Raw genomic sequence first — 190,699 nt, 5'->3', positions numbered from 1 at the left:
CCGGGCGATGCTCCACACTGGTGGATAAGCGTGTGGAAAACTACATGCTTGTGACTTGTGGAAGACGGGAGTCGACGCAGAGGTGAATGGGAGTCGACGGCGCGGAAGCGTGACGTGAAACATCACCGGACGGTTTGACCGTGCTCTGCGCGCTTGGCTAAGATGGAGTGTCCTGTGTACCGGGCTGCATCCGAATCTTCATAGCTCTCATGCACAGGAGTGCTCGGCGGTCGAGACTCGCACCGCCGTTTTTTGTGAGAACGCGACTGGCGTTCACCCGCAACCTAGATATCGGAGATCCAAGTGAGCAAGCGTACTTTCCAGCCCAACAACCGCAAGCGCGCCAAGAAGCACGGCTTCCGTCTGCGCATGCGCACCCGTGCGGGCCGCGCCATCCTGGCATCGCGTCGTCGCAAGGGACGTTCCGAAGTCTCGGCCTGAATGTGATTCCGGAAGCGCACCGCCTCCGGCACGGCGACGACTTCAGACGAGTCTTCAGAGCCGGTGTCCGTGTGCGCTCGGACCACCTCATGGCCCACAGCCTGAGCGAGAATGATGATTCCCACGCCGCGCGCGTGGGTTTCATCGTATCCAAGGCCGTCGGCAACGCCGTCAAGCGCAACCGGGTCAAGCGCCGGCTGCGGGAGATCATGCGACCCAGGCTCGTCGAGTTCGACTCGGGCAGCCTGTTCGTCCTCAGGGCGCTGCCGAATGCGGCAGAAGCCGAGTTCGCCGTTCTCGAATCGGAGGTCGGCGACCTCATCGAGAAGGCACGGAGGAAGCAGGCGAGAAGTGGACGCCGAACACGACCTCGGACATGAGTCCGAGGTGCCGAGGCGCCCGGCCGGATTCTGGCCGGGGCTGTGGTGGCTGGTGCGCATCGCACCGCGGATGCCCTTCGTGTGGTTCATCCGGGCGTACCGGGTCGTCGTCTCCCCGCTCTACGGACAGGTGTGCCGCTACTATCCCAGCTGCTCGATGTACGGCCTCGAGGCCTTCGAGATACACGGAGTTCTCAAGGGAATGGTGTTAACTGGATGGCGAGTGCTCCGATGCAATCCTTTCTCCCACGGTGGGGTGGATCATGTTCCCGGCTCCGCCCGTCAGGCGCGGTCGATGGCGATGCACGACGCCGACGGCACCATGCGGGCCGAGCACCCGTGAACGACTGACGAACGCCGGAGATCCGCGCCCGCACCCGTGTCGCGACCGACTGACAACAATGGCACAATGAACGATCGTGATGGATCGTTGCAACGAGGAGAACTGAATGGACTGGATCGACAGCTTGCTCTACCCCCTGCAGTGGGTAGTGGCATGGATCCTCGCGATCTTCCATGACATCTTTACCGCCCTGGGACTGCCCGCCGCCAACGGCTGGACCTGGGTGCTCTCGATCGCGGGTCTCACCGTCGTCATCCGTGCTCTGCTCATCCCGCTCTTCGTCTACCAGATCCGGGCGCAGCGCAAGATGCAGCTCCTCCAGCCGGAGATCCAGCGTCTGCAGGCGAAGTACAAGGGCAAGAAGGACCAGTACTCCCGTCAGGCCATGGCCGAAGAGCAGATGAGCCTCTTCCGCGAGAACAAGACGAGCCCGTGGGCGTCGTGTCTGCCGCTGCTCGTACAGATGCCGATCTTCTTCTCCCTCTTCCGCGTCATCCACAACATGCAGAACGTCGCCGAGGGCAAGATCGACCCGATCGGCGGTCTCACCCAGGAACTCGCCCAGCAGGCAGAGGAGTCCTCGGTCTTCGGCGTCTCGCTCTCGGCGACCTTCATGGATCCGGGCATCACCGTCAAGCTCCTCACCGCCGTGCTCATCATCATCATGGCGGCGACGATGTTCATCACGCAGAAGCAGATGATGGCGAAGAACATGTCGGAGGCCGCGATGGCCAACCCGATGATGCAGTCGCAGAAGATGCTCCTCTACATCATGCCCGTCGTCTTCGGCGTCGGCGGCATCTACTTCCCGCTCGGCGTCCTCTTCTACTGGCTCGTGTCGAACACGTGGACGATGGTCCAGCAGCACATGGTCATCCGCAACATGCCGGCTCCCGGTTCCAAGGCCGAGAAGGAGATGCTCGAACGCAAAGCGCGCAAGGGCAAGACCGTCAAGCAGGACGAGGTCAAAGGCGCCGCCGTCCCCGCCGAGGAGGCACCGAAGCCGGCCGGTCAACGCCAGCAGCCCGTGAGCAAGAACCGCAAGAAGAACAAGAAGCGCTGAGGTAGGACATGTCAGAAGAAGTCATCGACTCCGAAGAAGTCACCGAGGAGACGGCTGCGAAGCCGACCCGGGCCGAGCTCCTCGAGGAAGAGGGCGAGATCGCGGCGGACTACCTCGAAGAGCTCATGGACATCGCCGACATCGACGGGGACATCGACATCGATGTCGCCGACGGTCGGGCGCAGCTCTCGATCGTCTGCGAGGACGAGGACGACTCGAACCTCCGCACCCTCGTCGGCCGCGACGGCAAGACGCTCGGAGCCCTGCAGGAGCTCTGCCGCCTGGCAGTGCAGACGAGCACGGGCCAGCGGTCGTGGCTCATGCTCGACATCGACGGCTACCGTTCGAGCCGCCGCGACGAACTCGTCCGCAAGGCCGAGGACGCGATCGCGGAGGTCAAGGAGTCCGGCGAGGAGTTCGCGTTCAAGGCGATGAACAGCTTCGAGCGCAAGATCATCCACGATCAGGTGGCGAAGGCCGGACTCGTGTCGGAGTCGGAAGGCGAAGGCGACGGACGTCATGTCGTCGTCCGTCCCGCAGATGACTGACCAGGCTGCGATCGAGGTGCCGCCGGCCGGCACCGCGGAGTACTTCGGTGAGGCGTTCCCCCTGGCCCAACGGTACGCCGAGCATCTCGCGACGACGGGCACCGAATGGGGGCTCATCGGTCCTCGGGAACTCGATCGCCTGTGGTCGCGCCATATCCTCAACTGCGCTGTCGTCGCCGAGTTCGTCGGCGACGGTGATGTCGTCGGAGACGTCGGCAGCGGCGCCGGACTGCCCGGCATCCCGATCGCCCTCATGCGGCCGAACGCGAAGGTCGTCCTCATCGAGCCGATGGAGCGGCGGGTCGAATGGCTGAAGATGGTCGTCGACGACCTCGGCCTCGACAACGTCCGCATCGTGCGGGCCCGGGTCGAGGACCTCGCCGATGAGGAGATGTTCACCGTCGTCACCGCTCGTGCGGTCAAGGCGATGGGCACGCTCATCGAGTGGACGCACGAGGTCATCGGGCCCGAGGGTCGGATCCTCGCTCTCAAGGGAGAGTCGGTCGAGGGTGAGCTGGTCAAGGCGAAGAAGCTGCTCAAGCGGTACCGCTTCGGGCAGCCGAGAATCCACCTCGTCGACGGCGGAATCCTCGAAGTTCCCAGTCGTGTTGTGGAAATCGCGAAGAAATAGAACGAACCGAAATTGGTCTAGGCTGTCAGTAGCTTTGTGAACCCGATGGATGATGGAGTGCGCCGAATGCCGATTATGGACGAGTCGTCTCCGATAGGTGCCGCGATCGCTCGCGACAACCGGCGTGCCGACCGACTGGCGCAGGTGAGCTTCCCCAGACCGGACACCACCCGCATCTTCACGATCGCGAACCAGAAGGGCGGCGTCGGCAAGACGACGACCGCGGTGAATATCGCCGGCGCTCTGGCCACGCAGAACCTCAACGTCCTCGTCATCGACATCGATCCGCAGGGCAACGCGAGCACGGCGCTGGGCATCGACCACTACTCGGATGTCACGAGCATCTACGACGTGCTCATCGACGATGTGCCGATGCGGGACGCCGTCGCCCAGGCCCCTGACTTCGAGACCCTGGTCTGCGTGCCCGCCACGATCGACCTCGCCGGGGCGGAGATCGAACTCGTCTCCCTCGTCGCCCGTGAGCAGCGTCTGCAGCGCTCGCTCGGTCTCTATCTCGAGGAGAGAGCGGCTGCGGGCAGCCGTGTCGACTATGTCATCATCGACTGTCCTCCGAGCCTCGGTCTGCTCACGGTCAACGCCTTCGTCTCCGCCCGTGAGGTCCTCATCCCGATCCAGTGCGAGTACTACGCGCTCGAGGGGCTGAGCCAGCTGCTCAAGAACATCCAGCTCATCCAGAAGCACCTCAATCCGCAGCTGTCGGTCTCGACGATCCTGCTGACGATGTACGACGGTCGGACGAACCTCAGCGCGCAGGTCGCCGAGGATGTGCGGACGCACTTCCCGGAGCAGGTGCTCGGCACCGCGATTCCGCGCTCTGTGCGGATCTCTGAGGCCCCGAGCTACGGTCAGACCGTCATCACCTATGATCCTCATTCCAGCGGCGCGCTGTCGTATCTGGAAGCCGCTGAAGAGATCGCCAACCGAGGAGTGCAACGTGGCTGAACGCAAGAAGCGCGGACTGGGTCGCGGTCTGGGAGCGCTCATTCCCGACGCCGCGTCCAATGATCGCCCCGTCGACGTCTTCTTCTCCGGAGGCAATGCCGAGGAGCAGAACCGGGCTGCCGGTGAGGACGCGAAGCCGGCACGCGGTCGGCGCACGGATCCTGCGGCCTCGATGCAGTCATCGCGTCGTCGCAAGCCGAAGGCGGCTGCTGAGAGCTCGGAGGCGAAGTCCTCGGCCGCTGGGACGGCGAAGAGCGGGTCTCGGTCGACAGCGAGCTCTAAGTCCGGCACATCGGGGAAGAGCGCAACGACGAAGAGTGCGACATCGAAATCGTCGGCGGGCAAGGCTGCCGCAGCCGGCAAGGCTGGTGGTGCGAAGACCGCTGCTGCCAAGACTGCTGCTGCCAAGACCACGACCTCCAAGTCCTCAGCGTCCAAGGCCACTGGATCCTCGACGTCGAAGACGGCTTCCTCGGCGACCGCGACGAAGACGGCCCGAGAGAAGGCGTCCGGGGCCAAAACTACGGCCCCAGCGGCAAAGCGCTCTTCCGAGGCTGCGGACTCTGCATTGGCGGCTGAGCAGGCCGCAGCGGTCGCGGAGACCAGCGCCGTGGACCTCGCCGCAGCGAACGACGACGTCCGTGAAGACCATCCTGGCGTCTACACCTCGAGGGGATTCAGCGACGACGAGGCAGCCGCAGACACCAGCGCAGAGACAGCGGGCTCAGCTGAGGAACCCGCAGGCGAGAGGAGTAACGACGGAGTCCAGACTACTTATGTAGTCGAAACGTCGATCACATCGGTCGACGAAGAGTCTGGCGATCTCGACGCCGACGATGAGGCGGAGGCCGGTGCCGAAGCGTCTGGAGTCGATTCGATTCCGGACACAGCGTTCGGTGAGATCGATGTGACTCTCATCGACCCGAACCCGCGGCAGCCGAGGACCGTCTTCGATGAGGATCAGCTCGCTGAACTAGTTCACAGTATTCGCGAGATCGGTGTTCTGCAGCCCGTCGTCGTCCGTCGCAAGCCCGGTGCGGCAGAGCGGTATGAACTCATCATGGGTGAGCGTCGTCTTCGGGCGACGAAGGAATCAGGTCTCGAGACGATCCCGGCGATCGTCCGCTACGTCGAGGACACTGATCTTCTTCGTGACGCACTGCTGGAGAATTTGCATCGGGCCGAGCTCAACCCACTTGAAGAGGCCGCTGCATATGGTCAGCTGCTCGAGGACTTCGGATGCACGCAGGAGGAGCTCTCTGAGCGGATCGGTCGTTCGCGTCCCCAGATTTCGAACACCCTTCGTCTGCTGAGGCTTCCGCCGCTCGTGCAGCGTCGCGTCGCCGCCGGCGTCATCTCGGCCGGCCACGCTCGTGCGATCCTCGGACTCAAGGATCCTGAGCAGATGGAAGTCCTGGCTCAGCGCATCGTTGCCGAGGGTCTGTCTGTGCGTGCATCTGAGGAAGCGGTAGTCCTCCTTAATCGTGGTGACTCGGTGAATGTTTCACGTGCAACGTCGCGCGTGGCCCCCGAGTTCATCGAAGTGGCCGAGCGTTTGGGTGATCGGCTCGACACCAAGGTCAACATCACCGTCGGGAAGCGGAAGGGCAAGCTCAGCGTCGAATTCGCGAATCAGGAAGACCTTGATCGCATTCTTTCGCTGCTCGGTGTGACCTCCACTAACGCTTCCAACTAGCCTGTACGCCGGTTGCTTGACCATCGAGGGGTTCTTCCCTCGGCTGGTTGAACTTCCTCGACCCCGGTTCCTGTACGCTCCATAGCCGGCGCTGTATGGGCCTGCGGATCGTTCTGTTGGTGATTGCGTTGTATGGACGTTTCGTTACCTGCCGGTCAAGTGAATCCGTTTCACGTGAAACGGCCAACGGACCAACACCGGCTGTTGCGGCGCACTCTCCTGCGGCGGGTCCAATTGCTGTCACTGCGGTTGTACGATCCAGTTCTCAGGCAGCTAGCCTGTCGTTCCCCATCCGGAGTGCACGCTCCATTTCGGTATGGCGATCTTGTAATGGCGTATAGGTTTCACGTGAAACATCGTCTATGACCGTTGAAGAAGTCGACGTGTAAGTCCTTGGAGACCGGATCTCTCTACCATCTTCGCTCTGTCGCCCATTCTCCAAGGCAGACCAAGCACGAGGTGTCACCCGTCGATGGAAGGATCTGATCATCCGGTGGGTTCTCGGTTTTGGCTTCGTTCTGGCTCATAGAATCGAGCGTGCTGGATGGTTTCACGAGATTTGATGAGGCTCGATGGCCAGGCCAGATGAGTCTGTATGGCGAGAGCAGATGAGCCTGGGTGGCGAGGCCAGATGAGCTTGCATGACGAGCCTATCTGAGCATTACAAGGTCGCTTTTCGACTTCGGCCGAGGGTTCGGGCGGAATTGGTCTGCAGTAGTTGCAACCAATGATCGGGTGCTACGGTCGGCGTGCTCAGGATACTGTTTCAGTCATGAGCAGATGGACGATCCTCAAGACCTATGGACGTTCGACTGCCGAGGCTTGGATTCCTGCGATGCTGTTCTAAACGTGGTCGCAATCGTCATGTTTCACGTGAAACGGGTTGAAGTAGGTGACTCGTCGTTCAAGTGAAGGGGCCTCTTGCTTCACCCTCTTGTACCTAGGATCGACTGTACCTAGGATCGACCGCGATGATTAGTGTTTAACTGAATCGCGGGCGGATCATGGAGTTGAAGGTGGAGATGGCGTGGAGTCGCGAGGCATATCGTCGGGCGACGGCACTGTCATTGATTTTGCATCAGTACCAGACGAATAGCGTTTCACGTGCAACATGACAGTACGCACGGTCTCGCCGACGACGCCTGCCCTCACTTGTGTCTCGACGAGTTTGAAAGCTCCGTGTTTTGACCAGTTGTAGGGGGTAGCAAATTCGCAAGGCGCTGTTGATGATGAGAGAACTCGACCTATTCCTGTCTGTCCTACGATCTCGGTACCCTTCTCTCCAAAGCGCCGATCTTGAGGGCCTCACCTACGGTTCGATGGGGATGGGATTGACGGCTGAAAGGGCGGCTAAGGTCATCAACAGGCACCGGGTTCAAGCTGCAGGTATGTGCACTGTGGTACCGGGGACCAGTGTTTCACGTGAAACGCGTGACCGGTTTCGCCGATATTGCGTGGGAGGAAGTATTACGCACTCGCTCGGGCTTCCTGTGTCAGTCAGTTCGGTCGTGCGCTGTGCTGACTCATGAATCGACCGGTGTAGGTGCGGTGTTCACGTGAAACGTGGTGCTCAAACCTTTTCGGCAGCCATCGTTCCCACTCCAGGAACTGCAACTAGCAACCGTGACTCGAGGGAAGCTTCTCGGTCTCAAGTCGAGTATCGGGAAATGCCAGCGAATATGGTCTACGTCGTCGTGAATTGCAGGTACGTGTATCAGACTGGGCCGCGGCGGGGTTGAGCGAAGCTAGAGGAGCTCCGTGCATGAGGGACGCGCACTCGCTGGGTTCCGAGCTTGCGTTTCACGTGGAACGCTAATGGGTCTCGGTCGCGTATGGACGTTGCACCAGGTGATTGGAATGCCTCATCGATTGGGCCGGCGCGTGAATCCAGATTCTTCGGCAGGTTCGTCAGCCGCTGCTCCCGTGACTCCGTGAACGTTGCAGCAGCTGATTTCAGTAGACATACTCGGTAGGGCAACACCCGCGGAGGAACTTTCCATTTGACGCAATCCGTTAGAACCAAATGTGTTTCAACTGAATCGACTCCGATCGCGTTGACGTTTTAAGCGACCCTTTCGGTCACTTTTCACGTGAAACGAGCAAGGTTGGTTGGTTCGCTGCTTCGGTGTGCGCCTTGAAGACTGTTAGCCCTCAGTAATCATTCTGGTCGCGTCGCAAGATCGACGGCGGTGATGGATTGGCGTTCGCACCTGCTGGATTGCGTTTCACGTGAAACGCAAGGTGCATGAGGTTGGCTAGTCGTCCACTCTCCCTGGTGCATACGCCCGGGACGGGACCCCGCAGACTCCTTGTCCTTTCTGCATACACGTGTCACACGTTGGTATCATGCTCGATTTGGCAACGGGTCGTATCCGGGAACCTGTTGGATGCTGGCGATTCGCGCCGGCGTTACGGCCGTTGGGGACTTGCAATCCATGATCATTACCGGTGCACACGAGTCGTTCTAGCTGATCCGTTTCACGTGAAACAAAGCATACGCCTCGTGCTGGTCGTCCGCAGACGAGTGGTTGACCGTCACTACTGATTGTCCGGGATCGAGTTCTGCAGCAATGTGGATAGCTGCGCGGTGGACGGGTCTCGATCAGTCTTATGACCCAATTTCAATGCCGCTTTCACGCGGAGGCGACGGTGGTCAGAAATGCGTCGTGTCGTAGAACTCAAGCTATTTCCTGATGAGGATCTGGTGTGCAACGCCTTTTCGCACGCATGGCCATGCCTTGTGCTGAAATGACCTCTGATGCCCTTGTTCCATTATGGGTGTCCTCGAGATGTGGTGCTGCTTGCTCAGCGCAATCACCGCTTCGATTCAAGTTGTATCCGTGCAGCTCTACCCAGCCCAATGCAGACCGTTGGTCTGCGGGATATTCGGCAGGACGAACGCTTTTGGCACTTCAGCGAAGCAGCTGGCAGAGATGGGCTGTTTGAGACCGAGTGTGGCCTTGCAGTGGCGGAGTGTGGGTGAAGCGGATACTACTTCGTGGGGAACAACCGTTGTGTGAACATGTTCAGTGAACGGGAAAGGTGTTTGCGGTGGACCACAGGAAGTGCATTTGGGTCACCGAGTGCACTGCACGGCAGAGGGTTCGTCAGTCGTGACGGCGAACTAGTTACCCAGTGCCGGTCGGGACCTGGGTGTCTGACAGGTTCTGAGGGCCAGGTTCTCGGTGCCGAGCCGCGACTCACTGCGGTTTCGGGAGAGTGATGGCGGGACAGCGACGAACCGTCAGCCGTAGGCTTTGATCTCCGCGAGGCTGAGCGTTCCTGTCTCCGGATCCGAGTCCTCTTTGACGTAGAGGCGCTGGAGGGCTGCTGCGATACCGTCGGCGATCGCGTCCCTGACGGCGGGATCCTCGAGATTGCGACGATCACCCTCGTTGGTGAGATACCCGGTGACCACGTGGACCTTCGGCGTCCGCAGACGCTTGAGCGACGACCAGGTCCGCGCATGCGACCGGCAGTCCTGCATCCCCGTCCGGGCGGTGATTTCGCTCTGAATGAGAGCGGCAAGACGACCGCCGACCGGCGAATTGATGTCCGGATGCTCCTCGTGTCCGAAGTAGAAGGTTGCCAGGCCGTTCGCGCCCGGCGAGCGACTGACATCGGCGGTCACCGTGACCACGGCGGAGGCCCCGAGCTGATCGGCGGCGTTGACCTCGGCGGCATCCCCGTCGAGCAGCACGGCACCTGCGCCGACGGCTTCGAGGCGCCCGGCCAAACGTCGTGCTACATCTGTAGTGACCTCGCGCTCGAGACGGCTCTGCTCCTCGTTCATCGGCAGGGTGACGAAGTCAGCGATCGTCGTCGCCGCCTCGATGACGAAGGTCCGCCCGGCCAACGAGGTTCCCGACGCGGCGACCCGGGCATGCTCCTCGAGAGCGAAGAGGTTGCCCGTGTTCTGCTTACGATCGACCGCAGAGAGGCCGCGCAGCGTCTGCGGGCCGGCGATCCCGTCGACCTTCGTCCCGAGCCCCATCTGGAGCTCCTTGACGGCCGCCTCGGTGGTCGCACCGTACTCGGCATCGATACGACCGGCATAGAACCCCAGTCCCGACAGGGTGCGCTGCAGGGAGAGCACATCATCGCCAGTGAGCACCTTGACCGGGTCGAAACGCAGCACACGGTCCCCGAGCTGATACCGAGCCCGCTCGAGCTCGGCGAAGGTCTCCGTGCCCAGCACACCGTCGCAGAGGATCCCCCGCGTCTGCTGGAACTGCCTGACGGCGAGTTCGAAAGGACGATCGAAGTCCTGGGTGTGGGAATCTCCGACACTGAGACCGAGCCGCGCCATCTGCGATTTGATCGCCGGCAGGACCTCGGAGGTGTCCCCGCTCCTGAACTGGGGGCGTCGGTGGAGTGTCAATGTCGTGCCAATCTGCTGTGCTGGGGTGTAGATCTGAGGGGATATACGCCGAAGGCGCCTGTTGATACTACAACAGGCGCCTTGGAACTTGATCAGATGAAGTCCGAGAGCTCATCCTCCAGCGCCGGCTTGGGACGGGCGCCGATGATCGTCTTGGCGACCTCGCCGTCCTTGAAGACGTAGAGGGCCGGAATCGAGGTGATCCCGTACTTGCTGGCCGTCTCGAGGTTGTCATCCGTGTTCACCTTGACGACGGTGAGCTTGTCGGCATTCTCGTCCGCGATCTGATCGACGATCGGGCTGACCATGCGGCACGGGCCGCACCATGGTGCCCAGAAGTCGACGAGGACGGGCTTGTCGGACTTGAGGACGGTGTCCTCGAACGTGGCATCAGTGACTTCGGTCGTCATGAGCTCCCTTTCTGCTGGCGGGTGTCACCAGTGGCAACAGCGCAGCCCCTGGTTTCATTCCTCGGTCGGACTCAGGCGTTCATCACTTCGACGGCGGCCTCATGGTCGCCCTCGGCCTCGAGCACAGCAGAGGCATCGAGGTCGGCGAGGTAGTTCTCCGCATCGAGAGCGGCAGCACAGCCTGAGCCGGCCGCGGTGATCGCCTGACGGTACACGGAGTCGATGACGTCACCCGCGGCGAAGACACCTTCGACGGCGGTCTTCGACGAGCGTCCTTCGACCTCGAGGTAGCCGTCGGCGCGCAGCGGCAGCTGCTCGGCGAAGAGGCTCGTGCGCGGATCGGATCCGATGGCGACGAAGAGACCCGTGACGGGCAGTTCGGACGTCTCACCTGTGACGGTGTTGCGCACGGTCAGCCCGGTCAGGGCGTCCTCGCCGTGGATCTCCGCCACCTCGGTGTCGAGGAGGAACTCAAGCTTCTCATCGGCCTTCGCACGATCCTGCATGGCCTGCGAGGCCCGCAGGTCCTGCCTGCGGTGGATGAGGGTGACCTTCGAGGCGAAGCGGGTGAGGAACGTCGCTTCCTCGAGAGCGGAGTCACCGCCGCCGACGACGGCGATGTGCTGGTCGCGGAAGAAGAAGCCGTCGCAGGTCGCGCACCAGCTCACGCCGTGTCCGGAGAGCGTCTTCTCGTTCGGCAGCCCGAGTTCGCGGTAGGCCGAGCCGGTCGCGAGGATGACGGCCTTCGCCGTGTACCGGGAGCCGAGAGCCGTCTCGATCTCATGGGCACCGGGGTTGAGCTTGAGGGTCTCGACATCGTCGTAGATCACCTCGGCGCCGAACCGCTCCGCCTGCTCGCGCATGTTCTCCATGAGCTCGGGGCCCTGGATCCCCGCGGGGAAACCGGGATAGTTCTCGACGTCGGTGGTGTTCATGAGCTCACCGCCGGCCGTCACGGATCCCGCGATGACCACAGGCGACAGATTGGCTCGGGCGGCGTAGACGGCGGCCGTGTATCCGGCCGGTCCCGACCCGATGATCACCAGTTGAGTGTCAGTCATGTGTGCGTTCCCTGTCCCTGTCGTGTTCGTCCGCGCCGAACCGGCGCTGAATCCTTAGCCTAGTGGTAACCGTCTGGCCCGGGCGACTATTCCGCTGTGGGTGCTCCGGCCGGCTCAGCCGAATTCGACGGTGCTGATGACCGCGCGGTATCCGCTGTCGTCCTTGGGCAGCTGGGTGATCCAGAGGATGAGCGAATCGGTCTCCACACCCTCGTCGAGCTTGACGGTCACCCCGTCGTCGCCCTTGCCGAACTTGCCTTCGCCGACCTTCTTCGCCTTCTCCGGGTCCGTGCCGTCGAGGATCTCGAACTTCCCGCCCGAGGTCGACGAGGTGACCGTGACCTCTGCGATGGGTCCCGACTTCTCGAAGTCGAAGCGCAGACCGACTCCGTCCTTGAGGTTGCCGAACTTCGCCGAGTTGTACCGGTCGGTCCGCCACGAGCCCTTCGCACCGGAGATGACGTCCTTGGCGCGGTCGTCGTTCTCCTTGTCATCGCCCTGTGGATCGAGGGCGGAGACCTTGTCGACCTTCGGCGGCTCCGCCTTGGGCTTCTCCTGAGCCGAGCCGTCGTCGGCAGGCTCGCTCGCCGCCGAGGACTCGGGCGTCGCCGTCGGTTCGTCCTCACCGGAGTTGAGATTGACGACGATGATGCCGATGATCACCGCTGCGATGACGAGGAGTCCGAGGACGAGCAGGGCGAACGGCTTGCGGGTCCGCGCCTTGCTCTGCTTGGGGCCCTCACCTGGCGATGAGGCACGGGTGCTCGCCGAGGCGGTCCCTCCGCTGCCTCCGCTGCCGCCTGCGACGGCTGCCGCACCGACAGCAGCCGTCCCGGCCCCTGCCGCAGAGGCTGCGTTGCTGTGCGAACTCCCGTTGCCCGATCCTGAGCTGCCCGATCCTGAGCTGCCGGATCCTGATCCCGACGGGCCAGAACCCTCACCGGTCTGCGGTGCAGTCCGACCCGCGGCGGCACCGAGGCCGGCGCCTCCGGCCGCGGCACCGGAGACGCCCGCAGCCGTGCCCGCACCGTCATGCCGGGCAGCGGGGGTCTCGACGGTCTCCGGGGAGAGCCGGCGCACCTGCTTCGGGGGCGAGACGGCGTTGGCCTCCTCGCGCCTGGTCGCCGAGGAGGCTTCGAGGGCGGCGAGCTGCCGCCTGGCTTCTTCTTCCTTGGCCCGCGAGATCCGGCGTTCGCGTTCGTACTCGCGCAGCTGATGCTCACGCTGCTGTTCGGAGGTCTCGAACATGCCGCCGAGGAACCACGAACCGTCGTCCTCATCGTCGTCGATGATCACCCGGGTGTCGTTCTCGTCCTCGTCCTCATCGACGGCGACGATGTCCATCGCCTGCGTATCAGGGTCGGGTTCGTCCCGATTCATGATCGGCGTCGTGAGGTTCTCGTCGTACTCGTGGGCGGAGTACCCCGAGTACTCCGAGTACGTCTGCTCGGGCTCCCACTCGTCCCAGTCCTTCGCGGCATTGTCGATCTGCTCCGCGCCGATCGGGAAGCTCGAGGCCTGGCGCATCTGCATGCGCTCGGCATACCTTCCGGTCGTGCGGCCGACGACGCCGGCGGCGAGTCCCCGGGTGCCCGGACGGGTGATGCCGATGCGCACGAGGGCCGCCTTGACCTGGTCGTCGCTGGCCGTCGAGGTTCGGCCGATCGGGGCCGAACCCGGTGCGGGCAGACTCGTCGCCTCGTCGAAGCTCGCCGGGGATTCGTCGAAGAGCTTGTCGTTCTCAGCGGCCGGGGTGCGGTTGACGTAGCGCAGGAGACCCGCGTCCCATTCGTCGATGAAGCCGAGCACCTCGGCGACGGATCCCGGACCGGGGTCTGACCCGGTGAGCACTCCGCTGACGAAGTCGTCGAGCTCGGAGGGGATGTCGGGGTTGAGCGCCTTCGCCCGGGCGATCCGCGAGTTCTCACGCGGCGCCGCGGGAATGCCGTCCTTGCCCTCCTCGGCCGGCCAGTAGCCGGTCAGCGCGGCATAGAAGAGCCGGATGAGGTCGAGGGCGTCCTGCCGGGACGCCGCCGTCGGAGTGTAGTCGGCGGGGTCGATGACACCATTGCCCAGAGCCAGGGCGGCGTCGATGCCGATGCCGGAGACGAGGATGCCGCCGTTCGAGGCGATGCCGACGACGCTGGGCCGCAGGAACATGTGGAACAGGCCCCGCCGCGCCGAGGTGACGAGCACTTGGCCGATCTCCCCGATGAGCGCGCGGGCGGCCTCGATGGGCAGCGGCGACTTCGGGAGGATGAGTCCCAGGGGTGTGACGGCGATGCGCGTGGACACGATGTAGTCGAGCCCGTTGGAGTTGCCGACGTCGAGGGTCGGGGCGATCCGCGGGTCACCGAGGATCGAGACGCGGCGGGCGGCTTCGAGGACGTCGGAGGCGCCGGAGGCATCGGCGACATGGATGAGGACCGGTTCGTCGAGGATCGCGTCGAGGGCGGTGCACACGGCACCGACCTCGGGCTTGTCCTCCAACCAGGGGCGGTCGACCGTTGATACGACATAGCGACCGGCAACGACCATGCCGGGTTCGATATCGATCAGGGGGATCACCTCCGCAGGAGTGGGGATCGAAAGGGGACGGACTATCTCTTAAGTTTTCCAGCTGCGAGGCCAATAATCGAATGCAACTCTCTGACCCGGAGCAGAAAGCACACCCCGATGTAGACGATGAGCATCACCGTGCCGACTCCGGCGGTGGTGACGAACGCCTGCCATTGGCCCGAGAGCGCGAAGTCCGGGAAGAAGAGGAGCATGCCGTAGCCGGCGAGTCCCGCTGCGAGCGCGGCGAGGAGGAACTTCACATGCGCCTGCGCGATCGCGCGCAGATCGATGTCGCCGAGGCGCTTGGACAGGAGGGCGAACGAGAGGATCATCGCGAACAGGTAGCCCAGGCTCATGACGAGGCCGATGATGGCCACGGTCACGGACTTCGGGAAGATCGACGCCGAGAGCACCGCGAGGGACTGGAAGACGATCTGGGGCAGCTGGATGAAGAACGGCGTCCGCGCATCCTCGTACGCGTAGAACACGCGTTGGGCGAGGTAGTTCGCGCTGAATGGGATGAGTCCGAAGACCATCGTGATGATGACCAGTCCCACGGCCATCGCCTGCTCGCGACCGCCGCCGGCGATGACCATGGCCACCGGGGAGGCGAGGACGACGAGGGCGGCCACGGCGAAGGCGTTGATGAGTCCGACGATGCGCACGCCCATCGAGAAGTCGGACTTCACCGCCTCGGTGTCGTGCTCGGCGGCGTTCTTCGACAGCGAGGTGAACAGAGCCGTTGCGAGCGAGACCGCGATGAGCGAGTGCGGGAGCATGAAGACGAGGTAGGCGTACGTATACGCTGCGTTCGACGCATTTCCCTCGCCCGGCACCGAGGCGCCGGCCGCGACACGGGAGATGATGAGGAACCCGAGCTGGCCGATGAGCATCGCCGCGAACGTCCAGAACGCGACCTTGCCTGCGGTGCCCAGCCCGACGCCGCGGAACCCGAACGTCGGCCGGTACTTGAACCCGATGCGCTTGAGCGGCCAGATGAGGATGAGCGCCTGTGCGGCGACGCCGAGGGTGGCCGACCCGCCCATGAGCGCGATCTTCTCCGGCGTCCACGTGTCGAGCGTGTGCGGGTTGGCGGCATTCGTCCCGAAGACGACGATGAAGACGGCCAGACCCGCGATCGCGACGATGTTGTTGAGCACCGGCGCCCACATGTACGGCCCGAAGGACGACTTGGCGTTGAGGACCTGGCCGAGGAGCGTGTAGAGGCCGTAGAAGAACAGCTGCGGCAGACACCAGTACGCGAATGCCGTGGCCAGCGCCATCTGCTCGGGGCTCCACCCCGAGGAGTAGAGCCACACGAGGATGGGCGCGGCGATCGTCGCGACGACGCTGACGACGGCGAGCAGGAGGAAGGAGAGGGTGAGCAGGCGGTTCGTGTAGTCCTGGCCGCCGTCCTCGCGCTTCGTCGCCCGGACCAGCTGCGGGACGAGCACGGCGTTGACGACACCCCCGGCGAGGAGCATGTAGAGCGTGTTCGGCACCTTGTTCGCGACATCGAACGCGTCGGCCTGGACGGCGGTGACGCCGATCGCCAGAGCGAGCAGTGAGGCCTTGACGAGGCCGAGGATCCGCGAGGTCAGGGTGCCCGCGGTCATGATCGCCGAGGATCGCGCAAGTGAGGAGAATGACGCCAAGTCCTAGTCCTTCTTTCCGGGTTCGTCGTTCTTCGCCCGGGCGACGGCGGCGGCCAGCTGCTGCTCGGGGATCTTCCTGCGTCCGCGCGACACGGACTTGACCAAGCCGATCACGAATACGGCCGCGAGCGCCAGTCCGACGACGGCGGTGCCGATGTTCTCCCAGTCCGCTCGGACCCTCACCAGCAGCGACGCATCCTTGGGCAGGGTGACCCCGTCGGCGGTGACCATCTCGATGGTCGTCGGCACGTCCGCGTTCGCGAGCCCCTCGACGGGCACGTCGACGCGCATCGTCTCCGCGGGTGGGACGACGACGGTCTCCGTGGTCTGGGCCCGCAGCTGGGGGGTCTGCGGCTTCATCCGCAGCTTGAGCGTCGCCTCGGCGGTGGTGTCGTTGACGATCGTCACCGGGATCGTCGTCTTCTCCCCGGTGACCAGCAGCACGGAGGACCCCTTCTCGAGGTAGAGGCTGTCCATCTGGGCGCGGCTCGTCGACTCCGCCTTGTCCAGGCACGTCGCGGAATCGCCGCCCAGCGTCCAGGCGACCGAGGTGCACGTGAGCAGCGAGCGGTCGAGGCGCGCGTTCGCGGCCTCCGGATCGGAGAAGGCGCTGTTGAACCGGGCCTCCTTCGTGCGGATCTCCGAGAGGCCTTGGAGCGTGCTCGTGGGGATCCGCTGCTGATCCGTGGACTTCTGCAGCAGCCCCCGCGGCTCCGGATCGCTGCCGAGCAGCGTGTCGAGGCCTGACGATTCGATCCACGGCGCACCGGCGAGCGTCGAGGTCGTCGCCTGCCACCCCGCCGAGGCGGTCGTGCGGGGCAGGGGCAGGAGGAGGTGGCGGGACCGGTTGGGGGCCTCGGACTGGATCGCCGCGGAGGTGGCGACGAGTTCGCTCATCGCCGCCGCGGGAGACTTCGATCCGATGACATCGGCGCTCAAGTCGGTCAGCGCGGAATCGCTGATGAGCGTCTCGATCGTCGTCTCCCCGTCCGAGGTCGTCCGCGTCATGGAACGGCCGTCCTCCCTGATCCCCGAGGTCGGCGGCTGCTGGACGTCATCGAGGATCGCCGTCGAGTTCCCGGCCTTCTGCAGGGCACGCAGGTCGGCCCGGTCGGCGGTGCCGGCGATCGGCCACGCGATGTCGGTGCGGGCGTCCGGCAGGACCTCGGCGACGAGGGCCTTCTCCTTCTGCGCGAACGCCCCGAGGGCGTCGAGGTCCTCGCCGGTGAGCGAATTCTGGTCAGGGTCGCCGAAGGGCAGGGCGATCACGGTGCGGGTCTTCGCGGTCTCGAGGAAGTCGCGGTACCACGTGTCGAGGCGCTTGCGCCGGTCCTCGCGCGCCTTCTGCTCCTCGGGACTCTCGGCATCGTCGCCGGCACCCGCGTCCTCGGCGCCTGCGGTCTGTCCCGGGGTGCTCGGCGGGGACGGCGCCCCCGTCTCCGGTGGGGCGCCCTCACCGCTCGGAGGTTCGGCGACGGCGGCTTCGAAAGAGGCGATGACCCGGGGATCGAGGGCGATCGCGACCTTGGGGTCGGTGAGCACGCGGGCGGCGTTCGTCAGCGACCCGTTCTCGGCGATGGCCGCATCGAGCGCTTCGGGACCGATGAGCCCGTCGGCGGTGTAGCCGGGCAGGGTGACGGGGGCGAGGAAGCTCACCGCGGTCCGGTCGAACTTCGGGTTCGGATACCACGTCGTGAAGCCGACGCCGGTGGCCAATGCCCCCGAGGTGTCGCTGATCTGGACGCTCAGACCACGGGGTCCCCACGAGGAGTTCGGGGAGGACTTCGAGAGCCCGAGCCGATCGGCGGGGACCGTGATCGTGAATTCGCCGGAGGATCCGGGCTTGAGCTCCTTCTCGAACGTCGCATCCACCGCGGTGACCGGGTCGTCGTCGTTCGACTTCTCCGCCGCCTGCTTCCTCGCCGCGGGACCGTTGTCGTCGAGATCGGCGATGACCCGGTGCCGTGACTGGTCGGACTTCCACGCGTTGATCCGGTACTCGGCGTCGAGGTTGCGCAGGGACATGCCCAGGCGCAGCTTCGGGTCGACGATCGCCTTGTCCGTGGAGTTCGTCACGAGCCCCCGCACCGTGAGCGTCCCCTTGTCATCGAGCCACGGAGTGATCTCGTCGAGGGTGATCGAGACCCCCGTGCCCGACTTCGCACCGTCGGAGTCCCCACCCTCGGCGGCCCCGCCGGGGTTCTTCTGCGACCCCGCCGCCGATGCCTCCGATGCCTCCGATGCCGCCGAGGCGGCCAGGGGGACGGCGAAGATCGACCCTGCCAGCAGCAGGGTCGTACTCAGAAGCGCGAAGAGCACACGCGCGCGGATCGTGAAGTCTGTCATCGTGTCGAACACGGGCACACGGCCCTCACATCTCCCACTCGCGGACCATCGGGCGGGCGGCGGCGACGATCCGGCGTTCGTTGGCGAACGACAGCCTCGTGCGCAGCTCGTCGAAGGGCACCCATGCCGCGTCGACGGCCTCCTGGTCGGGGTCGTTGTCGACGGTGAGCGTGCCCGAGCGTGCCCGGAGCAGGAAATGGTGGACGAGCTTGTGGATGCGGATGCCGGTGACGGTGAACCAGTAGTCGACGGTGCCCAGCGGGCAGATGACCTGACCGGAGATCCCGGTCTCCTCCTCGACCTCACGGCGGGCCGCCTCGGCGGCGGTCTCCTCACCTTCGAGATGACCCTTGGGCAGGCACCATTCGAGACGGCCTGCGCGGTTGAGGCGGGCGATGACGGCCACACTGAGGTCCTGGGAGGAGAAGTCGACGACGATGCCCCCGGCGGATGTCTCCTCGACCGTGGTGCGTCGGGATGCCCGCGGTCCCGGTTTGGGCATCGGTGTGGTCATTCTCCTACCTTAATGGGCGATTCTTGGAAGTCCCGCTTGACGCGCTCCCGGTAGGCTGGAGGTTGCTCATCGCGCCGTGCCCCTGCGGGCCGGCCGGCACACGTGGAGAAGGAGTTCGGTGGACCCGCAGAGCGCGCATGTTCGGCTGTACGACAAGCTCGAGGAGCTCGATGACATCCTCGGCCCGCTCGGCAGCCGCTTCGCCGAGGCGGGGTTCGAGCTCGCCCTCGTCGGCGGCTCGGTGCGCGACGCCCTCATGGGCAGGCCGATGCCCGACCTCGACTTCACCACCGACGCCCGACCTGATGACATCCTCGCCCTCATCGTCGGCTGGGCGGACGCCCACTGGGACATCGGGCGCGAGTTCGGCACGATCGGGGCGATGAAGTCCGGTGTGCAGATCGAGATCACGACCTACCGCGCCGAGGCGTACGAGCCGGATTCGCGCAAACCCGTCGTCCGCTTCGGCACCGACCTCGATGCCGATCTCGTCCGTCGCGACTTCACGATCGGGGCGATGGCCGTGCGCCTGCCCGAGCGGACCTTCGTCGACCCCCACCAGGGCTTCGAGGACCTCATGGCCGGGCGGATCCGCACCCCCGGCACGCCCGCGGACTCCTTCTCCGACGACCCGCTGCGGATGATGCGCGCCGCCCGCTTCACCGCGCAGCTGGGCCTCACCGCCGATGCGGCCGTCGAAGAGGCGATGACGGAGATGGCCGAGCGCATCGCGATCGTCTCCGCCGAACGCGTCCAGGTCGAACTCGTCAAGCTCATCACCGGCCTCGACCCCGCCGCCGGCATCGACCTGCTCGTGCGCACGGGCATCGCCGATCATGTGCTGCCCGAGGTCTCCGGCCTGCGGCTCGAGACCGACGAACACCACCGGCACAAGGACGTCTACCAGCACAGCCTCACCGTGCTGCGTCAGGCCGTCGACCTCGAGGCCGCCTACGCCGCCCGCCAGCGGGAGGCCGGACTCGACCCCGCCGATCCGCAGGCGCTGCCCGAACCCGACTTCGTCGTCCGCTTCGCCGCCCTCATGCACGACGTCGGGAAGCCCGCGACGCGGAACTTCGCCCCGGGCGGGGCCGTGACCTTCTACCACCACGACGTCGTGGGCGCGAAGCTCACCGCGAAGCGGATGAAGGCGCTGCGCTTCGACAAGGACACGACGAAGGCCGTGTGCCGCCTCGTCGAACTCCACCTGCGGTTCTACGGGTACGGCGACGCCGGGTGGACGGATTCGGCGGTGCGCCGCTACGTCACGGATGCCGGCCCCCTGCTCACCCGACTCCACATCCTCACCCGCGCCGACGTCACGACCCGGAACCGGAAGAAGTCCGACCGGCTCGCCTTCGCCTACGACGACCTCGAATCGCGGATCACGGCGCTCGCCGAACAGGAGGAGCTCGCCGCGATCCGCCCCGACCTCGACGGGCGCCGGATCATGGAGATCCTCGACATCGAGCCCTCCCCGCTCGTCGGCAGAGCGTACAAGCACCTCCTCGAGATGCGCCTCGAACACGGACCGCTCGGGCCCGAGCGCGCCGAGGAGATGCTGCGGGCCTGGTGGGCGGACAACGCTCCGGCCTCTGGGTCGGACTCCTCGGACGACTGAGCGGACCCCTGCCCGCACGGGCATCAGCGCACTGCTGGTAACTTCGGACTCGAGAGAATGTGCTCGTCGTCACAGACGAGTCCTGTAGAACCCGAGGAGACCGCAATGACTGTGACCGACGAGTTCCGGGCCGCGAGAGACCGCCTCATCGAACTCCGCAGCGACTACGACGCTGCCCGTGAGAGCTTCGCATGGCCGGACTTCAGCCACTTCAACTTCGGCATCGACTGGTTCGACCGGATCGCCGAGGACAACGACGACCCGGCGCTGTGGATCGTCGAACAGGACGGCTCCGAGGGCAAGTGGAGCTTCGCGGAGCTCGCGGCACGGTCGAACCAGGTCGCGAACTTCCTCCGCCGCTCCGGCGTCCAACGCGGCGACCATGTCATGGTCATGCTCGGCAACCAGGTCGAACTGTGGGAGACGATGCTCGCCGGCATCAAGCTCGGCGCCGTGCTCCTGCCGACGACGACGCAGCTGGGACCGATCGACCTGGCCGATCGGGTCGAGCGCGGGCAGGCCCAGTTCGTCGTCGCCGGGCCCGACGACGCCGCGAAGTTCGACGATGTCGACGCCGAGGTGGTCCGCATCGTCGTCGGCGGCGAACCGACGAGACAGCAGGACTTCCCCTACGCCGAGGCGGACGAGGAGCGCACCGAGTTCGAACCCCAGGGCCGCTCCCGCGCCGACGACCTGCTGCTGCTGTACTTCACCTCGGGCACGACCTCGAAGGCGAAGATGGTGGCCCACACGCACGTGTCCTACCCCGTCGGGCACCTCTCGACGATGTACTGGATGGGACTGACCCCCGGCGACGTCCACCTCAACGTCGCCTCCCCGGGCTGGGCCAAGCACGCATGGTCGAACATCTTCACCCCGTGGATCGCCGAATCGTGCGTGTTCCTCTACAACTATGCGAAGTTCGACGCGGGCGCCCTCATGGACACGATGGACCGGGTCGGAGTGACGAGCTTCTGTGCGCCGCCGACCGTGTGGCGGATGCTCATCCAGGCCGACCTCAAGCAGCTGAAGAACCCGCCGTCGAAGGCGCTCGGCGCCGGGGAGCCGCTCAACCCCGAGGTCATCGACCGGGTGAAGAGCGACTGGGGTGTGCTCATCCGCGACGGCTACGGCCAGACCGAGACGACCCTGCAGATCGGCAATTCCCCCGACCAGCCGCTCAAATACGGCTCGATGGGCAAGGTGCTGCCCGGCTACGAGGTCATCCTCCTCGATCCCGCGACCGGCGAGGAGGGCAATGAGGGAGAGATCTGCCTGCGCCTCGACCCGCCGCCGCTGGGCCTGACCGCCGGGTACTGGAACAACCCGGAGAAGACCGCCGAGGCGTTCGAGGGAGGGGTCTACCACACCGGCGACGTCGCCGAACGCGACGCGGACGGCTACATCACCTACGTCGGGCGCGCCGACGACGTGTTCAAGGCCAGCGACTACCGGCTCTCCCCGTTCGAGCTCGAGAGTGTGCTCATCGAGCATGAGGCCGTCGCCGAGGCGGCCGTCGTCCCCTCCCCGGACCCCGTGCGTCTCGCCGTCCCCAAGGCCTATGTCGTCCTCGGGGCCGGGTTCGAGGCGAATGCGGAGACCGCGCGAGACATCCTCGCCTACTGCAGGGAGAACCTCGCCCCGTACAAGCGCATCCGTCGCCTCGAGTTCGCCGAGCTGCCGAAGACGATCTCGGGCAAGATCCGCCGCGTCGAACTGCGCGCACGCGAGGACCAGCTCCATCCCTTCGACGGCGAACCGGCCGTCGACGGCACCGAGTACGCCGACACGGACTTCGACCTCAAGGGGTGAGAGCAGGGGTCCTCCGGGCCCGGTCACAGTGCCCAGAAAAGGGCGGGATGTGAGCAAACACGCACTCTGAGTGTTTGCTTTGCGTGAAGAGATGTAAAATTGCAGGTGAACGGCTTGCTGTGAGCGCACCGTTCTACCGCTGGGTAACGCAGTGCGGTCTCTGATCGCCGCGAAACCGCATTTTTCACGGTGTTCCAATGAACGCGTGCGACACTGAAATCCATTTGTGACCCTTTTCAAACCTCGTCGTCAGTGCAGTGCGAGACGTGGAGAAGACCTGGAGGACCTTGGGTGGCTAAGGCAGAGAAAGCAGCCGTGACCAAAGGCAGGAAGACGAAGAATCTGCTCAACTACCCGCGTGCGGGAGTGAGCGGATGGACGCGCTTCCTGCCGAGTCTGCGCATCCTCGTCGTGGGCGGACTGAGCGTCATCATCCTCGGCTGCATCGCGTTCGCGATCGGCTATGCGACGACCGAGGTTCCCGAACCGAACCTCGAGGCGACCGGTCAGACCTCGACGATCTACTACGCCGACGGCAAGACGCCGATCGGGCACTACAAGATCGAGGACCGCAAGTCCGTCGACATCGGAGAGATCTCCGAGCCGATGCAGAAGGCGGCGATCGCCGCCGAGGACACCTCGTTCTACGAGAACCGCGGCATCTCACTCAAGGGTCTCTCCCGCGCCGTGGTCGGCGTGGCCACCAACCAGTACGCCGGCGGCGGATCGACGATCACCCAGCAGTACGTGAAGAACTTCTACCTCACGAACGAGCACTCCCTCGACCGCAAGGTCAAGGAGATGTTCATCGCGCTCAAGATCGACCAGCAGCAGAGCAAGGACGAGATCCTCGCCAACTACCTCAACACGATCTACCTCGGACGCCGCTCCTACGGTGTCGAGGTCGCCAGCCAAAACTACTTCGGCAAGTCCGCGAAGGACCTCGACCTCGGCGAGTCCGCACTGCTCGCCGCGATGATCCAGCGTCCCGGCGCCGCCGATCCCGCCGAGGATCCGGGTGCCTATGAGGACCGCTTCAAGTACGTCATCAAGTCGATGGTCGACGAGGGCTTCATCACCCAGCAGCAGGCCGACCAGGTGCAGATGCCCGAGGTCAAGCCGCCGAGCAAGGAGGACTCCCTCAGCGGCCAGAAGGGCTACATGTGGGAGTACGTCCGCAAGGAGGCCATGGCCAAGCTCGGCATCGACGAGTCCCAGCTCGACCGCGGCGGCTACAACATCGTCACGACCTTCGACGAGAAGCGGATGAAGGACGCCGAGGCAGCCATCAAGGAGCTGCCGAAGAACCAGCCGAAGGGCCTGCAGGCAGGTCTCGTCTCGATCGACCCGAAGACCGGCGGCATCGAGGCCTTCTACGGCGGCAAGAACTACCTCGACCAGGCGTTCAACGCTTCGACGCAGGGTCACGCCCAGGCAGGTTCGACGTTCAAGCCCTTCGCGCTCGTCGCCGGCTTCGAGAACGGTGTGCGGTTGAGCGACCGGTACCCCGGCAGCCCGACGACGCTGAACAACGACGGCACCCCGTGGCAGGTGAGCAACTTCGGCGGCTCGAGCTACGGTCCCGTCACGCTGCTCAAGGCGACGCAGTCGTCGATCAACACCGCGTATGCCGCACTCAACGTCCAGGTCGGTCCCGACAAGACCGTCGACGTCGCCCAGCGGGCGGGTCTGAGCCCGAACTGCACGAAGGAGCAGATGGCCTCGGGCGACACCGGTGAGTGCACGATCGACCTCACCCCGAACGCGGCGAACGTGCTCGGCACGCCGAGCGTCAAGGTCGTCGACATGGCCACCGCGTACTCGACGTTCGCCTCGAACGGCATCCGCCGCGAGACCCACTCGATCGAGTCGATCTCGAAGGACGGCGAAGAGGTCTACAAGGCCGACACGAAGGGCAAGCGCGTCTTCGACAAGGCCGTCGCGGCCGAGACCACCTACGCTCTGCGCCAGGTCGTCAACGGCGGTTCGGGCAGCTACGCCCAGGCCCTCGGCCGTCCGGCCGCCGGCAAGACCGGTACGTCGACGTCGAACAAGTCGGCGTGGTTCTCCGGATACACCCCGCAGCTGGCCACCTCGGTCGTCCTCTATCGCGAGGTCGACGGCAAGTCGGTGCCGATCGGCGCCTACGGCGGCCGCAGCGAGGTCACGGGCGGGTCGTTCCCCATCCAGGTGTGGACGGCGTACATGAAGGACGCGCTCAAGGGCGAGAAGGTCGAGCAGTTCCCCGAACGGGGTCAGCTGCCCGAGGTGAAGAAGCCCGTCAACACGAACGCGCCTCCGGCCCCCAAGCCGAAGCCGAAGGACGACAACGACGACGACTCGCGGAAGAAGGCTCCCGTCGAGGAGCCGACGAAGAAGCCCGAGGACAACAAGGACAAGGACAAGGAGAAGGACGCCGACAAGACCGCCGACGGCACCGACTCCGCCGACGGCAAGGAGAACGAGGGCTCGAACGATTCCACGGGGTCGAAGAACGGCACCGGTGACTCCAAGGACGACTCCGGCAAGGATCCGAAACCGAAGCCGACGAAGCCTCCGAAGCAACCCGACCCCGGACCGTCACTGCCGGTAGGGCAGAACTAGTACCCTCTAGTCCATGCCTTCCTCTCACGCCACCCGGATCGCCGAGCCTCTGCTCGGCGGTCCGGACGGCATTCACCGCGGTGTCGCCTCGGTCGCGTACCGACGCGGCCAGGCGTTCGTCTTCGCCGGGATCCTCGGCGTCACGACCTTCCTCGCCCTCGCCCTCCAGGGTCCGTGCCTGAGCTCGGGCTATGAACGGCCGTCCGCCTCGGCGAGGATGTGCGCGGGACCCCTGTCGACGGCGTTCCTCGGACAATTCAACCCCGATGCCGTGGGCCGCTCCCGCGGGGGTGCGGCGGGGCTGTCGGTGCTCGACGGGATCGCCGTCGACCTGTTCCGGTTCATCACCGACGACGTGTCGGTGTTCATGGCCTTCGTCCTGCTGCTCAATGTCGCAGGCGTCGCAGCCCTCGGCGTCGCTCTGCTCCTGCTCGCGCGGCAGCGGGCGTGGCTCGTCGCCGTCTTCGCCTCCCCGGTCATCCTCTTCACGCTCGGATCGACGCTCGACCCCCTCGCGCTCGCCCTGACGCTCTGGGCGGTCGTCCTCTTCGTGGCCCCGCCCCCCGTGACTCCCCGTCCCTGGCTGTCGGGCATCCTGCTGGCCATCGCCGCGTTCGAGAATCCGCTCGCCCTCCTCGTCCTCGCCGCCCTCGTGCTCACGGGCCTCAACCCGCCCGGGCGCCTGGCGGGGCGGAACCCGCAGATGATGATCGCCACCGCGACGATCACCTCGGCGATCATCCTCGTCGCCGACGGCACCGGGATCAGCCGGATCACCCGCTGGTACTCCGACGCGGTCGACGGCGGGTCGTTCGCCTCGATCCTCCTCATGGCCCGCATCGGCGACGCCGGCACGTGGGCACCCGTGTGGATCGTCGTCAGCGCGCTCCTCGTCGCCGGAGTCCTCGTCGCCCTGGTCATGATACGGGACAAAGGCCTCGACCCGGCCGTCACCGCGTGCCTGCTCATCGGCGCCTGCCTCGTCCTGGCCCCCGGCCTCATGCCGTGGGATTCGCTGTGGATCCTGCCGTTCCTCGCCCTTGCCGTCTCCCGCTGGTGGGTGCTCATCGCGTGGGCGCTCGCCGAGGCGGTCTTCGCCGTGGCCATCCAACTCGGGGACATCACCGCTCTCGATGCCGACAAGGGCCTTGAGCCCTCGTTCATCGCGCTCTTCGCGCTGCTGCGGATCTTCGCGCTCATCATGGTGCTCGTCTTCGCCGGGGAGAACCTCCACCGTCGGCGCATCCGCGGGCAGCTGCGACCCGACGACGACACGGGCACCGGCCAGCCGGCGACCGCCTCGGCGGGGCAATGACCACGGACACCGTGGTCAAGGGCACCCGATTCCGACATGACAGTCCGGGGCGCTCTCCCGTAGAATAGTGAGGTCTGTTCCCATTTCGCGGACCTAGCGGGGGACGGAACGGGCACGCATTTACCCTCCTGCCATGGAACGACCATGGCCGTGAAGACCAGAGGAGGTGGGTGACACATGCGTCATTACGAGCTCATGCTCATTCTCGACAGCGAACTCGAAGAGCGGACGTTGGCTGACACCGTGAACAACCTGATCAAGGTTGTCCCGGCAGAGAACGGAACCGTCGACAACGTGGACATCTGGGGACGTCGGCGCTTCGCCTACGAGATCCAGAAGAAGTCCGAGGGCTACTACGTCGTGGTGGACTTCCACGCGGAGCCGGCCACGACCAAGGAACTCGATCGTCAGCTCGGACTCAACGAGTCGGTGCTGCGGACCAAGATCCTCCGCCCGGACGCCAAGTAAGCGTCACGCTACCCCGTTTCAGGAGCATTCAATGGCAGGCGAAACAGTCATCACGGTCGTCGGGAACCTGACAAGCGATCCCGAACTGCGCTTCACACCCAACGGTGCTGCGGTCGCGAACTTCACCGTGGCCTCGACGCCGCGTATCTTCGACCGTCAGTCGAACGAGTTCAAGGACGGGGAGACCCTCTTCCTGCGCTGCTCGGTCTGGCGGGAAATGGGAGAGAACGTCGCCGAATCGCTGCAGCGGGGTACTCGGGTCATCGTGCAGGGCCGACTGAAGTCGCGCTCGTTCGAGACCAAGGAAGGCGAGAAGCGCACGGTCATGGAGCTGGACGTCGACGAAGTCGGCCCCAGCCTGCGCCGTGCCACCGCCCAGGTCTCGAAGAACGAACGCGGCGGCGGAGGCTTCTCCGGTGGTGGCGGCAACTCCGGCGGCTACCAGGGTGGCGGCCAGCAGGGCGGCTACCAGCAGCAGTCGTCGGGATGGGGCAACAACCCGCAGCAGGGAAACCAGCAGCAGGGCGGTCAGCGCCAGGGCGGCTACAACCAGGGGAACAACGGCCAGGGCAACGACCCGTGGGCATCATCTTCTCCCCAGAACGACAACGGCGGCTGGGGCAACCCCGGCGCCGACGAACCGCCGTTCTGACCACGTTTTAGACATTTCTCATACAGGAGATACTCATGGCAAAGCCAGAGATCCGGAAGCCTATCAAGAAGAAGGCGAATCCGCTCAAGAAGGGCGAAGCGGCCAACATCAACTACAAGGACACCGCTACGCTCCGCAAGTTCATTTCTGACCGTGGCAAGATCCGTGCACGGCGCGTCACCGGCGTGACCGTGCAGGAACAGCGCGTCATCGCGAAGGCCGTGAAGAACGCCCGCGAGATGGCACTCCTGCCCTACTCGAGCTCTGCTCGCTGATCGGAGGAGAACAGACATGCCTAATCGCAAAGTGATTCTCAACCAGGAAGTCGACGGCCTCGGTGCCGCCGGCGACATCGTCGAGGTGCGCGCCGGCTACGCGCGCAACCTGCTCGTCCCCCGCGGCTGGGCCACCCCGTGGACCGTCGGCGCGGAGAAGCAGATCCTCGCGCTGCGCAAGGCCCGCCAGGCCAAGCAGATCGCCGACCACGACGAAGCCGTGGCCGTCAAGGATCAGCTCGAGTCGACGAAGGCTCGCATCGAGCTCAAGGCCGGCAAGAACGGTCGCCTCTTCGGCGCCGTCACGCCCGCCCTCGTCGCCGAAGCGCTGCACACCGCGACCGGACACGACTTCGATCGTCGTCAGGTGGCCCTCACCGGTCACGTGAAGACCCCCGGCAGCTACACCGCTGTCGTGCGCGTCAACGACTCGATCACCGCGAACGCGAAGTTCGACGTCATCGGCAAGGCCTGATACAGACCTCAGCCGGCTGCGGACGCCGGGTGCTCTTCTCGAGCACCCGGCGTTCGCGCATTCACGGGTCGGTGGGGTCGGCGGTCTCAGCACCCGGGCCGGCTGGGTCAGCGTTTGGGGCCGCGGCGGTCGGCGGCTGGCGCAGTTTCCTTCCGGCGAACAGGGTGAGAACGGTTCCGGGTGTGGCAGAGTGTTGTCGAAACCTCGGTTGTCGGAACTGCCGCCTGCATCGATTGGAGCCGTGACCCCATGAAGAAGCTCATGATCAGCGCCACCGGACGGCTCGTCGCGTCCATCATCGTCGGATTCATCATCGGCGGCATCGTCGGTGCGTTGACGACCACCGGCGACGGGTTCCTCGTCGGCATCGCTTCGGCGACGACGTTCTTCGTGCTCGTGGGCACTGCCGCCCTGTGGCCGATGTCCTCGGATGAGACGAAGGCGAACGCGAGCCGGGAGGACTTCAACCCGGTCCTCGACGAGGTCGTCATCACGATCGCCCAGCTCTGCGGGCTCGGCGGCATCGTCCTCCTCCAGGTCGTCGGCGGCTCGCAGGCGGGCAACTGGGAGGCGGCGATCGCGCTCGTCGGCGTCTTCATGTCGTGGGCGGGACTGCAGATCCTCTACAGCGCCCGCTACGCCTACATGTACTTCGGGGACGGGACACCCGGCGGCATCGACTTCAACTCCGATCGGGTGCCCGACTACAAGGACTTCCTCTACTTCGGCTACGCCGTGGGCATGACCTTCGGCGTCACCGACACGAGCGTGTCCGACACGCAGATCCGTGCGGTCGTCCTCCGCCACAGCCTTCTGTCGTACGTCTTCAACGCCGTTATCCTCGCCACGGCCATCAACCTCGTCGTCGGGGTCTTCTCGAACTGAGGGCTGTGGCGCGGGTTCGTGCGGCGGGTGGCCTGCGCCAAAGTGGAGGATCCGACTCGCTATCGGCGCTGGAATCGATTCGGATCCTCCACTCAAGCGCGTTCCATCGGTCATGTGCGCGACCCGATGGCCCCAATGCGACCTGACGGCCCCTGGGCACGCCCGCCGATGCTTCGACCGACCCTCGTCAACCCCCGCTGTCGCGCCGCGGTCTACTGCTTCGGGTACGTGATGCGGACGGGGGACGCGTCGTCGATGACGGCACCGGCGCTGAGCACCGCCTCGGCGGTCTGACCCTTCCCCAGCACATGGACGACGTCCTGGCCGTGGGCGAGGAGGTAGTCGGCGATGATGCGCCGATGGCAGCGCCACCACACCGCCTCCGAGCACATCACCGCGCATCGCTGTGCGTCGCCCCAGGTCAGCAGCACGTCGATATCGAGGGCGAACTCCTCGGTCAGAGCGTGGTCGGCGTAGTTGTGGAAGCTGCGGTTCTCCCACCATGCGTTGACGTCGAATGGGACGTCTCGACTGACCGTCCGCCGACCCGTCAGCCCCTCGAGGCGGCGAAGCTCTATTCCCCGCTCCGCCAGTGCGGGTGCGAGGACATCGGCGTTGAACTGGGGATGCGCTCTCGATCCGGGCAGCTTGCGGACGTCGGCGACCACCTCGGCACCGGAATCGGTGAGGAGGTCGAGGAACTCCTCGAGACTGCGGTTCGAATGGCCGATCGTGAGGAACGCAGGGTAACTCGGGGCAACGTCGATGGCGGGGACCGCGGTCGGGTCGGTCGCGGGGTCGGACGTTGTCATTCGCCGTCGATGAGGTGGAGCGCGCTGCCCTTGTGCGCGGCGATGTGGTCGGTCGTATCGCTCCTGATCTCGTACTGGGGATCGTCGGGGCTCGCTCGGTGCGTGTGGCCCTTGTAGTCGAAGTCCGCGGTGTGGACTCGGATGATGTGGCCGGAGACCTCACCGGCCTCGGAGTTCCACCCGACATGATCGCCGACGGAGAATTCCTGTGCCATGACGACCTCCTTGGTCTCGCCCTGTCCTCATTGGACCACACTCGGGCTGTCGGGGACAGCTCATGGAAACCGTCCACGGTGGCAGTGCGGCTTGTCTCAGACTGCACGGGTTCGGCGCTCCCGCCTGCGGGATGACGGCACCGGCAAGCGAGGTTCCCAGCCTCGCCCCAGCCGGTCGGCATCCAACGCTGGCCGCGGTTCGCTAGAGTCAGTGCCCAGGGGGTAAGAATGACGAATTCGACGCAAGCATCCGTGCCGCGCTTCGGCGGGCCGAGCGAACTCACGCCCGAGGACCGGGAGCGCGCGCGGGGGCTGAAGAGGATGCGCACGCTCGCGCTCTCCCTACTCATCCTCGCCACCCTGATCTTCCTCGCCACGAACCTCTTCACCGACCTCAGCGGCGTGTGGGGCTTCGTCGCCCGCGGCTCCGAGGCCGCGATGATCGGTGCGATCGCCGACTGGTTCGCCGTCACCGCCCTCTTCCGCCACCCGCTCGGTCTGCCGATCCCGCACACCGCGATCATCCCCCGCAAGAAGGATGCCCTCGGTGCCAGCCTCTCCGCGTTCGTCGCGACGAACTTCCTCCACGCCGAGGCGGTGTCGACGAAGATCCGCTCCCTCGGCGTCTCGCGGCGGGCCGGGGAATGGCTGAGCAAGTCAGCCAACCGCGACCTCGTCGTCGACCGCGCCGCCGGCGGCCTCGAATACGTCCTCGACCGCATCGACGACGAGCAGATCGCGGCGCTCACCCGCAACGTCATCATCCCGCGGCTGGTGGCGACGAAGAAGTCACCGGTGCTCGGCAAACTGCTGCGCCAGATCGTCCTCGACGGCGCCCACCACAAGCTCGTCGACCTCGTCGTCGCCGAGGCGTACACGTGGCTGAGCGACAATCCCCAGGTCATCGACGAGATCGTCCACAATCGCGCCCCGTCGTGGGTGCCCGACTTCGTCAACGATCAGCTCGCCAACCGACTCCAACGCGAGATTCTCGGCTGGCTCGTCGACGTTCGCGACAACCCGTACCACAAGGCCCGGCAGGCCCTCGACGCGTGGCTCGTCGACCTCTCCACCGACCTCGAGACCGACACCCCGCTCGCCGGCAAGGCCGAGGACATCATCAACGACCTGCTCACCCAGGACGGCGTCGTCGACTCCGTGCTCGAGATCTGGACCTCCCTCAAGCAGCTCCTGCGCGAGGCGATCATCGAACCCGACGGCGAGGTCCGTGACCGCATCGCCGACCTCATCGGCGAATTCGCCGAACGCCTCCAGACCGACACCGCGTTCGCGGAGAAGATCGACGACCGCGTCGCGACGACCGCAGGCGACCTCGCCGAGAGCTTCGGCCCCGAGATCGCCAGCGTCATATCCGACACCATCGAACGCTGGGACGCGAAGGAGGCCGCCGACCGCATCGAACTCTACGTCGGCCGCGACCTCCAGTACATCCGCATCAACGGCACCGTCATCGGCGCCCTCGTCGGCATCCTCCTCCACACCGTCATCGTCCTCCTGCCCTGAGGCCCGAAGTCGTCTTCGCAGTCCGACGCCTCCCGAGCCAGCCGACGGCGAGGACGACGGCGATGCCGACGGCAGCCCCGAGAAGGGTCTCGACCCCACGGTCGATGATGAGCGTCGACCGTGGGATCGGGTGAGCGAGCTGGGTCATGAGCAGGATCATCGGCGTGAAGAAGGTCAGCGCGAACCCGTAGTTGCGCATCATGAGGTACTCGGTGGGGAACTGCAGGAGGATGACCGGGATCGCCAGCCACACCGATGAGGGGTTCGGCCAGAGGATGAGCGCAGTGAGGACGAGCCCCGAGAACGTCCCGAGCACCCGATGGACACCGCGGGCGATGCGGCCGGGCAGCTCCGCCGCGGCCAGGGGCACGGCCGCCGAGGCCATCGCCCAGTACGCATGATCGAGTCCGATGAGGGTGCCGATGATCCCCGCCGAGGCGACCGCCACCGCATACGTGGCCGCGTGCCTGATCATCGGCAGGGCATGGGGACCGCGCAGCGGGGTGATCGCCCGCCGTGACCCGGGTTGCCAGGCCCTGGTGCGGAACCAGCCGAGGAAGCCGATGACGATCGCGAAGGCCGCGGCCGCAGCGCTGATGCCGATCGGCACCCACGGCGGCGCGAGCGGTTCGACGGAGGCGCAGGCGCCGAGGGCGAAGATGCCGAAGAACGGACCGCCCGGTCGCATCCGCGCGCGGTCGGCGATGATCGACCCGAGGCCGGCGAAGAACGCCTCGATCGTGATCAGCCCCCACACGGGCGTGTCCAGCATCGCGAGCATGACGCCGATGACGACCCCCGAGAGAAGGAGCAGTGCGGCCTGGAGCTGGTGGATCAGTCGCAGCTGGTGGGGCTCGCCGCGGCCGTACATGCCGCAGAACGCGCCGAAGACCGCGTAGATGATGAACTCCTGCTGCCCGAGGAGAAGGAGGATGAGGGAGGGGATCGCCACTCCCAGGCCGACGCGGATCGGCGCACGACGGTCGTCGTCGGCGGGGTCGAGCCGCAGTGTGCTCCGCAGGTAGTCGATGAACCTCTTCATGGCTGTGCTGCCGGACCGACCCGGTCGGCCCGGCGGCGGGCACACGGCGGGGCGGTCATTCCTCCTGGTGGATGAGCTGGACGAGATTGCCCACCGTGTCATCGAGCACAGCGGTGGTGATCGGCCCCATCTCGAGGGGCTTCTGGGTGAATGATACGCCGAGGCCGGTCAGCCTCTCATACTCCGCTGCGACATCGTCGACGGCGAACTGGTTGATCGGGATGCCGTCGGCCCTGAGTGCTGCGGTGTAGTCACGGGCGGCGGGATGTCCCATCGGCTCGAGGACGACCTCGACGCCGTCGGGTGCCTCGGGCGAGACGACCGTGAGCCACCGGGCGTCGCCGACCGGGACGTCGTGCTTGACCTCGAAGCCGAGCTTGTCGCGGTAGAACTCGAGTGCGCGGGCCTGGTCCTCGACCGGAATGCTGATCCACTGTGCCTTCATGATGGGTCTCCTACATCGCTTGCGTGCTGGGTGGTCGGGTACTGCGTGGTCGGGTCCTGGGAGGTCGAACCTCCGATCCAGCGGTCGAACGCGGTCCGGAGCGGCTCGGGATCGAGCCGATGGAACTTGTATCGTCCTTTCCGTCTGGTCACGACGAGCCCGGCGGACTCGAGGACCTCGAGATGCTGGGACACCGCCTGCCGGGACAGGCCGAGCCCGTGTCGATTGACCAGGCGCGAGCAGATCTCGAACAGGGTCTGGTCGTCGCGGTCGGCGAGCTCGTCGAGGATCGTCCTCCTCGTCGGGTCGGCGAGCGCCTTGAAGAGATCTGCCACACCGCCACCATAGGCAAGCAGTCACTTGCCTGTCAATGGGTCGGGCCCGCCGAGGCACCGAATCACGCGATTCCGACCCCGGATCGACCGCTGTCGGTTCCCGGTATAGACGCACGTCACAGTGCCTGCGGTTCCCCCGCCGCGAGAGTCGGGTTTTCCTCGCGGGAGTCGTGGGAGGACTGCATGGTCGCTGTGAACGATCCGCGAAACCATTGAGACATGAACACATCACAGATGCCGGCGATCATCACCGCCTCGAATGTCACCAAGCACTACAACCAGACCTACGCCCTGGCCGGCGTCGACCTCACCATCGGCCTCGGAGAGTCGCTTGCCATCATGGGACCCTCGGGTTCGGGCAAGACGACCCTGCTCCACTGCCTCGCCGGCATCCTCCGTCCCGACGACGGTCAGATCCGCCTGCTGCCGACCGACCGCAGCGCCGCCGCGGAGATCACCTCCCTCAAGGAAGCCGGCCGCACCGCCCTGCGCCGCGAGGTCTTCGGCTTCGTCTTCCAACAGGGACTCCTGCTGCCCGAACTCACCGCCGAGGACAACGTCGCGCTCGCCGCGATGCTCGCCGGGATGAACCGCTCCGATGCGACCAAGCACGCCCGCGCCTGGCTGCAGCGCCTCGGCCTCGGCGAGCACCTGGGCAAGCGCATCGGCCAGCTCTCCGGCGGTCAGGCCCAGCGCGTGGCCATCGCCCGCTCCCAGGTCACCCAGCCCGTCGTCACCTTCGCCGACGAGCCCACCGGCGCCCTCGACTCGCGCACGTCCTCCGAGGTCCTCTCCGAACTCCTCGCCTCGACGACCGGCCGCGGCTCGACCCTCGTCGTCGTCACCCACGACGAGAATGTCGCCGCCCGCTGCTCACGCGTCGTGCGCCTGGCCGACGGGCGCATCGTCTCCGACTCCGCGATGCAGTACGCGTCGAACAACCGGTGATGCCGACCATGAACATCCTCTCCACAGTCCTCACCAGACAGTCGTTCACCTCGGCGACGGCCCGGCTCGTCGCGATAGCCTTCTTCGCCTGCTCAACCCTCTTCCTCACCGTCGCCGCCGGTGCGTGGGCGTTCATCGACCGCCCGGACGTCGAGCGCTACGCCGAGGTGGCCGAGCTCTACCGGATGCTCGCCATCCTCGCCACCGTCTTCCTCGTCGTCCCCGCCGTCAGCCTCGGCGTCGCCTCGGCGAAGCTGAGCGCCCGCCGCCAGGACGAGCGTCTGTCCACCCTCTCCCTCCTCGGCGCCTCCAAGGGCACGGTCAGGCTCGTCGCCGTCGCGGAGCCCTTCGTGCCCGCCGCCGCCGGCATCCTCGCCGGCATCGCCGGCTACTTCCTCCTCGCCTACCCGCTCAGCTTCATCGTCTTCACCGGTGAGCCTCTGGGCTACTCCGCGCTGATCATGCCGGTGTGGCTGCTCGCAGGCGTCGTCGTCGGCCTCCTCCTCATCTGCCTGCTCGCGGCCCTCATCGGCCTGCGCAAGGTCGTCGTGTCCCCGCTGGGCGTGCGCACGCGCTCGCTGGGCCGGAAGTTCCCGCTCGCCCGCGTCATCACCGTCGTCGTCCTCGCCCTCGGCGCCCTCGGCGCGTTCGCCTTCTCCCAGCAGGACGGCCAGCGGCAGATGGTCACGGTCATCGCCAGCATCGTCACCATCGGCGTGGTCCTGCTGCTCATCAACGTCCTCGGCGTCCTCATCATGCGCATCCACGCAGCGATCAGCGGCCGCATCGCCCGTCGCCCCGTGTCCATGCTCTCGGCGTCGATGATCGCCGACGCGCCGGCCCAGTACTGGCGCCGCGTCGCCGGTCTCGCCCTCATCACGTTCATCGCCGTCGTCGGCGGCACGGGAACGGCGATGATGCGCGGGAACGAAGGCACAATGAGCCCGGCCGAACTCGAGGCCCTGGGACCGCTGCAGTACACCGGTGACGACGTGTTCACCGGACTCATCCTCACCCTGGCCATCGCCTTCGTCCTCATCGTCGTCTCCGCGACGATCAACCAGGCCGCCGACATCCTCGACCGGGCCACGACGTACCGGGAGCTCCATGCCGCCGGCATGTCCCAGGCGATGATGCACAGGGTCACCGTCTCCGCCGTCATGTCCCCGATCGTCCTCGTCACCTTCGTCTCCCTCCTCCTGGGCGGACTGCTCGCAGCCGCCATGGCCTCGGCCGGCGACCTCACCGATTCGACCACGATCACGGTCGTCGCCGCCGTCCTCGTCGGGGGCATCGCGATGGTGTGGCTGGGACTGCAGTTCACCCGACCTCTCGTCCGCCGCGTCACCGCGGTCACCGCGTGAGGATCCCTCCCCTCTAGGAGCCAGTCATGTCCGCACCCACGAAGATCCTTCCCGTCGTCCTCGGCCGCAAGACCGTCACCGCACCGAGTTCCCTGCTCGTCATGAGCTCGTTCTTCGCCTGCGCGACGCTCTTCCTCACGGTGGCCGCCGGCGCCTGGATGTTCTTCCAGATCCCGCCGAGCAGCAATCCCGACGCGCAGGGGCTCGACGGTCTCTACAAGTTCTTCGCCGCCTTCGGCACGGTCCTCCTCGTCATCCCGGCGAGCACCCTGGCCTCGGCCTCGGCGACGCTCTCGGCGAGGCGGCAGGACGAACGCCTGTCGACGATGTCCCTGCTCGGGGCGAAGCGCTCGGAGATCGTGGCGCTCGCCGTCGCCGAACCCCTCGTGCCCGCAGTCTGCGGCATCGTCCTCGGCGTCGGCGGGTATCTGGTGCTCGCGTGGCCGGTCAGCCTCATCCACTTCCTCGGGCAGCCGATCGGGTACGCGAACATGCTCATGCCCCCGCTCCTGCTCGCCGGCGTCGTCCTCTTCCTCATCCTCGTCTGCGTCCTCTCGGCCCTCGTCGGCCTGCGGAAGGTCGCGGTCTCCCCGCTGGGTGTGCGGACGAAGTCGCTGGGGCGGAAGTTCCCGCTCGGCCGCGTCATCGCCGTGGCCATCGCGATCCTCCTCCTGCCCGTGGGCATCCTGGTGGCGAAGTCGACGAGTGCGGACCTCGCGGTCGTCATCTCCGCCGTCCTCGCCGTGTTCCTCCTGGGACTCGTCGTCGTCGACCTCCTCGGCGGGCTGCTCATGCGCTGGTTCGCCCACCTGTCGGGCAATCGGGCGACGAGCCCGCAGCGACTCATCGCCGCGCGGCTCGTCTCCGATGAGCCCAAGCGGTTCTGGCGTCGGGTCTCCGGGCTGGCGATGACGGCGTTCGTCGCCGCCGTGGGCGGCTCGGGGATCGCGATCATGCAGATGGGACTCGACGCCGTCGACGATCCCACCCTGGATGTGCCCGATGAGATCGCCGTGTTCTACTACGACATGTTCACCGGCATCCTCCTCGTCCTCGGCATCTCGATCGTCCTCATCGCGGTGTCGGCGCTCATCAACCAGGTCGCCGACATCTACGACCGGGCCGATACGTTCGCCGACCTCTACGCCGCCGGCATGGACGTCGACACGATGCACAGGGCCCTCGTTCGCGCGGTGCTCGGGCCCGTCATCTGGGTGGCGCTGCTGGCGGGAGGACTCGGACTCTTCCTCGTCATGCCGCTGGCCGGTGCGGCCCTGGTCCTCGAGCCTGTCACCTTCCTCACGATCCTCGCGTCAGTGGTCGTCGGTATCGTCCTCATCAGACTCGGCCTCCAGATCGCGAAGCCGATTCTCGCTTCGGTGGCCACCGCCGGGCGCGCCCGGGTCTGAGGGCCGCCTCGGCGAGGGCTGCGAAAGCGGAGTCGGATCGGTCCGGATCATGTGGTCCGGACCGATCCTGTGCCGTCGCCGAGGCGGTGACGAGGATCGCTGTCGGAGCTGAGTCGGGCGCGGGTAGAGTTGGATGGCACTGCGCCCGGGTCGGGGTCGCGGGAGAAGGAGGAGGAAGTCGTGGGAGTGACGACAGATCATGAGTTCGACGGTCTGCGGACGCCTCCGCAGGACGTCGAGGCCGAGGAGAGCGTGCTCGGTGCGATGCTCCTGTCGAAGGATGCGATCGCCGACTGCGTCGAATCGATGTCCGGCGACGACTTCTACCGTCCCGCCCACGAGACGATCTACGAGGCGATCCTCGACCTGTATTCCCGCGGCGAACCCGCCGACTCTGTGACCGTGGCCAACTATCTGACGAAGACCGGTGACCTCTCCCGCGTCGGCGGCCCCGCCTACCTGCACACGCTCATCGCCTCCGTTCCGACCGCGGCGAACGCCGCGTACTATGCGACGATCGTGCGCGAACGCGCCGTTCTGCGCCGCCTCGTCGAAGCCGGCACCCGGATCGTGCAGATGGGCTACGACGCCGAGGGCGACACGGACGACGTCGTCAACAACGCGCAGGCCGAGATCTACCGGGTCACGGAGAAGCACACGACGGAGGACTACGTCATCCTCTCCGAGATCCTCGGCGAGGTCGCCGCCGAGATCGAACGCAACGGCGACACGGATGGCCAGACCGCGGGCGTGCCGACCGGGTTCACCGAGTTCGACCAGCTCACCAACGGCCTCCATCCCGGACAGATGATTGTCATCGCCGCCCGTCCCGGCGTCGGCAAGTCGACCCTGGCCCTGGACTTCATCCGCTCTGCGGCCATCCACCACAAGCAGGCCGCTGTCTTCTTCTCCCTCGAGATGGGCAAGAACGAACTCGTCATGCGTCTGCTCTCGGCCGAGTCGGAGATCCCCCTGCAGAACCTCCGCCGCGGCGAGCTCAGCCCGCACGACTGGACGAACCTCGCCGCGACCGAGGCGCGGATCAACGACTCTCCGCTCTTCGTCGACGACTCCCCGAACATGGCGCTGACCGAGATCCGCGCGAAGTGCCGTCGGCTCAAGCAGCAGCACGACCTCAAGATGGTCTGCGTCGACTACCTCCAGCTCATGAGCTCGGGCAAGCGCGTCGAATCCCGTCAGCAGGAGGTCTCCGAGTTCTCCCGCTCGCTCAAGCTGCTCGCGAAGGAGCTCGAAGTCCCCGTCATCGCGCTCTCCCAGCTCAACCGCGGCAGCGAGCAGCGCACCGACAAGCGCCCCATGATCTCCGACCTCCGTGAGTCCGGGTCGATCGAGCAGGATGCCGACATGGTCCTCCTCATCCACCGTGAGGACATGTACGACAAGGAGCACGAACGCGCGGGCGAGGCCGACATCATCGTCGCCAAGCACCGTGCCGGACCGACCGGTGACATCGCCGTGGCCTTCCAGGGCGCGAAGTCCCGGTTCGTCAACATGCCGCAGTAGAGCAGGGGCGTCCGTGGGGGCGGTTGTTCGGACCCGGCGGGTTCCGGTGACCTGGGGCTTGACCTTGACCGAAGGGCAAGGATGAGGATCGGATCATGGCACAGACAGACCGTTTCCTGACGATCGGGGAGTTCGCCGCGCGCACGCGGCTGAGCCCCAAAGCGCTGCGACTCTACGACCGCAGCGGTCTGCTGCGCCCGCACCATATCGACGCCTTCTCCGGTTACCGCCGATACTCGCCTGCACAGGTCGCCACTGGGCGACTCGTGCACCTGCTGCGAAGCGCCGACTTCAGCCTCGGCGCGATCGAATCCGTCCTGGCCGACCTGCATTCCGACACCGCATCTGAATCCGGTGCCGATCGTGCACGTCGCAGGCTGGATGAGATGCTCGCGGGCATCGAACGCGATCATCAGGGTCGAAGAGTCGTCATCCGGTATGTGCAATCGCTCCTGAGAGAGGACACAACCGCCATGTTCACCATCAGCACCCGAGACGTTCCAGTCCGCCGCTTGCTTTCGATCCAGCGCAGGCTCCACGGCGATCAGACCGATGCCTTCATCGCCGAGGCGAAGGCCGCCTTCCGCACCCACCTCGGTGAGACAGTGCCGACCGGACCGTTCACCGTGATCTTCCACGGGCCGGTCAACGAGGCGCAGGACGGCCCGATCGAGGTCGTGCTCGGTGTTCCCGAGGACGTCCAGGCGAGCGACGAGGTCGGGATTCGCACGGAACCGGCTCACACCGAGGCGTATACGACGATCACCAAGGCGCAGTGGGACTACCCGGCGATCATGGCCGCCTACGATGCGGTGGCGTGCTCGCCCGAGGTTGCCGGTCGCAGCCGTTCGCCACTGTCGTGCCGCGAGGTGTATCTGGCGGAACCGGACGAGATCGGCGACGATGAGCTCATCTGCGATGTCGCCTACCCACTCGGCGACTGGGGGAGCAGGTCCGATCGATTCCGGCCGGCTCAGGTAGGCTCAACCTCAGCCCGCCGAAAGGTGAGAACAGACAAAGGAGTTCAGTGTGGGCGGCAATGACGGGCTCACCGGAGCGGAGATCAACCGAGCAGCTGTCAACGACTGGCGGCAGCTGGCCGGACCGATCCGTTCGCGCTACCGGACCGGTGACTTCGCCGCAGGACTCGCGTTCGTCACACAGGTCGGCGAAGCGGCGGAACAGGCGGACCTCGCGCCCCACATCACGCTCAGCGGTACCGACGTCATCATCACGCTGGGCAGCGGCGACGGCGGTGTGGTGACAGCGCGCGACATCACGTTCGCCCGCACGGTCAGCTCTATCGCCGCCGATGCGGACTTGACCGCCGACCCCACGAGCGTCATGCAGATGGAGTTCGCCCTCGACACGACGGCAGGCAGTCGAATCTCGCCCTTCTACGCAGCACTCCTGGGCGACGAACTCGACCACGGACCACACGCCCACGGCGGACTTGTCGATCCGACTGGTCAGGCGGTTCCGCTCTGGTGGCAGCAGCCGAAGGAGACCAGTCGGTTCCCTCTGCCCGCAACAGGAGTGCCGCAGACGTGGCATCCTGACATCTGGGTTGCCCACGACGAAGCAGAGCACAGGATCGCCGCAGCGCTGGCGGCCGGAGGCAGGCTGGTCAGCGACTCGGCGGCACCGTCGTACTGGGTGCTCGAGGACCCCGACGGCAATCGGTGCTGTGTGTGCGCTCCGATGGAAGAAGAGTGAGTATGTGCCGGACGGAAGACCTCGTCAGACGCCATATTGACGCGTTCAACGCCCACGACGTCGACGCGCTGCTCGCTGACTTCGCGCCCGCGACGGAATGGGTGACCGGGGACTACACGGTGCCGGCGGGACAGTTGCGCGAGTTCTTCGTCAGCGCGATGGAGTCGATCACCCCGCAGCTGAGCCTGCTGCGGATCATCGACGGCGGAGACGTCGTGGCTGCCGAGATGACCGAGACATGGACACACAACGGAGCTGATCGTTCGGCATCGCTCATTGCCGTGTTCGACCTCACCGACGGAAAGATCGCGCGGGCCAAGATCTACCGTGAGGGCTCCGCCGACGCCTGAGAGCTGAGCCGAACCCGACGCGGGCTGGACCGATCGCCGTCTGCGTACGATGGCAGACATGGACACCACGCCCAACGACCTGCTCGTGCTGCTCGCGGTCTCCCGGTCGGGGAAGTTCGCGTCGGCTGCCCGGGTTCTCAAGGTCAACCACACGACGATCTCCCGGCGGATCGCAGCCCTCGAGAAGTCACTCGGCGGCCGCGTGCTCTCCCGCTCCGCGGACGGCTGGGAGCTCACCGAACTCGGAGCCGCCGCCGTCCGCGTGGCCGAACAGGTCGAGTCCGCAGTGCACAGCCTCGGCGAATCCGGGCAGACCCCCGACCCGATCACCGGGGTCGTGCGGATGTCGGCGACCGACGGGTTCAGCGCGTATGTCGCCTCCTCCGCGGTGGCGAAGCTGCGCCGGGCCCATCCGGGCCTGAGCGTCGAGATCATCACCGTCACCCGGCAGGCCCTCCAGCAACGGTCGGGCCTCGACATCGAGATCGTCGTCGGCGAGCCCCAGGCCCACCGTGCCGAGGCGCTGCGACTCGGCGAATACGCCCTGGGCATGTACGCCGCACGCGACTACCTCACCGAGCACGGGACTCCGACCACCGTCGAGGAGCTCATGGAGCATCAGCTCGTCTACTTCGTCGACGCGATGCTCCACGTCGACGACCTTGACGCCCCCAGACGCCTGGTCCCGGCGATGCGCGACGGGCTGACCTCGACGAACGTGTTCGTCCACGTTGAAGCGACCCGAGCCGGAGCGGGCATCGGATTCCTCCCGTGCTTCATGGCCGACCGGCACCCCGACCTCGTTCGCCTCCTGCCGGATGACCTCACGGAGAGACTGCCGTACTGGATGGTGTTGCGCACGGACTCGCTGCGGCGACCGGCTGTCGCCGCAGTCGTCCAGGCGCTGCGCGAAGAGACCGTCGCACAGGCGGAGGCGCTGCTCGGCCGGAGCAGACGGGCTGTCGCTCCGGCCGCGACCGAAAGCGCCGGGCCCGGCGGCGCTCCTGTTGTCAGCGCGCCTGATCCGCCGGCTCGGTGAGGATCGCCCTGATCCCCTCCTCGTATCTCGTGACGGCGAAGTCGGGGAAGCGGGCGGCGAACTTCGCGGTGTCGAACACGTTGTCCCCGCGGTACCGGGGAAGGAGTTCGGCCGCCTCGGCGAGCATCGGATTGAACCGACTCCCCAGCCTGAACACCCACAGCGGCAGCACCGTAAACCCGATCCTGCGTCCGGTGATCGCCGAGGCGATTCCGATGAGCTGTCGGTAGGTCTGTCGGTTCTCATCGATCGGCAGATGCCACGTCTGCCCGTACGCGTCGGGAGTGTTGCCGAGGAGCGCGAGCGCCCGCGAGGCATCCGGGGTCCAGATGAGCGAGCGCTTCGTCGTCGCACTCACCGGCACGAGCGGGCGCTTGCCCGCCCTGATCCGGTCGAAGACGAGCATGTTCGACCAGCTCTTCGTCTTCCCCGGCCCATAGAACTCCGGGGCCCGACCGATGAGCGCCTCGATCGTCCCAGCGGCCATCTCCTCGAGCAGCATCGTGACGATCTCCGCCCGCACCCGGCCCTTCCGCCCGCCGGGAGCGAATCCCGTCGACTCGGTCTGCGGGGCAGGCGTGCCCGGATACATGTACGTGTTGTCGAAGAAGACGAGCTTCGTGTCGTGGGCCTTGCACGCGTCGATGACGTTCTTCATCATCACCGGGAACCTCTCCTCCCACAGGGCCGAATCCATCGGCAGTCCCACAGTGAGGTAGGCGATCGAACTTCCCGCGACGGCGCGTTCGGTCGAGGCCGGGTCCATGAGGTCGGCGGCGACGAGCTCATCGGTGCCGTTGACCTGCCGGGGCCTGCGGCTGACGAGGCGGATGTCGGTCGTGAAGTTCCGGTGGAGTTCGCGGGCGAGCTCATCGGCGATGGGTCCGCCGGCTCCTAGGATGGTCTGCACGGTGTGTCCTTCCCAGCCGCAGGGGCGGCAGCTGTCGATGACCTGATGTTAACGATGTTAACAACGAGCGATTCGGAACCATTCCCTCTGTGCGCCGAGGTGGTCGAGGCGGATCCCCGGCGCGTTCGATGAACGTGGGTGCAGTGGACCTGAGGTGCGGGGCGTTCAGTCGGCGGCGACGGCGGCGAAGGTCGCCCGGACGCGTGCGTCGAAGTCATCGTCGTTGCGGCCCAGGGTGCCCTCGAGGTGAAGCGTCGCCATGCCATGGGCCAGCGCCCAGCCGGCGGTCGCCATCCCATGGGCATCCCGGTCGGGGTGAGTCGCGGCGGCGACCTCCTCGATGAGCGCGAAGACCTGCGCGCACGCCGCACGGCGGTCCTCGTCATCGGCGAGCTCGGAGCCGAACATGAGCGCGTAGAGCGCGGGATGGTCCTCGGCGAAGTGGATGTAGGTCAGCGCGAGATCGACGAGCGGAACCCGCCCTGCCTCGGCCGCGTCGATGACTTCGCGCAGGGCGGTCTGCAGTTCGCGGAAACCGTGTTCGGCCATCGCGGCTTCGATGTCCTGCTTGCTGCGGAAGTGGCGATAGGGCGCGGCCTGCGAGACTCCGACCCTGCGGGCGACGGCGCGCAGCGAGAACGGCTCGCCCTCCTCGAGCATCTCGATCCCCGCTGTCACGAGTGCGGCGCGGAGATTGCCGTGGTGGTGACGTGGCTTCTCGGTGGTCGGCGTTGACACTGCTGTGGTTCCCCCATACGTTGTAGACACCGTTAACTTTATCAAGCCGGCCGAGGAGGTCGCCGGCCCGCCCTGACCGGAAGGCTCTCCCATGACCTCGGTTCTCTTCGTCATCACCGCAGCCACCGGCTGGACGCTCAGAGACGGCTCGGTCCACCCCACCGGCTTCTGGGCCGAGGAGGTCGCCGAACCCCACCGCGTCTTCTCCGAGGCCGGATGGGACATCACCGTGGCCACCCCGGGCGGTGTCGCCCCGACCCTCGATGAGCTCAGCCTCGGCGTGGCCGGCGGCCGGCCGAAGAAGCGCCAGGAGATCCGGGACTACCTCGACTCGATCGCGGACGTCCTCGACCACCCGGTCGCCCTCGACTCCGTCGCCGAGGCCGACTACGACGTCGTCTTCTACCCCGGGGGCCACGGGCCCATGGAGGACCTCGCCTTCGACCCGGTCTCCGGAGAGCTGCTCAAGCGCAGACTCGCCTCGGGCAGACCGCTCGCCCTGCTCTGCCATGCCCCAGTCGCCGTCCTCGCCGCGACGAACGAGGACGGCACGAACGCCTTCGCCGGACGGACGATGACCGGACTGTCCAATGTCGAGGAACGACTCAACCCGTTCGCCTGGAAGGCCAAGTGGCTGCTCGAGGACGCCGTCAAGGACGCGGGCATCCGCTATGAGAAGGGCATCGTGCCGCTGCGCCCCCACGTCGTCGTCGACGGCAGCCTCTACACGGGACAGAATCCGGCGTCCGCCGAAGCGCTTGCCGACCGCATCCTCGCCGACGTCGACGGTCGGGCCGCGGACGCAGGGGTGGCCCGATGAGGCGCGCACCGCTCGACCACCGCGGCACCACGGCCCTCGTCACCGGGGCGAGTTCCGGCCTTGGGGCCGAGTTCGCCCGACAGTTCGCCGCCCGTAGAGCGAACCTCGTCCTCGTCGCCCGTCGCCGGGGCCGGCTCGAGGCGCTCGCCCGCGACCTCGAGAACACCCACCGCATCACGGTGAACGTGTTCACCCATGATCTCGGCTCCTCTGACGGGGTGAGGGACCTCCTCGGCGATCTCGAGACCCATGGCATCGCCGTCGACTCGCTCGTCAACAACGCCGGCTTCGGCATCACCGCGCCCTTCGTCGACACCGAGCCGAACCGCCTCGGCGAGATGCTCTCCCTCAACATCGTGGCGCTGACCGAGCTCACCCGGTCGCTGCTGCCGCAGCTGCTCACTGCCGGCCGTGGCGTCCTCGTCAACGTCGCCTCCGCCGCGGCCTACCAGCCGACCCCGGGCATGGCCGCGTACGGGGCGACGAAGGCCTACGTCCTCTCCCTCACCGAGGCCATTGCCGAGGAGGTGCGCGAGAGCGGACTGCGCGTCCTCGCGCTCAGCCCCGGTCCGACGAGGACGGAGTTCTTCGCCGTCGCCGGCGGCGACTTCTCCCAACCCATCAACTTCGAGACACCCGAGAAGGTCGTGTCCGTCGCGTTCTCGGCGCTCGACCACCGCCAGCCGCGGTCGGTCATCTCCGGCTTCTCCAACCGCGCCATGGTGGCCGCCGCCGGTGTGATGCCGCGCAGGCTCGCTCTCTTCGCTGCGCGCAAGGCCCTCGAATGAGGGGCCCCGCGAACCTGTGTGCGGGAGAGCCGTCCGGCGCATTCGGCTGACGGACACATTCCGGAAAAGACCGCGAAACATCCGCTCGTTAGTCTGGCCGCATGAGCGAGACGACACTCACCGGCCAGGATCCCACTGGGAGCACTCAGGCGTCGTCCGGCGGCCCGAGGACCCCGGGCGGCATGAACTTCTACACGCGCAAATGGGTGCGGCCCGAGGACCTCAACGCCAACGGCACGCTCTTCGGCGGCAGCCTGCTGCGCTGGGTCGACGAGGAGGCGGCGATCTACGCGATCGTCCAACTCGGCAACCACCGCGTCGTCACGAAGCTCATCTCGGAGATCGACTTCGAATCCTCTGCCCGGGAAGGCGACATCATCGAGATGGGCCTGGTCGCCACCCACTTCGGCCGCACCTCGCTGACGATGCGGGCGAAGGTCCGCAACATGATCACCCGCAGGGTCATCCTCAGCATCGACAAGCTCGTCTTCATCGGCGTCGACGAGTTCGGCACCCCCATCCCGCACGGCTACACGACGATCACCTACGACCGGGACCGGATGTCGCTGGAGAACGAGTGAACGCAGACCCGCGGCCGGTGCCGCTCAGGCGGGAATCACGCCGAGGCGGTCGAGCTCGGCCCGCAGGTCCTCGGCGCCGGTGAAGACGATTCCGATGAGCCCGAGCTCCCTGGCCGCCTCCACGTTGACCGGCAGATCGTCGACGAACACCGTGCGGCCCGGGTCGAGGCCGAAGCGATCGAGGAGGAGTGCGAAGATCGCGGGATCGGGTTTGATGAGCTTCTCACGACCGGAGACGACGATGTCCTCGAGTTCGGCGATAGCCGGGGCGACGACGGGTGCGTGGTGGATCGTCTCGGCCGACCAGTTCGACAGGCCCAGCAGCCGCACCCCTGCGTCCTTGAGCTCGGCGACGATCTCGGCCATGCCCGGGATCGGTCCGGTGAGGGAACGGGGGAAGTTCTCGTAGTAGGCGGCGACGATCTCCCCGTACGCAGGGTCGGTCGCAGCGGCCCGGGCGACCACCTCGGCGATGGTGGACCCGTTGTCGGCGGAGACGTTGAGGGAGGCGAAGTCGGAGGCTTGAGCGAACTCCTTCCATTCCTCCCGGCTCATCCGATCGGAGAGGGGGCCGGTCTGGTCCCAGCCGATGAGGACCTGGCCGAGATCGAAGACGACAGTGGTGGGAGCGTCGGACATGTGGGCACCGCCTGCGGGTCTGGGGGTTCGGGTCTCCTACGCTACCGACTCGCCCGGTCGCCGGGCCAGGCGCCCGCACATCCGGGCACTCACGCACCCACGTGCCCGAGGACTCACGCGAGGAGGACTTCGATCCCGGCCGCGGTGAGTTCGGCGATCGCATCGGGATCGGCGTCCTCATCCGTGACGAGGACGTCGATGGCCTCGATCGGGCAGATGCGCACGAACGCGGTCCGCCCGATCTTCGAACTGTCGGCCACGACGACGACATGCTTGGCCCGGGAGGCCAGGACACCGTTGATGCTCGCCTCCCCTTCGTCATGCGTCGTCGCCCCGTAGCCGGTGGCGATGCCGTCGACGCCGAGGAAGACGAGGTCGAGGTTGAGCTGGGAGATGACGTCGTAGGCGATCGGGCCGATGAGCTCGTTCGACTGGGGACGGGCCACCCCGCCGGCGACGACGAGCTTGATGTGCTGGCGCACGGTGAGGAGATTGGCGATGTTCACCGCGTTCGTCACGACGGTGAGGCGGGAGTCGTACGTGTGATGGATGAGGTCAGCACGCTGCGCGATGGCCTGCGCCGTCTCGCTCACCGTGGTCCCGCCGTTCATGCCCACCGTCATGCCCGGCTTGACGAGCGAGGCGCTGAGCATGCCGATCCGCTCCTTCTCGTTCGCATGCTGCGCGGACTTGTACTTGATCGGCAGATCGGCGACCCCCGAGGACACCGCGCCGCCGCGAGTGCGGGTGAGCAGCTGCTGGGCGGAGAGATGGTCGAGGTCGCGGCGCACGGTGGCCGCGGACACGGCGAGCCTGTCGGCGAGTTCGCTCACGCTCATGTGGTCGTTCTCGGCGAGGAGTTCGAGGACGGCGTTGAGCCGCTCATATCGCACCGGCCACCTCCTGGGCTCCAATGGCATACCGAATCCTGTGCATGAGCGTAGCACCGCTCGAACCGCCTGAACGGGGTCCGTGCGGAATCCGCACCCGGTGATGACCCGGGGGCAGACGCGAATCGGCCGGTGACAGCAGCGAAGCTGTCACCGGCCGATGCGAATCGATGCGACCCGGTCAGCGCTCAGCGCGCGTCAACCGGGACGATGAAGTCTCTGGGCGTGGAGCTCAGAGGGGGCGAACGGTCGTGGCCTGGAGGCCCTTCTGTCCCATCTCGGACTCGAATTCGACGTTCTGTCCCTCGACGAGCTCGCGGTAACCGGTCGATTCGATGGCGGAGTAGTGCGTGAAGACATCGGCCGAACCGTCGTCAGGCTGAATGAATCCGTAGCCCTTTTCCGCGTTGAACCATTTCACGGTACCTGTGGTCATATTCTTTGTATCCTTATTCAACTGCGACCGCCGGAGCGGTCTTGATGGTCGGATCCGAGACGGATCCGGCTGTTCACACACAGGGGACCGGAGAACGGTCGGCGGATGCCGCACATCGTCCGGCCATGAGGTGTGAGTTTTCCGTCGGAAGACGCGCGAATGAACCGCAGGTCCGACGAAGATCTGGGGGAGGCGTCGGTGCACGACGCGTATGAGAAGAGAGAAGAGGGAAATGTAGCGATGCCTCCAGCCTAACAGAGTCACGGCCGGCGCGGCGGGGCGGCCGGGAAATTCTTCGCCCTGGGGCAGCTGGTCTCACATGGACACCGGTCCGACGCTGAACCGAACCAGTCTCACGCTCAGTCCTACACTGAGACGGTGACGATCACCGAGGTTCTCCCCTTCCTGGCCGGCATCGCCGTCCTCGTGGCACTGACGATCATCATCCTCCGAATCGCCGAGGTGGGGCTCGGGTGGCTGCCCGTCGTCGCGATCCTCCGTGCCGTCGTCCAACTCACCCTCGTCGCCCTGCTTCTGGCCGGGGCGCTCAACGCCTGGTGGTCGGTCGCCGCGTTCATCGGCCTCATGCTCACCACCGCCTCGGTGACCTCCCTGCGCCGTGCACGAGCACTGCCGCGCGGACCGCTGGGAGCCGTCCTCGGCGTCGTCATCGGCACCCTAGTGACCATCGGACTCGTCCTCGTGCTCGGTCTCGTCGACCTCCGCTTCGAACGGGTCATCGCGATCGCCGGCATCGTCTCCGGCAACTCGATGACCGTGGCCACCCTGTCGATGCGCCGGTTCGCCTCCGACCTCCGCTCCGGCTGGGGAGAGGTCGAAGCGTGGCTGGCCTTGGGCGCGCAGCCTCGGCGGGCGAACCGGCGACTGCGGCAGACCGCGGTGCGCGAGGCCCTGCTGCCCAATCTCGATCAGACGAAGAACACCGGCCTCGTCACCCTGCCCGGGGCCTTCGTCGGCGCGCTCTTCGCCGGGGCGCCCCCGCTCGAGGCCGCCCAGTTCCAGATCGTCGTGCTCACAGCCATCATGCTCGCCGGGGCGATCACGGCGGTCGTCGCCACCGGGTTCGCCTCCGGCGTGGCCCTCAAGCCCGTCGAAGCGGAGCAGTGAGCAGATCTGGGAACAGTGCCGGGAGCAGTGCCCCCTGTCGGAATGCGACCTCGCCTCCCAAGCCTGTGAGAACGTGCAGACAGCGTTCATGATCCGGGTTTAGACTGCCCGGATGTCTACGATCGAGATCACCCAGGACAACTTCGAGACCACCGTCAACGACAACTCCATCGTCCTCCTCGACTTCTGGGCCGCCTGGTGCGGTCCGTGCCGACAGTTCGCCCCGGTCTTCGAACAGGCCTCCGAGACCTACCCCGACATCGCCTTCGGCAAGATCGACACCGAAGCCCAGCAGCAGCTCGCCGGTCTCTTCGCGATCACCTCGATTCCCACGCTCGTCGCCTTCCGCGACGGCATCGTCGTCTTCGCCCAGCCCGGTGCGCTCGCCGCCCCGCAGCTCGAGCAGGTCATCACCGCCGTGAAGGACCTCGACATGGACTCCGTGCGCGCCGAGATCGCCCAGCGCGAAGCCGGGGACGGCGCCGCCGAGAGCACACCCGAACAGTGACCGACGGGCCGGCCGGACCATCGGCCGACAACGCCCCCGCCGGGTGGACCCGGTCCGGATCCGCGGCTGACCATTCTCCGACCGTGCCCGGTTCGGTCGCGGAGTGGGAGGAGCACTACTCCGGCGCCGAGGCGGTGTGGTCGGGCAACCCCAACGCCGCCCTCGTCGCCGTCGTCACCGAGTTCGACCTCGCACCCGGCCGCAGCCTCGACGTCGGCTGCGGCGAAGGTGCCGACGTCCTCTGGCTTGCCGGACGCGGCTGGCAGGCGACGGGCATCGACCTCTCCGAGACCGCGATCGCCCGCGCCCGGACCGCCGCCGAGCGCACCGGCATCCGCGCCGACTTCGCCGTCGCGAACCTCGCCGACTGGGCAGATGACGCAGATGAGGATTCCCGACCCCGCCGAGGCGGCTTTGACCTCGTCACCGGATGCTTCCTCCACACCCGGCTGCCCGAGACCCGGGACGAACTCCTCACCCGCCTCGGCGAACTGGTCGCCCCTGGCGGACGCCTCGTGCTCATCTCCCACGCCGGAGTCCCACCCTGGGCGGCAGGCCACGGACACGCCGGCACAGACGCTCACGAGCACGAGGCAGACGACTGTTCCCACGACGGCGGGCACAGCCACGACGGCTTCGACTTCAGCACCCCTGAAGCGGACTTCGCCCTGCTGGAAGCCGGCGGAACAGGCGTATGGGAGCTCAACCTCGGCGAGACCCGCACCCGGTCGGTCACCGGCCCCGACGGGACTCCGGTCGACCTCGAGGACGGCCTCCTTGTGGCAAGGAAAGTTTAGGCATTCTTCACTACACGCCGTAGAGGGCACGGGGGTAGGATGACGCCATGGCTCGGTTCAGCTTCCTCGAGTGGCCGGTACTCCGGCAGTTCCGTTCGTCCGATCCGTCCGGACGCGGTGAGTCCGTGGTGTCGGAGCAGACACGCAACACGGTGCCGCGGACGACGACGGCTGACAAGGTCGTGCAGTCGGTGTGTCCGTACTGCGCGGTCGGCTGCGGTCAGCGGGTCTTCGTCAAGGACGACAAGGTCGTCGGCATCGAAGGCGACCCGGATTCGCCGATCTCGCGCGGGCGGCTGTGCCCGAAGGGCTCGGCGAGCGAACAGCTCGTCAACAACCCCTCACGACAGACCGAGGTCCTCTACCGTGCCCCGAAGGCCACGGACTGGCAGAGACTCGACCTGAGCACGGCGATCGACATGATCGCCGACCGCTTCATCGAAGCCCGCCGCAACCACTGGGAGGACTTCGACGACAAGGGCCATCCCCTGCGTCGCACGATGGGCATCGCCAGCCTCGGCGGGGCGACCATCGACAACGAGGAGAACTACTTCGCGAAGAAGCTCTTCACCGCGGCAGGGGCGATACAGATCGAGAACCAGGCCCGCATATGACACTCCGCCACGGTTCCCAGTCTGGGAACCTCGTTCGGGCGCGGCGGCGCCACCCAGCCGGTGCAGGACATGGCGAACGCCGACTGCATCGTCATCCAGGGCTCCAACATGGCCGAATGCCACCCGGTGGGCTTCCAGTGGGTGACTGAGGCCAAGGCCAGGGGCGCCCGGGTCATCCACGTCGACCCGCGCTTCACCCGGACCACGGCGGTTGCCGACAAGCACGTCCCGATCCGGGCGGGCTCGGACATCGTCCTGCTCGGCGCGCTCATCAACCGGGTCATCGCCGATGGACTCTACTTCGAGGAGTACGTGCGTTCGTACACGAACGCGACGAACCTCATCAGCGACAACTACCTCGACCCCGAGGACCTCGACGGACTCTTCTCCGGCTACGACCCGGAGACGAACTCGTACGACAACTCCTCCTGGGCCTACCAGACGGACGAGGCGGGTGTCGCCCGGCGGGACCCGACGCTTAAGGACCCGCGCAGCGTCTTCCAGATCCTCGCGCGCCACTACTCGCGGTACACGCCCGAGATGGTCGCGGAGAACTGCGGCATCTCGGAGTCCGACTTCGAGTACCTGCTGTCCTCGATCACCGAGAACTCGGGCCGCGAGCGGACGACGTGCTTCGCGTACGCGGTCGGCTGGACGCAGCACTCCCTCGGGGCGCAGTTCATCCGCACCGCCTCGATCCTCCAGCTCCTGCTGGGCAACATGGGCCGCCCGGGCGGTGGCATCATGGCGCTGCGCGGACACGCGACGATCCAGGGGTCGACGGACATTCCGACGCTGTTCAACCTCCTGCCCGGCTACCTGCCGATGCCCAGCGCCGGCGTCCATGACACGTTCGACGACTACGTCGCCGCCGTCGGCACCCCGGAGACTCACAAAGGCTATTGGGCCAACGGCCGCAGCTATGCGACCAACCTGCTCAAGGCCTGGTGGGGTGATGCGGCGACGCCGGAGAACAACTTCGCCTACGACTACCTGCCCCGGATCAACGGCGCCCACGGCACCTATCAGACCCAGGTGCGGATGCTCAACGACGGCGTCGACGGCTACTTCATCCTCGGCCAGAACCCGGCCGTGGGATCGGCGAACGGCCGCATGCAGCGCATGGCGATGAGCCACCTCAAGTGGATGGTCGTCCGCGACTTCAGCCTCATCGAATCCGCCACGTGGTGGAAGGACGGCCCGGAGATCGCCACCGGCGAGCTGAGGACCGAGGACATCGAGACCGAGATGTTCTTCCTGCCCGCGGCCAACCACACGGAGAAGGCCGGCACCTTCACCCAGACCCAGCGGCTCGTCCAATGGCGGCACAAAGCCGTCAATCCGCCGGGCGATGCGCAGAGCGAACTCGAGTTCTTCTTCGAACTCGGCAAGCGGGTGCGGGAGAAGCTGGCCGGCTCCGAGGACCCGCGGGACCGTCCGCTGCTCGACCTCACCTGGGACTACCCGCTCGACGAGGACGGCGAGGTCGACCCCGAAGCCGTGCTCAAGGAGATCAACGGGTACTTCATCGGCGGTGAGCGCGACGGCCAGCCGCTGGAGAACTTCAACCAGATGACCGACGACGGCACGACCGCCGGCGGCTGCTGGATCTACGCGGGCATCTACGCCGGCGGGGTGAATATGGCCGCCCGGCGCAAACCGCGCACCGAACAGGACGAGATGGCCCTCGAATGGGCGTGGGCGTGGCCGGCGAACCGCAGGATCCTCTACAACCGCGCCTCGGCCGACCCCGAGGGCAAGCCGTGGTCGGAGCGGAAGCGGCTCATGTCGTGGGACGAGGACGCAGGCCGCTGGGTCGGACCCGACGTTCCCGACTTCCCTGTCGACCTGCCGCCGTCGGCGCACTCGGATGTGCCCTTCGGCGGTCCCAGCCAGCTCGACGGCGATGACCCGTTCATCATGCAGGCCGACGGCAAAGGCTGGCTCTTCGCCCCCAGCGGCATGGTCGACGGGCCCCTGCCCACGCACTACGAACCGCAGGAGTCGACGGTCGACAACCCGCTCTACCTGCAGCAGAACAACCCGCTGCGCAAGGTGATGCGCCGTGAGGACAACCTCTCCGCGCCCGGTGCCGGCTTCCCCGGCTCCGAGGTCTACCCGTACGTGTTCACGACCTACCGGCTCACCGAACACCACACGGCCGGCGGCATGTCGAGGTGGCTGTCCTACCTCTCCGAACTCCAGCCGGAGATGTTCTGCGAGGTCTCCCCGCAGCTGGCCGAGGAGCTCGGCCTCGAACCCTACGGGTGGGCGACCCTCGTCTCCCCGCGCGCGGCGATCGAGGCCCGCGTGCTCATCACGGAGCGGATGACCCCGCTGCGGATCGGCGGCCGATGGGTCCACCAGATCGGCCTGCCCTACCACTGGGGTGTCGGCGGCGACGGGGCGTGGGTCGACGGAGATTCGGCCAACGACCTCCTCGGCGTGACGATGGATCCGAACGTGTTCATCCAGAACGGCAAGTACGTCGCCGGTACCGCGATGGCGGGCAGGCGGCCGCGCGGACCCGAACTCGTCGACTTCGTCGAGAAGTTCCAGCGCGAGGCCGGGCTGAGCCCCGAATCGGGCAACGAGCTCGTCACCGTTCCCCCGGAGGTCGTCGACGAGGCGGCCGCCGCCGGATCCCCGGCATCCACGGGCGGACACAACGAACGCGGAGGCGACTCCGCCGTCGGCGTCGCCCCCGCCCGCACGTACGGGGCGGACGAGAGCGCAGGCTCCGGTCCCGCCTCGGCGAAGGGGCAGGGCGATGCCACCGGCGGCTCGGACAAAGAGACGTCGGCGTCTGCCGGCAGCCCCGATGCCGTCGGCGGCTCCGAATCCCAGGCGGGCAGCACGGACGATCGGCCGAAGAAGCGCGCCGAGGCGACCTTCGCCGTCGACGGCGACCCGACCGACGGGGACCCCGACTTCGGCTACGACGCCGAGGGCAGGCCCTACCAGCCGCCGGACCCCGACCAGCCGGCGAACGCCTGGGAGTACGAGAAGCGAGTCCGCAGACGCGACGATGAGCGCGCTGAGGAGAAGGAGGAGGACGACTGATGGCGGCACCGACGCTGGATGGCGGCACCGTCGCGGACGGCCACTGGCACGACTCGACGCATCACCGCAAGGGATTCTTCACCGACACCTCGATCTGCATCGGCTGCAAGGCCTGCGAGGTCGCGTGCAAGGAATGGAACCACAACCCGCAGGACGGCAACTTCGAGATCCTCGGGATGTCGTACGACAACACCGGGGAGCTCGGGGCGAACACGTGGCGCCACGTCGCCTTCATCGAGCAGGGCAAGGAGCAGATCGAAGCCGCCCGGGAGTCCGGACGCAAGCTCGTCAGCCTCGGCATGCCCTCGGTGCGTCCCCGCACGGATGAGACGTCCGGGCCGCAGGCGGTTCGCCCGGGTGCGGCGGGAGGCGCGGGTGCTGCCGGTCTGCCGTCGACGCCGCAGCTCGACGTCGACCTCCTCGCCCCCGGTGCCCTCGACCCGGTCGACTTCGACGGCGTCGACACGACCCCGCCGGACACCGCGGACTTCCGCTGGCTGATGTCCTCGGACGTGTGCAAGCACTGCACACATGCCGGCTGCCTCGACGTGTGCCCCACGGGCGCGCTCTTCCGCACGGAGTTCGACACGGTCGTCGTCCAGGCCGATGTCTGCAACGGCTGCGGCACGTGCGTGGCCGGGTGCCCCTTCGGCGTCATCGAACGCCGTGATGACGGCACGATCCGCCCGCCCACGGACCGCGGCGGCGAGGAGTACCCGCTCGACACCGCCGATGTGCCGAACATGCACACGGCGAACAAGTGCACGCTCTGCTACGACCGCCTCGTCGAGGGGCAGACCCCGGCGTGCGCGCAGACCTGCCCGACGACGTCGATCAAGTTCGGCGACCGCGAGGACATGGTCGCCCAAGCGCACGAACGCGTCGCCCAACTCCACGCGAAGGGCCTCACCGAGGCCCGCCTCTACGGAGCGAACCCCAAGGACGGCGTGGGCGGAACCGGTTCGGTCTTCCTCCTCCTCGACGAACCCGAGGTCTACGGCCTGCCGCCGGACCCGCGCGTCGCGACGAAGGACCTGCCCGCGATGTTCGCCACCGCCGGCTTCGCCGCGCTCGGCATGATCGCCGCGGCGGGCCTGTCTTTCCTCGGGAGCCGTCGTTCATGAGCACATCCGAATACGATTCCTACCGTCCCCCTGAGCCCGAAGGCGGCCGGAAGAAGCGTCGCCGAGGCGGTCGCGGGGGCGCCGGCGGTCCGGGCTCTGGTCGCGGGGGCGCCGGCGGCTGGCAGAACCGGGGCGCCGACGGCGGCCGCGAGATGCCGATGGTCGAGGACGTCGAGTTCACCTCCTACTACGGTCGCCCGATCGTCAAGCCGCCGCCATGGGGTCATGAGATCTCGCTCTACCTCTTCCTCGGCGGGCTCGCCGGCGGGTCGACGCTGCTCGGGCTCGGCTCGCAGCTGACCGACCGTCCCGGGATGAGGGCGGCGACGCGGTTGACGGCGATCACCGCGACCGCCGTCGGCGGTGCCGCGCTCGTCAAGGACCTCGGCCGTCCCGAGCGCTTCATCAACATGATGCGCGTGGTCAAGCTGAGCTCACCGATGAGCCTCGGCACGTGGATCCTCTCGGGCTTCGGCGTCGGGGCAGGCATCACCTCCGTCATCGAAGTCGACCGGCTGACCAGGGAGAAGCTCATCCCACTCGGCCCGTTCCGGAAGCTCCTCCACGCCCTCGAACTGCCTGCGGCCCTCGAGTCGGCGCTGTTCGCGACCCCGCTGGCCGCGTACACGGCGGTCCTCCTCGGCGACACCGCGGTGCCGACATGGAACGCCGCCGGACGCAACGGTCTGCCGTTTGTGTTCGTGTCCTCGGCGTCGCTGGCTGCCGGGGGTGCGGCGATGGCGCTCTCGCCGGTGCGGGAGGCCGAGCCGGCGCGGCTGCTCGCGCTCATGGGATCGGCCGGGGACATGTATGCGATGTCGCGGATGAAGAAGCGCATGCATCCCGTCGAGGTCGAGCCCATGGAGGACGGCGAGCCGGGACACAAGCTCCACCGGGCCGAGAAGCTCCTCATCGCGGGGGCCATCGGCGCCGCCGTCGTCGAGGTGGGTGCCCGGGTGTTCGCGAAGAAGCTCGGTTCACGAGCCGGGGACAAAGCGCTCGGTGCGGCCAAGGGAGCGGCGTCCGGACTGGCGTCGAGTCTCGTCTCCGGAGTCGCGGGTCTCACCTCGTCGAATGCCGCCAAGGGTGCAGCCGCGTCGGGGGCCGCGGGACTCGCAGCTTCGGGCGCTTCGACGATGGCTGCGAACAAGGTCGGTCGGAGCTGGAAGACGCGGGCTGTGCTGCGGACGCTGTCCGTGGTCAGCGGTACGGCACTGGCCGCCGCCTCGGCGTACACGCGCTTCGGCGTCCTCGAGGCCGGCATCGAGTCGACCAAGGACCCGCGCCACGTCATCGAACCCCAGCGCGCTCGCCTCGCCGAACGCCGCGCCCAGGGCATCACCGACGACTCGATCACCACCGGCTGGTAGGGGAGCGGCCGGTCGCGGGTCGCTTCGGCTCGTGAATCCTGGACGCTGAGTGCCGATTCTGGAGTCCGAGATCGACACTCAGCGTCCAGGATTCGTGGGCGTGGAAGGCGGCGAAGCCCCGCCCGTCACTCGGCGTGTGCGCCTCACTCACGCTCCACGGCTCACACGATCTGCACGAGCACGCCTCACCCGTGGCGCGTAATCCTCGGTGTGGCTGCACGTCCTACAGTTCACTTCGCACGCACCACCTCGAGCTCGACACACCACCCGTCTACGGGTGGTTCATGCCGCTGAGCATGAGGGCTGCGGGCTGAGCGGTCGGAAGCACCCCGACCGTCGACGGCAATCCGACGATCGGCGGCGCGCCGACGGACGGCCCTATTCGCCGAGGAGGCGGTAGAGTGGTCGTCTTCGGCAGGCGTTCTCGGTCCCTCCGGTGGGCCACGCGGGGGCAAACGACAGCGACAGGTGAAGGTGAGTCGGGGATGAGACGAGAATGGGGGCTTGTGTCGGCCGGAACGGGGGCGGCGCTGGTGTGCTTCGTCATCGTCGGTGTGCTTGGACAGCGCATCACCGACTTCTCCGAGTTCACACCTGCCACGCTGAGCTGGTGGGCCGTCTATTCCCTGATCTTCGCCGCACTCTTCGTCTCGGCAACGGCATGCGCGCGCATCTGGGCATCGGTTTCAGGTGCCTCGGTCCTCGCGACGGTGACCTGCATCAGCGCGTGGGTCGCGGTCTCCTTATTGTTAGTGTTGCCGCTGTTCATCGATGCGTCGTTCGGCTCATCGTTCGATGCGTCGAGCGAGTGGGGCTTCTTCTCTCTCGTGTGCGGCATCGTGATTGCTGGAGCCGCGGCAGCCGTGTCCTTCGGCGCCTCGTGCGTGCAACTGCTTCGGAAGGGCACGCCGGCGAACTGAGCCGGCCGGTCGCTTCGGCCTGCGAATCCTGGACGCTCAGTGCCGATTCTGGAGCCTGAGATCGACACTGAGCGTCCAGGATTCGTGTGCGCACCGCCCAGGCGGCGCCGCGGAACGTCACCCACAGAACGTCACCTGCGGGCGGTAGGGGCCTCCCACAACACGTCGCCGTCGACGATCGTCGTCAGCACGGTGGCCTCGAGCAGCTCGTCGCGGGCCCCGGTGAAGGGGTCGACATCGACGATGACGAGATTCGCGCGCCCACCGGGCACGATCCGACCGACACCATCGGCGAAACCGCCCGCCTCGGCGCCGGCCCGGGTCAGCCCGTCGAGCGCCTGCGCCGGAGTGAACGCCCGCTCGGGATGGTAATAGGCGGTGCCGGGCACCAAGGCAGAGCGCGTGGTCAGCGCGACGAAGAGGTTCTGCGCTGTCTCGTGCGGCGCCGTCGGCGCATCCGTGCCGAGGGCGATCGGCACCCCGGCGGCGCGGAACTTGTGCCACGGGAACCCGGTCTCGGCCCGCCCATCGCCGAGCATCGCCTTCCAATTGCCCATGATCGCCGGATCGCAGTGGACCGGCTGCATCGACGCGACCAAGCCGAGCGCCGCCATCCGCCGAATCGTCTCATCGGTCACCGACTCGAGGTGCTCGATCCGCGGAGTCCGGACCCGCGGGCCATTGACGCGGATGCACTCCTCGACCAGATCGAGCGCGATCTCACTCGACCGGTCGCCGATCGCGTGCATCGCCAACTGGAGTCCCTCGGCATCGGCGGCGACAGCGACCGGGGCCGCGGTCTCGAACGACCAGATCGGCTCGGCATTCGACCCATCGGCATACGGTGCCCGCATGGCCGCCGTGCACGCATCGATGACGCCGTCGAGGATGAACTTCACCCCGACGATCCGGAACGACTCCGCGGCCGGCAGTTCGGCGACGAGGTCGCGCACCTCGGCGGCCCGGGCGACCGCGGCGAGATCGGCCTCCGGATCCCCGGTCGGCCGCAGCAGCCAGTGCGCGGTGACGGGGAACGGCAGTCGCCCGTCGCGCTCGAGCAGCCTGAGGAACGTCGCGAGCTCCGTCTCCCCGAGCGCCATATCCGTCGCCGCGGTCACCCCGTTCTCGAGGTAGACGCGGAACGCCGTGTCGAGGAACCGGTCGCGGTCAGCGTCGGTGACGATCTCGTCGAGGTAGGACCACACGTACTCGATCGCCGCGTTCTCCAGCAGGAATCCGGTCGCCTGGCCCGCTTCGTCGCGCACGATCGTGCCCCCGGGCGGGTTCGGGGTGTCCGCGTCGATGCCCATCGCTCTCAGCGCCGCCGTGTTCACCCACGTCGAGTGGACGTCGTTCGAGTCGAGGACGACCGGGATGTCGTCGATGACCTCGTCGATCATCGCCGCCGTCGGCTCCCCGCCGGGGATCGCTTCGAACATCCAGGATGCGCCGAGGAGGTACGGCGCCTCCGGATTCGCCTCCCGTGCCCGCCGCAGCCGGTCCTGGATCTCCGACAGCGTCGCGGCATCGCGCAGCTGCACCTTGTCCAGGGCCTGTCCGAACATCGCCAGATGCGTGTGCGCCTCGACGAATCCGGGGGACACGAGCGCACCGTCGAGGTCGACCACCTCGGCGCCCTCACCGGCGACTTCGGCGACGGCCCCACCGTCCCCGACGGCGAGGAGGCGTCCGCCGTCGACGGCGACCGCCTCGGCGAGGGGGGCGTGCTCATCCCCGGTGAAGACGGTGGCGTTGGTGAAGACGGTGGTCATGGTGTCCTTCCGTGGTGCGGTTGGGGTGGTGGCTCGCCGAGGCGACAGCTCAGTGGGAGGCGACCAGTCAGTCGGTGGAGGCGGATGGGTCTGCGGCGGCCGGTCGGTCTGCGGCGGCGGGCCGGTCGGAGGTGTCCTCGCCGAGGTGGCTGAGGGTGCGTTCGACGCTCGTGGAGACGCGGGCGATGAGCACGGTCGGAATGATGACGACGAAGCTGACGATGCCCATGATGAGCCCGAAGTTCGCGATCCCCACGGATTCGATGACCCACGCGCCGATGATCGGGGCGAAGCTCGAGCCGACGATGTAGGCACCGATGAGCGGACCCGACCAGCTGCCGCGCGCATCGAGACCGGCGGCGGTGGCGATGAAGAGGACGAACGCGAACGCGTAGACCGTGTTGACGACGATGATGAGGATGCCCAGGGTCTGCGCATCCGTGGTCATGCCGATCCAGATCTTCGTCACCCCGCCGAGGAGGAGGGCGACGGCCAGCGGCACTGCCCGTCCGATCCGGGTGCCGAGGAGGGTGACGACGAGCATCGCCGCCGCTCCGACTCCGGCCGCGGCGCTGAGGGCGAACCCGAGGCTCTGCTCGCTCATCCCCACGGCGTCGCCGAGGACGGGAGCGAGCGTCCACACGGAGTCCTCGCTCGTGCCCCAGACGGGGAAGACGATGAGGATGCCGATGCCGGCGATGATGACGCGCCGCGGGGTGGGCGCGGAGGCCGGCGCCTCAGCGACGATCTCGGCGGTCGAGTAGTCAGGGGTGTCGGGCAGCCACACGGTCACGGCGAGGCTGATGGCTGCGAGCAGCGCGAGCGCCCCGAAGACGGTGATCTGGGCGAGGCCGAGGATCGGGATCACCGCGAGGACGACCATGACGAGGAGGCGGTTGACGACGCCGCTCGTCGCGCTCACCCGGTTGGGGTTGCGCACCGCGGCGATGGCCGCGCCCGAGGCGGAGATCGCGGTGCCCACCCCGGCCCCGCCGGCGATGAACCCGGTGACGACGAGACCGGGGGTGCCGGCGAAGGCGGCGACGAGGAAGCCGGCGATCGCGATGACGAGGCCGATCGAGGCGAGCGTGCGCCGGTGGGCACCGGAAGCGAACCGGGAGGTGGCGAGGCCGACGACCGCCGAGGCGAGCAGGGCCCACGTGAGGATGTTGCCCGAGGCGATGACGTCGAAGCCGACGTCTTCGAGCACGGACATGATGAGCGGAGCGAGATTGGCCATCATCAGCCCGGCGAGGGAGACGAGGAAGATCGACGCGCCGTTGCGCAGCCCCAGCGGTACGCGCGGATCGTCGGCGACGACCGGTGATGATGGACGTGAACTCATGGTGGCCCCTTTGCCGATGGGTGACGCTCTCGGTTAACCGAAAACTTTTCGGTTAACTAGTATGGTGCAGGTTACATCCGCCGGTGTCAATCCTTCGGGGCCGTCGTCCCTTCGGGGCCGTCGGCCGTCGACTCGGAGACACCGGCGCCCCGGTGACACCGCCGACCCGCAGACAGGGAGTGAGCATCCATGGCCCGACCGTCCTCGCCGCTGCTGAGCCGAGAGAAGATCGCGCTCGCCGCCATCGCGATGATCGATGCCGGTGAGGAGCTGAAGATCCAGCCGCTGGCGAAGAAGCTCGGCGTCAGCCTCTCCTCGCTCTACCACCACGTCGACGGCCGCGAGGGCATCGTCCACGCGATGCGGGAGGTCCTCAGCCGCGAGTACGCGTTCGCGCCCCCGCCGGAGGGAGCCTGGCAGGACACCCTGCGGGCCGGAGTCGGTGCCCTGTGGCGGCTCTACGCGGACCATCCGCGAGTGCTCATCCACCTCCTCGGCGTGACGATCCAGGAACCGCAGACCCTGCGCCTCTACGAATCGCTCGTCGTCAGCCTCAGGCGGGCGGGACTGCCCGAGGACGAGATACTGACGACCGTCGAAGTCCTCGACGCCTTCGCCTTCGGGATCGCCATCGACGCGCTCTCGCCGACGGAGATCTTCGCCCCCGACACCCCTGACTCTCCACTCGCCGGCCTCATCGACGACCATCCGACCGGCACCGCACGCAACGAACGGGTCTACCGCACCGGTCTCGATCTCATCATCACCGGCATCGAGGCGCGGGTCAGGTGAGGATTCAGCGGGCGTGACCCTCGTGCGTGAACGTGTTCACCGCACCCGGATGCCCGAACCCGCGACGGTCTCGCCGATGACGGGGTACCCGGGCAGTTCGCCGACGACGAGGAGGCCGCCCGAGGTCTGCGCGTCCGCGAGCAGGAGGAGGTCCGCCTCGGTGACGGTGTCGCCGGCGGTCAGGTGCGGGCGCACCCAGTCGAGGTTCCGGCGGGTGCCGCCGGAGACGTAGCCGGCCGCGATCGACTCATCGACGCCGCCGAGGCGGGGCACCGCGTCCGCATCGATGACCGCGCCGACGCCCGAGGCTCGGCACATCTTGAACAGGTGCCCGAGCAGGCCGAACCCGGTGACATCGGTGGCCGCGCGGATCCCCGCGGCCACGGCCTGCCGGGAGGCATCGGCGTTGAGCTGCGTCATCGTCGCGATCGCCTCGGGGAAGACCTCACCGGTCTGCTTGTGCCGGTTATTGAGGATGCCGACGCCGATCGGCTTCGTCAGGGTGATCGGCAGGCCCGGCTGCGCGGCATCGTTGCGCATGATCGCCTCGGGATGGGCGACTCCGGTGACGGCCATGCCGTACTTCGGTTCGGGATCGTCGATCGAGTGCCCGCCGGCGACCGGACAGTTCGCCTCGGCGGCGATGTCGAGGCCCCCGCGCAGCACCTCGGTGAGCAGCTCCATCGGCAGGACCTCGCGCGGCCACCCGACGAGGTTGATCGCCGTGACCGGGGTGCCTCCCATCGCGTAGATGTCGGAGAGCGCATTGGCCGCCGCGATCCGCCCCCAGTCGTAGGCGTCGTCGACGACGGGGGTGAAGAAATCGGCCGTGGAGAGGACTGCGAGGTCCTCGCGGATGCGCACCGCTGAGGCGTCGTCGCCGTCGTCGAGACCGACGATGACCTCGGGGTTCGTCTGCCCGGTCAGGCCGCGGACGGCGTCCTCGAGTTCGCCCGGGGGGATCTTGCACGCACAGCCGCCGCCGTGGGCGAAACCGGTGAGGCGGTACTCCGTGACATCGCTCGAAGTGTCCATGTGCGCGAGCCTAGCAGGGAGCCGTGGACGAGTTCACGGGGTCCGAATCGTCGTCTGCGCATCCACCTCGGCGACGATCTTTCCGGGGTTGAGATTGCGTCCCGGGTCGCTCGCCCGGAACAGCGAGTCGACCATGAACGCACCGGCGGGGCTGATGTCGTCGACGATCCACGGACGATGCTCGGTGCCGACCCCGTGATGGTGGGACAGGCCGCCGCCGGAGTCGATGAACTCCTGCTGCACGGCATCCTTGACCTGCTGGTACTCCGCAAGAGCGGTGTCCTCGTCGGTGTAGGGCACGGCGAACGTGAAGTAGAGGCATGCCCCGCCGTGATAGCTGTGCGACATGTGGCAGAACATGAAGCCCGGGCCGCCCTGAGACCTGCGCACCTGCGTGAAGCGTTCGTGCACGCGCGCATGCATGTCCTTGAGGTTCGCCCACGTCACCCCCGTCTCGCACACGTCGCCGAAGACTCGGTAGTTGAGGAGGAAATCGCGCAGGTAGGGGGTGTCGAACTTCTTCTGGTCGTAGATCGCTCCCGGCCCCGTTCCCAGGCTGATGCCCCCGCGGCCCGAGACGATCCGTTTGACCTCGGACCGCTCCCGGCCCACGTGCTCCTTCGATCCTTCGAAGCAGACGTAGGACAGGCACATCCCCTCCGTCGTGTCCCAGCCGCGGGCGCGCAGATACGCGAACAGGGCATCCTGTCCACGGGCGCTGACCTTGGACTTCACCGTCGTCGGCTGCGAGACCATGGCGAGGCTGAACCGCGTTTCGGGCCCGTCGGAGAGCCGGGTGAACGTGGGGCTGACCTCGGAGCGTGCGATGTCGTGCATCGCTTCAACCCCGCTCGCCCAATCCGGGTAGAGGTACGCGACGACCTCCCTGACCTCGGGCCTGCGGTGGATCTGGACCGTGCATTCGGTGATGACGCCGAGGCGGCCCTCACTGCCGAGGATCATCTCGTGGACCGAGGGACCCGAGTCCCGACCGGGGATCGGCTTGCTCACGACGACCCCGCGCGGATGGACGACGCGCATCCCGCGCACGATGTCCTCGATGTCACCGTACTTGTCCGACTGCATCCCCGACGATCGGGTCGCAGCCCACCCGCCGAGGGTCGAATAGCTGAACGAGTCCGGGAAGTGCCCCATCGTCCATCCCCGGACATTGAGCTGTTCCTCGAGGTCAGGGCCATAGGCACCGGCTTCGACCCGGGCCAGGCCCGAGTACTCGTCGACCTCGAGGACCCGACGCATCCGCCCGAGGTTGAGGGAGACGATCGGCCGCTCCTCGTCCGGATCCGGGGTGACCGATCCGGAGATGCACGAGCCGCCGCCGTAGGGGATGAGCACGAGGTCGTGGTCGAGGACGATGTCGAGGACCTTGGCGACCTCGTCCTCGCTGCCGGGGTGGACGACGACATCGGTGAGCCGGGGCATGATCCCGTTGCGCACCCGATAGAGATCGGGCAGAGACCGTCCGAAGGAATGGATGACGCGCAGCTCGTCGTCGGTGCTGACATTGACCGCTCCGACCGCCTCGGCGAGGGCGCTCTGCAGTGGGGCGGGCAGCCGGGACGCGGGAACCTCGACCTCGGCGAGATCCGGGGTGCGCGGGCGCGGAGCATTCCACAGGTCGAGGCCGACCTTCTCCTTCGCGATCGCCGCGAACGCCGGCTTCGTCTCCCAGCGGAACTCGACGCCCTCGGCGCCCCAGCCCCACCAGCGGTGCCACCTGACCTCATCGACACTCAGGGGTGCGCTCAATTCCTCATCCTCTCATCCGTGGTGTGCTCTCGATCCTCGCCGAGGCGGTCCCGAGTCCGCGGCCGATGCTGCCGGGGGATCGGGACGGTCGTCCGATGGTGGTGCGCGGTCTGCTCCCGAGCCCGGGTGGAGGTGTGCGGCTCCTCACCCGGAGCGAGCCGCTCGTGCCGGTGAGCCAGCCGCGGCACCCCGATGGAGTCCGCCCCGGAGTCGAAGAGATCCTCGACGAGGCACTGGACGCGGGCGGTGAGCGCAGGCAGCGATTCCCCGGGACGGGGGATGACGGGCTCGCCGAGGACGACGCGCACCGGAGGCCGGCCCGGCACCGGCCAGCGGGCGCCCTTGGGCATCGCCTCGAACCCGCCGACGACGGCCGCGGGAACGATCGGCACTCCCGCATCGACGGCGAGTTTGACCGCACCGACCTTGAAGTCGGCGATGACGCGGTCCCGCTGCCGACCGCCCTCGGGGAAGAGGAGGACGGGCACGCCGGCGCGCAGGAGCGCCCGAGGCACGTCAGAACTGCCGCGGGAGCCTTCGCGGTACACGGGGAAGGCGTTGAACAGACTGCGGACGAAGAGCCGTCTGGACCAGACGGTGAAGAAGTAGTCGAAGGCGACCCCGGTGGCGAGGAAGCGGGCCTGAGAGCGGGGCAGGCTCTGGGCGATGAGCGGCGCGTCGAGATGCGACGTGTGGTTCGCGATGACGAGGAAGCCCTCGTTGAGTCCGCGGACCCGCGGCTCGGTGACCACCGTCGGATTGATCGTCGAGACGACGAGGGAGCGGAAGAGGACACGCTGCAGGAGGGCGCGCAGCAGGGCACGGGGTCGGGAGCGGTACTTCGCCGTCGACACCGGCTGCGGGGAACGGGACGTTTCGGAGGTCATCACCCGCTGTTCGGAGCCGACAGCGGATCCGGATGCCTCCTCGGCGAAGGAAATCCTCCGTGCTGAACTCCGCAGCGATCGCACGCGTCCCGGCCGCAGAAGTCCCGACCTCCGCGGTCCCGACCGCACGGGCAGGCGCGGGCCCACGGGATCAGTTCTCCCGGTTCCGCCGTGAGGTGAGCAGGTGCGAGAGCCGGTGGATGACCGGGCGGGGAGCGGCGCGCAGGGCGGAGACGATGACCTTCCAGCGCAGCTGCGGGACGCTCACGGTCCGCCCGCGCGCGACGTCGCGCAGACACTCCTCGACGAGGTCGTCGGGGTCGAGCCAGAGGAGATCGGGGATCGAGGTGCCGGCGATGCCGGCGCGCGAATGGAACTCCGTGCGGACCCATCCGGGCACGAGGGCGGTCACCTGCACCCCGGTCCCGGCCGTCTGCACGGACAGGGATTCGGAGTAGTTCTGCGCCCACGCCTTGATCGCGGTGTAGTTGCTCTGGGTGAGTCCGGCGCTCACGGAGCACACGTTGATGATCCACCCGCGCCCGCGCAGGCTCATCGCGCGGGCGGCCGCACCGCCGAGGACGAGCACCGCCCGCTGCATGACCTCGAAGCCGCGATCGTGCTGCCGCAGGTCGGGGTCGAGCAGGCTCGAGCGGACGGAGAATCCGGCGTTGCTGATGAGGATGTCGATCGGGCGCCTCGACCCGGGGGATTCGATGCGGGCGGCCACCTCGGCCTGCGCGTCACGGTCGGAGAGGTCGGCGACGATGGTCTCGACGTCGATCCCCGTGCTCGCGCGCAGGTCCGCCGCGAACTCCTCGAGCCTGGCCCGGTTGCGGGCGACGAGGACGAGGTCGACGCCGCGGGCGGCGAAGGCGCGCGCGAACGCGGCGCCGATCCCGGCGGTTCCGCCGGTGATGAGAGCAGCATGCATACTTGTCACCATACAGTGACCCGGGTCATACTCGCTGATGACTGGACAATGACTTCCTTCGCCGTCCCATCCAATTCGGCACCGGCTCCGAATCAGACTCCGAAACCGTTTCCGCACGACCCGATAGGCAGCAGATGACACCGAGCCGCATTCTTCTCACCGGTGCGACCGGATTCCTCGGCCAGGCGGTCCTCCAGGCTCTGCTCGAGAGCCGACCGGAGGACACCGTCACCGTTCTCGTGCGTCCCCGGGGGACGCAGACGGGACGCGACCGGGTGGAGAGGCTCCTGACCAGGCCCGTGTTCGCCGACTGGATCGCCCGGGCCGGTGAGGACGCCGTCGCCGAGGCGCTGCGGTCGCGAGTCGAGGTCCTCGAGGGCGATCTCTCCGCGCTGCCGCCGCTGCCGGAGTCCGTGGGCACCGTCATCCACTCCGCCTCGAGCGTGTCGTTCGATGCGCCCATCGACGAGGCGTTCGAGACGAACGTCGGCGGGGTCGAGAACCTCTACCGGGCGCTGCTCGAGACCGGCCAGGACCCGCACGTCATCCACGTCTCCACCGCCTACGTCGGCGGGATCTCGAAGGGCGTGGCCCTCGAACGCCGGCTGACCCACACCGTCGATCACCGCGCCGAGCACACGGCGGCGAAGCTCGCGCGCGAGCGCGTCGAAGCCGAATCGCGGACCCCGGAGAACCTCCGTGCCTTCCTCCGCAGCGCCCGGGCGCAGAGTTCGCGGATGGGCCCGAAGGCCGTCGCCGCAGCCGCCGAGGCCGCTCGGCAGAAGCACGTCGAGGACCGCCTCGTCGACTTCGGACGCACCCGCGCCGAGTCGCTGGGCTGGACGGATGTCTACACGCTGACCAAGGCGATGGCCGAACGCGTCGCCGAGGAGGAATGGGCCGAGACCGGCCACCGCGTCTCCTTCGTCCGCCCGTCGATCATCGAATCCGCGCTGCGGCACCCGCGGCCGGGATGGATCGACGGCTTCAAGGTCGCCGATCCGCTCATCATGGCCTACGCGAACGGCAGCCTCTCCGAGTTCCCCGGCCACGCGGACTCCGTGCTCGACATCATTCCCGTCGACTTCGTCGTCAACGTCATCCTCGCCCTCGTCGACCGTGATCGTCCGGTGAGGGGCGAACCCACCACCGCCGAGGCGGGGGCGGAGTACTTCCACGTCGTGTCCGGGACGAGCAATCCGCTCCCGTTCCACCACATGGTGAGCACCGTGCGCGAGTACTTCCTCGACCGACCGCTGCCCGATCCCGACGGCCAGCCCACCGAAGTGCCGGAGTGGAGCTTCCCGAACTCCGAGCTCATCGAACAGCGGATCCGACTCAAGGAGCTGAGCACACGGGCGGGTCGCAGCATCGTCGACCGGCTGCCCTCCTCGCGCCGCACCCGGCAGTGGGCCGCGCGGCTGGGCCGCATCGACTCCGGGCTGCGGTCGCTGCGTCAGTTCGCCGACCTCTACCGTGCGTACACGAAGACGGAGATGGTCTTCGACGACGCCGCGACCCGGGCCCTCCAGGCGCAGCTGCCGCCCGGGCATCCGCGTCGCTTCGACGTCACCGAGATCGACTGGGAGCGGTACTTCAAGGACATCCACCTGCCGGCTGTGACGGAACTGACCCGCAGCTACGCCCGGAAGCGCAGCCGCACCTCCGCCCGGCAGACCGGTCCCTCGCCGATCGCCCCGGCCCCGGATGCGCTCGCCGTCTTCGATCTCGACGGCACGGTGATCTCGACGAACATCGTCCGGCAGTACGCGTCCGTGGTCCGCGCGACCCAGCCGCCGCACCGCTGGCCGGCCGCCCTGGCCGGCATCGCCGGGATCGTCCCGGGCCTGCTGCGGGCCGAATCCCGTGACCGGTCGGAGCTCATCCGCATGGTCAATCGCCGGTACAGGGGGTACCGCATCGAGCAGCTGCGCGAGGTCATCGCGGGCGGGCTCGGTGAGCGCATCCGCAGCTCGATCCGCCCTCAGGCACGCACCCTCATCGACGAACACCGCGCCGCCGGGCATCGCACGGTCCTCGTCACCGGCGCCCTCGAAGTCCTCGTCGAACCGCTTGCCGACCTCTTCGACGAGGTGGTCGCCACCCGCATGGACGTCACGGACTCGGGAGTCCTCTCCGGCTACCTCGCAACACCGCCGCTCGTCGACGAGGCCCGCGCGAACTGGCTGCGCAAGTATGCGAGCGGGATCGGCGCGGACCTGGGGAAGTCGACCGGCTACGGGGATTCGCTGGCCGATGCGGCGTGGCTCGAACTCGTCGGCGAACCGATCGCCGTCACCCCCGACCTCGGCCTCTACGGACTCGCCCTGAAGCGGCGATGGAAGGTGCTCGAATGGTGATGCGTGAGATACGCAGGGCGACCGATGTCGAGCATCCGCCGGGGCACGTCGACGGACGGCTGTTCTCCGACCCCGAGCATCCGACGGTGCTTGTCACCGACTTCGACGTCCCGGGTTACCTTGCGCAGGCCAGAGGGCGGATCGTCGTCGACGCCGCGAGTCTCGACCTGTCCGCTGAGACGGCCCGTGACCTCGGGTTCCTCTGGCGTCTGGAGAACTCCGCCCTCGCGGAGACCAGGGCGATGCTCGCCTCGTGGACGGCGAACGAAGCGCGCATCACCGCGTTCGTCACCGCGTGGGGCTACGAACGCTACTGGTTGGCGCGGGCGCTGCGCGATCTCCTCGACGCTGGTGGATTCGACCGGTCCGCTCCCCGGGCGCAGACCCTGTCGACGCGGCTGCGCGGAGTCTGGGTCGAACGCGGCCTGCCGATCGTCGCGCCGGTGCTCGGGGGAGCCGTGAAGGAGCCCATCACCGCAGGTCAGATGGCCCGGCTGGCGCTCCAGGAAGGTGCGCTGCAGGTCGCCGAGCAGGCACTGCTCCCCCGGCTGACCGGGGAGGCTTCCCGCGTCGTCGCCGAGGTGGTCGACCGGCGCGATGAGATCGTCCGGTTCTTCCGCACCGAGGCGGCGGCCCGCATCACCCGATCGCGCCCCGAGGCCGTCCTCGCCCGCGCCCACCTCGGGTGGCCGTGGGCGCCGCTGCGGGTCGTCGGCGTGCCCGATCCCGAGGAGACGGTCGCTCTCGCGAGTCTCTTCTCAGACGGGGCCGATCGGCGGGCGCTGACAGCCTCCGATGCCGAGATCGGCGGGCTGCTGCCCGGGGACCCGCAGCCCTCGGTGGTCCAGGTGCGGGCGGCGCTGCGGGCACAGCGCCGAGTCACGGGGCGCGCGCGGCGCCGAGCGCGCACGCGGCACCGAGGCGACAGCAGTGGAGTTCTGCGCGGGCTGAGGTCCGCGGTACGAGTGGGGAGTGGGAATGGCGTTTGACTTCGACGGCTATGCCGAGACGTCCGAGGCGGTGCGATGGTCGGACCTCGACTTCGACCTCTTCGACGATATGCCCCTCGATCCGGACACGCTGCGCTCTGTGCGCTACATGTGCGACGTCGAATACCATACGACGTGCTTCGTCCGGGAGCTGCTCGTCACCCCTTCCCATCGCGAAGACGCTCCGGCGGCGTTCATGACGATGTGGAACCGGGAGGAGTTCTGGCACGGTGAGGCGCTGGCCGCGGTGCTTCAGAAGCACGGCATCCACGTCGACTACGACGAGATCAAGGCCAAGCGCGCGGGCCTGGGCTGGAAGCTCGCGCTCGGACCGGCCAAGCAGTCACTGGTGGCGAACATGGTCGGCTCCGACTTCATCGCCGTGCACATGGCGTGGGGTGCGGCCAACGAGCTCTCGGCCACGGCAGGGTATCGGCGGATGGCGGCGATGCAGGACCACCCCGTGCTCTCACCGCTGCTCGAGCGGATCGCGAAGCAGGAGACGCGCCACGTCGCCTTCTACTCGACCCAGGCCAGAGAGCGTCTTGAGGACAACCCGCGGGCGCAGAAGATCGTGCAGCTGGCGCTGGGCAAGCTGTGGAAGCCGGTGGGCTCGGGCATGATGGACGACGCGGAGGTCAAGCACGTGATGTCCTACCTCTTCCGCGGCCAGAGCGACGAGGTCGACAAGCTCGACAAGCGCGTGCAGAAGCTGCCCGGCCTCGGTGAGCTGACGATCTTCCGCAATGCCTTCGCCCGACTCGGCATCGACTGAGGGCAACCCAGGCATCGCCCAGGGAACTCACCCGTCCGTGACCGCCGTGAGCGTGCGCAGCAGCGAGTCGATGGACTGCTCTCCGACGCGGGCGCGCCACCGCGCGATCTCCTCGCGGAAGGCGCGGGCCGACCGCTCGAGCATCTCGATCCCGCGATCCGTGGGCACGAGGACGATCGCCCGTCGGTCCGTGGGATCCGCGGTGCGCTCGACGAGTCCGAGAGCGGTGAGGGCCTTCGCCGTCTGTGTGGCCGCCTGCTTCGAGACGCCGAGGCGCTGACCGAGTTCGGCGCTCGTGCACCCCGCGCTGATCGCCTGCATCGCGAACCCGTGGACGGCGCGGATGCCGGGGAACCCCTCCGCGGCGAGACGCGCATGCACCGCGTCAACGAGGGAGTCGAAGGCGGCGGAGAGGAGGAAGGGGAGGGAGAGGTCGTCGGCCGGATCCATGGACTCCATCCTAGGCCTTGTGGTCAATGCCGTTGACGATATATGGTCAATGTCATTGACTATCAAGGAGGATTCATGCCCCATCTCACCGCACGGACCGCCCGCACCTTCACGACCCACGGCGTGACGTTCACGTCCTTCGCCGGCAGCGCCACGGGAGCCGAGAGCCTCGGTGCGTGGCGCGCCGACTTCGCACCCCGCACCCCCGGCCTCGCCCACACGATGAGCGAGGAGGAGGTCCTCCACGTGCTCACCGGCACCCTCGACATCGAGCTCGCCGAGGACTCCTTCACCGTCGTCGCGGGCGAAGCGGTGATCGTTCCGGCGGGCGAGCGCTTCCGGGTGAGCAACGAGACCGACGAGCCCGCCCAGGCATGGGTCGTCACGCCCCTCGGGATGACGGCGACCCTCGAGACCGGGGAGGCGATGACCCCACCGTGGGCGCAGTGAGACCCGGACCCGGCGGGGATCGGCCCCCGCCTCGGCGGCTCACAGCAGCTTCGTCGGGTCACCGGGAGCTCCGGCCTCGGGGTGGGCGGTGGTCGCCCCGAGGCCCTTCGTCAGCCGGTCGACGAGGGGTTCGTTGATGTGGGCGGAGAAGAACGCGATGAGCGGGCCGACGAAGAACGCGGTCATGATCGTGCCCACGCCCACCGGTCCGGAGACGAGGAGGGCGCCGACGAGGACGATGAGGTCCTGGGGGACGCGCACCCGCTGGTACTTCCAGCCGGTGCGGTCGACGATGATCGGCGCGATCGCATCGTAGGGGGCGGTGCCGACGCCCGCGGAGATGTACCCGCTGGCCCCGAACGCGAAGACGAGGATGCCGATTGCGAAGAACAGGGCGGCCATCGCATGGTTGCCGGGGGCGACGGCCAGCGGTGCGAGCAGGGCCGCGAACACTTGGATGAAGAACCCGGTGAGCGTCATGTTGATGAGCGTGCCGACGCCGATGTAGCTGCGGGCGAAGATGAGCACGGGGATGAAGAGGATCGCGTTGCTCAGCAGCTGATACGCACCCAGGCTCCACCCGATCTTCTCGCTGATGCCGATGTTGAGCGCGGTGTAGGGGTCGACGCCGACGCCGCCGGTCTCGAGGATCGCCGCCCCGAGTCCGATGAGGATGACGCCGACGAGCGCGTAGAGGGCCCGGATGGCGCGGCAGCGCAGCGACCAGTCCTTCTTGGACGGGGATGTCGCCGAGGTGTTCATGGTGGTGCTCCACAGGTGCGGTTGAGGGGTCGGCTGGGGTGGGTAACGGGTTGGCTGCGGGGGATGCAGGGCGCCCGGGCCTGTGCCGAGCGCCCGACGCTCAGGCCTGGAGGTCGATGACGACCTTGATGTCTCCGCGCTCGTGGTCGAAGGCCTCGAGCGCCCTGGTCAGCGGCACGGTGCGGGTGATGAGCGAGGACAGCCACTGTCCGTCGGCGGCCGCAAGCGCCTCGGCGGCCTGCTGCCAGTGGCGGACGTTCGCGTTGACGGAGCCGACGATCGCGACGTTGTCGAGGACGATCTGCTTGCCGATCGTCGCGAGGTCGAGGCCGGTGGGATCCTGCGGATCGTGCATGCCGAGCAGACAGACGACCTGATAGGGGATGACGGATTCGAGGATGTCGGCCAGCGTCCCCGAATCTCCGGTGGTGTCGATGACGATGTCGGGGCGCACCTCGGCGAGGATCTGCGGCAGATCGCCGACGTGGAAATGCCCGCCGAGGTCGGTGACGAGCTTCTCCTTGTTCGGCTTCTGCGAGGAGTTGACGACGTGGACCTCGAGTCCGCGCTGCCCACCGAGGAGGGCGGCGAGCAGGCCGATCGTCCCGCCGCCGACGATGACGACGGATGTCGGGTCGAAGAAGGCGCGGCCGCCGACCGTGAACACCTCGTCCCAGGCCTTCGCGACGACCGAGGTCGGTTCCATGAGGACGCCGGTGCGTCCCAGCGCGGGATCGAGTCTGATCGCGAAGTCCTGCTTGACGACCCACTGTTCGGAGCCGAAGCCGTTGAGCTCCTTGATGCCGCGTTCGGTGTATTCGCCGTTGCGGCACATGTCGAACTCGCCGTGCGCGCACGCCGGACACGGCACCGGATCGGGACGGCGGACGACCCCGGCGATGAGGTCGCCGACGGCGAAGCCCGATCCTTCCGGGGCCGCCTCGACCCGTCCGAGGGATTCGTGGCCGATGACGAGCAGGTCCTCACCGGGAGGGGCCCAGCCGTAGAGTCCGCCGTTGAGTTCGCGGTCGGTGCCGCACACCCCGATGGCGAGGCCGGTGACGAGGAGTTCGTCGTCGGCAGGTTCGGGGACCGGCACCTCGGTGACGGCGAGAGAGTCCTTCGTGCCCGGTTCGATGGTCAGTGCTCTCATCATGGTCCTTTCGGTGGGGATGGCGTGGGGGTGCTGAGCGTGGCGGGTCCTAACCGGCGAATGGGGTCACCGGCACTCCCGTGACTCCGGGGTCGGCTGCGAAGACAGCTCCGGCCTCGGGTTGGGCACCGGGGGTGAGACCTTCCTGACTCGTCGTGATGAAGAGGGTGCGCAGGTCAGGGCCCCCGAAGGTGCACGCCGTGACATTGGTGACGGGCAGGTCGACGACCTCGAGGAGGGTTCCGGCTGCGTCACGGCATTCGACGCGGGAGCCGCCGTAGATCGCCGTCCACACGTTGTCCTCGGCATCGAGGCACAGGCCGTCCGGGCCGCCGGCCGGGTCATCGGGGTCGAGGGTGAAGAGCCGGCGCGGTTGCGACAGCCCAGCGTCCTCACTCCAGTCGAAGACCCAGGTGCTGCGTGTCGGGGTGTCGTTGTAGTAGGCGCGGTCGCCCGATCTCGACCAGGCGATGCCGTTGGAGATCGTGACGTCGTCGAACACGGTCGACACGGCGCCGTCGCCGCTGATCTGGAAGAGCGTCGCTCCGCCCGCGCGCTGGTCGTAGCGCATCGTGCCGGCGAGGAACCGACCAGCCGGGTCGCAGCCGCCCTCGTTGAGGCGGATGTCGGGATCGGTGAGCAGTTCGACGAGGGGAGTCCATTCACCGCCTGCCGGGTCGTCGGAGACGCTCAGCCCGTGCTCGGTGAGGACGGCGATGCCGCCTCCTCGGCGTGGGCGCAGGCACGCGGCGACCGGCCCGGGGACGTCGAGGGCCGCGACCATGGCGGGCGTGACCGGGGTGGGGGCCGCCTCGGCGGAGGTGTCGCCCAATCCGGCGGTGAACCCTTCGGGGCCGACGGTGAGGATCCGGCCGGCGAGCATGTCGACATAGCGCAGCGTATGCGCGACGGGTGAGCCGTCGTCGGGCCACCACACGGGACCTTCGGCGTGGAAGGCGAGCGGAGGGACGAAGAGTTCTGCGCGCATCGGGCCTGCCTCGGGTAGCGGGAGCCAAGGTGCGGTCGCGCCGGGCGGTCACGACCGTGGTGACCACGCTATTGCCGCCGCTCACCTCAGTCAACGCTGCTTGTGCTGAACTCGGCTCAGAACGAGGGTCGTTCGAGTCGGCAGTGCGCCCTGCCTCGGCGCGGGCGGTGAACGATCGAGTCCGCCCCACGCGGTAGAGTTCGATCCGGAGGCGTCTGGCGTCCTGGTGGGCCCCCCGGTCTTCAAAACCGGTGAGACCGAGCATCTCGGTCTGGCGGGTTCGATTCCCGTCCGCCTCCGCCACATGCTCGGCCGACATGGATGCCTGCCGGCACGGATGTTTGTCGGCATGGGTACTTGCCGGCATGGGCGTCCGTGTCGGCGCACTCGCTCGCCGGCACAGACGACCGCGGGCACAGGGGTCCGCCGGCACATACGTCCGTCGGCACAGACGTCCCGGGACACACAGGAGGAGGCAGCCATGGTCGACACCGATCCGCGCCGGTCCATTCCGCGCACCGACCATCTCCTCGCCCTTCCCGAGGTCGCCGCCGCCCGCGACCGCCTCGGCGAGGCGACGATCCGTGCCCTCATCGCCGACGCCCAGTCCCGCGCACGCAGAGGGGAGATCCCCGTCGCCGAGGTGACCTCCACCGTCATCGCGGCCGTGACCGACCGGCAGGCCTCCTCCCTGACCCCGGTGCTCAACGCCACGGGCATCATCGTCCACACGAACCTCGGTCGCGCACCGCTCTCACCTGCGGCGATCGACGCGGTCGTCGAGGCAGCCGGGTACGTCGACGTCGAGATGGACCTCGAGTCCGGGAAGCGGAGCAAGCGCGGCATCGGCGCGAAGGAGGCGCTCCTGCGGGCCTGCCCCGCCGCCGAGGATGCGCTTGTCGTCAACAACGGCGCTGCCGCGCTGCTGCTCGCCGTCACGGCACTGCGGGGGAGCGGGGACGGTGGGTCGCCGGGTGCACCCGGCGGCGTCACGGCACGTGCCGGCGGCTCCGGTGGTTCGTCCTCTGTGACTCCCACCGAGATGGTCATCAGCCGCGGCGAACTCGTCGAGATCGGCGCGGGCTTCCGACTGCCCGATCTCATGGTCACCACCGGCGCTGTCCTCCGCGAGGTCGGCACGACGAACCGCACCCACCTCGACGACTATGCCGCGGCGATCGGTCCGGCGACTGCGAGCCTGGTCAAGGTCCACACGAGCAACTTCCGCGTCGAGGGCTTCACCGCCTCGGTCGATCTCGCCGAACTCCGTGCGCTCGCCGACGAACACGAGCTTCCGCTCATCGCCGACCTCGGCAGCGGGCTCCTCACCCCGGATCCCGCCCTCCCGTACGAACCCGACATCGACACGGCCCTGCGGTCCGGGGCCGATGTCGTCATCGTCTCCGGCGACAAACTCCTCGGGGGACCGCAGGCCGGGCTCATCCTCGGCCGGACCGAGGCCGTGCAGCGGATCGCGCGGCACCCGCTCGCTCGGGCGATGCGCACCGACAAGCTCACGCTCGCCGCCCTCGAGGCGACGATCACCGGCGCCTCGAACCCTGTCCACGACGCCCTCCACATCGACCCTGCTCACCTGCGGGAACGCACCGATGCCCTCGCCAAGGCGGTCGGCGGGACGGTCGTGACCCATGACGGTCGCGTCGGCGGTGGGGGTGCCCCGGGCGTGCCGCTGCCGGGCTGGGCGCTCGAACTGCCCGCAGAGTTCGCCGCGCCCCTGCGCCTCGGCGATCCGGCGGTCGTCGGCCGCGTCCACCAAGGCGTGTGCCTCATCGATCTCCGCTGCGTGCCGGAGTCGTCCGACACGGCCGTCGCCGAGGCGATCCGGGCCGCCGCCGACCGCCTCGGCGGCGGCGATCGGCAACCCGACGCCGGTCAACCCGACGCCGGTCAACCCAACCTCGCACGCACCGATGCCGGACGCACCGACGTGTCCGCAGGGCCGGACGACAACCTCGGCGAAGGTGCCTGATGTACGTCGTCGCAACGGCCGGACACGTCGATCACGGGAAATCGACCCTGGTCAGAGCCCTGACCGGGATGGAACCGGATCGGTGGGAGGAGGAGCGGAAGCGCGGGCTGACGATCGATCTCGGGTTCGCGTGGACGACCCTGCCGTCGGGGCGGGAGCTCGCGTTCGTCGACGTTCCCGGGCACGAGCGGTTCCTTGCCAACATGCTCGCCGGGGTCGGGCCGGCGCCGATCGTGTGCTTCGTCATCGCCGCGGACAAGGGGTGGCAGGCGCAGTCGAGCGATCACCGGGACGCGATCACGGCCCTCGGGATCGACCGCGGACTCGTCGTCATCACCCGCGCCGACCTCGCCCCCGACACAGTCGCTGAGACGGAAGCCCAGGTGAGAGCCGAGTTGCAGGGCACACCGCTCGCCGAGGCGCCGATCGTCCCGGTCTCCGCGACCACCGGTGAGGGGATGGATGAGCTCGTCGCAGCCCTCGACGCCGTCACCGCCGCAGCTCCTGCCCCGGACGCCGACGCGCGCGTGCGGCTGTGGATCGACCGCGCATTCTCGATCACCGGCGCGGGCACCGTCGTCACCGGCACGCTCACCGCGGGAACCCTGCGCGCCGGCGACCGGGTGGGCATCGTCGGCGAGACCGTCGACGTCGTCACGGGGATCCGCGGGATGCAGAGCCGGGAGTCCTCCGCCGAGGAGGTCACCCCGACCGCGCGTGTGGCCGTCAATCTCCGCGAGGTCTCCGCCGATGACATCCACCGAGGTGACGCGCTCATCACCCCGGATGTGTGGCCGCTCGTCGACACGATCGACGTCCGCCGGACGATGGGGGAGGGGCTCGACGACGGCGTCCATGAGCTCATGCTCCACATCGGCACGGCCGCCGTGCCCGTGCGCCTGCGGCCCTTCGACGCCGAGCACGCGCGGCTGACCCTCGAGCGCCCGCTGCCGCTGCAGATCGGCGACCGGATCGTGCTGCGCAATCCCGGCAGCCGCAACGTCTTCGCCGGGGTCGTCGTCCTCGACCTCGATCCGCCGGACCTGCGTCGCCGCGGCGATGGTGCCCGGCGGGCTCAGTCGTTGGCTGCGCGTCCGGTGACCGGGGATGTCCTCGCCGAGGTGGCCAGGCGTGGGGCCGTCGAGCGCGCGGTTCTCGACCGGTTCGGTATGGCGGTGTCGGGTGACCTGCCGTCGGGCGTCTTCGGGCTGGGCGGGTGGTTCGTGCATGAGCCGGCCCTTGCGGCGTGGGTGAGCGCGGCGAAGGACGTCGTGGCGAAGCAGCTCGCCGCGCAGCCGATGGCCGCAGGTGTGCCGATCAAAGCCGTGGTCGAGGCTCTGCGGCGGACGGATCCGCCGCTGCCGGGTGGGCGCGGTCATGGCAGTTCAGGATCGGGCAGTTCCGCGCGATCGAGTGACTCTGTGCGATCGAGTGGCCAGTCGGCCGGTGCCGGCGCTGCGCGGCCGGCCGCGGGTGGGGTGGCTCGGGATTCCGGCTCTCCGAGCAGCGGAACCGGCATCGGAGTACTCGTCGCCGAGGTGATCCGCCGTGCCGGTCTCGAGACCACTGACGGTGTCGTCCGCCCGCCCGGTCACACGGCCGATCTCGGTCCCGCGGAGGCGGGCGTCGCCGAGCTCGAACGGCGTTTGCAGGCAAACCCGTTCGACGCGCCTGAGGCCGATGATCTCCGGGCGCTGCGCCTGGGGGCGCGGGAGCTCGCGGTCGCCGAGAAGGCGGGACGGGTGCTGCGCCTCGGCGACGGTGTCGTCGTCTCACCGCGGACACCTGCGCAGGCGATGCGGCTGATCGCCGGCCTCGACCAGCCGTTCACGACGAGCCAGGCCAGGCAGGCGCTGGGGACGACGCGGCGCGTCGTCATCCCTCTGCTCGAGCACCTCGACTCGCGTGGGTGGACGAGGCGCGTCGACGGCTCGCACCGTGAAGTCGTGCGGTAGGCCGCCCCGAGCACGGAAGTCGCCGACCGCGAACACGATGTCCCCACGCAACGGACAAGTGCGCGGCTCTGGGACATCAACCGCGCGGTTCTCATCCGCATGCGGTGTTTGCATCCATACCAGGCGGATGAGAACCTCGCGGTGACCGACCTTTCGGCATCGGACCGCCGACGCTAGAATGTAGTGACAGTAGGTACAAGACGTGGAGGCTGCGATGACGACGATGTCGAGTCGGGAATTCAACCGCGACGTCTCGGCCGCGAAGCGCGCAGCGAAGGATGGGCCGGTGATCATCACCGACCACGGGCGACGTTCGCACGTGCTGCTCACGGCCGATGACTATGACGAGCTGGTCGCGGCAGATGAGCTCATGGGGGAACGACTCGTCATCGAAGGCGACGACGTCGACCTTGACCTGCCGGCGCGCTCAGGTTCGTCTTTGCGGGTTCCGACGCTGTGAAGTACCTCCTCGACACGAACATCATCAGCGATGCGCGCCGGAAGGGACCCTCACCGGTGACGGGTTGGCTGAGCACACAGCGGATCCGCGATCTCGCGATCAGCGCGATCACCCTGCTCGAGATCGATGTCGGGGTCCGACTGAAGGAGCGCAAAGACCCGCAAGCCGGTGCTGTGCTGCGCCACTGGTTCGATCACCAGGTGCGGGAGGCCTTCGTCGGACGAGTGCTCTCGATAGATGAGGCGGTCGCAATGAGGGCGTCGCAGCTTCACGTCCCCGACCCGATGCCCGACATGGACAGTCTCATCGCGGCCACGGCGCTCGAGCATTCGCTCACGCTCGTCACGAGGAACACCGCTGACTTCGAGCGCACCGGTGCGACGTTGCTCAACCCGTGGGACGGCTGACCGACTGACCCTCGCAAGGACTGAGCACCCCGCGCCTCTCACCCTGCGAGCGCCCCGCCCGCCAACCGCCGGACCACCTCGGTGAGGTGATGGAGGCCTGAGAGGAGGTCCTCGTCCTTCGTGAACTCCTCGAGGCTGTGCGAGACCCCGCCCACGCTGGGCACGAAGAGCATGACCGTGGGCACCGTGTCCTTCATGTTCGTCGAGTCGTGGCCGGCCACCGTCATCACCGTCGCCGAGGTGAGCCCGAGGTCATCGGCGACCGCGCGGGCCAGCTCGACGCCGTCCTCGGAGTAGGGGTTCTGATCCCAGCTGTGCTCGGCGGTGATCTCGATGTCGACCCCGACCTCCTCGGAGACCTCGGCGACCGCGGCCATGAGGGAGGCATGGGCGGCGGCGATCACCTCGGCGCTGGGGGAGCGGAGATCGAGGAGGAGCTCGACCTCGCTCGCGACGACGACCGGCGAATTCGGGTAGACGTTGAGCTCACCGCACGCGGTGTGCAGCGCTCCGGGCTCGAACTCGTCGACGAGCTCACGGGCCGCGACAACGAGCCGCGCCGCCCCGAGCAGCGCATCGCGACGGTCGGCCATGAGCGTCGACCCGCTGTGCGCCTGCGCGCCGTGGACGCGGAACTCGAACTTGTGCGCGGCCCACGTCGCATTGACCAAGCCGATGGTCACGCCTTCCTCTTCCATGCTCCGCCCCTGCTGGACGTGGATCTCGGCATACGAGGCGATCTCCGGGGCCGTGAAGTCGCCGCGCTCACCGATGGTGTCGAGCGCCTCGGCGACGGTGACCCCGTGCGGGTCGGTCGTCGCGAGTGCTGCCTCGAGGTCGGCCTTGCCGGTGAAGACGTTGCTGCCCATCATCGAGGGCTTGAACCGCGAACCCTCCTCGTTGAACCAGTTGACGACGGCGAGGTTGAATCTCGCCTGCGCGGGGTCGGCGCGCAGCTCATCGGCGATCGCGAAGCACGCGTGCGCGCTCGCCATCACCCCGTACGCGCCGTCGAAGCGCCCCGCCGTCGGCTGCGAGTCCATGTGCGAGCCGGTGAGGACGTACGGTGCCCCGGGGACGAGTTCGAGGAGGCCGAACTGATTGCCGATCGCATCCCGGTGCACGGTGAAGCCGTGGTCCGCGAGGAGCCGGGCGAACCATTTCCGCTGCTGCCCGTCGGCGGTGCTCGCCGCCTGCCGGTCGACCCCGTTCGTCCCCTCGACCGCGCCGAAGCGGGAGTGGACGGCCCAGTCGGCGAGGAAGTCGGCCTCTCGTTCGGACTGAGAGCCGGCGTCGTGTTCGGGTCGGGAGGAGGCGTAGGCGTCGGTCAGCGCGGAGGCGTCGCTGGTGGACTGGGAGGAGACATCGTCGATCGCCGAGGCGGCGCTTCCGCCGTCATTCGCCGAGGTGGGGGCTGCGGAGCCGTTTGCCGGGGTGGGGGTGTCTGCTCGCTGCGTGGGGTCGCCGGTCCGGGGAGCGGGAGTCTCGGTCATCGTGGGTCCTTTCGGGTCTGCGCGAGTCAGGGTGATGGGGAATCGGTGGGGGTGTCGTGCGCCGCGGTTGCGGTGTCGGAGGCGGGTCGGAGGTGAAACTCAGCGGGTGGGGTGGAGCCGGGTCAGGAAGTGTCTGCTGGGGGTCGCCCCGCAGTGGCTGGATGCCATCGAATCAGCCGCGCAGCGCCGGGATCAGCCGGTCTCGTCAGGTGCCGGCGGCATGGTCTCGGGGTCGATGAGGACGTGGATGAGTGCGGGACCGTCGGCGGCGAGTGCGCGGTCGAGGGCGGCAGCGAAGTCCTCCGTCCGCTCGACGCGTTCGCCGTGGCCGACGACGGTCCCACCGCCGCCGACGACTGGCCCGCCACCGCCGACGACGACAGGCCCGCCACCGCCGACGACGACAGGCCCGCCACCGCCGACGACTGGCCCGCCACCGCCGACGACCGACTCACCACCGCCGCCGACTGGCTCACCGCCGCCGAGGGCGGTGCTCGTTTCGCGTCTGACGCCGTCGCCCGGAGCCGCACTGGGCCGCGGCCCGGAGAACGACGACATCCACGTCGCGAAGTCCGGATTGACCATCCGCGTCCCCGACGGCCGCCCGGGATAGTGGTTGATCTGATGCTGGACGATCGTCCCGTACACGCCGTTGTCGACGACGATCACCAGGGGCTTCGCGCCGTGCGCAAACGCCGTCGCGAGTTCCTGCCCGTTCATGAGGAAGTCCCCGTCACCGCAGATCGCGACCGCCCGACGCTCCGGGAAGGCCAGCGACGCGGCAACCGCGGCGGGCACCGCGAGACCCATCGCCCCGTTGCGCGCCCCGACGAGACTCGCCGGAGTCTCGTGCCCGACGAACCGGTGGCCCCAGATCGTCGCATTGCCGGCCCCGTACGTGAGGATAGCCTCCCCGCCGAGGCGGTCGTCGAGGATCCCGAACGCCACCCCGAGATCGACGCCGGGTCGAGTACCGCCGGCAGTCGCCTCGGCGGCCGAGGAGTCCACACCGGCCTCGGCTCCGGACTCGGCACGGGAGCCGACCCCCGCCTCGGCGAGGGGACTCACCGAGGCATCGGCGCGGTGCGCGGCGAACCGGGACTGCGCGTCCGCGCGTCCCGTCATCCACGCGTCCGAGCGCGATCCGCGCAGGTCAGAGGCCTCGAGGGCGGCGAACGCGCGCGCGAAGATCCGCGGGGAGGCGAGTATCTGCTGGTCGATGCGCCCGGCGTGCTGGGTGGCCTCGGGGTCGAGGGAGACGAGCACGGTCTCGGCGTCGAAGCCCTTCGAATATCCGTCGCTGAGGACATCGGAGCGGGAGGCGCCGACGAAGACGAGGAGATCCGCCTCGGCGAACCCGTGCGCCACCGCATCCGCCCGACCGTACCCGAGCCAGCCCGCCCACGCGGGACCTGTGTGGGGCACGGCGTCGTAGGCGCGCCAATCGGCGAACACGGGGATCCCCGCCGAGGCGGCCGCCGCGAGCAGCGCGCGACCCTCCCCACCGTGCCAGCCGTCCCCGCCGACGACGAGGGCGGGACGCTCGGCAGCAGCGAACCGCGAGGTCAGAGACTCAAAATCGGTCTCAGAGGGCTCCGGTTCGGCGATCGGGGCAGGGGTCGGGGGCACCACCTCGGTGAGGCGGACGAGGACATCCTCGGGGAGACCGACGACGACGGGGCCGGGACGGCCCGAGGCCGCGATGCGCAGCGCCTCGGCGGTGAGCTCTCCCGCACGATCCTCGTCGTCGATGACGATGACGCGCTTCGCGGTCGAGGAGAACCATTCGGGCAGGCTGAACTCCTGGAAGGATTCGCGCGCACGATCGGCGGTGGGGACGAGCCCGACGAAAAGGACGAGCGCGGTCGCATCCTGCCACGCGGTGTGGATCGCGATCATCGCGTTCGCCGCCCCCGGTCCGCGGGTGACCATGACGATGCCGGGAGTCCCCGTCAGCCGTCCCTCGGCGAGTGCCATGAAGCCGGCGCCGCCCTCCTGCCGGCACACGATCGTCTCGATCGAGGAGTCGTAGAGTCCGTCGAGGACGTCGAGGTAGCTTTCGCCTGGGACCGCGTAGACGCGGTCGACGCCGGCGTTCTCGAGGGTCCTGACGATCGCATGACCAGCGGACATCGACATGGGCGGGGGTCCTTTCGTGGGGTGGGGATTCAGCGACCGTCGGGTGATGGCGGTCGGTCAGTGCTTGAAGCCGGGGAGGTCGACGCTCAGCCGCGGCGCGATCGCTCCGGCGAACGCCGTGAACAGGGAGAGGAAGACGAGCATTGCCGCCGCCGGCCACCAGTGGTCGTTCGCCGAGGCGACGAACCCGGTTGCGAGCAGCGGGATGAATCCCGAGAGCATGCCCGCGGCGTTCTGCGCCATGCCCACCCCCGTGTACCGGGTGGTCGCGGGGAAGAGCCCGGTGAGCACGGTGCCCGAGGCCGCGTACGGCAGGGACAGGGCGCCGACGGCGATGGTCATCGCGATGACGATGAGCACCGGCTGACCGGAGGAGAACATGAGGAACGCGGGGACCGCGATGACCGCCGAGGCGATGCCTCCCCAGAGGATGACCTTGCTCGCGCCGTACTTCGCACCGAGCATCCCGCCCCAGATGAGGATGAAGATTTCGACCGCGGCGGCGACCATGCTGCCGAGCAGGAGGAGCGAATCGTCGTAGCCGAGGATGTTGACCCCGTAGTACACGCAGAACGCGGTGACGAGGTAGAAGCCGCCGACGCCGAGGAGGGCCGCGGCCATGCCGACGATGATCTGCTTCCAGCTGTTCTTCAGCGTTGTCGAGATCGGGCTCTTCTCGACCTCGCCGGACTCCTCGAGCTGGCGGAAGACCGGGGACTCCTCGAGGCGGCTGCGGATGTAGACGGCGACGAGGAGGAGCGGGATGGCGATGAGGAACGGGATCCGCCAGCCCCACGAGTTGAAGCTCTCCTGCGAGAGCAGCAGCGTCATGACGAAGAACCCGCCCGAGGACAGGATCGTGCCGATGGGCGAACCGATCTGCGGGATCGCGGCGTAGCGGGCGCGCAGGTGCAGCGGGGCGTTCTCGACGACGAGGGTCATCGCCCCCGACCATTCGCCGCCGACGAAGAGACCCTGCGCGATGCGCAGCAGGACGAGGAGGACGGGGGCGGCGAAGCCGATCGCCGCATAGGTCGGCAGAATGCCGATGAGGCCGGTGACCACGCCGATGCCGACGATCGTGATCATGAGCACCCGACGGCGCCCGATCCTGTCGCCCATTCGGCCGAAGATGATGCCGCCGATGGGACGTGCGGCCAGGCCCACGCCGAAGGTCGCGAACGAGGCGAGTGCGGCGGCGGTGGCATTCTCCGAGGTGAAGTACTGGACGTTGAAGATCAGCGCGGCCGCGGCGCTGAAGAGGAAGAAGTCGTACCATTCGAGGGCGGTGCCGATGAGTGCGCCGACGGCGACCTTGTTCGCGTCCTTTACGCTGAGTTCCTGGGTGGCGTCGTATTCGATCGCCGAGGTGCTGGGATTGCTGCTCATGCTTGATCTCCGTCGATAGCGGGGCCGGGGTCGGTCCTGTGGTCCTCGCTCCTGCGCAGCGGCACGTGGGTCCGGGTGCGATGACCGTGTGACTCACGACATTACCGAGTGAGATCGCTCGGTTTCCACGGGGAAATGCCGCAGTTATCCGGGTCAGCATTGTGCATCTGCACATACACTGAGGTGATGGGCAGTGAGAAGCACCCGGGAGGAAGTGAGCGGAGGGTCAACCATCGGCGGCACCATCCGCGTCGCCTCCACGACCGGCCGCTGCCCGGTGACGAGGCACGATGGTTCGAACTCCTCGACGCCCTCGACCTCGACGCCCTCACCGAGTCATTCATGTCCCGGGTCGTCACCGTCTCCGGCTACGACCCGGCGCCGATCCCGGTCTCCGAGTTGCGGCGAACGGGCCGCCGGTCCTTCAGCACCCTCATCGACGGCCTCCGCGCGGGCGGATTCGACGGGGCGGTGCCCGTGTCGACCGAGGTGGGGGTGTCCCGCGCGCGGGCCGGGATTCCCCTCGAAGCGCTCATGACGGCGATCCGCCACGACTTCACGGTGCTCTGGGAGGCGCTCACCCGGGTCGCGACCGAGGACGACGCCGAACTCGTCATCCGGCACACCGGCGATGTGCTCAGCACGGTCGACGAGTACGTCCTCCAGGTCCAGCAGGCCTACACCGCGGAGCAGGCACGGATGCGCGCCGAGGAGTCCTCGGTCCGCCAGGGCGTCATCGCGGGACTGTTCCAGGACGTCAACCCGACGGAGGAGCGGTTGGCGACGATCGCCTCGGCGCTGGGCATCGCCGTCAACGACCCGCTCATCGTCGCTGCCGCCGGGGCCGAGGACACCCCGGCCCTGCGGGTCATCGTCTCCGCGCACGAGCGGGCGGGTGGGACGATGTTCACCCACCACCTCGGCGACGTCCTCATCGCCTTCACCCGGGCCTCGGCCGGTCCACGGTCCGAGGGGTCGGCGGGCGCGAAGACCGCGGAGTCGGAGGACTTGCGGTTCGCGGGGCTGTCCGGGGCACGGTCGAGTGGGATCGAGACACGGCTCGCCGAGGCGCGGGTGGGTCTGGTCGTCGCCGCCGGGATCGGGGCGCTGCGGAGGTCGGCGCTCACGGCCCGCGACCTCGCGCAGGTCTTCGACACCGGTGAGACGCAGGCGATGACCTGGGGCCGAGGGTGGGCGCGCTTGGCGGCGCGGGCGCTCAACGCGACGGGCAAATCGGTCGTCTCCGACGTCGATGAGGCGCTCGAGCGGTGCGGGACGGCCGAGCGGGAACGCCTCGTCGAAGCCGTGCGGGCGTATCTGCGGTCCGGGAGCATCGGGCTCACGGCCGCCGAGCTCTACTGCCACCGGAACACCGTGGCCAACCGTCTGCGCCGTTTCGCCGAGGTGACCGGGGTCGATCCGACGATCCCCGCCGAGGCGGCCCGCCTCGTCGTCGCATGGGCGTAACCGGGGCCCGTCCGCTCCCGACGCCTACCCTAACTTCACTGTGAGTATGGGGGTGGCTGGTCCCAGACCAGCCACCCCCATACTCACAGTGAAGCCTGTGGGCTCTGTTGCTGGTGGGCGGCTCGGGGCATACTTGAGTCACTGCGATCGGCGACGGGGCCGGTCGAACGGGAACACCCGTCCACTCCCTGAGGAGAGAAGCAATGGCGATCAGTCCCCACGTCTTCTTCAGCGGCGGCCGGTGCGCTGCGGCGTTCGAACGGTACCGTGACATCTTCGGCGGCGAACTGTCGATCATGCTGAGCAAGGACGCCCCACCCGAGGCACGGATGCCGGGCGCACCCGAGGATTCGGTCATGCATGCGGTGCTCAACCTCGGCGATTCGCTCATCATGGGAGCCGACGACCCCACGGGCACCGGCGATGCGATGTCCGGGGTCGCGCTCAACTTCACCGCTCCCGATCCGGACGCGGCGAAGCGGGTCTTCGACATCCTGGCCGAGGGCGGTGAGGTGCAGATGCCGTTCGCGCCGACGTTCTGGTCGGCGGGGTTCGGGGCGTGCGTCGACCAGTTCGGGGTGCCGTGGATGATCGACACAGCCCAGGGGGCCGGCCCGGCGTGATGCGGGGGTTCGCGGTGGCGCTGGGCGTCGCGGTAATGCGCGGCCCGGCGTGACGTGGAGGCTTGGCGGGATCGCTGTTCGGCGGGGTGAGGGACCTGTCCCTCAGACGGGTGTTCGCCGGGTCAGGCCCTGATAGCACTGGCCGTGCGGCCCGGTGAGCGCGGTCGCGACGCCGTCGACGGCGAGCACGAACCGTCCGCCGGCGCTCTCGATGCCGAAGCCGCGCAGCTGTTCGCCGACATCCGGCAGCACGCGCTCGCCCTCGTTGCTCACCCACATGACGTCGTCGCGTGAGCGCATGAGCGAGGTGAACTGTTCGCGCCCCGGGGCGTCGACGTAGGCGAGGACCGCGCTGTGGAAGAGAACGACCTGGGCGCCGGCGGGCACCTCGGCGATGAGGGAGTCGACCGCCTCGGTGAGGTCACCGGCGACGAGTCGCGGCGGGTCGGCGGCGGCGATTGCGGCAGCGGCGTCGAGGCGGGCCCTGCGCAGCTCATGTTCGGGCCAGATGAGGGACCGCAGCCATGCGCGCTCCTCGGGGTCGGTGACATCGAGCGGGTTGAGGTCGATGCCGGCCCGCCAGACGATGTCGGGCAGGCTGGTCGGGGGCTGCGCGCCGCTGAGCTCGCACTCGAGGACGACCGTGCTCGGTCCGTCGTCCGGATCGAGGCGGACGACGCCCTCGGAGGTCCGATACTCGTAGCTGTAGCGGTCCGGATAGAGGCACAGTCCCGCCGAGGCGCCCACCTCGATGAGCGCGATCGGCCCGCTCACCTGCGACAGGACCGGCAGCAGGACGGCGCACCGACCGGCTTCGTTCGTCTGCGTCGACCGGTCGAGCATGAGGGATCGCACCGCCTCCCAGTGCGTGAGGAGCCACGCGCGCAGTCGTGGGAAATCGGGTTCCCCGGCGCCGAGGTGTCGGGCAGCGGCGAAGAGAAGGTTGGCCTGCCGTTTGGGCCGGGGAAGTGAGAGGAGGAGGTCGACGATCTCGTCATCGTCGGCCACTCCTGCCGCCCATTCGGCGTACAGGGGCGAGGTGTCGGCCGCTTCGACCTCGGCGAAGTGCCGGTAGTACCGGCGCAGCGTCTCGGATTCGAGCTCGGTCATCGGTTCCATGGTCACCTGTCCATCGGTGGGGGTGCAAGGGTCCACTGGGGTGTCAGCTGTGGTGTCGACGTATCGGCTTCGACCAGCCTACCCACCAGGCATCCACCCCGTGCTTGCAGCCTCCGCCCATCAGCGGGACCGGCCAGCGATCTGCGCCGCGCAGGGCTCTATTCGGTCGAAGCCTGTCGTGCTCCGATGTCGCGTCGGCGCAGGACGCCCGTCGCAGCGACAACCGCCGCGATGCACCACGCTGTGAGGGTGACACCGGCTGCCGGCACGGTGATGTCGGGTGGGTTGAGCCAGTCGGAGGTCTGGTTCGCGCGGTCGATGTACATGAGCACGCCCGCATTCGTGGGGAGATATTGGAAGATCGGGAGCGCCATCATCAGCGGGGTGCCTCCGAACGTGAGGACGATCATGCTGGCGGGCGCAATCGTTTGGGAGCGGATGATGACCGCGATGCTGGTGCTGAGGATGCCGATTGCAGTCCATGAGCAGACGGCAAGGACGAGGCTTCCCAGGAGCGCGCCGGCGGTGCCGGTGGCATAGACCGACTGCTCGCCGAGTGGGAACTGCTGGATCGTCGCGATGAAGACGGCCAGGATCAGACCCTGCGCGGTGGCGATGATCGCGGACAGGAGCAGTTTCGCGGCAAGAGTCCTCCCGCGACGCGGCACCGCCAGCGCAGTGGTGGTGAGCTGGCCCCCTCCGTATTCGGAGGACGCGATGAGCACACCCGCGATGGCGGCGAAGAATGAGAAGTTGGCCATCGCATAGACGCCGGCGGTCTCCGGCGTGCTGAGTCCGGTTACCGGCCCCGCATCGACGAGGCAGAACGCAAGGGAGGCCACGACTGTGACCAGAATCGTCCATCGCAGCGAGCGGAGCGTCCAAGCCTTGGCGGCTTCGCCACGGAGCACGTCGGCGAATCTCATCGCGCGTCTCCCGTGTTCGAGCCCTGCTGTCGGGAGAGTTCGAGACGCTCGAAGAACGCCTTTTCGAGATTTCCGTGCGCTTTCACGAGGGCGCTCACCTCGCCCTCGCCGATCACCCGGCTGCGATCCATCAGCACCACTCTGTCGGCGATCATCTCGGTCTCGCCCATCAGATGCGAGCTGAGCAGCACGGTCTTCCCGTCGCGGGCGAGCCCGGTGAGCAGCCCCCGCAGCCATTGGATGCCGATGGGGTCGAGTCCATTGGCAGGTTCGTCGAAGATCACGACCTGCGGGTCACCCAGCAGAGCCGAGGCGATCCCCAGCCTCTGCTGCATCCCGAGGGAATACTCCCTGACTCGGCGCTTCCAGTCGCGCGGCTGGAGATCGACCAGGTCCAGCACCTCGGTGACACGGGTATCCGAGAGCCGGTTCGTGCGGGCGATCCAGCGCAGATGGTCGATCGCGCGACGGGAGGGGTGCGCGCCGGAGCCTTCGAACTGCGCCCCGGCGATCAGCATCGGGATGGGATGCTCGCGGTAACGGCGTCCGCAGACGGTCGCTCGGCCTGCGTCGGCGCGGTCGAGGTCGCAGATGATGCGCATGACGGATGACTTGCCTGCCCCGTTCGGTCCGAGCAGCCCGGTGACGACTCCCGCTTCGGCGGTGAAGCTCACCTGGTCTGCCGAGGTGATCGGGCCGTGGGTCTTGGTCACGTTCGTGACTTCGATCATGAGTGGATCCTTTCGATGAGAATGAGCAGACGCTGAATCGTGCGCGCGGCTATCGGACGTCGCGCCGCTGGTACAGGACGGCGCCGATCACGAGTGCGGCGATCACCTGCGCTGCCGCCGCGATCAGGACTGTCGCTGAAGGCATAGCACCGGCTTGGAGGTAGGCGGACTTGAACGCCTGATCGAGCGCCCCTGACAGGGCGGGAGTCTGCGCGGCCAGCAGATCGGAGAGGCCGATCGTCCAGACGAGGATAGGTGTGACTGCAAAGGTGATGCTGCGCGTGGCCGCAACCAGCGATGCGGATACAACCGCGATCACTGCCCAGTAGCCGATCAGCCACCAGTAGGGGGCAAGCACGATCGTGGCGGTCGGATCTCCGCCCGCGACGGCCAGCGGCACGAGACTCGCTGCGACGCAGACGGCCGCACCGATCAATGCAATGATCGCGGTGGTCGCGATCTTGATCGCGAAGAGCGTGTCGCGCCCGGCGGTGACGAGGAATGCGGTCCGGCGCGGCCCGATCGGGATATCTTGGCCGATCACCCAAGCACCGAGCAGGATCGGGATGATCTGCCCGTAGTGCAACAGGATGAGCATGACATCGGCCGTCGTCAGGCCGCCGAGTTCGTCGCCGCGCCCTTGCGCGAGGAACTGACCAGCCTGACTCATGATGAACACCGCCGCGATGAACAGGGCAAGGGCGCCGAACAGGAGCGTGCGCCCGATCGGGGGGAACGAGCGCGCCTTTCGCATCTCAGCGGCGAAGACACCCAGCGCTCTGGAAGGGGCGGAGAACGTGACCGTGGACATGCTCTCAATCCCACCGCAAGTGAAACGCCTCCGGATCACCGTCAGCGGTGGTCTTCACGCGATCCTGCCCGGTTTTCTCACCCCTGGGTGTGAGGCGATTCCCGGTCCCGCTTCGTAGTCTTGAGGGTATGGAGATGAGCGAGCGGCCGACCTGGGAGCGCTCGCGCGCTTGGATCGCGGTCGTCTGCCTCACTCCGCTGCCTCTCAGCGCTGCGTTGATCCTCGATTCGAGTCGTACCGGAATTCTGCTGGCGACGATCATCTCCGGCCTCACTCTGGTGGTCGCGGCCTTGGTGTGGGCTGTCCAGCGTGCCCGCAGGCAACGCCGCGACTTCGAGGAACGCCTCGCCTCCTGGGCGGCCGAGCAGGCCGTCGGGCAGGAACGCCTGCGGATAGCTCGCGACCTGCACGACCTCATTTCGCACGGCCTGGGGATCATCACCGTGCGCGCGGCGGCCACGGGCTACCTCGACGGCCCCGATGCCGACGCCGAACGTCAGCGCGCAATGCTCGACATCGAGCGCATCGGGCGCTCGACCACGACGGAACTGCGCCGAATGCTGACTCTGCTTCGCGCGCCGGGCGACGGCCCCGCCCCACTGAATCCCGCGGAAACGTTCGCGGCAATCCCCGGCATCATCCGATACGCCGAGCGGGGCGGCCTCGTCATCCAGCAGACGACAGAGAACTTGGGCGACGAGCACGACGACTACGGCGGGATCGCGCCGAGTGTGCAGCTTGCAGTCTGCGCCATCGTCAGAGAAGCACTCACCAACGTGGTCCGGCACGCTGGCCCCACCACCGTGCGGCTCTCGATCACCCGCATCGACGACGCCGTTGATGTGACCGTCGACGACGACGGGAAGCACCCCGGCTGGCGGGCGGAAGCGGGTGCCGGACACGGGCTCACCGGCCTCCGCGAACGTGTCAGGGCTCACGGCGGCACGCTCGCCACCTCCCCGACTCGGCAAGGGTTCCGTCTGCACGCCTCCGTCCCGATCGGAGCGGGACCGGTCGGAGCGGGCGCATGAGTGAGCATCCGGTCGGAGCACCGCCGATCGGTGTACTGCTGGCCGACGACCAACCGCTGATGCGCCAGAGTCTGCGCATCGTGATCGACAGCCAGCCTGACCTTCACGTCGTCGGGGAGGCGAGCAACGGCGACGAGACAGTGAAAGCGGCACGGAGTCTCACGCCGGACATCATCCTGATGGATATCCGAATGCCCGGATCAGACGGCATCCACGCGACGAGAGCCATCACCGCAGACCCCGCACTGCGCGATGTTCGGGTGCTCGTGCTGAGCATGTACGAACTCGATGAGTACGTCTTCGGGGCACTCCGCGCCGGGGCGAGTGGCTTCCTCCTGAAGGACGCACACCCCGGCACGCTGCTCGACGCCGTTCGCCGCGTCCACAACGGCGAGGCATTGTTCGCGCCCTCGATCCTCACCAGGCTCATCGACCACTACGTATCCGACTCCAACCCGGCGCTGAAGTCCGCAGGCAGCCCTGCGCTCGACCTGCTGACGCCACGTGAGACGGAAGTGCTGACACTCGTTGCGACCGGCCTGTCCAACGATGAGATCACCACCGAACTGTGCGTCTCCGCCAACACCGTCAAGACGCACATCAGCAACCTGCTGGCCAAGCTTCATGCCCGTGATCGAGCCCAACTCGTCATAACCGCCTACGAATGCGGACTCGCCACCGTTAACCCCCGTCCCTGACACCTCGCGCGCACCCGCCCTCCTCAGCCCATTCGGACTGGGATGCGCGGAAGACAGCGCATGCAGGTTGTCGGTATCCGCCACACGAGGAGTCGAGCGGGTGACGTGGGCGAATGAGTGGGCGCAGCCGCGATTCGGGAGCGTCAACCCGCAACGTCTTCGCAGTTCAGAGAGGTGGATGCAGGTCTCTGCGCCCGTTTTGCAACAAGGGTGGATGCTCTGTGAATCGAAGATCATCGAATCACACATCCACAGTCGAACAAAAACCAAACAAAAGGTTGACATATCCGAATCAGGTGTATAATGGGAGGATCAACACCGACGTTGATGATTGGACCTGGAGGCTATGACTCTCACCCCGGACCGCAACTCCGAGAAGCCGGAGGAACGCGCAGGACGCGCTTCGGCTGCGCGGACGAATGCGTCCGGTGCGGATCGCTCCCGGAACGACTTCCGCTCCGCGGGAGACGGGACAGCAAGTGTCGGCTCCGGGCGCGATGACGGAGAGTCCGCAGACGACGAACGCCTCGCCGAGGTCATCTCTCTGCGTGATCAGCTCGCGGCTGCCGGATTCGATCTCTCCGGTCACCCCCTCGCTGATGAATTCGGCGCCAGGGACGCCGTCGACATGTCTGAGCCGCCGCCGGCTGACGAACCGGCCTCCGACTACTTCGACTCCATCGACGATCCGGACATCAGCACACCGCCGTTCGCCGTCGACCAGGCGCCGCATTCTCCCAGCTCTGAGCTCCGCGATCCCGAGTTCGAAGGATCTGAGCGCCAAGGAGCCGAGTTTCACGGAACCGGGCCCGAGAGTTGCGAGGGATCCGAGGGACGGGACGCAGCCGGCGATGACGCCGCCCCGGCGTGGGTGAGCCGGCACCCGCTTCTCACCGACGCAGGCTGGGCGGACCTCTCAGCTTTCGCTCCCGAGATCACCGGTAGCATCACCACCCTGATGGACTTCAGCAACGGACTGCGATCCTTCGAGAAGCCGATGGGTCCCGACGAGGCACTGCTGCTCGTCGACGGAGTCGAAGCGCTCTCCCGGATCACGGAAGCCCTCTCGACGCTGGCCCTCTCCGTCTACGAACGCGTGGGCACTCCGACGGACAGCGGTGCCAAGAGCACGAAGGCTCTCATCCAGCACCGACTCAACCTCACCCCGACCGAAGCCAACAGGCGGACCGAACTGGCGAAGAACCTCGGCGGGAGGGTCAGCGAATCCGGGCAGCGACTCGCCCCTCTGTGCCCCGAGGTCGCCGACGGCCTGCACAACGGGTCGCTGTCGGCGGGACAGGCGAAGGCCATCGATGACTGCATGAGCGACCTGCCCGACTGGGTGAGTCCGGAGAAGCGCGCCGAGGTGGAGAAGCAGCTGGTCGACTACGCACCACAGGTGCGGGTCCGGGACCTGCGCGGCATCTTCGACCACATGCTCGGCTACCTCGACCCTGATGGGAAGCGACCCCGCGAGGAGACTCCGCGGGCCGACTACTCCGTGACGATCCGCCCCAAGGCCAACGGCGACTGGGTGCTGGGCGGACTGCTCGACCCGGTCTCAGGGGCGGCGTTGAACGGATTGCTCACTTCCCGCATCCAATCCGCTGATCAGGCTGTTTCGCCACCGTCGACGGCAGGATCTGCCGATGCGGGACAAAGTACGGGTTCGATCGGATCGGACTCACCGGGTGCGACGGAGCACGACGGTCAGGAGTCACTGTTCGACGTCGTCGACGCTGTGCTTCGCGGGGACCGCTACGACGCCCCGCTGCCGATCGTCGATGACGGTGCGGCCAGCGCCGCAAGCGGTGGAGTCGACCGCGCAGTCGGCATTGGCAACGGCGGCGCGGAAGGCCCCGCCGACTCCCCGGTCGGCGTCGGGGTGCGTGAAGACGGCACCTCGGTCGACCTCACCGATGAACGACCAACGGCCAGGGCGCTGATCTACGAACGATTCGCCACTCTCGTCTCCCGCATCAGCATGGAACAGGCGGGGACAGGCTCCCCGTACGCGCTCGTCGTCACGGCGACGGCGGACGACCTCGCAAACGGCACCGGCGAAGGCACGACCGGAGTCGAGACCCCGATCCCGATCGACGAACTGAGAGCGAATGGCCTCAACGGGGCCGTGTTCTTCCACCTCATGAGCGAGAAGGCGACAACGGTGCAGGTGGCAACCGAGAAGCGGTTCGCCGACAAGAAGCAGGTCGCGATCATCACCGCCAGAGACAAGGGCTGCACGTTCCCGGGGTGCGACGCCCCACCGGGATGGTGCGAGGCCAACCATGTGGTGCCGTGGGCTCGGGGCGGGCGCACCGACATCAACAATCTGGCTCTGGTGTGCAGCTACCATCACCACCAGCTCGACCGGTCCGACTGGGAGATGAGAATGCTCGCCGACGGGCGACCGTCATGGATACCCCCTGCGGCGGTGGACCCTGCGAGGCGGCCGATCCTCCATCCGCGCTACATCACCGCCGAGATCATCGCGTCGCTCTTCGGCGAATGGCGAACGGGACCGAATCAGTGACGGGCACGCAGTGAACGTTTGTCGTCCGCGCTGCGAGCGTGTGTCAGCCCTCGGCCTTGCCCTGACGCCAGTAGCCCATGAATGCGACCTGCTTGCGGTCGACGCCGACCTCCTGGACGAGGTAGCGCCGCAGCCGCTTGACCGGTCCGGCCTCCCCGGCGATCCACGCGTAGAACGGTCGAGCCGCACTGTCCCTCGAACTGCTCTGCGCAGCCTGCGTGAGCTGCGTGGGAACGTCCCAGAGGATCTCGGAATCGATGTCGACATCCTCGAGTTCGACGGTACCCGCCCCCACCTCGGCGAGGACCCTGCTCTCAGCCCGGACGGCCGCACGGACGGCGGGCTCGAGCTTCTCACCGAAGCCCGTGTCGCCGCGCGGCAGCCACTCGATCTCGAACCCCTCGGGTAGGGCGAGGTCGAGGACATCCGCCGCGGTCGGCACCTCGATGACCGCCTTGCCGCGCACAGCGCGGCCCGACAGCGACTCGAGTATCGAAGCGATCGCCGGCACCGCCGTCTCGTCCCCGGCGATGAGGATCTGGTCGGCGTCGCCGGGATCGAACTCGATGCCGCCGTAGACCCCGTCGTGGTCACGGGTGGGCCCGATGATGTGGAGCCGGTGGCCGATCTGCGCCGTCTCCGCCCAGCTCGCGGCAGGCCCGGAATGTCCGTCCGCATCGGTGTGGAGGACCATGTCGACGACGAGCTCACGGGCGTCGTCACGCCACTCGCGGACGGTGTACGTGCGCATGCAGCCCCGCTCGCTCTCATCGACCTGCAGCCACGCCTGATACCAGGAGACACCGGCTTCGGCCTGTTGGGCGAGGAATCCGATCAGGTCGAACCTCGGCTCAGTCGCGTCACCTGGAGGAATGACGAGTTTGAGGCGCAGATCGCGCGGGTGGCCGTTGATGCCGAAGCTCTCCAGACCAGGGCCGCCGAAGGTCACACGGCGGAAGGCGGGACTGAGGTCTTCGATCCCGATGACGGTGGCGTCGAAGGCGCTGGTGGCTGGGCGTGACATGTGTTCTCCTTGGTCCTCGGCGCGCAGAGTCGTCGGTACGCACAGGGCTCGTTCCCGCTCCCCGGCGACGACGACCCGTGACACGACCGCGGCTGGGTCGGAAGCCTCGGCGAGGGGCCCGCCGCTGGAACGTCGGGTCACCTCATCGCCGATGGCGGGAAGTCCACGACGAGTCTACCCCATTGTTGGTTAGGATAGCCTCTCCAAATCAGTGCTACGGTGGTCAGTGTTCCGCCAGCCGGACTCCCGCGGCGGAGCAAGTCACCGAGAGTCACCGCACGTCATCCGCGTCCGCCGTCCGAAAGGCACCCATGCGCCGTCGTCAGCTCCTCGCCCTGTCCGCGCTCGCCCCACTCGCCCTCGTCGCCTGCACGAGAGAACCCGAGTCGACGGCTGCGACCCCTGCCGCGAACTTCTCCTATTCGCCCGCCGGCTACGACGGGGTCACCGTCACCCTCGACCGTCCGGCCGAACGCATCGCCATGGACTACTACTCGGCAGCCGCGCTCGCCCCCTACGGCATCGCACCCGTGGCCGTCTTCGGCTTCGGGAGGAACGAGTCCCCGGGCAAGTCCTTCGATTCCACAGGCGTCGAGGTCGTCGGCACCGACATGGAACTCGACACCGAGGCGCTCGCCGCCGCAGCCCCGGACATCATCGTTGCCTACGGCAACGACACCGGGGACGGCTGGACCTGGTGGGACGACAAACTCAAAGAACAGGTGAGCGCACTCGCCCCGTTCGTGCCCGTCAGACTCAGCGATCAGACCCCGGATGAGATGTTCGCCCAGTACGCCGCGATCGCACAGGCCCTCGGCGCCGACACCGAGACCGACGCGATCGCCTCGGCGCGCCAGGACTTCGACGACGCCCGCCGGCGCATCCGTGACATCACCGCGCAGAAGGACTGGCTCACCGTCCTCCTGGCGAACTTCAACGCCGACATCATCTACACGGCCAAGGAGCTCGGCGTCGCCACCATGCTCGCCGACGACGGCGTCCGCCTCGTCGGACCCGATGCCGGAGCCGACAGCTCCTGGGCGGAGGTCTCGTGGGAGAAGATCAGCGACTACCCCGCCGACGTCCTCCTCGTCCACGACGCCTCGGCGGACTACGAGGACAACCCGATCTTCACATCACTGCCGACGGTCACCGCCGACCAACTGGGATCCTGGGACGACAAGCGCGCTTTTACCTACGACGGATATGCGGCGTGGCTGAACGAACTCGCCGAGGTCCTCGATCGCGCCGACGACATCGACAGGCAGTCATGACCGGGCAGTGACCCACGGTGACGCGTTTCTGACGCCGTCGGGTCGGGACCGGTCTAAGATCGGATCATGACTTTCTGGTGGCAAGAGCTGCGAACCAACCTTGCCCGATCGTACGAAGACCCCTCTGACCAGCAGTGGAATCCCGCGATTGCGACCCTGCCGGTGTCGGAGAGGGCCGCAGAGCTGTTCCGTGAAGTCGAAGACGACTTCCGCACCCTCGGAGCTGACACGCCGAGGTGGGACGACCCCCACCTCGACCCCGACTTCGAATGGGGCGGCGGCTCCGCCTCCGGCGGCTGGTCCGAGGTCACCGACCACGAGAAGTTCGACATCGTCCATGCCCGAGCTCGGGCATGGATCAACGTCCTCACCCGCCGTGGCTGCCACCTCACGGTCCATGCCGTGGATTGGGCCAGCGACGACCCCTTCCTCTCGGTGGCCGACCGCGCCGAGATCCTCACCGGCGACGTCGACGGCAACCCCGAACTCGTCATCGGGTTCAACGACTATGTCGCGGACGCGGACGGCGTCGACCGTGTCGCCAACGTCATCATCGCCCTCGGCGACCCGGCCGTCTCACTCGCCCGTGTGCCCGACTGCGGCTGCGACTTCTGCGACTACGGTTCGGACGTACTCCTCCAGCAGCTCGACAGCCTCATCTTCTCCGTCATCGACGGCTCCATCGAAGCCCAGTCCGGAGGCCGCTATTCCGGCTACCGCACCTCGTTCGACGCCGCCGGCGAATTCTCCGGCGACACCTCCCACCGGCCCGCCCTGCATCGCTCACGCCCGTGGTTTCCCGACTGGACGCCGCGCCCCATGCAGGACTGGGCGTGAGGGCAGGGCGCGCGATTCAGCTCACCGGTCGACCGCCTCGGCGAGCTTCGACGCGACCGCCAGATCCTCCCAGGACATCCCCGACCCCTTGAAGATCAGCGTGCGATCGTCATCGAGCGGGGCCTCGCCCGTGCACACCTGAGACATCGTGACGATCGAATCCGCGTCGAGCGCGCCGTCGGTGATCGCGAGGACGACGTCACCGCACTCCCGCAGCGCCGTGCCGAGATCCTCGACGACGACCTCGGCGCGGGAGAAGAGCTCAGCCGGCAGCTCCCGGGCATGCGGATCGTGCGAACCGCACGCGAGGACGATCGCACCGGGACGGACGAGATCGGCGTCGAACAGCGGCGTCCTCGCCGTCGTCGCCGTGACCACGATATCGGCCGCACGCAGGGCCTCATTCGCCTCGGTGGTGCCGGCCTCGATGACCCGACCGCGGCGTCGCACCTGATCACCGACCTGATCGGGAGAGCGGACGACGAAGGAGACCTCAGCGACGTCGACCACCTCGGCGATCGTGTCGGCATGGCCCACACCCTGCGGACCGGCACCGAAGACGACGACCCTGACCGGAGCGGTGAAGCGGGAGAGCGCGGGTTCGACCGCAGCGACGGAGACGGCCGGCGTCCGCAGGGTCGTCAGCGCGGCCCCGTCGATGACCGTGCGCAGACGCAGGGTCGAGGCCTCGTACATGAGGTACTGTCCGAGGATGCGCGGCAGCCCGCGCTCGGCATTGCCCGTCGAGACGCCGACGAGCTTGACCCCCACCCACGGACCGAACTCCGAGGGCATGAAGATCATGTTGCCCGCACTGACATCGGTGACGGTGCGCGGGATGTCATCGCTGGGATCGAAGCCGTCGGCGAGGGTCTCGCGCAGGGCGGCGACCGCCTCGGCGGGGGAGAGGGTGGAGAACACGGTCTCGGCATCGAGATAGGTCACGTCGTCCACGGGTGCTCCTTGGTGCTCGGTTCCGGTGATGCTCACTCACGGCAGTGCGAACGGGTTCGCGATCGCCGCCCACCCTATGTGATCGCGCCCACAATTCCGAACCGCGTCCGTCCGGTGGTCGATGTGAGCGCCGGTCGCTGGGCGAAATCTGCCACTGGGCGATGCCTACTGCCGTCACCAGGCGATGCTGGCGCCACCGGGAGACGCCGGCGTCTGCCGGATCAGCCGGTGCGGCGGACCACGGCGGCGGCCTCCTCGGCGAGGATATCCAGCGCCGAGGCGATGAGCGGCTGACCGGACGAACCGCTGCGCACCCCGGTGAGGATCTTCCGCGAGGGCACCGGATCCCCGCGCAGGGGCACCCGGACGACGTCGTAGCCCTCGGGCAGCCGGGCGAGACGGGGCACGAGCGCGACCGCGAGCCCCGCGGAGACGAGCGCGGCACCGGTCTCCCACTCGTGGGACTCGTGCGCGACCTCCGGGAAGAAGCCCGCCGCCGCACACGCGGTGCGCACGAGCCGGTGGTACGGGGTGCCGGGACGATCGAGGATCCACTGCTCCTCGGCGGCCTCGCCGAGCGCCACCGACTCCCGGTCGGCGAGCCGGTGGTGGCTGGGCACGAGGAGGTCGAGTCGATCGCTGAAGAGCGAGGACTGCTCGAAGCGGGCATCGCTGCGCGGCGGCAGCGGGTCGGTGGCGACGACGACGGCGATGTCAGCCTGTTCGGCGACGAGCAGGTCGAAGCACTCCTGCGGATCGGCTTCGATGATCCGCACTGCAGCGCCCGGATGCTCCCGCATCACCCGGTCCGCGGTGAGCGGCAGCAGGCTGGCCGCCGCGGTCGAGAACCCGCACAGTCGCAGCACCCGCTGACTCGTGGACGGGCCGACGGCGGCGAGTTCGCCCCTGATCTCCTCCCAGCGGGTGAAGAGCTCCTGTGTGCGCTCGAGGAGCAGCTGCCCGGCCGGAGTGAGCGCGAGCACGCGCCCCCGCTGTTCGAGCACGCTCACGCCGAGATCCTTCGACAGGGTCCTCAGCTGGTGCGACACCGCCGAAGGTGTGTAGCCGAGACGCTCTGCCGCGGCGGTGACGGTGCCGACCTCGGCGAGGACCCGAAGGACGTGGAGGCGACGATCGATCATGCAATATTCTTGCACGATTGCTGACGAAAGGATTTGCTTCTCTTCGCCGACAGCCGGGCGGACACTGAAGGGGAGCGGACACTGAGAGTGGCCGGACACTGAAGGTGCGCAGCCACTCAAGCGGTGCGAACCCGGCGCCCGGACAGACCGGGCCCCGAACGCACGCTGGCAGCGGCATCGCTGACTGTGGCATGACCAACGGCGGCACCACAGATTGGCACAGAAGCAAGGCGGTGGAATCCATGACCCTGGTCCCCGACGACACGGCCGTCGGCAGGCCGCAAGCCCCCGGACAGGCGGCGCCGAGTCAAGCAACCCCCGGACAGGCTGCGCTGAGTCAAGCCGGGCTGAGTCAAGCCGGGCTGAGTCAGGCTGTGCCCGGACAGACTTGGCATTCCGGACAGACCGCGCCCGACGGGTCGGTGCCCCGTCTCGGCATCGCCGGCCGCGGCATCGCCGGTCCCGACATCGACCGACTCATCGACGAGCGCCGACCCGGATACTCGCTCGAGGCCCCGTTCTACATCAGTCCCGAGTTCTTCGCCCGAGATGTCGAGGCGATCTTCGCCTCGACGTGGATCTTCGTCGCCAGCGTCGCCGAGGTGCCCGAACCCGGCGACTTCGTCACCATCGACATCGGCACGTATTCGGTCATCGTCATCCGCGACGACGACGGAATACGTGCCCACCACAACGTCTGCCGCCACCGCGGGACCCGACTGCTGGGCGAACCCGCCGGATCGGTTGGCAACATCGTCTGCAGCTACCACCAGTGGACCTACACTCCCGGCGGTGAGCTCATCTCCGCCGGCGCACAGGCACCGGACTTCGATCCTGCCTGCTTCTCCCTGCGCTCGGTAAACGTGCGCACCATCGCCGGCCTGATCTTCCTCTGCCTCGGACCCGAGCCCGACGACATCGACGAGGTGGCCGAGGTCATCGCCCCCTACCTCGCCCCGCACGACATCGCCGGAGCGAAAGTCGCAGCGCAGGTCGACCTCATCGAGGACTCGAACTGGAAGCTCGTCCTGGAGAACAACCGCGAGTGCTACCACTGCGAGGCAGGCCATCCGGAGCTCACCTGCACGTTCTTCCCCACCTACGGCTATGCCCCTGACGAGATACCGCCTCGTCTGCAGCCGGCCTACCACCGCTTCCTCGACGCCGAACGCCGACTCCACGACAACTGCGACCGCAACGGACTGCCCTTTGCCCTCGTCGAGGAGCTCAGCGGTCGCCCGACCGGATTCAGGATCGAGCGCGCCGCCCTCGACGGGCAGGGGGAGTCGTACACGATGGACGGCTCGGCCGCCTCGGCGAAGCTGCTTGGCGACCTCGACACCTTCACCCTGGGCAGGGCCTCACTCCATGTCCAACCGAACATGTGGTTCCACGCGATGGGCGACCACATCGTCACCTTCAGCGTCGTCCCCCTCGCCGCGGATAGGACGCTCGTGCGCACGACGTGGCTCGTCGACGCCGAGGCGGAGGAGGGCGTCGACTACGACCTGGCGAATCTCACGTCGGTGTGGATGAAGACGAACGAACAGGATGCGGCCTTCTGCGAACGCGGGCAGCTGGGGGTGTCGTCGCCGGCGTACCTGCCGGGACCCTACGCCCCCACCGAGGGGCACCTCGACGAGTTCTGTACGTGGTACATCGAACGGCTCAAGGCGCACAGGGAGAGGGTGAGCGGACGATGAGATATGTGAGGTCGCCGTTCCCGCTGGTCGCCGAGGCGGTGCCGAGCAAGTCGACGTTCCGGGTGCCCGCGTCGGGTGGTACGACCGGCGCGGGCGGATCCGCGGTCGCGGCCCAGGCAGTCGAGGTCCCGGCGGTCGCGTCCCACGCGCTCGACGTACCGACCGTCGCACCCCGCAGCACCGACGACGGGATCAGCGGCCTCGCCGAATGCACCGCGATCACCCCGGTCACCCGCGACATCATCTCGATCGACCTCCGCGCACCATGGCTGACCGCCGTCGACTTCGAACCCGGACAGTACCTCACGGTGCGCGTGCCCGAGCTCGGCCTCGACCGCTGCTACTCGATCTCCTCGGCGCCCTTGGGCACGAACACGTTCACCCTCACCGTCAGACGCCGGCCCGGCGGCGCGGTCTCGACCCACCTCCACGACCGTCTCCGCGTGGGCGACCGACTCCACGTCGACGGCCCCTACGGCCTGTTCAGCACGAGCTTCCACCCCGCCCGCAGGCACCTCTTCCTCTCCGCGGGCTCGGGCATCACCCCGATCATGTCGATGGTCCGCGCGCTGCTCGCCCGCACGGACCCCGAGACGGTCGACGTCGTCCTCGTCCACAGCGCCTCGACTCCCGACGACATCGTCTTCCGCACCGACCTCGACCAGCTCGCCGAGGTCCCCGAGATCACCGTGATCACCGTGTGCTCCCGCGACTCCGCGACCGAGGTCTGGGCGGGCCGGCGGGGCAGGATCAGCCGGGAGATCCTCGCCGAGGCGGTCCCCGACGCCTGGAACCGCGAGACCTTCGTGTGCGGGCCGACCGGATACATGGATGCCGTCCGTCCCCTCCTCGCCGAGGCGGGCGTCCGGGCCGTCCACGAGGAGTCGTTCGTCTTCGCGACCTCGCCGGCCGCGCGTCTGGCGAAGCGGAGCGGGCAGGGCCGGAAGAGTGTGGGCGGCGATGCCGGTGACGTTCGCGGTCGCGAGGTGGACCGGCTCGAGATGGGCAAGGCGGCCGGAACGTTCTCGATCACGTTCGCGAAGAGCGGCACGCAGGTGCCCTGCGATGCCGAGACCACCGTCCTCGACGCCGCCGTCGCAGCCGGGATGGCGTTCACGTCCTCGTGCGAGCAGGGGATGTGCGGGACGTGCAAATCCGATCTGATCAGCGGCGATGTCGAGATGAACCATGCCGGCGGCATCCGCCCGAAGGAGGTCGCCGCCGGTAGATTCCTCCCCTGCTGTTCGACACCGCTGAGCGACCTCGTCGTCGACCGCTGAGGTCAGCACCCTCCCGGGCGATCAGGCCGAGCAGTCAGCGGAGGACGAAGCCGGGGACGAGGTCGTCGCGGTCATCGACGGAGAACGTGCACTCGGCGAACTTGTGCGCGGTTCCGGTGACGACGGGGACGACGCTGCCCCAGTGTCCGACGCTCGGATTGCCGCTTCCGGGTCCCGCGTTGCCGTCGGCAGTGCTGAGCCCGCCGTCAGTGTCCCCGACGACGCTCTGCACACGGGCGCGGAATCGCGTGCCGACGATCGAGTCGTGGACGAGGACCTGGTCGGCATCGAGCTCTCCGCTCGCCCACAGGGCCGCCACTCGCGCTGCCGTGCCCGAGCCGCACGGCGAGCGATCGACCTGACCGTCGGCGAAGATCGTGACATTGCGCTGGTGGAGCTCGCCCTCGTCGGTGAGGCCGAGACGATCGACGAAGATCGTGCCGTAGACGCCGCTGAGCCGCTCATCGTTGGGATGCACCGTCAGCGGATGCCCGGACAGACCCGCCTTGACCTCGCGGCCGACAGCGATGAGGTCACCGAGAGCCCCGGGTTCGACGACGAGTCCGAGCCGATCCGCGTCGGCGCACGCATAGAGCGCCCCGCCCCACGCGAGGTCGACCTCGACCCGGCCCCGACTCGTGTCCACCGCGACGCCCGTCGCGACGAGACGGCTGGGCACATTGACGAAGTCGACCGACTCGAAGAGGCCGTTCTCGTCGGTGCGCACCGCCGCGCGCACCCGACCCGAGGGCACGTCGATGACGACCTCGGTCACCCCCGACGGATCCGGAGCGACGCGCCCCGATTCGATCGCCCAGGCGCCGAGCGCGATCGTCCCGTGCCCGCACGCGGTCGAGAACCCGTCCTTGTGCCAGAAGAGCACGCCGAAGTCCGCCCCTTCGTCGTCGGGCGGAGTGAGGAACCCGCCGTACATGTCGGCATGCCCGCGCGGCTCGAAGCACAGCAGCCGACGCAGATCGTCGACCTCACTGCCCGCGATCGCCCGGGCCCGCCGGTCGGCGACCGTGTCCCCGGGAATGCCGACCGGCGGAGCGGCCACGATGCGGAACGGCTCACCGGCCGTGTGATAGTCGATCGTCGTGCACGTCATCGAATTCTCCTCGGACCGGGTCTGACCATCACAATGCCATGCCCACGCGCAGGCCCTCGAGCACGGCGGCATGGACATTCCGGGAGGCGACCGCGTCCCCGATCCGATAGAGGACGAAGGGGGCGTCCGCCTCGGCGAGGGAGATCTCCGGCTGCGGCCGACCGTGCACCCACGCCTCGAGATCGATCCTTCCGCGGTTGCGTGAACTCTCCCGCAGCTCGAGGTAGACCTCGTCGTTCGGCAGGGTCCCATGGTCGACGACGACGGCGTCGGCGGCGACGGACGTCTCCTTGTCGGAGTACTCGTTGCGCAGTCCTGCCCGCACGCTCGCCCCCTCCGGGTCCGCCGTGATGAGACGCTCGCCGAGGCGGACCTCGACCCCGAATTCGGAGAAGACCCGCAGGTAGGCGGGGGAGTTCATCGATCCGATGTCGATCCCGATCGTCCGTTCCGGGCTGACGTAGACGACCTCCTGACCAGCCCGGGCGAGACGCTCGACCGCATCGAGTGCGGGATAGGCGCCGTGGTCGTCGAAGACGAGGACCCGCTGCTTCCCGCGCAGGTGGTCGTCCATGACGTCCCAGACGTCGAACGCCTGGGTCCGACCCAACGGCGCACCGGTGTCGGGGACCCCTCCGGTGGCGACGATGACGACGTCGGGATCGAGGGCGAGGACCGCCTCGGCGTCGGCATACGCATTGAGCCGCAGGTCGACGCCGTGCTTCGCGCACTGCTGGACGCGCCAGTCGACGATGCCGATGAGATCCCGGCGCCGGTCGGAGCGGGCGGCGATGCGCACCTGACCGCCGGGCGCGGAATCGGCCTCGAGGAGGGTGACCCGGTGCCCGCGGACCGCTGCGACCCGAGCCGCTTCGAGCCCGGCGGGACCGGCACCGACGATGACGACGTGCTTGGGCGGCTGCGTGGACTGCGCCGCCGGCTGCGTGGCCTGCGCCGCCGGGTCGCGGGAGATCTCCTGCGGGAGGTCGGCTTCGCGCCCGGTCGCGGGATTGTGGATGCACGTCGCCGACCCCGAGGTGTAGATGCTGTCGAGGCACATGTTCGCGCCTACGCACGGGCGGATGTCGTCCTCACGGTGCTCGGCGATCTTGCGCACGAGATGCGGGTCGGCCAGCTGAGCCCGCGTCATCCCGACGAGGTCGAGGCAGCCGTCCTCGATCGCGTACCGCGCGGTGGGGACGTCGGCGATGCGGGCGGCGTGGAGGACGGGGATCTCGATGGCCTTGCGGATGCGGCGGCACGTCTCGAGCCACGGTGCCGATGGGGTGCCCATGCCCGGAATCGCCTCGGCGAGGACCCGATCGGAGCCGATCGTGCCGACGTTGAGGTTGAGGAAGTCGATGCCGTGGGCGGTGTAGGTCTCGAGGACGTCGGTGGCCCGGTCCTCGCGCATGCCGTCGTCGCGGCGCTCATCGACGGCCATGCGGATGCCGACGAGGAAGCCTGTCGGCACCGCTGCCCTCACTGCGTCGATGACCCGCAGCGGAAAGCGTGTGAGTTCGGCGTACTCGTCGGTGCGGTCGTTGAGCCACGGGGCGAGGAACGCATCGAGGAGGTGACCGGCGTGCATGATCTCGATGCCGTCGAAGCCCGCCTCGGCGACCCGGGCTGCCGCGGCGGCGAAGTCGGCGACGATGCGATCCATGTCGAAGTCCTCGAGTGCCTTCGTGAACGACCGGTGAGCGGGCTCCCGGGTGCGGGAGGGAGAGACGAGCGGCAGCCAGTCGCCGGTGAAGTTCGACGAGCGCATGCCCAGGTGGGTCGCCTGGATCATCACGGCGGCGCCTTCGGCGTGGCAGTCCGCGGCGATGGCCGCGAGCCAGGGCGTGACCTCGTCGGTCGAGAGGTCGATGTTGCCGAACGCGGCCGGGGAGTCCTTCGAGACGATCGCCGAACCGCCGATCATCGTCAGCCCGACCCCGCCGCGGGCCTTCTCCCGGTGGTAGAGCCGGTAGCGGTCCTTCGGCATGCCGAGCTCGGTGTACGCCGGCTCGTGCGAGGTCGAGACGATGCGGTTCTTCAGGGTGAGTCCGCCGAGGTCGAACGGCTGGAGCAGCGGGTCGACGGGCTGGAGCTGCGGATCGTCCATTCCTCCTCCATCGCAGGAACGTGGGTGGTGAGTGCGGCATCTGATGCAGCGGTGGTGCTGGGATCGGCGGTCGTTCGTTCGGCGGTGCCATGTTCGAGACCGGGTAATCGATTACCGACTACCATGCTTCCATGGTCGATTCCCACGGCTATGCTGTCAATAGTTTCGTCACTGACCGTTCAGCCGGTGACCGCTCAGCCGTTGACGATTGAGGAGAGCGGCCTTGGACAGAGCACGACCCGCAGCCCCGCCGTCGCTGCGCGAACACGCCCTCTCGATCATCCGCGACGCCATCGCCACCGGTGAGCTCGACGAGGAGAGGATCTACTCGGCCGCGGGACTCGCGAAGCAGCTGGGCATCTCGCTCAGCCCCGTGCGCGAGGCGATGATGGCCCTCGTCACGGAGGGCACCGTCGAAGCCGTTCCCAACCGGGGTTTTCGCCTCGTGCCGATCACCGAGGCCGATCTCGAGGAGATCATCCGGATCCGCGTCCTCCTCGCCGTGCCCGCCGTCCGCGAACTCTGCCGGCAGGCGGGCGAGGAGACGGGGACCGGCGCGGGCGCGGGCGCCGACAGTGAGCCGAGGACCGACAGTGAGCCGAGGGCTGCGCACGCCGACATCGCCGAGCGACTCCGGCTGCTGCGCTCCCACGCCGAGGCGACCGTGGGCGCAGCCGAGACCGGCGACATCGTCGGCTTCTACACCCACGACCGCCGATTCCACGAGTCGCTGCTCGCCTTCGGCCTCGGACCCCGGGCTGCGGAGATCAGTCTGCGCCTGCGCGATCAGTCCCGCATCGGAGGCGGTGCCGCGGTCACGGGGGCAGCCGTCGGGACCGTCGCGGTCGCCTCGGCGAAGGAGCTCATCGACATCGTCGACCTCATCGAGGCGGGAGCAGGCGACGAGGTGGCCGAACTCGTCACCCGCAACCTCTACTTCTTCAAACGCACCGAGGGCTGAGCTGCCGGAGACGACCGTCGCCCCTCGGCGCGGGCGGCGATGCGCGGGCGGCGAGGGGCGACAGTGGGAAGGGTCGGTGGGACGCGGCGGACGGCTACTTCCCCGCGCCGATCGGCATGGTCTCCGGGTCGATGTCGGGGTTCTCGTCCTGCGTCTTCTCGAGTTCGACGGCCTCCTCGTGCGAGCTCACCGTCGGGAACGACCCGAGCAGCGGACGGTGCGCGGACTCCTTCATGAAGCACACGGCGACGAGCGCGATGACCGAGAAGAACATGATGTAGAACGCCGGCATGTACGAGTTGCCGGTGAGGTCGATGAGCGCCTGACTGAACAGCGGGGTCGTGCCGCCGAAGAGGGACACGCCGAGGTTGAACGTCAGACCCATGCCGCCGTAGCGCGACGCCGTGGGGAACAGCGCCGGCAGCGTCGAGGCCAGGCACGCGATGTAGAACGCCGCCGGCAGGGCGACCATGAACAGTGCGACGGTCACCGCCCACATCTCACCGATCTGCATGACGGCGAACGCGGGAACGATGAGGACGATCGTCATCACGGCCGCGAGACCGAAGACGAACTTCCGCCCCAGCCTGTCCGAGAGGCGCCCGATGAGCGGCAGACTCGCTGACATGAGGACGAGCACGGGGATCGTCACGACGGCGGCCTGGATGTTCGAGACCTTGACCGTCTCCTCGAGGTAGGTCGGCATGAAGCTCGTCAGCGCGTAGCCGATCGTCTGCGAACCCGCGACGATCGCGATGCCGATGAGGATCTCCTTCCAGAAGTGGCGGATGACCCCGATGAGCCCGTGACGTGCGTACGGGTCGTCGTTGTTCTTCGTCACCAGACCCTCGTCCTGGGCGGCTTCGAAGCCGGGGGTCTCGGGGATCTTCATGCGGAACCAGATCGCGACGACGCCGAGCGGGATCGCGACGAGGAACGGGATCCTCCACCCGCCCTCGACCATGGCGTTCTCACCCCACAGACTCGTGGTGACGACCGAGGTGATCGCCACGGTTCCCGCCCCGGCCGCGAAGCCCAGGTACGAGCCGACGTCGAGCCACGAGGCCCAGTAGCCGCGGGACTTGTCGGGGGCGAACTCGGAGACGTAGGTCGTCGCACCGGCGTACTCGCCGCCGGTCGAGAAGCCCTGGATCATCTTGAGCAGGTAGAGCGGGATGATCACCCACAGGCCGACCTGGGCGGCCGTGGGGAGCATGCCGATGAGCGCGGTCGCGGTGGCCATCGTCGCCATCGTGAAGAAGAGGACCTTCTGGCGACCGATCTTGTCACCGAGCGGACCGAGCACCATGCCGCCGAGCGGACGGACGAGGAACGAGACCGCGAAGCCGAGCAGCGTGACGAGCAGACCCATCTGCTTGTCCATGCCCTCGGTGAACACGGTCGTCATCGTCACGGCGAGGTAGCCGTAGACGCCGAAGTCGAACCATTCCATGAAGTTGCCGACGGTGGTGCCGCCGATCGCGGTGCGGATGGACTTCGGTTCGACGACGATGCAGTCGTCTGCCTCCAACCGCTTCTTCCTCCGCTTGATGCGGAAGGGCTTTCGGCCTTCCTTGGACGGTTCGGATGGGCCGGTTGTCATCTGAGAATCCTCACGTTGACTGCAATGCATTCGCCGCGGAGAAGCCGGGCGGCGAAAAGACAATGCAGAACATCTTTGCGCTGCGTGCAACTCATGTCAACAATTCGTGTGATCCAGATTACACAAGGAGAAGTGTCTCCGGCGAGAGCTCACGGGTGATCTCGCGGTCGGATTCCACCGCAGGACAGCTTGTCCGCCGAGGTGCAGGAGGCCTTGCCTGACTAGGCCGAGAGGGGTCTGCCGGGCAGGACCCGGACGCAGACAGAGAACCGCGGTCGGGAGGGTGCTCCCGACCGCGGTCGATGTGAGAAGGCCGACGTCGCCGAGGCGGTGGTCCGGCTCGTCAGGTCAGAGCGAGGACTCCGCGGCCTTGGGGTCGCGGACGACGCGGAAGGAATCGAGCGCCGGGTCGACGCTGCCGCGGACGTGGCCCGAGGGGCTCGCGGCGACGGCCTGGAGGAAGTTCACCGTCTCCTCGGTGATCGCCTCCCCGGGGAGGACGTTGGGGATCCCGGGCGGGTACGCGGCGAGCGAGCTCACGCTGATCCGGCCGGCCGCCTCGGCGGCGGGAACGACCTCGGACTCGGCGAAGAACGCCTCGCGCGGCAGCATGACGAGGTCTCCGGCGGTCGGCAGGGGCGGGATCGCCGACGCCGACTCATCCTCGGCGATCTCATGCGTCGCCGCGTTCTCGGTGCGCATCTGCTCGAGGGCGTCGAGGAGGCGGGAGATGTCGGGGGACTTGCCGAGGCCGATGAGGACGACGAGCGTCGTGGCCGTCGCCATCTCCGCGTAGATCGCGAACTCCTCGGCGAGGCGCCCCCGGATCGTGTGCCCGTCGAGGCCGGTGGCGGTGATGTCGATGGGCAGCCGGAACGGGTCGATGTCGACGACGTCGGAGAAGTTGAGGAAGTCGCCGGAGAGCAGCCGGTAGTGCTCGGAGCCCTCGATCTGTGCGCGGGCGTGGCGGATGTTCTCCAGCGATTCGGAGATCGCGTCGTGGGAGTTGACGAGCTCACGCCTGGCGATGTCGATCGAGGCCATGAGCGGGGCGTTCTCGCTCGTCGAGGACGTCATCATGAAGGCGCGGGCCAGTGCCGGCTCGAGCCGGTCGGCGAACTCGGTGTCGCCGAGGTGGAGCAGCGCCGACTGCGTGAACGAACCGGCGAGCTTGTGCGTGCTCATGATGACCATGTCGGCCCCGAGCGTGACCGGCGAGGCCGGGAGATCGGGGTGGAAGCCGAAGTGGGCGCCCCAGGCGGCGTCGATGATGAGCATCGCACCGGCCTCATGGGCCACCTCGGCGAGCGCCGCGACATCGGCCACGGCACCGAAGTAGCTCGGGGTGACGAGGTAGACCGCGGTGACCTTCTCCGGGTGCATGCGGATGGCGTGGCGCAGCGCATCGGGGGTGACGCCGTGGGCGATGCCGTTGGCCTCGTCGACGTTGGGGGAGACGAAGCGGGGGTTGAGGCCGGCGAGCACGATGCCGTCGATGAAGCTCGAGTGCGCGCTGCGCTGGGTGACGACGCCGGTGCCGAGCGTGCCGACGGCCAGTGCCGCCATCCTGTTGCCCTGCGATGAGCCGTTGGTGAGGAACCAGGTGCGGCGGGCGCCCCACGCCTCGGCGGCGAGTTCGAGGGCCTCATCCTTCGGGGTGTCGACGCCGAGGTCGATGCCGTCGAAGAGCGGCGGGACGTCGAGGGAGAGGATGCGCTCGCCGAAGTAGTCGGCCAGACCGTGGGCGATGCCCTCGCCGTTGCGCCCGTGACCCGGGGTGGTGAGGAAGAGGGAGTCGCGCGCCGCCACCCGGTCGAGGGCATCGGCATAGGGTGCGCGTGCGGCCCTGCGGCCCTCGTTGTCGGGTGAGGTGGGCATGGGGGAATCCTGGTGCACGGTCATTCCTTCAGAGTAGGGAACGGACGTCGACGGGAGAATACCAATTTTCCTCCCGTACTCTATATCCAGTATTGAACTGGTGGGGAGAGGCATATGGAAGTCCTTGATACTCGGGGCCTCATGGCTCTGCGCGCGATCGCCGACGCCGGATCGGTCGCTTCGGCCGCGACACGACTGGGCTGGAGCCAGCCGACCGTCAACCATCACCTGGGCAATCTCGAACGGGCCCTCGGGGCCACGCTCATCGAACGGACCCCGCGCGGATCGCACCCGACGACCGTCGGCAGCCTCGTCGTCACCCGGGCCGTCGAGATCCTCGGACTCTGCGACCGCCTCGGCGACGAGGTGGCCCTGTGGCGGGACACGCAGGCGGTGCCGGTGAAGATCGGGGCGGTGCCCACGGTCGGCGCCCGCGTCATCCCGAAGCTCCACCACGAGCTGCAGAAGCGGCCCCGGTGGCAGACCGACGAGTCGACGCAGGGGCTCGGAGCGGCGCTCGATGTGACGATGGACGAGCACGCGAAGCTCGTCGCCCGCCTCGAAGCCGGCGACCTCGACCTCGCTCTGCTCGTCTCGACCGATGTCGACAAGGTGTGGATCCCGCCGGCCCTGACCGCCGATCACCTCTACTCCGAGCAGCTCTTCCTCTGCGTGCCCACCTCGGTCGGCCCCGTCCCCATCGGGACCGACGGGATGCCCGACTTCGCCGCCCTCGTCCCGCAGACGTGGGCGTTCAGCATCGATCCCGGCGACGCGATCGACGAGGTGATCCGCGCGTTCTGCCTCGCCGCGGGCTTCGAGCCGCGGGTGGGGATGCGGATGGACGATTACGCGGCGATCAACCGGATGATCGCCGCAGGCCTCGCGATCGCCGTCATCCCCGAATCCTCGCTGCCCGCCGACGAAGGGATCGAGATCCTGCCGCTGCCGCTCAGCGCCGCCCGCCGCGACGTCCTCGTCGTCTCACGCGCCCGCGTCCAGGGCCCCAGCCGCGGACCTGCCCGCCACGACCCGATCGTCGCAGCCCACGGCGCGGCACTGGCCGAGGTGATCGCCGACGTCCGCACGGTCACCGCGGTGTGGCGGTGAGAGGCAGGCCGTGCTGAGAGGGAGCGCCGAGGCGGGTGGGGCGATCGCCGGTCGCGGGCCCGCGCGTACAGATGGTCAGTGCGGCTGCCAGGCGTCCTCGATCGCGGCCTTCTCCGCGATCTCCTTCGGCAGCCGCTTCGCGGCGAGGTCGGCGATCGTCACCTTCTCGAGCACACCGCGCAGGGCGTAGCGTGCGGCCACCCACACCTGCTGGAGCGCCTCGGCGGCATCGTCGTACTCGACGGCTTCGGGCCGTTGGCCGTAGATCGAGACGAGGGGGCCGTCGACGGCGCGGATGACGTCGGCGGCGCTCACCTCGGCGGCGGGCCGGGCGAACCTCCATCCGCCGGACTTCCCCCGCACGGACACGAGGATGCCGGTGCGGCGGAGGTCGGCGAGGATGGCCTGGAGGAAGCCCTTGGGGATGTCCTGCCGGCGGCCGAGCTCGTCGGCGCTGATGGGGTCGCTCTCGCCCGCGCCGGCGATCTCGATGAGGGCGCGCAGGGCGTAGTCGGACTTCGTAGTGACCCGCATGCCGTCATCGTAGCGCGGCAACGCGGACGTCCTGCGGCACCGCGGACCGGGAGCGCCGTGACGGCGGGTCGGTCCGCGGTGCCGTGGGCAGGCGTCGGGAGGGCGCTGCCCGGGTGCTGCTCAGGCGTCGGCGGGGACCGGCTCGGCCTGCGCCTCCTCACGGCGGGTCTTCCGCTCGAGCCGGATGACGTGGACGAGGAGCGAGACCCACGCCAGCGCCAGCGCGATGAGGATCGTCGTCACGACCGGGGGTGTCGCGCCCAGGGAGAGGGCGATCGTGCGGGCGTTGGTGAGGATGATGATGCCGCCGGCCGCGATCGCCAGGACCTTCGCGGGCAGGATCTTGACCAGCCAGGCGGCGAAGGGGGCGGCGATGATGCCGCCGACGAGCAGTGCCCCGGCGATCGACCAGTCGATGCCCTGCGAGCCGAGGGCGAAGAGGAAGCCGAGGGATCCGCCGACGGCGACGACGAACTCGCTCGTGTCGATCGAGCCGACGACCTTGCGCGGTTCGAGGCGTCCGGAGGAGAGCAGGGTCGTCGTGCCCACGGGACCCCAGCCGCCTCCGCCGATCGCGTCGAGGGCACCGCCGACGAGGCCGATGGGCACGAGCAGACCTTTGCCGGGGCGTCCCTTGAAGGTCGGTCGGGCGCCGCCGAGGGCGAGGAAGCGCCACACCACGTAGACGCCGAGGGCCAGCAGGATCCCGGAGATCCACGGGGTGGCCGCGTCCCCGTTGAGTCCGGCGAGGAACGTGGCTCCGGCGAACGCGCCGATGAAGCCGGGGACGGCGAGGATGAGGACCGTGCGCCAGTCGACGTTGCCGAACTTGTGGTGGGAGATGCCGGAGACGAGCGAGGTGCCGATCTCGGAGAAGTGCACCGCCGCCGAGGCGGTCGCCGGGGCGATGCCGGTGGCGAGCAGCAGGGTCGTCGACGTCACGCCGTACGCCATGCCGAGCGAGCCGTCGATGAGCTGGGCGATGAGCCCGACGATGCCTAAGACGATGAGCTGTCGCATAGTGGCCGCCTTCCATGAGGGAGATTGTTGAGCAGTTCGGAGGTACTCCCACACAATAGCCATTAAGTTGAGTGAATTACTACACTATGAACTTCTGTGACGCGCTGCGCTGGCCGATGGCTGTGATGCTGGGACCGATTGCGGGTCCGCGGGTCGGTGTGCGCCTACTTGCCGATGGAATCGTGGCGAAAGTCGCCTCCAGGGTTCCGCAGAATCGTCGACGAGTGGGCGCAGATTGCTCAACTGTAGTGCGATGGCGACTGCAGTGGGGTGGCGTCGGGCGAGGTGTGCGGGGCCCGCGGCACGGGATGCGCCGCACTGAGGCAGCCGCCCTGCGGTGAGCTCGTGGTTACTTCGGGTCCGGAATTCCGCCGAGGCGGAGCACGTCGAGGTCGACCTGGCCCTCGATGCCGTCGATCTTCGCGAAGTAGTGCACCTGCCACATCGTCCAGGTGTCGTCCTCGGGTCGGGCGAAGAAGTTCGTCACCCACTGCGGGCGTTCGGCCAGTGCGCCGATCGAATATTCGGAGGTGAAGGATCCGCGGGCGTAGACGAGCAGGGGGCGGCCCCACGCCTCTTCGACGATGCGGCGGAAGTCGCCCAGTTCGGCGTCGACCTGCGCCTGCGGTGGGCGCTTCGCGCAGGCCCCGATGAGTTCGAGGTCGATCGCCGGGGCAAGGGCCTCGGGGTCGGGAGGCGCTGCGGCGAGGAAGTTCTTCGCCTGTTCGGCACCCGGCGAGCAGAGGGTGAAGAAGTGGTAGGCCCCGCGTCGCAGGCCCGCTTCGCCTGCGCCCGCCCAGTTCGCGGCGAAGCGCGGGTCGATGTAGTCGTTGCCTTCGGTCGCCTTGATCATCGCCGCCTCGACCTCGTCACCGGCGACCGCCGACCAGTCGATGGCGCCCTGATGGTTGGAGACGTCGATCGCGATGACCTCGCCCGGCCCGAGGGCAGGACGGCCGTTGGGCACCCAGACGAACCACCACGCGGCAGCGAAGGCGAGGACCGAGGCAAGGACCAATGCCGTGACGACGAGCGGTCGGCGCGACCGCCGGGAGGAAGCGCGCCGGGTCGACGGACGCGAGGACGAAGCACGTAGGGTCGACGGTCGCCGAGACGAGGAGCCTGCACCCGCCGACCGCGACCCCGGCTGTTGTCGGGATGACCTGCGGGTACGTCCCTTACCGCTGCCGTTGGTCGATCCGCTCCCGCTCATCACCCCAGGTTATCGGCACCGCCTCGCCCGATCAGACGCGGGCGCTCAGGCCGCGCCTTCGACCTCCCGGACGATCGGCAGCTCGCACGTCGTCGGCGCGACCTGCCGGTACCCGGAGAGGAACTCGCCGAGGCGCTCGATCGACTGCTCGAGGACGTCGACCGACGGCAGGGTGACGAGCCGGAAGTGGTCGGGCCGGGACCAGTTGAACGCCGTGCCGTGGGAGATGAGGATCTTCTGCTCGCGCAGGAGGTCGAGCGCGAACTGCTCGTCGTCGGTGATCCCGAACTTCTCGACGTCGAGCTTCGCGAAGAGGTAGAGCGCCCCGTCGGCGCGCTGCGCGCTCACGCCGTCGATCGCGTTGAGCCCGGCGTGGGCGACCTCCATCTGCTCGCCGAGGCGGCCGGTCGGCAGGACGAGGTCCTCGATCGACTGATGTCCGCCGAGGGCTGCCTGGATCGCGTGCTGAGCGGGCACGTTCGCGCACATGCGCATGTTCGCCAGCAGCGTGATGCCCTCGATGTAGCTCTTCGCCTCGGCGAGTGGTCCGGTGATCGCGAGCCAGCCGGCCCGGTAACCGGCGATCCGGTAGGCCTTGGAGAGTCCGGAGAACGTCAGGCAGAGGACGTCGTCGCCGGTCAGGGTCGCCATGTTGATCATCTCGACGCCGTTGTACGTGATCTTCTCGTAGATCTCGTCGGCGAAGACGATGAGGTTGTGCCGCCGGGCGATGTCGACGATCGCCGCCAGGGTCTGCCGCGGGTAGACGGCGCCGGTGGGGTTGTTCGGGTTGATGACGACGATCCCGCGTGTGCGCTCGGTGATCTTCGCCTCGAGGTCCTCGAGGTCGGGCAGCCAGCCGTTCTCGTCGTCACACGCATAGTGCTTCGGCGTGCCGCCCGACAGCGCCACCGAGGCGGTCCACAGCGGATAGTCGGGGCTGGGCACGAGGATCTCGTCGCCGGGATTGCACAGCGCCTGCAGGGAGAGCGTGATGAGCTCGCTCACCCCGTTGCCGAGGAAGACCTCCCTCGCATCGAGGTTCGTGATGCCCTTCGACTCGTAGTGCTGGACGACGGCGCGACGGCCGGAGAGGATCCCGCGCGAATCGGAGTAGCCCTGCGCCTCGGGCAGGTGCCCGACCATGTCCTGGACGATCGTCTCGGGGGCTGCGAAGCCGAAGGGGGCCGGATTGCCGATGTTGAGCTTGAGGATCGTGTGCCCCGCTGCCTCCATCGCCTCCGCCTCTTCGAGGACGGGTCCTCGGATGTCGTAGAGGACGTTGGCCAGCTTCGACGACTGCCTGAACATGGGTGCCTTTCCTTGAGAACGCTGCCCTTCCCACGCTAGGGCCCCTGCGCGGATGGTCCTGACCGATCAGAGGCGCGTTTCGAACACCTTTGGCACCCGAAGCGGACCGATGTGCAGACCTTTGCCGCCTCTCCCGCATCCCGCCGAGGCGACCGAGCGCTGGCGACTAAGCTGAGTTCCGTGTCCGATCCAGCACCCCGCCGTCGCGGACGTCCGCCGAAGTCCTCGCGCGGCGACGCCCGTGAGGCGATCGCGAAGGCCGCGGCCAGCGAGTTCGCCGAACGCGGCTACGATGCGGCGTCGATGCGCGGCATCGCCCGCCGGGCCGGAGTCGATCCGTCCCTCGTACACCACTACTTCGACTCGAAGGCCGCGCTCTTCGCCGAGGCCGTCCGCCTCCCCGTCCGGCCCGACCGGATCGTCCGTCGCGCCCTCGACGCACCGCTGAACCGCCTCGGCGAATCGATCGTCACCACGGTCCTCACGGCCTGGGAGAACCCGAAGGTCAGGCCGATCGGGATCACTCTGCTCAAGACCGCGATCGGCGGATCCGGGGCCGGCGGCCTGCTGCGACAGTTCATGGTCCGAGAGCTCGGCCGGGCGATCGCCGGCCGGCTTGAGACCGAGGGCATCGATCCTGCCGAGGCGGACCTGCGGGCCACCCTCGTGATGAGTCAGATGGCCGGTGTCCTCATCGTCCGGCACGTCATCGGCATCGAACCGCTCGCCTCCGAACCGATCGCCGAGGTGATCGCCAGGGTCAGCGTATCCGTGCAGGGTCACCTCGACGGCCGACTCTAGACCGCCGCACCCGTCTGCACCGCTGAGGTCGTCGTCCGTCGTCCGTCGTACCGAGGGGCGCCTTGCGCCGGGATCCCCGCCGTCACCCCTTGACGTGCACCGCGAACAGGCGTCTAATTCATCGTATGGTGAATAATGTGGTCGAGATGCGCGGTCTCACCGTCCGCCGCGGTCGGGCGACGGTCCTCGACCGCCTCGACCTCGATGTGCCCGCAGGGGAGATCATCGGCCTGCTCGGCCCGAGCGGCAGCGGGAAGACGACGCTCATGCGCGCGATCGTCGGCATGCAGATCACCCGCGGGGGAACCGTCACCGTCCTCGGCCGCCCAGCCGGGTCCCGGGCCCTGCGTCACCGGGTGGGCTACATGACCCAGCAGGCGAGCATCTACGAGGACCTCACGGTGGAGCAGAACCTCCGCTACTTCGCCCGTATCGTCGGAGCCCCTGCCACCGACGCGGCCCGTGTCATCGAGCGCACCGGTCTGAGCGGGCAGGCGCGGCAGATGGCGCGCACGCTCTCGGGCGGTCAGACGAACCGTGTGTCGCTGGCGGCCGCGATGCTCGGAGAGCCCGAGCTCCTCGTCCTCGACGAGCCCACCGTCGGCCTCGACCCGGTGCTGCGCGCCGACCTCTGGGGGATCTTCCGTGGACTCGTCGACGACGGGGCGTCGATCCTCGTCTCGAGCCACGTCATGGACGAAGCCACCCGCTGCGACCGACTCCTGCTCATGCGCGAAGGCCGCGTCATCGCCGACGCGACACCGCGAGAACTCCTGCGCAGCACCGGCGCGAAAACTGCCGAGGACGCTTTCCTGCGCCTCATCGAACGCGACAGCGGCCGCCGCGGTCAAGTGAGCGGGGGCGGTCGGCGCCGCCGCCTCCTCAGCGCGCGAACTGGGTCGGACACGACGCGACCCCGACATGGCGACCGATCCGAAGACAGTCGCGCCGACAGTCGCGCCGACAGTCGCGCGGGCCGATCCGAGGACGGGCCCGACGACCGGACCGACGGACACGGGAGCTGGTCATGAGCCCGAAGCGCACGCTCGCGACGACGGGCCGGGTGCTCGCGCAGATCCGCCACGACCCGCGCACGATCGCCCTCCTCCTCGTCGTGCCGAGCCTGCTCATCGGCCTCGTCGCGTGGATCTTCGACGAGACCGAGGTCTTCTCGTCGATCGGTCCCGCGATGCTCGCGCTCTTCCCCTTCATCGTCATGTTCCTCGTCACGAGCATCGCGACTCTGCGGGAACGTCGCAGCGGGACGCTCGAGAGGTTGCTGTCGATGCCGCTGGGCAAGGGCGATTTCATCCTCGGCTATACGCTCGCCTTCGGTCTCCTCGCGATCGTCCAGACGGCGATCGCCGTCGCCTTCGCGGTGGGGGTGTGCGGTCTGACGATCGACGGCTCTCTCGGTCTGCTCTTCGCCGTCGCGATCGTCGACGCCCTGCTCGGGACCGCCCTCGGGCTTCTGGCCAGTGCGTTCGCCCGCACCGAGTTCCAGGTCGTCCAGTTCATGCCGGTCTTCGTCTTCCCGCAGATCCTCCTCGGCGGGATCTTCCTGCCCCGCGACCAGCTTCCCGAGGTGCTCGAGACGATCGGCGACTGGATGCCGCTGTCCCATGCGATCGACGCGCTCACGGCGGTGGCGACTGGGGACGAGGACGCGAGCTGGGTGTGGCTGCGGATCCTCTTCATCGGCTGCTGGATCGTCGGTGCGATCGTCGTCGGCTCCCTCACCCTGCGCCGGCGGACGCCGTAGGGGACGGGCGGTCCTACGTCAGACGACCCAGCGTCAGGCGGTGCCGCATCAGGCGGTTCTGCGGTCGCTCGCGAGCATGCCGAACACGAGGGTGTCCGTCCACTCGCCCTTCGACCACCAGTCCTGACGCAGATGCGCCTCCCGTCTCATCCCGATCCGCTCTGCCAGCTTCGCCGAGGCGGTGTTCCGGGCATCCATCTGCGCGACGACCCGACGCAGACCGCAGTCGTCGAAGGCCATGTTGAGCACCGCGATCGCGGCCTCCGAGGCGAAGCCGTGCCCGCTCGCTGCGGGGTCGAGCACCCAGCCGATCTCCGCCTTCGTCAGATCCGTGCCGTCGAGCCAGATCGCGATGTCGCCGATGACGGTCGACCCGGCGATGTCTTCGTGATCGTCATCGGTCTCGATGACGAGGGCGAGCGCCTTCGCCTCACCGCTCAGCCCCGTGCGCTGCAGCCGCTTGCCGATCTCGGTGCGGGCCACCTCAGAGGTCCAGGGATCACCGAGGAGGAACCGCGAGACGTCGTCGCGGGAGTAGATGGGCAGCAGCTCCTCGGCGTCGGAGGGCTGGTACGTGCGCAGCCGCAGACGATCGGTGGTGAGGGTGAGCGCGGGCTCGGTCATAGAGTCCACCGAACCACGCAGGGACTGCCCGGTCAAGGAGTTCGGGGGCGCCTGCTGGGGTGACTGCGACTCGGGACGGTCGTGGGGCGGGGGTGCGGCTTGTGTCGATGAACGGGCCCAGGCGATGCACGACAGCGGTGAGGCGACGCCGCCCCGGTCCGTTCGGACCGAGCCGACGCCGACTCACCGCTGTGGATGCCCCTCACCGGGACTGGTCGCCTCCCGGGAGGAGGTCAGGGGTGTCTCGGCGACTGCGCTCAGATGTTGATGAGCTTGCGACGCTGGGCGAGGCGCACGAGTGCGGTGCCGCCGATGATCGCAGCGACGCCGAAGAAGATCGCCGCGCCGATCTCGACACCGGTGCGGGGCAGGAACCCTCCGCCTCCGCCGGCGATGCCCGGGCCCTTGTCACCACCGGAACCGGTGTTGCCCTCGCCGCCACCGGCACCGTTCGACCCGCCGGCACCACCGGCATCGGCCTCGGAACCGTCGGCGCCGCCGGTCGAATCGCCGCCGCCGTTCGAGTCCTGCCCGCCGTCGGAGCTGCCACCGGCATCGGCACTGCCGTTGGAGTCGGACGAGCCCTTCGAGTCGTCGGAACCGTTCGCATCGTCACCCGGGTCACCGGGGACTTCGGCGTTGCGGTCGAGGCCGAGGCCGTCGGCGATCGTGTAGTTCGTGTCGGTCTGGTCGGTCAGTCCCACGACGTTGGCCGCTCCCGGTCCGTAGGCGGCGATGCGCAGCTGCGAGCCGGTGTGGCTCTGCGACTTGCCCTCTTCGGCGGTGCCGTAGGCCACGGTCATCGGGCTGCCGTCTGCCGTGGTCAGGGTGCGGGTGAGACCCGGGGTCGTCGAACCGGGGTAGACTATCTGGCTCGAGTGGGCGTGGTCGGCGGTGGCGATGACGAGGGTCTCGCCGTCCTTCTTCGCGAAGTCGAGGGCCGCGGTGACGGCCTCGTTGAGGTCGACGGTCTCACCGATCTGACCGCACGGGTTCGCCGCATGGTCCTGCTTGTCGATGCTCGCGCCTTCGACCTGGAGGAAGAAGCCCTTGTCGTTGTCGAGGAGGTCGACGGCCTTGTTCGTCAGCGTTTCGAGGGACGGCACCGCGGACGTGCGCTCCGGGTTGGGCTCGCACTTCGCTGCCGGTTCGGCGCCGCCGGTGCGGGTGGCCAGCGGTCCCTGCAGACGGACGGGGAAGTTGCCGTCGGAGAAGAGGCCGAGGACCGGCTTGTCCTGGTTGGCCTCGGTCACGGCGTCGAGGGACTTCGCGTCGCTGACCAGCTGGTAGCCGCGGTCAGTCGCCTGCTGGCGCAGCGTCTTGCCCTGCCAGTCGCCGGCCTTCGCGGTCTGTTCGAACGAGGCCGCACCGCCGCCGAGGGTGACATCGGCGCGCGTATTGAGGATCTGCTCGCTGATCGAACCGAGGCCGCCGTTCTCAAGTGCCGCGGTGGAGCATTTCTTGCTCGTCTCCTCGGGTCCGTAGCAGCCGCGGTCGCTGATGTGGGAGGCCTGCGCGGCCGGGGTCGCGTCCTGGATCTCCGCGGTCGAAACGTTGCCGGTCTTCAGCCCGTTCGCGCGGGCGAGTTCGATGAGCGTCTTCTGCGGGTTGCCCTTGCGGTCGATGCCGAGGGCACCGTTGTAGGTCTTCGTCCCCGAAGCCCAACCGGTGGCGCTCGCCGCCGAATCGGTGACGTAGTCGGGCTTGCCCGTCTCCTTGTCGACCGAGTACGTCGTGTAGCTGCCGGTCAGGGGCAGTTCGTCGATGCCGGAGAAGCGGCCGTTCGCGCCCTCGGCGTAGTTGCGGGCCACGGTGATCTCCGAGTCGCCCATGCCGTCGCCGATGAGGAGGATGACGTTCTTCGCTCCTGCATCCTCGATGGATTTGCGGATCGAGTCGGTCATGTCGCCGTCGAGCTGGCGGGCGCCGCCGGGTTCGTCGATTCCCGCCGCCGAGGCGGGGGCCGCGACTCCGAAGAGCGCGAGAGTGAGGGCGCCTGCCGCAGCGGCGACGCGCAGAGTTGTCCTGGCCATGGGGGTCCTTCCGGATCGTGGTGCGCGAGTGCGCGAAACTGCCTCTTCAACCTACTCAGGCAATTCGCAGACTGTGTTGATCCGGAATGAAGGGAACGTGAACAACCCAGTCACTACCGCGAGAGCGCCTGCTTCCACGAGACCTTCGGGCCCGAGCGGAGGATCGAGCGCTGGAAGATCCGCGTGGCCAGCAGCAGGGCGAGGAGGGTCGTGAGGACGAGGATCGCCAGCGAGACGAGCGGCTCCCACCACTGCATCGTGCCCGTGAACACCCGCATCGGCACCGCCACGGCTGCGGAGAACGGGACGTAGCTGAGCACCGCCATGACCGCCTCGTTGTCGGCGAAGAGGACGACGCCCATGTAGGGCATGAGGATGAGCATCATGATCGGCGAACTCGTCGACCCCAGATCCTCCGCACGCGAGACCATCGAGGCCGCCGCCGCGTAGAGGGCGGCGATCATGACGAAGCCGACGACGAAGAGCGGGATGAACCACGCGATCGGCTCCGCCAGCCGCCCGAGCACGAGATCGTTCCCGCTGATCGCCGCCCCGATGAGGACCGAGACCGCGGTGAGCGCGATCTGCGCGAACGCGAGCAGGGAGCAGGCGATGACCTTGCCGAACATGAGCACCCGCGCCGAGGTCGATGCCAGCAGGATCTCGACGATCCGCGACTGCTTCTCCTCGACGACCGAGGAGGCGATCGTCATCCCGAACGTCATCGCCGAGGAGAGGAAGATCAGCCCGAGACCCAGACCGATGAACCGTGTGAGCGTCGGGTCCGGGGCATCGGGGTCGAGGAGTTCGACGTTCGGGGTGCGGCTGAGTGCGGTCGTCAGCGACTCCGGTGCCGACCGCAGCGCGATGACCGTCGACCCGGTCGGCGACGCGGGGTCGTCGACGACGGCAGCGGCGACGTCCTCGGAGCTCACGAGCCGCTTCGCCTCCTCGACGCCGGCGACGACGACGGGTTCGACGTCGTCGATCCCGGACAGGGATTCCGCCGAGGTGACTGCCACCCTGTCCGTGGAGGCGAAGAGCGAGGGCAGCGTCCCTGAGACGGCGACGAAGGCGCCGAAGAGGACGACCGAGAGGAGGGTGGAGATCATGAACGACTTCGACTTCAGCCGCACCATCACCTCGCGTTCGATGACGAGGCCGATCGCCGTGGTGAAACCGGCCCGAGTGGTCTCGACCGGGGTGGACAGATGGGTGGCCGGGGTGGGCTGATGGGTGCTCATGCCTGCGTGACCTCCTGGAAGAGACGGTTGAGGGGCACGGAATGCGGGGCGAACGACCGGACCGACGAGACGTCGATCGCGCGGCGGAGGACCGCCTCGGCGGCGGCATCGTCAGGGGCGGAGAAGCGCACCCAACGGCCGTCGAACTCGGTGACGGTGATGTCGGGGACGGCCCGCACCCATGCGAGGTCGGCATCGGTCTCGAGCGTCCATTCGGGCAGGCTGCGGGAGCGACGCAGCTCCTCGGCGGTGCCCGCGGCGATGAGCCGGCCGTCGCCGATGATGACGAGGTCGTCGACGAGGCGTTCGACGAGGTCGAGCTGATGGCTCGAGAAGAGGACGGGAGCGCCGGTGTCGGCGAAGGCGGTGAGGACCTCGAGGGTGCGTTCGACGGCGGCGGGGTCGAGACCGGAGAACGGTTCGTCGAGGACGAGGGCGCGGGGTCGGTGGATGAGGGCGGCGGCGATCTGCACCTTCTGCTGATTGCCGAGGCTGACCGATTCGAGGGTGTCGCTCGGCTTCCCCTTGAGGTCGAGGCGGTCGAGGAGTTCGAGACCCCGGCGCTTCGCCGAATGCCGGCTCAGCCCGTGGAAGCGGGCGAGGTAGACGAGCTGGTCGATGATCGGCATCTTCGGATAGAGCCCGCGCTCCTCGGGCATGTACCCGATCGCGCTGCGGTCGGCCGCGGCGATCTCGGCCCCGTCGATCGTGATCCGGCCGGAGTCCGCGGCGAGGACGCCCAAGAGGATGCGCATCGTCGTCGTCTTGCCCGAACCGTTCGATCCGACGAAGCCGGTCATCCGGCCGGCACCGATGTCGAAGCTGAGATCGTCAAGGACCTGGTGGTCGCCGAAGCTGCGGGAGATTCCCTCGAGACTGATCATGCCTCCACGCTAGGCGGAGGACGCTCCGGGCGGCTCAGCCGTGAGGGCGAATTCGGCCTCCGCTGGCCGGGGGAGGCGCGGGCTGCCCCGGGTTGTCACCGACTCTCACCACCCCGTTCTCATACGCCCAGATCACCGCGTGCGTGCGGTCCCGGATGCCGAGCTTGCCGAGGACGTTCGACACGTGCGTCTTCACCGTCGCCTCGCCGAGGTAGAGCCGGCCTGCGATCTCCGCGTTCGTCAGTCCCGTGGCGAGCTGCTGGAGGACCTCGCGTTCGCGGTCGGTGAGCAGGTCGAGCTCGGGTGCCGGCGCAGCCGAGGCCGCCGGGGTGCTCACGGAGCGTTCGATGACGCGACGGGTCACCTCGGGGGAGAGCAGACCGTCGCCGTGCGCGAGGGCGGTGACGGCGTCGATGAGCTGCTCCGCCTCGGCGGTCTTGAGGAGGAAGCCCCCGGCGCCGGCGGCAAGGGCGTCGAAGAGGAAGTCGTCGCGGTCGAAGGTCGTGAGCATGAGGACGGCGCTGCCGAGGCCGCGACGCACGATCTGCGCGGTCGCGGCGAGGCCGTCCATGACGGGCATCTGCACGTCCATGCAGATGACGTCGGGGCTGAGTTCGAGGGCGCGGTCGATGGCGACCTGACCGTTCTCGGCCTCGCCGACGACGGTGATGCCGTCCTCGGTCTCGAGGATCGTGCGGAAGCCGGCACGGACGAGGGACTGGTCGTCGACGAGGAGGACACGGATCATGCTCAGGCCTTCGCGGAATCCGGGGCAGGGGACGCCGAAGCGGTGGCTTCGGTGCCGGCCGGTGTGCCGGTTGCGCCGTTACGGGTGTATGGCAGGCGGGCACGGACCAGCCAGCCGCCGCGGGACTTCGGACCCGCTTCGAGGGTTCCGCCGAGGGCGCCGATGCGCTCGCGCATGCCGACGATGCCGAGCCCCGTGCCCACCGACTGGTGCGCGGTCGGGCCCGCCGCGGAGTCGCTGACCTCGACCTCGAGGTCTCTCACGCCGTAGCGCAGCCGCACCGACACCTCGGCGTCGGCACCGGCATACCGGCGGCTGTTCGTCAGGGACTCCTGGATGACCCGGAAGACGGAGAGTTCCATGATCGGGGTGAGCGGGCGCGGGGTCCCGAGCGTCTCGACGTCGATGGTCTGCCCGGCGCGGCGGGCATCGGCGATGAGTTCGGGCAGATCGCCCAAGCCCGGGTTGCCGAGGCCCGGGTTGCCGGTCGTCCGATTCGCCGAGGCGGTCTGCCCTTCCGTGTCCCGCAGGGTGTGGACGAGGGTGCGGAGCTCGTCGACGGTCTCCCTGGTCGAGGACTCGATGATGCTCAGCGACTCGCGTGCCTTCTCCGGGTTCTTCTCCAGACTGCGCCGGGCGGCGGCAGCGTGGATGCCGACCCCGGCGATGTGGTGGGCGACGCCGTCGTGGAGTTCACGGGCGATGCGCACGCGTTCGAGGTCGATCGCCTGGTCGGCCAGCTGCCGGCTCTGCCGACTGACCTCCTCGTTGGCCTCGCGGAGTTCGGTCATGAGCCGACGCTGGCTCCACGCACGGTTGCCGAAGACCCAGGCTCCGCCGAAGAAGACGATGTTGATGAGGAAGGAGATGCTCGACGCCGCCGCGTACTGGAGCACCGTGAGCTGACCGAGGTTCGACCATTGGACGGCGGCAGCGGCGATGAGCGAGGCGAAGATCGCGATGCACAGCAGCAGGCGGGAGACGAAGGCCCGCCGCCGGTCGCTCTGCCACGCCCCGACGGAGTAGACGGCGAGGAAGACGGCGATCTGCGCGACTCCCGGCTCCATCGCCCCGAGGAACTGGGCGCCGACGTAGATCGTCGACACCACCCAGGCGACCCAGCTCGGGAAGCGCCGGCGCCAGACCAGAGGCACGGCGACGACGAACGAGGCCAGGCACGAGACCCACAGCGGGACCTTGAACGGCCAGAACCCCGTCGCATCGTAGAGCGCGGCGAAGATCGCCGACCCGGCGCCGAGGGCGACCACAAGGTACCAGTCGCGCGCCCGGGGCCGCCTCTCCTCGGCGGTGATCTGCTCTGCCATTCCTCCAGCTTAGGCACCGAGGTGAACGCGGGGCATCCACCGCTGTGCGGAGTGCGGGTCCGCCGCGTGGTGGAGCCTGTTGCGGACCCGCGCGGTGGACACGACCGGGTGTGGTCGAGACTGCGCGTTTCCGCTGAGCGCCTGCTCAGCCACCGATTCCCACTCGGTTATCCGCCCGAACCCCCTGCCGTGAGAGCGCGAGCCAGGCGATCCCAGCAAGCGGCGGCAGGAAGAACACGACTCTGACGACCGGGGGGATCTCCACTTGTACGGCGTTGTAGGCCGCGACCGCAAGACCGAGGGCGCTCAACCCCAGCGCGATCCACCATCCGACACGGGACCGCGCCAAGGGACCGATGAGGAGATATGCGAGCGCGACCACGAACCCGGCGCCGGCCAGGACGAACAGATAGGTCAGTGTCACCGATACCGCCTCATCGAGGCCGATGCCCGAGGCGTTCGGATAGGCGTATGCTCCTGCGAGCGCCGGGCGCACCTGTCCGGCCGAAACGACGGTGACGACGACGGCGGCGGCGCTGGCAAGTCCGCCGATGAGGGCGGCGGTGCGGGTGCGGATCATGATGTCCTCCAGAGTCCCGAAAGTGTTGAGATATGATGTCTCAACTGGTACTGCTAGGCTAAAGAGACATCATGTCTCAAGTCAAGGGGTTCCCATGCCGCGCTTGCACCGAACCACCGAGGAGACGCGATCTCTCGTCGCCGCAGCGGTCGTCGACTTCGTCGCGCGCCACGGCATCGCCGTGTGGCCGGAGATCCCCATGGAGGTCATCCTCGAGAACGCCGGCGTCTCACGCGCGTCGGCCTACCGGATCTGGTCGGGGAGGTCGGCGTTCAGTGCGTTCGCGCTCGAGCAGTGTCTCGCGGGACATGCGATGGCCACCCTGGGCACCGATCGCGCCCTCGAGCTTGCCCGCAAAGCCGTCGAGGGAGAGACCGGAGGCCGGGATTCGCGGGCGGATAGCGCGGCCCGCTTCATCGCGTTCGCCGCGGACGAGGAGCTCGATATCCTCCTCGGCTCTATCCGCTGGCGGGCCTTCGTGCGCTTCCAGGCAGTCGCGCTCGATGCCCCGACGGAAGAACTCGCCGAGCTCCTCGACCGGATCGACGCCGAGGACACCGGCCGAGTGCGCGCGGTCTACGAGCGGGTCGCAAGGGCCTGGGGGCTCGAGTCCGTGTCACCAGCGGGCACGTCTCCGATCGCCGAGGCCGCCCTCCTGCTCGCCCGCAGCGCGGTGGCGAGGATCGTCTCCGGACGGGATGAGGCGCGAATCCGCGCAGCCTACATCGAAGGGCTGTCATCGCTGGTCAAGGGCGCGTTCCGTGAACGTCCGGATGGGAAGATCGACCTCGCCGAGCTTGTCGGCTGACTAGAGGTCGACGGCGAGGATCGGTTCGGTCGTCGGCTGCTCGGATCCGCCGGAGGGTTCGACGGTGATGCCGAACTGGCTGCCGGCGCCGAACGTGCTGTCATCGACGTAGGCTAGGCTGCCGACGAGAAGCCCGGCGCTCTTGGCCCCATCGGCGCCGATGACCCACATCTGCAGGGACTTGTCCTGCGGATCGGCGACGTCTGCGGTGCTCACGCGGATGGCCTGCTCGGCCTCCGAGGAGACGACGGTGACCGTCCCACCCGTCGCGAGCACAGTCGTCGAGGCCTTGAGGTCGGGTGCGCTGAGCAGACGGGTCGCGTCGTCGAGGGTCCGCTGCGTGTGCTCGAGCCGCTCGGCCACAGCGTCCTGTTTGCGCTGCATCTGCCATGCGTTGACCGAGAACCCGGTGACGACGAGGATGACCGCGGCCGCGGCCGCCGCCCACGGAAGCCACGTGCGCATCCGCCGTCGGCGCCGCTGCGCGAGGTCGATCGGCTCTGCTGATGCGGCCGATTCGGACTCCGTCGCCGACGGTGCCGCGGACGCTGACCCGGACCCCGCTGCCGAGGATGTCGCCCCGATCGGCGCTGACGTCGTCGATTCGCTGTTTCGGGGGGCCGCCTCGGCGGGAGAATCCTCCTGCGCGACGGCATCGGGAACGGCGAGGATCGCCCGCCGCGTCTCCGCGCTCACGGGCTGGGGCTCGTCGGAGAACGCCATGAGGGCCACGGTGTCGGCGTAGGCTTCGACCTCGGCACGGAACTCGGGATCGGTCTCGTTCAGGGCGCGCGCCTCGGCGAGTTCGTCGTCGCTGAGCCCGCCCAGGGCCAGTCCGGCGGCCAGGTAGTCGCGATCTGCGCTCATCGGCTCGCCTCCAACTCTTTCCGCAGTTTCCTCATGCCGTCTCTGATCCTCGATTTGATCGTGCCCAACGGGACTCCGAGTCTCTCCGAGATCTGAGCGTGGGTCATGCCCTGATAGAACGCCATGACGATCGGCTGAGCCTGATCGGCAGGCAGGAGCTTGAGTGCTGAGACGGTGCGATCGGACTCGGCGTGATCGATGACCGTCTGTTCGACCTCCTCGCCGACCTCTGCGGCCGACCGCAGCCCGTCGGCGACGTCACGGTCACGGGAGGCCTGGACGCTGCGCACGCAGTCGATGGCCCGCCGGCGGCACATGGTCACCAGCCAGGCTCGGCCGGTTCCCCGTGAGGGATCGAAGCTGCCCGAACGCGCCCACGCCTCGGCGAAGCACTCCTGGAGCACTTCCTCGGCGAGGGAGCGACTGACGACGATGCGCATGATGACCGCCATGAGGATGGGGGATTGGGAGACGAAGAGCTCCTCGAACGCGTCGCGATCGCCGGCGGCGATCTGCACGAGCAGCCGGCCGCAGGGGTCAGACGAGGTCTCCGTCCGGGTGCCGGCCTGATCGCTGCTGCCGGGCGGGGAGTCCCCTTCGGCCCCGTGGTCATGGGAAGTCATGTTCCCATCATGTCATCTCCCGCCGAGGCGGTCGGACGACATACCGGAAGCGGTGACTGCGGGTCGAGGGGGATGCCCCGGAGGGACGTGGGCGTCAGGCCGACCTCATGTGGGGATGGGTCGTAGAGCCTCGGTGGGGGAGCGAGGCCCGTGAGCGCCGCCGGGGACCGGACTGAGAGATCGGTCCCCGGCAGCTCCTCCCATCCCTCACGTGGGAGGTCAGGGCATGCCTCACTTGGGAGGCATGAGCACGCTGTCGACCATGTAGACGGTCGCGTTCGCGGTCTTCACTCCACCGCAGACGAGCTTGGCGTCGTCGAAGGTGAGGTCGTCGCCGCTGCCGGCGATCTTGACCTTCGAGCCCTCGACGGTCTCCTGCTCGCCGACGATCTCATCGGGGGAGAGCTGACCGGGGATGACGTGGTAGGTGAGGACCTTCGTCAGCTCATCGGCGTTGCCCGCCACCGCTTCGAGATCCTTCTTCGGGATCTTGTCGAACGCCTCGTTGACCGGGGCGATGACGGTGAACTCGTCACCGTTGAGGGTGTCGACGAGGTTGACGTCGGGGTTGAGCTTGCCGGAGACGGCATCGGTGAGCGTCGAGAGCATCGGGTTGTTCGAGGCCGCCGTGGCCACGGGATCCTTGGCCATGCCCTCGACCGAGCCGGCACCGTCGGGGTTCTGCTCGGCGTAGGCCGCGCAGCCGGGGCCGACGAGGGCCGAGTCGGCCATCGTGTCCTCGGACGCCGGTGCCGAGGTCTCGGCCGAGCTGCTCGACTCCGCCTCCGAGCTGCCTTCCGAACCGCTCGTGCCCGAGCATCCGGACAGCACCAGAAGGCCGATCGCGCCGGCCGAGACGAGAGCTGCAGTGCGAGTGCGAAGCGTGGTGGTCATCGTTCTTCTCCTTGTTTCACTGTGTTGCGATTCTCTGGTCGACACAGCTCTTGACTGTCCTGCTGTGTACCTGGTGTTCGCAGCCGTTGCCGTTCCGGATGGGTGCGGGGCGAGAAATCTTGGGAAAGTTCGCCTGTGGGTGACGTCAGTCGGCGGCATCAGTCGACGGCATCAGTCGGCGGCATCAGTCGACGGTGAACTGGATGCGGTGGTGGCCGGTGGCCGAATTGGGGATCGACTCACGGCGCTCGGCGGTCTGGACCGTGCCGTCCTTGTCGACGGCGCGCACGGTGATCGCGTGGAGACCGGAACCGACGTCGGGGAACTCCGCCTTCCACTGCCGCCACGTGTCGACGGTGGCCTCCGCACCGAGCTCGGCCGGCGTCCAGTCCCCGTCGTCGAGGCGGACGTCGACGCGGGCGATCCCCCGCCGCTGCGCCCACGCGCTGCCGCCGGCGACGATCGTGCCGGGGGCCAGCCGCGCGAGGGGCCGCGGCACGTCGATGCGCGAGGCGACGAGGACGGGCGCCTTCGCATCCCACCCCCGTTGGGTCCAGTACGCCTCCTGCTCGTCGAAGCGGGTGAGTTCGAGTTCGGTCACCCACTTCGTCGCCGAGACGAACCCGTAGAGACCGGCGACGACGAGTCGCGCCGGGAAGCCGTGCTCGGGAGTCAGCTGCTCCCCGTTCATGCCGACCGCCAGGAGAGCCTCGCGGTCGTCGAGCATCGCCTCGAGCGGAGTCGAAGCGGTGAAACCGTCGAACGAGCGGGAGAGGACCATGTCCGCATCCGCCTGCGGCCCGGCGCGGCGCAGCAGCTCGCGGACGGGATAGCCCAGCCACGTCGCCGTTCCGAGGAGATCCCCGCCGACCGGGTTGGACACGCAGGTCAGCGTCGTGTGCTGTTCGGTCAGCGGCAGGTCGAGGAGTTCGTCCATCGTGATCGTCACCTCGGTCTCGACCTTCCCGTGGATCCGCAGCGACCAGTCCCGCGGGTCGATCGTCGGCGGGGCGAGCACCGTGTCGATGCGGTAGAAATCGGACTGGTCCGTGATGAAGGGCCGGATGCCCTTGACGCCGAGGCTCGCATCGGCAGGGATGGGCTGTGCCCTCCGCGCGGCGCGGGGGAGGACGAGGTTCGCAACAGCGCCGCCCGCCTCCCTCGTCAGTGCGACGAGCGACTGTCCCGTGGCCAGCCCGATCGCACCGATCGCCGCCGCCGCGCCGGTGAGCGCGAAGAAGCGCCGCCGACTCGCCGAGGTGGGAGTCGGGGACGCTGAGTGCGAGAGCAGGTGGGTCGGGGTGGGCGTGGTTTTGGCTGGGGCGGTGCGGGCGGGAGGCGTGTCGGTGACGGGTTCGTCGGAGCTGCTCACGGCCTGCGTCGGCCGCGTGGGGGCAGTGGCGCCCGGCTTTGAGCCGGCGCCGTCGAACCGCAGCCCTCCCCACAGCACGACCAGACCGGCGACGAGGCCCGTCAGCGTCGGCACGACGTCGGTCGGGCCTGAGCCAGAGCGGGTGAGCACCGCAAGCGCGGGCACGAGTCCGGCGAGCCCGAACGCGATGAGCGCGGCCCGCGGTCGCTTGGCGCCGAGCCACCCGATGAGGGCACCGAGAACGAGCGCCCCGATCCCGACGGTGGCGACGAGGACGATCTTGTCGTTGCTGCCGAAGAGCGCGATGACGGGTTTGATCACGCTCGTCGGGGTGAACGGGATGATCGCCTGACCGAGGACGAGCAGCGGTGCCGAGGTCGGCCCGATCAGCCGCGCGATGAGGTCGGCGAGGCCGAAGAGGAGCAGAGTCGCAGCGACCCCGCTGAGGATCAAGCGCAGGAGAGGCGCGAACTGGCGCAGGGATGGTCTCATGACCGTGGTTCGGAGCCGAAGCCGGTCCAGATGAGTGTCGAACCCGGGTGCCGGTGAGTACCACCCTCGGTGCCGGTGCACGCCGAGCTCGGTGCCGGGGAGCGCGTTCCGAATGTTGCAGATGCGTGCCGAGACCGTGCCCTCGTCGTGACCGCCATTTCACGAAACGTTCAGCCGCGTGCCGCGCTGCTGTCGTAGCATGGATCAATGACTGAGAACCCCGGATACGCCGAGCCGCAGGCACGCCGCGAAGACTCGGACGACGAACCGAAGAGCCCGAATGCCCCCATCTACACCGCGAAGGTGGAGAACCTCGGCGGCACCTCGGGAGAGGTGCGGGTCGAGGACGGAATGACCCTGCCCACCGCACCGACCTCCCACACGGAGCTCGGCAGCAATCCGGAGCAGTTCCTCGCGATGGCCTGGAGCACCTGCCTCGGCGAGACCCTCAAAGTGGTCCTCGCCGTCAACGAGATCGACGCCCTCTCCCGGGTCCGCTGCGAGGTCGACCTCCACCAGGAGAAGTCCGGCGGCTACTACTTCGTGCCCCGCGCCTACATCTCGGTCGAAGGCATCTCGGACACGGACGCGGAGAAGTACGCGGCCCGCGCGCACGCCCGCTGCCCGATCTCGAAGCTGCTCAAAGGCATGGGCACCCCGAGCGTCGAGATCGAAGAGTACAAGAACCCTGACAACTTCCAGCTCAGCTGACAGCCGACGACGTCCAGCTCAGCTGACCCACCCCGACGCCGCAGCCTCACCGAGGCTGCGGCGTCGGCCGTTCTCCGGGGCCGCGGACCGGGAGTCTCAGCCGGCCCGCACCTCGGCGACGATGTCCGCGATCGCCTGGGCCGCCTCGGCGGGATCGATGAGCCATCCCAGATGGGATGAGTCCAGGGTCCGCACCCGGTAGGGGTTGTCCGGGGTGAGCGCATCGCCCTCGGCGATGAGGCGGTCCTGCATCGCCGGAGGGATCGACCGGTCCGCGCCGAGGCGGAGGAACGTCCGCGGGATTCTCCCCCAGGTGCCCGCCTGCGCACGGTCGCCGGAGCCTCCCGCGTCGAGGCCTTCGTCCGTCTGGAACAGACTGAGGAACGTCCGGAACTCGTCGGCGCTGCGATCGGCGGCGAAGAGGTCTTTGAGAGCGGCGAATTGCTCACCGGTGGCAGCCCGGAAGTTGCAGCGCAGCGCCCCGAGCTCGCCGGGGCTGCCGACGAGGAGGGATGCGAGCACCGCATTGTCGACCCCGGCCATCTCGGGTTCGGCGTTGTAGGCGGCGGCGTCGAGGTCGACCGGTGCCCACGCCGAGGCATAGACGAGGTGGGCGAAGAGATCGGGCCGGGCATTCGCAGCCAAGGTCAGAGCGGTGCCGCCGCGACTGTGGGCGAGGGCGATGACGGGGCCGTGCGCACGGATGGCGGCGACCGCCTCGGCGAGGTGGGTCACGGTGTCGGCGTGGGAGATCCCGGCCATCGCACTCGGCGCACTCGCCAGCGCCTCGAGGTCCTGCGGGGACTGGTAGGCGGCGGGAGACGTCGTGGCGAAGCCGTGACCGGGCAGGTCGAGAGCCGCCGAGCGCACGCCGTGGGCGGCGAGTGCCGCCTGGAGAGGCGCGAAGGAGAACGAGTTCGCGAAGGCGCCGTGGATGAGGACGACGGTCGGTTCGCCGGTCGCACGGTCGGTCGCAGGCGAGCCTGCGGGTCTGGGCGCGGGGCTGGTCGCAGCGGCAGGCGACGTATCTGTCGTGGCAGGCGAGGTCATGGTCTCACCCTAGCCGCACTACAGTGGGGCGCAGGCAGACGAACCCACCGAGGAGGACCATGACCTTCACCGAGACCGTCCTCCTCGCCCTCGACCTCCTGGGCACGTTCGTCTTCGCGATCTCCGGGGTCCTGCTCGCGGCCAGGCGCAACTTCGACATCACCGGCGGTCTCGTCCTCGGCACCCTCGCCGGCATCGGCGGCGGCATCATCCGCGACATCCTCCTCGACCGCGTGCCCAATGCGCTCGCCCACCCCGTCTACCTCGCCCCGCCGCTCGTGGCGACCCTGCTCATCTACTTCATCGGCCAGCGCACGTTCCGCGCGCGGATCTGGATCATCGTCTTCGACGCCCTCGGCATGGGTCTCTTCAGCCTCACCGGAACCGCGATCGCCCTCGAAGCAGGCTCCCCACCAGCAGTCGCACTCCTCATGGGGGCGCTCACCGCATGCGGCGGCGGACTGCTCCGCGACGTCGTGGCCAACGAGGATCCCGCGATCTTCCGCGGCACCGACCTCTACCTCATCCCCGCCCTCTTCGGGTCGGGGCTGACGATCCTCGCCGAGAGGGTCGGCCTCCTCGGCGGCATCACCTCGGTGATCATCGCGGCCCTGGCCTTCGGGTTCCGGATGCTCGCGTGGAAGCTGCAGTGGCGGGTGCCGCAGCCGATGCGGCAGTGGTCGTTCCGGGCCCGCGAAGGCCGGTCGCGGGGCAAACGGCTGCCCTCGGTCTTCCGCCGCCCGGACTGAGGGGCTGAGAGGATCGCGGACCTCGGGAGGATCGCGGCCGCGGTGGCACCCGGCTGCGCGGTGGGGACGTCTCAGAGGATCGGCGCCGAGGAGGCCGAGGACGTCAGTGCGAACACCGCACGGGCGATCTCGTCGATGATCTCCTGCGTCGCAGGCGTGCTGTCATGGCCGGTGACCTCACCCCGTTCGATCGCCTTGAGCCGTCCGGCCACCTCGGCGTTCCACGGCATCCGCGGACTGAGCTGGGCGTAGACACCGGCCGCGGAGATGAGCGCGATGATGACCGCGGTCCGCGCATCGGGGGATCGGCCCCGGTCGAGGACGGCGGTGACGCGGTCGCGCAGGGCCGCCTCGGCGCGGGAGTCGAGGGAGGGCCAACGGGTTGTGGGAAGGACGCCGAGGATCTTCCGGGTCTCGCGGAGGATGAGGCCGCGGGCGGCGAGACGGTCGAGGACGGACTGCCGGACGTCGAGGCCGAGCGCGGAGACGAGGCCGTACGCGGAGTGCTCGGACCCGCCCATCGCGCGGAGCACCTCGGCGAGGAGGGGATCGATCTCGGGGTCGGCGTTCGTGCGCGAGGCGTGGATGCGGGTGCCGCCGACCCGACGATGCGAGTGGACCTCGAGCCTGCCGGTGAGCGCGAGTTCGGTGAGGATCGCCGCGGGCAGGACGCAGTGGAGGACCTTCGAGCCGGCGATCTGACTGCCGTCGTCGGCGAGCAGGAGGAGCATGAGGTCTTCGACGATGAGCAGTTCGTCGTCCATGGGACGCTCCTCACGCTGCAATCTCAGAGCTGCGGGGTATCGCCGAGGTGCGGGGTATCGCCAGGGTGCCGGGTATCTCCAGGGTAGGGGATCGGGCTCGGGCTCGGGGAGAACTCACGGGTGCTCATATGGACGCGTCCGGGACCACCTGCGAAGATGAGCGCATGAGCAGCAACTGGACCCAGGACCCCGCATCCCTCCTGCGCGTCGGCGAGGGCTTCCGCCTCGGCGACGTCGACCCGGAGTCGACCCCCGGATACGACGGTGACAAGAAGGCCGGCCAGAAGGACCTCGCCGCGGCCGCACCGGACCTCGATGACCTGCAGGAACGCCTGTTCGCCGCACACCACGACCAGGAGACCGGTCCGGCCGTGCTCCTCGTTCTCCAGGCGATGGACACGGCGGGCAAGGGCGGGATCGTCCGGCACGTCGTCGGCTCCGTCGACCCGCAGGGCGTCGAACTCGCCGCGTTCAAGAAGCCCACCGAGGAGGAGCTCGCCCACGACTTCCTCTGGCGCATCCGCCCGCACGTGCCGGGGGCGGGCATGATCGGTGTCTTCGACCGCTCGCACTACGAGGACGTGCTCATCGGCAAGGTCCGCGAACTCGCTCCCCCTGAGGAGATCGAACGCCGCTACGACGCGATCAACGCCTTCGAAGCCGAACTCGCCGAGGCGGGGGTCATCGTCATCAAGGTCATGCTCCACATCTCCCCCGAAGAGCAGCGCGACCGGCTCCTCGAACGTCTCGACCGGCCCGACAAGTACTGGAAGTACAACACCGGCGACGTCGACGAGCGGCTGCTGTGGCCCCAGTACATGCAGGCCTACCAGGATGTCTTCGACCGCACCTCGACGGTCATCGCCCCGTGGCACGTCGTGCCGGCGAACCGCAAGTGGTACGCCAGGCTCGCCGTGCAGCGTCTCATCATCGACGCCCTCGAGCGCATCGACCCGCAGTGGCCGCCCGCGGACTTCGACATCGAGGTGGAGAAGAAGCGCCTGCTCGCGAGCTGACGGCGCGGGTGCCGCGTGTGCGGTGCCTCGGGGCCGCGCCCACCTCCGGCTTACGGATCATCCTTGAGCGGGCGCACAATCGCCAGGCAGTGGGCCCACAACCGGCGACAGCCGGCGGAGGGCTCGGCACAGAGTGCCTGATCCGCCCGGTCAGTCCTCGAGGAGCGTTCAGTCGCGGCGGATCGTGAAGTCGACTCTCGTCGGGAGTTCGACGGTGCGCGAGACCGTGCAGTACTTGTCGTGGGAGAGACCGACGAGCTTCTCGATCTGCGAATCGGCGCGTCGGCCCGCCTCGTCGTCGGGGAACGCGAGATCGAAGTCGAGGTGGACGCTCTCGAGCCGGTTCGCTCCATCCTCGACGACCTTGTCGCCGCTGGCCCGGACGTCGAAGCGAGTCGGCTCGGTCCGCCTGCTCGTCACCGTGTCGACATCGATCGAGGAGCACCCGGCAACGGCCGCGAGCAGAAGCTCGACCGGGGTCATCAGGCCCTCCCCACGGCCGAATTCGATGCTCGCCCCATTCGGAGCGGTCGCGCGGTAGTGGTTCTCGGCGATGCGGGTCAGGTCGATGCTGCGCGTCTCGTCACTCATGGCTCCATGATCGCAGACCTGGCGATCGACGCAGGCCGGGCAGTCGGCGCAGGCGCATCGCCGACGTTCAGGCGGCCACGGTCACCGGGTGCCGAAGTCGACCTCTGAGGCCTCCTTCACTGCGGCGGTGCGTCCCGGCCCGGATTCGAAGGTCCAGGAGAGGTTCGTGTGGCAGATGACGTCCTTAGGAGGCGGTGCTCCCCACTCGGTGAGGTCCTCGGTTGTGTGGGCATCGGCGACGAGGGTGACGTCGTAGCCGCGGGCGAACCCGCCGTGGATCGTCGAGCGCACACAGCAGTCCGTCTGCGCGCCGGTGACGACGAGGTGCCCGATGCCTCGGGCCGCGAGCACGTCCTCGAAGTCGGTGTCTTCGTAGCTGCTGGCGTGGGTCTTCTCGACGATCGCCTCTCCCTCTGCGGGGGTGAGCCCGTCGACGATCTGCCACTGCTCGGAGTCCGGGGGCAGCTCCTCGGAGCTGTGGCGGACCCAGACGACCTCTGTTCCGGAGGCGCGGGCGCGGCCGACGAGGTCGGCTATGGTCCCGACCACTTCGGCGGTGTTCCAGGCTTCGGCCAGGACCCCGTTCTGGGCGTCGATGACGACGAGGGCCGTCTTCGGTCGATCGGATGGCAGCGCGGGCTGGGATTGGGCAGTGGTGTCGGTGGACATGTGATCCTCCTTGATCACTGTCGATCATGTGCCGGTCGCACATGTGCGGTCAAGGGCAGACTAGCGGGCGCCATGGACACGGTCGCAGTCCCCGGCAGCACGGACACGGCCGGAGCGACGGCACCGCGGAGACAGCAGCAGCCCCCGGCCCCGCAGACACCGCCGCAGCTCCGGACGGCGGCGCGAGGAGAATGCACACGACCGCCTCGGCGCGGGGACAGCGCACGGGACTGATTCGGCGCGAGGACAATGCACACGACCGCCTCGGCGCGGGGAGGCGACGAGACGGTCGGAAGCGGCACCGCATCGACTGCGGTGAGAGTGACTCAGGCGACGGACGGGCTCCGGCGGGCGGCGATGAAGGACCGGATGCCCATGATGATGTAGACGATGAGGAGGACGAACGTCACGGTGCTGATGATCACGGCCGCGGGGCGTTCGGCGGTGCCGGCGATGAGATCGCCGAGCTTGAGCACGTTCATGAAGGTGCCGATGACGCCGAGCAGGGCGACGACGAGGGCGATGTGGATGCCGATCTTCGGGCTGCGGAGGCCGATGAACCCGCAGATCGCGATGACGAGGCCGAGGATCGCGGGGATGAGCGCGGTCCAGCTCGCCATTGCGGTGGCGAGCCATCCGATGACGCCCATGAGGATGAGGATGATTCCGAGGCCGATCGTGGTCTTCGGCATGTGCAGGCTCCTTGGTCGTGGGTGCACGGCTCCCACCAGCCTAGGGACGGCGGCTGTCCGAGGTCGGCCATCGCCTAGTGTGGGACGAAGATGTTCACGGAGTGGAATGGAAGGGGGTTCGCCGAGGTGGACGACCACGTCCTCGACGCCCGTTCCGTCGGCTTCACGCCGATCAAGGGCACCCGCCACCGAGCTCAGCCGCAGGCGCGCTTCGATGCCGCGGGGCCGGTCGGCGATCGCCGCTTCTGCCTCATCGACGTCGGGACGAGACGCGTGCTGCGGACCGTGCAGAACCCGCGACTGTTCGCCGTCGTCGCCCGGCTTCACGGGGAGGGACTCGAGGTGACGCTGCCCGACGGACGCTCGGTCTCCGGGGTGCCCGATCTCTCCGGCGAGACGCTGACCTGCGACTACTGGGGCAGGCAGGTTCCGCTCGCCCTCACCGGCGGCACCCACGATGAGCTGCTGTCGGCACATCTCGGGCGAGCTGTGCGCCTTGCCGAAGCGCCCCGCGGAGCGATCGTCTTCGGCCGACCGCTGACGATCGTGACGACGGCATCGCTCGCCGAGGTGGCCGACCGTGCCGGACACCCGACCCTCCTTCGCGAAGCGGCCCGGTTCCGGGCGACCCTGCTCGTTCACACCGAGGAGCCGTTCGTCGAAGAGACCTGGGCGGGCCGGGAGATGCGCGTGCGCGGCGTCGGGACGAGTGCGCGCGGCGGCGAGACGAATGCGCGCGGCGGCGAGACGAATGCGCGCGGCGTCGGGACGAGTGCGCGCGGCGGCGAGACGAATGCGCGCGGCGTCGGGACGAGTGCGCGCGACATCGGGACGAGTGCCGAGCTGCGCGTGCGCATCGGCGCACCGGTGCCGCGCTGCGCGGTCATCGACCTCGACCCCGTCACCGGAAAGCGGAATGCCCGCCTGCTCGCGACCCTCGCGGCGACCCGCACGACGAACCGTGCGGGCGAACCGTTCTTCGGGGTCTACGCCGAGGTGGTCTGNCGCTCGGCAACATGGCGCAGGGTTGCCGAGCGCCCGGAGGGTTGCTCAAAACTCAGGTGACTGCGCCTCAGGTGACTGCGCCGCGGACCTTGTACTCCGGGGTGTCCCAGAGACGGTTGTCGAGGATGTCGCGCAGCGCCTCGACCGTGTCCCACACATCGGCGAAGCCGAGATAGAGCGGGGTGAGGCCGAAGCGGAGGATCGACGGCTCCCGGTAGTCGCCGATGATGCCGCGGTCGATGAGGGCGCTCATGATCGCGAACCCCTCCTCGTGGGCGATCGAGACCTGCGAGCCCCGATGCGCATGCTCGCGCGGGGTGACGATCTCGACCGGATGGTGTGCCAGCCGCGTCTCGACGAGGTCGATGAAGAGGTCGCTGAGCGCCAGCGACTTCTCCCGCACCGCACCGAGGTCCGCTCGCGCTGCCACGTCGAGGCCCACCTCGGCGACGGACATCGAGACGATCCCCTGGGTTCCGGTGAGGAAACGGCGGATGCCGTCGGCGGGAGCGTAGTCGGGGCTCATCTCGAACGGTTTCGCGTGGCTCCACCACCCGGACAGGGGCTGGGCGAAGCGGTTCTGCAGGGCCTCGGAGACCCAGACGAACGCCGGTGAGCCCGGGCCGCCGTTGAGGAACTTGTACGTGCAGCCGACGGCCATGTCCGCGCCGTGTCCGGCGAGGTCGATGGGCAGGGCGCCGGCCGAATGGCAGAGATCCCAGATCGCGAGCGCCCCGCCGTCGTGGATCGCCTGGGTCGTCGATCGCATGTCGAAGAGCCGGCCGGTGCGGTAGTTGACGTGGGTGAGGACGACGAGGGCCACCTCGTCGGTCATCGAGGTCGGGAAGCCCGCGGTCACCTCGGCGTCGTCGACGAGGCGGACCTCGAAGCCGTCGTCGAGCTGTTCGGCCAGCCCCTGGAGCATGTAGATGTCGGAGGGGAAGTTCTCCCGCTGGGTGAGGATCACCCGGCGGTCGGGGGCGTCCTCGGCCTGGATCCGCAGGGCTGCCGAGGCGGCTTTGAAGAGGTTGATCGAGGTCGTGTCGGTGACGACGGTGCTGCCGGCGCCGCCGCCGATGAGACCGGAGACCTTGTCGCCGAGCATGCCCGGCAGCTCGAACCAGCCGGCGGTGTTCCACGACCGGATGAGCCCCTCGCCCCATTCGTCTTCGATGACCTCGCGGGCGCGCTCGGCTGCACCCTTCGGGCGGGCGCCTAGCGAGTTCCCGTCGAGGTAGATCGTGTCCGCGGGGACGATGAAGTCGTCGTGGAAGGCGCGCAGCGGGTCGGCGGCGTCGAGGCGCTCGCACGCGGCGCGGTCGATGGCGGCGGCAGTGTTGTCGGCAGTGCTGTCGCCGCCGAGTTCGGTCGCGGGGTCGGTGGTTCCGGTGAGGTCGGTCATCTTTCCATCGTGCCAAAGATGCGGGAAGATCGAGGCGGAAGTGAACGATCGACGGAGAATCGAGCAGGAAATGACGAATCATTCGGATCTGATCGCCGATCACCGCACAGCTGAGACCGAACCGCTCGCCGAGGCGGACCTCGCGATCCTCCGTGAACTCAGTGCCGATGCCCGGATCTCGAACAAGGAGCTCGCCGAGCGCGTGGGCATCGCGCCGTCGACGTGTTCGGGGCGGGTGAGCGCGCTGCGCCGGCGCGGGGTGATCCGGGGCTTCCACGCCGACATCGACTATGAGGCGCTCGGTCTGCGTGTGTTCGGGATGATCTCGGTGCGGATGACGCCGGTGGGCCGGGCTTCGATGTCTGCCGTCATCGACCGGCTGCTCGCGGTGCCCGAGACCCTCGAGATCTTCCAGGTCTCCGGGGAGCGCGACCTCCTCGTCCGCATCGCCACGACCGACCCGATCGGGCTTCACGCCTACATCGACGACCACCTCGCTGACCAGGCGATCGCGCATACGCAGACGAGTCTCGTATTCGCCCACCATCGCGGGTGACGGATGCCGCGTTACGCCGGTGTGCCGTGACTGTGTCGCATGTCGAGTCAGCACCGAGGCGGCATCGACCCAGATCATGGGCGATTCCGGTCATTGACCTTGCCCGGCGCGCAGGCGAGGATGAGGATGATCCGCACCGTCACCCCGCGTTACCCCACCCCTGCGAAGGAGCAGCCATGTCCCAGATCTTCGTCAACCTTCCGACCCTCGACCTCGAGCAGGCGAAGGCGTTCTACTCCGCCCTCGGCACCCAGATCGTTCCCGAGTTCTCCGACGAGAACGCCGCGTGCGTGAAGTGGGACGACTCGATCTTCTTCATGATCCTCACGAAGGAGTACCTGCAGACCTTCACCGACAAGCCGATCGCCGACCCGCATTCGACCGCGCAGGTGATGACGGCGCTCAGCCGCGACTCCCGTGAGGACGTCGATGCGATGCGCACGACGATCCTCGAATCCGGCGGCGGGGAGAACCGTCCGCCCCAGGATCACGGGTTCATGTACGCGATCAGCATGACCGACCCGGACGGCAACATCCTCGAGTTCATGTGGATGGATCCGACCGCCGCCGAGGTGGGCCCGGAGGCATTCCTCGAAGCCGAAGGGTGAGCCCAGCGCCGTTCCGCTGCCTGAGTCCGACGCCTGAGTCCGACGCCGGGGGCAGGCCGGCCCTCCGAGGATGACGACCGCCGTTTCAGCCGGTGTGGGCGGCGATGACCTCGAGCACCTCGGTTCCGTAGCGGTCGAGCTTCTTCAGCCCCACCCCGCTGACCTCGCCCAGCTGGGCGATCGTCCTCGGCTTCGCGTCGACGATGCCGTAGATCGTCGCGTCCGGGAAGACGACGTAGGCCGGCACGGACTGCTCCTTGGCCTGAGCCGCCCGCCACGCGCGCAGCGCTTCGAACAGGGCGGAGTCCGCGGGATCGAGCGCAACCTCGGTGCCGCCTCGGCGCTTGGATGCGCTGCGACCGCCACCGGTGCGTCTGACCGGGTCGATGCGCATCGACACCTCGGCCTCCCCACGCAGCACTGGGTCGGCGGCGGGGCCGAGGACGAGCACGCCGTAGTCGCCGTGGGATTCGAGGAGTCCGCGGGCGAGGCTCTGACGGATGACGGCCTTCCACTCGGTCTCCGAGAGGTCCGCGCCGACGCCCCACACGCTGAGCTGGTCATGGTTCGACGCGCGGGAGCGGTCGTTGTCGTTGCCGCGCAGGACGTCGATGACCTGGCCGGAGCCGAAGCGCTGCCCGCGTTCGCGGTCGAGGCGGATGACGGTCGAGAGCAGCTTCTGCACGGCCACCGTCGCATCCCAGGTCGCCGGCGGGGTGAGGCACGTGTCGCAGTTGCCGCACGGGGCGGAGTCCTCGTCGAAGTAGCGCAGGAGCTGGACGCGGCGGCAGTCGACGGTTTCGCACAGGGCGAGCATCGAGTCGAGGTGGGACATCACCCGGCGCTTGTGGGACTGATCGCCTTCGCCGGATTCGATGAGGCGGCGTTGGGAGACGACGTCGCCGAGGCCGTAGACCATCCACGCGTCCGCGGGCAGTCCGTCGCGGCCGGCGCGACCGGTCTCCTGGTAGTAGCCTTCGACGCTGCGGGGCAGGTCGAGGTGGGCGACGAAGCGGACGTCGGGTTTGTCGATGCCCATGCCGAAGGCGATCGTCGCGACCATGACGATGCCGTCCTCGCGGAGGAAGCGGGCCTGATGGTCGGCGCGCACCTCGGCGGGGAGGCCGGCGTGGTACGGCAGTGCGGGGATGCCGCGGGCCACGAGCGCCTCGGCGAGCTGTTCGACGCTGCGCCGGGACAGGCAGTAGACGATTCCGGAGTCACCGGGGTGTTCGGTGGTGATGAAGTTGAGCAGCTGCGACCGGGCGGAGGCCTTCGGTTCGATCCGGTACGTGATGTTGGGGCGGTCGAAGCTTGCGACGAAGTGCTCGGCGCTCTGGAGGTGGAGGCGCTCGGTGAGCTCGGCATGCGTGGCGGGGGTCGCGGTCGCGGTCAGGGCGATGCGGGGGACCGTGGGGAACCGTTCGGCGAGCACCCCGAGGCCTAGGTAGTCGCTGCGGAAGTCATGACCCCACTGGGAGACGCAGTGGGCTTCGTCGATCGCGAAGAGCGAGATGTCGGCACGCTCGAGCAGCTGCATGGTCCGAGGGAGGACGAGCCGTTCGGGGGCGAGGTAGAGGAGGTCGAGTTCGCCGTCGAGGAGCCGACGTTCGACCTCCTGGGCTTCGTCGAGGTCGAGGGTCGAGTTGAGGTAGGCGGCCGACACGCCGAGGTTGTCCAACGCGGCCACCTGATCGGCCATGAGCGCGATGAGCGGGGAGATGACGACGCCGGTGCCGTTCCGGACGAGACTGGGGATCTGGTAGCACAGCGATTTGCCGCCGCCGGTGGGCATGAGGACGACGGCGTCTCCGCCGGAGATCAGCCGGTCGACGATCGCCGCCTGCTGGCCGCGGAACTCCTCGTATCCGAAGACATCGTGGAGGACGTCGAGGGCGGAGGTCGTGGCTGCGGCGGTCATGCCGACCAGCCTAGTGGAGGACGCTGACACGCGTACTCAGGTGGGCGCGTGCTCGGCGTGGGCGGTGAGTTCAGCGGATCCCGGAAACCGGGCGCGTGTCATCGGTCGTTTGTCAGCCATTCCATGAATCTGGTCTCGGTTCCGATGCTCCACTCCGGAATGCCGCCACTTGATACGAACTCAGACCAGAAGTGGAGTGCTTCCGCGTCGGTGATGATCCTCCGATGGTGCGCGAAGTACAGCAGCTGCCAGGAGGAAACGCAACGTATCGGAGACGCTATGCGCTTTGCGTGCTTGTCGTCTGTCGCGATGAAAGCCTTGAGCCGCCGGGCGGAGATTATCGCGATGATCTCGGCTTCACCAAGGTGCTCGTCCGGGTGTTCACCAGGCGCGGCGAATTGATCACGCAGCTGCCGAATCTTCCGATGTTCGTCATCGTCGGGAAAGAGCGGCTCTCCGAGAACCAGAGTGGCTTCCGCGGTCAGTCCGGGCAGATTGAGGCTGGACTCCAGCCGTGCACACTCACGAGCGACCGTCGCGCTCCACAGCATCCTCTCACCGAGCATCGAGTCCAACGCCTTGAGCAGGCTCGCGCGGTGGAAGTTGACCAGGACAGACGTGTCATGCAGAACCAGATTGGATTGATCGGTCATCGCGTTTCAGCCGAGAAGATCGGCCAAGTCGGCGGTGTCCGTCGGACCAGTCGATGGAGGCTCTTCGACTTCAAGCGCCTCGCTTGCTACTCCGAGCATCCACGCCAGGGTGTCCTTGTGCAGAGTGCCTTGGGCAATGCGGGCGAGATGTCCCTCTATCCAGGACTGAGGGAAGCGGCGGGCGCTGGCTTCCGTCATACGCTCGGTGATGGGGTCATCAGCACCCCAGATCCAGTGATGCCGTAGAGCTCGCTGAGTATTCTTCAGCAGCAGAGCCTGAACCGATCCGGATACCGGCCGGTCCAGGTTCTCCAGTCGATTCCGCATTGCTTCGGTGGAAACCCCGTACGCCCAGATCAGTTCCGCCATCGCCGATTCGACCACGGATTCATCGACGTCGATCAGAGCGGTCGCCGGCAGGAGGAGCTCCGCGGCGAACTCATTTGCCGCAGCCTCGGCGGCATCGACAACGGCAGACCCCGGCACGATACCCGAATGTCCGAGGCAGAGATGGCCGAGCTCGTGTGCCAAGCTCCAGTTCTCGTAGAACCAGTTTCCCGTGGAGCGGATGACAATCACTGGGCGTCCGTCAGCCATGAAGCTGTAGGCGGTGGAGATATCCTCGATCCGGATGACATTGATACCGAGAGCATCAAGCCTGTTGATGAAATCCCGGGCGAAGTCCTGGCCGAGCAGGTTGGCCATTTCATCGGGCGTGCGCGGCAACTCGGGTGGAGAGGTGTGAAGGTCGGCTTGGCGAAGGGCCAAGACGACGCCGTTGATGACGGTGCGGTCGGCTTCTGCGCCATCGGCAGATCGCCGGCGGGTATCTGGATCGAAGGCGTGCCTCGCCGATACGGTGAGAGTGTGCGGGTCGGCTTCGCCAGTGATGAGGTAATGCAGGTCGGCGTCGAGATGGCGGGCGATCGCGGCGAGTTCCGAGGCGCTGAAACCTCGTTGTCCATTGAGCGCACGAGAGAGGGCGTCGGTGGTCATGCCGACCGCCGACGCGACATCTTTCTGCAGTGATCCGTTGCTGAGAATGGCAGCACGAACCCTGGCCCCAATCGTGTCCATGATCTCATTCTATCCTCCGATTGGTAATTTCCCAATCAGAGAACACGTGGCGCATAGCTGTACCCTGAACCCGACGGACATTCGCGACACGAGGAGAGCACGGTGGAACCGAACAGACGCACGATGATCACCTCGGCGGGAGTCGTCGGCACCGTCGCAGCCGTCGGACTCACCTCGGCGTGCGGAAGCGACAGCGGACAGTCCGGAGCGGGCTCGTCGGAGTCGGCACCGGCGGACGCGACGGTCAAGGCGAGCGACGTCCCTGTCGGTTCGGGCACCGTCATCGACGAGGCGTACGTCGTCACCCAGCCGAAGGAGGGCGAGTTCTACGCCTTCTCCTCGGTGTGCACGCATCAGGGATGCCAGGTGCGCACGGTGACCGAGGACAAGATCACGTGCCCGTGCCATTCCTCGCAGTTCTCCACGACGACCGGCGAGGTGCTCGGCGGTCCGGCCACCGAGCCGCTGCCGAAGTACTCGGTCGCCGAATCGGGCGGGACGCTGACGATCTCGGGAAAGTAGGCGACTTCGTTGGCCCCTGGGGAGTCAGAGGCCTCTCAGCGGCAGGGGAGACCCACCCCAACGGTCAGCGCGGATTCCTCGGGTCATCATCGGGTTGCGCCCGACTGTCCTCCGGCCCGGGCTGTCCGTCGCCTGAGCCGCCTGCTCCGCCGCGGGATCCGTTCGCGCGGGGCAGTGCCCAGGCGACCGCGAGTCCCAGGGCGAAGCCGATCATCGCGAAGGGGACCATCTGGAGCGGCCCCCAGATGAGAAGGCCCACGACGCCTCCGATGACCATGCCGATGACGGCGACAGTCCACACTCGTCGGTCCAGCCGAAGCGGTTCTCTGCGATTCATCATCTCTCCTCAACTCTGCCTGCAGGGCGGTCGCCCGGCAGGATCTGTCGTCATTGACAGACGCGTGGTTGACCGAAACGTCGTTGACAGACTCACTGTTCTCATCCCAGACTCACTGTTCTCACCCCAGAAGCAGCCCCGGGACGGTGAGGGCGCTGGTGACGAGCAGGAGGATCGCCGACCAGATGGCGAGGCGGACCGTTGCCGCCCGTGGCGCCGCTCCTCGTGACGGCAGGTCCGGCCAGGCCACAGCTGCCCGATAGGCGGCGGCGACGCTGACGGCGCAGGCGGCCAGCCATACCCAGACGAACCAGTCTCCCCAACCGCCGAACGGCGCGATGAGGCGGACGACGAGGAGGATCGCGAGCGCGCCGACGAGCCTGGTGAACATCTGTATGCGCGAGCTCGGGTGACGCGTGGCGCCGATCGCGGTCCGCACACCGATCGCGAGGACCACGGCAGCGGTGAGCTGGGCGACGAATTCCGGGTTCATCGGACTCCTCCATCCGTTGGGGCCACAGCCGCTGAATCCGCTGCCGGCCCCGCCGACCCGGCCGCGGCCGTCCCTGCCTTCTCCGAGATCAGCGAGATCGCCCCGTCCACCGAGTTCGCGGAGTCGGAGAGGACGACGATCCCCGTCCGGTTCGCCCGGTCGAACCCGAGGAACGATCGGTAGCCGCCGGTGCCCCCGTTGTGCCACGTGACGTTCGGAATCCGGTTCGTCGTCGTCATCCACGCCCACCCGATCCGGTCGGATTCGTCGAACGTCGCTCTCGGCTCGCTCGCCGCCGCACCCGGAGCGGTGCCGTCCATCGTCGCCCGCAACCAGATCGTCATGTCCCTCGGAGTCGACCGGATCGCCCCGGCCGGTGCCGAAGCCCCCAAAGTCCACGGTGCCGCCGGCAGACCCGACGACGTCATCCCATGTGAGAGCCCTTCCGTCGAGGTGGGCACGACAGTCTCGTCCATCCCCAACGGCTGCGTGATCCGCTCCCGGACGAGGTCGGCATAGCTCGTGCCCGTCACCTCGGCGAGCGCCTGCCCGAGGACCGCGAACCCGAAGTTCGAGTACTCCGGCTTCTTGTCGCTGACATCGGCCTCACCGAGGGCGCGGACGAGATCGTCGACATCACCCCGATACGGATCCGTGTGCACATAGCCGGCAAGAATGGAGGCGATGCCATCGCCGAGGCTGGGCGGCGGCTGCTGTCGGGGCAGTCCCGAACGCTGCATCGCCAGATCTGCCAACCTCACCTCAGCGACCGCGCCTCCCAATTGAGGCCAGACCTCGCCGAGGCGGGTCGACTCGGTGACCTCGCCCCTTTCGAGGGCATCGGCGAAGAGGGCGGCGGTGAAGGTCTTCGTGATCGACCCGATCTCGAACTCCGTGTCCTCGTCCGCCCCTGTCCCGGCCGAGGAGACCGTGTCCCCGTCGACCCTGACGACGGCCACATGGTTCCAGTGGCTGCTGCCGAGCGCCTCGGCCGTGGCCTCCATGAGCGCCGCATCCCCGGTCACCTCGCCCTGGAATCCGCGGGGAAGCGGGGTGATGAGGAGGAGTCCGATCGCGGTGAGCGCGGCGATCATGCCAGCTGCCCAGACTCGCCGAGGCGGCCGCCGGGGTTCGTCTTCGATGGTGCCGGGTTCCTGGTCACTGCGGATGGTCATTGCGACTCCTCGGTGATGCGGTCACGATCCGGAAGGGCAGGGTCGAGGGGTGGTCGGATAGGCGGGGTCGGGGACGGGTGGTCAGTGGGTGCCGATGAGGATGAGCGTGAGCAGGGGGATGACCTTCTGAGCGGGCACACGCCAGTGTCCGCGCGGAATGTTCTCGAGCCATCCGGCGGAGGCGAGGGCCTTGAGATGGTGGTAGACCTGCCCCGTCGTGCCGAAGCGGTCATCGGCGCTGAGCTCGGCGACGGTGGTCGTCCCCTCATAGATCGCCTGCAGGAGGGCGAGCCTGACGGGATGGCTGAACGCCGCGAGCGCCCCGGCGGCCGCGGCGAAATCGATCTCGCTCAGCGCCTCGGCGCTCAGCCCCATCTGCCACGACACGGGCGATTCGGCGCCGGGAGGCGTGATGTGACCGGTGTACGTGACCCCACCTTCCGGTCCGAGGCGGTCGACGAGTCCGTTGAGCGCCCAGAACACGTCGTCGGATGCCGGGGAGGAAGAGGTGTCATCCGGCGAGGAAGCGTCATCCGCTGGCGATGAGTCGACGGCGGGGCCTGCGGGCAGGGCCGCTCCGGCCGGCACGGCGGTGAGGTGTTTCGGGGACGTCTGCCGTGAGGCGGGAGTCTGCTGAGACGCAGATGTCTGCGCCGCGGCTTCGAGTTCGCCGACGCGGCGTTCGAGCTGCGCGAAACGATCCTCGAGCGATGCGGGCGAAGCTGCGAGCTGAGTCTCGGTCGACGGTGAGTCCATATCCTAACCATACACAAAGTACGTAATTACGTAAAGACTGAAAAAGCGTCGGGCTGGGACTCGGCCGGATGTCGGTTCTAGACTGGTCGGGTGATGAGTACTGAAGAATCGCGCACCGAACCCACGCTGTCGGCGGAGAAGAACCTCACCGACGCGAGCGTCATGGGCGCGCCGATGATCGTCCGGGGCGTCCTCGGCGTCCTCTTCGGCTTCGCCACGGTGTTCTGGCCGCGCGACGCCGTCGACCCGACCCAGCTGTCCCTCGGGGTCGGCGTCGTCGACCTGCTCTGCATGGTCTACCTCGGTCTGCTCGCCCTCGTCCTCGTCTACCAGGCGCTGCGCTCACCTGTCTCGGTGCGCACCGCGGTCTTCGGGCAGGCGATCGTCACCGTGCCCGCGATCGTCTTCCTCGCCATCGCCGACACCCCCGCCGAGCTCCGGGCCGCGCTGAGCATCTGGGCGATCCTCACCGGACTCATCGAACTATGGAACTACCGCAAGCTCGTCCACCACCCGATGGCCACGGACTTCCTCATCTCCGCCGTCGTCCACGTCCTCCTCGGCATCATCCTCCTCGCCGGAGACAGCCTCGAGGCACTCGCGATCGCCGGCTTCACCGGAGCCGCAGCGCTCATCGCCGGAGTGATCTTCATCATCGGCGGCTACTCGCGCATCAGCAAGGCCAGGCAGGCCCGACGGGCCGAGAGATCGGCCGACGACGAGGCACCCGAAGCCGAGTGACCCGGGCGCCGCTTCGACCGTCCGAACCACAGCACCCCGCCAGCCCAGCAGCACCGCACCACCACCGACCGCCACCCGACCTCCGACAGATACCCGAGGTGAGATGAGCACCGTCGAACACGATTACACCGATGTGTCCCCGCTGACTCCGATCTCCGCGTCCGTCTCCTCGTCGGGCCTCCTCGGCGATCTCGCGGAAGCCAGCCGAGCCCTGCCCGACGACCTGTTCCGGCGCCTCTTCGAGGTCTCACGCTCACCGTCCCTGCTCATCGCCACCGACTACGACGGGACGATCGCGCCCATCGTCGACAACCCCGCCGAGGCGTACCCGCTCGAGTCCTCGGTCGACTCGCTGCGCGCGCTCGCCCTCCTGCCGTCCACCTCGGCGGGGGTGATCTCCGGACGCAGCCTGCGCGACCTCGCAGCGATGTCGCGCCTGCCCCGCGAAGTCCACCTCTTCGGCTCCCACGGAGGCGAGACCGACACCGACGTCCACCGCGCACTCGACGCGAGCCAGCGGGCGACCCTCGAGGACTTCCGGCGCGACCTCGTCGACACGCTGCCCGCCGACGTCACCGAGCACAAGACCGCCGGTGCCGCCGTCCACCTGCGCGGACTCGACGAGGAGGCCCGGCAGGCCGTCGAGGACGGGATCGCCGCCCTCATCGAGGCGCACGCGGTCTTCCCGACCCGCGGCAAGCAGGTCGTCGACCTCTCCGTCGTCCCCTCCTCGAAGGCGGAGGCGCTGAAGAACCTCCGCGCCCGCACCGGCGCCGAGGTTGTCGTCTTCATCGGTGACGACCATTCGGACGAGAGCGCGATGGAGACGCTCGGGCCCCTCGACCTCGGGCTCAAGGTCGGCGACGACGAGACCCACGCGGACTTCCGCCTCCCCAGCCCGGACGCGGTCTCCGTCGTCCTCGCGGCGATCTACGAGCTGCGCAAATCGTGGCTGTTCGGCCGAGAGGCCACCCCCATCGACCGGCACAGCCTGCTCGGCAACGGCCAGTCGACGGCACTCGTCGACCCGCACGGGTCGATCTGCTGGATGCCGCACCCGCTGCCGCACTCGTCCTCGATGTTCTCCGAGATCCTCGGCACCGCGGCCGCCGGCTACTTCGCGGTCAACGCCGCCTCCGGCGTCGCTCCGCTCACCCAGCGCTACCTCACGCACTCGACCCTGCTCGAGACCCGGTGGCCCGGCCTGAGCTGCATCGACTACCTCGCACCCGTCGACGGGGCCAGCGACGACACGATCGTCGTCCGCGTCCTCACCGGTGATGCCCCCGCCCGGATCCGCTTCGCCCCGCGCCTCGACTATGCGACGGTGCCCACCCGCATGGCCCCCGTCCGTGACGGCGTGCGGGTCCTCGGGACCTCGGAGCCGATCATGCTCATCGCCCCCGGCGTCGACTTCGAGATCGTCGAGGCCGGCCAGTCCCAGACCGCCGAGGCGACGGTCGTGCCCGCCGAGTTCCCCGGCGGAGCGGTCGTCCTCGTCCTCGCGTGCGGTTCCGGCACCGGCGACGCCCGGTACATCGCCGAAGGCGGTGAGCAGCGGGTGCGCGACCAGGCGCTGCGGTTCTGGACGAACTGGACGTCGACGCTGTCGATCCCGAGCCACCACCGCGAAGAGGTCATCCGGTCGGCGATCACGCTGCGGGCCCTGTGCCACGAGCCGACCGGCGGCATCCTCGCCGCCCCGACGACGTCCCTGCCCGAAGGCATCGGCGGCGTGCGCAACTGGGACTACCGCTACACGTGGCTGCGCGACGGATCGATGACGGCTCGTGCCCTCCTCGCCCTCGGCTCTCCGGCCGAGGCGGAGGGCTTCCTGTCCTGGCTGACCGGGATCCTCGACCATACCGTCGCTCCCGAGCAGCTCCATCCGCTCTACGCCGTCGACGGTTCCGCCCTGACCACCGAGGCGGTGCTCGCGCATCTGCCCGGATACGCCGGGTCCCGGCCGGTGCGGGTGGGCAACGCCGCAGAGCACCAGGTCCAGCTCGACGTCTTCGGACCGGTCACCGAGCTCCTCGACGAGCTCACCGAGCACCTCGGCGAGCTTCCGGAGGCCTATTGGACACTGACGACGCAGATGGTCGAAGCCGTGAGCAAGCGGTGGTTCGAAGCCGATCACGGCATCTGGGAGGCCAGGCGGGCACCCAAGCACAACGTCTACACGCGCGTGATGTGCTGGGTGACGGTCGATCGGGCGCTGCGGATCGCGGAGCGCTTCGACAAGCAGCCGCCGGGTGCGTGGCGGCAGCTGCGGGAGGAGATCAAGAGCGACATCCTCACCCACGGCTACAACGAGGAGGTCGGGGCCTTCACCGTCGCCTACGGTGAGACCGACCTCGACTCCGCGTGCCTGTTCGTCGGGCTCAGCGGTCTGCTCGAACCCGACGATCCGCGATTCATCTCCACCGTCGATGCGATCGAGCGGGAGCTGCGCGTGGGGCCGACGGTCTTCCGCTACCGGTACGAGGACGGCCTGCCCGGACTCGAGGGCGGGTTCCACATCTGCACGACATGGCTCATCGAGGCGTTCATCAGAGTCGGGCGCATCGACGACGCGTGGGATCTGTTCCGCCAGCTTGACAATCTGCTCGGCCCCACGGGCCTGCTGCCCGAGGAGTACGACCCCGTCGCGGAGATGCACCTGGGCAACCATCCGCAGGCGTACTCGCACCTCGGCTACATCCGCGTCGCGCAGATGCTCGACGCCCACCGCCCGAGCTGAGGGGCCTCATTCGACGACGAGGCTGACCATCTCGGCGATGCACGCCGGGCGGTCCTCGCCCTCGATCTCGATGACGTGGCTGATGATCATCTGCGTGCCCTTGGGGCCGCGGGTGACATCGGTGAGCGTGGCGGTGTCGCGCAGACGGGAACCGACGGGGACCGGCTGCGGGAAGCGGACCTTGTTGAGTCCGTAGTTGATCGTCATCGCCACCCCTTCGACGGCGAAGATCTCCCGTGAGAAGTGCGGGAGGAGCGAGAGCGTGAAGAATCCGTGGGCGATCGTCGTCCCGAACGGACCGGTCGCAGCCCGCTCCTCGTCGAGGTGGATCCACTGGTGGTCGTCGGTGGCGTCGGCGAAAGCGGTGATCGCCGCCTGGTCGATCGTCAGCCACTCCGAGGAGCCGAGCTCGGTGCCGACGGCGGATTCGATCTCGGCGATTCCGGTGAGGGTTCGCATGGGTTCTCCTTCGATCCTGACGGTGCCTGGATTGTCGTGGGGCGTGGGCTGTCGGCGTGTGCGGACTGCCGTCGTGTGCGGTCGTGCCCGGACTGCCGCGTGAGGTCCTTATCGGACATTCGATTGTGCGAGCTGTCACTGCGCACTCTACTGCCGAATCGGATGCGACGGCTACGGTGGTCGTATGACCTCATCGGCGAACCCGCTCCTCACCTGCCCTCATTCGCCGAGGTGGCTCGAGCGTCCCGACGGCTACCGCTGCTTCGAAGCCGCCTACTTCGTCGGTCGGGGTCGAACGACGTTCGAGGCCCGCGCCGAGGAGCTCCTCCACTGGCAGGTCAAGACCCGCAGCGGCTTCGACATCGCCCCGCCCGGACGGGTCGAAGCAGGCCAGGAACCGACGATCCGCGTACGACTCGGCCTTCTCCGACTGCCCGAACCCTCACACGTGCTCGAGGTCGTCGAGACCGAGGATCTCCGCGGCTTCACGTACGGCACGAAGCCCGGCCACCCGATCACCGGGGAGGAGTCGTTCCTCCTCGTCCACCGTCCCGACGATCGTGTCTTCCTCATCCTCCGCTCGGTGTCGCGGGCGGGACTGGGCATCTGGCGCCTCGGCGAGCCGGTCGTCCGGATCGCCCAGGTGATCTATCGACGGCGGTACTCGCGCGCCCTGCGGACGTGACGCATGTGCGTCCCCGCGGCCCCCGCACCCACCTCGGCGGGCGGAGGCAACGGAATCCGTCGGGGCAGAGGACCTCCCCGGTGATACCTTCGAGGCATTCGTCGGCGACGGGCGCCGGCAGCCGCGCCGAAGGAGTCCGCATGAGCGACCTCGTCCCCCAGCGCTCACCCGAGCTGATGAGCGATGACCTCACCGAACTCCACCGTCTCCTCGACGACACCGCGATCGCGCACGTCTCGATCGTTCGCGACGGGCGCCCCTTCGCCTTCGGCACCCTCATCGCCCGTGTCGGCGACACGATCGTCATCCACGGGTCGACCGGCTCACGCTGGATGCGGAGCCTGCTTTCGCAGCCGTGCGCGGTCGCCGTGACGAAGGTCGACGGGGTCGTCGTCGCCCGCAGCGCCTTCGAATCCTCGATGCTCTACCGCAGTGCGCTCATCCTCGGGCAGTTCGCCGAGGTGGTCGGTGACCGGAAGGAGCAGACGCTGAGCCTCCTCACCGATCGTCTCCTTCCCGGCCGGTCGGCCGAGGTCCGGGCATCGACGAAGAAGGAACTCGCCGCGACTCTGCTGCTGGAGATGCCGATCGAGGAATGGTCGCTGCGGATCTCCGATGAGTGGCCCGAGGATCCCGACGACGATGTCGCCGGGGACGCATGGGCAGGGAAGATCCGGTTCACCGAGGTGGACAGCGAACTCGAACCGGCGCCCGATCTGCGCGAAGGCATCGACCTCGCGCGGTCAGTGCGGGCAGCGCAGGAGGCTGCGCGGACGCTCACCTGAGAGCGCGGTCACTTGCCCTTGATCTGATCCCGGGCCGGCACGTACTCCCAGTGCCACGGTTCGTACTTCGACGACTTCGCCCAGTCCGGGTTCTCCCAGCCGTACTTCCCGGCGTTCTTGACCAGCCAGTCCCACGGACCCGACTCGGACTCCGTGCCGCCGCCGAGGTCGAGGGCGATACCCCACCCGTGCATCGAGGTGCCGGGGCGCGCCGAGAGGCCCGGCTTCCGGCCGGCCACGGAGATCTGACCTTCGAGGTTGCGGTAGGAATCGGTGATCGGGATGTTCTTGCCCGTCTCCTTCTTGTACGCGGCGCTCATCTCGGCGAACGAGACCGCGGCGTCGGCACGCAGCTGATGTCCGCCCTGGCCGAGGTCGCACAGCCACTCCTTGGGCAGCTCTCCGTTGCTCGCACCCGATGAGAAGTCCTGCTCGGCAGCGCAGCCGGGCAGCGCGCTCTTCGCGATCGACCGGCTCGCCGCCTCGGCGTTCTGCTGCTTTGCGCTCGGCGCACCCACCTCGACGGACGTCTTCTCGTCCGAGGCGGGGATGTCGGCGTCGACGGATTCGGCGTTGACCTGGCGGGGGCCGGCGTCGGCGGTGGTGTCGACGGTGACCTCGTTGCCGCCGCCTGCGGTGGCGAACATCACCGTGGCCACGGCGGCACCGGCGACGGAGAGGCCGGAGAGCGTGGTCACGGTCGTCGCGCGCTTCCTGCGCACCGAGCGCAGCAGTGCGCCGTCGGATCCGCGCTGCCCCGAGTAGGCGCCCGGTGCCGAGGTGCGGGCCTGTGCGCGTTCGTCCGCCATGGCCTGGCGCCGCGGCGATCCGGCAGCCTTGCGTGCTTCCTCGGCCATCGCGGCACGGCGGGGAGAGAGCTGAGTCGGTGACGACGATGCCGGCGCGGAGGCCGCTGCGGGTGAGAAGGTGTGAGAGGGAGCCGGGGAGGGGGTGTCGGATCGGGTTCCCTGCTGAGGGTTCGCCTGCTGCCTGCGCAGGTCTCTGCGCCGCACGGTTCCCGTGACCTCACCCGTCAATGTCGCTCCATACTGCCTGTGTCGTATCCAAGGTTCGGCCGTCGAGAACCCCCGACGGCCGGCAAACTCAATATTACAGAAGTGTAACGGTACTGTAACGTAATGTCACTTCCGCGTGCTTGAGCGGATCGGGCGCGGTCGTGGGGAACCGTTCTGGCCGCGTCAGTCGACGCCGAGCTGCTGGCGCAGGGCGATGTCCTGAGCCTCTTCGTCGGGGAAGACCACCTCGGTGCGCGCTCCGCCGGTGACCGGGTCGTTGTCGAAGACGAGGCGGATGCCGAGGAGGCGCGCCTGACCTTGGGCGATGACGAGGCCGAGGCCCATGCCGCCGCCCCCGGCGGAGACGAACCGGGTGGGGCCGGTCTCGACGATGTCGGCGGGGTAGCCGGGGCCGGAGTCGGTGATGACGATCGAAGCGGGGGTCGTGGCGAGCCGGATGGGGTCAGCGCCGTGCTTGATCGCGTTGACGAGGAGGTTCGAGACGATGCGCTCGAAGCGGCGGACATCGGTGACGAGTCGTGCGCCGGCAGCCCCGAAGTCCGTGTCGACCTCGTGCCCGGCCAACGCCCCCGAGGCGCTCATCGTCCCGAGCAGGGACCGGATCGCCTGGTCGATGTCGACGCGCGTGAACTCCGGGTTCGCGCGTCCCGCGTCGAGACGGGAGACCTCGAGGAGATCCTCGACGAGGACCTGCATCCGCTGCACCCGGTCCTTGACGAGCTCGGCCGGACGCGAATCCTCCGTGAGCAGACTCGCGGCGTTGACGAGGCCCGTGAGCGGGGTGCGCATCTCATGGGCGAGGTCCGCGGTGAAGCGCTGCTCGGAGTCGATGCGCTCACTCAGCCTCGTCACCGCGGTGTCGACCGCCGAGGCGAACGCCCACACCTCCTGATCCGATTCGTCGACGACGTCGGCGATCCGGATCGAGGTGTCACCGGCGGCGATCTTCCGGGCCGCCTGCGCACCGAGGGTGAGTCGGCGCGAGATGCGACCGGCGACGATCGAACCGACGCCGCCGACGACGAGGGCTGAGCCGATCATGCCGACGAGCAGCGCCTGGTCGATGCGTCCGATGAGTTCACGGCTGTCGGCCGTCGAGGCCCGCACGGAGATCACCTCGGTATACGTGCCGACCTCGATGGGGGCAGCGGCCCACACGATCTCCTCCCCATCGACCTCGGAGCGGATCGTCACACTCTGGCCCTTGAGCGCCTGGGCGCGGGCATCGGCGGGCAGCTGCGGGTCGTCGATGCGGGCGTTGAGGGTGAGCACCCCGGTCTCGGAGAAGATGTTGACCGCGTTCGCGAGCTGGTCGGTCACCGTCGAGCGCATCCGGTCGTCCTCGGCGCGGGCCGCGGACTGCCTGAGGATGATGCTGCACGAGAGCACCGCGATGATCACGGACGCGACGATGAGCAGGGAGATCTTCCAGCGCAGGGACATGGCTCAGCCGGCGAAGCGGTACCCGAAGCCGCGGACGGTCTCGATCATGTTCGCCCCGATCTTCTTCCGCAGCCGCTGGATGTGGACGTCGACGACCCGGGAGTCGCCCGCCCATTCGTAGCCCCACACGGTGAAGGCGATCTTCTCCCGCGAATAGACGTGCTCGGGCTGCTCAGTGAGCAGCAGGAGGACGCGCAGTTCGGTCGGGGTGAGGTGGACCTCCTCACCGTCGACCTCGACGGTGAGCCGACCGGTGTCGAGGACGAGGGAGCCCAGGCGGGTGCGGAAGGGTCCGAGCTCGCTCGCCGGGGCGGCCGCCTCGGCGGTGGGCGAGGATTCGGGACGGGGCGGGATGGACACGTCGGTGGCCGTGCCCGCCGAGGACGTGAACTTGCCCCCGGCGCCGAGGTAGGCGTCATCGGCCAACGCTGTGCGGGAGCGATCGCGGGAGTCCATGCCGGGACTGGGGCCGAGGACCTCGGGGATGCCGTCGCCGGTGATGACCCCGCCGGGACCGATGACGGTCTCGTGGTCGTCGATGAGGTCGGTCGTCGGCGAGTAGCCGAGGCGGTCGGTGCCGGTGGTGATGAAGCGGCGGACGACGGCGCGGATGCGGGCGTTGAGGACCTGCATGTCGAAGGGCTTGGTGAGGTAGTCGTCGGCGCCGGCTTCGAGCGCCTGGACGATGTCGATGGCGTCGGAGCGGGCGGAGATGATGATGATCGGGATCGCCGAGCGCTCGCGGACGGCGCGGCAGATCGAGGCGCCGTTCATCGTCGGCAGCATGAGGTCGAGGAGGAGCACGTCGGCGCCGTGCGCGGCGACGAACTCGTAGCCTTCGCGGCCGTCGGCGAAGGCGGAGACGGTGTAGTCGAACTGCTCGAGTCCGATCTGCGTCGTCTCCCGGATGACCTCATCATCCTCGACCAGCACAATATGCATTACGACTCCCCATTCAGTCGCGTGAAGCGTTGACCCGGTTCAAACCTACCGTCATGGAGGCGGAATACCTGCACCGACCAGCCGGAAGGGCAGCAGTCCTGGTCGCCGTCGGCGTACATCGCCTCCTGGACGACGACGGTCCCGTTCTTCCCCGGGCTGAGCGTGAGCTGGTTGCCGGTGGCGATGAGCTCGAGCCTCGGCTGCCCGTCCTTCTCGCTGATGACGACCCCGGCGATATCCTCGCTGCGCCGCTTCGGGTTGGCGACGGTGACGACCTGGAACTTCTGGTCACCGCGCGTGAACGGGGCGCCGAACTTCAGGCAGTCCCTGCAGTCGCCGGCGACCTTCGCCGTCTCCGCCGCCCGGCCTGTGACGGCCACACCCGAAGAGTCCTCGATGGTCGTGCGGATCTGTTCGAGGGAGAACGGCGTGTCCTTCGGACCGGCGTCCTCGTTCGACTGACTGAGCATCGTCGGGGAGGCCGTGCTCGCGGGTTCGACCCGCAGGCCCCGATCGGGACCGCACGCCGAGGCGGTGACGAGCAGGGTGAGTGCGCACACGCAGGCCACGAGCGTCCGGAGACCGCCGCTGGTCAGGACGCCTGCTGCCGGGCGGGCAGCGCTCGAGCGCACAGGTGTGGGGAGGGGCACGATGATATTTTCGCGTGTTCTCCTCCATGCGTCCACTTCCGTCGGGGTGCGGGCCGGAGTGGGCGACTCTCAGCTCGAGTCGCTACCCTGGAGGTATGGCACCGTCGAAATCCGCTAAGAAGTCCTCCAGCACCGTCTCCTACAAGGACGCGTTCAAAGTGGGGCTGGTCTGCGGCGTCGCCGTCCTCATCCTCTCGATCGTCGTCACCCGTGCGTGGCAGGACCCGGCGGCCTTCGGCTTCGCGTTCATCTACGCGGGCGTCGCCTTCGTCGCGGTCACCGCGCTCGCCTCGGTGCTCAACTGGGCTCTGCGCAACGACACGCAGAACGACGACCAGTCCTACCCGATCCTCAAGTAGGAGTCCCTAGTTCACGGAGTAGCGTTCTGCGCCCACTCGGCGGTGGAACTGGCTCGCTGATCACCGGTGAGCGTCCGCAGAATCGGTGCCGACCTTCCGCAGATTGCCACGCGCACGAGTGCTCGCGCAGCAGTCCGCACCGTCGCGTCATTCCCGCTCGAGATGCGCGCGGATCTTGGCCTCCAACTGCCTCCGATCGGTGCGGCTCGTGACTCTGAGCACCGTCCAACCCGCCGCGTGCAGTCCCTCGTCCCGATTGATGTCACGAGTCCACTGCTCCTTCGACTCGAAGTGGTGACCGCCTTCGTACTCGAGGGCGAGCCGGGCCCGGCGGTAACCCAGATCGGGTTCGACGACTCGGCCGAGAAGCGGACAGAACACCTGCGGATGGACTTCGGGTTCCGGCAGTCCACGCCGCAGGGCCCAGAGCCGGAGTCCCGTCTCCTGGGGAGAATCGACCGTTTCGCGGATGAGGGCGCACGCCTCCTGCGTCGTCGCCCTTGCTCGCAGGTAGCGACGTTGGGCGATGCCGTCGCGCAGCTCGGCCAGGGAACACAGGGGCGGCCCGTGCCATCCGCCGACGATGGCATCACCGAGGGCGATGAGTGCATCACGGGAAAGCAGCAGGGCCAGTTCGACGAAGATGTCGGTCGGTGACTGCAGGGGCAGGTCGAGCCAGACGACCGACCTCAGCCTCCGCGGCCGATGGAACGCGATGGCCGGATGCCTCAGCTTCGTCGCGGGATTCGTCGACGCGACGTGGAGCGCTGTGAACGTGCGATCTCGGGGGAGCGGCAGACCGAAGAGTCGAGCCGCAGTGAGACCGAATCCGACCGCGGTGGGACACAGCGCCAGCACAGCGCGCAGCCTCAGCGCCTCGTCCATCCATGCGTCGTCGGCCCAGGTCGGCGTCAGCAGCGGCACCGGAGCGGATTCGTCGATGCGGACGCCTCGGTAGAGCGCCCGGCGGTGACGGTCGGTCTTCAGCGCATGGGAGGTCACTCCCCTCTCCGGTGCGTCGGCGGTGCGGAAGACCGACGAATGATCACGGTATTCGAGGCGGAGGTCCATGCCGCCGACTGTCGTCGACCTCGTGGCCGAAGGGAAGGGCGGGTTCGTCGCCTGTGGGCAGCGGTTGAGCATGCACAGGCTCTGGGCGCACGAGTCGGTGCCGCTGTGGAACCCAGCGATGTCGGTCGGGCAGTCCCGCTTCCTCGGGTGGGTGTCCTCGTCCTTCATTGACGTGCCCGTCGAGATCGACGCATTCGCCGAGGTGACCGCGGACTCACGCGGCGGCTGTCCACAGGGTTCTGCGGTCGAGTGCGGCAGCTCAGGGTGGGGGCGTACTCGTTGACGGCGCCCCGCCTCGGCGAGCGAGGACGGCCCACGATGCCAGACCCGCAAGGAGGAGGAGTCCGGCGAGGGCTGCGAACGTCGGGGCGTCGGTCTGGGCGACCGACTGGCCGCGGATCGCCTGCACCGTCGTGATGACGACGAGGCCGAACCAGAAGAGCGCGAAGACCCGGACGAGCCCCACCCGTGTGCCGGCTGGACGCAGCCTGGGCCACCGCCTGCCGAGCAGGAGGAGCCCGAGGGCGAAGAGCGGCACGGCCTGGAGGGCGTGGAGGCCGACGAAGTGCGGGACGCGGATGTCTCCGGACTCGGTGTTCCACCCGGTGATCGGCATCGTCGGACCGCCGTCGGGGGCACCGACGCTGTGGGCACCGGCGAGGCCCTGCGCCTCGGCGGCGTCCATGTCGACGACCTCGAGCTCGCCGACGGCCATGAGGAAGGCGATCGCCATGCCGATGAGACCGATCGCCGTTCCCCAGCGGATGCCGGCGGCGAAGCCGCGATCGGGCAGGCGGCGGAAGGCGAGGACGATCGCGAGGACGAGGTTGGTCAGCCAGACTGCCGTGATGAGTCCGCCCATGCTGTAGTACATGGTCGCGTCGAAGACGGTGCGGACGTTGAAGTGGCTCATCTGCCCGCGGATGATCTGGACGACGATGAAGACGAGTTCGATGGTGATGCCGACGGCGATGATCGTCCCCAGCGTCCGGACGAACCGGCTGCGAGCGGGCAGGTAGTCGAGCATCCATGCGATCGTCAGCGTGTAGATCGTGATCGAGACGCCGAACTTCGCAGCCTTGTGCCAGATGGGCACTCCGACGAGGGTGCGGTCGTCGACGAAGTACCCGATGGTCGCCACGACGGCGATGAGAGCGGAGAACGCCGCGGCGATGATCAGCGGACGGTGGAGGCGCAGCAGCGCGGAGGTCAGCGACGAGAGACTCGGTCCCGTTCCGGTCGGGTCGCCGCCCTGATCCGGCGATGCCCCGGTTCTCGGCCGATCCGGGGTCCTATCGCCGCCGTTGGCAGATAGTCCGCTATCCATACAATGGATAGTAGGCTATCTGGAAATGGGGCGCAAGAGCCCGACGGAGATTCTCACGGAGATGCTGACGGAGTTCCGGTGTTTCGGTGTTTCAGCAGTTCGGCAGGTCGGAGACGAGGGGGTGAGCGGAGACGATGCGGATATCGGAGTTGAGCGCTCGCAGTGGTGTGCCGATCCCGCGCATCAAGTACTACATCCGCGAAGGACTCGTGGCGCGGGCGAGCACGACCGAGGACACCCCCGGCGGCTACGGTGAGGACCACCTCCACCGTGTGCGCCTGATCCGCGCGATGGTGACGATCGGCGGGATGTCGATCGCGGCGGCGCGAGCGGTCCTGGCCGAACTCGACTCCCCGACACCGCAGGTGCCGGAGGCGCTCGGCCAGGCGATGCTCGGGATCAACGACCGCCCCGAGGCGGGGGAGACGGAGAACCGGGCGCGCGCCTCGGCGATCGTCGACGACCTCATCGCCGACCGACGGTGGAACCTCGCCGAGGACGAACCGGCCAGGGACGCCCTGCTCACGGCCGTGGAGACGATGATCGAAACGGGGCACGCGGAGATGCTCGGTCACCTCGAGGTCTACGCCGAGGCGGCCGACCGGATCGCCGACGCCGACATGGCCAGCCTCGCAGCGGCGGATTCCCCCGCGGCGATCGTCGAGAAGTCCGTGGTGGGGACCGTGCTCGGCGAGATCTTCATCGACAGCATGCGCCGACTCGCGCACTCCGATCGGGCCAGGCGCCGGTACTGGCCGGGCGAGGGCGACGCGGACTGACCTCGGTGCGGTCGGCGCCCCGGGCGACGGCGAGGAGTGCGGAACGTTTCGGGTGATTGTGCGGACTGCCCCGGGTGATGTGGTTGCGATTCTCACCCGGAAGTGGGCGCAGACTGTGCGGTCTGCCCGGAAGTGGGCGCGGACTGCGCCACGGCACGCGAACGGCGCCCACGGTTCGTGCCGTGGGCGCCGTTCGCGCAGATGCTGTTCGGTCCGACGCACCCCTTCCCGGGCTGCCGTGCCTCTACTTGAACCGCAGCAGCCGGAGGCTGTTGAGGACGACGAACACCGAGGAGAACGCCATCGCGGCCCCGGCGATCATCGGGCTGAGCAGGCCTGCCGCAGCCACCGGGATCGCCGCCGTGTTGTACGCGAACGCCCAGAACAGGTTGCCCTTGATGAGCCCGAGCGTCTTCCGGGAGAGCCGGATCGCCTGCGGGATCTGCCGCGGATCCGACCGGACCATCGTGATGTCCGAGGCCGCCATCGCCGCATCCGTGCCCGAGCCCATCGCGATCCCGAGATCGGCACCGGCCAGGGCTGCGGCATCGTTGATGCCGTCACCGACCATCGCGACCGACCGGCCCGCATTCTGCAGCTCGGTGACCACGGCGATCTTGCCCTCGGGGCGGACGTCCGCCCGGACCTCGGTGATCCCGACGGCGCTCGCGACCGCCTCGGCGGCTGAGGCGTTGTCCCCGGTGAGCAGCACCGTGGACAGCCCGAGATCGTGGAGTTCGGAGATCGCCGAGGCGGCCCCGTCCCTGATCTCGTCCGCGACGAAGGTCAGCCCGCGGAAGTCTCCGTCGACGGCGAGGGCGACGATCGTCGCACCGGCCGGCACCGCGGATGGGTCGATGTCGACCGTGATGCCGCGTTCGCGGAGCAGATCCGGCCTGCCCGCGAGGACCGCGGATCCGTCGATGCGGGCTTCGAGCCCACCACCGGGGATGGCTCGGAAGTCCTCGACCCTCGCCGAGGCGGTCTCCTCAGTCGCGCCGCTCCCGGCGGTTCCGCCCCCGGCAGTCACGCCGCCGGAGGCCGTGCTCCCAGGCACCGCGCTGCCGCCGACCGTGCTCCCGGCGCTGCGCGCGGCCTGGGCCTCGACGATCGCCCGGGCCACCGGGTGTTCGCTGCCGTGCTCGAGCCGAGCGAGGAGCGCGAAGTCGTTCTCACTCAGCTGTGTGCCGGTCAAGGTCATCACGCCCGTGGTCAGTGTGCCCGTCTTGTCGAGGACGACCGTGTCGATCGACCGCGTCGACTCGAGGGCCTCGGGCCCGGAGACGAGGATGCCCAGCTGTGAACCGCGTCCCGACGAGACGGCGAGTGCCGTCGGGGTCGCGAGTCCCAGCGCACACGGGCAGGCGATGATGAGGACGGTGAGTGCCGCATGGAGGCCCATCGCCCAATCACCGGTGACGAGCCCCCAGGTCAGCAGCGTGAGCGCGCTGATGACGAAGACGATGGGGACGAAGATCGCGGAGATCCGATCGGCCAGGCGCTGCACCGCGGGTTTGCCGAGCTGCGCACGGCTGACGAGATCGGCCATCGCCGCCAGGGTCGTATCGGATCCCACGCGCTCGGCGCGGACCTCGAGGACACCGGAGGTGTTGATCGTCGCGCCGGTCACCGTGTCGCCGACGCCGACCTCGACCGGGGCGGATTCGCCGGTGAGCATCGCCTCGTCGATGGCCGAATGTCCGGCGACGATGACGCCGTCGGTGGCGATCTTCTCACCCGGGCGCACCAGGAAGACATCGCCGACGGCAAGCTCGTCGATCGGCACCTCGACCTCGACCCGGGTCCCAGCGGACCCGGCAGCTCCGGAGCTCCCACCGGCCCCCGCCTCCCTGAGCACGGTCGCCGACTTCGCGCCGAGGTCGAGGAGTTCGCGCAGGGCCGCGGTCGCGCGGTTCTTCGCGCGATCCTCGGTGAGCTTGCCGATGAGGAGGAACACCGTGATCGCCGCGGCCGCTTCGAACCACACGTGGTACGTGCCGGGGATTGCCCAGCCGTAGCCGTCGACGACGGCGCGGATGAGGGTCGCGTACGAGTAGCCGCTGGCGACGATGATGCCGACGCTGACCAGCGTGTCCATCGTCGTCGACCGGCCACGGGCCGCCTTGAGGGCGGCCGAGTGGAACGGCCACGCACCCCAGGTGACGACGGGCAGGGCGAGGATGCCCACCACCCACTGCCAGCCCGGGAAGTGCCAGCTCATGACCATCGAGATCGCGACGATCGGCACGGCGAGGATGAGCGAGCCGATGAAGCGCGGGCGCAGATGCCGGGGATCGTAGTCGACGATCTCCGGTCCCGACGAGGCGGCCTTCCGGACCGTGGCCCCGTACCCTGCCTTCGCGACGGCCCCCGTGATGTCATCGTCGCTGAGACCCGAGTCGATGACGACGTGGGCCGTGTTCAGCGGCAGATTCACCTCGGCGCTCACCCCGTCGAGACGGGAGAGCTTCTTCTCGATCCGAGCCGAGCACGATGCGCAGGTCATTCCCGTGATGTCGAGATCAACCTCGCGCGACATCACCTGACCTCGTAGCCTGCTTCGTCGACGGCGGCGCGCACATCTGCTGCGTCGAGGGCATCCGCCGAGGTGATCGTCACCGGCGAATCCCCGCCGGCGTTGAGATCGACCGTGACCTCGGAGACCCCGGGCAGCGCCCCGATCTCCTCTTTGACGGAGGCGACGCAGTGGCCGCAGGTCATTCCCGAAACGGTGATGGTGGTGGTCGTCATGTCTCCTGCTTTCTTCGCACGTGCCCGCCGACCGGTCGGTCGACGGGGTCGCAGCGGCGTATCACGAGTGCGCGATCCGCGGGGGCGCCGGCCTGCGAACATGGGGCCGGTGTCCTGGCGGATCGGGTCAGCTCTTGATGAGCCTGGCGATGGCGGCTGAAGCCTCCTCGATCTTCTTGCGCGCTTCGTCCTCGCCGGCGGCGGAGGCGTCGACGACGCAGTGAGCGATGTGCTCTTCGAGGAGATTGATGGAGACCCCATGCAGTGCGGCTGTGGCGGCCGAGACCTGGGTGAGGATGTCGATGCAGTACTTGTCGTCATCGATCATCTTCGCGATCCCGCGGACCTGTCCTTCGATCCGCTTCATCCGGCGTGCCAGAGCGTCTTTCTGCGGGGTGTATCCATGATGCTCAGTCATGACGTGACTATATACCCCCAAGGGGTATGAATCAACCGTCTGCGGCCGTCTGTGCGATGCGTCTCATTCTCGCACTCTCGCCGCATCCGTGCTCGTACACTCGAGACATGCGTGCTGCCAGACTGTTCCGCTTCCCCGTCAAGGGGTTCCCAGCAGAGGAGATCGCCGAGGCGGTCGTCGACTCAGAGCGCGGGATCCGGGGTGACCGTGTCGCCGCGTTCACGAACGGCAGCCTCAACGTGCCCGCCGACCGCTGGCACCGCTACTCCGCCTTCACTGTCCTCAAGAACAACCCTGACCTGCAGAGATGGCAGGTGAGCACCATTTCCGCCGAGGCGGTCGCCGGGTCCCGTGCGGACGTAGCCCAGGTCAACGGGGGGAGCGGCGAGGCGGTCGCCGGGTCGACGATCACCCTGACGGCGCCGTCGGGGGCGTCGACGACGTTCGGCACGCACGACGACCGGTCGCGGACCGCCGCGGCGGAGTTCCTCTCGGCGAACATACCCCCGCAGGGTGTCCACCCGCGGGGAATCGTCGTCGCCGGACAGGGGATGTTCGACTCCCGTGAATCGGGGATCTCGCTCATCAACCCGGCCACGGTCGCAGCGATCGGTGAGACCGACGAAGGCCGCGCGGCCCTCGGGGAGACCGACGAACTCGACCCCCTGCGGTTCCGCGGCAACATCCTCCTCGACGGTCTCGACCCCTTCGCGGAGTTCGGTCTCATCGGACGGATCGTGCGCATCGGCGGCGTCCGGCTGGCGATCAGCCAGGCCATCGAACGCTGCCCGGCGACCACCGTCAACCCCGTGACCACTGAGGTCGACGTCAACGTCCCCCGCATCCTCGCCTCCGGGTGCGGGCACCTCCACTGCGGGGTCTACGGTCGGATCCTCGAATCCGGGACGATCACCGCCGGCGATGAGATCGTCGTCGAGGGGGAGGCGCCGCGGGAACTCGTCCGCACGGCCCGGACCCCGCGCTTCATGAGTGTGGTCAGCTCCCGGCAGATCTGCAACGACACAGTGGAGATCTCGCTGCGCGACGAACTCGGCTGGATCCGCGAGTTCGACGAACCCGGGACGAACCTGCGCGTCCACCTCGGCCTCGGGGCGCCGTTCTGGCGGACGTACACGATCACCGACGTCACCGACGACGTCGTCTCCATCGCCGTGCGCACGCAGGGGAAGGGATCGCATGCGGTCGCGAGCCTGCCGGCCGGTGAACGCGTGCTCGCGTCAGGACCGCATGGGACGATGACAGCGGATCGGGTCTTCGGCGGCACGACGGCGCTCATCACCGCGGGCATCGGGATCACCCCGAGCCTCGGACTGCTGCGGGCGGCTGCCCGGCAACCGGCGGCGGTCGAGGCGGGCGGGCCGGAGGCGGCGGAGGTCGGGTCTGCGGCCGGTGCTGCCGTACGGGATGCGCTGGACAGGACTGCGCCCTCGGCCGAGCGGCTCCGCCTGCTCCACGTCGATCGGGACCAGCGCACGGCGTGCCTGTGGAACCGGCTCGTCGACCGGGCGCAGGGCACCGGGCTGCCGGTGGAGACCGAGCACCGCGACACCGCCGTCGACGGCCGGCCCGGCCATGACGAGCTCGTCGCCACCCTGACCGGCTGCGACAACGTCATGGTCTGCGGGCCCGCCGAGTTCACCCGTGCCGTTCTCGCCGCCGCCGAGGCGGCCGGAGTCCCCGGCGTCCACCAGGAGACCTTCGCCTCCCCGCACACCGGGATGAGCGAGGCGATCGCCGAGTGCGCACCCGCCGAGGTGACGCTGGCCGAATCCGGCACGAGCTTCCTCTGGGAACCGGAACAGGGCACCCTCCTCGACGCGCTCGAGGCCCGCGGGGTCAACGCGGAGAGCTCGTGCCGCGGCGGTTCGTGCGGGACGTGTTCGATCGCGCTCTCAGCCGGATCCGTCCTCTACCCCGTCCAGCCGGCGGCCCGGGTGCCCGCCGACCATGTGCTCGCGTGCTCGGCGGTCCCCGCCGGACCGATCAGCCTCGCCCTCTGAGGGACACGCGGCCCTGGTGACACAATGGGGCCATGGCAACGGCATCGACGACAGCGCGCCCGGCGCTGACCCGCACCTTCGTCGACCCCGTCGTCCGGCTGAGCAGGCGGGTCAGATACGGGGTGGCCGGGCGGATCATGTTCGCCAACTCGGTCATGCTCGTCGGCATCATGGTGCTCACCACGAGCCTGCTCTACCTCCAGCTCTCCCAGCTCAACACGAAGCGCGAACAGGACCTGCTGCGCTCGGCCGCGGACAGCATCTCGCTCTCCCTCGGCGCCGTCGAAGCCGATGAGGCGAGCTCGCGGGACGAGTTCCTCGCCCCCTCTGCGCACGAGCGCCTGCGGACGATGCTGCGCACGGTCGTGTCCGAATACGACTTCGACATCGCCTCGGTCGTGCCCATCGACTACATCCGCACCCCACCCTCCCTCGGCTCGGCGAACCGGCGGGCGGACCTTGCGGAGAACATCGTCACCGCCTCCTCGGGCGACATCCCCGACTACTCCCTCGACCAGCTCGCCGCCTCCGTGAACACGACCCGGGTCCTCAGCGGCCGCTCGGACGTCCGCTTCGTCGACGACGGCGGTGAGGGCGGAGGCACGATGTACGTCGTCACCCCGGTCTTCGCGCAGCAGCTGGGCCTCGACGAGGTGGGCCCCGGCACCGTCGTCGGCGCGGTCGTCGTCGGCAACTCCGCGGACGCCGTGCGCTCGGGCTTCCTCGCGCAGAGCAAATGGCTCATCGGCATCGCGATCGCCACCCTCCTCCTCGGCATCGGCGCCTCGTGGGTGACCTCGCGCGGGCTGCGGCGCGTCACCGGTGACTACGGGGCCACCGAGCTGCGGAACATGATCGAGTTCTACTCCTCCGTGCTCAAGGCCGTCTCCGAAGGCCTCATCCTCGTCGACCGGTCGATGGGCATCGTGCTCATCAACGCCGAGGCGCGCGAACTCCTCGGTCTGCCGAGCACCGGATCGAAGCGGGAGGCCCGTGACTCCGGGACCCCGCCCGTCGCCCCGGATCCCGTCGCCGCGACGACCCCCGAGGGCGGCATCCCGCTGGCCGACCTCGACCTGCCCGAGGCCCTGACCGACCTGCTCGCCTCCGGCCGGTGGGCCCGCGATGAGATCCACTACACCGACGACCGCGTCCTCGTCGTCAACCAGCAGCCCACCGAGGAGGGCGCGGACACGTGGGTGGTGACGATGCGCGACCACACCGAACTCGCCGAACTCACCGGCGAACTCGTCTCCGTCCGGTCGTTCTCCGATTCGCTGCGGGCCCAGACCCACGAGTACGCCAACCGCCTCCACATGGTCATCTCGCTGCTCGAGACCGGCCACGTCGACGAGGCCATCGACTTCGCCGCGAAGGACCTCGACGACCTCAGCCGGGTCACCGGGGACGGGAACATGAGCTTCGATCACCCCGTGCTCTCGGCCCTTCTCCTGTCCAAGGTCGCCCAGGCCGCCGAGGCGGGCATCGAGATGACGGTCGACACCGCGGGATTGACCGGCAGCCTCGGCGGGGACGACCGGGATCTCGCGACGATCCTCGGCAACCTCATCGACAACGCCTTCGACGCCCTGAGCAGGCAGGACGTGCTGCCGGAGAACAAGCGGGTGCATGTGCACTTAAGCGGTGCGGGTGGGGCCGCGGGCTTCACGATCGAGGTCAGCGACGACGGCCCCGGCATCGCCGAGGAGGACCTCGATGCGATCTTCGAACGCGGCTGGTCGACGAAGCACGACGGGGTGGTCACCGACCGCGGGAGAGGCCGCCGGCAGACGGGCACCCGCGGGGTCGGCCTGTCCCTCGTCGTCCAGGCGATCCGCCGCCTCGGCGGGGCCATCGACGTCCAGGGCAGGGGAGAGGACTGCGATGAGTTCTCCGGGGCAGTCCTCACCGTCTGGCTGCCCGACGACGCCGTGTGACAGCGATGTGGCGAGCCTGGAACACGAACCCAGGGTCGCCTCACCGCCTGCGGATTAGACTGGCGGCATGGCGGAGAATTCCCAGGATGGGGCGAGCATCGGTGTGCTCGTCGTCGAGGACGAGGCCGTTGCGGCCCGGGCTCACGCGAAGTACATCGAACGCCTCGACGGCTACCATGTCGCGGGTGTGGCGAAGAACGCCACCCAGGCGATGGCGGCGCTGACCGGCAAGATCCTCGGCCTCGACCCCGACGGGATCGACCTCGTCCTCCTCGACATGAACCTCCCCGACGGCCACGGCCTCCAGGTCTGCCGCGCGATCCGCGGGCAGCGGGTCGACGTCGACATCATCGCCGTCACCGCGGCCCGCGACATGCAGATCGTCCAGGAGGCCCTCTCCTACGGTGTCGCCCAGTACATCATCAAGCCGTTCACGTTCCCCGTCTTCAAGTCCGAGCTCGAGGCGTACTCGTCGTACCGGTTTCGGCTCGGCGCCGACTGCCCCGAAGGGGAGGTCACGCAGAACGAGGTCGACACCGCGATCGCCGCCCTGCGCACCCACACCGTGACCGCGACCCCGAAAGGGGTGCCCGACGGGGTGCAGGAGGAGGTCAAAGGGGTGCTCGTCGGCAAGCCGGGACAGTCCGCCGCCGAGGTGGCTGAGAGCCTCGGCGTCTCCCGGGTCACCGCACGCCGCTACCTCGAGGCCATGGCCGACGCCGGCATGCTCGACCGCAGGCCCCGGTACGGATCCGCCGGGCGGCCCGTCCTCGAGTACACCGTCGTCACCGAGGAGTGAGAGGCGCAGGGCACCTCCTCACCCGAGTGAGCGCAGGTGCTCGATCGCGAGCCGCGCGCAGTAGCCGATCGAGGCGTCGAGCTCCGGCTGGGAGAACGTCGCGATCGTCGATCGGGTGAAGATCGCGATGCTGTAGGCCGTCCCGTCGCTGTCGATGACGACCCCGGCTTCGTGACGGAAGTTGAGGAAGGTCCCCGTCTTCCCGTAGTACTGCGCCGAATCCATCGGGAACCCCGCGGCGATGCGGTGACGGAAGATCTGCTTGCGCAGCAGCTCGCGCAGCAGCGCCGAATCCTCCGGGCCGAGGAGCTCACCGGTGTGGATGAGCTCGAACAGGCGGGCCGTGGCCCTGACCGTGCCGGTGTTGAACGCCGAATCCGGCAGCAGCGGCACCCGGCCGGACCGGGCGTCGGCGACCGCGACGGCAAGGGCCGTCGCCTCATCGCCGTCGGCCACCTCGGCGAGGACGTCGTAGAGATGCGACATCGGGGCGAGCACCTCGAACGACCGGATCCCGAACCGATGGAGCAGGGACGTGATCCGCTCGGGCCCGACGAGGGCGAAGAGCGCATCCGCTGCGGCGTTGTCGCTCACGGACAGGGCCATCGCGGCGAGGTCGCGCAGACTCATCTCCACAGGATCGCGCAGCCCCGAGATCCCCGTCCCGCCCGGCGTCGAGGCGCTCGGGTCGACGAGGAGGCGCTCGGTGAGGTCGAGCGCCCCGTCTGCGGCCGCGTCGAGGAGGCCCGCGACGATCGCGACCTTGCCGACCGAGGCCAGGGGGATGCGCGCGGACTCCCGGATGCCCACCGAGCGGTGGGAGCTCAGATCCTCAGCGTAGAGGAACCCCTGCGCGCCGAGGCTCGTCCACACGCCGTTGATCTCGTCGATGACTGCTTCGCTCATGGTCTCGGGTAGAGCCTTTCGTCGGCGTAGGCGTCCCGGACAGGCGTCACGGCGCTGTGCTCCTGGGACCTCGCCCCGATGATCGCAGAGATCGCGGTCCTCACCTCGGGGGACTCCATCTCATCGAGGAGGTCGCAGCTGCCGGAGCCGATGACCTCGACGCGGCGGGCGAGTTCGACGTCGCGCAGCCCCCGGTAGGGCAGCGAATGGGCGCGCGCGGTCATCGCGGTGCACAGGAGCACCGAACCGTGGGCGAAGACGTGGGTGACGGCATCGAACTCGGAGTCGGTGACCCGCAGCTGACCCAGGTGGATGCCGCGGGCGACGAGCGGGGTGAGCAGCCCCGAATCGTGGAGCAGACCCGCGTCCTCGGGCAGGATCGCGATCGTCTCCCGGTCCGCCAGCCGTCCGAATCCCATCCCCGGCGGCATCCCCCGCAGATCGGCGGCGCCGATCGTGCCCTCGGTGCCGGAGAAGCGGGTGGAGGCGACGACGAGGTCGACGACGAGATCGCTGGACTGACGTCGACGCTGCGTCGGCAGGGCCGAGCCGAGGCCGCGGACGTCGAGGCCGGCGTCGACGTCCCCGGATTCGATGAGGTCGTCGAGTGCCGCCGATTCCGTGGGCAGGAACCGCGGCACCGCCCCGCCGAGGCGGATGTCCCTCGTCGCTGCGACGAGCACGGCCGGGTCGAGCTGTCCGTGGACGCCGATGAGCGTTCCCTCCTCACGCCGCCCGGCCGCCTCGGCGAGGCCGTCGATGCGTCTGAGGATCTCGAGGACGTCGGGCAGCACCGCGCGGCCGGCGGCAGTGAGTCTGATGCGTCGGCGGCTGCGGTCGAAGAGACGGACCCCGAGGTGCTTCTCGAGGTCGGCGACGCCGCGGGAGATCGGCGGCTGAGCGAGCGAAAGTTCATCGGCGGCCCGGGTGAAGCTCTCGTGCTCGGCGACCGCGCGGAACATTTCGAGGCTCTTGAGGAGGTTCACGAACCGACTCCCACCTCGGTGTATATCAGAATACGCATGATCGGAACTCCATGTGATATTGGACATGCTCAGGCTGGGTGCCAACGATAGCACCATGAAGCCCCTGACACGTAGGATCATCGGTGCAGCCGCCGTGCTCGTGCTCATCGGAGTCGGCGTCCTCGCTCTGCGCACCCTGCCCGTCCTCCCCTCGATCGCCGCGTCGCAGATCGCGGTCGACCTGACCGCCGGTGAGCTCAACTCACAGGCCTGGGAGAATCCGGACGCCGGCGACGAACTCGCCCGGATCGTCGCCGACCTCGGCGAGGCCTCGCGCACCGTCACCGTCGACTCGGTCGATTCGGCCGGAGACACCGCGACGGCGACGCTGAACTGGACGTGGGAGTTCGCCTCGGCGGACCAGCCGTGGACCTACACCGTCGAGGTTCCCCTGCGCCGGTCCGGTGCGATGTGGACGGCCGAGTTCGATCCCCGCCTCGTCCATCCCGATCTCCGCACCGATCGCGTGCTCACCGCCGAGCGCACCCCGGGCACGCGCGGGCGCATCCTCGGCGCGAACGACGCCGTCCTCCTCTCCGAGGGGGAGGTCATCGACGTCGGGCTCCAGCCGAGCAGACTCACCGACGAGAAGGCGACCTTGGCCCAGCTCGAGAAGTCCCTCGACGTCGACGCCGGCGAGCTCGCGACGAAGGTGGACCAGGCCGATCTGGAGGCGTTCGTCCCCGTGATCACGCTGCGCAAGGACGACTACGACCTCGTCAAAGGCTCGATCTACAAGCTGCCCGGCACCGTCTTCCGCTCCCGGACCCAGCCGCTGTCGCGGACGAAGGGCTTCGCCCAGGCCACCCTCGGCAGTGCGGGACGGGCCGAACCCGACGAGGTCGTCGCCGAACCCGCGAGCCTCACCCCTGCCTCGTACGTCGGGCGCAGCGGGATCCAGATGCTCTACGACGGCACCCTTCGGCCCGCCCCCGGACTGCGGATCCTCGCCGTGAGCGCTGAGACCGGCGACGGCTCCGGCGACTCCGGTTCGGGTGGCTCCGGTTCGGGTGGTGCCCCGACTGCGTTGCACACCGTCGACGGTCGGCCCGGCAAGGACGTGTCGACGACGATCGACGTCGCCGTGCAGACGGCTGCCGAGGAGGCGGCGAAGACGGCGAAGAAGCCGACCGCGATCGTCGCGATCCGACCGAGCGACGGCAATGTGCTCGCCGTGGCCAATGCCGACCCGAAGGGCGCGGCCTGGGACCGGGCGCTGACGGGTCAGTACCCGCCGGGGTCGGTGTTCAAGGTCGTCTCGGGTGCGGCGATGGTCGAATCGGGCATCGCCCCGACGACCTCCCTCGACTGCCCGAAGACGACACGGGTCAACGGCAAGCGCTTCAAGAACGCCGAGGACCACGTGCTCGGCACCGTCGACTTCGCCGAGAGCTTCGCCCAGTCGTGCAACACCGCCTTCGTCAACTCGGCGGAGAAGGTCACGGCGAAGACGCTGAGCGAGACGGCGATGAGCATGGGCATGGGGCAGATCGACATCGGCACGGACGCCTACATGGCCTCCGTGCCCGAGGTCGACGACCCGGTCGAGCACGCGGCGGCGATGATCGGCCAGGGCAAGGTGCTCGCCACTCCGCTCGCGGTCGCGACGATGACGGCGACCGTGGCCAAGGGCACGACCGTCAAACCCCTGCTCGTCCTCCCCGACGCCCGTGATCGCTCGGGCGAGGTCGCAGCCCCGGACAAGAAGGCGCTGACCGAGGTCAAGGCGATGATGCGGCGGACCGTGACCTCAGGCACCGCCTCGGCGCTCGACGACATCCCCGGCGACCCCGTGTACGGGAAGACGGGGACTGCGGAGTACGGCACCGATGTGCCCCCGCGCACCCATTCGTGGTTCGCCGGGTTCCAGGGCGACCTCGCCGTGGCCGTGCTCGTCGAGGACGGCGGGTTCGGCGCCGAGGCGGCCGTGCCGGTCGCCGACCGCTTCTTCACGGAGATGAACTCGTGAGGCACCTGCTGAGGTTCCTGGCCGTGTCCATGTGTGCGGGCATCGTCGCCGCGGGTCTGGCGATCCCGGTCGCCGGGACGACGGCGGCGGCACTCGGGGAGGGGATGAGCCTCTTCGACGCCATGCCCGCCGAGTTCGACGACCGGCCGCTCGCGCAGCCGTCGACGCTGCTGACGAAGGACGGCAAGGAGTTCGCGACCTTCTCGTGGCAGAACCGCGACGAGGTGGACCTCGACCAGGTCTCGCAGGCTATGCAGGATGCGACGCTGGCGATCGAGGATCGACGGTTCTACGAGCACGGGCCCGTCGACGTCGAAGGCGTCGCCCGGGCGGTGGCGAAGAACCTGCTCACCGGTTCGCTCCACGGCGGGTCGACGCTGACCCAGCAGTACGTGAAGAACGCCCTCATCAACTCCAGTCAGGCCGAAGGCGATACGGCAGGCATCGACCGGGCGCGGGATCGTACGGGCGCGAGCGGAATGGCGCGCAAGCTGCGGGAGATGCGGCTGGCGATCACCGTGGAGCAGACGTATTCGAAGGATGAGATCCTCTCCCGCTACCTCAACATCAACAGCTACTCGGGGTCCCCGAACGTCTACGGGGTCCAGGCAGCGGCCCGCCAGTACTGGGACATCGACGCCGCAGACCTCTCGATCGCGCAGGCGGCGACCCTGGCCGGGATCGTGCGCAACCCGGCACGGTACAACCCGCAGAGGAACCCCGACGCCGTCATCGAACGCCGCAACCTCGTGCTGGAGAAGATGGCCGAATACGGCTTCATCACCTCCGCGGAGCTGGCGAAGGCGAAGGACGAGGGGCTCGACCTCAAGGAGAACGTCACCCCGAGGGGCTGTTCGGCCGCTGGGGACCTCGCGTACTTCTGCACGTACGTCGAGAGTGCGGTGCTCAGCGACGAGCGCTTCGGCGCCACCCCGGAGGAGAGGGAGGAGACCCTGCGCCGAGGCGGTCTGCGGATCCGCACCTCGATCGACTCGAAGCTGCAGAAGAAGGCCGTCGAGACCGTGCGCAGGCAGCTGCCCGTCGGTGATCGGTCGGGGGCCGCGCAGGCGCTGGTCAGCGTCGATGTCGCCACCGGGGAGATCCGGGCGATGACGCAGAACACGAAGTACAGCCTCGGCGAGGAGAAGCAGCGGGGGAAGACCTCGGTCAACTACTCCGTCGATGCTCCCGCAGGCGGGGGCACGGGGTTCCAGCCGGGGTCGACGTGGAAGCCGTTCGTCCTCGCCGCGTGGCTCGAGGACGGTCGCAGCCTCGGGGATACGGTCAACGGTTCGGGGAGCGGTTACACGGGATTCTCGACCTCGGGGGCGACGGGCGGAACTATGCGGCAGGCGGGTACAACCCGCGCAATGCCGGTGACTCCGATGGGGCCAACGGCGGGATGACCGTGCTCGAGGCGACGAAGCGGTCGGTGAACAAGGCGTACGCGGACATGGCCTCGCAGCTGAACATGTGCGACATCCGCGACACGGCGACGAACCTCGGGGTGCATCTGGGCACCGGGAAGAAGCTGTCGACGGCGACACTCGCCGACGGCACCGAGCAGGTCCTCTACCCGTCGTCGATCCTCGGCACGGTCTCGGTCTCGCCGCTGACGATGGCCTCGGCGTACACAGCGTTCGCGAACAGCGGTCGGAGGTGCGCCCCCGAGGCGATCGTCACCGTGACCGGGGCCGACGGGAAGGAGATCACGAGGTCCGGTGGGGCGTCGCGTACGGGCGGGGCGTCTGGCGGGGCGTCCGGCGGATCATCCGCCGGGTCGTCGGAGGGGAAGGGCTGCGCCGAGGTGATCGATCCGACGATCGCCGACACCGTCGCGTACGCGCTCAGTCAGACCTTCGAAGGCGGGACGACGACGCGACTGCGCATCGGAGAACCGGCGGCGGCGAAGACGGGGACGACGAACTTCGAGGTGGGCGCGAGCTGGCTCGTCGGGTTCACCAAGGGTCTGTCGACGGCGGTGTGGACCGGGGACCCCGAAGGCACGCGCGACTGGCGGACGAACTCGCGGGGATCGATGCCGCGCATCGTCTATGGTGAGACAGTGTCGGGACCGACGTGGCGGGAGTTCATGGACTATGCGGCACCGCGTGCGAAGACCGGCAGCTTCCCGCGACCGGCCGGAGCCGGCGGCTCCGGAAGCGGGAGTGACAGCGGTGGCTCGCGTGGAGATACTGGCGGCAGTGGTTCAGGCGGCACCGGTGGCTCTGGCGGCAGTAGCTCTGGCGGTGAACGATCCGGCGGAGGCGGTTCTGGCGGCGATCGATCCGGCAGCTCCGGTGACTCGGGTGCCGCCGACTCGGGAGACACCTCACGGCGAGGCAGCGACGCCGGCTCGGGCACAGACGCGGCCGGCTCGGGCGGGGACGCTGCCGACACCGGTCGGGGCGCTGGTGATGAGAGCGAAGCAGGACTGGGAGGGAACTGAATGCGTGTCGATGCGCAGGGCCGGCCCGCCTCGATCGGAGGCGCCTTCGGGTTCGGGGCCGCCGCCTTGGTGGTCTTCGCCTTCCCCATCGCGATGTTCTCCTTCCTCGGGCTCATCGCCTATTCGGGCTGCATGATCCACTGCGAGGCGGACGCACAGACCGACTGGGTGACCACCATGTCCTATCTCGGCATCGTGGGGCTCCTCGTCATCGACATCGGCCTGTGGGCATGGGCGGGCTACCGACTGACTCGTCCGATTCCGCTCATCATCGCCGCAGTCCCGGTCATCGTCACCGGCGTCGTCGTCGCTGCGGGAATGATCGGCGGTGCCTTCTGACGGTGACCTCCGACCGAGATCGAGCTCCCCGTCCGACCGGCTGAGGAAGGGCATACTGAGAATATGGCTGCGACGGTCAAGGTGAGCGAAGCGCTCCGCAACAGGCTCAAGAAGCAGGCCGCCAGGGACGGCCTGACCTTAGGTGCTCACCTGGAACGGCTCGCCGATGCCGAAGATCGTCGCCGCCGACTGGCTTCATTGGGCACGGCGATTGCTTCGACGTCACTGGCGGACAGACGATCCCACCATGCGGAATCACGCGAGTGGGAGGCCGCCGAGGACGCTGATCTGGGCGAACGCGCACCGTGACTGACGACCTCGAATCCGGTGAAGTCGTTCGGACGCTTATCGGCTGAGCACTCACTTCATCCGCAGAGCCCGCATGGCGCCGAAGACCGAAGTGAGCGTGCGCGCGAAACGCGGCTGATCGAGCAGTCCGCCGGGAGCGATGGGGACGAGGCGCTGCTCGGCGATCGTGTGCGCATCCGTGAACTGGAGGAGCCCTTCGACGCCGTGCCGGTGACCGAGACCGGACGCCTTGACGCCGCCGGCCGGCGCGTCGATCGACCCCCACGCGGCGATATAGGACTCGTTGACGTTGACCATTCCCGATGCGAGCTGCCGGGCTGCGGCCATGCCGTTGCGCCGCGACCACACGCTCGCGTTGAGGCCGTACGCGGAGTCGTTGGCCCGTGCGATCGCCTCGGCATCGGAGGCGACGGGGTAGACCGCGACGACGGGCCCGAAGGTCTCCTCTGTGCGGAGATCGGCGGCCTCCGGCACGTCGGTGAGCACGGTGGGTGCGTAGAAGAATGGTCCGAGCTCGGGAACGGGGTGGCCGCCAGCGATGACGTGCGCACCGGTTGCCCTCGCCTGATCGACGTGGGCGCTCACCCTGTCGAACTGCTTCGGTCCGGCCAGCGACCCCATCTCCGGACCGTACGCGAGCTCAGCGCCCAGACGCAGCTTCCTGGTCGCCTCGGCGAAGTGGGCGCAGAACTCCGCATAGAGATCGGCGTGGACGTAGATCCGCTCGATCGACAGACACAGCTGCCCCGCCGAGGCGAAACATCCTCTCACCGCACCGGCCACGGCGGCCTCGAGGTCGGCGTCGGCGAGGACGAGCATGGGATTCTTGCCGCCGAGTTCGAGCGCGGCAGGCACGAGCCGCGATCCCGCCTCGGCGGCGATCGTCCGCCCGGTCGCCGTCGACCCGGTGAACGCGAGACCGTCGGCACCGGCGATGAGCGCCGGTCCCACCTCGTCGTTCTCGCCGGGGACGAGCTGCCACACCTCGGCGGGCAGGCCGACGGCGATCGCGAGCCGACGCATGATCACGGCGGTGAGCGCCGTCTGCGAATCGGGTTTGTGGACGACGGCGTTGCCGGCGACGAGGGCTGCGAAGAGATCGGTCGCGCCGAGCGTGAGCGGGTAGTTCCACGGCGTGATGAACCCGACGACACCGACCGGGGTGCGGGTGACCTCGGTGCGGGTGAGTCCGGGCACCGCGCCGCGGCGCCGTTCCGGCCGCAGGCGACGCGGGGCGGTGACCCCGTAGTGGCGGCAGACGTTGTACGTGTCGAGCACCTCGTCGTAGGCGTGGATGCGCGCCTTGCCCGTCTCGAACTGGATGATGTCGAGGAGGAGGTCCTCATGTCGGCGCAGAGCGGAATGGAGGCGCAGGAGAACGCGGGCGCGGTGCTCGACCGGCCGGGCCGCCCACGTGCGCGCCGCGATCCGAGCGCTCTCGTACGCGCGCTCGACGTCGGCGGCCGTGTTCGCCGCGAACCGATCGCGGAACTCACCCGTGAGCGGGTCGGGGCCGCGGACGATTCCGCCGCTTCCCGAAGCATCCCGGTAGGGCTCGCTCGCGAGGAAGTCGGCGAGGCGCTCGGGAAGCGGCCCACGCTCGGGAAACCGCCCGCGGCGCTCGGTCGGCTGCGTGCCGTCTCGCGACGTTCTGCCGCCGGGAAGCCGCGTCTGGTCGGGACCCTGCGTCTGGTCAGGTCGCTTGATGCTGGTGGCCGGTTCTGGTCTCATCGTCCCTCGAAGTCATCGATCGGCGGGCTGGCCTGCAGTTAGACTACCTGCCATGGTCTCTGGTGAACTGCGCCACGCTCTGCGTGAGATCGATGTTCCCACCGCCGTCATCGACCGGGACGCCTTCGACGCCAACCTCGACGCCCTCGCTGACCGCGCGCACGGACTGTCGATCCGTGTCGCCACGAAGTCACTGCGCACCCTGCCGGCGATCGAGCGTGCCCTGGCCCATCCTGCCTACTCCGGTGTACTCGCGTTCTCCCTTCTCGAAGCACTCACTCTTCACGATCGAGGCATCACCGACATCGTCGTCGGCTATCCGAGCGTCGACCGCACCAGTCTGCGCCGCCTCCTCTCCGATCCCGCTGCCCGGGCCTCGATCACCCTCATGGTCGATTCCACCGATCACCTCCATCTCCTCACCGAGGTGGCCGCGACGCTACCGAACGGTCCTGACACGACCGCGCCGCCGCTGCGCGTGTGCATCGACATCGACGCCTCGTACCGCCTCGGCGAGGGACGGTTCGGCGACCGCTTCCACATCGGGGCGAGGCGTTCGCCGCTGCGGGAGGTCGCAGACGTCGTCGACCTGACCGAGCAGATTCGTGCCCGCCCGGGCCTCCGCCTCGTCGGGCTCATGGCCTACGAAGGGCAGATCGCTGGCACCGCGGATGCGGGCCGCACCCTGTCGCAGATGGTGGTCCGGGCGATGCAGGCACGGTCGGCCGCCGAACTCGCCGCGCGCCGGCACCGCATCGTCACTGCGGTCGGAGCGCTCACCGACCTCGAGTTCGTCAACGGCGGCGGCACCGGCTCTCTGGAGACGAGCACCGCGGAGGGCACGCTGACCGAGGTCGCCTGCGGTTCGGGGCTCTTCTCCCCGGGCCTCTTCGACGGGTACACGCACTTCCGTCACGACCCGGCCGCCTACTTCGTCACGCCCGTCGTCCGCCGGCCCGGCCCCGGCTGGGTCACCGTGTCCAAGGGCGGCTTCATCGCCTCGGGCGTGCCCGGTCCCGACCGCCTGCCGACGATCGCGTGGCCCGCAGGCCTCGACTATTCGCCGCTCGAAGCCGCCGGGGAGGTGCAGACGCCGCTTCACGGACCGGGCACCGAGCTGCTGCGCCTCGGCGACCTCGTCTGGTTCCGCCACGCGAAGGCAGGGGAGCTCGCCGAGCACTTCGCCCGCTTCCTCGTCGTCGCAGGCGGCGAGGTCACCGACTCGTGGACCACGTACAGAGGAGAGGGATGGGTGCTGTGAGAGCAGACGACACCGGGAGCACGGAATCGGACGATCGGGAATCGCGCGCGACCGGTCGCACACGACCGGGCGAGGACCGAGGACGGGCGCGGCGGACCCGGTTCCGGAACTGGTCCGGGCACGTCCACGCGCACCCGCACACGTTCGCACGCCCCACCTCGGCGAGGGAGCTGGAGGCTGTCGTGACGGCGGCGGCCGGGGCGGGCCACCGCATCCGGGCCGTCGGCGCCGGGCACTCCTTCACCCCCGTCGCCGCCGGTGACGACGTCATGATCAACCTCGACGCGCTCACCGGGATCGTCGCCGTCGACGAGGCCAGCGGTCGCGTCCGCTTCCGCGCCGGGACACGGCTGCGCGACATCCCCGCCCTCCTCGCCCCCTACGGGCTCGCGCTCGAGAACCAGGGCGACGTCAACCCGCAGTCGCTGGCGGGGGCGATCTCGACGAGCACCCACGGCACCGGCCTCGGGTTCACGGGGTTCGCGGGCACCGTCACCGGACTCAGCCTCATGAGTCCGGACGGAACGGTCCAGGAGCTGTCGGCCGATGAGGACGCCGAGACCTTCGACCTCGCGCGGGTCAGCCTCGGCGTGCTCGGTATCCTCACCGAGATCGAGATCCGATGCGTGCCCGCCTTCGATCTCATCGCCGAGGAGGTCGTGACCGATCTCGACGACCTGCTCGACGGACTCGTCCCCCGGATGCGGAACGCCGACCACTTCGAGTTCTACTGGTTCCCGCACACGGATTCGGCCCTGACGAAGACGAACACGCGTGTTCCTGCAGGTCAGGCCGGTCCCGGCCGCCTCGCCGAGGCGGGAGTGCGCAATCGGCTGCTCACCGTCCTCGACAAGGAGATCGTCGAGAACGGGGCGTTGCTGGCAGCCGTCGAACTCGGCGCGCGGGTGCCCGGCCTCATCCCGAAGATCAACCGGATCGCCCAGGCCGCGGTCTCCGACCGGACGTACCGCGCACCGGGCCACGACGTCTTCGTCACCCCGCGGCGGGTGCGGTTCAACGAGATGGAGTACGCGCTCCCGCTCGATGCCGGGGTCACGGCGATCCGCGAGATCCAGCAGGCCATCGAATCGCGCGGGTGGAGGATCTCCTTCCCGCTCGAGGTGAGGGCAGCGGCCGCCGATGATGTGGCCCTGTCGACGGCGACCGGCCGGGAGACCATGTACATCGCCGTCCACCGGTTCCACAAGGAGGACTGCGAGGAGTACTTCCGGGTGGTCGAACTCATCTGCCGCGCCCATGGAGGCAGGCCGCACTGGGGGAAGATCCACAGCCTCGGCGCCGAGGAGCTGCGTGCAGCCTATCCCCGCTTCGACGACTTCTGCGCCCTGCGCGCCCGCCTCGACCCCGATGCGGTGTTCGGCAACCGGTTCACCGATGCGCTCTTCGGGGTGCGGGGGTGAGCAAGTGGGAGATGTGAGCAGGGGAGCCTGATCGAACTCGCGCGGCGACGGGGCTGTCCGCGTCCTCGGGGCACTGCTGTGACCAGGAAGGACGCGGCGAGATTCGACGAAAGCCTACTCTGTGTCCGGGCCAGCTGATAGTGTCGGGCGCGGATCACCAGTGAGGTGCCCATGCACCTTCCCTGCGAGCGAACGGAACCGCCGATGTCCGAGTTCGAATCAGCATCACGTCCGAGTGCCGACCCCGGGGCCGGCAGCCCTGAGAAGGAGCGCGGACGCCGCCGCTCGATGCTCGTCGCCGCCTTCGGCACCGTCGTCGAATGGTACGACTTCTCCATCTTCTTCTACGTCGCGACGACGCTGACGAAGGAGTTCTTCGGCGGGCAGGCGGACTCCCTGCTGCTCACCCTCGGCGTCGGCGCGGCCGGATTCCTCTTCCGGCCGCTGGGCGCCATGGTCTTCGGCCACCTCGGCGACCGGGTCGGACGCAAACATGCCCTCGTCGTCTCCGCGGTCCTCATGGCCGTCTCGATGCTCGGCATCGCCGTCATGCCCGACTACAACACGATCGGCATCTGGGCCGGCGTCGGCCTCGTCTTCTTCCGCTGCCTGTCCGGATTCTCCGTCGGCGCCGAGTACACGGGCATCATGGTCTTCCTCATGGAATCGGCGAAGCCGGGCAAGCGGGGAGTCGCCGCGAGCTGGGCGGCGGCGAACAGCGAGGTCGGCGCGCTGCTCGCCGTCGGGTCCGGGGCGCTGCTGGCCAACACGCTCTCAACCGAGGCGATGGAGTCGTGGGGCTGGCGGATCCTCTTCATCCTCGGCGCCCTGCTCGCAGCGCTCATGGTGCCGCTGCGCCGGATGATGGTCGAGACCGACACATTCAAGCGACTCCAGAACGCCGAGAAGACCGACGTCGCACTGCAGCGGTCGCCGCTCATCACCGCGATCCTCGAACAGCCCCGGGCGATCATCGTCGCCTTCCTCATCTCTTCGATCGGATCGGTCAGCTACTTCCTCAACATCACGTACGTGCCCACGTACATCGAAGAGGTCGCGAAGGTGCCGAACTCGGGCTCCTTGGCCCTCGGCACGGTCGCCGCCGTCGTCGCGATCGTCGTCACCCCGTTCTTCGGCGTCGCCTCCGACCGGTTCGGCCGGAAGGTGTCCCTGGCCGGTCTCATGGTCGTCTTCATCTTCACGACGATCCCCGCCTACGTGCTGCTGAGCAACGACTCGGCGGCGATCGCGATCGGCGGCGCGGCGTTCCTCGCGATCCCCGCCGCCGGGTGGAGCGCGGTGGCAGCGGCGATGATCCCTGAGCAGTTCACCGGCACGAGCCGCTTCTCGGGCATGGCGATCGGCTACAACGTCGCCACCGTCCTCTTCGGCGGACTCTCACCGCTCGTGGCCACATGGCTTATGAGTTCGACCGGGCTGACCCTGGCCCCGGCGATCTATGCGACCGTCATCGTCATCGTCGCCGGCGTCCCTGTCCTCTTCCTCGCCCGCAGCATGGGCCGGAAGACCCTCGCCGAGATCGACGAGGACCGCCACCTCGTGCCCGCGTAGGGGCGGCGAGGAGACGGCCTGGTCCTCACACCTCGGCGAACTGGGTTCTGCGCTTGCGGGTGAGCACGGTGAGCGTGCCGAGCACGAGCGCCGAGAGCAGGGCTGCCCCGCCGAAGAGGAGGAAGTTCATCGCCGGCGGCACACCGTTGAGTCCGAGCAGGATGCCCGAGACCTGCGGGGCGAGGACCGCGCCGATCCGGCCCACGCCGAGCGCCCATCCGAGCGCCGTGCCCCGCAGATGCTCGGGATAGTGCGAGGCGATCGCCCCGATGATGAGCGACTGTGTGCCGTGCGTGCCGATGCCGGCGAGGACGAGCGCGACATAGATGGCCACGGTGGCGGTCGTGCCACCCATGAGCGAGACGAGTCCGATGCCCGCCACGGCCGCAGAGACGGTCGCGGTCGGCAGGATCCCGAACCGGTCCCCGGCCCACGCGGTGAGCACGGATCCGACGACCGCGCCGAGGTTGAGGGCCAGGGTGAAGGCGAGTGCCGGTCCGAGGTCGGCGCCGGAGTCGCGCATGATCTTCGGCAGCTGCGTGCCCAGGCCGTACCACGCGAAGAGAGTGAAGAGCGTGGTCAGGGCGAAGAGGATCGAGAAGCTCAGCCACGGCACCCCGAGGATCGTGCGGAAGCCCGCCTTCTCCTGCGAAGGCATTGTCGAGTCGCGGGTCGTCGAGGTCTCCGGGAGGACCTTGAAGGCGATGACGATGACGACGAAGGAGATCGCCGTCACCCAGAACATCGAGCGCCAGCCGAGGGCCGGGATGAGCCAGATGCCGGTGAGCGCGGCGATCGTCCCGCCCAGGGGCACACCCGACATCATCAGGGTCGCCATCGACCCGCGCCACCTCGGCGGGATGAGTTCAGCGGTGAGCGCATTCGCCGAGGGCACGAGGCCGCCGAGCCCGAGCCCGGCGATGAGGCGCAGCGCCCCGAAGGTCGCAGGATTGGGGGCCAGAGCGCAGGCGACGGTGGCGATCGCGAAGACGATCGCGCAGGCGAGGATCGTCCGTCGCCTGCCGAGGGAGTCGGAGAGGCGCCCGGCGACGACGGCGCCGATCATCATCCCAAGGAACGCGAGGGATCCGAGGGTGCCTGCCGACGACGGTGTCAGCCCCCAATCGGTGCCTTCGATGAGTGAGTTCTGCACGGCGCCGTAGACGATGAGGTCGTAGCCGTCCATGACGATCAGCAGCCAGCAGATGACGACAGCTGCCCAGCGGCGCGCTTCGCTGCGCACCGGGGCCTGAGTGGAGAGGGTCTCGGTCATGGGGGAAACCGTAAGGACGATGTGAATCCGATCACGAGATAATTCTGCTCTACGGAATCTGTGCGGGCACCATGAGAACCTGAGAGGCAGAGCGGGGGTCGGCTACCGTAAGGGCATGCCGCAGCACTTCAGCATCGTCAAGCGACCCGACCACGCGATCGAATCCGTCGACAACGCCCTGCTGCTCATCGACCTCCTGCGCCGCCACCCACAGGACGGGGTGCGCGTGGCCGATGTCGCCGCCTACCTCGGCGTCGCTCCCTCGAGCGCGCACCGCCTGCTCTCGACCCTGCTCTACCGCGGATTCGTCACCCGCGGACCCGCCCGTCAGTACCGGCCGGGTCCGGCCCTCGGGGTGGCTGAGACCTCGGGCACCCAATCGGTGCCCGGTCTCGTACTCGAGGTCCTCGCGGCCCTGAGTGCCGAGACCGGGGAGACGGTGTCCCTGGTCCGGCGCCGAGGTGTGAGCGTCGAGTTCCTCACGACCGTCGAATCCCGGCAGCGGCTGCGCGTCGGCGAGCGCACGGGCACGGTGCTGCCGGCACGGCTGACCTCGGGCGGGAAGGCCCTGCTCGCGGCCCTCGACGACGCCTCGATCCGATCGCTCTACGCCGGCGGTCGCACCCCGGCCGAGCGCCTGGGCACCCCGGACCTGATGCGCCTGCTCACGGAGATGGCCGAGGTCCGCCGGGTCGGATACGCACTCAACCTCCGGCAGACTGAGGTCGACATCAGCGCGATCGGCGCTGCCGTGCCTCGGGCCGGAGGACTGCCGCCGCAGGACGCGGTCGCGCTCAGCTCTCCCGCGGTGCGCACCAGGCAGTTGACCTCGGAGGACTCGATCGACCATCTGCGCCGCGCCTGCGCTGAACTCGCACGGATCGCCGCCGACGGCGAGGATCGACCGGCGAAGACGGACGTGCCGGGCGCTGCTGAACGATAGACGATGTCAGGGCGCCTCGGAGAACAGCGTGTCTAGGCGGTCGGAGGATCTCCGTCGGCCTCGCTCGAGGCGGACGCTCGAGGCCTGAGCATCTCGCGCCGCAACTGCACGAAGCCCGCCACGATCATTGCGACCCCGACGGCGATGAAGAGCATGCGCACCCACCAGTCGAGGTCTGCGAACAGCTGATTCGGGAGCACGAAGACGAAGACCGCTCCCAGGAAGTACCAGATCGAAGCCGAGGCCGTCGTGTCTCGTTCCTTCGCGCTCATCGTCATCTCTCCTGCTGCGCCGCTGCGCTGTGGATGCTGTGACTTCGAGCCTAGGGGCGAGTTCGCAGCGTGCGCATCCACCGCTGGGAGGATATCGGCACCCGTCGCGCAGCGGATTTGTGTTCGCCGGCTCTTGCGCGCGACCGTCTCCCCCGCTCCCTCCGCGTGCACCCATCGCTCGCACTCACCGCACCTCAGATTCTGCTGTGCGGAATGTGCTCTCCACGAGCCCGTGTCCGTCGATAGCCTCGGCGCAGATTCGACACACCGGCCGAGGAGGTCCGATGACGCACCCGACACCGACGATGATCAACCCCGACCCGACGCCCGAGGAGGCCGCGGAGCTCGAGTCGATGTATCAGACCATGGCGGGGGAGAACATGATCCCGCTGTGGACGCAGCTCGACGAGCTCATGCCGCAGGTTCCCGCCTCGGCGGCCGTGGCCCACCGCTGGCAGTGGTCGACCCTGCTGCCCCTGGCCCAGCGCGCCGGCGACCTCGTGCCCGTCGGCCGTGGGGGAGAACGACGGGCGATCGCCCTGGCCAACCCCGGCCTCGGCGGGGCCCCCTTCGCCACCCCGACGCTGTGGGCGGCGATCCAATACCTCGGCGGGCATGAGGTCGCCCCCGAACACCGCCACTCGCAGAACGCGTTCCGCTTCGTCGTCGAGGGCGAGGGCGTGTGGACGGTCGTCAACGGCGACCCGGTGCGCATGTCGCGTGGGGACTTCCTGCTCACCCCGGGCTGGAACTTCCACGGCCACCACAACGAGACCGACCAGCCGATGGCGTGGATCGACGGCCTCGACATCCCCTTCGTCCACTACGCCGACACCTCGTTCTTCGAGTTCGGCATCGACCGGGTCACCGACGAATCCACACCCGACATCTCACGTTCGGAACGGCTGTGGGGCCACCCGGGACTGCGGCCGCTCTCGGGCCTGACGAACACCGTGAGCTCACCGATCGGCGCCTACCGGTGGGAGCACACGGATCGCGCGCTGACCGAACAGCTGCGCCTCGAGGACGAAGGCTTCCCGGCCACCGTCGGTCAGGGCCACGCCGCGATCCGCTACGTCAATCCGACGACCGGCGGCGACGTCATGCCCACCATCCGCGCCGAGTTCCACCGGCTCCGTCCCGGCACGAAGACTCCGGTGACCAGGAGCGTCGGCTCCGAGGTCGTCCAGGTCTTCGAAGGCGCCGGCCGCATCCTCGTCGACGACCGCGTCTTCGACGTCGTCAAGGGCGACCTCGTCGTCATGCCCTCATGGTCGGCGGTGAGCATCGAGGCCGACACGCAGCTCGACCTCTTCGCCTTCAACGACCGCCCGATCATCGAAACCCTGAATTTCGCCCGCACCCACGTCGAAGGAGAACTCCGTTGAGACTCGCCACCATCGCCACCCCGTCCGGATCCCGCGCCGCCGTCCAGAACGGCGACGACTACGTCATCGTCGAGGACTTCGCCGACGTCGGAGCGCTGCTCACCGACGAGTACTGGACCCGCACCGCCGCCGAGGCGCTCGCCGCCGCGAGAACGACCGTGCCCGTCGCCGACGCCGAGGAGCTCCAGCTCATCACCCGTCCCGGCAAGATCGTGTGCGTCGGGCTCAACTACCGCAGCCACATCCTCGAGATGGGCCGTGACCTCCCCGCCTACCCGACCCTGTTCGCGAAGTTCGCCGAAACCCTGACCGGCCCGTTCGCCGATGTGCCCTTCGCCCCGGAGGATCCCGAGCTCGACTGGGAGGGCGAACTCGTCGTCGTCATCGGCAGCCGCATCCGCCGGGCGGACGAGGCTGAGGCCGCCGAGGCGATCGCCGGGTACACGATCGCCGACGACATCTCGATGCGCGGCTGGCAGTTCCGGACGAAGGAATGGCTGCAGGGCAAGATGTGGGAGGACTCGACTCCGCTGGGTCCCGTGCTCGCCACCGGGGATGACTTCGACCCCGCCGAGGCGGTGCTCACGACCTCCGTCAACGGCGAGGTCATGCAGCAGCATGCGATCGCCGACCTCGTGTTCTCCCCGGCCCACCTCGTCTCCTACATCTCGACGATGATCACGCTCGAGCCCGGCGACATCATCCTCACCGGTACTCCGGGAGGCGTCGGTCGCGCCCGTGACCCGCAGGTCTACCTCAAGGTCGGCGACGAGGTGAGCGTGTCGATCGACGGCATCGGGCAGATCTCCAACCGCATCGTCGACGCAGGCTGAGCCGATGGTCGCCAGGCACGATCTCACCACTGATCCCCGGCTGCGAGCCGAACTGCTCACCGTTCGCCGAGGCACGGCGTTCTTCGCCCGCAAGCTCGGCGAGCTCTCCGACACAGAGCTCGACGAGCCGAGCCTCCTGCCCGGGTGGTCGAGGCGGCACCTCATCGCCCACGTCGGGTACAACGCCCGTGCGCTCACCCGCCTCGTCCAGTGGGCGAACACCGGCGTCGAGACCCCGATGTACGACTCGCCGGAGGCCCGCGATGCCGAGATCGACTTCGGCGCGACCCTGCCGGCCCGTGCCCTGCGCCACCTCATCGAGCACGCCGCGATCAGCCTCGACGTCGAATGGCGCGACAGCCCCGATGACGCGTGGGAGGCCGTGGTGCGCACCGCGCAGGGCCGTGAGGTGCCGGCCAGGGAGACCGTGTGGATGCGCACCCGCGAGGTGTGGCTCCACGCGATCGATCTGGACAACGGGGCGGGCTTCGGCGACGTCCCCGAACCGGTGCTGGAACGGCTGCTCGCCGACATCACCGGAACGTGGCGGACTCGGGGGACCGATGCGGGCATCCTCGTCACGGTCGACGGCGCCGGCGACTCCGCGGTCGGCGACGACTCTGCCGGCGGCGTCTCGTTCGGAAGCACTTTCGTCGGCGACTCCCTCGGCGGCGCCACCGACGGTGATGCTGTGACCGTCGTCAGCGGCACCCTGCCCGAGCTCGTGCGCTGGGCCTCGGGACGCGGTGATGCCGGGGTGCGGACATCGACGGGTGCTGCCGTCCCCGCACCGAGGTGGTTGTGAGCAGATCCCGCAACTGTTAACGGCGAGGGGCTCACCAGCGGTGATGTGCACCGCAGGTGAGCCCCTCGTGATGTTCCGCCCTGATCCGGTGCGAGCACCGACTCGGCCCGCTACGGCCTCAGACCGGCCGGAGAGCCCTCAGCTCTCCGAGGTCTCCCGCCATGCGGCGACCTCGTCGCGGGCGAGCTGCGCGGCGAGACCGACGTAGCCTGCCGGGGTGAGCGCGGTGAGGCGCTGCGTCTCGTCCTCGGGCAGCCCGAGGCCTGCGACGAACTCCTGCAGATCCGCCTGGTGGATGCGCTTGCCGCGGGTGAGCTCCTTGAGCTTCTCGTACGGGTTCTCCATCCCCGGCACCCCCTGGAGGCCGGCGGCGCGCATGACCGACTGGATCGCCTCGCCGAGGACCTCCCAGTTCGTGTCGAGGTCGTGGGCGAGGGCATCCTCGTTGATCGCGAGCTGACCGAGCCCCTTGACGAGGTTGTTCAGGGCGAGCACCGAATGACCATAGGCGACGCCGATGTTGCGCTGCGAGGTCGAGTCCGTGAGGTCGCGCTGCATGCGCGAGGTCACCAGGGTCGCGGCGAGCGAATCGAGGAGCGCGGAGGAGAGCTCGAGGTTCGCCTCGGCGTTCTCGAAGCGGATCGGGTTGACCTTGTGCGGCATCGTCGAGGACCCGGTGGCACCGGCGACGGGGATCTGCTTGAAGTAGTTCATCGAGATGTAGGTCCACATGTCGGTCGCGAGGTTGTGCGCGATCCGGTTGAACCGGGAGATGTCGGCGAAGAGCTCGGCGTCCCAGTCGTGCGACTCGATCTGCGTGGTCAGCGGGTTGAAGGTCAGTCCAAGGCTGCCCTCGACGAAGGTGCGGGCGATCTGCGGCCAGTCCGCCCCGGGCACCGCGGCCAGGTGCGCGGAATACGTGCCGGTGGCGCCGTTGATCTTGCCGAGGAAGTCGGTCCGGGCGATCCGCTCGTACTGACGGCGCAGCCGGTGGACGAAGACCGCGAGCTCCTTGCCCATCGTCGTCGGCGTCGCCGGCTGACCATGCGTGTGGGCGAGCATGGGGACCTCGGCCAGGGCCTCGGCGGTCTCGGCGAGCGTGTCGATGAGGGCCTTCGCGCGCGGCAGCCACACCGCCTCGGTGGCGCCCTGGATGCCGAGGGCCCACGAGAGGTTGTTGATGTCCTCGGAGGTGCAGCAGAAGTGGACGAGCTCGGAGAGATCGTCCGCACCGATCTCCACTAGTGCGTCCTTGATTGTGTATTCGACGGCCTTGACATCGTGGACCGTGACCGCTTCGTGCGCGGCCAGGGTCGCGATCGTCTCCGCATCGAAGCCTTCGGCGAATGCGCGCAGGCCCGTCACCTCGTCGTCGGTGAGGCGGCGCACGCCCGGGATGACCGAGTTCTGCGCGAGGTGGATGAACCACTCGACCTCGACGCGGATGCGGTTGCGGTTGAGCGCTGCCTCGGAGAGGTGATCGACGAGGTCAGCGGTGTCCTTGCGGTAACGACCGTCGAGCGGTCCGAGAGCGATGGCGGGCGAGACTTCAGCAAGCGAAACGGTCGGCATGCCCTCATTTTCTCACGAGCCCGCACCCACCGGCGCACGGGTGAGCCGAACTCGGGGTCGCCTTCCTGTGGACGGCGCCGGGACTCGCGTGCTGGGACCCTGTGGACGCCCACACGGTATCCACAGGCCGAAAACCGCCTCTGGGCCCGACCGTGATCCCTTCCTAGCGTGGGGGTGACCAGGTGCGATCGGAGAGGAGACCGCGATGATCACCGACGAACTCGCCGCCAGCCGCGACGGATGGAGGCAGAGAGCGAACGAACTGCGGTCGCTGGCGAACGCCGCCCGCCGGATCGAGGGGTGGGACTCCCCGGCGGGACGCCTCCTCGTTGAGCGGCTGGCCTCCTGCGCCGAGGCGATCGGCGTGCTCGCCGACCGTGCCGACGACCTCGCCGAAGCCTACGACCTCCACCTCCAGGTCGTCTCCGTGGGCGGGAGGCTGCAGCTGTGAACGCCTCCGGTGTGCTCGGTGCCCAGTGGATCGTCGTCGACGTCGGACGGATCCTCCGGCTGCCCGACCGACTCCTGCGTCTGTGGCCCCGCGACCTCCTGCCCGCGGCAGCCTGCGACTCGGCACCCGGGCCTGCTGAGGCCTCCGCACCCGCGCCTGCTCCGGACTCAGCACCCCAGCCCGCTCCGGACTCAGCACCCGCCCGATCCGACCGACCGGATCCGGCTGCACGGTCGACGATGACGCGGGCGGCCGCCTCGGCGGGGATCACCGTGACGTCACCGACCGTCCCCGGCCCCGACGGACTTCCCGCCGAGGTGGTCCGACCCCGCGACCTCGACGTCCTCTCCGCGTGGCTGGCCGGATTCGCCGCCGAACTCAACCTCGCCCGGTCGCGGATCACCCTCGTCGTCGGGGCCGCACGGGAGGCCGTCCACCTCGAACTCGCGGTCGGCGAGGGCATGTGCCTGGCGATGCTCGCCCTGCGCGGGGCCGAGCTGGCGGACTTCGCGGGATTCCAGTTCCTCCGCCGCCTCGACCTCCCTGAGGTCGCCGCCGTCTGCGAGGACCTCTCGGACCTCATCGCCGGCGACTGCGTGCTCACGCTCAGCCGCCTCGGCGAGAGCGGGCGACCGGGGATGGAGTTCCTCAACCGGACGTCCGGGACGTGGTCGCGTCCCCTCCTCGAGCGCGACGAGAACGGGATGACCGTCGCGGGCATGGAGGAGATGCCCGACGGCGCGGTGAGGATGCTCATCGCCTCGATGCTCACCCGGCTCACCGTCGCCGAGGCGGTGCGACCATGATCGCGACGCGGTCCCGGGGCGGCGGGGTGGTGAGCATCGACGACCGCATCGATGTCAGCGGCGACGACCTCGAGCGCCTCGGCGCCCGGATCGGGGACCTCACCACCGCGGGACTCGCCGACGACTTCGACCTCGCCACCCTGCTCACCCAGGTGCCCGCCCCGCTCACCGCTCTCCGGCTCGATGCCGCCCGTCTCGAGTACCACGGGCAGCTCGCCCTCGTGATCGCCGAACTCGAAGGGACCGTGCTCGCGATCCGCGCCGCCGCGCTCGCCTACCGGAGCGCGGAGAAGGGAGTGAGCGAGGTCTTCGGCGGACTCCTCGACGGCTTCGGCTGGGTCACCGGTCGCCTCATCGCCATCAGCCTGCCCGTCGTCATCCCCGTCGCCATCGCCGTCGGGGTTCCCGCCTACGCCGGGTGGACGGTCCTCGACGCCACCGGGCTCGACGACGCCGTCGCGAAGCGCTTCGGCATCGACCTCTCCCAGACCGCAGCGCAGCTGAAGGAGGACTTCGTCGCCCTCGTCTTCGAGAACTCCGATGTCACCGGGGCCGTCATCGAACACGTGCTGCCCGGCATGGTCATCGGCTTCATGGGCCTGCCACCGGGTCTGCTCGACGTCGACTCGGACACGAAGCTGTGGCCCCACGATTCGGGTTCGATGACGGCGTGGGTGCTCGCCGCGGCGAACCTCGTCGGACTCCTCACCCCCTCCGAGGTCGAGGTCTGGAAGGCCGAGGGCATCACCCCGGCACATGAGAAGCCGCCGGCCGACGTCGCCGAACTCTACGACCGGGAGGCCGCCCAGCACCGCGGCGTCGATTCCGGACAGGTGCGCATCGAGGAGGTGAGATCCCCCGACGGGACCACCCGCTACATCGTCTACGTGCCCGCGACCACCGACTGGTCGCCCGAACCGGGGGAGAACACCACGGACCTGACGACGAACGTCCAGGGCATGGCCGGCAACGACACGGTCATGCGCGAGATGGTCAGGCAGGCGATCGCCGACGCCGGCATCGGCCCCGACGACGAGGTCATGCTCGTCGGCTACTCGCAGGGCGGGATCACCGCCGGATCGCTCGCCGCCGACCCGGCGTTCCTCGCCGAGGTCAACGTCACCGCCCTCGTCACGGTCGGCGCACCCGTCTCCGACTTCCCCATCGACGAGAGCATCGACGTCCTCTCGATCGAACACGAGCAGGATCTCGTGCCCGACCTCGACGGCAACGAGAACCCCGCGCGGGACAGCTGGTCGACGATCACCGTCGACTACGATCCCGACGAACTCCGGAAGGCGCCGAACCTCGCAGGCAAGTCCGATGCGGAACTCGACGCCATGTTCTCCTCGGCCGGCGACGCCCACTCCTCGGCGGCCTACTCCGCGTCGCTCGGCCTCATGGTCGCAGCCGGGAACCCCGGTCTCAGGAGATTCACGGACAGGAACGCCCGGTTCTTCTCCGGGGAGATCACGCAGACCAGGGACTACCAGGGCAAACGCAAGCGGACCTGACGCGGTCACGGGTGATCAGGGGACTGGCGGAGCCTGCTCACGGACTCCTCGGACGTGCGGTGGTCGGACTCCCAACCACCTCGGCGAGGATCGACAAAGCCCGCCGAAGACCTTTGGCGGATCACGCACAACCCCAGGTCACACCCCTAGGCTGACCACGACCGATGACCTGTCGGAGCCGCAGCGGGCGACGTGTCCGCTCGAGTCTGTCGACACACCGGTCCAGTGGCACGGCGTGAGGCGATTCGGTATCGTTGACATACCTGTGAATCGCATCACTCGAGGGTGAGTCCTCCCATCAGAGGTCCCACCCGCAGCACCCAGTCCGCCACTGGTCACCTCCGGTGGGTCGGACCTTGAACAAAGGAGAACTGAAATGACCTCGAACATTTCAGTAGGATCCGGGACTGCCCACAGTCAGTCCGCGGAGCCTCGGATGATTCAGATGCTCACCGAGGACGGCAACCGTGTCGCCTCGGGCGAGTACGACGCCTTCGCCGCAGAGCTCACCGACGAGGATCTGCGCGGGTTCTACCGGGACATGGTCCTCGTCCGCCGCGTCGATGCGGAGGGCGCAGCACTGCAGCGCCAGGGTCAGCTGGGCCTGTGGGCGCCGATGTTCGGCCAGGAGGCCGCTCAGATCGGCATGGGACGCGCAGCGCG

General features: G+C 68.3%; 176 protein-coding genes, 1 tRNA gene and 1 pseudogene (1 of these 178 running past the window's edge). 93 read left to right on the top strand and 85 right to left on the bottom strand.

Translation table 11 applies throughout. The annotated features are described in order from the left end of the window. Positions 1-303: 303 nt before the first annotated feature. The 8 genes from rpmH to AAHA49_RS09435 all read left to right on the top strand — a co-directional run bounded on the left by rpmH (position 304) and on the right by AAHA49_RS09435 (position 6,065). Entirely contained in the window at positions 304-441 is a 138-nt protein-coding gene (gene rpmH / locus AAHA49_RS09470; protein WP_009376895.1) for a 50S ribosomal protein L34, read from the top strand. 2 nt (positions 442-443) lie between these two features. Beyond that, positions 444-821, top strand: a complete 378-nt coding sequence (rnpA, locus tag AAHA49_RS09465) for a ribonuclease P protein component (protein ID WP_342038086.1) — start codon at positions 444-446, stop codon at positions 819-821. Beyond that, positions 793-1,164: a membrane protein insertion efficiency factor YidD gene (gene yidD / locus AAHA49_RS09460; protein WP_342038085.1), complete on the top strand. Its 372-nt coding sequence runs from the start codon at positions 793-795 to the stop codon at positions 1,162-1,164. Before rnpA ends, yidD begins: the two co-directional genes overlap by 29 nt. 106 nt (positions 1,165-1,270) lie before the next feature. Further along, positions 1,271-2,227, top strand: coding sequence for a membrane protein insertase YidC (gene yidC / locus AAHA49_RS09455; RefSeq protein WP_342038084.1), 957 nt, complete (start codon positions 1,271-1,273; stop codon positions 2,225-2,227). Between the two features lie 8 nt (positions 2,228-2,235). After that, positions 2,236-2,775 (top strand): Jag family protein, encoded by a 540-nt coding sequence (locus AAHA49_RS09450; protein WP_339391532.1) that lies wholly within the window; start codon positions 2,236-2,238, stop codon positions 2,773-2,775. Then, positions 2,768-3,406, top strand: a complete 639-nt coding sequence (rsmG, locus tag AAHA49_RS09445; protein WP_342038083.1) for a 16S rRNA (guanine(527)-N(7))-methyltransferase RsmG — start codon at positions 2,768-2,770, stop codon at positions 3,404-3,406. Before AAHA49_RS09450 ends, rsmG begins: the two co-directional genes overlap by 8 nt. 66 nt (positions 3,407-3,472) lie before the next feature. Then, positions 3,473-4,369, top strand: a complete 897-nt coding sequence (locus AAHA49_RS09440) for a ParA family protein (RefSeq protein ID WP_339391530.1) — start codon at positions 3,473-3,475, stop codon at positions 4,367-4,369. Between the two features lie 568 nt (positions 4,370-4,937). Further along, entirely contained in the window at positions 4,938-6,065 is a 1,128-nt protein-coding gene (locus AAHA49_RS09435; RefSeq protein ID WP_342038082.1) for a ParB/RepB/Spo0J family partition protein, read from the top strand. A gap of 3,244 nt (positions 6,066-9,309) precedes the next feature. Here AAHA49_RS09435 and AAHA49_RS09430 read toward each other — a convergent pair. The 7 genes from AAHA49_RS09430 to AAHA49_RS09400 all read right to left on the bottom strand — a co-directional run bounded on the left by AAHA49_RS09430 (position 9,310) and on the right by AAHA49_RS09400 (position 18,991). Beyond that, positions 9,310-10,446 (bottom strand): N-acetylmuramoyl-L-alanine amidase, encoded by a 1,137-nt coding sequence (locus tag AAHA49_RS09430; RefSeq protein ID WP_342038081.1) that lies wholly within the window; start codon positions 10,444-10,446, stop codon positions 9,310-9,312. Positions 10,447-10,538: 92 nt separating this feature from the next. Further along, a complete protein-coding gene (gene trxA / locus AAHA49_RS09425; RefSeq protein ID WP_339391526.1) occupies positions 10,539-10,856 on the bottom strand; it encodes a thioredoxin in 318 nt (105 codons plus the stop codon). Between the two features lie 71 nt (positions 10,857-10,927). After that, on the bottom strand, positions 10,928-11,917 hold the full coding sequence (trxB, locus tag AAHA49_RS09420; protein WP_342038080.1) for a thioredoxin-disulfide reductase: 990 nt from the start codon (positions 11,915-11,917) through the stop codon (positions 10,928-10,930). Between the two features lie 114 nt (positions 11,918-12,031). Then, positions 12,032-14,485 carry a protein kinase family protein gene (locus AAHA49_RS09415; RefSeq protein ID WP_342038079.1) on the bottom strand — a complete coding sequence of 818 codons (2,454 nt, stop codon included), beginning with the start codon at positions 14,483-14,485 and terminating at the stop codon, positions 12,032-12,034. A 32-nt stretch (positions 14,486-14,517) separates the two neighbouring features. Beyond that, positions 14,518-16,131, bottom strand: coding sequence for a murein biosynthesis integral membrane protein MurJ (gene murJ, locus AAHA49_RS09410; protein WP_342038078.1), 1,614 nt, complete (start codon positions 16,129-16,131; stop codon positions 14,518-14,520). Between the two features lie 3 nt (positions 16,132-16,134). Then, on the bottom strand, positions 16,135-18,477 hold the full coding sequence (locus AAHA49_RS09405; protein WP_342038077.1) for a DUF6049 family protein: 2,343 nt from the start codon (positions 18,475-18,477) through the stop codon (positions 16,135-16,137). Between the two features lie 25 nt (positions 18,478-18,502). Further along, entirely contained in the window at positions 18,503-18,991 is a 489-nt protein-coding gene (locus AAHA49_RS09400; protein WP_339391521.1) for an NUDIX domain-containing protein, read from the bottom strand. Between the two features lie 118 nt (positions 18,992-19,109). Here AAHA49_RS09400 and AAHA49_RS09395 point away from each other — a divergent pair, with 118 nt between their 5' ends. From AAHA49_RS09395 to AAHA49_RS09355, 9 genes are all read left to right on the top strand, one after another. Further along, positions 19,110-20,612, top strand: coding sequence for a CCA tRNA nucleotidyltransferase (locus AAHA49_RS09395; protein ID WP_342038076.1), 1,503 nt, complete (start codon positions 19,110-19,112; stop codon positions 20,610-20,612). Between the two features lie 105 nt (positions 20,613-20,717). Further along, entirely contained in the window at positions 20,718-22,424 is a 1,707-nt protein-coding gene (locus AAHA49_RS09390; protein ID WP_342038075.1) for an AMP-binding protein, read from the top strand. A 291-nt stretch (positions 22,425-22,715) separates the two neighbouring features. Further along, positions 22,716-25,028, top strand: coding sequence for a transglycosylase domain-containing protein (locus AAHA49_RS09385; protein WP_342038074.1), 2,313 nt, complete (start codon positions 22,716-22,718; stop codon positions 25,026-25,028). 13 nt (positions 25,029-25,041) lie between these two features. Then, positions 25,042-26,343 (top strand): hypothetical protein, encoded by a 1,302-nt coding sequence (locus AAHA49_RS09380; protein ID WP_342038073.1) that lies wholly within the window; start codon positions 25,042-25,044, stop codon positions 26,341-26,343. A gap of 177 nt (positions 26,344-26,520) precedes the next feature. Next, entirely contained in the window at positions 26,521-26,811 is a 291-nt protein-coding gene (rpsF, locus tag AAHA49_RS09375) for a 30S ribosomal protein S6 (protein ID WP_339391516.1), read from the top strand. Between the two features lie 31 nt (positions 26,812-26,842). Then, a complete protein-coding gene (locus AAHA49_RS09370; RefSeq protein ID WP_342038072.1) occupies positions 26,843-27,463 on the top strand; it encodes a single-stranded DNA-binding protein in 621 nt (206 codons plus the stop codon). 35 nt (positions 27,464-27,498) lie between these two features. Continuing rightward, a complete protein-coding gene (rpsR, locus tag AAHA49_RS09365; protein ID WP_009376853.1) occupies positions 27,499-27,738 on the top strand; it encodes a 30S ribosomal protein S18 in 240 nt (79 codons plus the stop codon). 16 nt (positions 27,739-27,754) lie between these two features. Then, complete coding sequence (gene rplI / locus AAHA49_RS09360) at positions 27,755-28,213, top strand: 50S ribosomal protein L9 (RefSeq protein ID WP_339391513.1); 459 nt, start codon at positions 27,755-27,757, stop codon at positions 28,211-28,213. Positions 28,214-28,462: 249 nt separating this feature from the next. Further along, positions 28,463-29,098, top strand: a complete 636-nt coding sequence (locus tag AAHA49_RS09355) for a DUF1345 domain-containing protein (protein WP_342038071.1) — start codon at positions 28,463-28,465, stop codon at positions 29,096-29,098. A 212-nt stretch (positions 29,099-29,310) separates the two neighbouring features. On the opposite strand, the gene AAHA49_RS09350 is transcribed toward AAHA49_RS09355, so the two are convergent. After that, the gene (locus AAHA49_RS09350) at positions 29,311-29,910 is read right to left on the bottom strand and encodes a DUF488 domain-containing protein (protein WP_342038070.1); all 600 of its coding nucleotides are present in this window, start codon (positions 29,908-29,910) and stop codon (positions 29,311-29,313) included. Continuing rightward, complete coding sequence (locus tag AAHA49_RS09345; RefSeq protein WP_342038069.1) at positions 29,907-30,125, bottom strand: hypervirulence associated TUDOR domain-containing protein; 219 nt, start codon at positions 30,123-30,125, stop codon at positions 29,907-29,909. The genes AAHA49_RS09350 and AAHA49_RS09345 overlap by 4 nt, the downstream gene beginning before the upstream one ends. Positions 30,126-30,353: 228 nt before the next feature. On the opposite strand from AAHA49_RS09345, the gene AAHA49_RS09340 reads away from it, so the two are divergent. Then, the gene (locus AAHA49_RS09340) at positions 30,354-31,649 is read left to right on the top strand and encodes a DUF445 domain-containing protein (protein WP_342038068.1); all 1,296 of its coding nucleotides are present in this window, start codon (positions 30,354-30,356) and stop codon (positions 31,647-31,649) included. On the opposite strand, the gene AAHA49_RS09335 is transcribed toward AAHA49_RS09340, so the two are convergent. The 3 genes from AAHA49_RS09335 to AAHA49_RS09325 are packed head-to-tail and all read right to left on the bottom strand — an operon-like array spanning position 31,630 to position 33,471. Then, positions 31,630-32,691: an FUSC family protein gene (locus AAHA49_RS09335; protein ID WP_342038067.1), complete on the bottom strand. Its 1,062-nt coding sequence runs from the start codon at positions 32,689-32,691 to the stop codon at positions 31,630-31,632. The two genes, AAHA49_RS09340 and AAHA49_RS09335, sit on opposite strands and share 20 nt — an antisense overlap. Positions 32,692-32,746: 55 nt before the next feature. Beyond that, a complete protein-coding gene (locus AAHA49_RS09330) occupies positions 32,747-33,136 on the bottom strand; it encodes a VOC family protein (protein ID WP_342038066.1) in 390 nt (129 codons plus the stop codon). Further along, positions 33,133-33,471: an ArsR/SmtB family transcription factor gene (locus tag AAHA49_RS09325; RefSeq protein ID WP_342038065.1), complete on the bottom strand. Its 339-nt coding sequence runs from the start codon at positions 33,469-33,471 to the stop codon at positions 33,133-33,135. The genes AAHA49_RS09330 and AAHA49_RS09325 overlap by 4 nt, the downstream gene beginning before the upstream one ends. Before the next feature lie 219 nt (positions 33,472-33,690). Here AAHA49_RS09325 and AAHA49_RS09320 point away from each other — a divergent pair, with 219 nt between their 5' ends. The 8 genes from AAHA49_RS09320 to AAHA49_RS09285 all read left to right on the top strand — a co-directional run bounded on the left by AAHA49_RS09320 (position 33,691) and on the right by AAHA49_RS09285 (position 41,821). After that, positions 33,691-34,419, top strand: a complete 729-nt coding sequence (locus AAHA49_RS09320) for an ABC transporter ATP-binding protein (protein WP_342038064.1) — start codon at positions 33,691-33,693, stop codon at positions 34,417-34,419. Continuing rightward, a complete protein-coding gene (locus AAHA49_RS09315; RefSeq protein WP_342038063.1) occupies positions 34,419-35,783 on the top strand; it encodes an FtsX-like permease family protein in 1,365 nt (454 codons plus the stop codon). Before AAHA49_RS09320 ends, AAHA49_RS09315 begins: the two co-directional genes overlap by 1 nt. A gap of 26 nt (positions 35,784-35,809) precedes the next feature. Continuing rightward, positions 35,810-37,192, top strand: a complete 1,383-nt coding sequence (locus AAHA49_RS09310; RefSeq protein WP_342038062.1) for an FtsX-like permease family protein — start codon at positions 35,810-35,812, stop codon at positions 37,190-37,192. A 186-nt stretch (positions 37,193-37,378) separates the two neighbouring features. After that, entirely contained in the window at positions 37,379-38,716 is a 1,338-nt protein-coding gene (gene dnaB, locus AAHA49_RS09305; RefSeq protein ID WP_339391547.1) for a replicative DNA helicase, read from the top strand. 95 nt (positions 38,717-38,811) lie between these two features. Then, positions 38,812-39,759, top strand: a complete 948-nt coding sequence (locus AAHA49_RS09300; protein ID WP_342038061.1) for a MerR family transcriptional regulator — start codon at positions 38,812-38,814, stop codon at positions 39,757-39,759. Then, positions 39,746-40,432, top strand: coding sequence for a VOC family protein (locus AAHA49_RS09295; protein ID WP_342038060.1), 687 nt, complete (start codon positions 39,746-39,748; stop codon positions 40,430-40,432). Before AAHA49_RS09300 ends, AAHA49_RS09295 begins: the two co-directional genes overlap by 14 nt. Positions 40,433-40,434: 2 nt before the next feature. After that, positions 40,435-40,782 (top strand): nuclear transport factor 2 family protein, encoded by a 348-nt coding sequence (locus tag AAHA49_RS09290; RefSeq protein WP_342038059.1) that lies wholly within the window; start codon positions 40,435-40,437, stop codon positions 40,780-40,782. Between the two features lie 58 nt (positions 40,783-40,840). After that, a complete protein-coding gene (locus AAHA49_RS09285; RefSeq protein WP_342038058.1) occupies positions 40,841-41,821 on the top strand; it encodes a LysR family transcriptional regulator in 981 nt (326 codons plus the stop codon). Here the strand turns inward: AAHA49_RS09285 and AAHA49_RS09280 are convergent. Beyond that, positions 41,793-42,731 carry an NAD-dependent epimerase/dehydratase family protein gene (locus AAHA49_RS09280; protein WP_342038057.1) on the bottom strand — a complete coding sequence of 313 codons (939 nt, stop codon included), beginning with the start codon at positions 42,729-42,731 and terminating at the stop codon, positions 41,793-41,795. The genes AAHA49_RS09285 and AAHA49_RS09280 overlap by 29 nt on opposite strands. Before the next feature lie 165 nt (positions 42,732-42,896). After that, a complete protein-coding gene (locus tag AAHA49_RS09275; RefSeq protein ID WP_342038056.1) occupies positions 42,897-43,469 on the bottom strand; it encodes a TetR/AcrR family transcriptional regulator in 573 nt (190 codons plus the stop codon). Positions 43,470-43,560: 91 nt separating this feature from the next. Between AAHA49_RS09275 and AAHA49_RS09270 the strand changes: the two genes are divergently transcribed. The 3 genes from AAHA49_RS09270 (at position 43,561) to AAHA49_RS09260 (ending at position 45,658) form a co-directional block, all read left to right on the top strand. Further along, entirely contained in the window at positions 43,561-44,289 is a 729-nt protein-coding gene (locus AAHA49_RS09270) for a type 1 glutamine amidotransferase domain-containing protein (RefSeq protein WP_342038055.1), read from the top strand. Next, positions 44,286-45,077 (top strand): SDR family NAD(P)-dependent oxidoreductase, encoded by a 792-nt coding sequence (locus tag AAHA49_RS09265; protein WP_342038054.1) that lies wholly within the window; start codon positions 44,286-44,288, stop codon positions 45,075-45,077. Before AAHA49_RS09270 ends, AAHA49_RS09265 begins: the two co-directional genes overlap by 4 nt. 182 nt (positions 45,078-45,259) lie before the next feature. After that, complete coding sequence (locus AAHA49_RS09260) at positions 45,260-45,658, top strand: acyl-CoA thioesterase (RefSeq protein ID WP_342038087.1); 399 nt, start codon at positions 45,260-45,262, stop codon at positions 45,656-45,658. A 24-nt stretch (positions 45,659-45,682) separates the two neighbouring features. Here AAHA49_RS09260 and AAHA49_RS09255 read toward each other — a convergent pair whose 3' ends face one another. The 3 genes from AAHA49_RS09255 to AAHA49_RS09245 all read right to left on the bottom strand — a co-directional run bounded on the left by AAHA49_RS09255 (position 45,683) and on the right by AAHA49_RS09245 (position 47,623). Then, a complete protein-coding gene (locus tag AAHA49_RS09255) occupies positions 45,683-46,297 on the bottom strand; it encodes an HAD family hydrolase (RefSeq protein ID WP_342038053.1) in 615 nt (204 codons plus the stop codon). A gap of 113 nt (positions 46,298-46,410) precedes the next feature. Next, on the bottom strand, positions 46,411-47,190 hold the full coding sequence (locus tag AAHA49_RS09250) for a DeoR/GlpR family DNA-binding transcription regulator (RefSeq protein WP_342038052.1): 780 nt from the start codon (positions 47,188-47,190) through the stop codon (positions 46,411-46,413). Positions 47,191-47,419: 229 nt separating this feature from the next. Beyond that, complete coding sequence (locus AAHA49_RS09245; RefSeq protein WP_009376805.1) at positions 47,420-47,623, bottom strand: cold-shock protein; 204 nt, start codon at positions 47,621-47,623, stop codon at positions 47,420-47,422. Positions 47,624-48,001: 378 nt separating this feature from the next. Here AAHA49_RS09245 and AAHA49_RS09240 point away from each other — a divergent pair, with 378 nt between their 5' ends. The 7 genes and pseudogenes from AAHA49_RS09240 to AAHA49_RS09210 all read left to right on the top strand — a co-directional run bounded on the left by AAHA49_RS09240 (position 48,002) and on the right by AAHA49_RS09210 (position 57,147). Beyond that, positions 48,002-48,751 carry an ABC transporter permease gene (locus AAHA49_RS09240; RefSeq protein ID WP_342038051.1) on the top strand — a complete coding sequence of 250 codons (750 nt, stop codon included), beginning with the start codon at positions 48,002-48,004 and terminating at the stop codon, positions 48,749-48,751. Between the two features lie 112 nt (positions 48,752-48,863). Further along, positions 48,864-49,259 carry a thioredoxin gene (gene trxA / locus AAHA49_RS09235; RefSeq protein WP_342038050.1) on the top strand — a complete coding sequence of 132 codons (396 nt, stop codon included), beginning with the start codon at positions 48,864-48,866 and terminating at the stop codon, positions 49,257-49,259. Beyond that, entirely contained in the window at positions 49,256-50,056 is an 801-nt protein-coding gene (locus AAHA49_RS09230; RefSeq protein WP_342038049.1) for a class I SAM-dependent methyltransferase, read from the top strand. Before trxA (AAHA49_RS09235) ends, AAHA49_RS09230 begins: the two co-directional genes overlap by 4 nt. A gap of 47 nt (positions 50,057-50,103) precedes the next feature. Beyond that, positions 50,104-53,268, top strand: a pseudogene (gene fdnG / locus AAHA49_RS09225) (formate dehydrogenase-N subunit alpha); the annotation flags it as partial. A 464-nt stretch (positions 53,269-53,732) separates the two neighbouring features. Beyond that, positions 53,733-54,857, top strand: coding sequence for a 4Fe-4S dicluster domain-containing protein (locus tag AAHA49_RS09220; protein WP_342038048.1), 1,125 nt, complete (start codon positions 53,733-53,735; stop codon positions 54,855-54,857). Next, a complete protein-coding gene (gene nrfD / locus AAHA49_RS09215; RefSeq protein ID WP_342038047.1) occupies positions 54,854-56,227 on the top strand; it encodes an NrfD/PsrC family molybdoenzyme membrane anchor subunit in 1,374 nt (457 codons plus the stop codon). Before AAHA49_RS09220 ends, nrfD begins: the two co-directional genes overlap by 4 nt. Before the next feature lie 485 nt (positions 56,228-56,712). Next, a complete protein-coding gene (locus AAHA49_RS09210; RefSeq protein WP_342038046.1) occupies positions 56,713-57,147 on the top strand; it encodes a hypothetical protein in 435 nt (144 codons plus the stop codon). A 131-nt stretch (positions 57,148-57,278) separates the two neighbouring features. Here the strand turns inward: AAHA49_RS09210 and AAHA49_RS09205 are convergent, their stop codons facing one another. Both AAHA49_RS09205 and AAHA49_RS09200 read right to left on the bottom strand, forming a co-directional pair. Beyond that, positions 57,279-58,919: an amidohydrolase gene (locus AAHA49_RS09205; protein ID WP_342038045.1), complete on the bottom strand. Its 1,641-nt coding sequence runs from the start codon at positions 58,917-58,919 to the stop codon at positions 57,279-57,281. A gap of 67 nt (positions 58,920-58,986) precedes the next feature. After that, on the bottom strand, positions 58,987-60,264 hold the full coding sequence (locus AAHA49_RS09200; RefSeq protein ID WP_342038044.1) for an MFS transporter: 1,278 nt from the start codon (positions 60,262-60,264) through the stop codon (positions 58,987-58,989). Between the two features lie 189 nt (positions 60,265-60,453). Here AAHA49_RS09200 and AAHA49_RS09195 point away from each other — a divergent pair, with 189 nt between their 5' ends. Next, a complete protein-coding gene (locus tag AAHA49_RS09195) occupies positions 60,454-61,056 on the top strand; it encodes a TetR/AcrR family transcriptional regulator (RefSeq protein ID WP_339391485.1) in 603 nt (200 codons plus the stop codon). Positions 61,057-61,092: 36 nt separating this feature from the next. On the opposite strand, the gene selD is transcribed toward AAHA49_RS09195, so the two are convergent. From selD to AAHA49_RS09175, 4 genes are all read right to left on the bottom strand, one after another. After that, positions 61,093-62,091 carry a selenide, water dikinase SelD gene (gene selD, locus AAHA49_RS09190; protein ID WP_342038043.1) on the bottom strand — a complete coding sequence of 333 codons (999 nt, stop codon included), beginning with the start codon at positions 62,089-62,091 and terminating at the stop codon, positions 61,093-61,095. A gap of 33 nt (positions 62,092-62,124) precedes the next feature. After that, on the bottom strand, positions 62,125-63,861 hold the full coding sequence (locus tag AAHA49_RS09185; protein WP_342038042.1) for an FAD-binding oxidoreductase: 1,737 nt from the start codon (positions 63,859-63,861) through the stop codon (positions 62,125-62,127). Next, the gene (locus AAHA49_RS09180; RefSeq protein ID WP_342038041.1) at positions 63,858-64,748 is read right to left on the bottom strand and encodes a lysophospholipid acyltransferase family protein; all 891 of its coding nucleotides are present in this window, start codon (positions 64,746-64,748) and stop codon (positions 63,858-63,860) included. The genes AAHA49_RS09185 and AAHA49_RS09180 overlap by 4 nt, the downstream gene beginning before the upstream one ends. A 151-nt stretch (positions 64,749-64,899) precedes the next feature. Then, positions 64,900-65,682, bottom strand: a complete 783-nt coding sequence (locus tag AAHA49_RS09175; protein WP_342038040.1) for an SDR family NAD(P)-dependent oxidoreductase — start codon at positions 65,680-65,682, stop codon at positions 64,900-64,902. 134 nt (positions 65,683-65,816) lie between these two features. Here AAHA49_RS09175 and AAHA49_RS09170 point away from each other — a divergent pair, with 134 nt between their 5' ends. Genes AAHA49_RS09170 through AAHA49_RS09160 form a run of 3 tightly spaced genes read left to right on the top strand, consistent with a single transcriptional unit; the run spans position 65,817 to position 69,806 of the window. After that, the gene (locus AAHA49_RS09170) at positions 65,817-68,042 is read left to right on the top strand and encodes an HAD-IB family hydrolase (protein WP_342038039.1); all 2,226 of its coding nucleotides are present in this window, start codon (positions 65,817-65,819) and stop codon (positions 68,040-68,042) included. Further along, entirely contained in the window at positions 68,042-69,031 is a 990-nt protein-coding gene (locus tag AAHA49_RS09165) for a serine/threonine-protein kinase (RefSeq protein WP_342038038.1), read from the top strand. Before AAHA49_RS09170 ends, AAHA49_RS09165 begins: the two co-directional genes overlap by 1 nt. Beyond that, positions 69,021-69,806 carry a ferritin-like domain-containing protein gene (locus tag AAHA49_RS09160; protein ID WP_342038037.1) on the top strand — a complete coding sequence of 262 codons (786 nt, stop codon included), beginning with the start codon at positions 69,021-69,023 and terminating at the stop codon, positions 69,804-69,806. The genes AAHA49_RS09165 and AAHA49_RS09160 overlap by 11 nt, the downstream gene beginning before the upstream one ends. Positions 69,807-69,833: 27 nt before the next feature. On the opposite strand, the gene AAHA49_RS09155 is transcribed toward AAHA49_RS09160, so the two are convergent. After that, entirely contained in the window at positions 69,834-70,256 is a 423-nt protein-coding gene (locus AAHA49_RS09155) for a MarR family winged helix-turn-helix transcriptional regulator (protein WP_342038036.1), read from the bottom strand. Between the two features lie 75 nt (positions 70,257-70,331). Here AAHA49_RS09155 and AAHA49_RS09150 point away from each other — a divergent pair, with 75 nt between their 5' ends. After that, positions 70,332-70,706, top strand: coding sequence for a cupin domain-containing protein (locus AAHA49_RS09150; RefSeq protein WP_342038035.1), 375 nt, complete (start codon positions 70,332-70,334; stop codon positions 70,704-70,706). A 39-nt stretch (positions 70,707-70,745) separates the two neighbouring features. Here the strand turns inward: AAHA49_RS09150 and AAHA49_RS09145 are convergent, their stop codons facing one another. The 3 genes from AAHA49_RS09145 to AAHA49_RS09135 all read right to left on the bottom strand — a co-directional run bounded on the left by AAHA49_RS09145 (position 70,746) and on the right by AAHA49_RS09135 (position 73,609). Beyond that, complete coding sequence (locus AAHA49_RS09145) at positions 70,746-71,468, bottom strand: YczE/YyaS/YitT family protein (protein ID WP_342038034.1); 723 nt, start codon at positions 71,466-71,468, stop codon at positions 70,746-70,748. A gap of 100 nt (positions 71,469-71,568) precedes the next feature. After that, a complete protein-coding gene (locus AAHA49_RS09140) occupies positions 71,569-72,621 on the bottom strand; it encodes a glucose 1-dehydrogenase (protein WP_342038033.1) in 1,053 nt (350 codons plus the stop codon). Between the two features lie 49 nt (positions 72,622-72,670). Next, positions 72,671-73,609, bottom strand: coding sequence for an SMP-30/gluconolactonase/LRE family protein (locus AAHA49_RS09135; RefSeq protein WP_342038032.1), 939 nt, complete (start codon positions 73,607-73,609; stop codon positions 72,671-72,673). A gap of 207 nt (positions 73,610-73,816) precedes the next feature. On the opposite strand from AAHA49_RS09135, the gene AAHA49_RS09130 reads away from it, so the two are divergent. The 5 genes from AAHA49_RS09130 (at position 73,817) to AAHA49_RS09110 (ending at position 78,421) form a co-directional block, all read left to right on the top strand. Further along, a tRNA-Sec gene (locus AAHA49_RS09130) sits at positions 73,817-73,912 on the top strand. Between the two features lie 178 nt (positions 73,913-74,090). Then, entirely contained in the window at positions 74,091-75,599 is a 1,509-nt protein-coding gene (gene selA, locus AAHA49_RS09125; protein ID WP_342038031.1) for an L-seryl-tRNA(Sec) selenium transferase, read from the top strand. Beyond that, positions 75,599-77,554, top strand: a complete 1,956-nt coding sequence (gene selB, locus AAHA49_RS09120) for a selenocysteine-specific translation elongation factor (RefSeq protein WP_342038030.1) — start codon at positions 75,599-75,601, stop codon at positions 77,552-77,554. The genes selA and selB overlap by 1 nt, the downstream gene beginning before the upstream one ends. A 214-nt stretch (positions 77,555-77,768) precedes the next feature. Then, positions 77,769-78,014 (top strand): type II toxin-antitoxin system Phd/YefM family antitoxin, encoded by a 246-nt coding sequence (locus AAHA49_RS09115; protein WP_339391472.1) that lies wholly within the window; start codon positions 77,769-77,771, stop codon positions 78,012-78,014. Then, complete coding sequence (locus AAHA49_RS09110) at positions 78,011-78,421, top strand: type II toxin-antitoxin system VapC family toxin (RefSeq protein ID WP_342038029.1); 411 nt, start codon at positions 78,011-78,013, stop codon at positions 78,419-78,421. The genes AAHA49_RS09115 and AAHA49_RS09110 overlap by 4 nt, the downstream gene beginning before the upstream one ends. A 38-nt stretch (positions 78,422-78,459) precedes the next feature. On the opposite strand, the gene AAHA49_RS09105 is transcribed toward AAHA49_RS09110, so the two are convergent. From AAHA49_RS09105 to AAHA49_RS09095, 3 genes are all read right to left on the bottom strand, one after another. Beyond that, positions 78,460-79,914 (bottom strand): M20 family metallo-hydrolase, encoded by a 1,455-nt coding sequence (locus AAHA49_RS09105; RefSeq protein WP_342038028.1) that lies wholly within the window; start codon positions 79,912-79,914, stop codon positions 78,460-78,462. A 192-nt stretch (positions 79,915-80,106) separates the two neighbouring features. Further along, positions 80,107-82,053 carry a thiamine pyrophosphate-binding protein gene (locus tag AAHA49_RS09100; protein WP_342038027.1) on the bottom strand — a complete coding sequence of 649 codons (1,947 nt, stop codon included), beginning with the start codon at positions 82,051-82,053 and terminating at the stop codon, positions 80,107-80,109. 57 nt (positions 82,054-82,110) lie between these two features. After that, positions 82,111-83,442, bottom strand: a complete 1,332-nt coding sequence (locus AAHA49_RS09095; RefSeq protein WP_342038026.1) for an MFS transporter — start codon at positions 83,440-83,442, stop codon at positions 82,111-82,113. A gap of 186 nt (positions 83,443-83,628) precedes the next feature. On the opposite strand from AAHA49_RS09095, the gene AAHA49_RS09090 reads away from it, so the two are divergent. Further along, complete coding sequence (locus AAHA49_RS09090) at positions 83,629-84,909, top strand: PucR family transcriptional regulator (RefSeq protein WP_342038025.1); 1,281 nt, start codon at positions 83,629-83,631, stop codon at positions 84,907-84,909. A gap of 203 nt (positions 84,910-85,112) precedes the next feature. Then, positions 85,113-85,532, top strand: a complete 420-nt coding sequence (locus AAHA49_RS09085) for a VOC family protein (RefSeq protein ID WP_342038024.1) — start codon at positions 85,113-85,115, stop codon at positions 85,530-85,532. Between the two features lie 102 nt (positions 85,533-85,634). On the opposite strand, the gene AAHA49_RS09080 is transcribed toward AAHA49_RS09085, so the two are convergent. The 4 genes from AAHA49_RS09080 to AAHA49_RS09065 all read right to left on the bottom strand — a co-directional run bounded on the left by AAHA49_RS09080 (position 85,635) and on the right by AAHA49_RS09065 (position 89,119). Beyond that, positions 85,635-86,642: a DUF2332 domain-containing protein gene (locus tag AAHA49_RS09080; RefSeq protein WP_342038023.1), complete on the bottom strand. Its 1,008-nt coding sequence runs from the start codon at positions 86,640-86,642 to the stop codon at positions 85,635-85,637. Positions 86,643-86,809: 167 nt separating this feature from the next. Next, positions 86,810-87,577 carry a hypothetical protein gene (locus tag AAHA49_RS09075; RefSeq protein ID WP_342038022.1) on the bottom strand — a complete coding sequence of 256 codons (768 nt, stop codon included), beginning with the start codon at positions 87,575-87,577 and terminating at the stop codon, positions 86,810-86,812. After that, positions 87,574-88,308, bottom strand: coding sequence for an ABC transporter ATP-binding protein (locus AAHA49_RS09070; protein ID WP_342038021.1), 735 nt, complete (start codon positions 88,306-88,308; stop codon positions 87,574-87,576). Before AAHA49_RS09070 ends, AAHA49_RS09075 begins: the two co-directional genes overlap by 4 nt. Before the next feature lie 49 nt (positions 88,309-88,357). Beyond that, complete coding sequence (locus tag AAHA49_RS09065; protein ID WP_342038020.1) at positions 88,358-89,119, bottom strand: hypothetical protein; 762 nt, start codon at positions 89,117-89,119, stop codon at positions 88,358-88,360. Positions 89,120-89,247: 128 nt separating this feature from the next. Here AAHA49_RS09065 and AAHA49_RS09060 point away from each other — a divergent pair, with 128 nt between their 5' ends. From AAHA49_RS09060 to AAHA49_RS09050, 3 genes are all read left to right on the top strand, one after another. Further along, positions 89,248-90,150, top strand: a complete 903-nt coding sequence (locus AAHA49_RS09060; RefSeq protein ID WP_342038019.1) for a sensor histidine kinase — start codon at positions 89,248-89,250, stop codon at positions 90,148-90,150. Further along, a complete protein-coding gene (locus AAHA49_RS09055) occupies positions 90,147-90,848 on the top strand; it encodes a response regulator transcription factor (RefSeq protein WP_342038018.1) in 702 nt (233 codons plus the stop codon). The genes AAHA49_RS09060 and AAHA49_RS09055 overlap by 4 nt, the downstream gene beginning before the upstream one ends. 346 nt (positions 90,849-91,194) lie before the next feature. Beyond that, a complete protein-coding gene (locus AAHA49_RS09050; protein ID WP_342038017.1) occupies positions 91,195-93,381 on the top strand; it encodes an HNH endonuclease signature motif containing protein in 2,187 nt (728 codons plus the stop codon). A gap of 43 nt (positions 93,382-93,424) precedes the next feature. On the opposite strand, the gene AAHA49_RS09045 is transcribed toward AAHA49_RS09050, so the two are convergent. Continuing rightward, positions 93,425-94,405, bottom strand: a complete 981-nt coding sequence (locus AAHA49_RS09045) for a siderophore-interacting protein (RefSeq protein WP_342038016.1) — start codon at positions 94,403-94,405, stop codon at positions 93,425-93,427. Between the two features lie 311 nt (positions 94,406-94,716). Between AAHA49_RS09045 and AAHA49_RS09040 the strand changes: the two genes are divergently transcribed. Together AAHA49_RS09040 and AAHA49_RS09035 are read left to right on the top strand one after the other, a co-directional pair. Further along, positions 94,717-95,679: an ABC transporter substrate-binding protein gene (locus AAHA49_RS09040; RefSeq protein WP_342038015.1), complete on the top strand. Its 963-nt coding sequence runs from the start codon at positions 94,717-94,719 to the stop codon at positions 95,677-95,679. A gap of 66 nt (positions 95,680-95,745) precedes the next feature. Continuing rightward, positions 95,746-96,516: a DUF6226 family protein gene (locus AAHA49_RS09035; protein WP_342038014.1), complete on the top strand. Its 771-nt coding sequence runs from the start codon at positions 95,746-95,748 to the stop codon at positions 96,514-96,516. Between the two features lie 21 nt (positions 96,517-96,537). On the opposite strand, the gene AAHA49_RS09030 is transcribed toward AAHA49_RS09035, so the two are convergent. Then, complete coding sequence (locus AAHA49_RS09030) at positions 96,538-97,470, bottom strand: ornithine cyclodeaminase family protein (protein WP_342038013.1); 933 nt, start codon at positions 97,468-97,470, stop codon at positions 96,538-96,540. Between the two features lie 221 nt (positions 97,471-97,691). Continuing rightward, positions 97,692-98,612: a LysR family transcriptional regulator gene (locus AAHA49_RS09025; RefSeq protein ID WP_342038012.1), complete on the bottom strand. Its 921-nt coding sequence runs from the start codon at positions 98,610-98,612 to the stop codon at positions 97,692-97,694. Between the two features lie 242 nt (positions 98,613-98,854). Between AAHA49_RS09025 and AAHA49_RS09020 the strand changes: the two genes are divergently transcribed. Both AAHA49_RS09020 and AAHA49_RS09015 read left to right on the top strand, forming a co-directional pair. Next, positions 98,855-100,315, top strand: coding sequence for an aromatic ring-hydroxylating oxygenase subunit alpha (locus AAHA49_RS09020; RefSeq protein WP_342038011.1), 1,461 nt, complete (start codon positions 98,855-98,857; stop codon positions 100,313-100,315). Beyond that, on the top strand, positions 100,312-101,595 hold the full coding sequence (locus AAHA49_RS09015; protein ID WP_342038010.1) for an FAD-binding oxidoreductase: 1,284 nt from the start codon (positions 100,312-100,314) through the stop codon (positions 101,593-101,595). The genes AAHA49_RS09020 and AAHA49_RS09015 overlap by 4 nt, the downstream gene beginning before the upstream one ends. A 34-nt stretch (positions 101,596-101,629) precedes the next feature. Here the strand turns inward: AAHA49_RS09015 and AAHA49_RS09010 are convergent, their stop codons facing one another. Both AAHA49_RS09010 and AAHA49_RS09005 read right to left on the bottom strand, forming a co-directional pair. After that, positions 101,630-102,706: a proline racemase family protein gene (locus tag AAHA49_RS09010; RefSeq protein WP_342038009.1), complete on the bottom strand. Its 1,077-nt coding sequence runs from the start codon at positions 102,704-102,706 to the stop codon at positions 101,630-101,632. Between the two features lie 28 nt (positions 102,707-102,734). Continuing rightward, complete coding sequence (locus tag AAHA49_RS09005) at positions 102,735-104,816, bottom strand: oxidoreductase (RefSeq protein WP_342038008.1); 2,082 nt, start codon at positions 104,814-104,816, stop codon at positions 102,735-102,737. A gap of 223 nt (positions 104,817-105,039) precedes the next feature. On the opposite strand from AAHA49_RS09005, the gene AAHA49_RS09000 reads away from it, so the two are divergent. After that, on the top strand, positions 105,040-105,777 hold the full coding sequence (locus tag AAHA49_RS09000; RefSeq protein ID WP_342038007.1) for a GntR family transcriptional regulator: 738 nt from the start codon (positions 105,040-105,042) through the stop codon (positions 105,775-105,777). Positions 105,778-105,871: 94 nt separating this feature from the next. On the opposite strand, the gene AAHA49_RS08995 is transcribed toward AAHA49_RS09000, so the two are convergent. Both AAHA49_RS08995 and AAHA49_RS08990 read right to left on the bottom strand, forming a co-directional pair. Then, positions 105,872-107,380 (bottom strand): MFS transporter, encoded by a 1,509-nt coding sequence (locus AAHA49_RS08995; RefSeq protein WP_342038006.1) that lies wholly within the window; start codon positions 107,378-107,380, stop codon positions 105,872-105,874. 348 nt (positions 107,381-107,728) lie between these two features. After that, positions 107,729-109,282: an aminotransferase class I/II-fold pyridoxal phosphate-dependent enzyme gene (locus AAHA49_RS08990; protein ID WP_342038005.1), complete on the bottom strand. Its 1,554-nt coding sequence runs from the start codon at positions 109,280-109,282 to the stop codon at positions 107,729-107,731. A 90-nt stretch (positions 109,283-109,372) separates the two neighbouring features. Between AAHA49_RS08990 and AAHA49_RS08985 the strand changes: the two genes are divergently transcribed. Beyond that, complete coding sequence (locus tag AAHA49_RS08985; protein WP_342038004.1) at positions 109,373-110,368, top strand: LysR family transcriptional regulator; 996 nt, start codon at positions 109,373-109,375, stop codon at positions 110,366-110,368. A 75-nt stretch (positions 110,369-110,443) separates the two neighbouring features. Here the strand turns inward: AAHA49_RS08985 and AAHA49_RS08980 are convergent, their stop codons facing one another. From AAHA49_RS08980 to AAHA49_RS08965, 4 genes are all read right to left on the bottom strand, one after another. Then, positions 110,444-110,902, bottom strand: coding sequence for an RrF2 family transcriptional regulator (locus tag AAHA49_RS08980; RefSeq protein ID WP_342038003.1), 459 nt, complete (start codon positions 110,900-110,902; stop codon positions 110,444-110,446). Positions 110,903-111,022: 120 nt separating this feature from the next. After that, positions 111,023-111,922: a sulfite exporter TauE/SafE family protein gene (locus AAHA49_RS08975; RefSeq protein ID WP_342038002.1), complete on the bottom strand. Its 900-nt coding sequence runs from the start codon at positions 111,920-111,922 to the stop codon at positions 111,023-111,025. 349 nt (positions 111,923-112,271) lie between these two features. Continuing rightward, positions 112,272-112,940: a GH25 family lysozyme gene (locus AAHA49_RS08970; protein WP_342038001.1), complete on the bottom strand. Its 669-nt coding sequence runs from the start codon at positions 112,938-112,940 to the stop codon at positions 112,272-112,274. Positions 112,941-113,180: 240 nt separating this feature from the next. Continuing rightward, positions 113,181-114,446 (bottom strand): pyridoxal phosphate-dependent aminotransferase, encoded by a 1,266-nt coding sequence (locus AAHA49_RS08965; RefSeq protein ID WP_342038000.1) that lies wholly within the window; start codon positions 114,444-114,446, stop codon positions 113,181-113,183. 180 nt (positions 114,447-114,626) lie between these two features. Here AAHA49_RS08965 and AAHA49_RS08960 point away from each other — a divergent pair, with 180 nt between their 5' ends. The 3 genes from AAHA49_RS08960 (at position 114,627) to AAHA49_RS08950 (ending at position 117,009) form a co-directional block, all read left to right on the top strand. Next, on the top strand, positions 114,627-115,247 hold the full coding sequence (locus AAHA49_RS08960) for a TetR/AcrR family transcriptional regulator (protein WP_342037999.1): 621 nt from the start codon (positions 114,627-114,629) through the stop codon (positions 115,245-115,247). 125 nt (positions 115,248-115,372) lie between these two features. Further along, positions 115,373-116,278, top strand: a complete 906-nt coding sequence (locus AAHA49_RS08955; protein ID WP_342037998.1) for an ABC transporter ATP-binding protein — start codon at positions 115,373-115,375, stop codon at positions 116,276-116,278. Beyond that, positions 116,275-117,009 (top strand): ABC transporter permease, encoded by a 735-nt coding sequence (locus AAHA49_RS08950; protein ID WP_342037997.1) that lies wholly within the window; start codon positions 116,275-116,277, stop codon positions 117,007-117,009. Before AAHA49_RS08955 ends, AAHA49_RS08950 begins: the two co-directional genes overlap by 4 nt. Positions 117,010-117,057: 48 nt before the next feature. Here the strand turns inward: AAHA49_RS08950 and AAHA49_RS08945 are convergent, their stop codons facing one another. The 7 genes from AAHA49_RS08945 to AAHA49_RS08915 all read right to left on the bottom strand — a co-directional run bounded on the left by AAHA49_RS08945 (position 117,058) and on the right by AAHA49_RS08915 (position 124,447). Then, positions 117,058-117,633, bottom strand: a complete 576-nt coding sequence (locus AAHA49_RS08945; RefSeq protein WP_342037996.1) for a GNAT family N-acetyltransferase — start codon at positions 117,631-117,633, stop codon at positions 117,058-117,060. A 257-nt stretch (positions 117,634-117,890) separates the two neighbouring features. Next, a complete protein-coding gene (gene phoA, locus AAHA49_RS08940; protein ID WP_342037995.1) occupies positions 117,891-119,666 on the bottom strand; it encodes an alkaline phosphatase in 1,776 nt (591 codons plus the stop codon). A gap of 113 nt (positions 119,667-119,779) precedes the next feature. After that, positions 119,780-120,910 (bottom strand): ABC transporter permease, encoded by a 1,131-nt coding sequence (locus AAHA49_RS08935; protein ID WP_342037994.1) that lies wholly within the window; start codon positions 120,908-120,910, stop codon positions 119,780-119,782. Continuing rightward, a complete protein-coding gene (locus AAHA49_RS08930) occupies positions 120,907-121,794 on the bottom strand; it encodes an ABC transporter ATP-binding protein (protein WP_342037993.1) in 888 nt (295 codons plus the stop codon). The genes AAHA49_RS08935 and AAHA49_RS08930 overlap by 4 nt, the downstream gene beginning before the upstream one ends. A gap of 34 nt (positions 121,795-121,828) precedes the next feature. Then, complete coding sequence (locus tag AAHA49_RS08925) at positions 121,829-122,542, bottom strand: response regulator (RefSeq protein WP_342037992.1); 714 nt, start codon at positions 122,540-122,542, stop codon at positions 121,829-121,831. A gap of 2 nt (positions 122,543-122,544) precedes the next feature. Then, on the bottom strand, positions 122,545-123,867 hold the full coding sequence (locus AAHA49_RS08920) for a histidine kinase (protein WP_342037991.1): 1,323 nt from the start codon (positions 123,865-123,867) through the stop codon (positions 122,545-122,547). A gap of 145 nt (positions 123,868-124,012) precedes the next feature. Then, on the bottom strand, positions 124,013-124,447 hold the full coding sequence (locus AAHA49_RS08915; protein ID WP_342037990.1) for a DUF1129 domain-containing protein: 435 nt from the start codon (positions 124,445-124,447) through the stop codon (positions 124,013-124,015). A 94-nt stretch (positions 124,448-124,541) separates the two neighbouring features. Here AAHA49_RS08915 and AAHA49_RS08910 point away from each other — a divergent pair, with 94 nt between their 5' ends. Further along, the gene (locus AAHA49_RS08910; protein WP_342037989.1) at positions 124,542-125,255 is read left to right on the top strand and encodes a hypothetical protein; all 714 of its coding nucleotides are present in this window, start codon (positions 124,542-124,544) and stop codon (positions 125,253-125,255) included. Here the strand turns inward: AAHA49_RS08910 and AAHA49_RS08905 are convergent, their stop codons facing one another. The 4 genes from AAHA49_RS08905 to AAHA49_RS08890 all read right to left on the bottom strand — a co-directional run bounded on the left by AAHA49_RS08905 (position 125,256) and on the right by AAHA49_RS08890 (position 129,503). Beyond that, a complete protein-coding gene (locus AAHA49_RS08905) occupies positions 125,256-126,122 on the bottom strand; it encodes an anti-sigma factor domain-containing protein (protein ID WP_342037988.1) in 867 nt (288 codons plus the stop codon). Further along, the gene (locus AAHA49_RS08900) at positions 126,119-126,745 is read right to left on the bottom strand and encodes a sigma-70 family RNA polymerase sigma factor (protein ID WP_342037987.1); all 627 of its coding nucleotides are present in this window, start codon (positions 126,743-126,745) and stop codon (positions 126,119-126,121) included. The genes AAHA49_RS08905 and AAHA49_RS08900 overlap by 4 nt, the downstream gene beginning before the upstream one ends. A gap of 231 nt (positions 126,746-126,976) precedes the next feature. Further along, positions 126,977-127,639: a fasciclin domain-containing protein gene (locus tag AAHA49_RS08895; protein WP_342037986.1), complete on the bottom strand. Its 663-nt coding sequence runs from the start codon at positions 127,637-127,639 to the stop codon at positions 126,977-126,979. A 184-nt stretch (positions 127,640-127,823) separates the two neighbouring features. Then, entirely contained in the window at positions 127,824-129,503 is a 1,680-nt protein-coding gene (locus AAHA49_RS08890; RefSeq protein WP_342037985.1) for a molybdopterin-dependent oxidoreductase, read from the bottom strand. 207 nt (positions 129,504-129,710) lie between these two features. Between AAHA49_RS08890 and AAHA49_RS08885 the strand changes: the two genes are divergently transcribed. Next, positions 129,711-130,214: an OsmC family protein gene (locus tag AAHA49_RS08885; protein ID WP_342037984.1), complete on the top strand. Its 504-nt coding sequence runs from the start codon at positions 129,711-129,713 to the stop codon at positions 130,212-130,214. 96 nt (positions 130,215-130,310) lie between these two features. Here AAHA49_RS08885 and AAHA49_RS08880 read toward each other — a convergent pair whose 3' ends face one another. Next, a complete protein-coding gene (locus AAHA49_RS08880) occupies positions 130,311-131,264 on the bottom strand; it encodes an alpha/beta hydrolase (RefSeq protein WP_342037983.1) in 954 nt (317 codons plus the stop codon). 59 nt (positions 131,265-131,323) lie between these two features. Between AAHA49_RS08880 and AAHA49_RS08875 the strand changes: the two genes are divergently transcribed. After that, the gene (locus AAHA49_RS08875) at positions 131,324-132,013 is read left to right on the top strand and encodes a trimeric intracellular cation channel family protein (RefSeq protein ID WP_342037982.1); all 690 of its coding nucleotides are present in this window, start codon (positions 131,324-131,326) and stop codon (positions 132,011-132,013) included. Between the two features lie 71 nt (positions 132,014-132,084). On the opposite strand, the gene AAHA49_RS08870 is transcribed toward AAHA49_RS08875, so the two are convergent. Then, positions 132,085-132,777, bottom strand: coding sequence for a GOLPH3/VPS74 family protein (locus AAHA49_RS08870; RefSeq protein ID WP_342037981.1), 693 nt, complete (start codon positions 132,775-132,777; stop codon positions 132,085-132,087). 164 nt (positions 132,778-132,941) lie between these two features. Here AAHA49_RS08870 and AAHA49_RS08865 point away from each other — a divergent pair, with 164 nt between their 5' ends. Beyond that, positions 132,942-133,793, top strand: a complete 852-nt coding sequence (locus AAHA49_RS08865) for a polyphosphate kinase 2 family protein (RefSeq protein ID WP_342037980.1) — start codon at positions 132,942-132,944, stop codon at positions 133,791-133,793. A gap of 168 nt (positions 133,794-133,961) precedes the next feature. Here AAHA49_RS08865 and AAHA49_RS08860 read toward each other — a convergent pair whose 3' ends face one another. From AAHA49_RS08860 to AAHA49_RS08850, 3 genes are all read right to left on the bottom strand, one after another. Then, a complete protein-coding gene (locus tag AAHA49_RS08860; protein WP_339391426.1) occupies positions 133,962-134,384 on the bottom strand; it encodes an OsmC family protein in 423 nt (140 codons plus the stop codon). An 81-nt stretch (positions 134,385-134,465) separates the two neighbouring features. Then, positions 134,466-135,053, bottom strand: a complete 588-nt coding sequence (locus AAHA49_RS08855) for a cysteine hydrolase family protein (RefSeq protein ID WP_342037979.1) — start codon at positions 135,051-135,053, stop codon at positions 134,466-134,468. A 326-nt stretch (positions 135,054-135,379) separates the two neighbouring features. Beyond that, entirely contained in the window at positions 135,380-135,745 is a 366-nt protein-coding gene (locus tag AAHA49_RS08850) for a hypothetical protein (protein ID WP_342037978.1), read from the bottom strand. A gap of 90 nt (positions 135,746-135,835) precedes the next feature. Between AAHA49_RS08850 and AAHA49_RS08845 the strand changes: the two genes are divergently transcribed. Continuing rightward, positions 135,836-136,810 (top strand): MOSC N-terminal beta barrel domain-containing protein, encoded by a 975-nt coding sequence (locus AAHA49_RS08845; protein WP_342037977.1) that lies wholly within the window; start codon positions 135,836-135,838, stop codon positions 136,808-136,810. 7 nt (positions 136,811-136,817) lie between these two features. On the opposite strand, the gene kynU is transcribed toward AAHA49_RS08845, so the two are convergent. Then, the gene (gene kynU / locus AAHA49_RS08840) at positions 136,818-138,152 is read right to left on the bottom strand and encodes a kynureninase (RefSeq protein ID WP_342037976.1); all 1,335 of its coding nucleotides are present in this window, start codon (positions 138,150-138,152) and stop codon (positions 136,818-136,820) included. Between the two features lie 70 nt (positions 138,153-138,222). On the opposite strand from kynU, the gene AAHA49_RS08835 reads away from it, so the two are divergent. Together AAHA49_RS08835 and AAHA49_RS08830 are read left to right on the top strand one after the other, a co-directional pair. Then, the gene (locus AAHA49_RS08835) at positions 138,223-138,708 is read left to right on the top strand and encodes an Lrp/AsnC family transcriptional regulator (protein WP_342037975.1); all 486 of its coding nucleotides are present in this window, start codon (positions 138,223-138,225) and stop codon (positions 138,706-138,708) included. A gap of 176 nt (positions 138,709-138,884) precedes the next feature. After that, positions 138,885-139,316 carry a VOC family protein gene (locus AAHA49_RS08830; RefSeq protein WP_339391420.1) on the top strand — a complete coding sequence of 144 codons (432 nt, stop codon included), beginning with the start codon at positions 138,885-138,887 and terminating at the stop codon, positions 139,314-139,316. A gap of 85 nt (positions 139,317-139,401) precedes the next feature. Here AAHA49_RS08830 and recQ read toward each other — a convergent pair whose 3' ends face one another. From recQ to AAHA49_RS08815, 3 genes are all read right to left on the bottom strand, one after another. Beyond that, on the bottom strand, positions 139,402-141,237 hold the full coding sequence (gene recQ / locus AAHA49_RS08825) for a DNA helicase RecQ (RefSeq protein WP_342037974.1): 1,836 nt from the start codon (positions 141,235-141,237) through the stop codon (positions 139,402-139,404). 98 nt (positions 141,238-141,335) lie between these two features. After that, positions 141,336-141,890, bottom strand: a complete 555-nt coding sequence (locus tag AAHA49_RS08820; protein ID WP_339391418.1) for a hypothetical protein — start codon at positions 141,888-141,890, stop codon at positions 141,336-141,338. A 6-nt stretch (positions 141,891-141,896) separates the two neighbouring features. Then, entirely contained in the window at positions 141,897-142,967 is a 1,071-nt protein-coding gene (locus AAHA49_RS08815; protein ID WP_339391417.1) for a helix-turn-helix domain-containing protein, read from the bottom strand. A gap of 102 nt (positions 142,968-143,069) precedes the next feature. Here AAHA49_RS08815 and AAHA49_RS08810 point away from each other — a divergent pair, with 102 nt between their 5' ends. After that, on the top strand, positions 143,070-143,489 hold the full coding sequence (locus AAHA49_RS08810) for a Rieske (2Fe-2S) protein (RefSeq protein ID WP_339391416.1): 420 nt from the start codon (positions 143,070-143,072) through the stop codon (positions 143,487-143,489). 64 nt (positions 143,490-143,553) lie between these two features. On the opposite strand, the gene AAHA49_RS08805 is transcribed toward AAHA49_RS08810, so the two are convergent. The 4 genes from AAHA49_RS08805 to AAHA49_RS08790 all read right to left on the bottom strand — a co-directional run bounded on the left by AAHA49_RS08805 (position 143,554) and on the right by AAHA49_RS08790 (position 146,250). Beyond that, positions 143,554-143,829 carry a hypothetical protein gene (locus AAHA49_RS08805; protein WP_339391415.1) on the bottom strand — a complete coding sequence of 92 codons (276 nt, stop codon included), beginning with the start codon at positions 143,827-143,829 and terminating at the stop codon, positions 143,554-143,556. A 118-nt stretch (positions 143,830-143,947) separates the two neighbouring features. Continuing rightward, the gene (locus tag AAHA49_RS08800; RefSeq protein WP_339391414.1) at positions 143,948-144,319 is read right to left on the bottom strand and encodes a hypothetical protein; all 372 of its coding nucleotides are present in this window, start codon (positions 144,317-144,319) and stop codon (positions 143,948-143,950) included. Further along, a complete protein-coding gene (locus AAHA49_RS08795; protein ID WP_339391413.1) occupies positions 144,316-145,494 on the bottom strand; it encodes a serine hydrolase domain-containing protein in 1,179 nt (392 codons plus the stop codon). The genes AAHA49_RS08800 and AAHA49_RS08795 overlap by 4 nt, the downstream gene beginning before the upstream one ends. 81 nt (positions 145,495-145,575) lie before the next feature. Then, entirely contained in the window at positions 145,576-146,250 is a 675-nt protein-coding gene (locus AAHA49_RS08790) for an ArsR/SmtB family transcription factor (protein WP_339391412.1), read from the bottom strand. Between the two features lie 93 nt (positions 146,251-146,343). Between AAHA49_RS08790 and AAHA49_RS08785 the strand changes: the two genes are divergently transcribed. Both AAHA49_RS08785 and otsB read left to right on the top strand, forming a co-directional pair. Continuing rightward, positions 146,344-146,991, top strand: coding sequence for an HdeD family acid-resistance protein (locus AAHA49_RS08785; RefSeq protein ID WP_339391411.1), 648 nt, complete (start codon positions 146,344-146,346; stop codon positions 146,989-146,991). Between the two features lie 103 nt (positions 146,992-147,094). Beyond that, the gene (otsB, locus tag AAHA49_RS08780; protein ID WP_339391410.1) at positions 147,095-149,734 is read left to right on the top strand and encodes a trehalose-phosphatase; all 2,640 of its coding nucleotides are present in this window, start codon (positions 147,095-147,097) and stop codon (positions 149,732-149,734) included. A gap of 6 nt (positions 149,735-149,740) precedes the next feature. Here the strand turns inward: otsB and AAHA49_RS08775 are convergent, their stop codons facing one another. Beyond that, positions 149,741-150,193: a MaoC family dehydratase gene (locus AAHA49_RS08775; RefSeq protein WP_339391408.1), complete on the bottom strand. Its 453-nt coding sequence runs from the start codon at positions 150,191-150,193 to the stop codon at positions 149,741-149,743. 184 nt (positions 150,194-150,377) lie between these two features. Between AAHA49_RS08775 and AAHA49_RS08770 the strand changes: the two genes are divergently transcribed. After that, complete coding sequence (locus AAHA49_RS08770) at positions 150,378-150,878, top strand: DUF1990 domain-containing protein (RefSeq protein ID WP_339391407.1); 501 nt, start codon at positions 150,378-150,380, stop codon at positions 150,876-150,878. Between the two features lie 140 nt (positions 150,879-151,018). Further along, a complete protein-coding gene (locus AAHA49_RS08765; RefSeq protein WP_342037973.1) occupies positions 151,019-151,663 on the top strand; it encodes a pyridoxamine 5'-phosphate oxidase family protein in 645 nt (214 codons plus the stop codon). 8 nt (positions 151,664-151,671) lie between these two features. Here the strand turns inward: AAHA49_RS08765 and AAHA49_RS08760 are convergent, their stop codons facing one another. The 4 genes from AAHA49_RS08760 to AAHA49_RS08745 all read right to left on the bottom strand — a co-directional run bounded on the left by AAHA49_RS08760 (position 151,672) and on the right by AAHA49_RS08745 (position 155,735). Further along, on the bottom strand, positions 151,672-152,520 hold the full coding sequence (locus tag AAHA49_RS08760; RefSeq protein WP_339391405.1) for a M15 family metallopeptidase: 849 nt from the start codon (positions 152,518-152,520) through the stop codon (positions 151,672-151,674). Positions 152,521-152,862: 342 nt separating this feature from the next. Next, positions 152,863-154,143 carry a sensor histidine kinase gene (locus AAHA49_RS08755; RefSeq protein ID WP_339391404.1) on the bottom strand — a complete coding sequence of 427 codons (1,281 nt, stop codon included), beginning with the start codon at positions 154,141-154,143 and terminating at the stop codon, positions 152,863-152,865. 3 nt (positions 154,144-154,146) lie between these two features. Further along, the gene (locus tag AAHA49_RS08750) at positions 154,147-155,085 is read right to left on the bottom strand and encodes a response regulator transcription factor (protein ID WP_342037972.1); all 939 of its coding nucleotides are present in this window, start codon (positions 155,083-155,085) and stop codon (positions 154,147-154,149) included. Further along, a complete protein-coding gene (locus AAHA49_RS08745) occupies positions 155,085-155,735 on the bottom strand; it encodes a hypothetical protein (protein WP_339391401.1) in 651 nt (216 codons plus the stop codon). The genes AAHA49_RS08750 and AAHA49_RS08745 overlap by 1 nt, the downstream gene beginning before the upstream one ends. Positions 155,736-155,830: 95 nt before the next feature. On the opposite strand from AAHA49_RS08745, the gene AAHA49_RS08740 reads away from it, so the two are divergent. Next, complete coding sequence (locus tag AAHA49_RS08740) at positions 155,831-156,094, top strand: hypothetical protein (protein WP_339391400.1); 264 nt, start codon at positions 155,831-155,833, stop codon at positions 156,092-156,094. Between the two features lie 147 nt (positions 156,095-156,241). Here the strand turns inward: AAHA49_RS08740 and AAHA49_RS08735 are convergent, their stop codons facing one another. Both AAHA49_RS08735 and AAHA49_RS08730 read right to left on the bottom strand, forming a co-directional pair. Continuing rightward, complete coding sequence (locus tag AAHA49_RS08735; protein ID WP_342037971.1) at positions 156,242-157,333, bottom strand: endonuclease domain-containing protein; 1,092 nt, start codon at positions 157,331-157,333, stop codon at positions 156,242-156,244. Between the two features lie 91 nt (positions 157,334-157,424). After that, the gene (locus AAHA49_RS08730; RefSeq protein WP_339391398.1) at positions 157,425-158,492 is read right to left on the bottom strand and encodes a hypothetical protein; all 1,068 of its coding nucleotides are present in this window, start codon (positions 158,490-158,492) and stop codon (positions 157,425-157,427) included. 134 nt (positions 158,493-158,626) lie between these two features. On the opposite strand from AAHA49_RS08730, the gene AAHA49_RS08725 reads away from it, so the two are divergent. After that, positions 158,627-159,271, top strand: coding sequence for a MerR family transcriptional regulator (locus AAHA49_RS08725; protein WP_339391397.1), 645 nt, complete (start codon positions 158,627-158,629; stop codon positions 159,269-159,271). Positions 159,272-159,515: 244 nt separating this feature from the next. On the opposite strand, the gene AAHA49_RS08720 is transcribed toward AAHA49_RS08725, so the two are convergent. From AAHA49_RS08720 to AAHA49_RS08710, 3 genes are all read right to left on the bottom strand, one after another. Continuing rightward, positions 159,516-161,810 carry a heavy metal translocating P-type ATPase gene (locus AAHA49_RS08720; RefSeq protein WP_342037970.1) on the bottom strand — a complete coding sequence of 765 codons (2,295 nt, stop codon included), beginning with the start codon at positions 161,808-161,810 and terminating at the stop codon, positions 159,516-159,518. Beyond that, positions 161,810-162,022 carry a heavy-metal-associated domain-containing protein gene (locus tag AAHA49_RS08715; protein WP_339391395.1) on the bottom strand — a complete coding sequence of 71 codons (213 nt, stop codon included), beginning with the start codon at positions 162,020-162,022 and terminating at the stop codon, positions 161,810-161,812. The genes AAHA49_RS08720 and AAHA49_RS08715 overlap by 1 nt, the downstream gene beginning before the upstream one ends. Positions 162,023-162,149: 127 nt before the next feature. Next, complete coding sequence (locus tag AAHA49_RS08710; RefSeq protein ID WP_342037969.1) at positions 162,150-162,440, bottom strand: metal-sensitive transcriptional regulator; 291 nt, start codon at positions 162,438-162,440, stop codon at positions 162,150-162,152. A 107-nt stretch (positions 162,441-162,547) separates the two neighbouring features. On the opposite strand from AAHA49_RS08710, the gene AAHA49_RS08705 reads away from it, so the two are divergent. The 3 genes from AAHA49_RS08705 to AAHA49_RS08695 all read left to right on the top strand — a co-directional run bounded on the left by AAHA49_RS08705 (position 162,548) and on the right by AAHA49_RS08695 (position 167,197). Further along, positions 162,548-164,461 carry an MOSC domain-containing protein gene (locus tag AAHA49_RS08705; RefSeq protein WP_342037968.1) on the top strand — a complete coding sequence of 638 codons (1,914 nt, stop codon included), beginning with the start codon at positions 162,548-162,550 and terminating at the stop codon, positions 164,459-164,461. Positions 164,462-164,493: 32 nt separating this feature from the next. After that, positions 164,494-166,398: a sensor histidine kinase gene (locus tag AAHA49_RS08700; protein WP_342037967.1), complete on the top strand. Its 1,905-nt coding sequence runs from the start codon at positions 164,494-164,496 to the stop codon at positions 166,396-166,398. Between the two features lie 67 nt (positions 166,399-166,465). After that, positions 166,466-167,197, top strand: coding sequence for a response regulator (locus AAHA49_RS08695; protein ID WP_342037966.1), 732 nt, complete (start codon positions 166,466-166,468; stop codon positions 167,195-167,197). Positions 167,198-167,215: 18 nt separating this feature from the next. Here AAHA49_RS08695 and AAHA49_RS08690 read toward each other — a convergent pair whose 3' ends face one another. Then, a complete protein-coding gene (locus tag AAHA49_RS08690) occupies positions 167,216-168,103 on the bottom strand; it encodes a serine hydrolase (RefSeq protein ID WP_342037965.1) in 888 nt (295 codons plus the stop codon). Continuing rightward, positions 168,100-169,089 (bottom strand): LysR family transcriptional regulator, encoded by a 990-nt coding sequence (locus AAHA49_RS08685; protein WP_342037964.1) that lies wholly within the window; start codon positions 169,087-169,089, stop codon positions 168,100-168,102. Before AAHA49_RS08685 ends, AAHA49_RS08690 begins: the two co-directional genes overlap by 4 nt. Before the next feature lie 94 nt (positions 169,090-169,183). On the opposite strand from AAHA49_RS08685, the gene AAHA49_RS08680 reads away from it, so the two are divergent. The 5 genes from AAHA49_RS08680 to AAHA49_RS08660 all read left to right on the top strand — a co-directional run bounded on the left by AAHA49_RS08680 (position 169,184) and on the right by AAHA49_RS08660 (position 174,194). Next, positions 169,184-171,097, top strand: coding sequence for a penicillin-binding transpeptidase domain-containing protein (locus AAHA49_RS08680; protein ID WP_339391388.1), 1,914 nt, complete (start codon positions 169,184-169,186; stop codon positions 171,095-171,097). After that, a complete protein-coding gene (locus tag AAHA49_RS08675) occupies positions 171,094-172,503 on the top strand; it encodes a transglycosylase domain-containing protein (RefSeq protein WP_342037963.1) in 1,410 nt (469 codons plus the stop codon). Before AAHA49_RS08680 ends, AAHA49_RS08675 begins: the two co-directional genes overlap by 4 nt. Then, a complete protein-coding gene (locus AAHA49_RS08670) occupies positions 172,500-173,546 on the top strand; it encodes a penicillin-binding transpeptidase domain-containing protein (RefSeq protein ID WP_342037962.1) in 1,047 nt (348 codons plus the stop codon). The genes AAHA49_RS08675 and AAHA49_RS08670 overlap by 4 nt, the downstream gene beginning before the upstream one ends. Next, complete coding sequence (locus AAHA49_RS08665) at positions 173,547-173,885, top strand: hypothetical protein (protein ID WP_339391386.1); 339 nt, start codon at positions 173,547-173,549, stop codon at positions 173,883-173,885. It abuts the gene before it with no gap. A gap of 63 nt (positions 173,886-173,948) precedes the next feature. Then, a complete protein-coding gene (locus AAHA49_RS08660; RefSeq protein WP_339391385.1) occupies positions 173,949-174,194 on the top strand; it encodes a hypothetical protein in 246 nt (81 codons plus the stop codon). A gap of 51 nt (positions 174,195-174,245) precedes the next feature. Here AAHA49_RS08660 and AAHA49_RS08655 read toward each other — a convergent pair whose 3' ends face one another. Then, entirely contained in the window at positions 174,246-175,925 is a 1,680-nt protein-coding gene (locus AAHA49_RS08655; RefSeq protein ID WP_342037961.1) for a succinic semialdehyde dehydrogenase, read from the bottom strand. A 52-nt stretch (positions 175,926-175,977) separates the two neighbouring features. Between AAHA49_RS08655 and AAHA49_RS08650 the strand changes: the two genes are divergently transcribed. The 3 genes from AAHA49_RS08650 to AAHA49_RS08640 all read left to right on the top strand — a co-directional run bounded on the left by AAHA49_RS08650 (position 175,978) and on the right by AAHA49_RS08640 (position 180,179). Further along, complete coding sequence (locus AAHA49_RS08650; RefSeq protein ID WP_342037960.1) at positions 175,978-177,186, top strand: amino acid deaminase/aldolase; 1,209 nt, start codon at positions 175,978-175,980, stop codon at positions 177,184-177,186. Beyond that, on the top strand, positions 177,174-178,607 hold the full coding sequence (locus AAHA49_RS08645; RefSeq protein WP_339391382.1) for a D-arabinono-1,4-lactone oxidase: 1,434 nt from the start codon (positions 177,174-177,176) through the stop codon (positions 178,605-178,607). Before AAHA49_RS08650 ends, AAHA49_RS08645 begins: the two co-directional genes overlap by 13 nt. Before the next feature lie 204 nt (positions 178,608-178,811). Beyond that, positions 178,812-180,179 carry an MFS transporter gene (locus AAHA49_RS08640; RefSeq protein WP_339391381.1) on the top strand — a complete coding sequence of 456 codons (1,368 nt, stop codon included), beginning with the start codon at positions 178,812-178,814 and terminating at the stop codon, positions 180,177-180,179. A gap of 25 nt (positions 180,180-180,204) precedes the next feature. On the opposite strand, the gene AAHA49_RS08635 is transcribed toward AAHA49_RS08640, so the two are convergent. Continuing rightward, positions 180,205-181,452, bottom strand: coding sequence for an MFS transporter (locus AAHA49_RS08635; protein ID WP_339391380.1), 1,248 nt, complete (start codon positions 181,450-181,452; stop codon positions 180,205-180,207). Positions 181,453-181,567: 115 nt separating this feature from the next. Here AAHA49_RS08635 and AAHA49_RS08630 point away from each other — a divergent pair, with 115 nt between their 5' ends. Then, a complete protein-coding gene (locus AAHA49_RS08630; protein ID WP_342037959.1) occupies positions 181,568-182,395 on the top strand; it encodes an IclR family transcriptional regulator in 828 nt (275 codons plus the stop codon). Between the two features lie 32 nt (positions 182,396-182,427). Here AAHA49_RS08630 and AAHA49_RS08625 read toward each other — a convergent pair whose 3' ends face one another. Next, the gene (locus tag AAHA49_RS08625) at positions 182,428-182,667 is read right to left on the bottom strand and encodes a hypothetical protein (protein WP_342037958.1); all 240 of its coding nucleotides are present in this window, start codon (positions 182,665-182,667) and stop codon (positions 182,428-182,430) included. Between the two features lie 284 nt (positions 182,668-182,951). Here AAHA49_RS08625 and AAHA49_RS08620 point away from each other — a divergent pair, with 284 nt between their 5' ends. The 3 genes from AAHA49_RS08620 to AAHA49_RS08610 are packed head-to-tail and all read left to right on the top strand — an operon-like array spanning position 182,952 to position 185,693. Beyond that, a complete protein-coding gene (locus AAHA49_RS08620) occupies positions 182,952-184,055 on the top strand; it encodes a cupin domain-containing protein (RefSeq protein WP_342037957.1) in 1,104 nt (367 codons plus the stop codon). Further along, on the top strand, positions 184,052-184,888 hold the full coding sequence (locus AAHA49_RS08615) for a fumarylacetoacetate hydrolase family protein (protein ID WP_339391377.1): 837 nt from the start codon (positions 184,052-184,054) through the stop codon (positions 184,886-184,888). Before AAHA49_RS08620 ends, AAHA49_RS08615 begins: the two co-directional genes overlap by 4 nt. Positions 184,889-184,892: 4 nt before the next feature. Then, entirely contained in the window at positions 184,893-185,693 is an 801-nt protein-coding gene (locus AAHA49_RS08610; protein ID WP_339391376.1) for a maleylpyruvate isomerase family mycothiol-dependent enzyme, read from the top strand. 138 nt (positions 185,694-185,831) lie between these two features. Here the strand turns inward: AAHA49_RS08610 and purB are convergent, their stop codons facing one another. Further along, a complete protein-coding gene (gene purB, locus AAHA49_RS08605) occupies positions 185,832-187,265 on the bottom strand; it encodes an adenylosuccinate lyase (protein WP_342037956.1) in 1,434 nt (477 codons plus the stop codon). A gap of 205 nt (positions 187,266-187,470) precedes the next feature. On the opposite strand from purB, the gene AAHA49_RS08600 reads away from it, so the two are divergent. The 4 genes from AAHA49_RS08600 to pdhA all read left to right on the top strand — a co-directional run. Beyond that, positions 187,471-187,716, top strand: coding sequence for a hypothetical protein (locus tag AAHA49_RS08600; RefSeq protein ID WP_339391374.1), 246 nt, complete (start codon positions 187,471-187,473; stop codon positions 187,714-187,716). Continuing rightward, complete coding sequence (locus tag AAHA49_RS08595; RefSeq protein ID WP_339391373.1) at positions 187,713-188,522, top strand: hypothetical protein; 810 nt, start codon at positions 187,713-187,715, stop codon at positions 188,520-188,522. Before AAHA49_RS08600 ends, AAHA49_RS08595 begins: the two co-directional genes overlap by 4 nt. Beyond that, positions 188,519-190,036, top strand: coding sequence for a hypothetical protein (locus AAHA49_RS08590; RefSeq protein WP_339391372.1), 1,518 nt, complete (start codon positions 188,519-188,521; stop codon positions 190,034-190,036). Before AAHA49_RS08595 ends, AAHA49_RS08590 begins: the two co-directional genes overlap by 4 nt. A 436-nt stretch (positions 190,037-190,472) precedes the next feature. Continuing rightward, positions 190,473-190,699, top strand: the start of a protein-coding gene (gene pdhA / locus AAHA49_RS08585; RefSeq protein ID WP_339391371.1) for a pyruvate dehydrogenase (acetyl-transferring) E1 component subunit alpha. The gene runs 868 nt beyond the window's last position; 227 of the gene's 1,095 nt are visible here — the first part of the coding sequence; it begins with the start codon at positions 190,473-190,475; its stop codon lies off the right edge, out of view.

Source organism: Brevibacterium ammoniilyticum (assembly GCF_038429965.1).
GTDB lineage: Bacteria > Actinomycetota > Actinomycetes > Actinomycetales > Brevibacteriaceae > Brevibacterium > Brevibacterium ammoniilyticum.
Note: the sequence above shows the minus strand (reverse complement) of the source record. Positions and strands in the feature narration are given on the sequence as shown.

Excerpts from the sequence above, each read along its gene's own strand:
- yidC (WP_342038084.1), top strand. The coding sequence starts at position 1,271 with ATGGACTGGATCGACAGCTTGCTCTACCCCCTGCAGTGGGTAGTGGCA.
- AAHA49_RS09450 (WP_339391532.1), top strand. The coding sequence starts at position 2,236 with ATGTCAGAAGAAGTCATCGACTCCGAAGAAGTCACCGAGGAGACGGCT.
- rsmG (WP_342038083.1), top strand. The coding sequence starts at position 2,768 with ATGACTGACCAGGCTGCGATCGAGGTGCCGCCGGCCGGCACCGCGGAG.
- AAHA49_RS09440 (WP_339391530.1), top strand. The coding sequence starts at position 3,473 with ATGCCGATTATGGACGAGTCGTCTCCGATAGGTGCCGCGATCGCTCGC.
- trxA (WP_339391526.1), bottom strand. The coding sequence starts at position 10,856 with ATGACGACCGAAGTCACTGATGCCACGTTCGAGGACACCGTCCTCAAG.
- trxB (WP_342038080.1), bottom strand. The coding sequence starts at position 11,917 with ATGACTGACACTCAACTGGTGATCATCGGGTCGGGACCGGCCGGATAC.
- AAHA49_RS09405 (WP_342038077.1), bottom strand. The coding sequence starts at position 18,477 with ATGACAGACTTCACGATCCGCGCGCGTGTGCTCTTCGCGCTTCTGAGT.
- AAHA49_RS09400 (WP_339391521.1), bottom strand. The coding sequence starts at position 18,991 with ATGACCACACCGATGCCCAAACCGGGACCGCGGGCATCCCGACGCACC.
- AAHA49_RS09390 (WP_342038075.1), top strand. The coding sequence starts at position 20,718 with ATGACTGTGACCGACGAGTTCCGGGCCGCGAGAGACCGCCTCATCGAA.
- AAHA49_RS09380 (WP_342038073.1), top strand. The coding sequence starts at position 25,042 with ATGCCTTCCTCTCACGCCACCCGGATCGCCGAGCCTCTGCTCGGCGGT.
- rpsF (WP_339391516.1), top strand. The coding sequence starts at position 26,521 with ATGCGTCATTACGAGCTCATGCTCATTCTCGACAGCGAACTCGAAGAG.
- AAHA49_RS09370 (WP_342038072.1), top strand. The coding sequence starts at position 26,843 with ATGGCAGGCGAAACAGTCATCACGGTCGTCGGGAACCTGACAAGCGAT.
- rpsR (WP_009376853.1), top strand. The coding sequence starts at position 27,499 with ATGGCAAAGCCAGAGATCCGGAAGCCTATCAAGAAGAAGGCGAATCCG.
- rplI (WP_339391513.1), top strand. The coding sequence starts at position 27,755 with ATGCCTAATCGCAAAGTGATTCTCAACCAGGAAGTCGACGGCCTCGGT.
- AAHA49_RS09355 (WP_342038071.1), top strand. The coding sequence starts at position 28,463 with ATGAAGAAGCTCATGATCAGCGCCACCGGACGGCTCGTCGCGTCCATC.
- AAHA49_RS09350 (WP_342038070.1), bottom strand. The coding sequence starts at position 29,910 with ATGACAACGTCCGACCCCGCGACCGACCCGACCGCGGTCCCCGCCATC.
- AAHA49_RS09345 (WP_342038069.1), bottom strand. The coding sequence starts at position 30,125 with ATGGCACAGGAATTCTCCGTCGGCGATCATGTCGGGTGGAACTCCGAG.
- AAHA49_RS09340 (WP_342038068.1), top strand. The coding sequence starts at position 30,354 with ATGACGAATTCGACGCAAGCATCCGTGCCGCGCTTCGGCGGGCCGAGC.
- AAHA49_RS09335 (WP_342038067.1), bottom strand. The coding sequence starts at position 32,691 with ATGAAGAGGTTCATCGACTACCTGCGGAGCACACTGCGGCTCGACCCC.
- AAHA49_RS09330 (WP_342038066.1), bottom strand. The coding sequence starts at position 33,136 with ATGAAGGCACAGTGGATCAGCATTCCGGTCGAGGACCAGGCCCGCGCA.
- AAHA49_RS09320 (WP_342038064.1), top strand. The coding sequence starts at position 33,691 with ATGAACACATCACAGATGCCGGCGATCATCACCGCCTCGAATGTCACC.
- AAHA49_RS09315 (WP_342038063.1), top strand. The coding sequence starts at position 34,419 with ATGCCGACCATGAACATCCTCTCCACAGTCCTCACCAGACAGTCGTTC.
- AAHA49_RS09310 (WP_342038062.1), top strand. The coding sequence starts at position 35,810 with ATGTCCGCACCCACGAAGATCCTTCCCGTCGTCCTCGGCCGCAAGACC.
- AAHA49_RS09300 (WP_342038061.1), top strand. The coding sequence starts at position 38,812 with ATGGCACAGACAGACCGTTTCCTGACGATCGGGGAGTTCGCCGCGCGC.
- AAHA49_RS09290 (WP_342038059.1), top strand. The coding sequence starts at position 40,435 with ATGTGCCGGACGGAAGACCTCGTCAGACGCCATATTGACGCGTTCAAC.
- AAHA49_RS09285 (WP_342038058.1), top strand. The coding sequence starts at position 40,841 with ATGGACACCACGCCCAACGACCTGCTCGTGCTGCTCGCGGTCTCCCGG.
- AAHA49_RS09270 (WP_342038055.1), top strand. The coding sequence starts at position 43,561 with ATGACCTCGGTTCTCTTCGTCATCACCGCAGCCACCGGCTGGACGCTC.
- AAHA49_RS09265 (WP_342038054.1), top strand. The coding sequence starts at position 44,286 with ATGAGGCGCGCACCGCTCGACCACCGCGGCACCACGGCCCTCGTCACC.
- AAHA49_RS09260 (WP_342038087.1), top strand. The coding sequence starts at position 45,260 with ATGAACTTCTACACGCGCAAATGGGTGCGGCCCGAGGACCTCAACGCC.
- AAHA49_RS09255 (WP_342038053.1), bottom strand. The coding sequence starts at position 46,297 with ATGTCCGACGCTCCCACCACTGTCGTCTTCGATCTCGGCCAGGTCCTC.
- AAHA49_RS09245 (WP_009376805.1), bottom strand. The coding sequence starts at position 47,623 with ATGACCACAGGTACCGTGAAATGGTTCAACGCGGAAAAGGGCTACGGA.
- trxA (WP_342038050.1), top strand. The coding sequence starts at position 48,864 with ATGTCTACGATCGAGATCACCCAGGACAACTTCGAGACCACCGTCAAC.
- AAHA49_RS09220 (WP_342038048.1), top strand. The coding sequence starts at position 53,733 with ATGGCGGCACCGACGCTGGATGGCGGCACCGTCGCGGACGGCCACTGG.
- nrfD (WP_342038047.1), top strand. The coding sequence starts at position 54,854 with ATGAGCACATCCGAATACGATTCCTACCGTCCCCCTGAGCCCGAAGGC.
- AAHA49_RS09210 (WP_342038046.1), top strand. The coding sequence starts at position 56,713 with ATGAGACGAGAATGGGGGCTTGTGTCGGCCGGAACGGGGGCGGCGCTG.
- AAHA49_RS09205 (WP_342038045.1), bottom strand. The coding sequence starts at position 58,919 with ATGACCACCGTCTTCACCAACGCCACCGTCTTCACCGGGGATGAGCAC.
- AAHA49_RS09200 (WP_342038044.1), bottom strand. The coding sequence starts at position 60,264 with ATGAGTTCACGTCCATCATCACCGGTCGTCGCCGACGATCCGCGCGTA.
- AAHA49_RS09195 (WP_339391485.1), top strand. The coding sequence starts at position 60,454 with ATGGCCCGACCGTCCTCGCCGCTGCTGAGCCGAGAGAAGATCGCGCTC.
- selD (WP_342038043.1), bottom strand. The coding sequence starts at position 62,091 with ATGGACACTTCGAGCGATGTCACGGAGTACCGCCTCACCGGTTTCGCC.
- AAHA49_RS09180 (WP_342038041.1), bottom strand. The coding sequence starts at position 64,748 with ATGACCTCCGAAACGTCCCGTTCCCCGCAGCCGGTGTCGACGGCGAAG.
- AAHA49_RS09175 (WP_342038040.1), bottom strand. The coding sequence starts at position 65,682 with ATGCATGCTGCTCTCATCACCGGCGGAACCGCCGGGATCGGCGCCGCG.
- AAHA49_RS09170 (WP_342038039.1), top strand. The coding sequence starts at position 65,817 with ATGACACCGAGCCGCATTCTTCTCACCGGTGCGACCGGATTCCTCGGC.
- AAHA49_RS09165 (WP_342038038.1), top strand. The coding sequence starts at position 68,042 with ATGCGTGAGATACGCAGGGCGACCGATGTCGAGCATCCGCCGGGGCAC.
- AAHA49_RS09160 (WP_342038037.1), top strand. The coding sequence starts at position 69,021 with ATGGCGTTTGACTTCGACGGCTATGCCGAGACGTCCGAGGCGGTGCGA.
- AAHA49_RS09155 (WP_342038036.1), bottom strand. The coding sequence starts at position 70,256 with ATGGATCCGGCCGACGACCTCTCCCTCCCCTTCCTCCTCTCCGCCGCC.
- AAHA49_RS09150 (WP_342038035.1), top strand. The coding sequence starts at position 70,332 with ATGCCCCATCTCACCGCACGGACCGCCCGCACCTTCACGACCCACGGC.
- AAHA49_RS09145 (WP_342038034.1), bottom strand. The coding sequence starts at position 71,468 with ATGAACACCTCGGCGACATCCCCGTCCAAGAAGGACTGGTCGCTGCGC.
- AAHA49_RS09140 (WP_342038033.1), bottom strand. The coding sequence starts at position 72,621 with ATGAGAGCACTGACCATCGAACCGGGCACGAAGGACTCTCTCGCCGTC.
- AAHA49_RS09135 (WP_342038032.1), bottom strand. The coding sequence starts at position 73,609 with ATGCGCGCAGAACTCTTCGTCCCTCCGCTCGCCTTCCACGCCGAAGGT.
- selA (WP_342038031.1), top strand. The coding sequence starts at position 74,091 with ATGGTCGACACCGATCCGCGCCGGTCCATTCCGCGCACCGACCATCTC.
- selB (WP_342038030.1), top strand. The coding sequence starts at position 75,599 with ATGTACGTCGTCGCAACGGCCGGACACGTCGATCACGGGAAATCGACC.
- AAHA49_RS09115 (WP_339391472.1), top strand. The coding sequence starts at position 77,769 with ATGACGACGATGTCGAGTCGGGAATTCAACCGCGACGTCTCGGCCGCG.
- AAHA49_RS09105 (WP_342038028.1), bottom strand. The coding sequence starts at position 79,914 with ATGACCGAGACTCCCGCTCCCCGGACCGGCGACCCCACGCAGCGAGCA.
- AAHA49_RS09100 (WP_342038027.1), bottom strand. The coding sequence starts at position 82,053 with ATGTCGATGTCCGCTGGTCATGCGATCGTCAGGACCCTCGAGAACGCC.
- AAHA49_RS09095 (WP_342038026.1), bottom strand. The coding sequence starts at position 83,442 with ATGAGCAGCAATCCCAGCACCTCGGCGATCGAATACGACGCCACCCAG.
- AAHA49_RS09090 (WP_342038025.1), top strand. The coding sequence starts at position 83,629 with ATGGGCAGTGAGAAGCACCCGGGAGGAAGTGAGCGGAGGGTCAACCAT.
- AAHA49_RS09085 (WP_342038024.1), top strand. The coding sequence starts at position 85,113 with ATGGCGATCAGTCCCCACGTCTTCTTCAGCGGCGGCCGGTGCGCTGCG.
- AAHA49_RS09080 (WP_342038023.1), bottom strand. The coding sequence starts at position 86,642 with ATGACCGAGCTCGAATCCGAGACGCTGCGCCGGTACTACCGGCACTTC.
- AAHA49_RS09075 (WP_342038022.1), bottom strand. The coding sequence starts at position 87,577 with ATGAGATTCGCCGACGTGCTCCGTGGCGAAGCCGCCAAGGCTTGGACG.
- AAHA49_RS09070 (WP_342038021.1), bottom strand. The coding sequence starts at position 88,308 with ATGATCGAAGTCACGAACGTGACCAAGACCCACGGCCCGATCACCTCG.
- AAHA49_RS09065 (WP_342038020.1), bottom strand. The coding sequence starts at position 89,119 with ATGTCCACGGTCACGTTCTCCGCCCCTTCCAGAGCGCTGGGTGTCTTC.
- AAHA49_RS09060 (WP_342038019.1), top strand. The coding sequence starts at position 89,248 with ATGGAGATGAGCGAGCGGCCGACCTGGGAGCGCTCGCGCGCTTGGATC.
- AAHA49_RS09055 (WP_342038018.1), top strand. The coding sequence starts at position 90,147 with ATGAGTGAGCATCCGGTCGGAGCACCGCCGATCGGTGTACTGCTGGCC.
- AAHA49_RS09050 (WP_342038017.1), top strand. The coding sequence starts at position 91,195 with ATGACTCTCACCCCGGACCGCAACTCCGAGAAGCCGGAGGAACGCGCA.
- AAHA49_RS09045 (WP_342038016.1), bottom strand. The coding sequence starts at position 94,405 with ATGTCACGCCCAGCCACCAGCGCCTTCGACGCCACCGTCATCGGGATC.
- AAHA49_RS09040 (WP_342038015.1), top strand. The coding sequence starts at position 94,717 with ATGCGCCGTCGTCAGCTCCTCGCCCTGTCCGCGCTCGCCCCACTCGCC.
- AAHA49_RS09035 (WP_342038014.1), top strand. The coding sequence starts at position 95,746 with ATGACTTTCTGGTGGCAAGAGCTGCGAACCAACCTTGCCCGATCGTAC.
- AAHA49_RS09025 (WP_342038012.1), bottom strand. The coding sequence starts at position 98,612 with ATGATCGATCGTCGCCTCCACGTCCTTCGGGTCCTCGCCGAGGTCGGC.
- AAHA49_RS09020 (WP_342038011.1), top strand. The coding sequence starts at position 98,855 with ATGACCCTGGTCCCCGACGACACGGCCGTCGGCAGGCCGCAAGCCCCC.
- AAHA49_RS09015 (WP_342038010.1), top strand. The coding sequence starts at position 100,312 with ATGAGATATGTGAGGTCGCCGTTCCCGCTGGTCGCCGAGGCGGTGCCG.
- AAHA49_RS09010 (WP_342038009.1), bottom strand. The coding sequence starts at position 102,706 with ATGACGTGCACGACGATCGACTATCACACGGCCGGTGAGCCGTTCCGC.
- AAHA49_RS09005 (WP_342038008.1), bottom strand. The coding sequence starts at position 104,816 with ATGGACGATCCGCAGCTCCAGCCCGTCGACCCGCTGCTCCAGCCGTTC.
- AAHA49_RS08995 (WP_342038006.1), bottom strand. The coding sequence starts at position 107,380 with ATGACAACCGGCCCATCCGAACCGTCCAAGGAAGGCCGAAAGCCCTTC.
- AAHA49_RS08990 (WP_342038005.1), bottom strand. The coding sequence starts at position 109,282 with ATGACCGTGCACCAGGATTCCCCCATGCCCACCTCACCCGACAACGAG.
- AAHA49_RS08985 (WP_342038004.1), top strand. The coding sequence starts at position 109,373 with ATGGAAGTCCTTGATACTCGGGGCCTCATGGCTCTGCGCGCGATCGCC.
- AAHA49_RS08980 (WP_342038003.1), bottom strand. The coding sequence starts at position 110,902 with ATGCGGGTCACTACGAAGTCCGACTACGCCCTGCGCGCCCTCATCGAG.
- AAHA49_RS08975 (WP_342038002.1), bottom strand. The coding sequence starts at position 111,922 with ATGCGACAGCTCATCGTCTTAGGCATCGTCGGGCTCATCGCCCAGCTC.
- AAHA49_RS08965 (WP_342038000.1), bottom strand. The coding sequence starts at position 114,446 with ATGTTCAGGCAGTCGTCGAAGCTGGCCAACGTCCTCTACGACATCCGA.
- AAHA49_RS08955 (WP_342037998.1), top strand. The coding sequence starts at position 115,373 with ATGGTGAATAATGTGGTCGAGATGCGCGGTCTCACCGTCCGCCGCGGT.
- AAHA49_RS08950 (WP_342037997.1), top strand. The coding sequence starts at position 116,275 with ATGAGCCCGAAGCGCACGCTCGCGACGACGGGCCGGGTGCTCGCGCAG.
- AAHA49_RS08945 (WP_342037996.1), bottom strand. The coding sequence starts at position 117,633 with ATGACCGAGCCCGCGCTCACCCTCACCACCGATCGTCTGCGGCTGCGC.
- phoA (WP_342037995.1), bottom strand. The coding sequence starts at position 119,666 with ATGGCCAGGACAACTCTGCGCGTCGCCGCTGCGGCAGGCGCCCTCACT.
- AAHA49_RS08935 (WP_342037994.1), bottom strand. The coding sequence starts at position 120,910 with ATGAGCACCCATCAGCCCACCCCGGCCACCCATCTGTCCACCCCGGTC.
- AAHA49_RS08930 (WP_342037993.1), bottom strand. The coding sequence starts at position 121,794 with ATGATCAGTCTCGAGGGAATCTCCCGCAGCTTCGGCGACCACCAGGTC.
- AAHA49_RS08925 (WP_342037992.1), bottom strand. The coding sequence starts at position 122,542 with ATGATCCGTGTCCTCCTCGTCGACGACCAGTCCCTCGTCCGTGCCGGC.
- AAHA49_RS08920 (WP_342037991.1), bottom strand. The coding sequence starts at position 123,867 with ATGGCAGAGCAGATCACCGCCGAGGAGAGGCGGCCCCGGGCGCGCGAC.
- AAHA49_RS08915 (WP_342037990.1), bottom strand. The coding sequence starts at position 124,447 with ATGATCCGCACCCGCACCGCCGCCCTCATCGGCGGACTTGCCAGCGCC.
- AAHA49_RS08910 (WP_342037989.1), top strand. The coding sequence starts at position 124,542 with ATGCCGCGCTTGCACCGAACCACCGAGGAGACGCGATCTCTCGTCGCC.
- AAHA49_RS08905 (WP_342037988.1), bottom strand. The coding sequence starts at position 126,122 with ATGAGCGCAGATCGCGACTACCTGGCCGCCGGACTGGCCCTGGGCGGG.
- AAHA49_RS08900 (WP_342037987.1), bottom strand. The coding sequence starts at position 126,745 with ATGACTTCCCATGACCACGGGGCCGAAGGGGACTCCCCGCCCGGCAGC.
- AAHA49_RS08895 (WP_342037986.1), bottom strand. The coding sequence starts at position 127,639 with ATGACCACCACGCTTCGCACTCGCACTGCAGCTCTCGTCTCGGCCGGC.
- AAHA49_RS08890 (WP_342037985.1), bottom strand. The coding sequence starts at position 129,503 with ATGAGACCATCCCTGCGCCAGTTCGCGCCTCTCCTGCGCTTGATCCTC.
- AAHA49_RS08885 (WP_342037984.1), top strand. The coding sequence starts at position 129,711 with ATGACTGAGAACCCCGGATACGCCGAGCCGCAGGCACGCCGCGAAGAC.
- AAHA49_RS08880 (WP_342037983.1), bottom strand. The coding sequence starts at position 131,264 with ATGACCTCGCCTGCCACGACAGATACGTCGCCTGCCGCTGCGACCAGC.
- AAHA49_RS08875 (WP_342037982.1), top strand. The coding sequence starts at position 131,324 with ATGACCTTCACCGAGACCGTCCTCCTCGCCCTCGACCTCCTGGGCACG.
- AAHA49_RS08870 (WP_342037981.1), bottom strand. The coding sequence starts at position 132,777 with ATGGACGACGAACTGCTCATCGTCGAAGACCTCATGCTCCTCCTGCTC.
- AAHA49_RS08865 (WP_342037980.1), top strand. The coding sequence starts at position 132,942 with ATGAGCAGCAACTGGACCCAGGACCCCGCATCCCTCCTGCGCGTCGGC.
- AAHA49_RS08860 (WP_339391426.1), bottom strand. The coding sequence starts at position 134,384 with ATGAGTGACGAGACGCGCAGCATCGACCTGACCCGCATCGCCGAGAAC.
- AAHA49_RS08855 (WP_342037979.1), bottom strand. The coding sequence starts at position 135,053 with ATGTCCACCGACACCACTGCCCAATCCCAGCCCGCGCTGCCATCCGAT.
- AAHA49_RS08850 (WP_342037978.1), bottom strand. The coding sequence starts at position 135,745 with ATGCCGAAGACCACGATCGGCCTCGGAATCATCCTCATCCTCATGGGC.
- kynU (WP_342037976.1), bottom strand. The coding sequence starts at position 138,152 with ATGACCGACCTCACCGGAACCACCGACCCCGCGACCGAACTCGGCGGC.
- AAHA49_RS08835 (WP_342037975.1), top strand. The coding sequence starts at position 138,223 with ATGACGAATCATTCGGATCTGATCGCCGATCACCGCACAGCTGAGACC.
- AAHA49_RS08830 (WP_339391420.1), top strand. The coding sequence starts at position 138,885 with ATGTCCCAGATCTTCGTCAACCTTCCGACCCTCGACCTCGAGCAGGCG.
- recQ (WP_342037974.1), bottom strand. The coding sequence starts at position 141,237 with ATGACCGCCGCAGCCACGACCTCCGCCCTCGACGTCCTCCACGATGTC.
- AAHA49_RS08820 (WP_339391418.1), bottom strand. The coding sequence starts at position 141,890 with ATGACCGATCAATCCAATCTGGTTCTGCATGACACGTCTGTCCTGGTC.
- AAHA49_RS08815 (WP_339391417.1), bottom strand. The coding sequence starts at position 142,967 with ATGGACACGATTGGGGCCAGGGTTCGTGCTGCCATTCTCAGCAACGGA.
- AAHA49_RS08805 (WP_339391415.1), bottom strand. The coding sequence starts at position 143,829 with ATGATGAATCGCAGAGAACCGCTTCGGCTGGACCGACGAGTGTGGACT.
- AAHA49_RS08800 (WP_339391414.1), bottom strand. The coding sequence starts at position 144,319 with ATGAACCCGGAATTCGTCGCCCAGCTCACCGCTGCCGTGGTCCTCGCG.
- AAHA49_RS08795 (WP_339391413.1), bottom strand. The coding sequence starts at position 145,494 with ATGACCATCCGCAGTGACCAGGAACCCGGCACCATCGAAGACGAACCC.
- AAHA49_RS08790 (WP_339391412.1), bottom strand. The coding sequence starts at position 146,250 with ATGGACTCACCGTCGACCGAGACTCAGCTCGCAGCTTCGCCCGCATCG.
- AAHA49_RS08785 (WP_339391411.1), top strand. The coding sequence starts at position 146,344 with ATGAGTACTGAAGAATCGCGCACCGAACCCACGCTGTCGGCGGAGAAG.
- otsB (WP_339391410.1), top strand. The coding sequence starts at position 147,095 with ATGAGCACCGTCGAACACGATTACACCGATGTGTCCCCGCTGACTCCG.
- AAHA49_RS08775 (WP_339391408.1), bottom strand. The coding sequence starts at position 150,193 with ATGCGAACCCTCACCGGAATCGCCGAGATCGAATCCGCCGTCGGCACC.
- AAHA49_RS08770 (WP_339391407.1), top strand. The coding sequence starts at position 150,378 with ATGACCTCATCGGCGAACCCGCTCCTCACCTGCCCTCATTCGCCGAGG.
- AAHA49_RS08765 (WP_342037973.1), top strand. The coding sequence starts at position 151,019 with ATGAGCGACCTCGTCCCCCAGCGCTCACCCGAGCTGATGAGCGATGAC.
- AAHA49_RS08760 (WP_339391405.1), bottom strand. The coding sequence starts at position 152,520 with ATGGCCGAGGAAGCACGCAAGGCTGCCGGATCGCCGCGGCGCCAGGCC.
- AAHA49_RS08755 (WP_339391404.1), bottom strand. The coding sequence starts at position 154,143 with ATGTCCCTGCGCTGGAAGATCTCCCTGCTCATCGTCGCGTCCGTGATC.
- AAHA49_RS08750 (WP_342037972.1), bottom strand. The coding sequence starts at position 155,085 with ATGCATATTGTGCTGGTCGAGGATGATGAGGTCATCCGGGAGACGACG.
- AAHA49_RS08740 (WP_339391400.1), top strand. The coding sequence starts at position 155,831 with ATGGCACCGTCGAAATCCGCTAAGAAGTCCTCCAGCACCGTCTCCTAC.
- AAHA49_RS08735 (WP_342037971.1), bottom strand. The coding sequence starts at position 157,333 with ATGAAGGACGAGGACACCCACCCGAGGAAGCGGGACTGCCCGACCGAC.
- AAHA49_RS08730 (WP_339391398.1), bottom strand. The coding sequence starts at position 158,492 with ATGGATAGCGGACTATCTGCCAACGGCGGCGATAGGACCCCGGATCGG.
- AAHA49_RS08725 (WP_339391397.1), top strand. The coding sequence starts at position 158,627 with ATGCGGATATCGGAGTTGAGCGCTCGCAGTGGTGTGCCGATCCCGCGC.
- AAHA49_RS08720 (WP_342037970.1), bottom strand. The coding sequence starts at position 161,810 with ATGTCGCGCGAGGTTGATCTCGACATCACGGGAATGACCTGCGCATCG.
- AAHA49_RS08715 (WP_339391395.1), bottom strand. The coding sequence starts at position 162,022 with ATGACGACCACCACCATCACCGTTTCGGGAATGACCTGCGGCCACTGC.
- AAHA49_RS08710 (WP_342037969.1), bottom strand. The coding sequence starts at position 162,440 with ATGACTGAGCATCATGGATACACCCCGCAGAAAGACGCTCTGGCACGC.
- AAHA49_RS08705 (WP_342037968.1), top strand. The coding sequence starts at position 162,548 with ATGCGTGCTGCCAGACTGTTCCGCTTCCCCGTCAAGGGGTTCCCAGCA.
- AAHA49_RS08700 (WP_342037967.1), top strand. The coding sequence starts at position 164,494 with ATGGCAACGGCATCGACGACAGCGCGCCCGGCGCTGACCCGCACCTTC.
- AAHA49_RS08695 (WP_342037966.1), top strand. The coding sequence starts at position 166,466 with ATGGCGGAGAATTCCCAGGATGGGGCGAGCATCGGTGTGCTCGTCGTC.
- AAHA49_RS08690 (WP_342037965.1), bottom strand. The coding sequence starts at position 168,103 with ATGAGCGAAGCAGTCATCGACGAGATCAACGGCGTGTGGACGAGCCTC.
- AAHA49_RS08680 (WP_339391388.1), top strand. The coding sequence starts at position 169,184 with ATGAAGCCCCTGACACGTAGGATCATCGGTGCAGCCGCCGTGCTCGTG.
- AAHA49_RS08670 (WP_342037962.1), top strand. The coding sequence starts at position 172,500 with ATGACCGTGCTCGAGGCGACGAAGCGGTCGGTGAACAAGGCGTACGCG.
- AAHA49_RS08665 (WP_339391386.1), top strand. The coding sequence starts at position 173,547 with ATGCGTGTCGATGCGCAGGGCCGGCCCGCCTCGATCGGAGGCGCCTTC.
- AAHA49_RS08660 (WP_339391385.1), top strand. The coding sequence starts at position 173,949 with ATGGCTGCGACGGTCAAGGTGAGCGAAGCGCTCCGCAACAGGCTCAAG.
- AAHA49_RS08655 (WP_342037961.1), bottom strand. The coding sequence starts at position 175,925 with ATGAGACCAGAACCGGCCACCAGCATCAAGCGACCTGACCAGACGCAG.
- AAHA49_RS08650 (WP_342037960.1), top strand. The coding sequence starts at position 175,978 with ATGGTCTCTGGTGAACTGCGCCACGCTCTGCGTGAGATCGATGTTCCC.
- AAHA49_RS08645 (WP_339391382.1), top strand. The coding sequence starts at position 177,174 with ATGGGTGCTGTGAGAGCAGACGACACCGGGAGCACGGAATCGGACGAT.
- AAHA49_RS08640 (WP_339391381.1), top strand. The coding sequence starts at position 178,812 with ATGTCCGAGTTCGAATCAGCATCACGTCCGAGTGCCGACCCCGGGGCC.
- AAHA49_RS08635 (WP_339391380.1), bottom strand. The coding sequence starts at position 181,452 with ATGACCGAGACCCTCTCCACTCAGGCCCCGGTGCGCAGCGAAGCGCGC.
- AAHA49_RS08630 (WP_342037959.1), top strand. The coding sequence starts at position 181,568 with ATGCCGCAGCACTTCAGCATCGTCAAGCGACCCGACCACGCGATCGAA.
- AAHA49_RS08625 (WP_342037958.1), bottom strand. The coding sequence starts at position 182,667 with ATGAGCGCGAAGGAACGAGACACGACGGCCTCGGCTTCGATCTGGTAC.
- AAHA49_RS08620 (WP_342037957.1), top strand. The coding sequence starts at position 182,952 with ATGACGCACCCGACACCGACGATGATCAACCCCGACCCGACGCCCGAG.
- AAHA49_RS08610 (WP_339391376.1), top strand. The coding sequence starts at position 184,893 with ATGGTCGCCAGGCACGATCTCACCACTGATCCCCGGCTGCGAGCCGAA.
- purB (WP_342037956.1), bottom strand. The coding sequence starts at position 187,265 with ATGCCGACCGTTTCGCTTGCTGAAGTCTCGCCCGCCATCGCTCTCGGA.
- AAHA49_RS08600 (WP_339391374.1), top strand. The coding sequence starts at position 187,471 with ATGATCACCGACGAACTCGCCGCCAGCCGCGACGGATGGAGGCAGAGA.
- AAHA49_RS08590 (WP_339391372.1), top strand. The coding sequence starts at position 188,519 with ATGATCGCGACGCGGTCCCGGGGCGGCGGGGTGGTGAGCATCGACGAC.